174 protein-coding genes and 1 other annotated feature are annotated in these 179069 nt (G+C 35.6%); of the genes, 9 read left to right on the forward strand and 165 right to left on the reverse strand.

Annotation, left to right across the window (positions count from 1 at the left end; all coding sequences use genetic code 11):
• Positions 1-131: 131 nt before the first annotated feature.
• The 71 genes from QA612_RS11695 to smc form a co-directional block, all read right to left on the reverse strand.
• Complete coding sequence (locus QA612_RS11695) at positions 132-1487, reverse strand: ISLre2 family transposase (protein ID WP_347568873.1); 1356 nt, start codon at positions 1485-1487, stop codon at positions 132-134.
• Between the two features lie 263 nt (positions 1488-1750).
• Positions 1751-6052, reverse strand: a complete 4302-nt coding sequence (locus QA612_RS11700) for a PolC-type DNA polymerase III (RefSeq protein ID WP_278283998.1) — start codon at positions 6050-6052, stop codon at positions 1751-1753.
• A 531-nt stretch (positions 6053-6583) separates the two neighbouring features.
• Entirely contained in the window at positions 6584-8287 is a 1704-nt protein-coding gene (locus QA612_RS11705) for a proline--tRNA ligase (protein WP_278283999.1), read from the reverse strand.
• Positions 8288-8341: 54 nt separating this feature from the next.
• Positions 8342-9601, reverse strand: a complete 1260-nt coding sequence (rseP, locus tag QA612_RS11710) for an RIP metalloprotease RseP (protein WP_278284000.1) — start codon at positions 9599-9601, stop codon at positions 8342-8344.
• Between the two features lie 13 nt (positions 9602-9614).
• The gene (locus tag QA612_RS11715) at positions 9615-10763 is read right to left on the reverse strand and encodes a 1-deoxy-D-xylulose-5-phosphate reductoisomerase (protein ID WP_278284001.1); all 1149 of its coding nucleotides are present in this window, start codon (positions 10761-10763) and stop codon (positions 9615-9617) included.
• Positions 10764-10795: 32 nt separating this feature from the next.
• Entirely contained in the window at positions 10796-11587 is a 792-nt protein-coding gene (locus tag QA612_RS11720) for a phosphatidate cytidylyltransferase (RefSeq protein ID WP_278284002.1), read from the reverse strand.
• Positions 11588-11602: 15 nt separating this feature from the next.
• Positions 11603-12373 (reverse strand): isoprenyl transferase, encoded by a 771-nt coding sequence (locus QA612_RS11725; protein WP_278284003.1) that lies wholly within the window; start codon positions 12371-12373, stop codon positions 11603-11605.
• A gap of 363 nt (positions 12374-12736) precedes the next feature.
• Complete coding sequence (gene frr / locus QA612_RS11730) at positions 12737-13294, reverse strand: ribosome recycling factor (RefSeq protein WP_278284004.1); 558 nt, start codon at positions 13292-13294, stop codon at positions 12737-12739.
• Positions 13294-14019, reverse strand: coding sequence for a UMP kinase (gene pyrH / locus QA612_RS11735; protein WP_278284005.1), 726 nt, complete (start codon positions 14017-14019; stop codon positions 13294-13296). The genes frr and pyrH overlap by 1 nt, the downstream gene beginning before the upstream one ends.
• A gap of 248 nt (positions 14020-14267) precedes the next feature.
• A complete protein-coding gene (gene tsf / locus QA612_RS11740; RefSeq protein ID WP_278284006.1) occupies positions 14268-15152 on the reverse strand; it encodes a translation elongation factor Ts in 885 nt (294 codons plus the stop codon).
• A gap of 183 nt (positions 15153-15335) precedes the next feature.
• Positions 15336-16037, reverse strand: a complete 702-nt coding sequence (rpsB, locus tag QA612_RS11745; RefSeq protein WP_278284007.1) for a 30S ribosomal protein S2 — start codon at positions 16035-16037, stop codon at positions 15336-15338.
• A gap of 157 nt (positions 16038-16194) precedes the next feature.
• Entirely contained in the window at positions 16195-16695 is a 501-nt protein-coding gene (locus QA612_RS11750) for a DUF6115 domain-containing protein (protein WP_278284008.1), read from the reverse strand.
• Positions 16696-16708: 13 nt separating this feature from the next.
• The gene (locus QA612_RS11755; RefSeq protein ID WP_278284010.1) at positions 16709-17035 is read right to left on the reverse strand and encodes a hypothetical protein; all 327 of its coding nucleotides are present in this window, start codon (positions 17033-17035) and stop codon (positions 16709-16711) included.
• Between the two features lie 36 nt (positions 17036-17071).
• Positions 17072-18469 carry a DUF342 domain-containing protein gene (locus tag QA612_RS11760; RefSeq protein WP_278284011.1) on the reverse strand — a complete coding sequence of 466 codons (1398 nt, stop codon included), beginning with the start codon at positions 18467-18469 and terminating at the stop codon, positions 17072-17074.
• A 14-nt stretch (positions 18470-18483) separates the two neighbouring features.
• The gene (locus tag QA612_RS11765) at positions 18484-19260 is read right to left on the reverse strand and encodes a FliA/WhiG family RNA polymerase sigma factor (protein WP_278284012.1); all 777 of its coding nucleotides are present in this window, start codon (positions 19258-19260) and stop codon (positions 18484-18486) included.
• 59 nt (positions 19261-19319) lie between these two features.
• Positions 19320-19808, reverse strand: a complete 489-nt coding sequence (locus QA612_RS11770) for a chemotaxis protein CheD (protein WP_278284013.1) — start codon at positions 19806-19808, stop codon at positions 19320-19322.
• The gene (locus QA612_RS11775; protein WP_278284014.1) at positions 19801-20442 is read right to left on the reverse strand and encodes a chemotaxis protein CheC; all 642 of its coding nucleotides are present in this window, start codon (positions 20440-20442) and stop codon (positions 19801-19803) included. Before QA612_RS11775 ends, QA612_RS11770 begins: the two co-directional genes overlap by 8 nt.
• Complete coding sequence (locus QA612_RS11780; protein WP_278284015.1) at positions 20442-20921, reverse strand: chemotaxis protein CheW; 480 nt, start codon at positions 20919-20921, stop codon at positions 20442-20444. The genes QA612_RS11775 and QA612_RS11780 overlap by 1 nt, the downstream gene beginning before the upstream one ends.
• Before the next feature lie 708 nt (positions 20922-21629).
• A complete protein-coding gene (locus tag QA612_RS11785; protein ID WP_278284016.1) occupies positions 21630-23690 on the reverse strand; it encodes a chemotaxis protein CheA in 2061 nt (686 codons plus the stop codon).
• A gap of 11 nt (positions 23691-23701) precedes the next feature.
• Positions 23702-24787 (reverse strand): protein-glutamate methylesterase/protein-glutamine glutaminase, encoded by a 1086-nt coding sequence (locus QA612_RS11790; RefSeq protein WP_278284017.1) that lies wholly within the window; start codon positions 24785-24787, stop codon positions 23702-23704.
• 18 nt (positions 24788-24805) lie between these two features.
• Positions 24806-25693, reverse strand: coding sequence for a MinD/ParA family protein (locus tag QA612_RS11795; protein WP_278284018.1), 888 nt, complete (start codon positions 25691-25693; stop codon positions 24806-24808).
• A 7-nt stretch (positions 25694-25700) separates the two neighbouring features.
• Positions 25701-26828: a flagellar biosynthesis GTPase FlhF gene (flhF, locus tag QA612_RS11800; RefSeq protein ID WP_278284019.1), complete on the reverse strand. Its 1128-nt coding sequence runs from the start codon at positions 26826-26828 to the stop codon at positions 25701-25703.
• Positions 26825-28867, reverse strand: coding sequence for a flagellar biosynthesis protein FlhA (gene flhA / locus QA612_RS11805; protein WP_278284020.1), 2043 nt, complete (start codon positions 28865-28867; stop codon positions 26825-26827). Before flhA ends, flhF begins: the two co-directional genes overlap by 4 nt.
• 54 nt (positions 28868-28921) lie before the next feature.
• Entirely contained in the window at positions 28922-30001 is a 1080-nt protein-coding gene (flhB, locus tag QA612_RS11810; protein WP_278284021.1) for a flagellar biosynthesis protein FlhB, read from the reverse strand.
• A gap of 3 nt (positions 30002-30004) precedes the next feature.
• Positions 30005-30784 (reverse strand): flagellar biosynthetic protein FliR, encoded by a 780-nt coding sequence (gene fliR, locus QA612_RS11815; protein WP_278284022.1) that lies wholly within the window; start codon positions 30782-30784, stop codon positions 30005-30007.
• A 6-nt stretch (positions 30785-30790) separates the two neighbouring features.
• Complete coding sequence (gene fliQ / locus QA612_RS11820; RefSeq protein ID WP_278284023.1) at positions 30791-31060, reverse strand: flagellar biosynthesis protein FliQ; 270 nt, start codon at positions 31058-31060, stop codon at positions 30791-30793.
• A gap of 14 nt (positions 31061-31074) precedes the next feature.
• Complete coding sequence (gene fliP / locus QA612_RS11825) at positions 31075-31743, reverse strand: flagellar type III secretion system pore protein FliP (RefSeq protein ID WP_278284024.1); 669 nt, start codon at positions 31741-31743, stop codon at positions 31075-31077.
• On the reverse strand, positions 31740-32426 hold the full coding sequence (fliO, locus tag QA612_RS11830; RefSeq protein WP_278284025.1) for a flagellar biosynthetic protein FliO: 687 nt from the start codon (positions 32424-32426) through the stop codon (positions 31740-31742). Before fliO ends, fliP begins: the two co-directional genes overlap by 4 nt.
• A gap of 22 nt (positions 32427-32448) precedes the next feature.
• Entirely contained in the window at positions 32449-32811 is a 363-nt protein-coding gene (locus QA612_RS11835; RefSeq protein WP_278284026.1) for a response regulator, read from the reverse strand.
• Between the two features lie 49 nt (positions 32812-32860).
• Positions 32861-34102, reverse strand: coding sequence for a flagellar motor switch phosphatase FliY (gene fliY, locus QA612_RS11840; RefSeq protein WP_278284027.1), 1242 nt, complete (start codon positions 34100-34102; stop codon positions 32861-32863).
• Positions 34092-35090 (reverse strand): flagellar motor switch protein FliM, encoded by a 999-nt coding sequence (gene fliM, locus QA612_RS11845; protein WP_278284028.1) that lies wholly within the window; start codon positions 35088-35090, stop codon positions 34092-34094. Before fliM ends, fliY begins: the two co-directional genes overlap by 11 nt.
• 35 nt (positions 35091-35125) lie before the next feature.
• Positions 35126-35557, reverse strand: coding sequence for a flagellar basal body-associated protein FliL (gene fliL, locus QA612_RS11850; protein WP_278284029.1), 432 nt, complete (start codon positions 35555-35557; stop codon positions 35126-35128).
• A 4-nt stretch (positions 35558-35561) separates the two neighbouring features.
• A complete protein-coding gene (locus QA612_RS11855) occupies positions 35562-35786 on the reverse strand; it encodes a flagellar FlbD family protein (protein WP_278284030.1) in 225 nt (74 codons plus the stop codon).
• Between the two features lie 114 nt (positions 35787-35900).
• Positions 35901-37115, reverse strand: coding sequence for a flagellar hook protein FlgE (locus QA612_RS11860; RefSeq protein ID WP_278284031.1), 1215 nt, complete (start codon positions 37113-37115; stop codon positions 35901-35903).
• Positions 37116-37199: 84 nt separating this feature from the next.
• The gene (locus QA612_RS11865) at positions 37200-37589 is read right to left on the reverse strand and encodes a TIGR02530 family flagellar biosynthesis protein (protein ID WP_278284032.1); all 390 of its coding nucleotides are present in this window, start codon (positions 37587-37589) and stop codon (positions 37200-37202) included.
• A gap of 21 nt (positions 37590-37610) precedes the next feature.
• A complete protein-coding gene (gene flgD / locus QA612_RS11870; RefSeq protein ID WP_278284033.1) occupies positions 37611-38075 on the reverse strand; it encodes a flagellar hook assembly protein FlgD in 465 nt (154 codons plus the stop codon).
• A gap of 14 nt (positions 38076-38089) precedes the next feature.
• Entirely contained in the window at positions 38090-39304 is a 1215-nt protein-coding gene (locus QA612_RS11875; protein WP_278284164.1) for a flagellar hook-length control protein FliK, read from the reverse strand.
• A gap of 39 nt (positions 39305-39343) precedes the next feature.
• A complete protein-coding gene (locus tag QA612_RS11880; protein ID WP_278284034.1) occupies positions 39344-39904 on the reverse strand; it encodes a MotE family protein in 561 nt (186 codons plus the stop codon).
• 9 nt (positions 39905-39913) lie between these two features.
• Complete coding sequence (gene fliJ, locus QA612_RS11885) at positions 39914-40357, reverse strand: flagellar export protein FliJ (protein WP_278284035.1); 444 nt, start codon at positions 40355-40357, stop codon at positions 39914-39916.
• 3 nt (positions 40358-40360) lie between these two features.
• Positions 40361-41677 (reverse strand): flagellar protein export ATPase FliI, encoded by a 1317-nt coding sequence (fliI, locus tag QA612_RS11890; protein WP_278284036.1) that lies wholly within the window; start codon positions 41675-41677, stop codon positions 40361-40363.
• Positions 41670-42479, reverse strand: a complete 810-nt coding sequence (fliH, locus tag QA612_RS11895; RefSeq protein WP_278284037.1) for a flagellar assembly protein FliH — start codon at positions 42477-42479, stop codon at positions 41670-41672. The genes fliI and fliH overlap by 8 nt, the downstream gene beginning before the upstream one ends.
• Entirely contained in the window at positions 42472-43482 is a 1011-nt protein-coding gene (gene fliG, locus QA612_RS11900; protein ID WP_278284038.1) for a flagellar motor switch protein FliG, read from the reverse strand. Before fliG ends, fliH begins: the two co-directional genes overlap by 8 nt.
• Positions 43483-43494: 12 nt before the next feature.
• Complete coding sequence (fliF, locus tag QA612_RS11905) at positions 43495-45090, reverse strand: flagellar basal-body MS-ring/collar protein FliF (protein WP_278284039.1); 1596 nt, start codon at positions 45088-45090, stop codon at positions 43495-43497.
• 368 nt (positions 45091-45458) lie between these two features.
• Positions 45459-45728 carry a flagellar hook-basal body complex protein FliE gene (fliE, locus tag QA612_RS11910; protein ID WP_481804439.1) on the reverse strand — a complete coding sequence of 90 codons (270 nt, stop codon included), beginning with the start codon at positions 45726-45728 and terminating at the stop codon, positions 45459-45461.
• A 65-nt stretch (positions 45729-45793) separates the two neighbouring features.
• Positions 45794-46243 (reverse strand): flagellar basal body rod protein FlgC, encoded by a 450-nt coding sequence (gene flgC / locus QA612_RS11915; protein WP_278284041.1) that lies wholly within the window; start codon positions 46241-46243, stop codon positions 45794-45796.
• A 5-nt stretch (positions 46244-46248) separates the two neighbouring features.
• Positions 46249-46656, reverse strand: a complete 408-nt coding sequence (gene flgB / locus QA612_RS11920) for a flagellar basal body rod protein FlgB (RefSeq protein WP_278284042.1) — start codon at positions 46654-46656, stop codon at positions 46249-46251.
• 574 nt (positions 46657-47230) lie between these two features.
• Complete coding sequence (gene codY / locus QA612_RS11925) at positions 47231-48007, reverse strand: GTP-sensing pleiotropic transcriptional regulator CodY (protein WP_278284043.1); 777 nt, start codon at positions 48005-48007, stop codon at positions 47231-47233.
• Positions 48008-48023: 16 nt separating this feature from the next.
• Positions 48024-49427 carry an ATP-dependent protease ATPase subunit HslU gene (gene hslU / locus QA612_RS11930; protein ID WP_278284044.1) on the reverse strand — a complete coding sequence of 468 codons (1404 nt, stop codon included), beginning with the start codon at positions 49425-49427 and terminating at the stop codon, positions 48024-48026.
• 38 nt (positions 49428-49465) lie between these two features.
• Entirely contained in the window at positions 49466-50005 is a 540-nt protein-coding gene (hslV, locus tag QA612_RS11935; RefSeq protein ID WP_278284045.1) for an ATP-dependent protease subunit HslV, read from the reverse strand.
• Positions 50006-50626: 621 nt separating this feature from the next.
• Entirely contained in the window at positions 50627-51931 is a 1305-nt protein-coding gene (gene trmFO / locus QA612_RS11940) for an FADH(2)-oxidizing methylenetetrahydrofolate--tRNA-(uracil(54)-C(5))-methyltransferase TrmFO (protein ID WP_278284046.1), read from the reverse strand.
• 66 nt (positions 51932-51997) lie between these two features.
• On the reverse strand, positions 51998-54070 hold the full coding sequence (topA, locus tag QA612_RS11945) for a type I DNA topoisomerase (RefSeq protein ID WP_278284047.1): 2073 nt from the start codon (positions 54068-54070) through the stop codon (positions 51998-52000).
• A 248-nt stretch (positions 54071-54318) separates the two neighbouring features.
• Positions 54319-55203 (reverse strand): DNA-processing protein DprA, encoded by an 885-nt coding sequence (gene dprA / locus QA612_RS11950; protein ID WP_278284048.1) that lies wholly within the window; start codon positions 55201-55203, stop codon positions 54319-54321.
• A gap of 95 nt (positions 55204-55298) precedes the next feature.
• On the reverse strand, positions 55299-56204 hold the full coding sequence (sucD, locus tag QA612_RS11955) for a succinate--CoA ligase subunit alpha (protein ID WP_278284049.1): 906 nt from the start codon (positions 56202-56204) through the stop codon (positions 55299-55301).
• 16 nt (positions 56205-56220) lie between these two features.
• Positions 56221-57384 (reverse strand): ADP-forming succinate--CoA ligase subunit beta, encoded by a 1164-nt coding sequence (sucC, locus tag QA612_RS11960; RefSeq protein ID WP_278284050.1) that lies wholly within the window; start codon positions 57382-57384, stop codon positions 56221-56223.
• Between the two features lie 436 nt (positions 57385-57820).
• Complete coding sequence (locus tag QA612_RS11965) at positions 57821-58087, reverse strand: DUF3905 domain-containing protein (RefSeq protein WP_278284051.1); 267 nt, start codon at positions 58085-58087, stop codon at positions 57821-57823.
• Between the two features lies 1 nt (position 58088).
• Positions 58089-58265: a hypothetical protein gene (locus tag QA612_RS11970; protein ID WP_278284052.1), complete on the reverse strand. Its 177-nt coding sequence runs from the start codon at positions 58263-58265 to the stop codon at positions 58089-58091.
• Positions 58266-58317: 52 nt separating this feature from the next.
• Entirely contained in the window at positions 58318-58635 is a 318-nt protein-coding gene (locus QA612_RS11975; RefSeq protein ID WP_278284053.1) for an EscU/YscU/HrcU family type III secretion system export apparatus switch protein, read from the reverse strand.
• Positions 58632-59942, reverse strand: a complete 1311-nt coding sequence (locus QA612_RS11980; protein ID WP_278284054.1) for a hypothetical protein — start codon at positions 59940-59942, stop codon at positions 58632-58634. The genes QA612_RS11975 and QA612_RS11980 overlap by 4 nt, the downstream gene beginning before the upstream one ends.
• A 303-nt stretch (positions 59943-60245) precedes the next feature.
• Positions 60246-61022 carry a ribonuclease HII gene (locus QA612_RS11985; protein WP_278284055.1) on the reverse strand — a complete coding sequence of 259 codons (777 nt, stop codon included), beginning with the start codon at positions 61020-61022 and terminating at the stop codon, positions 60246-60248.
• Between the two features lie 208 nt (positions 61023-61230).
• A complete protein-coding gene (gene ylqF / locus QA612_RS11990) occupies positions 61231-62079 on the reverse strand; it encodes a ribosome biogenesis GTPase YlqF (protein WP_278284056.1) in 849 nt (282 codons plus the stop codon).
• Positions 62080-62091: 12 nt separating this feature from the next.
• Entirely contained in the window at positions 62092-62637 is a 546-nt protein-coding gene (lepB, locus tag QA612_RS11995) for a signal peptidase I (protein WP_278284057.1), read from the reverse strand.
• A 317-nt stretch (positions 62638-62954) separates the two neighbouring features.
• Positions 62955-63296 (reverse strand): 50S ribosomal protein L19, encoded by a 342-nt coding sequence (rplS, locus tag QA612_RS12000; protein WP_278284058.1) that lies wholly within the window; start codon positions 63294-63296, stop codon positions 62955-62957.
• 119 nt (positions 63297-63415) lie between these two features.
• The gene (gene trmD, locus QA612_RS12005; protein WP_278284059.1) at positions 63416-64159 is read right to left on the reverse strand and encodes a tRNA (guanosine(37)-N1)-methyltransferase TrmD; all 744 of its coding nucleotides are present in this window, start codon (positions 64157-64159) and stop codon (positions 63416-63418) included.
• The gene (gene rimM / locus QA612_RS12010) at positions 64156-64683 is read right to left on the reverse strand and encodes a ribosome maturation factor RimM (protein WP_278284060.1); all 528 of its coding nucleotides are present in this window, start codon (positions 64681-64683) and stop codon (positions 64156-64158) included. Before rimM ends, trmD begins: the two co-directional genes overlap by 4 nt.
• The gene (locus QA612_RS12015; RefSeq protein ID WP_278284061.1) at positions 64673-65092 is read right to left on the reverse strand and encodes a YlqD family protein; all 420 of its coding nucleotides are present in this window, start codon (positions 65090-65092) and stop codon (positions 64673-64675) included. The genes rimM and QA612_RS12015 overlap by 11 nt, the downstream gene beginning before the upstream one ends.
• A gap of 209 nt (positions 65093-65301) precedes the next feature.
• Complete coding sequence (locus QA612_RS12020; RefSeq protein ID WP_278284062.1) at positions 65302-65529, reverse strand: KH domain-containing protein; 228 nt, start codon at positions 65527-65529, stop codon at positions 65302-65304.
• Between the two features lie 39 nt (positions 65530-65568).
• Entirely contained in the window at positions 65569-65841 is a 273-nt protein-coding gene (gene rpsP, locus QA612_RS12025) for a 30S ribosomal protein S16 (protein WP_278284063.1), read from the reverse strand.
• A 121-nt stretch (positions 65842-65962) separates the two neighbouring features.
• Positions 65963-67315, reverse strand: a complete 1353-nt coding sequence (ffh, locus tag QA612_RS12030) for a signal recognition particle protein (protein ID WP_278284064.1) — start codon at positions 67313-67315, stop codon at positions 65963-65965.
• A 12-nt stretch (positions 67316-67327) separates the two neighbouring features.
• Positions 67328-67705 (reverse strand): putative DNA-binding protein, encoded by a 378-nt coding sequence (locus tag QA612_RS12035; RefSeq protein WP_278284165.1) that lies wholly within the window; start codon positions 67703-67705, stop codon positions 67328-67330.
• A 59-nt stretch (positions 67706-67764) separates the two neighbouring features.
• Positions 67765-68763: a signal recognition particle-docking protein FtsY gene (gene ftsY / locus QA612_RS12040; protein WP_278284065.1), complete on the reverse strand. Its 999-nt coding sequence runs from the start codon at positions 68761-68763 to the stop codon at positions 67765-67767.
• A gap of 126 nt (positions 68764-68889) precedes the next feature.
• Positions 68890-72459 carry a chromosome segregation protein SMC gene (smc, locus tag QA612_RS12045; RefSeq protein ID WP_278284066.1) on the reverse strand — a complete coding sequence of 1190 codons (3570 nt, stop codon included), beginning with the start codon at positions 72457-72459 and terminating at the stop codon, positions 68890-68892.
• Positions 72460-72640: 181 nt separating this feature from the next.
• On the opposite strand from smc, the gene QA612_RS12050 reads away from it, so the two are divergent.
• On the forward strand, positions 72641-72865 hold the full coding sequence (locus tag QA612_RS12050; RefSeq protein WP_278284067.1) for a DUF1128 domain-containing protein: 225 nt from the start codon (positions 72641-72643) through the stop codon (positions 72863-72865).
• A gap of 143 nt (positions 72866-73008) precedes the next feature.
• Here QA612_RS12050 and QA612_RS12055 read toward each other — a convergent pair whose 3' ends face one another.
• The 14 genes from QA612_RS12055 to QA612_RS12120 all read right to left on the reverse strand — a co-directional run bounded on the left by QA612_RS12055 (position 73009) and on the right by QA612_RS12120 (position 86973).
• Positions 73009-74004 carry an anti-sigma factor gene (locus QA612_RS12055; protein WP_278284068.1) on the reverse strand — a complete coding sequence of 332 codons (996 nt, stop codon included), beginning with the start codon at positions 74002-74004 and terminating at the stop codon, positions 73009-73011.
• Between the two features lie 6 nt (positions 74005-74010).
• Positions 74011-74544 (reverse strand): sigma-70 family RNA polymerase sigma factor, encoded by a 534-nt coding sequence (locus tag QA612_RS12060; protein ID WP_278284069.1) that lies wholly within the window; start codon positions 74542-74544, stop codon positions 74011-74013.
• 893 nt (positions 74545-75437) lie between these two features.
• A complete protein-coding gene (rnc, locus tag QA612_RS12065) occupies positions 75438-76199 on the reverse strand; it encodes a ribonuclease III (RefSeq protein ID WP_481804436.1) in 762 nt (253 codons plus the stop codon).
• Positions 76200-76283: 84 nt separating this feature from the next.
• On the reverse strand, positions 76284-76517 hold the full coding sequence (gene acpP / locus QA612_RS12070) for an acyl carrier protein (protein WP_278284070.1): 234 nt from the start codon (positions 76515-76517) through the stop codon (positions 76284-76286).
• Between the two features lie 61 nt (positions 76518-76578).
• A complete protein-coding gene (gene fabG, locus QA612_RS12075) occupies positions 76579-77319 on the reverse strand; it encodes a 3-oxoacyl-[acyl-carrier-protein] reductase (RefSeq protein ID WP_278284167.1) in 741 nt (246 codons plus the stop codon).
• Positions 77320-78261, reverse strand: coding sequence for an ACP S-malonyltransferase (gene fabD / locus QA612_RS12080; RefSeq protein ID WP_278284071.1), 942 nt, complete (start codon positions 78259-78261; stop codon positions 77320-77322).
• 6 nt (positions 78262-78267) lie between these two features.
• Complete coding sequence (gene plsX, locus QA612_RS12085) at positions 78268-79266, reverse strand: phosphate acyltransferase PlsX (RefSeq protein WP_278284072.1); 999 nt, start codon at positions 79264-79266, stop codon at positions 78268-78270.
• 20 nt (positions 79267-79286) lie between these two features.
• On the reverse strand, positions 79287-79847 hold the full coding sequence (gene fapR / locus QA612_RS12090) for a transcription factor FapR (protein ID WP_481804437.1): 561 nt from the start codon (positions 79845-79847) through the stop codon (positions 79287-79289).
• Positions 79848-79918: 71 nt separating this feature from the next.
• Positions 79919-81952: an ATP-dependent DNA helicase RecG gene (recG, locus tag QA612_RS12095; protein ID WP_278284074.1), complete on the reverse strand. Its 2034-nt coding sequence runs from the start codon at positions 81950-81952 to the stop codon at positions 79919-79921.
• 2 nt (positions 81953-81954) lie between these two features.
• Positions 81955-82845 carry an L-serine ammonia-lyase, iron-sulfur-dependent, subunit alpha gene (gene sdaAA / locus QA612_RS12100; RefSeq protein ID WP_278284075.1) on the reverse strand — a complete coding sequence of 297 codons (891 nt, stop codon included), beginning with the start codon at positions 82843-82845 and terminating at the stop codon, positions 81955-81957.
• 27 nt (positions 82846-82872) lie between these two features.
• Positions 82873-83535 carry an L-serine ammonia-lyase, iron-sulfur-dependent subunit beta gene (gene sdaAB, locus QA612_RS12105; protein WP_278284076.1) on the reverse strand — a complete coding sequence of 221 codons (663 nt, stop codon included), beginning with the start codon at positions 83533-83535 and terminating at the stop codon, positions 82873-82875.
• A gap of 472 nt (positions 83536-84007) precedes the next feature.
• Positions 84008-84865, reverse strand: coding sequence for a DegV family protein (locus tag QA612_RS12110; RefSeq protein ID WP_278284077.1), 858 nt, complete (start codon positions 84863-84865; stop codon positions 84008-84010).
• A 32-nt stretch (positions 84866-84897) separates the two neighbouring features.
• The gene (locus tag QA612_RS12115; protein WP_278284078.1) at positions 84898-86586 is read right to left on the reverse strand and encodes a DAK2 domain-containing protein; all 1689 of its coding nucleotides are present in this window, start codon (positions 86584-86586) and stop codon (positions 84898-84900) included.
• 21 nt (positions 86587-86607) lie between these two features.
• Positions 86608-86973 (reverse strand): Asp23/Gls24 family envelope stress response protein, encoded by a 366-nt coding sequence (locus tag QA612_RS12120; RefSeq protein WP_278284079.1) that lies wholly within the window; start codon positions 86971-86973, stop codon positions 86608-86610.
• A gap of 143 nt (positions 86974-87116) precedes the next feature.
• Here QA612_RS12120 and QA612_RS12125 point away from each other — a divergent pair, with 143 nt between their 5' ends.
• Together QA612_RS12125 and rpmB are read left to right on the forward strand one after the other, a co-directional pair.
• Positions 87117-87287 carry a hypothetical protein gene (locus QA612_RS12125; RefSeq protein ID WP_278284080.1) on the forward strand — a complete coding sequence of 57 codons (171 nt, stop codon included), beginning with the start codon at positions 87117-87119 and terminating at the stop codon, positions 87285-87287.
• 149 nt (positions 87288-87436) lie between these two features.
• A complete protein-coding gene (rpmB, locus tag QA612_RS12130) occupies positions 87437-87625 on the forward strand; it encodes a 50S ribosomal protein L28 (protein ID WP_217066652.1) in 189 nt (62 codons plus the stop codon).
• Between the two features lie 391 nt (positions 87626-88016).
• Here the strand turns inward: rpmB and spoVM are convergent, their stop codons facing one another.
• The 14 genes from spoVM to QA612_RS12200 form a co-directional block, all read right to left on the reverse strand.
• Positions 88017-88097, reverse strand: coding sequence for a stage V sporulation protein SpoVM (spoVM, locus tag QA612_RS12135; protein WP_278284168.1), 81 nt, complete (start codon positions 88095-88097; stop codon positions 88017-88019).
• Positions 88098-88733: 636 nt separating this feature from the next.
• Positions 88734-89384 (reverse strand): ribulose-phosphate 3-epimerase, encoded by a 651-nt coding sequence (rpe, locus tag QA612_RS12140; protein WP_278284081.1) that lies wholly within the window; start codon positions 89382-89384, stop codon positions 88734-88736.
• Positions 89385-89386: 2 nt separating this feature from the next.
• Positions 89387-90271 (reverse strand): ribosome small subunit-dependent GTPase A, encoded by an 885-nt coding sequence (gene rsgA, locus QA612_RS12145; RefSeq protein WP_278284082.1) that lies wholly within the window; start codon positions 90269-90271, stop codon positions 89387-89389.
• Positions 90272-90319: 48 nt separating this feature from the next.
• The gene (gene pknB, locus QA612_RS12150) at positions 90320-92353 is read right to left on the reverse strand and encodes a Stk1 family PASTA domain-containing Ser/Thr kinase (protein ID WP_278284083.1); all 2034 of its coding nucleotides are present in this window, start codon (positions 92351-92353) and stop codon (positions 90320-90322) included.
• The gene (locus tag QA612_RS12155) at positions 92346-93107 is read right to left on the reverse strand and encodes a Stp1/IreP family PP2C-type Ser/Thr phosphatase (protein WP_278284084.1); all 762 of its coding nucleotides are present in this window, start codon (positions 93105-93107) and stop codon (positions 92346-92348) included. The genes pknB and QA612_RS12155 overlap by 8 nt, the downstream gene beginning before the upstream one ends.
• A gap of 4 nt (positions 93108-93111) precedes the next feature.
• On the reverse strand, positions 93112-94200 hold the full coding sequence (gene rlmN / locus QA612_RS12160; RefSeq protein WP_278284085.1) for a dual-specificity RNA methyltransferase RlmN: 1089 nt from the start codon (positions 94198-94200) through the stop codon (positions 93112-93114).
• A 91-nt stretch (positions 94201-94291) separates the two neighbouring features.
• Complete coding sequence (gene rsmB, locus QA612_RS12165) at positions 94292-95641, reverse strand: 16S rRNA (cytosine(967)-C(5))-methyltransferase RsmB (protein ID WP_278284086.1); 1350 nt, start codon at positions 95639-95641, stop codon at positions 94292-94294.
• Positions 95628-96590, reverse strand: a complete 963-nt coding sequence (gene fmt / locus QA612_RS12170; RefSeq protein WP_278284087.1) for a methionyl-tRNA formyltransferase — start codon at positions 96588-96590, stop codon at positions 95628-95630. The genes rsmB and fmt overlap by 14 nt, the downstream gene beginning before the upstream one ends.
• A 36-nt stretch (positions 96591-96626) precedes the next feature.
• Positions 96627-99056, reverse strand: a complete 2430-nt coding sequence (gene priA / locus QA612_RS12175) for a primosomal protein N' (protein WP_278284088.1) — start codon at positions 99054-99056, stop codon at positions 96627-96629.
• Positions 99057-100265 (reverse strand): bifunctional phosphopantothenoylcysteine decarboxylase/phosphopantothenate--cysteine ligase CoaBC, encoded by a 1209-nt coding sequence (gene coaBC / locus QA612_RS12180; protein ID WP_278284089.1) that lies wholly within the window; start codon positions 100263-100265, stop codon positions 99057-99059. It lies immediately after the preceding gene.
• A 173-nt stretch (positions 100266-100438) separates the two neighbouring features.
• Positions 100439-100648: a DNA-directed RNA polymerase subunit omega gene (gene rpoZ / locus QA612_RS12185; protein WP_278284090.1), complete on the reverse strand. Its 210-nt coding sequence runs from the start codon at positions 100646-100648 to the stop codon at positions 100439-100441.
• Positions 100649-100652: 4 nt separating this feature from the next.
• Positions 100653-101264, reverse strand: coding sequence for a guanylate kinase (gene gmk, locus QA612_RS12190; RefSeq protein WP_278284091.1), 612 nt, complete (start codon positions 101262-101264; stop codon positions 100653-100655).
• A gap of 149 nt (positions 101265-101413) precedes the next feature.
• The gene (gene remA / locus QA612_RS12195; protein ID WP_278284092.1) at positions 101414-101677 is read right to left on the reverse strand and encodes an extracellular matrix/biofilm regulator RemA; all 264 of its coding nucleotides are present in this window, start codon (positions 101675-101677) and stop codon (positions 101414-101416) included.
• 51 nt (positions 101678-101728) lie between these two features.
• The gene (locus tag QA612_RS12200; RefSeq protein ID WP_278284093.1) at positions 101729-102610 is read right to left on the reverse strand and encodes a YicC/YloC family endoribonuclease; all 882 of its coding nucleotides are present in this window, start codon (positions 102608-102610) and stop codon (positions 101729-101731) included.
• Positions 102611-102895: 285 nt separating this feature from the next.
• Between QA612_RS12200 and QA612_RS12205 the strand changes: the two genes are divergently transcribed.
• The gene (locus QA612_RS12205; RefSeq protein WP_278284094.1) at positions 102896-104602 is read left to right on the forward strand and encodes an Rqc2 family fibronectin-binding protein; all 1707 of its coding nucleotides are present in this window, start codon (positions 102896-102898) and stop codon (positions 104600-104602) included.
• Positions 104603-104741: 139 nt separating this feature from the next.
• Here QA612_RS12205 and QA612_RS12210 read toward each other — a convergent pair whose 3' ends face one another.
• The 47 genes from QA612_RS12210 to QA612_RS12440 all read right to left on the reverse strand — a co-directional run bounded on the left by QA612_RS12210 (position 104742) and on the right by QA612_RS12440 (position 156477).
• Positions 104742-106577 carry an ABC transporter ATP-binding protein gene (locus QA612_RS12210; protein ID WP_278284095.1) on the reverse strand — a complete coding sequence of 612 codons (1836 nt, stop codon included), beginning with the start codon at positions 106575-106577 and terminating at the stop codon, positions 104742-104744.
• Positions 106578-106590: 13 nt separating this feature from the next.
• Positions 106591-108342 (reverse strand): ABC transporter ATP-binding protein, encoded by a 1752-nt coding sequence (locus QA612_RS12215; protein ID WP_278284096.1) that lies wholly within the window; start codon positions 108340-108342, stop codon positions 106591-106593.
• A 331-nt stretch (positions 108343-108673) separates the two neighbouring features.
• Positions 108674-109309 carry an orotate phosphoribosyltransferase gene (gene pyrE, locus QA612_RS12220; RefSeq protein WP_278284097.1) on the reverse strand — a complete coding sequence of 212 codons (636 nt, stop codon included), beginning with the start codon at positions 109307-109309 and terminating at the stop codon, positions 108674-108676.
• Positions 109309-110019, reverse strand: a complete 711-nt coding sequence (gene pyrF, locus QA612_RS12225) for an orotidine-5'-phosphate decarboxylase (protein WP_278284098.1) — start codon at positions 110017-110019, stop codon at positions 109309-109311. The genes pyrE and pyrF overlap by 1 nt, the downstream gene beginning before the upstream one ends.
• Positions 110004-110927, reverse strand: a complete 924-nt coding sequence (locus tag QA612_RS12230; RefSeq protein ID WP_278284099.1) for a dihydroorotate dehydrogenase — start codon at positions 110925-110927, stop codon at positions 110004-110006. Before QA612_RS12230 ends, pyrF begins: the two co-directional genes overlap by 16 nt.
• Entirely contained in the window at positions 110924-111700 is a 777-nt protein-coding gene (locus QA612_RS12235) for a dihydroorotate dehydrogenase electron transfer subunit (RefSeq protein WP_278284100.1), read from the reverse strand. Before QA612_RS12235 ends, QA612_RS12230 begins: the two co-directional genes overlap by 4 nt.
• Positions 111697-114909: a carbamoyl-phosphate synthase large subunit gene (gene carB / locus QA612_RS12240; RefSeq protein ID WP_278284101.1), complete on the reverse strand. Its 3213-nt coding sequence runs from the start codon at positions 114907-114909 to the stop codon at positions 111697-111699. The genes QA612_RS12235 and carB overlap by 4 nt, the downstream gene beginning before the upstream one ends.
• Positions 114902-115990 (reverse strand): carbamoyl phosphate synthase small subunit, encoded by a 1089-nt coding sequence (locus QA612_RS12245; RefSeq protein WP_278284102.1) that lies wholly within the window; start codon positions 115988-115990, stop codon positions 114902-114904. The genes carB and QA612_RS12245 overlap by 8 nt, the downstream gene beginning before the upstream one ends.
• Positions 115990-117288, reverse strand: coding sequence for a dihydroorotase (locus tag QA612_RS12250; RefSeq protein WP_278284103.1), 1299 nt, complete (start codon positions 117286-117288; stop codon positions 115990-115992). Before QA612_RS12250 ends, QA612_RS12245 begins: the two co-directional genes overlap by 1 nt.
• Entirely contained in the window at positions 117272-118180 is a 909-nt protein-coding gene (locus tag QA612_RS12255; protein WP_278284104.1) for an aspartate carbamoyltransferase catalytic subunit, read from the reverse strand. The genes QA612_RS12250 and QA612_RS12255 overlap by 17 nt, the downstream gene beginning before the upstream one ends.
• A 201-nt stretch (positions 118181-118381) precedes the next feature.
• On the reverse strand, positions 118382-119704 hold the full coding sequence (gene uraA / locus QA612_RS12260) for a uracil permease (protein WP_278284105.1): 1323 nt from the start codon (positions 119702-119704) through the stop codon (positions 118382-118384).
• Between the two features lie 140 nt (positions 119705-119844).
• A complete protein-coding gene (gene pyrR, locus QA612_RS12265) occupies positions 119845-120390 on the reverse strand; it encodes a bifunctional pyr operon transcriptional regulator/uracil phosphoribosyltransferase PyrR (RefSeq protein WP_278284106.1) in 546 nt (181 codons plus the stop codon).
• Between the two features lie 229 nt (positions 120391-120619).
• Positions 120620-121540: an RluA family pseudouridine synthase gene (locus QA612_RS12270; RefSeq protein ID WP_278284107.1), complete on the reverse strand. Its 921-nt coding sequence runs from the start codon at positions 121538-121540 to the stop codon at positions 120620-120622.
• 1 nt (position 121541) lies between these two features.
• Positions 121542-122003, reverse strand: a complete 462-nt coding sequence (lspA, locus tag QA612_RS12275; RefSeq protein ID WP_278284108.1) for a signal peptidase II — start codon at positions 122001-122003, stop codon at positions 121542-121544.
• A 268-nt stretch (positions 122004-122271) separates the two neighbouring features.
• Positions 122272-125034 carry an isoleucine--tRNA ligase gene (gene ileS / locus QA612_RS12280; RefSeq protein ID WP_278284109.1) on the reverse strand — a complete coding sequence of 921 codons (2763 nt, stop codon included), beginning with the start codon at positions 125032-125034 and terminating at the stop codon, positions 122272-122274.
• A 133-nt stretch (positions 125035-125167) separates the two neighbouring features.
• Positions 125168-125416, reverse strand: a binding site (T-box leader).
• Positions 125417-125576: 160 nt separating this feature from the next.
• A complete protein-coding gene (locus QA612_RS12285) occupies positions 125577-126077 on the reverse strand; it encodes a DivIVA domain-containing protein (protein ID WP_278284110.1) in 501 nt (166 codons plus the stop codon).
• A gap of 101 nt (positions 126078-126178) precedes the next feature.
• The gene (locus QA612_RS12290; protein ID WP_278284111.1) at positions 126179-126952 is read right to left on the reverse strand and encodes a YlmH family RNA-binding protein; all 774 of its coding nucleotides are present in this window, start codon (positions 126950-126952) and stop codon (positions 126179-126181) included.
• A 52-nt stretch (positions 126953-127004) separates the two neighbouring features.
• The gene (locus QA612_RS12295) at positions 127005-127268 is read right to left on the reverse strand and encodes a YggT family protein (RefSeq protein ID WP_278284112.1); all 264 of its coding nucleotides are present in this window, start codon (positions 127266-127268) and stop codon (positions 127005-127007) included.
• A gap of 24 nt (positions 127269-127292) precedes the next feature.
• Complete coding sequence (locus QA612_RS12300) at positions 127293-127715, reverse strand: cell division protein SepF (RefSeq protein WP_278284113.1); 423 nt, start codon at positions 127713-127715, stop codon at positions 127293-127295.
• A 38-nt stretch (positions 127716-127753) separates the two neighbouring features.
• On the reverse strand, positions 127754-128440 hold the full coding sequence (locus QA612_RS12305) for a YggS family pyridoxal phosphate-dependent enzyme (RefSeq protein WP_278284114.1): 687 nt from the start codon (positions 128438-128440) through the stop codon (positions 127754-127756).
• Between the two features lie 292 nt (positions 128441-128732).
• Positions 128733-129005 (reverse strand): YlmC/YmxH family sporulation protein, encoded by a 273-nt coding sequence (locus tag QA612_RS12310; RefSeq protein ID WP_278284115.1) that lies wholly within the window; start codon positions 129003-129005, stop codon positions 128733-128735.
• Between the two features lie 108 nt (positions 129006-129113).
• The gene (gene sigG / locus QA612_RS12315; RefSeq protein ID WP_278284116.1) at positions 129114-129899 is read right to left on the reverse strand and encodes an RNA polymerase sporulation sigma factor SigG; all 786 of its coding nucleotides are present in this window, start codon (positions 129897-129899) and stop codon (positions 129114-129116) included.
• A 128-nt stretch (positions 129900-130027) separates the two neighbouring features.
• Entirely contained in the window at positions 130028-130741 is a 714-nt protein-coding gene (gene sigE, locus QA612_RS12320) for an RNA polymerase sporulation sigma factor SigE (protein ID WP_278284117.1), read from the reverse strand.
• A 36-nt stretch (positions 130742-130777) separates the two neighbouring features.
• A complete protein-coding gene (spoIIGA, locus tag QA612_RS12325; RefSeq protein ID WP_278284118.1) occupies positions 130778-131689 on the reverse strand; it encodes a sigma-E processing peptidase SpoIIGA in 912 nt (303 codons plus the stop codon).
• Between the two features lie 264 nt (positions 131690-131953).
• Positions 131954-132127, reverse strand: coding sequence for a hypothetical protein (locus QA612_RS12330; protein ID WP_278284119.1), 174 nt, complete (start codon positions 132125-132127; stop codon positions 131954-131956).
• A gap of 152 nt (positions 132128-132279) precedes the next feature.
• Complete coding sequence (locus QA612_RS12335; RefSeq protein WP_278284120.1) at positions 132280-132426, reverse strand: hypothetical protein; 147 nt, start codon at positions 132424-132426, stop codon at positions 132280-132282.
• A 298-nt stretch (positions 132427-132724) separates the two neighbouring features.
• Positions 132725-133861 carry a cell division protein FtsZ gene (gene ftsZ / locus QA612_RS12340; RefSeq protein WP_278284121.1) on the reverse strand — a complete coding sequence of 379 codons (1137 nt, stop codon included), beginning with the start codon at positions 133859-133861 and terminating at the stop codon, positions 132725-132727.
• 51 nt (positions 133862-133912) lie between these two features.
• Positions 133913-135193: a cell division protein FtsA gene (gene ftsA, locus QA612_RS12345; protein ID WP_278284122.1), complete on the reverse strand. Its 1281-nt coding sequence runs from the start codon at positions 135191-135193 to the stop codon at positions 133913-133915.
• A 209-nt stretch (positions 135194-135402) separates the two neighbouring features.
• A complete protein-coding gene (locus tag QA612_RS12350; RefSeq protein WP_278284123.1) occupies positions 135403-135756 on the reverse strand; it encodes a small basic family protein in 354 nt (117 codons plus the stop codon).
• A gap of 1 nt (position 135757) precedes the next feature.
• A complete protein-coding gene (locus tag QA612_RS12355) occupies positions 135758-136453 on the reverse strand; it encodes a DUF881 domain-containing protein (protein WP_278284124.1) in 696 nt (231 codons plus the stop codon).
• Positions 136454-136458: 5 nt separating this feature from the next.
• The gene (locus tag QA612_RS12360) at positions 136459-137160 is read right to left on the reverse strand and encodes a DUF881 domain-containing protein (protein ID WP_278284125.1); all 702 of its coding nucleotides are present in this window, start codon (positions 137158-137160) and stop codon (positions 136459-136461) included.
• Complete coding sequence (locus QA612_RS12365) at positions 137144-137929, reverse strand: cell division protein FtsQ/DivIB (protein WP_278284126.1); 786 nt, start codon at positions 137927-137929, stop codon at positions 137144-137146. The genes QA612_RS12360 and QA612_RS12365 overlap by 17 nt, the downstream gene beginning before the upstream one ends.
• 226 nt (positions 137930-138155) lie before the next feature.
• Positions 138156-139070, reverse strand: coding sequence for a UDP-N-acetylmuramate dehydrogenase (gene murB, locus QA612_RS12370; RefSeq protein ID WP_278284127.1), 915 nt, complete (start codon positions 139068-139070; stop codon positions 138156-138158).
• 20 nt (positions 139071-139090) lie between these two features.
• The gene (murG, locus tag QA612_RS12375; protein WP_278284128.1) at positions 139091-140191 is read right to left on the reverse strand and encodes an undecaprenyldiphospho-muramoylpentapeptide beta-N-acetylglucosaminyltransferase; all 1101 of its coding nucleotides are present in this window, start codon (positions 140189-140191) and stop codon (positions 139091-139093) included.
• A gap of 312 nt (positions 140192-140503) precedes the next feature.
• A complete protein-coding gene (gene spoVE / locus QA612_RS12380) occupies positions 140504-141601 on the reverse strand; it encodes a stage V sporulation protein E (RefSeq protein ID WP_278284129.1) in 1098 nt (365 codons plus the stop codon).
• A 73-nt stretch (positions 141602-141674) separates the two neighbouring features.
• On the reverse strand, positions 141675-143033 hold the full coding sequence (gene murD / locus QA612_RS12385; protein WP_278284130.1) for a UDP-N-acetylmuramoyl-L-alanine--D-glutamate ligase: 1359 nt from the start codon (positions 143031-143033) through the stop codon (positions 141675-141677).
• Positions 143033-144010 carry a phospho-N-acetylmuramoyl-pentapeptide-transferase gene (mraY, locus tag QA612_RS12390; RefSeq protein WP_278284131.1) on the reverse strand — a complete coding sequence of 326 codons (978 nt, stop codon included), beginning with the start codon at positions 144008-144010 and terminating at the stop codon, positions 143033-143035. Before mraY ends, murD begins: the two co-directional genes overlap by 1 nt.
• A gap of 184 nt (positions 144011-144194) precedes the next feature.
• Positions 144195-145139, reverse strand: coding sequence for a Mur ligase family protein (locus QA612_RS12395; protein WP_278284132.1), 945 nt, complete (start codon positions 145137-145139; stop codon positions 144195-144197).
• A complete protein-coding gene (locus tag QA612_RS12400) occupies positions 145129-146604 on the reverse strand; it encodes a UDP-N-acetylmuramoyl-L-alanyl-D-glutamate--2,6-diaminopimelate ligase (protein ID WP_278284133.1) in 1476 nt (491 codons plus the stop codon). Before QA612_RS12400 ends, QA612_RS12395 begins: the two co-directional genes overlap by 11 nt.
• Positions 146605-147034: 430 nt before the next feature.
• Entirely contained in the window at positions 147035-148972 is a 1938-nt protein-coding gene (locus QA612_RS12405) for a stage V sporulation protein D (RefSeq protein WP_278284134.1), read from the reverse strand.
• Between the two features lie 119 nt (positions 148973-149091).
• Positions 149092-151290 (reverse strand): penicillin-binding protein, encoded by a 2199-nt coding sequence (locus tag QA612_RS12410; RefSeq protein WP_278284135.1) that lies wholly within the window; start codon positions 151288-151290, stop codon positions 149092-149094.
• A 24-nt stretch (positions 151291-151314) separates the two neighbouring features.
• Positions 151315-151677 carry a cell division protein FtsL gene (ftsL2, locus tag QA612_RS12415; RefSeq protein ID WP_278284136.1) on the reverse strand — a complete coding sequence of 121 codons (363 nt, stop codon included), beginning with the start codon at positions 151675-151677 and terminating at the stop codon, positions 151315-151317.
• Between the two features lie 14 nt (positions 151678-151691).
• Positions 151692-152627, reverse strand: a complete 936-nt coding sequence (gene rsmH / locus QA612_RS12420) for a 16S rRNA (cytosine(1402)-N(4))-methyltransferase RsmH (RefSeq protein ID WP_278284137.1) — start codon at positions 152625-152627, stop codon at positions 151692-151694.
• A 77-nt stretch (positions 152628-152704) separates the two neighbouring features.
• Entirely contained in the window at positions 152705-153136 is a 432-nt protein-coding gene (gene mraZ, locus QA612_RS12425; RefSeq protein ID WP_278284138.1) for a division/cell wall cluster transcriptional repressor MraZ, read from the reverse strand.
• 299 nt (positions 153137-153435) lie between these two features.
• Entirely contained in the window at positions 153436-155079 is a 1644-nt protein-coding gene (gene bshC / locus QA612_RS12430) for a bacillithiol biosynthesis cysteine-adding enzyme BshC (protein ID WP_278284139.1), read from the reverse strand.
• Positions 155080-155185: 106 nt separating this feature from the next.
• The gene (locus tag QA612_RS12435; protein WP_278284140.1) at positions 155186-155581 is read right to left on the reverse strand and encodes a DUF3397 domain-containing protein; all 396 of its coding nucleotides are present in this window, start codon (positions 155579-155581) and stop codon (positions 155186-155188) included.
• Positions 155578-156477, reverse strand: coding sequence for a 2-dehydropantoate 2-reductase (locus QA612_RS12440; RefSeq protein ID WP_278284141.1), 900 nt, complete (start codon positions 156475-156477; stop codon positions 155578-155580). The genes QA612_RS12435 and QA612_RS12440 overlap by 4 nt, the downstream gene beginning before the upstream one ends.
• Positions 156478-156630: 153 nt before the next feature.
• On the opposite strand from QA612_RS12440, the gene QA612_RS12445 reads away from it, so the two are divergent.
• Complete coding sequence (locus QA612_RS12445) at positions 156631-157119, forward strand: N-acetyltransferase (protein ID WP_278284142.1); 489 nt, start codon at positions 156631-156633, stop codon at positions 157117-157119.
• Between the two features lie 268 nt (positions 157120-157387).
• On the opposite strand, the gene QA612_RS12450 is transcribed toward QA612_RS12445, so the two are convergent.
• The 5 genes from QA612_RS12450 to QA612_RS12470 all read right to left on the reverse strand — a co-directional run bounded on the left by QA612_RS12450 (position 157388) and on the right by QA612_RS12470 (position 160515).
• Positions 157388-157966: an RsfA family transcriptional regulator gene (locus QA612_RS12450; protein WP_481804438.1), complete on the reverse strand. Its 579-nt coding sequence runs from the start codon at positions 157964-157966 to the stop codon at positions 157388-157390.
• A gap of 447 nt (positions 157967-158413) precedes the next feature.
• Positions 158414-159160, reverse strand: a complete 747-nt coding sequence (locus QA612_RS12455; protein ID WP_278284144.1) for an enoyl-CoA hydratase/isomerase family protein — start codon at positions 159158-159160, stop codon at positions 158414-158416.
• A 294-nt stretch (positions 159161-159454) separates the two neighbouring features.
• On the reverse strand, positions 159455-159640 hold the full coding sequence (locus QA612_RS12460) for a hypothetical protein (protein WP_278284145.1): 186 nt from the start codon (positions 159638-159640) through the stop codon (positions 159455-159457).
• 137 nt (positions 159641-159777) lie between these two features.
• Positions 159778-159951, reverse strand: a complete 174-nt coding sequence (gene rpmF / locus QA612_RS12465; protein WP_088075815.1) for a 50S ribosomal protein L32 — start codon at positions 159949-159951, stop codon at positions 159778-159780.
• A 54-nt stretch (positions 159952-160005) separates the two neighbouring features.
• Positions 160006-160515: a YceD family protein gene (locus tag QA612_RS12470; protein WP_278284146.1), complete on the reverse strand. Its 510-nt coding sequence runs from the start codon at positions 160513-160515 to the stop codon at positions 160006-160008.
• 308 nt (positions 160516-160823) lie between these two features.
• Here QA612_RS12470 and QA612_RS12475 point away from each other — a divergent pair, with 308 nt between their 5' ends.
• Complete coding sequence (locus QA612_RS12475; protein ID WP_278284147.1) at positions 160824-162059, forward strand: nucleotidyltransferase; 1236 nt, start codon at positions 160824-160826, stop codon at positions 162057-162059.
• A 59-nt stretch (positions 162060-162118) separates the two neighbouring features.
• On the opposite strand, the gene QA612_RS12480 is transcribed toward QA612_RS12475, so the two are convergent.
• On the reverse strand, positions 162119-163180 hold the full coding sequence (locus QA612_RS12480) for a SepM family pheromone-processing serine protease (RefSeq protein WP_278284148.1): 1062 nt from the start codon (positions 163178-163180) through the stop codon (positions 162119-162121).
• Positions 163170-163961, reverse strand: a complete 792-nt coding sequence (locus QA612_RS12485; protein ID WP_278284149.1) for a patatin-like phospholipase family protein — start codon at positions 163959-163961, stop codon at positions 163170-163172. Before QA612_RS12485 ends, QA612_RS12480 begins: the two co-directional genes overlap by 11 nt.
• A gap of 115 nt (positions 163962-164076) precedes the next feature.
• Between QA612_RS12485 and ylbJ the strand changes: the two genes are divergently transcribed.
• Positions 164077-165297 (forward strand): sporulation integral membrane protein YlbJ, encoded by a 1221-nt coding sequence (gene ylbJ, locus QA612_RS12490; RefSeq protein WP_278284150.1) that lies wholly within the window; start codon positions 164077-164079, stop codon positions 165295-165297.
• A gap of 583 nt (positions 165298-165880) precedes the next feature.
• Here the strand turns inward: ylbJ and coaD are convergent.
• The 11 genes from coaD to QA612_RS12545 all read right to left on the reverse strand — a co-directional run bounded on the left by coaD (position 165881) and on the right by QA612_RS12545 (position 175874).
• Positions 165881-166369 (reverse strand): pantetheine-phosphate adenylyltransferase, encoded by a 489-nt coding sequence (gene coaD, locus QA612_RS12495; RefSeq protein ID WP_278284151.1) that lies wholly within the window; start codon positions 166367-166369, stop codon positions 165881-165883.
• A gap of 16 nt (positions 166370-166385) precedes the next feature.
• A complete protein-coding gene (gene rsmD, locus QA612_RS12500; protein ID WP_278284152.1) occupies positions 166386-166937 on the reverse strand; it encodes a 16S rRNA (guanine(966)-N(2))-methyltransferase RsmD in 552 nt (183 codons plus the stop codon).
• Between the two features lie 353 nt (positions 166938-167290).
• The gene (locus tag QA612_RS12505; protein WP_278284153.1) at positions 167291-168493 is read right to left on the reverse strand and encodes an MFS transporter; all 1203 of its coding nucleotides are present in this window, start codon (positions 168491-168493) and stop codon (positions 167291-167293) included.
• 380 nt (positions 168494-168873) lie between these two features.
• Complete coding sequence (locus QA612_RS12510) at positions 168874-169149, reverse strand: YlbG family protein (RefSeq protein ID WP_278284154.1); 276 nt, start codon at positions 169147-169149, stop codon at positions 168874-168876.
• A 90-nt stretch (positions 169150-169239) separates the two neighbouring features.
• On the reverse strand, positions 169240-169686 hold the full coding sequence (locus QA612_RS12515) for a YlbF/YmcA family competence regulator (RefSeq protein ID WP_278284155.1): 447 nt from the start codon (positions 169684-169686) through the stop codon (positions 169240-169242).
• A gap of 63 nt (positions 169687-169749) precedes the next feature.
• Positions 169750-171315, reverse strand: coding sequence for a hypothetical protein (locus tag QA612_RS12520; protein ID WP_278284156.1), 1566 nt, complete (start codon positions 171313-171315; stop codon positions 169750-169752).
• Entirely contained in the window at positions 171297-172970 is a 1674-nt protein-coding gene (locus QA612_RS12525; protein WP_278284157.1) for a DNA repair helicase XPB, read from the reverse strand. Before QA612_RS12525 ends, QA612_RS12520 begins: the two co-directional genes overlap by 19 nt.
• A gap of 111 nt (positions 172971-173081) precedes the next feature.
• Positions 173082-173321: a YlbE-like family protein gene (locus tag QA612_RS12530; RefSeq protein ID WP_278284158.1), complete on the reverse strand. Its 240-nt coding sequence runs from the start codon at positions 173319-173321 to the stop codon at positions 173082-173084.
• An 18-nt stretch (positions 173322-173339) separates the two neighbouring features.
• Positions 173340-173804 (reverse strand): spore coat protein YlbD, encoded by a 465-nt coding sequence (gene ylbD / locus QA612_RS12535; RefSeq protein WP_278284159.1) that lies wholly within the window; start codon positions 173802-173804, stop codon positions 173340-173342.
• 79 nt (positions 173805-173883) lie between these two features.
• On the reverse strand, positions 173884-175011 hold the full coding sequence (locus tag QA612_RS12540; protein ID WP_278284160.1) for a CAP domain-containing protein: 1128 nt from the start codon (positions 175009-175011) through the stop codon (positions 173884-173886).
• Positions 175012-175445: 434 nt separating this feature from the next.
• A complete protein-coding gene (locus QA612_RS12545) occupies positions 175446-175874 on the reverse strand; it encodes a CBS domain-containing protein (protein ID WP_278284161.1) in 429 nt (142 codons plus the stop codon).
• Between the two features lie 243 nt (positions 175875-176117).
• On the opposite strand from QA612_RS12545, the gene QA612_RS12550 reads away from it, so the two are divergent.
• Positions 176118-176471 carry a YugN family protein gene (locus tag QA612_RS12550; protein WP_278284162.1) on the forward strand — a complete coding sequence of 118 codons (354 nt, stop codon included), beginning with the start codon at positions 176118-176120 and terminating at the stop codon, positions 176469-176471.
• Positions 176472-177067: 596 nt separating this feature from the next.
• A complete protein-coding gene (gene ytvI, locus QA612_RS12555) occupies positions 177068-178123 on the forward strand; it encodes a sporulation integral membrane protein YtvI (RefSeq protein WP_278284163.1) in 1056 nt (351 codons plus the stop codon).
• Positions 178124-178270: 147 nt separating this feature from the next.
• Here the strand turns inward: ytvI and QA612_RS12560 are convergent, their stop codons facing one another.
• Positions 178271-178726, reverse strand: a complete 456-nt coding sequence (locus QA612_RS12560; protein WP_278284169.1) for a DUF420 domain-containing protein — start codon at positions 178724-178726, stop codon at positions 178271-178273.
• Between the last annotated feature and the right edge of the window lie 343 nt (positions 178727-179069).

The following is a 179069-nucleotide window of genomic DNA, read 5'->3' on the forward strand; positions in this document are numbered from 1 at the left end:
GTTTGTGTCAACCATTAGTGGGCATTTTTTTAGGAAGATTAGAATGCCTCTTTTTGTGTACTTTTCAAGAGATACTTTTGGTAGCGCTTTCTTGTTTTTATAGTTTATATCTATTCTATTTTTGTTATTTTTTAAATTCCTCTCAAGCCTTTTAATGCATGTACAATAGGTTTTCCAATGGCATTTTGTAGATAGGCCAAGTTATTGCGTGTAGCTTCTGCTGCACTATCTTTAAGCTTTTCCACAAAATGCTTCGGTGGCTTGCTTTCTTGTCTACTTGAGTCTTCTTTCCGTTGTAATTCTTGCTTTAGACGTCCTTGTAAGGTCTTTACTTCGAGACGATCCTTCAAGGCAACCATCAAATGAATAAACTTATCAAGTCCTTTTGTACTCCAACTTCGTCCATTCTTTAACCTTCTGGCAAAGACACTCATGGTGCCCTCAGCACTTCCCATAGGACGGAAATTATCTGTGTTAATGCCTTTCTGTTTCAGTTTCTCACGGTAGTCTCCAAGAGCCTCTGGATACTGAGAAAGTTGTGCTATTAATCCTTCTAAGCGTTGTTCTTTCTTTTCATGTTCAATCGTACCTACAGCACTATTGAGTTCCACCATAAATCCATCTACGTCATAGGTTGCCAATCTCTTACGAATGGCACGGTAGCGTGGATGGTCACGGAAGATTCGTTGAACTTCACGGGCGATGTGAAAACGGTCTATGACAAAGGTCGCATTTTGCTGAAAATAGTCTCGACATGAGGTTATCCATGGAGCGCCATCACCGTTAATCACCAAGTGGTGCTTCACAGGGTCATACTCATAATTATTGATTAGGAAATCCTCAAACTCTTCCCAGAAGGGGAGTTTTCCCCCATGAACAAAGTGCCGTTTTTTTATTAAGCTTGTTCGTTTTCCATTGACCTCCCACCCTTGATGAACACTAGCTATCTTCACTTCTCTACCCTTTTTATTTTTTTCCTGACTCTTCGTATATAGGCCATCTACTTCCACAAATAAGACTTCCTGGTCTATTGTTTCAGGCTCTTTTCGCATTACTTCTGTATTCAAAACTTGTTGTCGAATGGCTTCGTGACTAATTACTTGGTAACCTAAAAGCTTTTCTAACGCCTTAGCTGCTTGTCGATAAGATACACCGGTAACCGCTAATTCCATAGCCATATCTTGAACGACAGGGCTCATCCCTTTGGAAGCATCAAAGTCCAAATAATGTTCTAGGAGTGAAACATATCCTCCTTTTATTCGATCTTTATAATATCTTCGTTTAAGTTCAATTCGACCAAAAAGAGACTCAAACTTTAGTTCACGTTTATCAACACAGCGGAAGCGTTTCTTATCTCTATTTTCACAAATCTCATCATCTATCTTAGTTAACATTTCAGCCATTACTTGTGTAAAGCTTTCTTGTAAAGCACGGAAGGTAATTCTTTCTAACTCTTTCATTGTGATGTCAGGTATGGTATCTTTCATAGTAAGGATCCTTTCTTTCTGTATGTTGCTGTTTTGGACGATATCAACTATACAAAAAGAGGATCCTTTTTTCATGTAATTTGCTCACACCTACCGCGCTTCCGCTTGGTTTCCTTGGTGGTGGGTGTGGAAGAAAACCACTTCCACACCCACCACCAAGGTTACATATTCTTCCTTATATTACTTTTTTTCCACCCACAAACATTTTACTCTAACTTTTTAACCTCTTCTACATACTAAAATATTGTTCGAAAAATAATTATTTAAAATAAGGATAGTTGATTCGAGTCTGGTAACCCATCTAAACAACCATGGTCATCAAGGTTTTCAAGTACAGTCTTCGTTATTTTACATCTCTGCTGTAAATCTTCCTTGGATAAAAATTCACCATTCTCTCTTCCCCTTACAATATTTAAAGCCGCATTCGTTCCAACTCCATTTAGTGCGTTAAATGGTGGAATTAGGGTTTCTCCTTCCACGATAAAATCCTTTGCAGAAGATCGATATAAATCTACTTTTTGAAAAGAGAAGCCTCGTTCACACATTTCCAAAGCAAGCTCAAGAACTAGCACAACACTTTTTTCTTTTGGAGAAGCGTCTAAACCTTTAGCATAAATTTCTTCGATACGTTTTCGAATACTTGCAGATCCTCTTATCATCGTATCCAATTCAAAATCATCTGCTCGAACAGTAAAATAAGCAGCATAAAAAAGGATCGGATGATGAACTTTAAAATATGCAATTCGAACAGCCATTAAAACATATGCTGCAGCATGTGCTTTCGGGAACATGTATTTAATTTTTAAACAGGATCCAATGTACCAATCTGGTACACCATGCTTCTTCATTTCTTCAATCCAGTCATCCTGGAGTCCTTTGCCTTTTCTAACAAACTCCATAATTTTAAATGCAAGGGAATGCTCTAATCCTTTATAAATTAAATAGACCATGATGTCGTCACGACAACCAATTACGTCTTTCAATACACATGTACCATTTGCAATAAGATCGGCTGCATTATTTAACCAAACATCGGTTCCATGTGACAAACCAGAAATTTGGACTAATTCACTGAATGAATTTGGCTTCGTTTCTTCTAACATTTGTCGAACAAATCGGGTTCCAAATTCAGGGATACCATACGTACCTGTTTTACACATTATTTGTTCTTGTGTAACCCCTAGTGATTCAGTCCCACTGAAAAGCTTGTATACTTCAGAATCATCCACAGGGATTGTTTTCGGGTCGATTCCACTTAAATCTTGTAACATTCGAATGACAGTCGGATCATCGTGACCTAATATATCTAATTTTAATAAATTATCATGAATAGAATGGAAGTCATAATGAGTTGTTCGCCATTCAGCCTCTTTATCATCAGCAGGATACTGGATTGGTGTGAAATCATATATATCTAGATGGTCTGGAACAACAATAATTCCACCTGGATGTTGACCAGTCGTCCTTTTTACACCTGTACATCCTGTAACAAGGCGATCAATTTCTGCACCTCGTAATTGTAGTTGATGATCATCTTCGTAGCCTTTCACGAAACCATAAGCTGTTTTTTCTGCTACAGTACCAATGGTTCCTGCTTTATATACGTAATCTTTACCAAAAAGATCTTTCGTATAATTATGTGCGGTTGATTGATACTCCCCTGAAAAATTTAAGTCAATATCAGGAACTTTATCTCCTTTAAACCCTAAAAAAGTTTCAAATGGGATATCTTGACCATCTTTCATATAGCTTGTACCACATTTTTCACATTGTTTATCAGGTAAATCAAAACCTGATCCAACTGAACCATCATCAAAGAAAACAGAATGATGGCAATTAGGGCAAACATAATGAGGCGGAAGGGGGTTTACTTCCGTAATTTCTGTCATTGTTGCAACAAAACTTGACCCGACAGAACCTCGAGACCCGACTAAGTACCCATCATCTAATGATTTTTTAACAAGCTTTTGTGAAATAAGATAGATAACAGAAAATCCATTACTAATGATACTTTTTAATTCTTTTTCTAGTCGTGCTTCTACAATCTCAGGTAACGGGTCACCGTAAATGCTCCGTGCTCTTCCATAGCTTAATTCACGCATTTCATCATCAGCCCCCTCAATATTAGGGGTATATAAATCATCTGGTATTGGTTTAATTTCATCCACTTCTTCAGCAATCGCTTTCGTATTTGTAATGACGATTTCTTTTGCTTTTTCCTCTGGTAAAAAGGAAAAACACTTTAACATTTCATCTGTGGTACGAAAGTGAACCTCTGGTAATGTTGCTTTATTTAATGGATTTGCTCCACCTTGAGAAGCAATCAAAATTTTACGATATATATAATCTTCTTTATTTAAATAATGAACATTTCCAGTAGCTACGACTTTCTTTTCTAATTTATCTCCTATATCAACTATTTTTTTCAAAATATCTTTTAATGCTAATTCATCTCGAATGATTTCTTTTTCAATTAAGTGATTATAATTAGACGGAGGTTGAATTTCAAGATAATCATAGAAAGAGGCTATTTCTTCCACTTCCTCAGGTTCTTTCTGCATCATTGCGTCAAATACTTCACCATTATCACAGCCTGAGCCAATGATTAATCCTTCACGATGTTCAATTAATACTGATTTCGGAATCCTAGGTACACGGTAAAAATAATCAATATGAGAAAAGGATACGAGTTTATATAAGTTACGTAAACCTGTTTTATTTTTTGCAATAATAATGCAATGATTTGGTCGTTGTTTTTTATAATCGTCTTTTGACGTTTGTTCATTTAGTTGAAAATGCTTCTCTATTCCTTTATCAATAGCGTCCTTAACCATTTTCCATAATAAATGACCAGTTGCTTCAGCATCATATATAGCACGGTGATGGGAAACAAGCTCAATGTTAAACTTTTTACAAAGTGTATTCAAACGATAGTTTCTAAATTCTGGATATAACAATCTTCCTAACTCAAGGGTATCGATAACTGGATTTGGAGCATGCTCGTAACCAATTTTTTTGTACCCAGCATTTATAAATCCCATATCAAAGCTTGCATTATGAGCTACTAAGACAGCATCACCTGTCCACTCATGAAAATCCTTTAATACATCTTCAACTTCCGGGGCATTCACAAGCATATCATCCGTAATACCGGTGAGATCAATGATAAGCGGAGACAGCTTTTCGTGGGGATTTGCAAATCGTTCAAAACGATCAATGATCTCCCCGTCTTTTACTTTTACTGCAGCTAATTCGATTATTGTATTGTACACTGCAGACAATCCTGTTGTCTCAACGTCAAACACTACGTATGTTTCATCTGATAACATCCGATCTGATGCATTGTAGGCAATAGGAACACCATCATTTACAAGATTAGCTTCCATTCCATATAGCACTTTAATTCCTTCATTCTTCGCAGCAGAAAAGGCCTCTGGAAAGGACTGTAAAACGCCATGATCTGTTATAGCTATTGCTTCATGCCCCCATTTTTTTGCTTGTTTAATGTGCTTTGAAACAGGAGTAACAGCATCCATTTGGCTCATTGGAGAATGAAGATGTAACTCTACACGTTTTTCTCCTTCTGGTGCTAAATCTTTTCTCTCTACTGGAAAGATTTCCTGTAAATCACGTCCAATCATCGCTAAATCTCTAACAAACGTGTCAAATTGAATTCCCCCACGAACCTTCACCCACATGCCTTTTTTTACTGATTGAAGAATGGGGAGATCCTCTTTCCCGTTAGAAAAGAACTTTACAAGAATGGAATCCGTATAATCAGTAATTTTAAAGGTTAACAATGTACGACCACTTTTTAATTCTCTCATTTCTGAGAAAAAAATGTATCCTTGTAATGCTACTCTTCGTTCTTCTTCAACAATACTATTTATTGGTACGATATCCCCGTCTTTAATTACTTGTCCAATGTGAGGTGATGTAGCCCCGTGTTCTCTTGCTTTGTCAGCTTCTTTTTTCTTCTCCATCATTGCTTCTAGCATTTTTGAATGATCTTCCTCATTTTTCTGCTCCACAAACTTTTCAATTGCTTCCTTTGACTCTTTAATTGTTGTTTCAATAATCGGTTTATTGAATCCAACTTCTTCAAAGGCATTTTGCAATGGTTCTTGAACACGGCGAAGAATCATTTCACCCTCTGTTTCATTCATCACTGCAATATTTAATTTATTCCCATTCATGTATGGGATTTGCTCCTGTAAACGTTTTATTAAGCCATTAGTGGATGCTCGAAGCTTTTCAACAAAAAAAGGCCAATAGGAAGAAAGGTATTTACTGGCATCGACTTCAATCTGATAGGAAATATTAATGTGCACATCAGCGATGTGTTCAAGTCCATTTTTTATTCTACTTTGAAATAATTCAAAAGCTGAAAAAGGTAGAACAGTAGGTAGGGATATATGAAATACCCATTTCTTCTGAGTCTGGTAAACTTCTAATCTTTCTACTTTTCCACCATTTAAAAACTTTTCAATCAACTCATCAGGCATCATAACTTGCTCAAGTAAGAGCTTAAACCGTTCTTGACGTATATGCTGATCCTCGTTCATGACGGTTCCTCCTCTAATCTTACAATTTCTATATCAATGAGTTTATTTCTTTAACTTTTAGTTAAATTCTTAATAAATAACATAAAGAAAGCAATGGTCTTTAGCTGCTTTATCCCCATGCTCTTTTATCATACGGGAAATAAGTTACAGCGTCTAGACTCATTGCTTCATTGATGTAAATGATGGGATTCCAAAATTTACTTTATCTGCTACCCTGAAAATAAGTATTGGTTCAGGTGTGAAGGCGGCGACTTCTGCGATGGGCATTCACTTCACGAATCCACTACTAGTTGTCTCGACTGATGAAGCTTCAGAGAAACATATGCATAGGTAGAAAATAAAGCTTTCTGGAGTCTCACAAAGCTAACCTGAAAATTAGCTATAAATGTTGAACTAAGTATATACAGAATGCTTCTTTTCATAGCCCATCGTAAAAATTTATACTTGCACGGAGGTCTCTGATAATTAAATTGATGGTACATCCTATTTACGCCTATCACCATATAAAATTAATATTATTCTTTAACATGCCTACTTATATAAAAGTGACTCAATTGTGGTTACTAATTCGTCTTTTTTCACTTCTAATGTTTCCCCAGTTTTTCTAACCTTTAATTCAACGACGCCTTCATTTGCTTTCTTGCCTACAGTAATTCTGATTGGGAAGCCAAACAAATCTGCATCTTTAAACTTAACACCTGGTCGTTCAGCACGATCGTCCATCAACACTTCAAAGCGAGAAGAGGTTAAATCCTCATATAACTCCTGAGCTAACTCTCTTTGATCATCCTGCTTCATATTTACTGGTATAAGATGTATATCAAATGGTGATACAGCGCTAGGCCATATAATACCGTTTTCATCATGGTGCTGCTCCACAACTGCTGCCAATGTTCTTGAGACTCCTATACCATAACAACCCATAATCATCGGCTGATTTTTCCCATTCTCATCTAAAAACATGGCTCCCATTGCTTCACTATAACGTGTACCAAGTTTAAAGACATGACCTACTTCAATTCCTTCTTTAAAGCGAATAGTACCTTTTCCATCTGGTGACGGATCACCTTCTTGAATATTTCTTAAGTCAGCAAAAGTTTCTACTGTGAAGTCTTGTCCAAGATTAACATTAATAAAGTGCTTTCCTTCTTCATTCGCACCACATGCACCATTTACAACTGCTTCTACTGCATGATCTGCTATTATGGTAATGTCCTTGTTTACATCTTTAGGTCCAATGTATCCTGGGACTGTATTCATCCACTTTTTTGTTTCTTCTTCCGTAGCCATTTCCACTATTTGAGCATCTAATAAATGCTTGATTTTCACATCATTCACTTCATGATCTCCACGAACAAGAACAAGACAGGGCTTATCATCTACAATAAATAATACGGATTTAATTAGTTTTTCCACTGGTAAATTTAAAAATGCTGATACTTCTTCAATCGTTTTCTTCCCTGGTGTATCTACAACTTCTATTTCCTTTATTGCTTCATCTGCTTTCTTATATATTACGTTTACTTCAGCAATCTCAATATTAGCAGCATAATCAGATTCGTCAGAGTAAGCGATTGTATCTTCTCCTATGTCAGATAACACCATGAACTCATGAGTGTCTTTTCCACCCATTGCCCCAGAATCGGCAACAACTGCTCTAAAATCCAATTCACATCTATTAAAAATACGACTATAAGCATCATACATTTTGTCATAGCTTATATCTAGCCCTTCAAAGCTTGTATCAAAAGAATAAGCATCCTTCATTAAAAATTCACGGGAACGCAGTACTCCAAAGCGAGGACGTCTTTCGTCTCGGAATTTATTTTGGATCTGATAAAGGGTCATAGGAAGCTTTTTGTAGGAATGAACATCATCCCGAACGAGAGTAGTTATTACCTCTTCATGAGTTGGCCCTAAAGCAAACTCACGATTATGTCGATCATGTAATCTCATTAACTCTGGTCCATATGCTTCCCAACGTCCAGATTCCTTCCATAATTCAGCAGGCTGAATGGCAGGCATTAATAATTGTTGAGCTCCGGCACGATTCATTTCTTCACGAATAATATTTTCAACCTTTTGAAGTACTTTTAATCCTAATGGTAAAAAGGAATAAACACCTGAGGTACTTTGGCGAATTAAACCTGCCCTCAGCATGAGTTGATGACTTTTTACATCTGCATCACTTGGTACATCTCTTAGAGTTGGAGCTAAATACGTACTTTGTTTCATTTATGACACCTCGTCCTTTATAAAAATAAAATTAACCGACCATTAACGAAATATTTATAGGAAGAATTTATTTATGTCATTCCAAGTTACAACTAACATTAGTAACATAAGTAGGGCAAAACCAATAAAATGAACCAATCCTTCTTTTTGAGGGTCTATCGGTTTTCCTCTTAATGCTTCCAATCCAATAAACATAAGGCGACCACCATCTAGAGCTGGTAGTGGTAAAAGATTAATAATACCTAAATTCACACTTAAGATTGCTGTCCATTGCATTAATACTAAAAATCCCATAGCTGCAACTTCGTCTGTATAACTATAAATACCTACTGGTCCTGCTAAGTGATCCAGTGTAAATTGCCCTGTCACAAGCATTCCTAGTGCTTCAAAAATAAGTACTGTAAATTCGTACGTCTGTGTAAACCCAAAGAGAACAGCTCCAACTACAGATTTCTCCGTTTCAGGAAAGATACCTACAACACCTTCTACCTGTTCATCTGGACTTACTCTCTCTTGTGGTGTTAACGTCACATCAAAGTGAGTTGAACCTCGTTCTATTTCAAACACTAATGGTTCATTTGGATTAGATTGAATAATTGCAGTCATCTCATCCCAAGTACTAACATTTTGTCCATCAATAGATATAATACGGTCTCCACCTTCAAGACCTGCTTCTATTGCAACTCCATCATCCGTTACATCTCCAACTAAAGCTTCGTTTACTGGAGTCCCAGCAATCCACGCATAAAAAGTTAAAATAACAATAGCTAATATAAAATTCATCATTGGTCCTGCAAATAATGCCATTGCCCTTTGAGGGATAGTTTTCGATCCAAATTGGCGATCGTAAGGAGCTATTTGTGTAGCCAGTTCATCATGAACATATTCAGCTTTTTCATCAATGGCGTATGTGACTAATCCTTCTTCATCTGAAATATATCCTGTAACGAACAGTTCCTTTTCTAAATCTATTTTTTCAACTTGAATTATCTTACATTCAGGGTGCTTCGACTTATTATTAATAATTATTTTATTTACTGCACCTTTTTCATTAAATAGAAGTCCAACCTCATAGCCGGGCTTTATTTGAATCATTTCCGGGTCTTCCCCTGCCATCCGAACAAAGCCACCTAAAGGTAAAAGGCGAATAGTATATACTGTTTCAGCTTTTTTAAATGAAAAAATTTTTGGACCAAAACCAATTGCAAATTCACGACACAGAATTCCTGCTCTTTTTGCGAATACAAGATGGCCTAACTCGTGAATAAAGACGAGTAATCCAAATATGATGATGATCGAAATAAATGTATTCATTGTTACACATCCTTTAATTCATATAAGATAGTACAGTTTGTCTTGTTTCGTAATCTACACCAATTATGTCATCAAGGTTGGGTGAAAGAATTGATTGGTGATCCATTAATGCTTTTTCAACTATCTCTTCAATTCCTAAAAAAGATAATTTCCCTGTTAAAAAAGCTGATACGGCTACTTCGTTTGCCGCATTTAATACCGTCGGTGCTGTTCCTCCTATTTTACCTGCTTCATAAGCTAAGTGGAGGCAATGAAACCTCTCAAAATCTAATTTTTGAAAATGAAGCGATCCAATTTCCCATAAGTTTAACCCTTTGCCTCCTTTTAAAGCAAGTCTTTTTGGTTTAGATAAGGCATATTGAATTGGTACTCGCATATCAGGAGTACCAAGGTGGGCTAGGACGCTACCATCAATATATTCAACCATAGAATGAATAATACTTTCTTTATGTAATATCACATCAATTTTATTATACGGCATATTAAACAACCATTTTGCTTCAATTACTTCTAATCCTTTATTCATCATTGTTGCAGAGTCAATCGTTATTTTAGCACCCATTTGCCAATTAGGGTGCTTCAATGCGTCATCAACTGTTACTTTTTCTAAATCACTTCTAGATAAATCCCGAAAACTACCACCAGATGCAGTTAGAATGAGGCGGTTCACTTCTTTATGGGATTCATCCTCTAAACATTGATAAATGGCTGAATGTTCACTATCTATAGGAATTAATTCAACATTGTGTAATTCTGCCATCTTCGTAACGATATGACCCGCCGTTACAAGCGTCTCTTTATTTGCAATAGCTATATTTTTACCACTTTCAATAGCTGCAAGAGTAGGCTTTAGACCAATACTACCCATAACAGCATTAACGAGGACATCTGAAAGGTCGTCCGTAGCTACTTCAAGAAGGCCTTCTTCCCCATACAAAACTTTAACACCTTGCGGAACATGAATTGCAATTTTTTCAGCAACATCCTTTGTCTGAACACTCACAAGTCTAGGTTTAAATTCTTGTATTTGATTTAATCCTACATCTATATTACGACCAAAGCTCATAGAAACAAGATTAAAATCATTTGGATTAGAACGAATAACATCTAGAGTTTGAATTCCAATTGACCCAGTTGAACCTAACAAACTAATCTTTTTCATTAAATAGCTCCTTCATATACCTTTTCACACCGTTATATTAAATTAACTAAATATAATATTGGCATGACAAAAATTAAACTATCAAAACGATCAAGAATCCCACCATGTCCTGGTAATACTTGTCCTGAATCTTTCACTGCATAATGTCTCTTTAATGCTGATTCAACTAAATCTCCTAATTGTCCTGAAATGGACACAATAAAGATAAAGAAAATCGTAATTAACCATGAATTGAAAATGGTCACAAAGCTTACGTAAATAATTCCAACGATAAAAGCTAATATGATTCCTCCAAATGCCCCTTCAATAGTCTTCTTTGGACTAATTTCAGGCCAGAGCTTGTTTTTCCCAAACAATCTCCCAGCAAAATATGCTCCTGAATCTGTTGCCCATACGAGAATTATAATAAAAAACAAAACTGCTAACCCTTGTTCAAGAAATCTTGTATAAATAAAGTAATGAAAACCAAAGCCTATGTATACAGATGATAAAATGATAAATCCAGCTTCATCAAATGTAAATTTGTTTTTGGTTATGACTGTTAATGCTAATAAAACGATGATTAGTAGCAAAAACATCTCTAGTTTATCTATATGTAACCAGTCTGATTTAAGAATAGTCTCAGGTAATAGCAAAATCCACATTAAAATAAAACTTAATACTCCTATAGGTGAAAAAAGTTTCATTTGTTTCATCTTTAATAATTCACTCATCCCAATGGTAGCTAGTACGATCATCATAAGAGTAAATGGCCAATCTCCAATGACTATAAGGGTAATAAATCCAGCTCCTGCTATTACTGCTGTTATAATTCTTTGCTTCAATGGACTACCTCCTCTCTATACACCACCGTATCGCCGAGCTCTTTTTTGATATACCTGAATTGCTTCATTAAAATGATCTTCCGTAAAATCTGGCCATAATACATCAGTAAACCAAAATTCAGCATAAGCCAGCTGCCATAGCATAAAGTTACTAAGACGAATTTCTCCGCTAGTCCGTATTAGTAAATCAGGATCTTGTAAGTCGCCTGTCATTAAAAATTTCGATAGATCATCTTCTGTAATATGGTCAATTACTTCCTTATTTTCGTCAAGGGAATGGTATAATTGCTTTACAGCTTGTAATATTTCAGAACGACTTCCGTAATTCAAAGCAAAATTTAAGATTAATCCATCATTATTCTTTGTATCTTCAATCGCTTTCTCCACTGCATTGATAGTATGCTTGGGTAAATTTTCTTTTGATCCTGTAAGACGGACAACTACATTTTCATCAATTAATTTAGGTAATTCTTTATTTAAAAACATTTCTGGTAACCGCATTAAAAAGTCAACCTCATTTTTTGGGCGTTTCCAGTTTTCAGTTGAAAAGGCATACAAGGTAAGAGCTTCAACTCCAATGTGGTTTGCCCTTTTTACAACCTTCCTAATAACATTCATTCCTTCACGATGACCAGCTATTCGAGGTAACCCTCTTTTCTTAGCCCATCTCCCATTCCCGTCCATAATAATAGCTACATGTTTTGGGATATTATCTTCGTCAATGTTGATTATTTCGTCTTTTATGTTTTTTTTATTTTTTTTATGATCTGTCAATTTTTTTAACATTACTTATATCCCCCAGATCCCGTTTGTTCCACTTTTAAAAAATATTATTTTCCATAGGTACGTTAATTGATAGTGAAAGTCTTATGCTTATAGTATCACTTCAGCTACATACCTGTCTTCGAATTATAGTATTTACAACAATTATACACCCTTGAAACGATCCTATGTATTTATATTCAGCTTCGTTTATTTTTTGCAAAAATAAACATAAAAATTTAATAATGTAACAGTGCTTAAGTCAAATATTTAGAATGAATTAATTTTCAGTCTATTTCCCCATCTAATATCATAGATATAAAAGTGTAAAAAACCCCCTTATAAACGAGAGGGTCTTTTACATAGTTAATTGTACATGTTTTCTTTCTATACTTCCATAATTTCTTGCTCTTTTACCTTGGCAATTTCATCAACACTTTTAATAGTACCATCTGTTAATTTTTGAACATCATCTTGACTTCTTCGTAAATCATCTTCTGTTAATTCTCCGTCTTTCTCAAGCTTTTTCAATTCATCATTTGCATCACGGCGAATATTTCTAACTGCAACCTTTGCTTCTTCAGAATATCTACCAACTAGCTTTACTAACTCTTTTCGACGTTCTTCTGTTAAGGCTGGGATAGCAATGCGAATAATATTCCCGTCATTGGATGGTGATAAGCCAAGATCTGCTTTTTGAATTGCTCGTTCAATATCCGATAAAGAGGATTTATCAAACGGTTGAATAGTAAGAAGCCTTGCTTCTGGAACTGAGATAGTAGCTAATTGATTAAGTGGGGTCATCATACCATAATACTCAACTTGTACCTTGTCTAATAACGAAGGATTTGCTCTTCCAGCACGAATTGTTGCTAGTTCCTTCCGAAACGCATCAACTGATTTATTCATACGTTCTTCTGCTTGGTTCATTACTTCCTTTTCCATTATTCTCTCCCCTTTATAAGTGTTCCAATTTCCTCACCAAGGACGGCACGTTTAATATTCCCTTTTTCCATAATGGAAAAAACTAAAAGTGGAATGTCATTGTCCATACATAGTGATGATGCAGTGGAATCCATAACTGCTAAACCGTCTTTTAAAATATCAAGATACGTTAATTTATCATATTTTACAGCTGTTGCATCTGTTGATGGATCTGCACTATATACACCATCCACTTTGTTTTTAGCCATTAAGATAACGTCTGCTTCAATTTCTGCTGCCCGTAATGCAGCAGTTGTATCTGTTGTAAAGTAAGGATTACCAGTGCCGGCAGCAAAAATAACAACACGCTTCTTTTCAAGATGTCTAATAGCTCTTCTTCTTATGTATGGCTCTGCTACTTGCCTCATTTCGATGGAGCTTTGCACTCTAGTTTGTACACCATTTGTCTCTAAGCTATCCTGCAATGCTAAAGAATTCATGACTGTTGCAAGCATCCCCATATAGTCAGCTGTAGCTCTATCCATACCCTTAGCACTTCCAGCCATACCTCTCCAAATGTTTCCACCGCCTACAATAATAGCTACTTCAACGTCAAGTTTGACAATGTCACGAACTTGCTCTGCTATGGATTGTATAACTGATGGATCAATACCAAACCCTTGGTCCCCTGCTAATGCTTCACCACTTAGTTTTAATACAATTCGTTTGTATTTTGTTGTTTCCATAATTCCCTCCAATTTTCCCATTTCAGCTTCTTGGTGTTTTCCATGCTGTCCATCTTAGTAGAAAATCTTGGCTGACCATTACTTTATGGTAAAGCCTTCATTTATTATATTCCTACAGGTGTGCTTAATAAAACAAGCTATTAATCATTAAATAAGTTAAGTATAAAGTAAATCTTCAAATTCCTTTAAACTTTTACCTATCTTAGGAAAAAGGGACACGATGTGCCCCTTTCATAGTCTTCGAAAGATTATTTTTTCACTTGAGACATAACTTCTTCAGCAAAGTTGTCTTCTCTTTTTTCCATTCCTTCTCCAACTTCGTATCTAAAGAAGCCTTTCACTGATGCACCTTTAGAAGCAACGAACTTACCAACTTTTTGGTCTCCATCTTTAACATAAGATTGATCATTTAAGCAAATATCTTCAAAATATTTACCTAGACGTCCTTCAACCATTTTTTCAACAATCTTTTCTGGTTTGCCTTCATTCAAAGCTTGCTGCTTTAGTACTTCTCTTTCACGTTCGATCTCTTCTTGTGATACTTCGTCACGACTTACATATTTAGGATTTAATGCTGCCACATGCATAGCAACATCTTTTGCTAGTCCTTCATCCGTTGTACCATTTAGTATTGTTAGTACACCGATACGACCACCCATGTGCAAGTAAGCACCAAACGCTTCATTTTCTTCACGTTCAACAATAGCAAAGCGACGAAGAGAAATCTTTTCACCAATCTTTGCAATTTGGTTGTTAATGTAGTTTTGTAATGTATCTTCTTCACCGTCAAATTTTTGTACTAATGCTTCTTCCACATCTTTTGGATTATTATTAAGAAGTTGAGTTGCAACAGTATCTACAAGAGTAATGAAGTTTTCATTTTTAGCAACAAAATCAGTTTCAGCATTAATTTCAACAACTATTGCTTTGTTACCTTCTACTTTAACATGTGCTAAACCTTCTGCAGCAACACGATCAGCTTTTTTTGCTGCACTTGCGATTCCTTTTTCTCGTAAGAAATCAATTGCTTTTTCCATATCACCGTCAGTTTTCGTTAATGCTTTTTTACAATCCATCATACCTGCACCTGTTTTTTCACGCAGTTCTTTTACCATACTTGCTGTAATTGCCATGGGGAAATTCCTCCTTAAATTAGTATGTAACTTTATTTCAATAGGATATACAACTATAGTTGATTTATCTGTCTCATGTTTATTATTTGAAATGGAGTTCTCCATTTAATTATATACATGAAACGGTTTTAAAAAAAGAGTGATAAAGGGTCGAGCCCTCTATCACCCTTTTCGACAAACTCTTTAAGCTGTTGTAATTTCTTCACCTTGATTTGCTTCAATTATAGCGTCTGCCATTTTTCCAGTTAATAGACGTACTGCACGAATAGCGTCATCGTTTCCAGGAATGACATAGTCAATCTCATCTGGATCACAGTTTGTATCTACAATTCCAACAATAGGAATATTTAACTTGCGAGCTTCAGCAACTGCAATACGTTCTTTACGTGGATCTACAATGAATAAAGCATCAGGAAGCTTTTCCATATCTTTAATTCCACCTAAGAATTTTTCTAAACGATCCATTTCTTTCTTTAAAAGAACAACTTCTTTTTTAGGAAGAACTTCAAAAGTACCATCTTCTTGCATTCTTTCAAGGTCCTTTAAACGACCTATACGCTTACGAATAGTATCGAAGTTTGTTAACGTACCACCTAACCAACGTTGGTTAATAAAGTACTGTCCACTACGTTCTGCTTCTTCTTTCACAGCATCTTGTGCTTGCTTTTTCGTTCCAACGAATAGGACTGTTCCGCCTTGTCCAGCTACGTCACGAACGTAGTTAAACGCTTCCTCAACTTTTTTGACCGTCTTTTGTAGGTCGATAATGTAAATTCCGTTTCTTTCGGTGAAGATGTAGCGATCCATCTTAGGGTTCCAACGACGTGTTTGATGTCCGAAGTGTACACCCGCTTCTAATAATTGTTTCATGGAAATCACTGCCATTTCACACACCTCCTCTTGGTTTTTTTCCTCCGTCTACATCTTTTTTTAATAAGACTATTTTTGATAGCACCATTATTAAAATCAGTAGACGTGTGTAATTTTGTAATTAACACCGAGAAATAATATACCATATTGTCATACCTATGACAAGTGTTCATCACGTATATTTATAAAACTTTAAAAATAATTCTACCTCTCCAGCACCCATATTTAACTGTTGAGCAATTTCCTGTACCGAATAACCTTCTTGATGTAATGATAAAATTTTTGCATTAGCTGATGTGGTTGCTTTCGAATCATCCTCAGGGACTGGAGGAGAATAAGCTTCATACTCATCATCTTCATCCTCCATACGAATGCTAGCTTTTTCTATTATAATAGACTCATCAGCAAAATCTTTTTCTTGAATTTTATCTTTATTTTCATGATTTTTTGCTCTACTTACCGTAAATTCTTTCGATCTTTTTAATACAATGTTTGCAATTCGTTCATTATTTTCTTTCATTTCTGCTGTATATGCAACAAGCATATCTTCCATTTCATTTAAAATCTTTTTTTGATCAACTATCTGTTGTTTTTCTTGCCTTTGAAACAAGATAATCATAAAAAGAAAGCTGATTAAGTGTAGGATAAAACTTATGATTAGGACATAAACCATGAAAAAAACTCCTTTACCATTTTACATCAATGGAGTTACCCTTGTAAGGATGAGATTCATTCCTTTCAAATGAATCTCCATTTATTCTTTTCTTTCTATTTTTCTGTTCTTGATGTTTCTTATTTCCTTTATTTCGTTCATCATCATTGTTTAAACGTTTTTTTTCTGTCTTTTCTGTTTCAGAGACTTGGCTTCTTTTTCTTATATTCTCAGCATGTTGATGTTGGGATAAATGTTCCTGCATAACAGTACTTCTTTGCTGCAGTTGATCTTGTAGCTTTCCTGCTGTCTGTGTTCTAGGAAGAGCTACTTGCAATTCAATGGATTTTAAACCACTCACCTTCCATCACACCCCTTTTTCCGAAACAGTATAAATTTAATGGATAGATTCAAATGTAATTTCGCTTCGATCTAGTTTGAACAGGACACGTTGATGCTTTGTTTTAATTTTTCTTTGATATTTACCAAAATGAATATCTGTATTGGGAAAGACATTTTTGAATATTTTAATATGAACATCTTGTTCATCTTCAAAATGACTTTTTAAGTCTTCTAATTTGGTCGTTATTTCTTCCAATTTACCACTTGTTTCTAGTATCGTGTTACGAATACGAAGCTTCATAAGCCGTTCTTTCGTACTTAACCCACTTGTTTTTTCCATCTCAGTAAGTCTTGTTATAAGGAGGTCGAGCTTAGCTAATTCATCTTTAGTTTGATCATATTCCCCTGCAAGACGTTGTTGACTATTGATAATTTGTTGATTAATTCCCAGAAAAATGACAGTGGGTGTATTCATGGAATTACCAACGTCATTGACTTCCATTCCTGTACCAGCAGAAATATGTCCTCCAACTATATTTCCCCGCCCATTCTTACAGTAAACAAATCCTTGCGCTTGTACTTGACTATGAAGAATAGATTGAGTTACATGAATATTTCCTTTTACATCTACATTTCCTTGATTTATAAAAGACGTATGTAAATCTCCATTTGCTCTAATGGAGCCTTTTCCTTGTGCAACAATCCCTTGTTGGATAAAAACAGATCCTCCAGATTCAATCTGAGCTGATTCAACAGAACCAAGAATCCTGATATCGCCCTGAGCCACCACTTTATAACCAGATGGTACTCCCCCACGAATGACAACATTACCGATAAAATCAATATTACCGACCTTCATGTCTAAGTCTCCGTGAACTTCATAAATAGGAAAAACATGAATAACCTTGCGTTCAATGGACATTTGGCCATCAATAGTAGAAATAATTTCACAACCATTCTCACTAACTCTCGTGTTTTTACCTGGTCGTAGCTTTATATCTCTACCTTCTTTTGCCACTTCTTCGTGACCAAATACATTCATGCCATTTACTTTTTCTACTTTTTCTACTTTAACACCTACTACTGTCCCTTGAGTAACTGCAGGTATTTCTATGACTTTTTTAAAGTCTACAGTTTGTGTATTTTCTTCCGTTATATCTTCTTTATCTTGAGTTGGTAATAGTGGTTTTAGGTACGCATCAATACCACGAATAGGTGCCTTCCCTTTTGCAATTTCCACTGGAAAGGAGACTTTTTTCTCTACTATTTGTTGTAATATATCATTATGAATGCCGAACTGAATACCATACACCATAAGCAATTCGTTCAAGTCTTCTATCGTTATTTTTGTTTCTTCATCAAAGCTTTCCAATTGTTTTATCGTTGCAATCATTTTATCAGTAGATATCCCGATTTCCAAATACTGGTTTAATTGATTAATAAATTCACTCAATATAAAACCCCCTCTTATACATTGATAAAGGAATTAGTTAAGCGCTGCTGCAACTTAAATAAAGTTCTAGAATGAATCTGAGATATACGTGACGTAGACAAATCCAAGATCTCACCAATTTCCGTCAACGTTAATTCTTCAAAGTAAAACAAACTTATAATTAGTTGTTCTTTTTCCGTTAGGGAATGAATTACCTTCACAATCTCTTCAAGCTGAACTTTTTTTTCAAGGGAATTTTCTGGTGTTGGCGTTTTGTCATCAATAATATTCAAACGATAGGTCTCATCTTTTTCATTATCTTTGGAAGCTTCATCAATAGAAAGTTGATTTGCCAGAAAGCTTTCATTCATCGTTTGCAATACTTCATCTTCATGTAGCCCTATATCATTAGCAACCTCTACAGCAGTCACGGTTCTTCCAAAATGCTGCTCCAGCTTTTCAATAGATTTTTCTATTTTCTTTGTTTTTTCACGAACAGATCGAGGAAGCCAATCCTCTTGTCGTAAACCGTCTATAATTGCTCCGCGTATACGAAAAGAGGCATATGTGTCAAACTTTAAATCTCTCGTATCATCAAATTTCTCTAATGCATCATAAAGACCTAGCATGCCATTACTTCGGAGATCATCAAGGTATATATTTTTAGGAAGATTAGCTCTGACGCGCTGAACATGATATTCAACTAATGGTAAATAAGCTTGTACAAGTCTGTCACAGCTTGCGGAATCCCTTGATTCGGTCCAAAGCTCCCAATCTTGTTTTAGCTGTGTTGATACATGAATTTGCGGCATGAGAATTCCTCCTTAAAATCTTTAAAAAACGTAATCTATCCCCGTCGTTAAAAAACGGGTTATATATCTTTAACACCTTTATTAACCGTTCGTATATTCAAAATAGTTGTTAGTGGATCGAATTCAATCGTTCTTCCACTACTTCCTCCAACGTCTTCACTTAAGATCTTAATATTATTTTCCTTTAAAAACTTTTTAACTGCTTCTACGTTCCTTGGTCCAATTCGCATTATTTCGTTCGTTGAACTAAATTTAAACATTTGGGCACCACCAGCTATTTTTGCTTTAAGCCGAGATGGCTTGGCCCCATTCTTAATTAAATAGGAAAGTAGGTCAGCAATGGCAGTATCTGCATATTTTGAACGTTGAACAGCTTTAGAACGACACTGTGATGAATCCGGTAACATAATATGAGCTAATCCACAAATCTTTACCGTATCATCGTAAATGATGATACCAACACAGGAACCAAGTCCAGATGTTCGAATTTTATCTGGTGGTATAGCATAATTTAAATCAGCCATACCTACTTTAATTACATTAGTCATTAACGTTTACCCCTAATGATTTAAATAATTTTTCAAAAGAGTCTGGATCTGGAAGTAAAAAGAAGTGACCTGTTGTTCGTGTTGAGTCATTTACTTCTATTTCATTTATTTCTGTATCTATTAGTATGGCAAAATCACCAGCTTGAGATATTTCAATTAAGCCATAACTTATAATTGCCATCGGCATATCGATCGCTAAAGCAGGAGGGGTAGGAAGCAACTGCAACGATGTGAAGTCAGACAAGGCAGATAAATAAGATCCTGCAAGAATATTTCCAGTTTCAGTCAATGCTGAAATACCAATTTCACTAGTAGAGGAATCCATAAAATCGATAGAAGTATCTCCTGTTAATTGTTGAATAAGCTTTGATGCTTCGTTCACAGGTAGCATAAAAAACATATTTCCAGGAACATCCCCTTCAATCTTCAAAAAAATAGCAGCTACAACAGCATCGTTTCCTCCTAATAAATCGTGCACTTCACTAAAGGACACGACTTTTACTGCAGGAACGTTCATATCAATCGTTTTATTTAATAACCTTGATAAAGCTGTAGCAGCGTGACCGGCCCCAATATTTCCTACTTCCTTTAATATATCCAAATGCTCAGGTTTAATTTTTTCTACAAAATCCATTACATTTTGGCCTCAATATTTTCCACTTCATTTAATTCATCAGCATTTAAAACTTTATCTAGGTTTAAAATAATAAGTAATCGTTTATCGATTTTAGCCACTCCATGGATATAACTCGTTTCCACACTTCCCACTACCTCTGGTGTAGGTTCAATTTCATCGATAGGAATATCTATTACATCATTTGCTGCATCTACAATTAAACCAACATTAACCTCATTGATAGCTACAATAATCACTCTAGAGCTATCGGAATATTGAATCTCTTCAATACCAAATCGACTACGTAAATCAATGATTGGTGTGACAACGCCTCTTAAGTTAATTACTCCTTTAACAAAATCTGCCGTACCAGGAACGCGAGTAATATGTTGAATTCTTTCAATAGAACGAACTTGCTCAACAGATACACCATACTCTTCATTTTTTAATTGAAAAACTATTACCTTCAATTCTTTTACATTTGCTTCGATATTCATGTCAATCCCTCCGTTATTATGTGGAATAATTTATTCTTTCAACATATATTTTGGCTCTTTTAACTTCATTATCTCATTAGTCAAATAATAGGTATATAGTACCTTCATGCACATTTTATAGTAACTAACAATCGGATTAACACTGATTGCTAGTCTCCACAGGAGAGATCATCCATTGCAAATAAGACACGGTGATTCAAATACAGAGTGAAGCATGCCTATTATTTAGCTTGTGTTCAATTTTGTGGTTGATTTTTGCTGCTAGGTACTCAAATTACACCTAAGAGCAATCCCACACACGAAGAAATTGTGATAGCATTTTCGAGGAGTCTCGTGGGATTCCACTCATTCCAATTAGATTAAAATTATTTTCATCCTCCATGGTGCAATTTCCACTTGCATAGGAGGACTACCCTGAAAATAGAAACGGTTCAGGAGTGAAGGGTGACGACTCCAGCGGGATCAGCACGAACCGAAAATCCCCTACCACTTACCGAGTAAGTGGTAGGAAGTTGAGGCCGTGCCCCACGCAGCCAGGACGGCAGGATTACGCCGTTGCCCACAGGACGTGGGCTGATCTTAGGTGTAATTGGTTCACCTGCAACGGATGAACTCCTCTTAGTTAGAACATTTTCATCCCCCATGGTGGAAGTTTACTTGCATGTGAGGTCTACCCTGAAAATAAACCATCATCCTTTAACACATTCTTTATTTAAAAAGTGAATTGCAGTCTACGATTAGTGCAACTTGTCCATTCCCTAAAATAGTTGCACCTGAAATAGCAAAGACGGATGATAAGTAGTTTCCTAGAGCCTTTAAAACTATTTCTTGTTGACCAATAAAGGAATCAACAACTAAGGCTGCTATTTGATCTCCCTTTCGTACAATAACAATAGAATGATATTCATCCGCTTCTCTTACTTTAGGTACTTTAAAAAGTGTAGAAAGATCTATTATTGGAACGACACTACCTCTGAAGTCGATCACTCTTTGATTGTGAGCTGCCATAATTTCACTTTCTTTAATAATAGCCGTTTCGATGATAGATGATAGTGGTATAGCATATATCTCATCTTGTAATTCTACTAGCATGACGGATATTATAGATAAGGTTAGTGGAAGCTGAATGGAAAAAATGGTTCCTTTATTTCTTTCAGAGTCCACAGTAACACTTCCACCTAATGATTCAATCTTATTTTTTACTACGTCTAGTCCTACCCCTCGACCTGAGATATCAGAAATTTTATCCGCTGTACTTAGTCCACTTGAAAAAAGTAATTCATACACTTGTTTATCCGTCAACGAATCACTTTGTTCCTTACTAATTACACCGTTCTTTATAGCTTTTTGTAAAACCTTTTCACGATAAATACCTGCTCCATCATCAGAGACTTCAATAAAAACATGATTCCCACTATGATACGCCTTTAAGGTTACTTTTCCCTCTTCATTTTTATTATTTCTCTTACGAACGTCTGGTTTTTCAATCCCATGATCAATTGAATTTCGTAATAAATGAACAAGCGGGTCCCCAATTTCATCAATAACGGTACGATCTAACTCTGTATCTGCACCAATAATTTCTAAGTTGATTTTTTTATTTAATTCTTTTGCTAAACCTCTTACCATTCTTGGAAAGCGGTTAAAAACTTGTTCTACTGGAACCATTCTCATATTTAAAATGATGTTTTGTAGGTCTCCAGATATTCGAGTCATATGTTCCACTGTTTCCGTTAAGTCATTATTCTTTAAATCCTGAGAAATTTTCTCTAAACGCCCACGATCAATTACTATCTCTTCAAATAGGTTCATTAAGCTATCTAGCCGTTCAATATTAACACGAATGGTTTTATTTAAAGAGCCACCTTGTTGCACCTTATTATTTTTTTCACTAGTAGGTTCCACTGGATTCAAATCACTTGTGATGTTATTTTCTAGGGAATCCACTTCACTAATGTTGTCCTTTGCAGTCTCATTTTTATCATGATTGGAAAGTTGATCTACATCAATCGTTATGATATTTACACTATCAATCTCAGAAACTTTTAATATTTTTGCTTCAACCTCATTTGCAGAATCTTTCGTTAAAAGAGTGATTGAAAATTCTAACTCAAAGTTCTCTTCCTCTAATTGTTCTACAGTAGGCTGGGACTTAATGACTTCACCAATTTTCTCTACTACTTCAAAAACCATATACACACGTGCAGCTTTTAAAATGCAATCTTCTCGTAAACAAACGTTAATATAATAAGCTTGAAATCCCTGTTCCCTTGATTGAGATAATACAGTAAGTTCAAAGTCATCAAATGGTGGAAGTTGATTATTATATGTATGATCACTTTCTTCTTCCTTCATTACTTCAACTGTTGCTGCTACTTCATTAATAAATGTACCTTGTTCTATTTTTTCTAATTTTTGAACAGTAGATATAACATTTCGTTTACCGTCCCCACTATTCTCAATGTCCGTTACCATTGCCTCAAGGTGGTCTACTGATTCAAAGACGACATCCATCATTTGTGAACTTACTGTTACGGTCCCATTACGTATACTATCTAGGACATTTTCCATTTGATGAGTTAGACTTGCTAAGTCTTCATAGCCCATCGTTGCAGCCATCCCTTTTAGGGTATGGGCAGAACGGAAAATTTCACTAATTAATAATGAGTCCTTAGGGTTATTTTCTAGCTTTAGAAGATGGTCATTCATGGACTGTAAATGCTCTTTACTTTCTTCAATAAACATGTCTAAGTACTGATTTTTTTCCATCTAATTCCCTCCTAGTGACAATGTTGAATGATTGTTGAAGCAACTTGTTCTAAATCAACAACTACGTTAACTCGTTTCGATTCAATAGCAGCACGAGGCATTCCATACACAACCGCTGAATTACTAGATTCAGCAATGGCAATGACCTTTTTATTATTCGATAAGTCTATAAGTCCTTTCGTACCATCAGAACCCATCCCAGTTAAAACAACAGCCATTACATGATAATTTAATAATTGGGCTAAAGAATGAAATAATGCATCAACAGAAGGACGATGACCGTTAACTGCAGGAGACTGATCCAATTGAACTGCTACAGAAGTCCCAATACCTCTTACTTTTAAATGGTATCCTCCAGGTGCAATATAGGCAACACCTTTTTTGATAATTTCTCCATCTTCCGCCTCTTTTACTTCAATATTTGACAGTTCATTTAACCGATTACTTAATGATTTCGTAAAACCTGCCGGCATGTGTTGTACAATCAGTATAGGATAAGGAAAATCTGCAGGGAGCTTCGTTAATACTTGCTGCAATGCTTTTGGTCCGCCTGTAGACGTTCCAATAGCAACTATCCCTTTTCTTCCTAATTTATCAAATATTTTATCCGCTGAATGGAAAGTAGGTGTTTCCTTTACCTTCGTTACCTTTAAACTATCTATCTGTTGTGCTTTTTCATTAGTCGAAAGAAGCTTTGTTAAAGAGGTAGTTGAGGCATGTATAACCTTCTCGATTAAATCGTTTTGAACTTTATGAATGTCCAATGATATTGGACCTGAAGGCTTAGAAATAAAATCGAAAGCCCCATAGTCCATTGCTCGAATAGTATTATCAGCTCCCTTCGTTGTTGTGCTAGATAACATAATAACCGGTTTCGGATACTCCTTCATAATAATTTTTAAAGCTTCCAAACCGTCTATTATTGGCATCTCAACATCTAATGTGACAACATCTGGATTATATTTTTTTATTTTTTCAATAGCATCTTCACCGTTTCGAGCAGTTGCTATTACCTCTATTCTAGAATCCTTTTTTAATAAATCTGAGATCACCTTTCGCATAAATGCAGAGTCATCTACAACAAGGACGTTGATCATGCGTTGATTCCTCCAATTCTATCGTTGGAACAAATATTTAAGCTTTGACACAAATGTATTCAATGATACTTTCTCATCCATTATTTTTGTGCCATCATTCTTTATAAACTGTAATGCTGCTTGATGAATTGCTATAGAAGGTTTGCTTTTAGGAGACATTAAGATAAAAGGAACTTGTGACCTAACTCCCTTCCAAACTATTTCATCATCCGGTAATGTTGCAATATGACTAATTTCTTTATTTAAGAATTGCAGACAAACAGATGATAGATTTCTGGCTGTGTTTACTCCATCATTTTTGTGCTTTGCACGATTAACAATCAAATGGATCGGAATAGCATTACTCTGACTATTTATATGTTTGATCATTGCGTAAGCATCTGTTATTGATGTAGGTTCTGGTGTGGTTACTAAAAATAATTCGTTAACAGATAACAGAAAGTGAATACTGCTTTGAGAAATTCCTGCACCCATATCAAATAAAATGTAATCATATTTTTGCCCTAATTGTGATAGCTGTTCTAAAAAGTAATTCATCTTCTCTTCCGTCATTTGAAACAGTTCCGTTAAACCTGTTCCCCCTGAAATAAAGGATAAGCCTTCTTGTCCTGTTTCAATAATATCCCATATTGTAAAACCCTTTTCTAGCATATCTACAATAGAGAAGTTCGTTGTTTTCCCAAGCAGTATATCAATATTAGCCATTCCAATATCAAGGTCAAAAATAATGACATTTTTGCCCAGTTTTTGTAATGCTAAACTAAAGTTTACTGAAATATTCGACTTACCTACGCCACCTTTTCCACTTACAACAGCAATGACCTTCGTGTTTTTAATATTATTCTCATTAGAACGATCTTGAAATTGCATCATTTTATTACGCAAAACGTCTGCTTGATCCTTCATTGATCGTTCATCTCCTTAATACATGTTCAATCAGCTTGGAATGGGAAGCTTCAATAATATCATCAGGTACATTTTGTCCAGTTGTAATATAAGATGTACCAAGATTAAACTCATGATGGACATTGAGCATTGCTCCATGTGACTCTGTTTCATCAGCTTTCGTAAATATGACCTTATTCAAAGTAACGGCTTGAAATTGTTTTATAATTTTCTTCATGTCTTTATATTTTGATGTTAAAGATAATACTAGATGCGTTTCCATTTCATCATCAAAATCAATAACCTGACGTAATTGCTCTACGTACAGTGGATTTCTAAAGTTTCTTCCTGCAGAATCTACTAAAATAAAGTCATACTCCTTTAAACGTTCCTTTGCTTCTTTGAAATCATTAATAGAATAGGCAACTTCAACTGGGACATTTAATATTTTGGCATATGTTTTTAATTGATCAATTGCAGCTATTCGATACGTATCAGTCGTGATGAAAGCAACTTTTTTACCGTGAACGAGAGTAGATTTTGCTGCTATTTTAGCTAACGTGGTAGTTTTTCCAACTCCTGTAGGACCAACAACATTTAAATAACGCTTATCATACTTAAAAGGTCCATATGCAATATCGCTTAGATCATCCAATATGATTTCTTCTGTCCATTTCCATAAAACCTTTTCTGATTGCTCATCGCCATTTTCTGAGTACCACCGTTTTAAAAGCTTTTTTAATATGTTTAGTCGATACACCTCTAATACTTCTTGAAATAAAAGGTGTTGATTTATTGTGTTCAAAAAGCCCGGATACTCTTCTGAACCTTGAATAGTTACAGATTGATTACTCATATTTTTAATCATTGACTTTAAATCTGCAATTTCTTTTACCAGTCCATCTTTATTTGAATTTGCATTTCTAACTGTCGAGGAAGCTTTCACTTCCTTTTTATAATGTTTTGTACCCTGTCTATGTGGAATATCAGGATCTATTGCAGCAATCACTTCAATCATTTTTTTCGTAAAAAGACCTAAAAAACCACCAGTTTCAATACGTTTTGAATTTAGGATAACTGCATCATTGCCTAATTCCTCACGAATTTTTACCATTGCCTCTGGCATATCTTTTGCAGTAAATTTTTTTACTTTCATGTTCCATTCACCACCCCAACACTTTGTACCTCTATCGTAGATTCTAATTCGTTATATGATAGTACCGGTATATGTGGTATATAACGTTCAATAATATGACGATAATACATTCTCACTGCTGGAGAACAAAGAATAATAGGCATTTGACCCGTTTCCTGCATACGTTCTACCTCCACCATTGTTGATTCAACAATAGATTGCATTTGATTTGGATCAAGGTTTAAAAAGCTTCCGTGTTCTGTTTGTTGAACAGCATCTGCTACCATTTTTTCAACTGCACCACTGACAGTAACTACGTACATTGTTTCCCCCTCAGTTGCATATTGCTTCGTTATTTGTCGAGATAAAGATTGTCGTACATATTCCGTTAATAAATCCGTATCTTTCGTCATTTGACCATAATCTGCTAATGTTTCAAAAATTACTGGTAAGTTTCGAATGGACACCTTTTCTTTAAGTAAGCGACTTAACACTTTTTGAATATCTCCGGTAGATAATGGATTCGGAGTCACGTCCTCCACTAATGTAGGATACGTTTCATTAAGATGATCAATCAATTGTTTTGTCTCTTGTCTTCCAATTAATTCATGTGCAAAGCGTTTAATCACTTCCGTTAAATGGGTTGAAACCACTGACGGAGGATCAACAACCGTATATCCAGACAATTCAGCTTGATCTTTCTGTTCCTCCGATATCCATAGTGCAGGTAATCCAAATGCTGGTTCAATCGTTTCAATACCCGTAATATTCTCATCCTCAACTCCTGGACTCATTGCCATAAAATGATCGAGGAGTAATTCCCCTTTTGACACTTCATTCCCTTTAATTTTTATGGAGTATTCATTAGGTTGCAATTGAATATTATCCCTTATACGAATAACAGGTACAATCATTCCCATCTCAATAGCTAACTGCCTTCTAATCATGACAACTCGATCTAGTAAATCTCCACCTTGATTGGCATCAGCTAATGGTATTAAACCATAGCCAAACTCGAATTCAATAGGATCTACTTGCAGTAAATTAACGACGCTTTCTGGTGACTTTATATCCTCTTCTTGGTCTTCTAATTCTCCATCAATCTCTTCAAGATCTATTGCTTTTTGCTCGTTTCGTCCAAGCATAAATCCTCCGATACCAAATATTAGAGCCACAGTTGTAGTTACCATAGCTTCTATTGGAGTAAAGAACCCTAATAATGCAATAGCACCTCCAGCTACATATAACATTTTCGGATAAGCTAGTAGCTGTTTCGTCACATCGTGACCTAAGTTCCCTTCAGACGCAGCCCGTGTTACCACAATACCTGTTGCAGTAGAAATAAGTAGTGCTGGTATTTGACTCACTAATCCATCTCCTACAGTTAGTAACGTGTATTTCCCTGCTGCCTCATTTAAGGATAAGCCTTCTTGCATCATTCCAATTACAAGACCAAAAATGATATTTATAATTACAATAACGATACCAGCAATTGCATCACCTTTAACAAATTTACTAGCACCATCCATTGATCCGTAAAAATCAGCTTCCTGTTCAATTTTCTTTCTTCTTTCTCGTGCTTCCAAATCAGATATCATTCCTGCGTTCAAGTCAGCATCAATACTCATTTGCTTACCGGGCATTGCATCTAACGTAAATCTAGCTCCTACCTCTGAAACTCGTTCTGCACCCTTAGTGATTACAACAAATTGGATAACAACAAGTATTATGAACACTACAAAACCAACAAGTGCATTACCACCAACTACAAAGTTGCCGAATGTATCAATTACGTTTCCTGCATCCCCTTGATTTCCTAGAATAGCTCGTGTTGTAGATACATTTAATCCAAGTCTGAATAACGTAATCAGTAGTAATAGAGTTGGAAAAATGGAAAACTGTAACGGTTCTCTCGTATTCATTGAAACTAGAATAATTAAGAGAGCAATAGATATATTTATGATAATTAAAAAGTCTATCATACCAGTTGGTAATGGTATGATGAGCATAATAACAATAAGGATAACTCCTAATAAAATACTAAAATCTCTAGCTGCCATTTGCTTCTCTCTCCTAACTAATCTAACCTTTATGAAAAACAGCATCCCGTTTTATCACAATTTTTTTTGAATTCGATATACATAAGCAAGCACCTCTGCCACGGCTTTAAATAAATCCTCTGGAACAGCGTCACCAATTTCTGCTTGGCTGTATAAAGCTCGAGCTAGTGGACGATTTTCTACTGTAATAACATCATTATTTTTGGCAATGTTTATTACTTTTAGAGCAATGAAGTCAACCCCTTTTGCAACAATAATTGGTGCATCCATTTGATTACCATCATATTTTAACGCTACAGCATAATGAGTTGGGTTTGTTATTACTACGTCTGCCTTCGGTACTTCTGCCATCATTCGACTCATTGCCATCTGTCTTTGTTTCTCTTTAATTTTAGACTTTATTAAAGGGTCACCTTCTGTCTTCTTATATTCATCCTTAACATCTTGTTTGGACATTTTAATATTTTTCTCATGATCATACTTTTGATACAAATAATCAAATACAGATAAGAAAATTAATAGAATAGCTACTGCAAGACCCATTATCACAGTCAAATTACCAATTAAACGAACACCTTCTCCTATAGAATAGAGAGAAAGCTTTAAAATATCGTCTAAAAATATCCAAATGATTGAAAAGGTAACGATACCAACAAGGGTAATCTTTAACATAGACTTTAAAAACTCAACTAACGCCCTTATAGAAAATATCCGTTTTGCTCCTTTGATTGGATCTAACTTCTCTAACTTCATCTTTATTGCTTCTGGGGCAAACAGAATACCTACTTGTAAATAGTTACTAAAAACTCCTGCAATCATCGCAATAAACATAAATGGAGCTACTACTAGTGCGGCTTGAAAACTATATTCAATAAACATAGACTGCACATTATTTTCTGTTAAATCTATCAGCATGTATTCCTGAAACGTAAATTGTGCTATAGAGAATAATTGTTCCACCGAAAAGCGACCAAAGAACCAAAAGGATAAAAATACAAATAATAAAATAAATGCAGTGTTTACATCTGTGCTCTTAGCAACTTGTCCTTTCTGTCTCGACTCTTTACGTTTCTTCGGTGTTGCTTTTTCTGTTTTTTCTTGTGCAAAATACTGGAGATCGAGGGAAATGTACATATGCTATACCCCTCCATAAAGTTGCATCAATGTTCTCATTGTCAACGTCATTGTTTCAATTAAATAATCTACTAAAACAAAAAATGGTGCCATAACTAAAAATAACATAATAAATCCTGCAACTATTTTTAATGGTAATCCAACCACAAATACATTTACTTGTGGTACTGATCTTGAAATCATTCCTAAAGCTACATCGATAAGGAATAGAGAACCAACAATGGGCATAGACATTTGAAAAGCGATAAGAAACATTGTGTTAAAACTAGTTACTACATGTTGCAAGACTGAATCATTCCCAAAAGGGATAAACAGCTGATCTATTGGTATAAATTGATAGCTGTAAAATACCCCATCCAATAAGATGTGATGACCATCCGTTGCTAGCAAAAATAGTAAGGCAAATGTATATAAATATCCACCTGTTAAAGGTGTTTGTGTTCCAGTTTGTGGATCGATTACATTGGCAATCATAAATCCCATCTTATAATCTATAAATCCACCTGCTACTTGAATAGCATAAAGCAATATCATTGCTACAAGCCCAACGGTCAAACCTACTAACGCCTCTTTTATAATTAATAAATAATAGCTATAATCTATTGCAATAATAGGCCAATCACCGGTAAAAAACATTAACCATGATAATAAAACTGCTATTCCGATTTTGATTGAAGCAGGTATATTTTGATAAGAAAAAAAAGGTAAAGTTACCATAAAGGATGAAACTCGTACTAAAATTAATAAAAACGCTGGAAACCAATCAAATATTTCAATAAACATAGTAACCTAACCTACAAACTGATGGAGATTACTAAAGATTTGTTGTGCAAAAGATAGTGCTTGAGACAGCATCCAAGGTCCAAAGACAATTAGAGCCACTAAAACACCAACAATTTTTGGAATAAACGCTAGCGTTTGTTCCTGAATTTGTGTCGTTGCTTGGAAAATACTAACTAAAAGTCCTAACCCTAAAGCAATTACGAGTAGAGGTCCTGCAATCATAAGGACTGTAAAAACGCCTCTCTCAGCTAACGATATGACCATTTCTTGTGTCATTTACATCACGCCCTCTAAAAACTTAATAACAATGAACGGACAACTAAGTGCCAACCATCTACCATTACAAAAAGTAATATTTTAAATGGTAAGGCTATCATGACTGGGGGTAACATCATCATCCCCATAGACATTAAGACACTAGCCACTACCATATCAATAACTAAAAAAGGAACGAATATCATAAAACCAATCTGAAAAGCTGTTTTTAATTCACTAATAGCAAAAGCTGGAACGAGTGCAGTTAAAGGAATTTCATCTAAAGATTCAGGTCGTGGTAAGCCTGCATACCCCATAAATAGTGCCAAATCCTTTTCTCGTGTATGTTGTGCCATAAACTCTTTCATAGGAATAGCAGCAGCATCAAATGCTTCTTCCTGTGTCATTTCACCAGCAAACATAGGCTGAAGTGCCTGTTCATTTACTTCCGAAAAAATCGGAGCCATAATGAAAAAAGTAATAAAAAGAGCTAATCCAACAAGTACCTGATTAGGAGGCATTTGCTGTGTTGCTAACCCTGAACGTACAAAGGATAATACAATAACAATTCGAGTAAAACACGTCATTAATATGAGTATACTAGGCGCTAATGCTAATACAGTTAATAACAGTAAAAGTTGTATTGTAGCTGTTAAGTTTGCTGGATCTTCACTAAAAATGTCCAATGCTGGTATTTCAATCATCGATCTTTCTCCTTCAATGCCGAATGAACTTTTTCTTGCGACTCCTTAACTCCTTTAAGCTCTCTTTTTAGAAGGTGCTGAAAGGATTGATTTTCCCCTTCGACGATAGATGATCGATTTAACCTTTCTTTGAACCAATTTGTTGCTTTCGAGATTGGTTGGTCAAATACTTCTTGAGGCTTATGCTCTTCAAGAATTTGTTCTATCTCTTCAGCATCATCAATTTCTTTTAATAGCTGAATGGAGTCACCTACACCTACAACGAATAATTTATTACCTACTCGGATGATTTGAACAGAACGATTGGATCCAAGTGGAACCCCACCAACACTTTCAATAGTTGAATGGCTTCGAAATGCTCTACTACGACTATTAACAAACTTTAATAATCCATATATTAAAAAGATAACAACTGCTAATGCAAAAAACATTTGTAACGATAATAAAAATAAATTTTGATCATTTCCACTAGCAATTAAGTCTTCATTTTCTACTACATTATCTTCTTGGCTATTTCCCTCTGTTGGAGATATACCGTCGTCATCTTCAGGATCACTGTTAAACATATCCCCTACACTCCCATCACCATCTCCGAAATCTCCATCGTTTGCAAATGTAATTGAGGGAGTTACAAGAAATAGTGCAATCACTACATATACAATCATTCTCTTAAGCTGATTCAATGACGACACTCCTCTAAAGCTGTTATCCTAATGTTTTATTTATAGCTTCCAATACACGTTCTGCTTGAAAAGGTTTTACGATGAAATCTTTAGCTCCTGCTTGAATAGCATCTATAACCATCGCTTGTTGTCCCATTGCTGAACACATAATGACTTTAGCATTTGGATCATGCTTTTTTATTTCTTTCAAAGATGTAATACCATCCATTTCAGGCATTGTAATATCCATTGTAACTAAATCTGGGGAGTGCTCTTTATAAAGGTCAACTGCTTGTGCCCCATCACCAGCTTCAGCAACCACCTCAAAGTTGTTTTTTGATAAGATATCCTTTATCATCATTCTCATAAATGCTGCGTCGTCTACTATTAATACTTTAACTGACATTATTACTCCTCCTTGTATGAATCTCTATGATTTTATGGTTTATATTAAACTATCGTAACTGAGATATTCGTTCTCGTTGACTAACAATATCAGTTACTCGAACACCAAAGTTCTCGTCGATCACTACAACCTCACCTTTTGCAATTAGCTTCTGATTTACCAATATATCTACAGGCTCACCTGCTAGCTTATCTAATTCAATGATAGAACCTTGACTTAATTCAAGAATATCCTTAATAGAACGTTTTGTTCTTCCTAGCTCAACGGTTACTTCTAGTGGTATATCTAATAGCATATCCAAATTTTTAGCTTCGGTATTTGATAGAGAAGGTGTCTCAAAATTCGAAAAGGCTGCAGGTTGAACATTCGATGCTCTTTCAGTCGATTTAGGTGAAGTAGAATAATGCTGCGACTCTCTAGGTTCAATCTTATTGGTGGAAGTAGTCTGATGATTTTGATCTAATTCCGTCGAACTGTACGAATGTTGTGTATTTGAATATTCAGTATTTGAAATACTACCCTCGTCATTATTGCTTATATAATTCTCAGGTTCCGCTGATACAGATGAAGTAGTTTCTTCCTCTTCCTCATCATTAGAAGGGTTCATGAGCTGGTGGACTAAGTCCTTTGCAAAACTAACTGTTACTAATTGCATAATTTTAGAATCTATTAAACTTCCAACTTTTAAGTCGAATGATATTTCAACAAGTACATTATCACTAGGTAGTATCTCATCATTAGATGATGCCTCATTAAAATTGATCAAATCTATATCAGGAGGAGAAATATCTACTCTCTTACTAAATATTGTTGACATAGATGTTGATGCTGATCCCATCATTTGATTCATTGCTTCTTGAACAGCACTAATCTCTAGTTCTCCAAGATCTTCCTTAGCATTAGTACCATCATTTCCTAGCATTAAGTCAGCAATAATTGCTGCATCCGTTGTCTTCATAACAAACAAATTTAATCCTTCAAATCCTTCTGTATATTCTACAGAAATAACGACGTGTGGTCTTGGAAACTTATTTTCTAAAGAAGACTTTTCAAGGACAGATAACTTCGGTGTTGTAATATCTACCTTTTGGTTTAATAAAGTAGATAACGCTGTTGCAGAGCTTCCGAATGAAATATTTCCGATCTCCCCTAGTGCGTCTTGTTCAATTTCTGATAAATAGTTTTCAATAACAAGATTGTCAGAGTCATCATTCGTAACAATCGTATCCTCATCATTCATTCCATTTAGAAGTGCATTTATCTCTTCTTGAGATAACATATCACCATTCATTGCCTTCTCCCTCCTCCTCGATCAGATCGGTAATTTGAACAGCTAAATTACTTTTTATTTTTCCTGGCTGCACATAGTATTTTGGTCTGTCTTCTAGACGTACGAGCAACGGGTCTTCAATAAACTGATCAAGTTCAATAATATCATTATTACTTATTTGCAAAAATTCATTTATAGTAATTTGAGACTTACCAAGTTCTACTATTAAGTCTAATGATGCCTTTTTAATATTGCTTTCTAACGCGGCAATTTCCTCTGGTTGAGGATCCTTTTTGTTTTGCTGCATCCACAAATGCGCTGATAATTTAGGTAAAATAGATTCAATAACCACATGTGGTAAACAAATATTTATCATACCTGATGCTTCTCCAACCGTAGTAGAAAGTGATATGACTACAACCGTTTCATTTGGAGAAACTAACTGTAAAAACTGTGGATTTACTTCCATTTCGTCCATCATAGGATCCGTTTCAATAATAGATTCCCATGCTTCACGAAACGTTTCCAACGTTCGCTGAAATAATTGTGTCAAAATCTTTGATTCTATCTCAGTTAAATTATCAACCTTGTTAACAGCTTCCCCTACCCCCCCTAATAAGCGATCTAAAATTGCATACGCAATGTTAGGGTTAACTTCCATTACGAAGCGTCCGTTAAGTGGATAAGGTTCAAAAACATTAAGAATAGTCATTTTAGGTACAGAACGTATAAACTCCTCGTACGGAAGCTGGTCAACAGAGGCAACTGTAATCTGGACATACGTTCTAAGCTGGGCAGACAGTTGGGTCGTTAAAAGCCTTGCAAAGTTTTCGTGAATTCTCGTTAAGCTACGAATTTGATCCTTGGAAAACCGGAGGGCTCGCTTAAAATCATATACTTTTATTTTTTTCTTCGTCTCTTCTTTTTTTAGCTCATCCGCATCCATCTCTCCTGTTGACAGAGCAGACAATAAGGCATCTATTTCTCCTTGTGATAACACATCAGCCATGGAGCCTCACCTCTCTTTACTACTTATTTGAAGCTCTATTGAATGACTCTAGCATTCATATACACTTGAACCACATAACCATCATCCATAATTTCATTCACTCGATCTCGAATAATTTTTTCTAATTCAAGAATCCCTTTCGAGCCTCTAAAATCACTTTCTTTCATGTCAGCAAGTTCTTGAATAATAATATTTTCAATTTGAAAATCTCTCTTTTCAAATTCTGTTGTTGCCCTAGTATTGTCTAATTGAAAAACAAATTTTGATCGTATAACATGATTGGATAATAGATTAGTTGTAATTTCATCTGTCTCTACCGAAACTCTTAATATTTCGTCTATCGTTAATTCACTCTCCGCTTTCGTTTCTTGAAAAAATTGCGTATATAGGACAATTGTTAATACTCCCATAAGTGTTAACGTTGATAGAATAACTAGCATAATATTAAACAATTTATTTTTAAACATATATTCACCGATCCTCTTGATCAAGCTCTTCATTCTTAAAAACTGCGGTTAAACCTACTTTCTTATAAAAACCTTCTACTTTCTGAACAACCTCTATTTCTGATTCTTTTACCACGAGCTTTTTACCATTTGTTAATGTAATCGTAGTATCCGGAAAAGCTTGTATCTGCTCAATGTACAAAGCATTCAATGTAAATGATTGGTCATTTAATCTTGTCAATTCTATCAATGTAATGTATAGGCTACATCTGTGTAACCTATCCTCCTTTTAGAATTTTTCTAATTAATTTGTTAGTCAGTGTTAAATTGTCTTAACACTGACTAACATACATTACTGACTATTTTATCGTTTTAAATTGACTAGCTCTTGAAGAATTTCATCAGAGGTAGTAATAATTCTCGTATTCGCTTGGAATCCACGTTGAGCAACAATCATTTCTGTAAACTCCTCTGAAAGGTCCACGTTGGACATTTCTAAAGTTGCACCTGTCATTTCCCCTCTTCCGCCCTCACCTGGAAAGCCAATACGAGGAACACCAGAGTTACTAGATAATTGGTATAAATTTTGCCCTGTTTTTGTCAAACCTCCAGGATTATTAAAGGTTGCAAGTGCAATTTGTCCTAGGATATTCACTTGTCCATTAGAAAACACTCCAAAAATTTCTCCTTTAGGTGATACACTATAACTTTCTAGCGTTCCATCAAGATTACCATTTATGTTATAAAGCTCGGCTGATGAAGGTCTTTCATATTGTGTCATTTGCGAAAAGTCAATTTCAAAAGCTACATCTTCAATATTTGGATCATTCAATTGTAATGTAATATTCGTCAAATCATCTGTTAAATTACCACTTACAAAGTCTAATGTACCTGTACTACCTCCAGCTATATCAAATTCATCAGAACTTATGGAGTATTCCCACAAGTTATTTGCACTTTTAGTAAATTCTATTTCAATAAGGTGTTCTCGTCCTATTTCATCAACAACATAAAACCTAACATCACGAGACTCACCAATTTCCGTTCCTGAGTTCAAGTTTCCTCGAATATCCGCTTCCGTCGTTGCAACAGGAGGAATCGTAGCACCCGAACTTATATTTAGTGGCCCTATACCACCAGCCTCATCTACTTCATCATCTACTATCCCATATCCTTGTACGAGATAACCGTTGGAATTAACTAAATTCCCTTGCTGATCAAGGTAAAAGTTTCCAGCACGTGTATAAAAAGAATTTAATCCATCATTAACAACAAAAAAACCATCACCTGATATTCCAAGATCTAAATCACGACCTGTGTTTTGTAAGGACCCTTGTGTATGAACAGTATCAACAGTTGCAGTAGTCCCACCTAAACCAACTTGAATTGGATTTGTCCCACCACGATTATCAGTTGGGGTACTAGCTCCTGCCATTTGCTGACTTACTAGGTCTTCAAACGTCGTTCTCCCTTTTTTAAATCCCGCTGTATTAACATTTGCTATATTATTTCCGATAACATCTAATTTTGTTTGAAATCCACTTATTCCTGAAATTCCTGAATACATTGCACGTAGCATAATGTTTTTCCCCTTTTATAAAGTTTATTAGCTGCTTCTATCATTCAACAGCTTTAGGCTTCCTTTCGGTCCAGCCTATTTCACTTAATCCATTAAAATTGTCCCATCAATGTTCGTAAACAACTGTGATTCCGCTTCTTTTCGATCCATAGCTGTAATAACTGTTTCATTTTTAGCACTAATAACTAAAGCGGCATTATTCGTCACAACGAGAGAATCCTGTACTCCTTTATTCTTCGCATCGATTATTTTTGAATGAATACTCTCCCACATTTCAGGAGAAATGTTTATCCCACGGTCTTCCAATCTTTTTTCAGCATGCTTACTTATCTTTAATTCACCTGAGTTATTATTTATTGTCTTATCTAAGACGGATTGAAATGACATTGATTGTTGATTTACGGCTAGCTTAGGTTTTGTTACCGGCTTCATTAACGGTTGTTGTATATGTTGGGGGAGAATTTTGTAATTCATCTATCTCACCTCTATCCTGAATTATTCTTCTTTATTTGGAAGACTTACAGATTGAACTTCTTTTGTAGAAATTGTAATTTCATCATCTACTAAAAGCTCTACTGCACCATTTTTAAATTTAACAGAAGTAACAATACCGTCCTTGATAGCTCTTTGAACTGAACCATCCTCATTTCTTCTTTCAATCTCCCATTCTACCTTTTTCCCTATTAATTCACTGTGAGAAACAAAATGGTTTTGCTGTTGCTGTTCTATAAACTTTTCTAAGCTCTTATTCATATTTGTCATTTGCTCTAAGGATGTAAATTGTGCCATCTGACTAATAAATTCAGTATCTTCCATAGGGTTTAATGGATCCTGATTTTGTAATTGGGCTACAAGTAGTCTTAAAAAAGCATCCTTATCTAGTTCTCCTGTATTCCTCTGGTTTTGTTGTGCCTTTTGATACTCAGAGAGATACAGACTGTTCGATACAGCATTCGGCATCTTTTGTCAGCCCCTTATACTTGCAAGTTTATCGTTTCTTCTAAAAATGAAGAAAAGCTATCATTTTCATCGTTCTCTTCCTCTTGTGTATTATCATTATCTGAAAAATGCTGACTTTGATTTTCATCATTGTCGTGAGCCTCTCTCTGTAGGCTGTTATTTGTTTGTTGCTGTGTAATTTCAATCCGTTCTACTTGAATTTGCTGAGATTGAAACGCCATTCTTAATTGCTGAAGCTGGCCTTCAATCAATTCCTTAGCAACAGCAGTTGTTGTCATCATCTTAGCTACTAAAACTCCATTTATTTGTTGAATCGTAATATCTAATCGACCTAACGATTGAGGATGGAGCTTAACATTTAACTGTTGTACACCATTACCTAGCTGTTGAAATTGACTTCGATTCAGAATATTTTGAATCTGTTTTAATAATTGCTGATCGGACGGTTTATCATGAGGCGAATCCCCACTGTGAATAACAAGTTGTTGTAGTCGTGTCATATGACTATTGCTATGATCAAAACTTACCATAGTAGTATTTAATAAAGGCCCTTGTGAATCCTTACTTTGGCTAGAGACAACAGCTGAAAAACTATCCTTTTTATCTTCTGCAACTTTTAGTAGCTTACTTAATATTTCTTCTTTTGTAGTACTTGCATTAACGTTTTTTATGTCTGCATCCTTTATCAATCTTTCAGCAAGCTGCTTCCATGTCATTGCTTTTTCTTCGTCAGATTTCACATGTAATATTGAATGAGCATCTTTCATTAACAGTAAAGGTTGCTCTTTTTGTGCATCCATTTGATTCTCATAATTAATACCTACAATTAAAATCGCTAATAATTGAATTGGAGCATCAATGGAAGCGGCATTCATTAATTCTTGAATCTCTAATTTCTCTTCAAACATCGGCATTAATTCGATTGTATACTCATCTGGTAATACTTGTAGAAGATCTTTTACTACCTCATCGTCTAACAAGTCCATGTTAAGGGTTTCTAATGTAAGTAATGGAGAATTATGTTCTCCTTCCAATAAAGAAAACTCTTCATTATCGATCTTGTTATGAACAGACTCCTCATTTTGATTGGAATATTTCCCTAATGTAGACTGTAGTGCTTGATAAAACCCATCACCTATATTGCCTTTCTGATTACCTGAACGATGAACATCTAATTGATTTAAGGATGGTTTCCCTTGTTGAAAGCCTTGTTGAACTGCCATTATCATTCCATTCACTTTTTTCACCTCCTTTCAAAAGTATTTCTATTATTCCGCTAACCTACTTATTATTTCTGCAGCCTCTGAAGGATTCAATCTACTTAAAATTTGTGATCGACTGTCAATTCCCATTTCTTTTAATAGCATTATTGCTTCATCTTGATCCATTTCACTAACAATATCTGCTGCTCTAGCTCCTGAGATACCTTCTAACGTTCGTACCACATCCCTAATTTCAAGTTGGAGCTCGGAGGTCCTATCTAGTTCATTTTCCAAATCCGTTCTTATTAGGAGCAATTCATCCTGCAACTGTACTATTTCGTCGTTCCTTCTTTGTAGCTCCGCTTCAAGCTCTGTTATGGTTCTTTGAAAGCTAGCGTTTTCATTCTCTAATAGAAATAGCTGATCTTCTAATATAACTTCTATATCCTCTTCTTCCTCTTGTTCATTAACAAAGGGTAGAAAAGAAGCTGCTTGTTGGACTCGTTCCCCTACGTTAAATCCCATATAATAGGTAAGGACAACTACGAGAATTATGGCAAATATACAAGGGATAAATATTAACATAAAAAACAATTGCCATTTACTATGTTGTTGTTCAGTGCTCATACATTCACCCTATTTCATCGCTTTAAAATACTGTTGTGTCGATATTTCATCTAAAAATTTATTTTCATTCGTTTTTTGTTCTACAATAAAATCCTGAAAATTACGATCCTTTAACTTCTCATATTTCTTTACATCTACTAATGAATGGGTTAAGAGTCTTTCTTTGTCATTCATTAATGTTCTTGCATTTTTTGTTCTTATTTGTAAATGATCTATTTCCTTTTGTAAAAATTGGATAGTTTCCTGTATTTGTTGAATCTTTGCGATAGGTAATCCATGTAGTAAGCTTTCTTCATACGATGCAAGCAAATCTTCTTTCTTCTTTAAGGTTTCATATAATTTTGTTGCAATAGCTTCGAAACTTTTCATTGCATCTCGATACGCTATTTGCGCTTCTGTTTTCTCATGTTCTTTCATATCAAGTACCTTTTGAAGAGAAAATTGAAAAACCACTAGTTACCTACCTCCGTCTCCAAACTCGTTGATTAACTGAGTTACAGCTTCATCAAGTGTTATTTTTTCATGGACTTCTTGTTTTATGAATTGAATTATTGAAGGATATTGTTGAACAGCTTCATCTAACTGTCTATTTGTCCCACGTTTATACGCCCCAATATTGATCAAATCCTCTGAGTCGTAATAGTGACTTAAAAAACTTCGAACTTTATCTGCTGCTTTTTGATGTGGAGTCGTTACAATATCGTTCATAACCCGACTTATGCTAGTTAATACATTAATAGCTGGAAACTGCCCACGGTTTGCAAGCTTTCTATCTAAGACAAGATGGCCATCTAAAATACCACGAACCGTGTCTGCTATCGGTTCATTCATGTCATCACCGTCAACTAATACTGTATAAAATGCTGTAATAGACCCTGATTCATTTGTCCCACTTCTTTCTAATAACCTAGGTAAGAACGCAAATACAGAAGGGGTATATCCTTTCGTTGTAGGAGGTTCCCCAACAGCTAAACCAATCTCCCTTTGTGCCATAGCTACTCTTGTTACAGAATCCATCATTAACGTAACATTCAAGCCTTGGTTTCTAAAAAACTCCGCTATAGCTGTTGCTGTCATTGCTCCTTTTATTCTCATAAGAGCAGGTTGATCTGAAGTTGCTACGACCAAAATTGTATTTTTCATTCCCTCCGGACCAAGATCTCGTTCCACAAAGTCCCGAACCTCTCGCCCTCTCTCACCAATCAAAGCAATAATATTAATATCTGCATCAGAGTTCTTAGCAATCATAGCCATCAATGTACTTTTTCCAACTCCACTACCAGCAAAAATTCCTATTCTTTGTCCTTTCCCTACGGTAAATAAGCTATCAATTGCTCGAACACCAAGGCTTAATGGTTCATGAATTCTCGGTCGTTTCAAAGGGTTAGGTGGGTGGTTATCTGTTGAGAAAGGAGATAATCCATTCACACTGTCCTCACCATCAAATGGCTGTCCAAGTCCATCTAGTACTTTACCAATAAGTCCGCTTCCTATTTTTATAGTTAACGATCTATTCGTAGCTTCTACTAAACTACCTGGAGCTATTTCATGAGTAAGATCAAAGGGCATGAGCAAAACATTTTCATCACGAAAACCAACAACTTCCACCATTATTCTACGATAGACCTTTTTTCCTACTAAAATATAGCAAATCTCCCCAACTGAAACTTTCGGCCCCTTCGATTCAATCATTAGTCCAACTACTTGAGTTACTTTTCCGTAGTGCTTTAACGGATGGAGACCCTTCACTTCATTTACTAAATCACTAAGCATGTGAATTTGCTCCTTCCATTAACTTTTCAAGCAGTGCACGCTTAATTTCCATTAACTGACTATCGACACTCGCTTCAATTCTCCCAAAAGGCGTTTCTATAATGCAGTCATTCTCTGCAAGGTCTCCTTTCGGATAGATAAATAATTGATTTGAGTGGGTTGCGATTTGCTTTAACTCTTCTTGATGATTCAGTGTTACATCATATCTTTTTGGATGAACATAAAGGTTGATTTCTTTCAACTCTCGCACTTCTGAGATAGCTTCCTTTAAAAGGTGACCCCATGAATGTTCCTTCTCTTGTAGTGAATTTCCTATAATTTTTTTCGCTACCTCAATTGCAATAGCAAGCATAACAGGTTCAGAATCCTCAATGTGCTTGATATAGTCTTTTTTTGAATTTGCAACAATTTGCTGTGCTAATTCAATTTCTTGTTCATATTTTTTTTTACCTTCTTCAAAGCCAGCTTCGTATCCTTGCTCCCAGCCTTTTGATTCAGCTTCAACAAAACGCTTCTCTGCATCTTGTTGAATACTAACTTCATACTGTTCCATTTCTTTCTTCCATGCTTCTATTTGAGAGTTAGCACTTTCGAGTAATTGTCTAGATTCTTCTTTCGCTTCTTCTATAAGTAGATCCGGTTCTTTATATTGAACACGAACCGCTGATAAATCATCCCTCGGACTATTACTATCTTCATCTAATTGTTTAGATCGAATGGAAGAAGAAATAGATTTAACCTTAATTTCCTTTACTTTTTCATTTTGTTGTTGTGTATAGATAGACTTAATCAATTTAGACAATGATATCGTCTCCTCCACCACGGGCAATCACAATTTCTCCCGATTCTTCTAACCTGCGGATGACTGCTACAATTCTAGTTTGAGCCTCTTCTACATCTCGAAGTCTAACTGGCCCCATAAACTCCATTTCTTCTTGAAATGTTTCTGCCATTCTTTGTGACATATTATTAAATACAATTTCTTTTACATCATCACTAGATACTTTTAATGCTAGTTGGAGATCTTCATTTTCTACATCACGTATCACTCTTTGAATGGAACGATTGTCCAATGTAACAATATCTTCAAATACAAACATTCTCTTTTTAATCTCTTCCGCTAGTTCTGGATCTTGTATTTCTAATGCATCTAAAATTGTCCTTTCTGTACTTCGATCCACACTATTTAATACCTCAACAACAGATTCAATACCACCAGCTTGGGTATAATCTTGAGTGACAGTAGCTGAAAGCTTTCTTTCTAAAATACTTTCCACTTCACTAACTATCTCCGGTGAGGTACTATCCATAATGGCAATTCGTTTAGCTACATCAGCCTGAACTTCTTGAGGTAAAGAAGATAAAATCTGGCCAGCTTGCTGACTTTCTAAATAAGAAAGAATTAAAGCTATTGTTTGCGGGTGCTCATTTTGAATAAAATTTAATATTTGAGAAGGGTCGGCTTTTCTTGCAAAATCAAATGGCCTCACTTGAAGAGTAGACGTTAAACGATTTATTATTTGCATCGCTTCTTCTTCTCCTAAAGCTTTCTCTAATACGTCCTTCGCATACCCAATCCCCCCTTGGGTAATGTAATCCTGCGCCATAGCCAATTGGTGGAATTGATCAATAATATCTTCTTTCGTATTAGAATCTACTTTCCTTACACCAGCTATTTCGAGGGTCAGCTTCTCAATTTCTTCTTCTGTTAAATGTTTGTATACATGTGCAGAAACATCTGGCCCTAAAGAGATGAGTAAAATGGCGGCTTTTTCCCTTCCATTTAATTCTTTTTTCTTTGCCACTTTCTTTTCCCCCTAATCCTCAGATAGCCAAGTTCGTACTAGCTTTGAAAATTCTTCTGGTCTCTCTTTTGCTAACTTTTCTAATTTTTTTCGTCGATTGTTCTCTTCTGAATCAATATCTGCCAAATTTGGTATATCATAATTAATTTCACTTTGAGATTCTTCTAAAGATGTTATCGATTCCTCTGTCTGTTTCCTTTTACGAAGTAATAAAAATAGTAATAGTAAAACTAGTGCTAACAGAACTCCTCCAACAATGTAATACCAATATGGCATAGTAACCACAGGTTGTTCAGTATACTCTGTCCTTCCAAAGAACTCTTGGCTAGTAACAAAAATTCTTTGATTTAATTCATCCTGTCCCCAGTCTGCTGTATATTCATAGTCAATGGATGTACGGACGATCTGACCTAAAACTTGTTGAATATCATCTAAACGATCCAGTGGTAATGTTGCTGGATCATTAGGATCAGGTGGTTCAACCATTACTTGAATACCTATGTCTCTTATCTTGTAAGGACTCTCAACGATCTCTCTTTGTATTCGATTAACTTCATTATTGATTCTTTCTTCCATTCGTTCATAATCCCCTGAATTTCCACCAGCTACTCCAGGATAACCTGGAATATCTGTTTCACCAGTCCCTGGAATACCTCCTTCAGGGACTTCGTCTCCAGTAAATGTTTCCGTTATCCTTTCAATACTAACAGCAATCCCAGAATCGTTTTCTGTGTTTACAGGGGTTACAAGTTGCTCCTGTCGATTTTCTTGTGTGAAATCTATGTCTGTTGACACTGTTACCAGAACTTTATCTTGTCCAACTAATGTACCTAACATTTGCTGAACCTGTCTTTGTAAATCTCTTTCGATATCACGCTGTATTCTCCGTTGCTGTTCAAAAGCAGTGAGGGAAGAATCAATAGCTGCTGGATCGTCATTAAGTTCTAAATATTGAAAATTTTGATCCATAATAACAATATTCTCTAACGGTAAGCTAGGTACACTTCTAGATATTAAATGATACAGAGCACGAATCTGCCCTTGGTCTAGTCGATATCCCGGTTGTAGGTTCAAAGAAACAGCAGCAGTAGCATTATCTCTATCATCTGCCAACCATAAACTATCTTCCGCCATCGTAATCATCACTTGAGCATGTCTTACACCTTCAATATTACGAATTAAATCTTCAACTGACGTTTGTATAGCTGCTCTTTCTAATAGATTAAATTCACTGTCAGTCGTACCAAACCCCATATTATCTCTGAAAGTAGAATAATCTATTCTACCTGTTTGAGGTATTCCTTCGGCAGCTAAACTTACAGTCAATTCATCTACCATTGATTCAGGAACTAAAATAGTTGTTCCACCATTACTAATCTCTGAATTGATTCCTCTTGCATCTAAAGTCGCTTTTATTTCCCCTGTTTCTTGAACGGTTAAATTGGAGTAAAGTGGTACATAATTAATTCGGGTTCCGAACCATAAGGAAACGAATAGAACGAATAGTACAATTATTATGGTGGCTATGTAAAGCTGTTGTTGTTTCTTGGTCTTCCCTTTCCAGTATTCGATTGTTTTATTTTTGTATTCAACCAATGTTTCGTTCATGTTTCCTCCCGAATGTGCTTCAACTAATCTTTTTGATAAAAAATGAAAGTACATATAAACTTCTCATTTTCATGACCGATATAAAAGATGTAATAAATGATTACTGTTTTAATAAATTCAACTAATATCACATTTTTCTACTTCATTGAGTCAATTTCATAATTCTTTATTTCATTCTAAATCACGAACATTTATAAAAAAGTTTATATTTAATTCGATCTCCGCTTCAGACGTATCAATTACGGCTAAAGCATATGCTCGTCGCTAGAGTCGACGTCTTTCTCTGCAATCGAAAATAATGTTCGTCTTTTTAAACAATATTTCATTTATGAAATTCATTCCATTACAAAAAATAAATGACTGACATTTTATACTTGCATTCTCATAATCTCTTGGTAAGCTTCTATGGCTTTGTTACGAACTTCAACTGTAGTTTGTAATGTAATACTGGCATTCTGTGCAGTTATCATCACATCATGTAAATCAACGTTTTCTCCTCGAACGAACCGTTCCGTCATTACTTGTGATTTAATCTGAGCATCATTCACATTTTTAATAGCATCATTTAAACTTTGTTGAAAAGATGCATGCGCTTCATAAGGTTTCGTTTTATTAAACGATGTTTGAGCAGGCTTCATAATAGAATGAAGATTTTGTAATCCCGATAAATCCATATATTTTCCTCCTGATCTATTATCTAAATCTATCTACCTATTTCTAATGCTTTTAATAATAAATTTTTATGGGCATCTAAAGAAGTTACATTTGCCTCATATGACCTAGTTGCACTCATTAAATCTATCATTTCTTTTAGTGGATCAACATTTGGTAGCTGTACATACCCTTCATCATTTGCATCTGGATGATCCGGCTGAAAAACAAGCTGAAAGGGTGTTTGATCTTCTATAATCCTACTTATTTTCACACCAGATCCCGTTTTATTATTATCCATCGCCTGATTCAGGTATTTAGAGAAAGAATTTGAATTTGGCTCCATGACCACCATCTTTCGACGATATGGTTGCCATTCACCGTTCACAAGTTCTGCTCTTGTCGTGTCTGCATTAGCCATATTTGAAGAAATGACATCCATCCTTAATCGTTGTGCAGTTAATGCAGAAGCTGATATATTCATACCATTAAAAATTGACATACCATTTACCTCCCTTGACCTAATACAGTTCTAACACTGTTATAGCGCCCGTTTAGTCGTTCAATTAGAGTATTATAGTAAATTTGATTTTGCGCTAGCTCCGCCATCTCTAAATCAATATCAACGTTATTTCCATTGTGGTTATATTGTGTATTTTTCCTATCTACAACTCGATGAAAATCATCTAAGCCCCTTCTTCCACCAAACTCTAGATGCTGTTCATTTGTACGATAAGCAGCTAGTCGTTGATTTTCCATAGCATTATTTAATTCATGTGTAAAAACTGTTTTTTTTGCCTTAAAGTTTGGTGTATCAACATTAGCTATATTTTGTGCAATGGTATTTTGACGGACCATTGATGAATTTATAGCCGATTGCAGCAACAAGTGAGTTGAATTATTAATTAAATTCATTTTTACCTCCTAATCCTTTACAAATAATATGTAGTAACCCATTAATTTTCATTTTTCATTTACATGTTTCACCGTAGAATAAAACTGCTCTATAGGCCAAAATACACTATTTCAACAAAATACGCCTTTTTTCTTCCCTACTAGCGTTATTTTATATAATTACATACCAATTGTCTAACAGTCTTAAAAATTGGTTTCATGTTGATAAAAAAGGCCTAGTTTATTTATAAGAATATAGTCTTAACCTTTTTGTTAATTTCCAAGTGTTTCAATAAAAGGGAAAATAGATACTAATAGAATTAACAACTACAATTATAATCGAATTATAGTGTTTTATGTCGGTTTTGGAGGAATTCGTTTTAAAGAATCCTACTGTGTGTATAAAATATATTTATAAGATCTTCATGGAGGTAAAATAAATCACCTTGGTTAAAGGTTTTTTTAAAATTTGTGAGGTTATTTAGGAGTTCACAGAAAATAAAATACAAAAATTACCAGAAAGTGATGCTGGTAAAACACAAAAAAAAACACCTTCAACATGCAATGTGTTGAAGGTGTTTTCTGTATATACATACTAATTTTTTAGCTTATCTAGTTCATGAAGGAATTTATTATTTAATACTTTTATATATGTTCCTTTCATTCCAAGTGAACGTGATTCAATAACACCGGCGCTCTCTAGCTTTCTTAGTGCATTTACGATAACAGAACGAGTGATTCCTACTCGATCAGCGATTTTACTTGCTACAAGTAGCCCTTCATTTCCATCTAATTCTTCAAAAATGTGTTCTACTGCTTCTAACTCACTATATGACAGTGAACTAATAGCCATTTGTACCACTGCTTTGCTACGGGCTTCCTGTTCAATTTCTTCTGTCTTTTCATGAAGAATTTCCATTCCTACAACTGTTGAACCATATTCAGCAAGAATCAAGTCGTCATCGTCAAAGGAATGCTCTAGTCGAGCGAGAATAAGTGTCCCTAAACGTTGGCCACCGCCACTAATGGGTACTACTGTAGTTAATCCTTTAGCAAATAAATCTTTATTTTCAACAGGAAATGCAGTGAATTCACTGTTAATATCTAAATTTGATGACGTTTCTTCAATTTTAAAGAGCCCTTGCGTATACTCTTCAGGAAATTGTCTCACTTCTAGCATTTGCTTTATACGAGGATTTTCAATTTCTTGTTTAATGGAATAACCTAGTAGTTTCCCTCTTCTACTTACGATAAATACATTTGCTTCAATGACATCCCGTAATGTTACAGCCATGTCTTTAAAATTCACTGATTGCCCTGCACTTTTTTGTAGTAAATCATTAATTTTTCTAGTTTTTGATAATAAATCCATTATTTCTCCTCCATCGTTATAAGATATATTGACTTAAGTCTCGATTTTTTACTACTTCCTGTAGCTTTTCCTCTACATATTCCTTTGTTATGACTACTTCTTCCAAGGATACTTCAGAAGCTTCAAAAGAAAGATCTTCTAACAGTTTTTCTAATATTGTGTGAAGTCTTCTAGCACCTATATTTTCTGTTTCCTCATTTACTTCCGTTGCAATTAATGCAATTTTATAAATAGCATCGTCAGAAAATTTTAATTTTATTCCTTCTGTTCCCAAAAGAGCTTGATATTGTTTTACGAGAGCATTATCTGGATCAACTAAAATTTTAACAAAATCATCCACTGACAAGCTTGATAATTCTACTCTAATAGGAAACCTCCCTTGTAACTCTGGAATTAAATCTGAAGGTTTTGAAAAATGGAACGCCCCAGCTGCAACAAATAAAATATGGTCTGTTTTAATTGGTCCATATTTTGTCATGACTGTGGACCCTTCCACAATAGGAAGAATATCTCGTTGTACGCCTTCTCTTGATACATCAGCTGATTGCTTTTCATTTTTGCCAGCAACTTTATCAATTTCATCTATGAAAATTATTCCCAACTGTTCCGCCTTTGAAACTGCGTCTTGGGTAACCTCATCCATATCGATTAGCTTTTGAGCTTCGTCCACCGTTAACAGCTTTCGTGCTTCTCTCACGGTTAATTTACGACGCTTTTTCTTTTTTGGTACCATTCCACTGAACATTTCCTGCATGTTCATCCCCATTTGTTCCATTCCAGAGCCTTGAAACATATCGAGAAAGTTTGAGGCTTGTTGTTCATTCACTTCAACAGTAACATAGCGTTCTTCTAACTCACCATTAGCAAGTTTTGCTGCCATTTTATTTCTTAAATTACTTAACGTGTCTTCTTCTTCCTTCGTCTCTTCATCATCTTCTTGTTCGTTATTATTACCTTGAAAAAGCATTTCAAATGGATTACGAATATTTGATTCCTTCTTTTTAGACGGAACAAGTAAATCAACAATCCGTTGATTAGCATTTTTCTCTGCTTGTGATTGTACCCTTGTCATTCTTTCTTCTTTTACTAATCGAATCGATGTTTCAACAAGGTCACGAACCATGGATTCTACATCTCTACCAACATACCCAACTTCAGTAAATTTCGTTGCCTCTACTTTTACAAATGGCGCTCCAACAAGTTTAGCTAACCGTCTTGCAATTTCTGTTTTCCCTACGCCTGTCGGACCAATCATTAAAATGTTTTTAGGTGTTATTTCTTCCCGTAGTGCTTCATCCAATTTATTTCGACGGTATCGATTTCGTAGTGCTACTGCAACAGATTTCTTTGCCTGATCCTGCCCTACTATATATTGATCAAGCTTTTCTACAATTTTTCGAGGTGTTAATGATTCACTCATAATTATTCCTCCCTCATGTCAGGTAAGGTTCATTCCTTTTATAATTCCTCAACGATAATTTCTTCGTTTGTATACACACATATATCAGCTGCTGTTTTTAAAGATGCATAAGCAATTTCCTTTGCTGATAAATGTTTAGCATGTTCTTTTAATGATCGTCCAGCTGCTAATGCATAGTGACCACCAGAGCCTATTGCTAATATACCATCATCTGGCTCTATGACCTCTCCAGTTCCAGCAATTAAATATAAATTAGAATTATCCATCACAATTAACATAGCTTCTAGCTTCCTTAAGACCCGATCACTTCGCCACTCTTTCGCTAATTCAACAGCTGCCCGTTGAAGGTTCCCAGAAAACTCTTCTAGCTTCTGTTCAAATTTCTCAGCTAGAGTAAAAGCATCGGCTACAGAACCAGCAAATCCTGCTACAACCTTGCCACGAAAAAGTTTTCTAACTTTTTTTGCTGTATGTTTCATAACTACAGCATTTCCAAACGTAACTTGCCCATCACCAGCCATAGCACATTTCCCATTATGCTTAATCGCAAAAATTGTTGTACCTTTAATTTGCCCCATCTAATTCCTCCTCGTTTAACACTACTTTTCATTTCAATGAAAAATGGATAGGACCTTTCATTGTCCGCTAACAGAGACTCCCATGGAAGTGAAAATTTGCACTCTAGGGTATGAAAATACCTTCAAAAAGTGCGGTAGCTTTTATCATGGGCATAAGCGCGACATCTATTCTGCTTCACTTCGTATGAAATCATAGTGTCTTCTTTACCGCGGGCAACGCTTCAGCCTCCACACTATACATTTTGTTTACTGCTAAAGTACTTGGTCCTTTCCTCTGCCTCTGCAAGTGTTTCTCTGTTGTTATATGCGTCGAGACAACTCGAAGTTTATTCGTAAAGCATATGCTCGTCGCAGGATTCGCAGCATTACACTACTGAACCAACACTTATTTTCAGGGTAGCCATTCATATGATTTTATGAATTTAAGTATGTAAGTCATACATATAAAGCATGTTCAACCATACACATGATTCTACGCGAAAAAATAACAAGAAAATAAACTTAACGCTTTTGTCGTTTATAAAACTGTTTTATCCATTATGTTAAAGATTCATACTTACCTTCCTTCATTTTTAAGAGCTACTAAATCGTATCACAATTTAGTAGCTCTTTCAATAAAGTTTACAATTTTTTCACAAAATTCTGAATTGTTTCTAATGCTTGATTAGCATACTTTTCATTTCTTTCTTGTTTATTCTTGATTCTTTTTTCAAACGGAGGCAATAAACCAAAATTTGCATTCATAGGTTGAAAATTATTAGGATTAGCCGTGGTTATATACTTTGACATAGACCCTAATATAGTTTCTTCAGGAAAAACTATTGTTTCCTTCCCTTGTACTAATCTTGCTGCATTTATTCCAGCAATTAATCCTGCTGCAGCAGACTCTACATACCCTTCCACACCTGTCATCTGGCCTGCAAAAAATAAGTTTGGTCTATCTTTATATTGATATGTAGCTGACAAAAGTTTGGGTGAATTAATAAATGTATTTCTATGCATAACACCATAGCGGACAATCTCTGCATTCTCTAAGCCTGGAATAAGCTGAAGAACTTCTTTTTGTGGACCCCATTTCATATGTGTTTGGAATCCGACAATATTATACAAAGTACCACTACTATTATCTTGACGCAATTGAACAACAGCATAAGGGCGTTTCCCTGTTTTTGGATCCTCTAAACCGACAGGCTTCATTGGTCCAAAAAGTAATGTTTTACGACCGCGCTTTGCCATCACTTCTACCGGCATACACCCTTCAAAAAACATTTCTTTCTCAAACTCTTTCACAGGTACTGTTTCTGCTTCTATTAGAGCATCATAAAATCGATTAAACTCTTCTTCCGACATGGGACAATTTAAGTAAGCTGCTTCCCCTTTGTCATATCGCGATTTTAAATAAACCTTTGATCGATCAATGGAATCTGCTTCAATGATGGGAGCTGCAGCATTATAAAAATATAAATGCTCTTCTGTCGTTAGGCTTTTTAGTTTACTAGACAAGCTCTCAGAAGTTAAGGGACCTGTACAGATAATCGTAGGCCCTTCTGGGACATCTGTAACCTCATCCTCAATAACTTCAACTAGTTCATGATGTTTTACCCTTTCGGTAACTAGAGCTGCAAACTCATGACGGTCTACAGCTAAAGCTCCTCCTGCAGGAACTGCACAATCATCTGCAGAACTAATAATGACAGAGTCTAGAATACGCATTTCTTCCTTTAAGACACCAACAGCATTCGTCAATGTGTTAGCTCTTAATGAATTACTGCAGACAAGCTCTGCAAATTTATCTGTGTGATGTGCTGGCGTTTGTTTTTTCGGTCTCATTTCAAATAATTTTACAGGAATACCTCGTTTGGCTAATTGCCAAGCAGCCTCACTTCCTGCTAATCCAGCTCCAATGACGTTTACATGTTGTAACAAAACAAACTTCCTCCTCAAACTCTACCACTTTTCATTTGTCAAAATGAACGAATAAGGTATACTTCCCTAATTTTGTTCCTCTTTATAATCACATTTAGAACACTGGACATGTATTCCTTTTTTTGTTTTCTTTTCGACAAGCATATTTTCACATTTTGGACACGTTCTTGCAATCGGTTTGTCCCAAGAAATAAATTCACAATCTGGATAGCGATCGCACCCGTAAAAAATTCTACGCTTTTTGCTTTTTCTTTCAACAACATTTCCTTCCTTACATTCTGGGCACTTAACACCTACATCTTTTACTATTGCTTTTGTATTTCGACATTCTGGAAAGTTAGAACAAGCCATAAACTTCCCAAAACGGCCCATTTTATATACCATTTCATTGCCGCATTTTTCGCAATCTTCGCCAGCAGGCTCATCCTTGATTTCTACTTCCTTCATTTCCTCTTCTGCTTTTTTCAAACGTTTCTCAAACTCTTGATAAAATTCACCAATAACCTTTACCCATTGTTCATTTCCATCTTCAATAGAATCTAAATCCGTTTCCATTTTTGCCGTAAAATCAACGTTTAATATTTCAGGAAAAAATTCTTCGATTAACTCTAATACAATTTCACCAAGCTCCGTAGGAACAAAACGTTTATCTTCCAATGCTACATAACCTCTACGCTGAATGGTATCTAACGTAGGTGCATATGTTGAAGGTCGACCTATTCCTAGTTCCTCCATGGTTTTTACTAACCTAGCTTCAGAATAACGAGGGGGTGGTTGTGTAAAGTGTTGATTCGGATCAATTTCGTCTGCTTTTGCCTTATCTCCCTCAGTCATTTCTGGTAGTAGACGATCTTCCTCTTTCTTTCCATCGTCATTCCCTTCAATATAAACTTTCATAAACCCAGGAAATTTAAGCTTCGATCCAGTTGCTCTAAATGTTACTCCATTATTTACAAGGTCAACAGACATTGTATCTAAAATAGCTGGTGCCATTTGACTAGCAACCATTCGTTCCCATATTAGCTTATATAAACGATGTTGATCCCGGCTCAAATATGATTTTACTGATTTAGGATCTAATATAACAGATGTTGGACGAATTGCTTCATGTGCATCTTGAGAATTTGTACTTTGCTTTGTTTTGATTGTCTGTTCATTTATATATTCTTTTCCATAATTCTTTTCAATATATTCTTTTGCTTCGTTTTTCGCTGTATCAGACAAACGGGTGGAATCGGTTCTCATGTATGTTATGAGACCTACTGTACCCTGTTTACCTAAGTCAATCCCTTCATATAACTGTTGTGCTAACATCATTGTTTTCTTTGCACGAAAATTTAATTTTCTGGCAGCCTCTTGCTGTAATGACGAAGTTGTAAATGAAACGACAGGGTTTCTGCGTCTCTCACGTTTTTTTACCTGGTCAATGTGAAATACGTCTCCTGATAATACTTTTAAAACTTCCTTAACATCCTCTTCAGATGTAAGCTCTCTCTTCTTCCCATCAATAGAGGTAAATTTTGCTTCAAAGTTTTCCCCATCTTTTTTAAATTTCGCTTCAATAGACCAATACTCTTCTGGTTGAAATGCTTTAATCTCTTTTTCACGATCAATGATCATTTTTACAGCAACAGATTGAACTCTTCCTGCACTTAAACCTTTTTTTACTTTCTTCCATAATAGTGGACTTATATTATACCCTACGAGACGATCAAGGACACGACGTGCTTGCTGTGCATCAACCAAGTTCATATCGATTGTTCGAGGTTTTTTAAATGAGTCTTTAATTGCTTGTTTCGTAATCTCATTAAAAACAACTCTACACTCAGATGTTTGATCAATATTTAAACTATGTGCTAAATGCCATGCAATAGCTTCGCCTTCACGATCCGGGTCAGCTGCAAGATAGATTTTTTTTGCTTTCTTTGCAGCTGCTTTTAAATCCTTCAAAATAGGACCTTTCCCACGAATTGTAATATATTTAGGAGTATAACTATCATCAACATTTACACCCATCTGACTTTTCGGTAAATCAATAACATGTCCCATGGATGCTTTCACAGCATATTTTTTCCCTAAATACTTTCCTATCGTCTTCGCTTTAGCGGGTGATTCCACGATCACTAAGTAATCGGACATACCCAAGCTCCTCTCCTTTAGAGGTAAATTATTCAAATAGTATCTTATTCAAACGAATAAGTAAAGTAAAATCTTCCCTATTATTAAACACACTATTATAGTTTGTCAAACATGAAATGAGAAATATTAGAAAAGAATACAATAGAAACATTAATATATCAGCCTTTTAAGCCGAAAAATATTTTTTGAATTTTTCGAACAAATCACTTTTCTTTATGAATAAGAGATAGACTGTCTTTTTTCAATTTTTACAGCTGAGCCCAAAAATATTCCTCTAATATATCATTTTCACTTAGAATTATTTTTGCTCCGTCCTGTATAAGTTTATTTGTTCCTTGTGATTCTACATTAGAAATTCTGCCAGGTAAAGCAAAAACATCTCTTCCTTGTTGTAATGCTAGGTCTGCAGTAATTAAGGAACCACTTTTATCTTTTGCTTCAACAACAAAAGTAGCAGAGGATAAGCCACTTATAATACGGTTACGTTCTGGAAAATGCCACTTTTGCGGCCTAAGATATGGAGGGTATTCTGTGATTATAAGGTTCTTTTCTTTCATTCGTTGAAATAAGGAGGAATGTGCAGCAGGATAAACCCAATCTAATCCAAAACCCAGAACTGCTATAGTCTTTCCATTATTATTAAGGGTAAGTTCATGGGCCATACGATCAATACCTAAAGCTAGGCCACTTACTATTGAGACATCCTTTTTGATTACTGGAATAAGAATTTTCTGTAATTCTTCATAAATATATTTACTAGGGTGACGAGTTCCAACGACACTTAAAGACATATGGTTATATAATAAGGATTTATTTCCTTGAAAGTAGATTATCCATGGAGGGTCGTAAATACTTTTTAATGATTTAGGATAGTCATCGTCAAAAATTGTTAGATAATGAATGTCTTTTCTTATATATTCCTGTAGTAGACTGTTTACATTTACTTTTCTTAAATTTAATACTAATTCGTATGATTTTTTTTTAGTAATTTTGAGTTGGTTAATTAGTTGTTGAGGAGTCAGCTGATGAATCGTTGCGAAAGTAGGATCGTGGTCATAAAACTTTTTTACGAGTTGATAATTACCACAGGCACAATAATGTAAGAGAAGTAAATTTCTTTGTTTTCTATTCAATATATTTCGTCCTTTCAATGGGGAGTAGGGGGGAGAAAAAGGGGCATAAAGGTTAGCCCTCGACAATTATCGAGGGCTATTTGAACGTTTATTAATTACTTATGTGTTACACACTTTTCAAAGATCCCTTGCTCTTTAAGAACAGAGATTAATGTTTCACCCATTACAGCTGGGGTTTCTGCAACCTTTACCCCTGCTGCTTCAAGCGTTTTGATCTTTTCTGCTGCTGTACCTTTACCACCGGAAATAATCGCACCAGCATGCCCCATACGCTTTCCAGGAGGTGCTGTTTGACCACCGATAAAGCCTACAACAGGCTTCTTCATATTGGCTTTAATCCATTCTGCTGCTTCTTCTTCCGCTGTACCACCGATTTCACCAATCATAATGACAGCATAAGTATCTTCGTCTTCATTAAATAGCTTTAGAACGTCAATGAAATTTGTTCCATTAACAGGGTCTCCACCAATACCTACTGCAGAGGATTGACCAATACCTTCAGTAGATAATTGGTGTACAGCTTCATATGTTAATGTACCTGAACGGGACACAACACCAACATGACCTTTTTTATGGATATAACCTGGCATAATTCCAATTTTACATTCTTCAGGAGTAATAACCCCTGGGCAGTTCGGCCCTATCAAACGTGTATTCTTTCCTTCTAAATAACGCTTTACTTTAATCATATCGGTCACAGGAATGCCTTCTGTTATCGTAATAACAAGTTCAACACCTGCATCCGTTGCTTCCATAATCGCATCTGCAGCGAATGGTGGTGGAACATATATTACTGAGGCATTTGCACCTGTAGCTTCAACCGCTTGTGATACAGTATCAAAAACAGGAATTCCTTCAACCTCCGTACCACCTTTACCAGGTGTTACTCCACCAACAATGTTTGTACCATATTCAACTGCTTGCTTTGTATGAAATAGACCAGTTGCACCAGTAATACCTTGAACAATGACTTTCGTCTCTTTGTTGATCAAGATGCTCATAATTATCCCCGCCTTTCTATGCTTTAACTAGAGAAACGATTTTTTCTGCCCCATCTGCCATGGATCCTGCTGCAGTAATATCTAATCCTGATTCTTCTAGTATTTTCTTACCTAAGTCCACATTTGTTCCTTCTAAACGAACTACTAGTGGAATTTCTAAGCCAACTTCTTTCGTTGCTGCAACAACACCTTCTGCAATAACATCACACTTCATAATTCCACCGAAGATGTTAACGTAAATACCTTTTACGTTTTCGTCAGAAAGAATGATTTTAAATGCTTCAGTAACCTTCTCTTTTGTTGCTCCGCCTCCAACATCAAGGAAGTTAGCTGGATCTCCTTTATAGTGCTTAATAATGTCCATTGTAGCCATCGCTAAACCTGCACCATTAACCATGCATCCGATGTTTCCATCTAGAGAAATATAGCTTAGGTCAAACTTCGAAGCTTCAATTTCTTTTGGATCTTCTTCATCTAAATCGCGATACTCTAAAATATCTTTTTGACGATAAAGAGCATTGGAATCAAAATTAAGCTTTGCATCTAACGCCATTACTTTCCCATCACCTGTCGTTACTAGAGGGTTAATCTCTGCAATCGAGCAATCTTTATCAACAAATACTTGATAAAGTCCCATCATAAATTTAACCGCTTCTCTAACAAGTTCTTTTGGGATGTTAATATTGAATGCTAGTCTTCTTGCTTGGTATGGCATTAAGCCTACAACCGGGTCTACAACTTCTTTAAAGATTTTTTCAGGGGTATTTTCGGCAACTTCCTCAATTTCCGTTCCACCCTCTTCAGAACCCATCATGACGATTCGATCAGTAGCACGATCTACCACTAATCCAATGTAATATTCACTTTTAATGTCACAGCCTTCTTCAATAAGTAATCGTTTAACTTCTTTTCCCTCTGGTCCAGTTTGGTGAGTTACTAACGTCTTTCCTAAAATTTCGTCAGCGTATGTACGTACCTCGTCAAGATTCTTTGCAACCTTAACTCCCCCCGCTTTACCACGACCACCTGCGTGGATTTGGGCCTTCACTACTGATACTTGTGTTCCTAATTCTTTAGCCGCTTCCACCGCTTCATCAACGGAATAGGCAACCTTTCCATTTGGAACAGCAACGCCATAATTTCTTAAAAGTTCTTTACCTTGATACTCATGGATATTCATAGCCATCCTCCTTACTGAGTAATTTGTTGCGAAATCATTTCACAACTAAAATTGTCATAACTAGTATGACTTATACATCCTTTGTTATGATTATCAACGTTTAGTTTACGAATCTAATCATAACTTCATAACTTGGATTCGCTAAAATATAAGCAAATCCTGTTTCTCGAAAAAAAAATTCAAGAAATAGTAACAATTTGGCGATATGTAAGTTGATTAAGTTCATTTAATAGAAAATAATTAATCAAACAATTCTTACTTTATCACACAATATTTATTTTACTATACTTTTCGACAATTTTGTGAATAAATGCTCAGAAAAATATTTAAAAAATTGTCTACCCTGAAAATTGAGAAGGTTCAGTAGTGGAAGGCAACGACTCCAGCAGGAAACACTATCCTTTAGCATGGCAAATAAATTAAAGATCCTACTGAGTTATTCAGTAGAATCTTCATTTTCATCTTCATGCCACTTTTTCTCCCCAACCTGATGTGTTGGATGCATGAAATGTTCGCCTGGTAACATTTTATTTTTTGCATGTGTTTCTAGAGGAACACGAGATCTATTTTCTTCTTCATCAATAAGTGGAGCTTCTTCTTCCTCTACCCAATGATCTCCAGACATAATGGCTGGATCAATATTTTCGTTCCAATGTTCAAGAGGAGTCTCAGGATTTGGTTCAAATTCCCTTTTTTTCTTCATTTTACTTCTTTCCTTTTTGATTTTTATTAACAATTTTTCGTGTTACAGAGTGCATATTTGCTTGTTGATCTGTTTGTATTGAAGACTGAAATATCCCAAATTCCTGCGCAATTTCCTCTCTATAATGATCCATTAACTGTTCTGCTTCTTTAGGAACAATGCGAGAACGTTTCGTCATTAGATCACCCCTCCTTTTAGTAATAGGATGACCCACTATTCCCTCATGACACTTAGGAATTATTTCCTTTTGATTGATCAAGCTGATAAATAAAACTAAAAATTTCTGCAACAACGCCATATAAATCTGGTGGTATACGTTCATTAATATTTAATTGTGATAAGATTTCTACTAATGAAGCATCCTCTTGTATTGGGATTTCTTCTTCCAAAGCTCGTTTAATGATTTCTTCTGCAACAAACCCTTTTCCTGAAGCTTTTATTATCGGGGCATCGTTTACTTTTTGGTCGTATCCTAATGCAACTGCACGTTTTTTTCTTACCTGAGTATCTATTGTATTTATATTTTCTATATCTATTCTTTTTTTCATATTCGAACATCCACCCCTATAACACTATCGTTCTTATCCGTATAAATATTTGATTTCCTTTCATATTTATTGTCACTAACTACTTTATGAGGTTCATTCCACTTTACTGATGATAATCTATAATCTAATGAATCCAGTTGTTTTTTTAAAACAAAAAACCAATGGTTCTGGAAATCCTCCGGCTTATCGTTTTCATTATAAATCGTTAAAGAAACGATTCTATTTTGAATTTGGAGATCTATCACCGTTTCTGAAAGATATGCCATTTCAAGATAAAACAAAATTCTACAATAATCGCTATCAATAGTACCATTTTCTTTTTTTCTACCTTGCCATTGGACTGTTATGTCTCTGTTTTTCCCCATGAAAAATAAAGGTATCTGCATGACAATGTTTTGCAGTGGACCTTGATTTTCCATGGAAAGGAGTTGGTTTCCAGTAAAGCGATGGAGGAGAAATTCAGCATCTTTTCTGATCGTTAAGAACTGACCTGTCGTCTGATTTAAAAAATCAATCAAGAGTGGTTTTAACATGTTTCTATATTGAAGTGTTGTATCTAATTGAAAGTTTTTTTGTAATAAATTTTCATAATGTAGTCCTAGTTGACTTAAAATACCATGTAACAATTGATTGGCATTATTTCCACTACTCATCTGTAAAATTTGTTCTATTTGAGAATCCTTAGTAAGATTCTGTAAAACCCCGTATAATGATGAAAATTGATTATGTAAATTGTATTCTTTTAATCCCTGTTCTAAAGTAAGGATACCTTCTCCGATAGACTGATTAGATAATAATGATACCATGCTTAAGTAAGTTTCCTTTGTTAACGGTAACCCCTTTTTTATCATTTGAACCATCACATTAATAGTATCAACATTACTAACATTTAGTTGTTGTAATAATGTACTTCCTTCTCGAATTTCTTTCGACGTAAAGGGGATATGTCCATCCATTAATTTCTGTACAAGCATTTCTGTATTCTTATTACCATCTTGTATGCCCATTTGCTGCAACACTTGTCCCTTCATATTTTTATTCTCATAAAGGGAGATATTTTCCAGCACCTTCAAACGAGGTACGTTGTCCCCACCGGTTACTTGTAACAAGTAAGGTTTTCCTTTTTCAAGTGGTGTTTCTAACTTTGCTGTTAAGACTAAGCTTCCAAGCTTTAATTGGGCAAGCTCTCCAGGATATATTTTAGTCACTATCCCCTTAAAGATCTGCCCCTGCTTTAAATGAATTGTTTTAGCATGTATAGGATCAATGCCATGAATGATATTTTGTAACAACATCGATTGAAACATTAAGATCCTCTCCTTTATTATAAGAAAAGCGCAAGTCGCCCCAATTACGCCTAAGTACAGCCTATGTCCTATAGGCAACGGCGTAATATCAACATCCTGTCTCCCACCGATATGCAAATGTTCTGGCCGTTAAAAAGTACTTTTTACTTTTTATGCGGACAGGTTATTTGACACAAGGTGATGGCGCATCAATATAACCTAAGAACGCCCACGTCCTGTGGGCAACGGTTAAATCATCGACGTCCTGACTCCTAAACAATGTTAGAAAAAAATTATAAATATTTTAAAAGAATTGTTTATATGCTAATCAAAGAGTGACATAGCTTCTTTCACGGGAGAAAAGGTACTTCGGTGCTCTTTTGTTACTCCATGTTTTCGTAATGCATGAATATGCTCTTTCGTACCATACCCCATGTGTTTTTCAAACCCATATTGTGGATAGACAGTTGATAACTCCGTCATATAGTTGTCTCTTGTCACTTTTGCAATGATGGAGCTGGCTGCGATACTTATACTTTTTGAATCTCCTTTTATTAATGATGTTTGCGGTAGATCATTCGTTAACGTCATTGCATCTAATAATAAATAATCTACATTAACCTTATGTATTGCACGGTTCATTGCTAGCTTCGTAGCTTCATAGATATTGATCTGATCAATTTCAGCTGCTGTTGCCATGCCAACAGCAATAGCTAGTGCATTTTCTTGTATTCTTCGAAAAAAATATTCTCGTTTTTCTTTTGAAAGTTTTTTAGAATCTGTCAAGCCTGGTAAATAAAAATTGGGAGACAATACCACACAAGATGCAATTACAGGACCAGCTAAAGGTCCTCTACCTACTTCATCAACTCCACCAATATAATGAAATCCATCAGCCCATAATTTTTCCTCGTGCTCTCTCATTTCGTAAAACATTTCTTGTATCTCTTGATTTTTTTTATATTTTTTATACCAGGAGTCATAGAGTTTTTGTACACCTTTTCTATCATCTGTTTGAACCGATTTTATAAACGGATCTTCAATGTCTTCAATCATGGAAAGTGTAGTTCTAATTTCATCAATCGTATTTACCTTTGTCATATGTATATTACCCCTTATTATACTTACATTTTGTGCCATTATAAGATAAAGTTCAAGGCGCCTCAATTTAACCTAAGTACAGCCTACGTCCTGTTGGCAAAGGTTAAATCATCAACGACCTGTCTCCTAGACACCTTACGTAGAGTGAAAATTTTATACTTTCTTTTCTTTTAAAAAAGGCACGCACAGATGCGCGCCTAGCTTTTTATTATTGAGGTGGTAACTCTAATGATATTTTTCCTAGGGTTCCTGATCGAAATTCTCGGAACAATATTTCTGCAACCTTATCATAGTCGATTAACCCACCACTCATGAGACATCCACGCTTACGCCCTATGACGTCATAAAGCTCCACTACATCTTCTGGAATTAAATCAAGCTGATATCTGGCTTTCAAGCGTTCAGGATAATATTTACTTAAAAAACGTAATAGAAACAAAGTTGACTCCTGAAAATCAAATATTTCTTCTTTAATAGCTCCTGTAAGTGCAAGACGGAAGCCAACAGCTTCATCCTCAAACTTCGGCCACAAGATTCCTGGTGTATCTAACAATTCCATCTCTTTTCCTACTTTGATCCACTGTTGTGCCTTTGTTACCCCTGGTTTATCTCCGATTTTTGCTATTTTCTTATTCGCTAATCGATTTATGATCGTTGATTTACCTACATTAGGGATCCCTAGAATTAATGCCCTTATAGGTCGAGGATTCATTCCTTTGGCCTTCCATTTATTTAACAGTGGTGTTGCTTGCTGCAATACTAGCGGAGGAACTTTTTTTACTCCAGTTCCTTTTTGAGCATCAATTTGTAATACAGCAAAATCCTTTTCTTTAAAATAGCTTGTCCATAATTCGTTAATCTTCGGATCCGCTAAATCAGTCTTATTTAATAACATAATTCGAGGCTTCCCTTTTGCTAACTCATCAATAACAGGGTTTCTCGAAGAGAGTGGTATTCTTGCATCGACTAATTCGATTACAACATCTATTAATTTTAGTTTTTCTTTTGCTTCACGTCTAGCCTTAGCCATATGTCCTGGATACCACTGTATTGACACTATGAATACCTCCTAGTTAACGATACGTAATTCAGAGAATGGCCAAAAGACGAAATTTGCCTTTCCCACAACCTCTTCATATGGAATTAATCCAATATGACGACTATCTTTACTATGTTGTCGGTTATCACCTAAAACAAATACATGACCTTCAGGAATTTCATTATAAGGTATTGTATCTTCTAGATGAAAATCTGCTGTATACGGAAGTCTCGATGCATTTTCCTTATATTCATCTAAATAAGGTTCCTCAACCGGTTCCCCGTTAATATATAAAATATCATTTTCATAATATAATGTGTCCCCAGGAAGACCAATTACTCGTTTAATATAATCTTTGTTTTGTGGAGCATGAAATACAATAATATCGAATCGATCTGGCTCCCCAATGGTGTAACCTATCTTATTTACTATCATGCGATCATTATGTTCCAAAGTAGGCATCATCGACTGCCCATCTACTATAATTGGCGCAAATAAGAAATAGCGAATAATGATAGCGAGTAATAGAGCAACTGCCACCGCTTTAATCCATTCCCATGATTCCACTTTTGTCATTTAGGCTTCTCCCTCCAGCTTAAAGAAAATTTGTTACGATTATTTCTATTTATAGGCTCCATGTAAATAGCTTACCGTTTGTTGCAACTTACACCATCCTAAAAACACTCTTCTTGATTTCTATCCATTTTATCATATTATATCGGGATATATACTACATAAATGAATAGAATTGATATGGATTTTTCAGAATAAAATTAACGCCTATTATATTTTTTAGTATGTACGAAAGGGAGTATCTCCGTGAAGGTTATATATACACTTCAAAAATATGAAAAAGAGAGCTTGTAACAAGCCCCCTTTGAAGTAAAAATTGATTATCTTTCTTTAATACGAGCTGCTTTACCACGACGTTCACGTAAGTAATAAAGCTTAGCACGACGTACTTTACCACGACGAGCCACTTCAATCTTATCAAGACGTGGTGAATGTACTGGGAATGTACGTTCAACACCAACACCATAAGATATCTTACGAACAGTGAATGTTTCACTGATTCCAGAACCTTTAATCTTAATTACTACACCTTCGAACACCTGGACACGTTCACGAGTACCCTCAACAACCTTAACGTGTACACGTAATGTATCTCCAGGACGGAAATCTGGAAGATCAGTTTTCAATTGCTCTTTCGTAATATCACGAATAATTTGTTCCATTCTGTTCGCCTCCTTTCCCTCCAGACATTCATGTCACTTTGAGGACAGCGGAATATCTTGATAAAGTGACTAAAAGCCACAAAATTTATAATACCATAGCTAAAGGACGATCACAACTACTATTCAGTAGATTTCTTTAATTGTTGAATAAATTGTTCATCCTCTTTTGATAATTGAAGTTGATTCAATAAATCTGGACGGCGTTCAAAGGTTCTCTTTAGAGATTGCTCACGACGCCACTTTTCAATCCGTTGATGGTGACCTGATAACAACACTTCTGGTACTTCATATTCTAAAAATTTGGAAGGTCGGGTGTAATGAGGGTATTCTAATAGACCAGTACTATACGAATCCGTAATGGCTGATGTATCATTTCCGAGAGCACCAGGTAGTAGCCTCGTAACGCTATCAGCAATAACCATAGCTCCTATTTCACCACCAGTGAGCACAAAATCACCAATAGATATTTCATCTGTCACAAGATATTCACGAATTCTTTCATCGTAGCCTTCATAATGCCCACAAATGAGAATGAGATGATCTTCTTTAGCCAATTCTTCCGCTTTTTTTTGATCAAACCGTCCTCCCTGAGGACATAAAAGAATGACTCGTGAAGACTTTTTACTCTCTTCTCCTAGCTTAGTTGCTTTAACAGCATCGAAAACAGGTTGAGGTGTTAATACCATACCACCTCCCCCTCCATAAGGGTAATCGTCTACACGATTATGCTTGTCCTTTGTATAATCTCGAAAATTAACCACATCATATTCTACAATACCCTTATTTTGAGCTTGTTTTAATATTGAACTTTGAAAAACACCTGAAAACATCTCTGGAAATAATGTTAATACAGAGATCTTCATTCATCAATCAACCCTTCCATTGGATGAATGATCACCTTCTGATCTTTCTTATTTACTTTCTTTACAACATCAGATATATATGGAATAAGGATGTCTTTTCCCTTTTCCTTCCTTTGTACGACCCAAACATCATTAGCTCCAGGGGATAATATTTCTTTTACTTTCCCTAACTCCTCCCCTGTATCTGTGAGAACAGTCATACCAATAATATCGCGATAGTAAAACTCACCTTCATCTAACTGATCGTTCAAGGAGTTTTCATGAATCTGCAATAACTGACCTTTAAATTGCTCAACGTCATTTACGTTGGTGTACCCTTTAAATGTGAGTAAGTCAAATTGTTTATGTTGGCGCCAAGACATAATCTCTAAAGGAAATCTTTCACCCTTGTTCGTTAGGACATAGAGGGTATTTCCAATAGCATAGCGTTCTTCTGGAAAATCCGTTCGAGAAATTACTCGGATTTCACCATGAATACCATGAGTATTCACTATCTTTCCCACATTAAGCCAATCATTCGTCATCTTCCATGCCTCCTTGACGAAGTTCAAAAACAACACCATCTTTAATTACAATTTCCGTACCCTTCATTATTTCTTCCCAATTATCGCCTTCTTCAACCGTCTCAATCATCTGAATTGTTCCCTCACGAACTTCAGCACCTAACGCTAACTCATCTAATTGACCAAGTTTTAGCTCTAATTGTCTTAATCGGTCCTTCCTTCTACTTACTTCCCGTTTAAAGCTCTCTTTTAATGAAGTTTGATAATTTAAATTATTTTTATTTTCTTTTAGCTTTTTATGTAGAACGAATTCTAGTTGTTGAATCTCTTTGTTTAGTTGATACTGTTTACTCAAAAATTGTTCCTTTAGCCTCGTTTTACTTTTTTCTGTGAGAATCTGTTTAACAACTACTTTTTTTATAATTTCCAAGTTTTTCACCTCCGTTTTAATGTAGCGGTTATGATTTCTATAGCAAATCAATTATTTATTTCATCATTATTAAAACATTGTTTAGTGTGTTTCCAACATACAATGACTCCATTGCCACTATAGGTTCGTGAATCCCTTTACACACCTGTAGTTTCTCTCTTCATAGCTAAAAATATATATGGAAAAAGGGAGAGGAATTCCCTCACCCTTTACCCAATTTCTAAATTAATACGTTTGTCTTTGTTGGCTCCTGCTGCGTTAACAACAGAACGTATCGCTTTAGCGATACGACCCTGCTTGCCAATTACTTTCCCCATATCATCCGCGTGTACTTCAAGCTTTAGCGTAAGAGATCTACCGTCTTCCACTTCAGTCACACGAACATCATCTGGATGATCTACAAGAGCCTTTGCAATTGATTCCACGAGTTCTTTCAAGACACTCACCCTCTATGGGTTATTTCCACACGAAGCACATTACTTAACATTCTTCGCATTGTGAAGCTTTTCCATTAAGCCTGCTTTTGAGAACAAGTTTCGAACTGTGTCAGAAGGCTTTGCACCATCTAACATCCATTTCAACGCTTTTTCTTCATCTACGTTAAATTCCACTGGGTTTTTCAATGGATTGTAAATTCCAAGCTCTTCAATAAAACGACCATCACGTGGAGAACGCGAGTTAGCTACCACTACACGATAGAAAGGAGATTTATTAGCTCCCATACGCTTTAAACGAATTTTAACTGCCATGTGTTTCACCTCCAAATATCATTCACACAATTAAGTATATTATCATAAACTTTACAAAGGTACAACCCCAGTAAAGTAAAAAAACTTTACACATGAATTTTTATTGATAAATCCGTAATTTTTACATAAACGGAAGATTAAAGCCACCTTTTTTCTTCTTACCTTTTCCTTTTTGCATCCCAGACATTTGCTTCATCATCTTTTTCATTTCCCCAAACTGCTTAATCAGACGGTTAACCTCTTGTACAGAGGTACCACTACCTTTAGCAATTCGACGTCGGCGACTTGCATTTAAAAGAGATGGATCTTGTTTTTCAGCCTTTGTCATAGACTGAACAATCGCTTCAATATGCCCAAGCTGTTTATCATCCACTTGCACATTTTTTAAGCCCTTCATTTTCCCAGCACCAGGCATCATGTTTAATAATTCATCTAAAGGACCCATACTTTTCACCTGATTTAATTGCTCTAAAAAATCGTCGAATGTAAGATCATTCGTACGCATTTTACGTTCTAGCTCTTTCGCTTTTTCCTCATCAACAGATGACTGCGCTTTTTCTATTAAGGTAAGGACATCACCCATCCCTAAAATTCGAGATGCCATTCTCTCAGGATGAAACGGTTCAAGTGCATCAACCTTTTCACCCATACCTGCAAACTTAATAGGGGTATCGGTGACAGCTTTAACTGAAAGTGCCGCCCCTCCACGTGTATCTCCATCGAGCTTTGTTAAAACGACACCTGTAATACCAAGGCGTTCGTTAAAACTTTCTGCAACATTAACTGCATCTTGACCTGTCATAGCGTCCACTACGAGTAGAATTTCATCAGGTTTTGTTAATTCCTTAATTTCCTCTAATTCCTTCATGAGATCTTCATCTACGTGAAGACGACCTGCAGTATCAATTAGCACATAGTCATGATGATCCTCTTTTGCCTTATCCATTGCATTCTTCGCAATTTCAACAGGACTTACTTTATCTCCCATTGAAAAAACCGGCATATCCAATTGCTTCCCAAGTGTTTCTAACTGTTTAATAGCTGCAGGGCGATAGATATCTGCTGCAACCATTAACGGTTGACGATTTTGCTTTTTACGCAGATAGTTAGCAAGCTTGCCAGTTGTTGTTGTTTTACCTGCCCCTTGTAACCCTACCATCATAACAACGGTTGGCGGTTTAGTAGAAACAGCAATTTTGCTTTGTTCGCCACCCATAAGTGCTGTAAGTTCTTCATTTACAACCTTAATAACTTGTTGTCCAGGAGTAAGACTTTGGAGCACTTCTTGCCCTATTGCACGTTCCTTTACTTTTGCAATAAATTCTTTAACAACCTTAAAATTTACATCAGCTTCAAGTAGCGCAAGACGAACCTCTCGCATCATTTCCTTTACATCCGCTTCAGAAACTTTTCCTTTTCCACGAATTTTATTTAACGTCCCTTGAAGCCGTTCAGCTAAACCTTCAAATGCCATTGATTTTGCCCCCTATTCCAGATTCTCGAGAGATTCAATGAGCTCGATCATTTTATCGGGACTTCCATTCTCTTTTACAACTGATTTCAATTGATGAAGTAATTGTTGACGTTCACCATACCGATTGAAAAGCAAAAGTTTATTCTCGTATTCCTCTAACAAAGTCTCTGTACGCTTAATATTATCATAAACTGCTTGACGGCTCACATGGAAATGGTCAGCAATCTCCCCTAACGATAAGTCATCTAGATAATACATCACCATGTATTGATTTTGCTTTTCCGTTAGAAGCTGTTGATAAAAATCGTATAAATAATTCATACGGATCGTTTTTTCAATCAAGAGGAACACCGCCTTGTTAAGGTGTTTTACTTTACAATAACTAATCATATAAGAGAATCGAAAGACTGTCAAGTTTTTATCTTGTCAAACGAAAGCGGAAGGCGCCGTTATTCCCCTGCTGCTTCTTCTGCTTTTTCAAGGACGTCTGCAAATAATCCGTGAACGTATTGATCGGCTTGAAACTCTTGTAAATCATCCATTCCTTCTCCAAGACCTACATATTTAACAGGTATATCTAATTCGTGACGTATCGCAAGAACAATACCACCTTTAGCAGTTCCATCAAGCTTTGTTAATACAATACCGGAAACGTCAGTAGCTTGACCAAACGTCTTTGCTTGACTCATAGCATTTTGTCCAGTTGTGGCATCAAGAACTAGTAAAACCTCATGTGGGGCATCTGGTATTTCACGAGTAATAACCTTTTTAACCTTTTCTAGCTCTTTCATTAAATTTACTTTATTTTGTAATCTTCCTGCAGTATCACATAATAAAATATCTGCATTACGTGATTTAGCAGATTGAATGGCATCGAACATAACAGCAGCAGGATCTGAACCAGCATGCTGTTTTATGACATCAACCCCAACTCGTTCCCCCCATACTTCTAGCTGTTCGATAGCACCTGCTCGAAAGGTATCACCTGCTGCAAGTAAAACATTTTTACCATCTTCCTTAAATTTATGAGCCATCTTCCCAATTGTTGTCGTCTTTCCTACACCATTAACGCCAACAAATAGAATAACAGTTAACCCATCTTCCTGCATATTCAACTTTGTTTCTTCTTCTGATTTTTGTAGTAGCTCTGCTAATTTTTCAGAAATAACAGGTTGAATATCTACAGCATCACTAATATTTCTCGTACGTGCTTCATCTTTTAATTCATCAATAAGTTCCATTACTGTATGGACACCTACATCTGCGGAAATCAATATGTCTTCTAGCTCCTCAAAAAATTCTTCATCTACCTTACGATAATTTTTTACTAGATCATTTACTTTTCCTACGAAAGAATCTCTCGTCTTCGTTAATCCATCTTTAAATTTTTCCGTTACGCTATCCGTTTGGTGAGTAATTTTTTCCTTTAACTTTTTAAAAAAGCTCATTATAATTCCTCCAACATCTCTCTTTTATATGATAATAGCTAAGGCAAAACCTATTATAGCTATAACCATTCATTACACCCTACTGACCTTATATCACTATGGTACAAGTGCCTCATCACATTTAACTTATTTCATACCTACTAGTTTTTCACTTTCTTCTAAGCGAACAGACATGAGCTTAGACACACCAGACTCTTGCATCGTTACTCCATAAAGGACATCAGCTTCCTCCATTGTCCCTTTTCGGTGAGTGACAACGATAAATTGAGTTTCATGACTAAAATCCTTTAAATACTGTGCAAAACGAACGACATTTGCCTCATCCAATGCTGCTTCTACTTCATCAAGAACACAGAACGGAACAGGACGAACCTTTAAAATAGCAAATAGTAAGGCGATGGCAGTAAGAGCTCTTTCCCCACCAGATAAAAGAGCAAGGTGCTGCAGTTTTTTACCTGGAGGCTGCGCAATAATATCGACACCTGTATTTAGTAAATCTTCAGGATTAGACAATAGTAAGTCTGCTTGCCCTCCACCAAAAAGTTCTTTAAATACAACATGAAAATGTACTTGAATTTGATCAAAAGTTTCTTTAAAACGTTTCGTCATTTCCCCATCCATTTCCGAAATAACTTGGTGAAGGGTTTCTTTTGCTTCCTCTAAATCTTCCTTTTGCTCTAACAAGAAATTATAGCGATCCTTTACCCGATCATATTCTTCTATTGCACCAACATTTACAACTCCTAATTCTTCTATAGCCATTTTGATAAGCTTCACATTTTTCTTTGCTTCAATTAACTCTGTCTGTAAAGGGTATTGATGCTTGGCCGCTTCAAAAGATAATTCATACTCTCCTTCAAGCTTATTTAAACGGTTGTCTAAATCCACATCCAGACGATTAACCTTTACTTCTGTTTCATGTAATGTTGTAGAAGTAAATTTTAACTGTCTCTTATGCTCCTTCAACTCCCGTTCGCCATCGTCATGCTCTTGCTGGAGCAATAAGCGTTCAGAACGACGTTTTGAAATAAGGTTAATGGTACGATCTTTTTCATTTCGTTTATTTTCGATTAAATAATCAATGGAATCAGCATCCTCTGATTGAGATGACATGTCCTTTTCAAGCTGATAGAATTCATTTTCTTTTACTGAATGATTATTAGATATTTGTTCAAATGCATCCTTTAATCGGCTAAAAGTTGCTTCTGCATAATGAAGCTGCTCTTCTTCTTTTGCTAATTGAATTTTTAATTCAGTTATTTCTGTGGACAAGGAATCCTTTGTGGATTTTTCCTCTTCCTGCTGTTTGGACAAGGTTTCTATTTCCCTTTCTAATAGCTTGATTTTTTCATCACACTCATCAGCAGCTTCGATTAAGGCTTGTTTTCTATTTTGCCGTTCTTGAACTTCTGCTTCAAATTCATTTTTTTCTAAATCAAAAATCTTCAAACGTTCGTCAACATTATTTTTTGCAAGCTCTAATTCATTTACTATTGATTTTTTCTTTTGTTCTTTTTCACGGATTAATTCTCCCTCGTTCTGAAGCTTTTTCATCTCGGATTGGAGATTACCAAGCTCTTCTTTTAAACCTGAAACATCTAATTGAAGTTTATCTGTTTCTCCTTCTAGCTTTTCTAGCTTTTCACTTACTCTTTCTAACTCTTGCTGTCTACCTAGTATTTGACTCTGTTTTTGCTTAATGCTTCCACCTGTCATTGCCCCTCCAGGGTTAATAACATCACCTTCTAGAGTTACAATTCTAAATCGATAACGTACCTTTCGTGCAATAAGATTGGCAGCCTTCATATCCGTTGCAATAATAATATTGCCTAATAAATGTGCAAAAATATTTTCATACTTCGTCTCATATTTAACAAGATTTTTTGCTACACCGACGAAGCCTACTTGCTCCTTCGCTTCAGCAACATCATTCATGTGGATATTCCTTGGCCTGATCACATCCATTGGTAAAAATGTTGCACGACCAAGACGTCTTTCCTTTAAAAATTCAATCCCTTTTCTTCCTGTCTTTTCATCCTCAACAACAACATGCTGTTGGGCTGCTCCTAAAGCAATGTCGATAGCTATTTGATGATTAGGTGAAATTTCAATTAATTCTGCAACAGCACCTTTAATTCCTGGAAATTGGCGATCACGTTCCTTTAGTATTTCCTTTACCCCTTGGAAGAAGCCTGAATAATCATTTTGTAACTCCTCAAGTACCTCTTTTCGAGATTTAAATTGCTGCACGTGTCTTATTGCCTCATATAGTAATGACTGTTTCTTCCCATATTCCCCCTCTTTACTTTCAAACAAATTCTTTTTTTCATGGTATAATTCTAATTTTCTATCAATGGTCGATTTTTGATCGTTCCATTCTCGAAGGGCTACATCAAGCTTCTCTAAAATATCATGACGCTTACGAATAAGGTCGCTATTATCATCTTCTTGTCGCGATTGCTTTTCTTGTTGTTTTTGAATCTGTTCATCAAGATAACGAATTTCATTTTTATGTGATGCTTTTTCGTTCATCCATTCAATATAATCGGATTTTAGTTGCTCAATCCGTTCTGCTGTATTCTGTTCTAGAACACTCATACGTTCCTCTTGTTTACTTAACGTATCTCTCGTTTCGTTAACCTTTTTATTCTGCTCTAGTAGAACGGTCTCTTGTTCCTTCAATTCAATATGAAGTTGTTCCTTTTCCTTTTTTAATCTTGAAAGCTCTTCAATAAATTGATCCCTATGCTGTTCAAAATTTTTCTTACGTTCTTTCCATACTTCTCGTTGACCTTCTTGCTTCTCTAGATCTTCTGTTGTTTTCAATAAGATGTTTTGAAGATCATTAATAGACTCGTCCACCGTATGCATATCAGATCTTAATCTTTCAATATTTGCTTCATATTGTTTCACAGTTGCTTGAATTCCACTTTCATGGTCTTGAAGAGATTCTAGCTTTTCCTTTTCCTCAATCCACGTTTCATGAAGCTGTTCAATTTCTTTAACAAGAACGCCAACTTCAAATTCCTTTAATTCTGCTGACTTTTCAAGGTACTCATTTGCAACTGACGCTTGCTCTTTTAATGGTTCTACTTGTGCTTCTAGTTCATATATAATATCTTTCACACGATTTAAATTATCTTGCGTATCATTTAGTTTCTTTTCAGATTTCAGTTTTCTGTTTTTGTATTTCAATACACCAGCAGCTTCTTCAAAAATCATTCGTCGTTCTTCAGATTTACTACTTAATATTTCTTCTACACGTCCTTGTCCAATAATAGAAAAAGCTTCTTTCCCTAAACCAGAATCCATAAATAATTCAACGATATCCTTCAGGCGACATGGTTGTTTGTTAATTAAGAACTCACTTTCTCCAGAACGGTATACGCGACGTGTAACAGCTACTTCATTATAATCAATAGATAAATGCTGATCTTCATTATCTAAAACAAGCGTTATCTCTGCCATATTTAACGGTTTTCTACTGTCACTTCCTGAAAAGATGACATCCTCCATTTTTGCACCACGGAGATTTTTTGCTGATTGTTCACCGAGAACCCATCTTATAGAATCTGATATGTTACTTTTCCCACTGCCATTTGGACCAACTACAGCAGTTACCCCTTTTACAAAATCGATGGAAATCCTGTCAGCAAAGGATTTAAAACCTACGAGGTCCAGTCGTTTTAGGAACAATGTCATTCACCTCTATTACTTTCATTTTTCAAATACATTTATAAATTAAATTAACTCATATATTTTACCATAAAGAGGGTAAAGGATTAAACGGATAATTGGATAGACTAGAGTTTTTAGCATATCGTGGTACAATAGTAGAAGAAATTGATAGGTATTTTATATTGGAAAGGATGTTTTTATGAGTACCCGTGAAAAAACTAGAGAGAATTTAACAGCTATGATTGAAGAAATAAAAGAAAAATTAAGGTTAGTTAATGCTGGAGCAATGAAAGCAGAACACTACTCCTTAGATCGCTTCGATGATGTGGAAGAGCTATATTTAATGGTGAAAAAGAAGGAACGCTTTAGTGTAAGTGAAATGGATGCCATTGTTTCTGAGCTAGGGAATTTGAGAGATAAATAAGAAAAGCGCAAAGCGCCCTCTCATCACTAGAACGAATGAATGATTTATCTATATTGGTTATAACTATTTTCAGCATGACCTTTTAAAAAGCTGTCTCCTAAAGGGGTGGAAGTCATCCTAAAGGAGGCAGCTTTTTATTACTATTATTCTTCCCAGTTCCAATAGTCAATTTCCCCAAGTTGAACTCCTCGAATTTCTTCTATTCCTTTAAGTTTTAAAAGTTCTTTCGTCGGTCCAGTTACTACTGCTCCATACACTTGAAAGTCATTTTCCTTTAAATAATTTAACCTTTCTTCAAAATAGGAGGTATGAAAGACAGCTTCCGCTAATTTTGGATCGTCTTCGTACAGTCTTTCCATATTTTCAATCATAAATTGTCTATTCTCTTCTAGAGTTTCGCGTGCTAAAAAAGCAGTGTAACCCATAAAATAATTTTCATCTAATCCACGTCCGTGAGTTAAGCCCCAAGGCGAAACAGAAATACTATTTCCGCCCATCATCCAACCTTCTTCGAATATTTGTAGTTCCCCTAAATATAGGGGGATCCAAATTACATCTACATCAATACCTTCTAGTAAGTCAAATAATTGCTCTGGTGAATAATATTCGTTCGTAGAAAATGCTAAATCTGCTACTGTACCATCATGAACTTTTTCAAGAGTGTTCCATGCACCTCGCGATTCATTTGCGTCTAGTCTAAACCCGTTTCTAGGATCTTCAGGTAAGTAAAAGTTAAATTCAGGCCGATCATCTGGGTGATGATAATTAAAATGCTTGTTTGTATAATCTGCTAGTAAACGTTTTTCTACACTCATATTCCCAACATGAACACCATCCTTCCCTATTCTTCTAGCCATAGGAACAGACGTACTTTGAGTTAGGGAATTTGAGATCACTGTACTATGCCCCCCCCCGAAGTCAGCGTACACACCAGGTAAAACCCAATCCACATACAGTTGAGAATAGGAATGAAGTCGTTCGCCTTTTAATGTATTGTCATAGATCGTAATTGTGGAAACAGTATATATAAAATACACTATAAAAAGTAGTATCATAGCTTGAAATATTTTAACGAATAAATGAATTCTATACCTTCGTATTGCCCTTTTTTCTTTTTTATCGTCCCATCCTTCAGTCATTCTTCATTATTCCCTCCCTTTGTTATATCTTGTTCTTACTAATTCTTTAAATCGTTGTCTTGCTCGATGTAATGTAACTTTTATTTGATTTTCATTTCTATCAAGTGCAGTTGCTAATTCTTCATAGCTCAACCCTTCCTCTTCACGTAAATAAAGAATTGCTCGATATGATTCTGGCATGTGTTTATATATGGTATTTACATTCGCTTCACTCTCTTTAGAAAGTAAATACTCCTCTGGTTCTTCATATGGACCGAGCATTTGATTGTTTCTGTGAATTAACTCCTTAAACGGAACCCAGTTCCATCTTTTTTGCTTTCTCCATTCATCTAAATAAGCATGCCGAGCTACTTTAAATAACCAGCTCTTAACTTCTTCATCTTGATAAAAGGATAGTGAGATGGTGGCCTTAACAAATGTATCTTGTACGAGATCTTCTGCTACAGTTTGGGATCCAGATAAACGGAATAAATAAAGATAAAGTGATTTTGCATAAGTTCGATAGATTTCCTCTATTTTCTCTTTTCGTTTTCTTTCCATTTCTGTCCCCCTTCCACTCTTACAACGGATGTATAATGAAAATGTTACACTTATTTATAATATTTTTGGAAATATGTTTTATGGTAGACCTCACATGCAAGTGAAATTTGCACCATGGGGGATGAAATAGTTATTTTTGTCGATACTTCAATTTGCTTTTATACCGCGTATTTTCAGGGTAGACCTCACATGCAAGTGGTATTTGCTCCCTGAGGGATGAAAATGTTCTTACAAAGGTGGTTCATCCGTTTCTTGCGGACGCAAAGTGGGATGGAACGAATAATTAATCTGAACTTTTTTTGTTACAACTTATAAGTTTGATAACAGCTATTTTCAGGGTAGACCGCCCATGCAAGTGAAGATTGCACCATGGGGGATGAAAATATTCTATCTAAGTATCTAAGGTATACTATCTTCCCGCATTCTTCCCGCATTTTCACATTTTCACTGTTTGCGGGAAGAATGGCGTCTTCTTTCATCCTGCATTTTTTCTTTTTCACTATTTGCGGCAAGAATGGCGTCTTCTTTCATCCCGCATTTTCTCTTTTTCACTGCTTGCGGGAAGATTGGCGTCTTCTTTCATCCCGCAATCCACTATCTCACTCTTTGCGAGACTTTCGTATTTTCAGGGTAGACCTCGATGCAACTATTCATTTGCACCATGGGGGATGAAAATAACCTATTCAAAGGTGGTGCATTCGTAACAGGCGATTACGGCTAAGTGCAGCCCATGTCCTGTGGGCAACGCCGTAATGTCGTCATCCTAGCTCTCACGGGCAATTTCTCAGCACTTGCCTCCTTCATATGTATCCAAACAAAAAAAGCCAAGTTCGTGTACATTAGTGGATACAAATTATCCTCTATTTACTACGTTCTTGGCGTAATTGGTCAAACTATTTATTCATTTTTTCTAAGGCTTTCTGTGCCGCCATTTGCTCTGCTTCTTTCTTTGAACGACCAGTCCCTTTACCGAGTTGGTGTGTTTCTAACCAAACTTCAGAAACGAACTCTCTTGCATGGGCAGGGCCCTTCTCTTGTACTATTTTATATTGAATCTGTCCTTGCCCTTCCCGTTGAATGAGTTCTTGAAGCTGACTTTTATAATCCATCATATCAGCAAAGGCTCCTTCAGCGATCTTAGGATAAACGAAGTTGCCTAAAAACTCATATACCGCATCCATACCTTGATCTAAATAAAGTGCTCCAACAAAGGATTCAAAGACATCTGCTAGTAAAGCAGGACGTCTCCTACCTCCTGTCATTTCTTCTCCCTTACCTAGTAACACATAATCTCCAAAATGAAGTAAATCCGCAATTTTTGCTAAAGAAGGCTCACATACGATGGCAGCTCTGAGTTTGGTCATCTCTCCTTCACTCATATTTTCATAATTTTTAAATAAATATTGTGAGATGGCCAATTCCAAAACAGCATCTCCTAAAAACTCGAGCCTTTCATTGTCTTCATGTGGGCGAATACGATGTTCATTAACATAGGATGAATGGGTAAAAGCCTGTATAAATAAATCCTGATTTTCGTATTTTATATCAATAGATTGTAAAAAATCACGATATTTCAATTTTTGATCTGTCGACATTTTCATTTTTTTCGCTTGACGCTTAATTCCCCTTCTTTGTATCTTTCGTGATTGTTGCATGAGAACCCCCATCACTCTTTCAGTTATGGTTATTAATGTTTGAAAGCCCAAGCCCATACAACGTAGGGCTTGGGTAATTTTAAACTATTGATGACGTTCTATGTATTCAACAACGTCACCTACAGTAGCGATCTTTTCAGCATCTTCGTCGGAAATTTCTAAGTCGAACTCGTCTTCAAGTTCCATTACTAGTTCAACTACATCCAAGGAGTCTGCACCTAGATCATCTTTAAAAGTAGCTTCAGCTTTTACTTGTGCTTCATCTACTCCTAGACGTTCTGATACGATTTTTGCGATACGTTCCATTACGGCTGCCATGTAGCTCACCTCCTCTCAGTTATTATAGGTTAATTTGCTAAAAAATTCTAGTTAATTTCGTTTACATTACCATACCACCATCAACATGAAGGGTTTGTCCTGTCATGTATGAGGAAGCGTCACTAGCCAAAAATGCAACAACTGATGCAATTTGGTCTGGGGATCCTAGTTTTGCTAATGGAATTTGCTTTAGCATCTCTTCTTTCATTTCTTCAGATAGTGATTCTGTCATATCTGTTTCAATAAATCCAGGAGCAATAGCATTGACATGTATGTTACGGTTTGCTAATTCTCTCGCCATTGACTTCGTTAATCCAATAACACCAGCTTTACTTGCAACATAATTTGCTTGTCCTGCATTTCCTAATACACCAACAACAGATGAGATATTAATAACTCTTCCATACCGTTGCTTCATCATTTGACGAGTTACAGCCTTTGAACAGTTAAACACACCTTTTAGATTCGTGTCAATAACTGCATCAAAATCTTCTTCCTTCATACGCATTATTAATGTATCTCTTGTGATTCCAGCATTATTTACGAGAATTTCTAATGAACCAAATTCTGCAATAACCGTTTTTACCATATCTGTAACAGCATTACTATCAGCAACATTACATTGAACTGCCATTGCTTTTACTCCGAAACTTCGGCATTCTTCTGCCACAGCTTCTGCTTTATCTTGACTTCCTGAATAATTGACAGCAACGTTTACACCTTGTTTTGCTAAACCTAAACAGATTGCCTTCCCTATTCCACGGGATCCACCAGTTACTAATGCATTTTGTCCCTTCAAAATTTAAACCTCCCTTAAAGCTTCTAAAGCTTTTTCTAGCGTTTCATTATCATATATAGGTAGAACCTTTAGTCGTCTAGACACTTTTTTAACAAGACCACTTAGTACTTTCCCAGGTCCTAATTCAACAAAAGTGTTCACGCCTTCATTGACTAATGTCTCAATCGTATCTTCCCATAGTACAGGAGAATAGATTTGCTCATATAAGTATTGACGAATTGCTTCTGGTTCCTTTACTGCTTTTGCTGTAACATTTGCGATAACTGGGTTACTTGGTTCGTTTAACGTAATATTTGTAAGGTGATCCTTCATTTTTTCAGCAGCTGGTTTCATAAGTGAAGAATGGAAAGGACCACTTACTGATAAAGGAATGATTCGTTTAGCACCTTTTTCCTTGGCCAATTCTGATGCTCCTTGTACTCCAGCAACTGTACCTGAAATAACAATTTGCCCTGGACAATTGAAATTAGCTGGTTCTACAACGTCTACTGTTTCCGTTATTTCTTTCGTAACACCAACAAGTGTGTCTCGATCCATCCCTAATATTGCAGCCATCGTTCCTTTTCCTTTAGGAACTGCTTCTTCCATCCATTGACCTCTTTTTCGGACAGCTAAGCAAGCATCTTCAAAGGAAATTGCTCCACTAGCTACGAGAGCCGAATACTCCCCTAAACTATGTCCAGCTGCAAAATCAGCTTGAATCCCTTTTTCCTTTAATATTTCCCATATACCAATACTCGTAGTAAGTAAGGCTGGTTGCGTATTTTCTGTTCTTTTTAATTCTTCCTCATCCCCATTAAAAATTAGGGATGATAAGGATTCATTTAATACTTCATCAGCTTTAGAAAATACTTGATGGCAAATAGGGTAGCTTTCAGATAGCTCTTTGCCCATTCCAACTTGCTGAGATCCTTGTCCCGGAAAAAGTAATGCAATTTTACTCATAGTAAGTTACTCCTTCTCCTCATAATTATCTTTTAGTTCATGTTGTATTGTTGTTACAACATCTTCTTCGCACATGGTTTTCGCTTGTCTAAGAGCATTAAAAAACGCAACTTCATCAGAGGATCCATGTGCTTTAATAATAGGAGCATTTAAACCGAATAATCCTGCTCCTCCATATTCTGAATAGTCCATTTGTTGCTTTACCTTTTTAAAAGCAGGCTTTAATACTCCTGCTGCTAGTTTATTTTTAAAATTAGACGTTAATTCTGTTTTTAAAACAGAAAATAATGACATGGCAGTTCCTTCTATAGTCTTTAAAACGAGATTTCCTGAAAAACCATCACAAATGACTACATCTGCAACTCCGTTCAATAAATCTCTTGCTTCAACATTTCCAACAAATTCAACGGAGCTTTCCTTTAACATTGCAAATACTTGCTTAGTCAAATCTGTTCCTTTTCCAGCTTCTGTCCCTACATTTAATAAACCGATTCGAGGTTTTTGAACCTTTCGAACCTTCCGCATGTAAACGTCACCCATTAGGGCATATTGAACAAGGTGAGACGGTTTTGCTTCCATGTTGGCTCCAACATCTAACAATAAAAAACCATTCCCATCAAGAGTTGGCAGCATAGGTGATAATGCCGGTCGTTCGATTCCCTTTATACGTCCAACAACTAATAAGCCAGTAGTCATAAGTGCACCAGTATTACCTGCAGAAATAGCAGCATCAGCATTGCCATCCTTTACTTGCTGGACAGCTAGCACCATGGATGAATCTTTTTTACGACGAACGGCTCGAACAGGAGAATCATCCCCTTCAATTGTTACATCTGTATGTAAAATTTGAATACGTTCTGTAGGTTGAATATATTTTTTTATTTCATCTTCTTTACCAACTAGAACAATTTCTAAATCTGAATAAGCTTGTAAAGCTAGTTCACAACCTTTAATAATGCTTTCTGGGGCATTGTCTCCCCCCATTGCATCAACAGCAAGCTTCATTAATTACACCATCCTTAACTTTATTGTTCTTGACGAAACATATAAAATTCTCCGTGAAAAACCTGCTCTTTTTCCACATAACTATTCACTTCAACCGTTGTTCGCACTTGCCCTATCTCTTTCACTTGAGCTTTAGCTACTACTCGTTCTCCTACTTTTACTCTTCGCTTAAATGATACATTTGCGTTTACGGTTAATGCTAATTCATCATTTATAATGGCAACTGCCAATGAATTAGCTTGTGCAAATAAGTGATGACCTCTTGCAATTCCCGTTCTTGAAAAAACATGTTCATCACGAATATCTAAAATAGAAATAGCCTGTTTATCTAATTCAAGATCAATAACCTCACCAATAACCTCATCAATCGTAAGAGCTTTAACCGTGTCATATTGCTGTTGTGCTACGTTTTTAATCCGTTCTCTTACTTCTGGAATATTTAATTCTAAGCGATCTAGACGAACTGTCTGTACGCTGACTTGAAAAGTTTCGGCTAATGCTTCATCAGTAATAAAAGGATTTTCTTCTATTTTAGCTTTAAGCAATGGTTGCCGTTGTTTTTTTGATATTCTCACATTCATCACTTCCATACTATGACTAGGTACTAATAGTAGTATATAGTTGAAGCAAGTCATTTTCAACTATAATCTTGTTAATCTAGTTTTTCATCTTCAAACATACCTTCATTCTTTAAATATATCCTTAGAAAACGGTAGGCATCATTATTCCAAAAAGCTTCTGATTGAATTAATTTCGCAGCATCCATTCTCGCTATTTCTAATATACGATAATCTTCAATAATATCCGCAACTTTAAATTTTGGTAAGCCACTTTGCTTAGCTCCAAAAAAATCTCCTGGACCTCTTAACTCAAGGTCACGTTCAGAAAGCTTAAATCCATCATTCGTTTCTGTCATGATTTTCATTCGTTCTTTTCCTACATCTGATTTTGGGTCAGCTAACAAAACACAATAAGATTGTGTATCACCACGACCTACACGACCTCTTAACTGGTGAAGCTGAGCTAGACCGAATCTTTCCGCATCATATATAACCATCACCGAAGCATTTGGTACATTAACCCCCACTTCAACTACTGTTGTTGAAACAAGGACATTCACTTTGTTCTCAGAGAATTGCTTCATGACTAAATCCTTTTCTGCAGAAGACAACCGCCCATGCATTAAACCAACCTCAAATGGGAGGAGCTCTCCTTGTAATTGATTATGTACATCTATAGCATTTTGGACGTCGAGCTTTTCTGATTCTTCAATTAATGGGCATATAATATAAGCTTGATGACCTTTAGCAAGCTCTCTTTTTAAAAACTCTATTACTCTCGGAAGCATCGATGGCTTTGCCCACCGAGTATCAATAGCTTTCCTTCCCTTGGGCATTTCATCAATTACGGAAACATCCATATCCCCAAAAGCAGAAATAGCTAATGTTCGAGGGATAGGCGTGGCCGTCATAAATAGAACATCAGGTCTTAGGCCTTTTTTTCTTAATATTCTCCGTTGTTCCACTCCAAACCGATGCTGTTCATCCGTAATAACTAAACCTAAATGATGAAAATCAACACCGTCCTGAATCAGTGCGTGTGTTCCAATAAGAATGTTTATTTTCCCTTCTCGAAGGTCATTTAATATTTCTCGTCGTTCTTTAACTTTTGCTGAACCAGATAAAAGAGCAACATTTATATTAAACGGTTCAAGTAACTCAGCAAGTGATGCTTTATGCTGCTCTGCTAATATTTCTGTTGGAACCATTAATGCTCCTTGGAATCCTCCTATTACAGTTGCGAAAAGTGCACAAGCTGCAACGACAGTTTTTCCTGATCCAACATCCCCTTGGAGGAGACGGTTCATACGCAAATCTAGTTGTAGGTCAGATAATATTTCTTGTAGTACTCTGCTTTGCGCGTTCGTAAGGGGAAATGGTAATTGTTCAATGAAAGCCTGAACATCTTCCATTTGAAAGATTTTTTTTTGCCCAATATCTCCTTCCCTTTCTCTCTTTCGTAGTAATTGCATTTTCAACTGAAATAATAGAAATTCTTCGTATATCATTCTTCTTTTAGCCTGTTTCAATGATTCAATGGTGGATGGAAAATGTAGTTGTCTTATAGTCTCCTGCCGTTCCATTAACCGATATGTATCTAGTAGCTGAGAGGGTAAGATCTCTATAACATCGTTTGAAAATTGGCTAAAGGCTTGTCTAATTAGTTTCCGAAAAGCTACTACTTTCATGTTTCCCTTTACAGAATATACTGGTTCTAACCCCCCATCTACCGTGTCCTTCTGTGATTTAATAGTCCCCCCTGTTATGACTAATCTATTTTTATCTAATTTTCCGTTTATTACAATGGAATCACCTAACATGATTTGTTTTTTTAAGTAAGGTTGGTTAAAAAAGATTCCTTGCACTAATAGACCGTCCACGAGTACGCGAACGGTTAGTCGTGATTTATTTTTCCCATAAAAACGAAGATCAGGTTCACTATGCACAGTTCCCCGTACTGTAATTCGTTCATCATGCTGTCCTTCTGTTATTGGACGAATGGCATAATCCTCGTATCGAAATGGTAAATACTCTAACAACTGCTCCGTTGTTAGTATTCCCATTTCTCCTAATTGCTCCACCATTTTCGGGCCGACCCCTTGTATTTCTGAGACTGGACGATTCATTATTATTCACCCTTTTTTGTTCTAGCTCCAAATATTTTCTCTTTATAATAGCGCCCTGTAGGAGTTGCTGCTAATCCAGCTTCAGCCGTTTCCTTTAAGGTGGAAGGCATCACCTCACCAATTCGGTACATGGCATCAATTACTTCATCACAAGGTACACGACTAACAATACCTGCTAATGCTAAATCAGCAGCTACAATTGCATTTGATGCACCGAAAGCATTTCGTTTAACACAAGGGACTTCTACTAATCCTGCAATAGGATCACAAACTAGTCCTAGCATGTTTTTCAATGCAATGGCCATTGCTTCAGCTGATTGATCTGGAGTGCCACCTGCCATTTCAACAATTGCTGCTGCGGCCATACCTGTAGCAGAACCTACTTCTGCTTGACACCCTCCAGCTGCTCCAGATATAGATGCATTGTTAGCAATTACAAAACCGAATGCTCCACTTGTAAATAAAAATCGAACCATTTCCTCACGAGATGGATTCAGTTTATTCTTAACTGTAAATAATGCTCCCGGTACCACTCCCGCTGCTCCAGCAGTTGGTGTGGCACAAATCGTTCCCATTGCTGCATTTACTTCATTCGTTGCCATGGCTTTTGCAACGGCTTCTAAGATGAAGGGACCTGCAAGTGTTTCATTTTTCTGCATATATTCATAAAGTTTCTTTCCATCTCCACCAGTTAAGCCAGAAACAGATTTCACCTGCTCTGTGGTGCCACGTTCCACAGCCTTTTCCATAACGTCTAAATTTTTTTCCATTTGATTAATAATTTCTTTTCGACTTCGTTCATGCTGATCCACTTCTTGCCTAATCATCACTTCTGAAATTTTTATATTTTCCTTATTTGCTAAAGCAACTAATTCTTCTACGTTTTTAAACATTGAGGTAACCTCCCTGAAGCTATACGTTTATTCGTGAATTTTTGTTACCTTATTTATATGCTCTAACGATTCTACTTCCACCATAATATCTTTTCCTATATTTTGATCTAATTCGATAACCATTAAAGCTTCTTTCCCAACGTCCTTTCGTGATACTTCCATATGTCCAATGTTTATTTCCTTTTCTGCAAGAATTGTAGAAACTCTAGCAATTGTTCCAAATCGATCATCATGAACAACTAAAATTGCTGGATGATTTCCACTTAATCGAAGGCTAAATCCATTCAGCTCCTTAATTTCAACTTTCCCTCCACCAATCGAAATTCCAACTAATTCCATTGTGTCCAGTTTATCACCTAGACGAATTTTAACTGTATTAGGATGATCCATGTGGGCCTCTTCTTCATGAAAAGAAATTACTAAATTACGGTCCTTTGCAATTGTTAACGAATCTGTAATTCGTCGATCAAAAGTATCAAAACCTAATACACCACCAACTAATGCAACATCAGTACCATGTCCTTGATAGGTCTTTGCGAAGGATCCGTAAAGATGGAAAGAAGCCCATGTTGGTTCCTTTTGAAATATTTGTCTAGCTACAAGTCCAATTCTTGCAGCTCCAGCCGTATGTGAGCTCGATGGACCAATCATTACTGGACCAATAATATCAAATACACTTCTATATTTCATCTGTATGCCTCCTCTTGGTGAATGTCTATTTCCCGAAAATTATATACTTATATATTAACAAATTAGTAATGGTTGAACCATTATTAAATCTTTGTATTAATTATAACTTCCCTGAAAATAAAAATGGTTCAGTAGTGAAGGACGGCAACTCCAGCGACGAGCATATGCTTCACGAATAAACTTCTAGTTGACTCCAAGCATATTACACCAGAGCATTACTAATAGAGGAAGAAACAGGACCATATATCCCTAGCTGTATATAAAATGTATATGTAGTAGGGGATAAGACGTTACCTCGGAAATCGTTCACCTAATGGTATAAGTGTTAACATCTGTTAATGCATCTCACCGTTTGGAGTCTAAGAATTTTCTTTTCCACCAGAGATCTGTCAATCCCCCATAGCTTTCTAATTGCAAAAAAAATTACCTCAATGTTTGATTTATAACAATTGAGGTAATTTTGGATTTTTATTTATTTTACTTTAGTAACTATGATTGCAATAGTACCAGGACCAACATGTGTCCCTACTACTGGTCCAATATTAGTTATAACCGTTTCTTTCACATTAAATTGTTCTGTCATTTTTGCCATCATTTGTTCAGCCTCAGATTGACTATCAGCATGTGAAATACCAACATTGATTAGTTCATTGCCGTACCTTTGATCGAATTCTTGAAGTATTCGACTTACTGCTTTTTTCTGACCTCTCACTTTTTCAAATGGGAAAACCTCCCCATCATCATTTAAAGAAAGAATCGGTTTTATTTTTAACAATGAACCTAATACTGCTGACGCTTTTCCAATACGACCATTTTTCTCAAGATATTCTAATGTATCTACCATAAAAAACACAGTCGTATCTTGCAATAACTCGTCCAATCGCGCTAAACACTCTTCTTTCGTAGCACCATTTTTAGCTAACTGACTGATTTCTACTACGATTATCCCAATAGCATAAGAAGCTCTCTTAGTATCTATAACAGATACTGGAATTTCATCACCTAGAGTTTGAGAAGCGATATAAGCTGATTGAAAAGTACCACTTAATTTAGAAGATAAATGCAAAGAAATTATTTCACAGCCTTCATTCTCCTCAGCTATACGACGATATTCCGTTTCAAATTGATAAGGGGTTGGCTGAGATGTAGTTGGAATTTTCTCCGCAGTTCTTAATTTCCCATAAAACTGGTCGGAATGTAAATCAACACCATCTTCAAATGTCTCTTCTCCAAAATGAACCTTCAAGGGTACAACAGTAATTTCATATTCTTCTTGCAATGATTTAGGAATATCTGCTGTTGAATCAGTAACAATGTGTACTTTTGCCATGAACACAACCCCCTAATTTTTATTTAACCTCATTATTCAACAGAAATGATGTAGGAATAAAGTGGTTGATTACCATTATGAACCTCAACTTCTACCTCTTCAAAATTTTCTTCGAGGTATGCAACAAGAACATTTGCCTCTTCCTCAGAACGATCTTCTCCATAAATAATCGTAATAATTTCACTATCTTCATCTAACATTTTTTGAACTAACTCTTTTGCAACTTCTTGGACATCAGGCTTAGTAGAGACTATATCTTTTTCAACAATTCCCATAAAGTCCCCTTTTTTGATCTCCACTCCGTTTAAGCTAGTATCCCTAACAGCATATGTTACTTCACCTGTTTTCACCCTTGACAATGAATCAATCATTTCATTTTTGTTTTCAGATAAAGTTCCTGATGGATTAAAGGAAAGTAAGGCTGCTAACCCTTGTGGAACAGATTTAGAAGGAACAACGACAACCTCTCCATCCGATACAGATGCTGCCTGCTCTGCAGCCATCACAATATTACTATTATTCGGAAGTAAAATAATCTTTTCCGCGTTTGCTTCATCTATAGCTTTTACGAAATCTTCTGTTGCCGGGTTCATTGTTTGACCACCAGCAATAACCTTTTTGGCACCTAATCCTGTAAATAGATCCGCAATACCTTCACCCATGGCCACTGTAATAATGGCATATTCCGTTTTTTCTGCTGGTTTTGACTCCATCATTAAAGCGTTTTCAGCATTTTCCTGTTCTAAAATACTTGAATGCTGTTCACGCATGTTTTCAATCTTTACATTTACTAAAGACCCAAATTTTTGTGCCTCTGTAATAACATCACCTGGATATTCAGCATGAATATGCACTTTAAGTAAATCTTCATCAGAAACAACTAGTAAAGAATCTCCAAAATTATTTAATGTATTTCTAAAATCATCTTCACTAAATGGATTCTCCTTCACCTTATCCGATTCAAATTTCACCATCACTTCTGTGCAATAACCGAATTCAATATCCTCAGTAGACATGTGACTTTGAGCAGAAGCTTGATGATGTTCAATTTGAACTAATTCATTCATGCTTGGGGAATCATGTTGAACAAGATCTACAACTTTTTCCCCTTTTAATACCGCTAAAAACCCCTCATAAATTGTAACTAACCCCTGGCCACCAGAGTCAACTACACCTACCTCTTTAAGTACAGGCAAAAGATCAGGAGTCCTCTTCAATGATGCTTTTGATTCAGCTACGACAGCTTCCATTAACTGAATAGTATCATCATTTTTCTTTGAAAACTCTATCGCCTTTTTTGCAGAATCCTTTGCAACAGTCAGGATCGTCCCTTCAACTGGCTTCATAACAGCTTTATATGCCATGTCAACGCCAAATTCAAAAGCACTACTTAAATCTTTAGCTGTAATCGTTTCTTTTCCTTCTACAGATTTTGAAAATCCTCTAAATAGTTGTGATAAGATAACCCCAGAATTTCCACGAGCTCCCATAAGTAAGCCCTTTGCAAAGGCACTTGCAATTTGCCCTACATGCTCGGTCTTATTTCCTTTTACCTCTTTTACACCAGAAGTAATCGTCAAATTCATATTTGTTCCTGTATCTCCATCTGGAACTGGAAATACATTTAATGCATCAATGGTTTTTGAATTGTTGGATAAATTATTTGCTCCTTCAATTAACATATGAGCAAATTTTTCTCCTTCAATAATCTTGATAGTCACAAGATGTTCCTCCTAACTCAACTATGGGTTAATAACGCGCACTCCTTGTACGAATATATTCACTGAATCAACCTTCAAACCTAACATCTGTTCGAGCTGATACTTTACTTTTGACTGAACATTATGAGCTACTTCTGAAATTTTCGTTCCGTAACTTACAATAATATACATGTCAATGTGAATTTCTTCATCTTCCAATTCGCGAATGACAACGCCTCTACCCAAATTTTCTTTCCCTAAGAGGTCAGTGATTCCGTCCTTTAATTGCTTTTGTGAAGCCATGCCCACGATTCCATAGCAATCAATTGCAGCTCCTCCAGCTATTACGGTAACCACTTCTTTTGAAACGTCAATCTTTCCATAATTGGTTTTCATTTCAATGGTCATGAAAATGCCTCCCTTTGGGTCTTTACCTTAATGGCTAAGCCCATTTTACTATAAACATAAGGAATTTAAAAGAAAATCCCTTTCATATTGATATTTACTTTCTGAGTAGTCTCCAATGCAAACGAAATTTTGAAGCTTGTTGAATGAAAATTAATTATTATCCAATTGGAATGAGTGGAGCCCCACGAGACTCCATTGTGCAACAAGATGCTCTCTTCTCATTCCGTACAGTTATTAATGCAATTGAGTATAATAAAAAGCATCCTATCTTAATGAAGTCCCAAAATAAAGTTTATTACAATCATATGAAATAGAACTGTCAAGGAATTTCACTTGATTGATTCCATAAAATGACTTGAAATCTTTTTAACCATATGCTAAGATTACTTAGTGTTTTTAAACTTTTTAAGTTAAATGAAAACGAACGGTTGGACTTCTCGTTATATGTGAAGGAGGGAAAATTATGTCACGTAAATGTGTTATTACTGGTAAAGGGCCACGTTCTGGTAACAAGCGTTCTCACGCATTAAATGCAACAAAGCGTCGTTGGGGTGCTAACGTTCAAAAGGTCCGCATTTTAGTTGATGGAAAACCTAAGCGTGTATACGTTTCTGCTAAGGCATTGAAATCAGGGAAAGTAGAACGTGTATAACTTTTAATAGGACAATAGCAACTAATAGTTGTACTAAAAAACGGCGCTAACTAAGCGCCGTTTTTTCATTTTCATTATGGATGTAGTCCATACATACTATAGAAAGATTTTTGGCTCTGTCTTCGCCGAGTGCGAAGGCAGAGCTTTCCATATTGCCATATGGCAACAAATATCTTAATAAAAGCACTTAAATTCAATTACATTATAAAAAAGCATAGTAAATTTACTGACACTAAATAAGAACAATCATTAAATTAAATAATATTGTCAATGACTTAAAAGATATTATTAGATATGATTTGAAATTAATGTTGACAAATAATCAACATACTTCCCCTATAAAATGGTTGTCAATAAAGAGGCTATTAATCCTCAGTCATATTTTAGTGGATTATCCCTTTTTAAATGCGCCTAAACACGCTTTTACAAAGCCGCCGATGAACCTAGGTAGTTTAATCGTATAAAACTTCATTTTTCCCCCTCCTCGAAATGAGATGCCCTATATAAAAAGGACATAATGAGTTATTAAACGTGCTTCGTTATTACCCATTATATTCATTCACATAAAAATAGTACCCTTTTTTCTGCATTCATTAAAAGTTTTCTTGTAGAAAACTAGCTAACTACACATCAAAAATAAGGGTATATGGCGTGGCTACAACCTTCTACAGACTAAAACTCCCTATAAACAAAGATAATGTTATTAAAAAATATTTAACTTACCTAAATAACTTATTCTTATAAATACCTAATTGTGAACTATATTTATTAACTTTTGTGTGAATTTTATTATTCTACCCTGAAAATAGTTAGGTTCAGTAGTGGAGGGCGACGACTCCTGCTGGAAAAGCAATAGGTGAAGCCCCGACACTTCGGCACGATAGTGCGAAGTGTGGAGGCTGAGGCATTGCCCGTGGAAAGCTTCCGCATAGAACGGATGAACTCCAGATGAGTATTTTCATTCTCCATGGCGCAAATCTTCACTTGCATGGGCGGACTACCCTGAAGAATTCTATAGTAAGGTGATTGCACTAGCTATTTTTACAGTACAAAAAAGAATACCTCATATAGGAGTTAACCTAATATGAGATATTCTTTCAATTATGTTCTACAGTGTACCTCGTATAGAGGCTATAGCTTTTTCTCGATTACGACTTTTATAAATAGCAGAACCAGCAACTAGAACGTCTGCACCAGCATCAATACATTGCTTGGCCGTATCCTGATTAACTCCACCATCAACCTCTATTTCAATATTTTTCCCTGTTTCTCTCACTAAATCGCGTACCTGGGTAATTTTAGGAAGAACAGCTGGGATAAAAGATTGCCCACCAAAACCAGGATTTACAGTCATTAATAAAACTAAATCAACATCCTCTATGATATGCTGAATTGAAGATACAGGTGTCGCAGGATTTAAAACTACTCCAGCTTTCCCCCCTATCTCCTTAATTAAATGAATTGTCCGATGTAAGTGAGGACATGCTTCCACATGTACTGTAATAATATCGCTACCAGCCTTAATAAAGTCACCAATATATCGATCTGGATTTTCAATCATTAAATGTACGTCTAAAGGGAGCTTTGTTAATGGTCGAATGGCATCAACAATTAATGGGCCAATTGTAATATTGGGAACAAAATGCCCGTCCATTACATCCACGTGTATATAATCAGCTCCCCCCTTTTCTACATCTAATATTTCATCTCCTAATTTCGCAAAATTTGCTGATAAAATAGATGGAGCAATCTTAATCAATGTTAGTACCTCCGCTTTTGTGATTTTATCTCATCTAAAAACTGTAAGTAATGATTATAACGAAACGCTGCTATTTCACCGTTATCAACAGCTGTTTTCACCGCACACTTTGGTTCATTCTCATGAATACAACCTCTAAATTTACAATCCTTCATATGTTCTCTCATCTCTGGAAAGCATAAACTTAAATCTTCTGCCTCAATACCTTGAAAATCTAAAGAGCTAAACCCAGGAGTGTCTGCAACATATCCACCCTCTTCAATTGGAATAAGTTCCACATGTCGAGTAGTATGTTTCCCTCGCCCTAACGCTTTCGAAATAGGGGCAGTTTCAATATTTATTCCTGGTTTTAAGGCATTTAATAAAGAAGATTTCCCTACACCAGATTGACCAGCGAAAACTGAAATTTTATTAATTAAATATGGTCGTAATGCCTGAATTGTCTCTTCAACATAGATAGAAGTACTAACTACTTCGTAATCCAGTTGTCGATAAACTTCTTCGTATGTTTGGATTTCTTTTTCTTTCTCTTCCTCTAATAAATCTATTTTTGACATGCAAATAACAGGATCTATATTGTTTGCTTCCACGTGAACTAAGAACTTATCTAACAGCAACGGACTGAAAGATGGCTCCTCTGTTGAAAATACAAGAATAGCTTGGTCTACATTGGCGATAGGGGGGCGGATCAACTCATTTGTACGACTTTGAACTTCTAATACATAGCCATCTGTATGATTTTCTGCATCAAACTCTACCCAATCTCCAACAAGTGGTGTAATTTTTCTTTTTCGAAAATTACCTCTACCTCGACACTGATAAATCCCATGCTCGTTTTCAACATAATAAAATCCACTTAACGCTTTTACTATTCTACCTAGCCCCATTCTTACCTCCAAAATTGACCAAAAAAATTCCTCCCTTATCTGTTGTTCTTATTCATATTGTTTCAGATCATCGTAACTATATTCATAAGGAGAATCACGATATTCTTCATCACCAACGTATGCTAATATAAATCCAGATTCACCTGGAGCAACAGTCATTGGAATTTGGAACACTTCCCCTCCAATGATTTCTCTATCAATTACTTGAAAAGGAGTACTATACATCATATCTTGAATCGAAATTCTAACACGTACTCTTTGTTCACCATCGTCATTATTGTTATCATTATTACCTGAAATGTCAAGGTCTGAAACGTCCATTAGAAATGGAACATTTACGGTTATTGGCTGTTCTTCTGGTTCTTCCTCTGGTTCAGGTCCTAATGACAAGACGATTCTCACTTCCGTTCGTTCAGATATTTCCGTTCCTCTTGGAGGATATTGAGAGATAACCGTTCCTTCCTCAATTGTTGGATGGTATTCTCCATCTTCAAAATTAAGGTCCAATAATGGATGATTTGCATATGATTCAATAACTTCATCTCGCGATATTCCATATAAATTAGCCATCATATACGTTGGTCGTTCACTTACAATTAATGAAACAACTGTTTCATTTGGAATGACTAATTCTCCTGGGGCTGGTGTTTGATCTAACACCGTATCCCCATCATAATCAGAGGATTCACGATATTCAATTTCTACACTATCATATTGTTCAAGTAGACGTTCAGCAATTTGTCTCGTTTCACCAATAACATTAACCATAGGAGTAGGTTCAATACCATCACTTACGTATACAGTCACTACAGTACCTACTTTAACTGAACGACCTGCAACAGGATCGTGTCTAATGACAATTCCTTCATCCCATTCGTCATTATAGCTATACTCTTCTTCTACCTCTAATTCAAGGTCTGATAGGATCTCATAAACTTCTTCAAATTCCATTCCAACTAGATCATCTGGAATAGTAACCTCGTCCACATGAAGTAAGCTAGGAATCAATGAAAATGCAACATACATTGCTCCAAATATAAAAAGTAAAATTGCGATACTTAAGGTAACCCAAAATTTAGCTGTTTTTTTCTTTTTAGGTTGCTTATCGATTGTATTATTATTTGTATTGAGAGGATGCTCTCCACTATTTTGTCCATTTACTAACGTAGCTTGATTATCAAGCGTAACATTCCCTACAATTGGAACAGCCTTTGTCGCATCAGCGTCATCTAATGGAATATGAATTCTTTTTTCACCATTTCTTTTTGCGTCAAAAACTGTAATTAAATTCTCAACCATTTCATCAGCAGTCTCATATCGATCTAGTGGACTCTTAGCAGTTGCTTTTATAACTACATTTTCCACACTTTGAGGAATAGATGGATCTTTATCTCTTAAAAATGGTAAAGGATTTTGTAAATGCTTTATAGCAACAGATACAGCAGTGTCACCATTAAACGGAACTTCCCCTGTCAACATTTCATACATTACAATACCTAGAGAATATATATCAGATTTATAAGTGACATGTCCACCTCTAGCCTGTTCAGGAGATAAATAATGTACTGACCCTAAAACAGAATTCGTATGCGTGATAGTTGCTTCACTAATCGCACGTGCAATACCAAAATCTGTTACCTTAGCGATATGATCTTTTCCTATTAATATATTATGTGGCTTAATGTCACGATGGATAATATGGTTTTCATGGGCATGTTCAATAGCTGAAGTAATTTGTTCCATGATACTAACAGCTTCATGTACATGGAGTTTCCCTTTTTGCTGAATATAATCTTTCAATGTATATCCTTCTATATATTCCATGACAATATAATATAATTTATCTTCTTCCCCTACATCATAGATATTAACCACATTTGGGTGGGATAAACTTGTAGCTGCTTGTGCCTCTCTTCGAAAACGTTTAATGAATTCCTCATCTTCTGAAAATTGTGGTTTTAACACCTTCACTGCAACGTTTCGATCAAGGATGATGTCTCTCGCTAAGTAAACATCTGCCATTCCTCCGCCACCAATAGGTTTTTCAATTTCATAGCGATCATTTATTCGTTTCTTATTCATCGTCATTCACTTCCTTACATGGCTCATCATGACGGACTATCGCTATCGTGACATTATCTTCGCCACCTAGATCATTTGCCATTTGAATCAATTGATCAGCTATATTAGTTATAGACTCCTGTATTTCTAATTGTTTATTTATATCTCCATCTTCTATTTTATCGGTTAGGCCATCTGAACAAAGAAGTAAATAGGAACCTGCATCCCAATGAATCGTATTTACATCTAATTTAATAGTTTCATCTGTACCAAGTGCACGCAATATTACATTGCGCCGTGGATGATGCATAGCTTCATCTTCTGTAATTTGTCCAGACCTTACTAACTCACCTACTAATGAATGATCAGATGTAATTTGCTTTAACCCATTATTATCTTTAATATATCCTCTAGAATCCCCTACATGGGCTACAGAAACAAATTGATCGTTACATATAGCTACAACAAGGGTTGTCCCCATTCCTTCACACTGAGGATTTTCTTTTGAATGGTTAAATAACTCCCTATTAATTTCATGAACAGTGTCAGAAAGCCACGCTTCCGCTTCCTTTGGACTAAATTTAATGTTATTTTCGTCCCATTTTTTTAATAGTAAATCCTTCGTCATCATACTAGCAACATCACCAGCTTGATGGCCTCCCATACCATCTGCAACAAGGACGAGTAATTGCCCATATTCATCTAAATTATAAGCTCCATCATCTTCATTATGTGACCTTAACTGGCCAACATGTGTACGAAAAACTGCTTCCATTTCCTTATCCCCTCGTTTCTTCTTTGCGCTCCTTTGCCCGAAGCTGTCCACATGCTGCATCGATATCGTGCCCCTGCTCTCTTCGGATCGTTACATTAATCCCTCTATTTTTTAATGTTCGTTCAAAGGCAAAGATCTGATTTTTTGATGTTCGAACATAATTCCTCTCCAATACGTCGTTAACTGGTATTAAATTCACATGACACTTCACATTCTTTATTAAATCTGCTAGTTTTTCTGCATCATCAATAGAATCATTTACTCCACCAAATAAGCCGTACTCAAACGAAATTCTACGGCCTGTTTTATTAATGTAATAATTAACAGCTTCCATTAATTTGTCAAGAGGATAAGCACGATTAACTGGCATCAATTTTGACCGTGTTTCTGTCTTTGCAGCATGGAGAGATATAGCAAAGTTAATTTGCATTTGCTCATCGGCAAACTGATATATTTTTGGAACAACACCACTTGTTGAAACAGTAATATGTCTAGCCCCAATATTTAAACCATTATCATTGTTAATTGTTTTTAAAAATCTAAGCATTTCATCATAATTGTCAAATGGTTCACCTATACCCATAATAACAACAGAATCTACCCGTTCTTCATTTTCATCTAAAAATTTTTGCGCTTGAAGAACTTGGGCAACAATTTCACCTGCTTCAAGGTTTCGTTTTAACCCACCAAGTGTGGAAGCACAAAAAGTACAACCAAGTCGGCAGCCAACTTGGGTAGTAACACATACACTATTCCCATACTCATGCCTCATAACGACTGTTTCAATGGAGTATCCATCATGGAGCTCAAATAAAAATTTAATTGTTCCATCTTTTGAGGTTTGATTTGTTACTGTTTTTAATGTGGTTAATGTGTATTCTTTCGCCAATAAATCCCGAAAATCCTTCGATAAATTTGTCATCTCTGCAAAAGTTGTTACTCGCTTAACATATAACCAATCAAAGATTTGTTTTGCTCGAAAGGTTGGTTCTTTTTTTTCCTTTAACCAATTCGTTAATTCTTCAAATGTTAACGAATAAATAGAAGGTTTCTTTTCACTAGTCATTTGAATATTACTTTCCTGTGATAACATGCTAACCACCTTCAAAAATTTATTTTTACTTATATTCCCCTTGTTAAAATATTTGTGTCTTTTGTCTAATATTATTTAACTGTATTTCACTCTACTTTTTCATTACTGCTGAAATAAAAAAACCGTCAGTTCCATTTTCCCCAGGAAATAATTGTAACATGCCATCGTTACTATTTTTTATGTTTTGAAATACAGTAGGAATTCGTTCCTTTAGTGATTCGTCAAAGGTAGCATCTTCTCTTTCATGAACAAATTCCGAGATGACATGATTGTTTTCATCAAGGTCTACTGTACATGTACTATAAACGAGTCTTCCACCTTTTTTTAATAGAGGCCATACAGCAGACAGTATATCTCTTTGAATATGAGCTAGTCGTCCAATATCTTCTTCTTTTTTCGACCACTTTAAATCTGGTTTCCGTTGGATTACTCCTAATCCAGAGCAAGGTGCATCTACTAAAATTTTATCGAAGCTTTCGTCTTTAAACTGATCCTGTGCTTTTCTAGCATCTAATGCCATAGCTTCAATATTATTTAAATCTAATCTATTAGCTTGCTGTTGAATTAATCCAACCTTATGCTTATGAATATCTAATGATACTATTTCACCTGTGTTCTCCATCTTTTCAGCAATATGAGTTGATTTGCCTCCAGGTGCTGCACATGCATCAAGAATTCGTTCATTTTTTTCAGGGGCAAGTGCATAAGAAACGAGCATAGACCCTTCATCCTGAATGGTTATCCAACCATTTTTAAATGGATCAGTGGAAGCAATAGAGCCTGTTTCTATCATAATACTTTCTTGTATGTTATTACTAGGGTGGCCTATTACCCCTTCTTTTTCAAGAGCTGAAATTACTTCTGCTACGTTTGATTTTAGCGGATTTACACGTACTGTATGAATAGGATATGTTAAATTAGCAGTTGCTATTTTTTCTGTTGCTTGTATTCCGTATTGATTACTCCAACGTTTAATTAGCCAAACAGGATGGCTTGTCTTTATGGCGATCCTTTTTAAAGGATCATCAATTTTATCAATATCAGGCAATTCATTTCGGAGTATTGATCGTAATACTCCATTAACCATACCAGCTATACCTTGATGCCCTCTTTTTTTGGCAATCTGTACAGCTTCATGTACTGCAGCGTGTTCAGGTATGCGATCTAAATAAATGATTTGATATAAAGTCAGTCTGAGTAGAATAAGTACCCACTTTTCTAATTTATTTAAGGGGCGTTTAGAGAACGGTTGTAAGTAAAAGTCAATTGTTTTTTGACGTTGTATCGTTCCATAGACAAGCTCGGTTAGGAGGGGAATATCTTTTTTATTTAAGTTAGACTTTTTTATCGTTTCATTTAGTAGTAGGTGACTATATGCCTGTTGCTGTTCAATTTTTAGCAATACATTTAAAGCTGATTCTCGTACATTACCTTGCTTCATTGCCTTCTCCTAATCTCATACCTTCTGTCCATTCTCTAGCAGCACCTTGAAGAAAGGTCTTTATGTTCATTCTTGTTTTACCAGAAGGTTGAATTTCTTTCAATTTTAAAATAGTTTGATCACTGCAAGCCACATATATTCCATCCTCCGTAATGGATAAAACAGTACCTGGAGCTTCCGAATGCTTCTTATATTCAGTGGCTTCTTCTGAATCCCAAATCTTAATCCGGGTTCCGTTAAAAGTGGTGTATGCAACTGGCCAAGGTCTTAATCCTCTCACTTGATTAAAAATACTTCTAGCTGGTTGATCCCAATGAATAATCTCTTTATCCTTCGTTATGTTTGGGGCAAACGTCACTTCATCCTCATCTTGAGCAATTGCAACAATGGACCCTTCTTCAATTTGGGGTAATGTTTCTAACAACAGTTCTGCACCTAATTGACTTAGCTTTTCATGCATCGTCCCTGTATTATCTGTTTCTTCTATAGGAATAGAATGTTGGGAAATGATATCACCTGCGTCTAGCTTTTCTACCATATACATGATTGTAATTCCTGTTTCCTCTTCTCCATCAATAATCGCTTGATGAATTGGAGCACCACCTCGATATTTTGGAAGAAGAGAAGCATGAACGTTTATACATCCAAGTGGCGGAATATCTAGAATTTCTTTTGGGAGAATCTGTCCAAAAGCAGCAGTAATAATAATGTCTGGATTTACTTCTTCAACCCGTTTCCATTCCTTTTCCTCTTTTATTTTTTCTGGCTGAAAAACGGGAATACCATGTTTTTCAGCCGCAATCTTTACTGGAGGAGGGGTAAGTTGTTGCTTTCTACCTTTTGGGCGATCTGGCTGGGTTACGACCAATTCCACATTGTAGTTATTCTCTACTAGTCGATCTAATACTGGAACTGCAAAATCTGGGGTCCCCATAAAAACTACTTTCATATCTATCCCTACTTTCTATTAACATTTGCAACTTAATTACATCATCATATATGGATTCGTATCAATAACAATAGATAAATCGCTTCTACTCATCTCTGTTTGATACGTTTGAATGATTTCTTGTAACACTTTTGATAGGTTTGGTTCAACTTTGTATTTTATCATGCATTGGTAACGATATCTATCTTTGATCCTTGGTATTGCTGAAGCAACTGGGCCAAATATGGATGATTCAGTAGATAGCTTTGATTTAATAAATTGACAAATTTTTTCGGCAACTTGAACAACCTTTGTCAGATCAGTATCACTAACATGAACAATTGTTAGAAAATAGTAGGGAGGATAGCCCCCTTGTTTCCTTAAAACCATTTCTTTTTTAAAAAACGAAACGTAGTCGTGCTGCTTCACATCAACAATGCTGTAATGATCTGGGGTATATGTCTGAACAATGACTTCCCCTTTCTTTTTATGGCGACCTGCCCTTCCACTCACTTGTGTTAATAATTGAAATGACCTTTCTGCAGATCTAAAATCTGGGATATGTAGCATCGAATCGGCTGCTAATATTCCTACTAGAGTAATATTAGGAAAATCTAAGCCTTTTGCAATCATTTGTGTCCCTAAAAGAACATCTCCTTCTCCATTTCCAAACTTTTCTAGTAATTTTTCATGACTACCTTTTCGTCTTGTCGTATCCACATCCATTCTAATCACTCGACATTGAGGGAAAACTTTATATAATTCTTCTTCTACTTTCTGTGTACCTGACCCGAAAAATCGTATAGAGTCCCCTTCGCAGTTTGGACAACGGGTTGGAATTGTCTCAGAGTGACCACAATAATGACATTGTAACGATTGTGACGATCGATGATATGTTAAAGAAATATCACAATGAGGGCATTCAGCGATATAACCACAGTCTCGACATAGGATGAATGTTGAATACCCTCTACGATTTAAAAATAATACTATCTGTTCGTTCCGTTCCATTCGTTGTTGTATGCTTTCCACTAATACTTCAGAAAACATGGAACGATTTCCATTTCGGAGCTCTTCCCGCATATCGATAATAGAAACAGATGGTAATTGTACATTATTCACTCGTTTTTCCATCGTTAATAACACGTATACATTTTTTTGAGCTCTTGCATAGCTTTCAAGAGAAGGAGTCGCACTCCCTAAAATAACAGGACATTTATAATATCTTCCTCTTTCAATGGCAACATCCCGAGCATGATAGCGAGGAGATTCCTCCTGTTTATAGCTCGTTTCATGCTCCTCATCAATGATTATCATTCCTATATTTTCAAAAGGAGCAAAAATGGCAGATCTTGCACCTACTGCTACCTTTACTTTTTTATCTCTAATTCTTCTCCATTCATCATATTTTTCTCCTGTGGATAAAGCACTATGTAATACAGCAACATTTGAACCAAATCGTTCTTTGAAACGGTATACCATTTGAGGAGTTAAAGAAATCTCTGGAACTAGCATTATTGCTTCCTTTCCTTCAGAAAGAGCCTTGTCAATGGCTTGTAAGTAAATCTCTGTTTTCCCACTACCAGTTACTCCTCTAAGCAAAAATGTTTGGTGCTGCTTCTTGTTTAATGTATCGAGAATAGGAGTAATAGCCTTTGATTGTTCCTCCGTTAATGGTAAAGGGGCTGTTTTTTTAAACACCCTTCCTTCATATGGATCCCGCCTTACCTCAATTTCTTTTTGATATAAAACTTCTTTTTCTACTAAAGTGCGTATTGTACTTCTAGATGTCTCTGTTTTCTCCATTAGTTCTACAATTGGTATAGGCTTATTATTTTCAATAAAGTATTGGACTACTTCTCTTTGTTTTTTCCCTTGTTTCGTTAATGATTCAATAAAGGAAGTTAGCTCAACTTCTGTCATGTTTGGTCCAATAATCATCTGTTTCTTCTTTGTTTCCTTTGTCCCTACTCTTGGTTCAATTCGTAGTTCTTCGTTCTTTATACACTGAAGCAGTAATTTTTTTTGGATTTCTGTACTATTTTTTAGTAGCTCATCCCAATCTTTACTATCATCCTTATTATTAAACAGTTGTTTAATATCTGGATGTAGCAAATCAAAAGGTGTGTCTTCATTTACCTTTACTTCTTTCTTATATTTTGCCCGCATAGCTGCTGGTAGCATCACCTTTAAAACGGCTATATGAAAAGATAATGTTTTTTCTTTAATCCAGTTTGATAAAGAAAGAAGTTCACTTGTTAATGGAGCTTCCACATCAACTAATTCTTCAATATTCTTTAACTTTTTTATATCAAAATCACTAGAATCCGATATCTCTATAACAAACCCCTGTACTTTTCGTGGTCCAAAAGGTACAATCACTCTCATTCCAGGTCGAATAGTATCTATATATTCCTCAGGAATGAGATAATCAAAAAGTCGATCCGTTTGATTTGTAGCAACATCAACAATTATTTTACCTATCATTTATATGTTCTCCATAAAAATATCCATTGTAACATCAAGGATCTCCTTAGACGCATCTATTTTCGTTGTCAAAGGAATATGAATTACTTCTCCAGTTTTTTTGTATAATGTAATCTCATTTGTATCTCCTTGAAATCCTGTGCCTGGGGTTGTAATAGAATTAGCCGCTATCATATCTACAGCTTTAGATTTTAATTTCTTTTTAGCATAATGTTCAATATTTTCTGATTCTGCAGCAAAACCAATCAGTGTTTGGTGGGTTCTCTTTTCTCCAAGTGTTTTTAAAATGTCCTTTGTCCTTTCCATTTGAACATTCCAGTCAGCCTCTTGCTTCTTTATCTTCTGATTGTAAACATTTATTGGTCTATAATCAGCTACAGCAGCAGCTTTAATTACAATATTTGCTTCATCAAACTGTTTCATGACCTCTTGGTACATTTCCTCTGCACTTTCAACTTGAATAAAACTGACGTCTCCAGGTGGGGTTAAACTAGTTGGACCAGCAATTAAGGTAACGTTTGCTCCTCTAGCAGCTGCTTCCTCAGCAATAGCAAAGCCCATTTTTCCAGATGAAAGATTAGTGAAGAAACGAACAGGATCAATTTTTTCACGTGTTGGACCAGCAGTAATCAACAACTTTTTTCCATGCCAATGAGGATGGGATTGTTTAATAAAAAATTGTTTAATTTTCTTTAAAAGTTCTTCCGGTTCAGCCATCCTTCCTTTGCCTGTATAGCCACAAGCTAAATAACCTTCATCTGGTTCAATTAATTCGTACCCATATTCTTGAAGCGTTTCCATATTCTTTTTAACCGCAGGATGATCGTACATATGAACATTCATAGCTGGTGCGATTAATACTGGAGCTGTCGCAGCTAATAAAATAGTCGTTAACATATCATCTGCAATGCCGTTTGCGACCTTTCCGATAACATTGGCAGTTGCAGGTGCAATTACGACAAGGTCTGCCCAGTCTGCCACATCAATGTGAGCTACTTTAGAAGGATCTTTTTCTTCAAATGTATTTGTATACACTCTATCTCTAGACAAAGCTTGAAATGTTAAGGGCGTCACAAATTCAGTTGCTGATTCAGTCATAACAACTTTAACATTGTACCCAGCTTGTACTAATTTACTCGTTAAAGCAGCTGCCTTAAAAACCGCTATTCCTCCACTAACACATAGTAAGATGTTTTTTCTATTTTCCAAGTTTCTCGCCTCCAGGACTACCCCTTATTTATCTTTTAGTCTATTTACACGATACCTAAAAATTAAAAGAAAAACAATTTCTAAAACATAACTTTCCTTTTTTTATAACAGCTTTTCCTATTTCTAAAACCAATTGTCTTTCACTACAAAAAAACAACCTAAAATTAGGTTGTTTAATCTTCGTATTTTGGTTGTACTGTTAATTTCTCAGCTTCAATTTCCTCCAAAGCCATACCTACAAAATTAACAGACTTGGATTTTGACGTTTTTTCATAAAGATCTGGCTTTTCTCTTAGTTGTCTTGCACGTAAAGCAGAAACAGTTACTAACGTATACTTTGAATTGATCTTAGTCATTAATGAATCGATGGAAGGATTTAACATCCTATCACTCCTCTACTAATTCTTTATATAAATGAATGAGGCGTTCCTTTTTACAATTTTCAGCTGTAACTATGGACTTTATTCTTTCCACAGCAGCCTCAACTTCATCATTTTCTACTACATAGTCATATTTGTCCATTAAATCAATTTCTTCTTTTGCAACAGTCATTCGACTATCTATTAAGTCTTTCGTTTCTGTGCCACGACCTTCAATTCGATTTCTTAGCTCTTTTAAACTCGGTGGCATAAGAAAGATGAACACTCCTTCTGGAAATGTCTTTTTCACTTGAAGAGCTCCCTGAACTTCAATTTCCAAGATCACATCGCGACCTGCTGCAATTGTTTCCTCTACGTACTTTCTTGGAGTACCGTAATAATTATCAACATATTGTGCCCATTCTAAGAGCTGATCATTCTCAATCATATGCTGAAATTCTTCTTTTGATTTAAAGAAGTAATTTACACCATCAATTTCACCTTTACGAGGCTGCCTCGTCGTAGCTGAAACAGAATATCGAATATGTGTATCATGTTGTCTTAATGCTCCACATACTGTTCCTTTACCGACACCAGATGGTCCAGAAAGAACAATAAGCAACCCTTTATCTCTTTTCATATATACCTCCAGCTTCATTGTAACCATTCTTATATCAAGTTTTACCATATTTTAAAGCATTAGTTCAAGAATAATGTAAAAAAATATAAAAACGATATCACATGACGATGCCACCGGCTCCTCCCGATGGCATCGTTATTTACATTAATTTATTCTTCTGATACTTCGTCTTTATTATTAAATACACGCTGTGCTACTGTTTCAGGCTGTACAGCAGATAAAATAACATGATCACTATCAGCGATAATGACAGCTCGTGTTCTTCTACCGTAAGTAGCATCAATCAACATATTTCTTTCTCTAGCTTCTGTAATTATTCTTTTAATAGGTGCAGATTCAGGACTTACAATAGAAATAATGCGATTTGCTGATACAATATTTCCAAATCCAATATTAATAAGTCGGATATCCATTTTCATTTCCCCTTACTTTTTCTAATAGTATAACGTCAAACTACCGATTATTTATTCTACATTTTGTACTTGCTCACGTATTTTTTCTAATTCAGATTTTAGGTTAACAACCGTTTGACTAATAGAAACGTCGTTCGCTTTAGAACCAATGGTATTTGTTTCTCTGTTAAGCTCTTGAACAAGAAAATCTAGCTTTCTTCCAACAACATCCTGTTGATTTAAAATATGTAAAAACTGTTTTAAGTGGCTATCTATTCGTGTGAGTTCCTCTTGAATATCATATTTATCAGCATAGATTGCTACTTCTGTTAACATACGAGCTTCGTCAACCTCTAATTTACCACTTAAAAATTCTTTTACTCTTTTTGTTAATCGTTCTCGATAGTTTTTATGAACCATAGGAGCATATTCTCTAAGTTCTATTGCCCACTGACTCATACTATTAATTCTATTCTCTAAATCTTCATACAAAGCTTTGCCTTCCTTCTTACGCATCGTTAGCAAGCTTTGAACTGCATCTTCTGTTGCAAATAATACCAATTCTTTAAGATCTTCTGTTACTTCATCAGACTCTTGAATTCCTACAATATCCTCTTGTAAAAGTAATCGTTCCACAGGAAAGGGTTGTGGTGAATCATTCAACTTTGCCATTCTTTCATACGTTTCTTCGTATTGATGAAAAAGATCCCAATCAACTGTCAATGAACGATTAACAACACTTTCACCTTGAAGATTAATAAAAACATCCACTTTTCCCCGTTTAATAAAACGAGAAATTATTTTTTTTAATTGGTCTTCTAAAAAGAAAAATTGTCTTGGCATTCGTATATTAATTTCGCAAAATCGGTGATTTACAGCCTTCATTTCCACTGTAACCTGACAGTTGCCATTCTCCTTTAAAGATCGACCGTATCCTGTCATACTCATAATCATTTCTATCACATCCACATCTATATTCTAAACAATTTTATTGCTAACAACAAGTAATATAAATAAGATTCATATAATTGTTACTTTAAATTACCTCATACTAGCCTATTATATAGGGTTATGAAGAAGAAATATAATACTTTATTTATATAATTTATCCGTGCTTTTTTATTTGTCCGTGTCCAATACTTAATTGATTATTATATTTAACAAATGTTCACCATCTTTTCTGTTATAATAAAGCTTTGTTATAATAATGATTAATGTCCTACATTTTGGAGGTATATTATGTCTTTTGATGGAATTGTTACCCGTTCAGTAACATATGATTTACAGCAAAAGCTCCTATCTGGAAGAATTGTTAAAATACATCAACCTTATAAAACAGAGCTAGTGATTACAATAAGAACTCGCGGAAAAAATTATACACTCTTTCTTTCAGCAAATCCGTCGTTTTCACGGTTTCATTTGACAAATGAAAAATACGCAAACCCTCAAGAACCGCCTATGTTCTGTATGCTATTACGAAAGCATTTGGAAGGAAGTATTCTTGAAAATATTGAACAAAAAGGACTTGAAAGAATCGTTACATTTTCATTTAAGGGAAAAAACGAATTAGGAGATGTCTCTTATAAAACATTAATCATTGAATTAATGGGAAGACACAGTAATATTTTATTTATCAATCAAGATGATAATAAAATTATTGATAGCATAAAGCATATCCCTCCGTCACTTTCAAGTTATCGTACTGTTTTACCAGGACAATTATATAAAGATCCACCATACTTAGACAAACTTAATCCATTAGAAGTGTCAGAGGATGAACTTTTAAAAAAGCTAAATTTTAATGAAGGTAAAATGGAAAAGCAAATATTAAATACATTTAGTGGTTTATCCCCACAAATAATAGAAGAAATTTTGAAAAAGGAAAAGTTCGCTAATCGAGACACGTTACCAAATGCTTTTCTTGAAACCCTTGCCCCTGTTAAAGAACATCGGTATGAACCACAAATGATTAGTAATGGGTCAGAGACTTTTTCAGTTATTGATTTATCTCATAAAAAGGGAGATAGGACTATATTTAATTCGGTTCACGAAATGCTAGATCGATTTTTCTACGGAAAAGCTGAAAGAGATCGAGTTAAACAGCAAGCTCAAGATCTTGAAAAGTTCCTACGGAATGAATACAACAAAAATAAGAAAAAAATAAAAAAACTAGAAAAAACATTAACAGACGCGGATAAAGCTCAAAAGCAGCAAAGATTTGGTGAATTATTAACAGCACATATGCACGAAGTAAAAGAAGGAGATGAATATGTAACCGTAACTGATTATTACGATCCAGAACAGAATACAGTTCAAATACCATTGGATCCTAGAAAATCACCTTCTGACAATGCTCAGTTATATTTCAAACGGTATCATAAGCTTAAAAATTCTGTAAAAGTGGTTACGGAACAAATCGAAAAAACAAAAGAAGAATTAATGTATCTAGATCAAGTAATTCAACAAGTGGAAAATGCTTCTCCAAAAGATATAGAAGATATTCGAGAAGAGCTTGCAGAGGAAGGTTATATAAAGCGACGTATACAAAAAAAGCAAAAGAAAAAACAGGATAAACCAGTATTAGATCAATATATATCATCAGAAGGCATCGATATATTAGTTGGAAAAAACAATAAACAGAATGAGTACTTAACGAATCGATTTGCTAGGCAAAATGATACTTGGTTGCATACGAAGGATATTCCAGGTTCTCACGTCGTTATTCGTAGCGAAGAGTTTAACGAAGTTACGTTAGTAGAGGCTGCAAAGTTAGCTGCTTATTTCAGTAAAAGTCGACATTCAAGCCAAGTCCCTGTAGACTATACACTTATTCGCCACGTAAAAAAACCAAGTGGTTCAAAGCCAGGGTATGTTACTTATGACCAACAAAATACATTGTTCGTTACACCAAGCGAGGATTTAGTCCTTACATTGAGAAAAAAGTAATAACCAATATGGTTTTACACTATATTGTTCCTGTGCGAAAAAACAAAAAGAAAACCTCTCCAATACCTTCGAACGGTAGGTATTCTGGAGAGGTTTTTTCTCATGTCACTTTCTCACTTTCGTCAAGGGCCCCTAACGGTTAGCCTACATCTAACACTTTAAATTGTGCTTTTACTAACTTGTAGTACTCTCCCTTTTCCTTCATTAATTCATCATGATTACCTTGTTCTAATATATTTCCATGTTCTAAGACGATAATATTATCAGCTTCACGTATCGTTGAAAGACGATGGGCAATCATGATGGCTGTACGTCCTTTCAATAGCTTCTTTAACGCTTCTTGGATTACTTGCTCTGTTTCTGTATCTATGGATGCTGTAGCTTCATCTAGTATTAAAATCTTTGGATCTGCTAACAACGCCCTAGCAAAAGATAATAACTGTCGTTCCCCAACTGAAAGAATATTACCCCGTTCTTCCACTTCCGTTTCATATCCATTTTTCAATTGAGATATAAACTTATCTGCTCCAACCATTCGAGCTGCTTCTTTTACCTCTTCATCTGTAGCACTTGGCCTCCCAAAACGTATGTTATCCATAATCGTACCTGAGAATATAAAAGTGTCCTGTAAAACAATACTCACTTTTTCTCTTAAACTATCAAGCGTAATATCACGTAGATCATTACCATCTATTGTTACTTTCCCTTTTGTAGGATCATAGAAGCGTGTAATCAAGTTAACAATAGTCGTTTTTCCGCTACCAGTATGCCCAACTAGAGCAACTGTTTGACCTGCATGCATCGTTAAATCAATGCCTTTTAGTGCTTTTCGGTCTTCATCGTAAGCAAATTCTACATTTTCAAATACAATTTCACCATTTATATCCTTTAGTTTCTTAGCTTTAGGTTTTTCTGGAACAGAAGGACGTTCATCAAGGAATTCAAAAATTCTTTCAGATGAAGCCATTCCTACTAAAAGCTGATTATACACTTGGCCTAATCTTGAAATTGGCTCCCAAAACATCCCTATAAAAATAGCGAAGGTTAGGAAATCCCCGATAGATATTGACTCTGCTTGAATTAAAAATACCCCATACCATAACAGAATTGCTGTTCCTACCGCACCACTCATTTCAACAAACGGTCGAAAAATAGCATTTTTTTGTGTTGCATTTCTCCAAGCTTCATAATTTTCTTGATTCATCTTTCTAAAGAAACCAATATTTTCATTTTCTTGTGTGTATGATTGCGTGACACGAATCCCTTGAATACTTTCATTCAAATGGGAATTGATCATCGACTGTTTTATCCTAACATCCTGCCAAGATCTACGAATTTTACGTCTTAGTTTCGTTGATATTAAAAACATAATTGGTAGGATAATCATTATTGCTAGTGTTAGTTCAGGACTAATCATAAACAATAAGAAGATGATACCAAATAGCATAATGACATCCATTAATAGATTTATAACACCATTTGTAAATAAATCTTGTAATGAGTTAACATCATTTGTAACCCTAACAAGAATCGACCCTGCTGAACGTTGATCAAAAAAGCGATGAGACAACCGTTGTATGTGATCAAAAAGTGCTTTTCTCAAATCAAAAATTACGTGTTGACCTACCTTATTCATATAATAAATTCTAATAGCATTTCCGATCCACTGAATAAGGTACATTACAACTAATACACCAACAATAATCCATAAAAAGTTGAGATCCCCTTCTTCTATAATATTATCAAGAGCGTAACTACCAATCATTATAGGTGCAAGAAGGCGGACAGCTGTTGCTAAGATCATCCCTAATATTGCTAATGGGAGCAGCTTTTTAGCATATGGCTTCATATAGCCAAATAGCCTAGTCATTTGTTTCCAGTTGAAAGGTTTTTCAATCGCATTATCATTAGAATAATGAAATCTTTTCAATGTTCGATCTTCTACACTCTCTTTTGTCTGTTCTTTTTCTGGCAAGCTGTTCACCCCCTTATTTCATTTCCTGTAGAAACATATTTCTATCTTTAAATTGAATATCGTAAATACTGCGGTATTGCCCTGCATTATTTAGAAGATCCTCGTGTGTACCTCTTTCTACAATTTCCCCATTGTCTAAAACAATAATTTCATCGGCATGCATTAGAGATGAGATGCGGTGTGCAATGATAAAAGTTGTTCTACCTTTCATAACTTCATTAAATGCAGCTTGTATTTTGGCTTCAGTTTCCATATCTACAGCACTAGTAGCATCATCTAATATGAGTATACTAGGATCGATACAAATCGATCTTGCAATAGCAATTCGCTGCTTTTGTCCACCAGAGAGTCCCATACCTCTTTCTCCTAAAATAGTATCGTACCCATTTGGTAATTCCATGATAAAATCATGGGCCTGTGCTCTTTTAGCAGCATCAATAATTCGTTCCATAGAAGCTTCGGGTGATCCATATGAAATATTATCTTTAATCGAAGATGAGAACAGAAATGATTCTTGTAAAACAACGCCTATATTATGTCGGACAGACTTTAATGAATAATCCTTTAATGGATGTCCATCAATTAGTATTTCTCCTCGACTCGGTTCATAAAAACGAGAAATAAGCTGGGTAATTGATGTTTTACCTGATCCTGTTGCTCCAATTAAACCAATAGTTTTACCTGGTGGTGCATCAAAAGTAATATTTTTTAGGGCTAATTCTTCTTCCGTATCATAGCGATGAGTAACGTTGTTAAATTCCACATGACCAGCTAGTCTATCTACCTCTATAACACCCGTTTCATCAAAGATATCCTCATTCTCATCTAACACTTGTAATAAACGTTCTCCTGATGCTTTGGATTGGGAAAACATATTAACAATAAATCCTAAATTCATAAGGGGACCAATGATGTACCAAATTAAACTTACAAATAGACCAAGGACCCCTGGAGTTAACTGACCGTCAATGACAAGCCAACCACCGTATCCTAATAACATAACGACACAAATATTACCGATAAGCTCCATAACCGGGAAAAATTTAGCCCAAATTCTCGATGTATAAATGAATTTATCTTTATAATCATTATTTTTGTCATCAAAACGACCAATTTCAAACTCTTCTTTTGAAAGAGATTTAACCGTGTTCATTCCACTAATGTTTTCTTGCACTTTCGTATTCATATTAGCAAGTGACTTTCTAATACTTCTAAATGCGGGATGAACCTTTTTATCAAAGCGATAAACTGTCACTATTAAGAACGGCATTGCTGCCAAAGTAAATAAAGCAAGTCTAGGACTATAGTAAATCATGATACCCATACTCATCGTTACAAGAAGGGTTAAGTTAATCAATTGTGCGAATCCATTGGACAAAAAGAAACGGAATCCCTCTACGTCTGCAGTTAAGCGTGACATAAGGTCCCCCGTTCGTGCGTTATCGTAATACCTGAATGGTAAAAACTGCAATTTACGATAAAGGGCATTACGTAATTTGTAAACGGATTGAATGCCAAATAGTTCACCTAAATATTGATGAAAATAAACAGCGACTCCTTTTAAAGCAGTAATTACTAAAAATCCGATTGCGACGTAAGGAACGAGATAATAGTTTTGATCTAATACGATATAATCAATTGTCACTTGTAAAATAATTGGATACACAAGTGTAAAAGCTGTTACAAGAAGTAACATAAAAATTGAAATGAAAAAATATCGTTTATATGGCAAATAAAACTCCCTTAAACGTTTAAATGTATTCAATCGGTTCACCTCCTAAAATTTAACGACTGAATGGCGCTTGTGCTTAAAGTTAGAAACATTTTGATAATTAACCTTACAATCTTTTTTGGGTAACATTAATAATATATCGGTTTCCGAAATATTTTTCTATCACCTATATATACGTTATAAAGTCATTTAACCCTATATTGTAGTATTTATTACAGTTTTCCTTATTGATTACCAGAATTCCTCTACTTTTCATCGTTTTAAGGAATATTGACTTTGAATATAATAAAAAACCCTGATTTATACAGGGTTTTAACAGATTAATTTTATAAAAATTTTTTATTTCTTTTCATCCTACAATCTCTTATATAGATGATTGCTTCCATTTTTTAGGATCTTCTCTCCACGTTTGTAGTAGCGGAAGATCATTATCATTAATTTTTCCCATTTTTAAAGCTTCGTGAAGTAGAGCAGAATAAGATGTTAATGTCATAAATGGTAATTTCTCCTTTGAGAAGGCTGTTTGTGCTTGATCTAATTCATACGTAAAGATCGCACACACACCTAATACGTCTCCTCCAGCATCCCTCACTGCATTTGCAGCTTGAATAGAGGAGCCACCAGTAGAAATTAAATCTTCAATAACAACAACCTTTTTTCCTTTTTCTAATACTCCTTCAATCATATTCTCTTTTCCATGACCCTTTGCTTTTGAACGAATATAAACCATAGGTAATGATAAACGATCAGCAATCCATGCTGCGTGAGGAATACCAGCGGTAGCTGTACCTGCTATTACTTCAACTTCTTGAAACTTTTCTTTAATAGTATCCACAAATTGATCAATGATTTCCTTTCTTACTTCTGGAAATGACATCGTTAAACGGTTATCACAATAAATTGGAGACTTTAATCCAGAACTCCATGTAAAGGGGTCATGTGGTCGTAGAGATACTGCCCCAATTTCTAATAAGGATGTTGCAATCGTTGCCCCGTTCATTAATTTTGCCTCCATTCATTCTCGTATTGTTTATATGCTAAAAAAGGATCCACTGCTCTAGTAATCCCTCTACCTACAACAATGGCATTTGCTCCGTATTCTCCGGCTAACTTTGGAGTAACGACCCTATGTTGATCGTCTGCTGCATCTTCACTTCTTCTAATTCCTGGTGTAACCGTGTAAAAACTAGTACCAAGTTCACTACGAATCATTTTAACTTCTTGTGCTGAACAAACAACGCCATCTAGTCCTGCTTTTTTCACTTGATGACAAAGATGTAGAACGTGGTCATTTATAGTTGACTTAATATATAATTCATTATGCAGTACTTCTTCAGACGTACTTGTTAATTGAGTAACAGCAATACATTTAGGTAGTTCTTTATTGGAAGGAGTTCCAGCATACAGCCCTTCTTTAGCTGCCTTCATCATTTCCACACCACCCATAGCATGAACGTTTACAATATCCACTTCAAGAGAAGCTAGCTGTTGCATGGCGCGATTGACTGTTGTTGGAATATCATGTAACTTTAAATCTAAAAATATACGGTGTCCCTGAGATTTCAAATCATGAACTAATGAAGCACCTTCTTTATAGAAAAGCTCCATCCCTACTTTGAGGAATAGGTTTTGATTTTCGAAAGGTAATAAAAACTGCTTTACTTCTTCACGATTAGGAAAATCTAAAGCTACAATTATAGGTTGTTGCATAATGAACTCCTCCCTACAATGGAGCTTAACTTGTCGATTCCCAATTCATCCATTCTTTCCTCTAGTTGATCAATTAATGTTGGACAAACAAAAGGATCAATAAAATTTGCTGTTCCAACAGCAACTGCACTGGCTCCAGCCATCATAAATTCTAGAATATCGTCTACTTCATAGATTCCACCCATACCTATAATTGGAATATCCACTTGTTGACTTACGTCATGAATCATTCTAATAGCCACAGGTTTTATAGCGGCACCTGATAAACCTCCAGTTCGATTTGCTAAAATAGGTTGTCCAGTTTTTAAGTCAATTCTCATTCCTAATAAGGTGTTAATCATGCTTAAACCATCAGCACCAGCCTGCTCCACGGCTTTCGCTATCTCTACTATGTCTGTCACATTAGGTGAAAGCTTTACATAGACAGGTACTTCAGAAACGGTTTTTACTTTTTCCGTCAAATGGGCTGCTGTTGACGCATCAGTTCCAAATGTAATGCCCCCTTCTTTTACATTAGGGCAAGAAATGTTTAATTCTATGGCGTTTACATTACTAACTTTAGAAATTTCTTTTGCCACTTCCATATAGTCTTCTACTTGATATCCAGCAATGTTTACGACAATAGGAGTATCGTACTTTTCTAGCCAAGGAAGTTCATGCTCTAAAACATGTTCTAACCCTGGATTTTGTAGTCCAATTGCGTTAAGCATTCCACCTGGAGTTTCCGCTACTCTAGGTGTTGGATTCCCCCTTCTTTCTTCCACTGTAACTGCCTTTACACAAATAGCCCCTAACCGATTTAGGTCATATAGCTTTCCGTACTCCTGGCCAAAAGCAAAACATCCAGAAGCAGGCATAACAGGGTTTTTCATTGTTAAACCTGGGAGATTTACTGCAATTCTACTCATAAGATCACCTCTCCCGCTAAAAATACAGGTCCATCACTACAAATTTTGGCATAGCCCTTCCCTGTCTCTTCGTTCGGCTTTGTTAAATCACAGACACATGCTAAACAAGCACCGACTCCACAACCCATTCTTTCCTCTAATGAAATATATCCTGGTGACTGTGCAGTTATTTCTACAGCTCTAAGCATTGGCTTCGGTCCACATGTATAATATACATCGTAGCTAGTCAAGGATTTCAATGCGTCTGTTACATAGCCCTTCATTCCCTTCGAGCCATCTTCTGTAGTAACGATAACTTGTCCAAGTTCATTAAATTCCTCTTCAAGGAAGATATCCTTTTCTGTTCGAAAGCCGAGGATCGTAATTACATTTGCACCAGTAGCAACAAGTTTTTTTGCTAAGTAGTAGAGTGGGGGAATACCCACTCCACCTCCTATTAATACGCACGTACTATTTTTCTTAGCAACTTCTACAGGAAAGCCTTGTCCCAATGGCCCCAATATATTTATTTCATCCCCTACGAGCTTTTCCGAAAGAAGCTTTGTTCCTTTTCCTTCCTGTCGATAAATCATCGTAAGTTCTTCATTTTCTAAATCAACATCACAAATACTAATGGGTCTTCGTAACGTTGGATCAATTCCTGTACCAACACGAATGTTCACAAATTGACCTGGGTCTCTTAACTCTCGAGCTAACGGTCCATTTAATACAATTCGGTATATTTTGGGTGCAACCTCCGTTTGGGCCGTTATCGTCATATTTTCCATTTTCATACGAATGACCCCTTTTTCATCAACGTTTCCTGACCCATTGCTTCTGCTGAGAAAGTAATCATTTCCATTACTCGAAGTAAAGCTTCTGCTGTATCCATGGACGTTAAACAAACAACACCATGTTCAACAGCTTCCCGACGAATTCTGAAACCATCTCTAGCTACTTGTTTTCCTTTGGTTAAAGTATTGATTATATATTGTACCTGTCCACCTTCAATAACATCGAGCATGTCAGGTGACGGACCACCAATTTTAGATACTGTTGTAACTGGAATATTTTCTTCCATAATCGTTTTTGCTGTTCCCTCTGTAGCTAATAAATGATAACCAATTCGGTGGAAGCGTTTTGCTAATTGCATTGCTTCATCCTTATCCTTATCTGCAATTGTGAACAGTACGGAACCATGTGTAGGAATCTTCATTCCAGAAGCAATTAAACCTTTATATAGTGCCTTTTCTAAAGTATAATCACGCCCCATAACTTCACCAGTGGATTTCATTTCTGGCCCTAATGTGATATCAACGCTTCGTAATTTAGCAAATGAGAATACAGGAACCTTTACAGAAACTAGCTCAGGCTCTGGTAAGCAACCTGTTTCGAATCCTTGACTTGTTAAGCTATTTCCTAAAATTGCTTTCGTAGCAATATTTGCCATGTTAACACCAGTAATTTTACTTAAAAATGGTACTGTTCTACTTGATCTTGGGTTTACTTCTAATACATAAATTTCATTACGGTGGATAACAAACTGAATATTTAACAATCCGATGATATTAAAGCCCCGTGCTAATCGAATTGTATAATCAATTAACTGCTTCTTAAGACTATTGCTTACGTTTTGTGATGGATAGACAGCTATCGAATCACCTGAGTGGACTCCAGCTCGTTCAATATGCTCCATAATACCTGGAATAACTACAGTTTCTCCATCAGAAATAGCATCTACTTCAATTTCTTTACCCGTTAAGTAACGATCGATTAATACAGGATGCTTTTCGTTTACTTTTACCGCACGATCCATGTATTTCAACAGGTCTTGTTCATTATAAACAATCTCCATGGCACGCCCCCCAAGTACGTAGGATGGACGTACGAGGACTGGATATCCAATACTATTAGCAATATCTACTGCTTCCTTCACTGAAGTAGCTGTTTTCCCTTCAGGTTGTGGAATATCTAGCTCCATTAAGGTATGTTCAAATTTATCACGATTTTCTGCTCTGTCCATATTTTCTAAAGAGGTTCCGAGAAGCTTCACACCTCTTTCCTCTAAATCAGATGCTAGGTTTAATGCTGTCTGACCTCCAAACTGTACAATTACTCCGATTGGATTTTCTTGATTAATAACGTGCATGACGTCTTCTACCGTTAAAGGTTCAAAGTATAATTTATCAGAAATTTGGAAATCCGTTGATACTGTTTCAGGATTATTATTGATAATAATTGCCTCATAACCTGCCTCTTGTATCGCTTTTACTGTGTGAACGGTAGCATAGTCAAATTCAATCCCTTGTCCAATTCGTATAGGACCAGAGCCTAATACAACTACTGATTCTTTAGCAGTAAGCTTCGATTCATTTTCATCTTCGTATGTTCCATAATAGTATGGTGTTTCAGATGCAAATTCTGCAGCACACGTATCCACCATTTTATATACAGGATAAATATTATGTTTTTCTCTAAAGGCCTCTACCTCTTGAACAGTACTTTTTAGTAAAGATGCTATTTCATTATCAGAAAAACCAAGTGCTTTTGCATCTCTGACAGATTCTTCGTCCCAACCACTATTTACAAGATCATTTTCCATTACAATAATTCGTTTTATTTGATACAAGAAATAACGATCAATTTTTGTCATATCAAAAAGCTCTTCGATATCATATCCTAAACGGAATGCCTCTGCTACAAGAATAAGGCGTTCATCGTCTGCTTCTATTAACCGTTTTCTTAATTCTTCATGAGAAATATCAAGTTTTTTACTGAAACGAATGTGATTTAAATCCACTTCTGTAGAACGAATAGCTTTTAATAAGGATTCTGGTAAATTCCTCCCAATTGCCATTACTTCTCCAGTTGCCTTCATTTGGGTTCCTAGCTTTCGGTTAGCCGAATCAAATTTATCAAATGGCCATCTTGGTATTTTTGTTACAACATAATCTAAGGCTGGCTCAAAGCTAGCGTATGTTGTTTCTGTAATTGGATTTTTACATTCGTCTAAATGATAACCTACAGCAATTTTGGCAGATAGTTTTGCAATTGGATAGCCTGTCGCTTTAGATGCTAATGCTGATGAACGACTAACACGAGGATTTACCTCGATAATGTAATAATTTTCACTATATGGATCTAAGGCACATTGGACATTACATCCACCTTCAATTCCTAAAGCACGAATTATTTTTAAAGAAGAATTACGTAAAATTTGATATTCCCTATCTGTCAACGTTTGACTTGGTGCCACAACGATAGAGTCTCCTGTGTGAATACCAACTGGATCGATGTTTTCCATATTACAAACAACGATTGCTTGATCATTCGCATCACGCATAACTTCGTATTCTACTTCTTTAAATCCTGCGATACTTTTTTCGATTAAGCATTGATTAACTGGACTTTGATGTAATCCACCTGTAACAATCTCTCTAAGCTGTTCCTCATTGTATACAAGTCCACCGCCGCTACCACCTAACGTATAAGCAGGTCTAACGATTACTGGATAACCAATTTCCTCCACAAACTTTAATGCCCCTTCTAACGTTTGAACAATGTCACTCGGTGGCACAGGTTCGTTTAAGTCATTCATTAATGTTCGAAATAGCTCTCGATCCTCTGCCTTTTGAATAGCGTCCAGATCTGTTCCTAATAGTTCAACCCCATATTCATCAAGAATTCCTGATTCTGATAGCTCTACAGCTAAATTCAATCCAGTTTGTCCACCTAATGTTGCTAAAATCCCATCAGGTTGCTCCTGACGAATAATTCTGCTTACAAAATCTAAAGTAAGAGGTTCAATGTATACTCGATCTGCTACTGACTCGTCTGTCATAATTGTGGCAGGGTTAGAGTTAATCAAAATTACCTCATAGCCTTCCTCCATAAGAGATTGACACGCTTGTGTTCCTGCATAGTCAAACTCTGCTGCTTGTCCGATAATTATTGGACCAGATCCAATAACGAGAATTTTTTTGATATCCGTTCGTTTAGGCATGTGTAAACCCCTTTCTAGCTGCTTCTAGCATCTCACGAAATTCTTTAAATAAATTTTGCGCATCCTCAGGTCCTGGCGATGCTTCTGGGTGGTATTGTACACTAAAGGCAAGTTCTTCTTTATGTCGAATTCCTTCAATAGAACCATCATTTACATTAACATGGGTCACTTCTAAATTCGTTTCAGCAATGCTATCAGCGTGAACCGTATAGCCATGATTTTGTGCAGTGATAGCAATTTGCCCAGTCCGTAAATCTTTTACTGGGTGGTTACTTCCCCGATGACCGAATTTCATTTTCACAGTTTCTGCTCCACATGCAAGAGCAAGAAGTTGATGTCCTAAACAAATACCAAAAATCGGTACCTCACCTATTAACGCCTTTACAGTTTCAATACACTCTGGCACATCCTTAGGATCACCAGGTCCATTACTTAAAACGATTCCATCAGGCTGAAAAAGTCTAATTTCATCTGCAGTTGTATTGTGAGGAACAACCATCACTTCATAACCCTCTGCAACAAGATTTTTCACAATCCCTTTTTTCACACCATAATCAATTAATACAACCCTTTCTTTTGTACCTGGGTTTACAAAACGTGTTTTCGTTGAAACTCTTGAAACCTGGTCTGTTGGAAACGGAATCTCTTTCAAATGACTTACTACTTCATCAACATTTACTTCTGATGAACAAATTCGTCCTTTTAACGTTCCATTTTCACGTATCATTCTTGTTAATTTTCTTGTATCAATACCTTCAATTCCTGGAATATCAAAGTGCTTTAACCATTCATCTAAAGAAAGTTTTGAACGGAAATGGCTAGGGTATGCAGAAGCTTCTTTCACAATTAGGCCATGAATATTTGGAATAATACTTTCAAAATCATCCCTATTGATACCATAATTACCAATTAAAGGATACGTCATTGTTACTATTTGTCCACAATATGATGGATCAGACATAACTTCTTGGTATCCAGTCATTCCTGTATTAAAAACTACCTCTCCATCTCGTTCCCGTTCACTTCCAATTCCTTTCCCAACAAAAACTTCACCATTTTCTAGTACTAGTAGTCGTTTCATTACATGACCTCCTCATTTTTCCACGCAGTTTTACCAGATGCTACTGTATAAACAGGCCAACCTGTAAGTTTTTCATCGCCAAATGGCGTGTTTTTTCCTTTTGAAACAAATGATTCAACATCAACTGTTGCTTCCATGTTTAAATCTATGATTGTAAAATCTCCATACCCTCCTACTTCTAAGCGACCATAAGGAAGGTCAAATGTTTTGGCTGGCTTTATTGTCATCCATTCAACCAATTCGTGTAATGATATAATTCCTTTTTGTACGAAATGTGTATATAGGAGTGGAAAAGCGATCTCTAAACCTACAATCCCAAATGGTGCTTCTTCTATTGAAAGCTCTTTTTCCTCTTTTGTATGTGGTGCATGATCAGTTGCTATGAAATCCAAAGTTCCATCTAAAAGTCCTTCAATTAACGCTTTTCTATCTTCAGGACCTCGTAATGGTGGATTCATTTTATAATTTGTATCAACACCTGGAATATCTTCATCACATAAAATCAAGTGATGAGGAGAAACTTCTGCTGTAACATGGATTCCAGCCCGTTTTGCATCACGGATAACACGAACAGATTCCTTTGTACTCACATGACATACATGGTAGTGGGCACCAGCAGTTTCTGCTAGAAGAACATCCCTTGCAATATGTACAGATTCTGAAGCTGATAAAATCCCAGGTACACCAGACTTCTTTGAAAATTCTCCAGCATGTACAGCGCCACCATATAGTAAGCTATTATCTTCACAATGAGCCACAATAGCTTTATTTACACTTGCTGCTACCAACATTGCTTCATACATTTTCCCTGCCTCTTGCACACCTACACCATCGTCTGTAAAAGCGAATGCACCTAGATTTGCTAACTCCTCTATATTCGTTAAATTTTTCCCTGCTTGTCTTTCTGTTATTGATGCGTAGGGTAAGACGCGAACATAGCCTCTTTCTTTCATGGCAGTAGCAATGGAAAGATAATTTTCTGCAGTGTCTGGTACAGGGCGAGTATTTGGCATTGCAGCAATTGTTGTATAACCACCTTTAGCTGCTGCCAAGGTTCCAGTCTCAATTGTTTCTTTCTTTTCTCCACCTGGTTCACGTAAATGAACATGTAAATCAACAAACCCTGGCGTTACAAGAAGCCCTTTCATATCTATTACTTCATGAAATGAGCTTTCATCCTCTACGGGAGTAGAATACAAAGCTTCAATTTTACCTGTCTCCACATTCACATTTATAGAAATTGGTTGTTTTTTTCCTGTTTTATTAAAAGTCCATCCATTTTTATATAACACGTTCATATTTTTTTACCTCCAATAAGTTTAATACATACGCTAGTATAGCTTTTCTTACGAGTACACCATTTTTCATTTGCTTAAATATTCTTGATCGATCACATTCCACAAGTTCACTTGCAATTTCCACATCCCGATTAACTGGAGCAGGATGAAGAATCACTGCATTCTTTTTCATCAATTTTTCTCTACCTACTGTTAAACCGTATGCCTCGTGATATGCCTCCTTTGTCCAGCCTTCTGACATGTCATGACGTTCTGTCTGTATTCGAAGCATCATCATTACATCTGCTTCTTTTACTGCTTTATCCATTGATATGACATTACCTTTAGTTATCTCCCGGTCCATCCATTCTTCAGGACCTGCAAAAGATACTTTCGATCCTAGTTTTCGTAAAATATTTGCATTCGTTCTAGCAACACGACTATGACGAATGTCTCCACAAATAACAATGTGTAACCCTTGGAAAATGACAAACTCTTGTTGTATTGTTAATAAATCTAAAAGTGACTGAGAAGGGTGGTCCCCAGCCCCATCACCTGCATTTACGATAGGTATATTAATATTTTCTAGCTCTTTGTAATAGGCTTTTTCAGGATGACGAATCACGACCGCCTTTACACCAATGGACTCTAACGTTTTAACTGTATCATAAAGAGTTTCTCCCTTTTGAACACTTGAAAAGTTTGTTTCAAAGTGGAGTGAATGTAAACCTAGCTCTTTTTGAGCCATTTCAAAGCTACATTTTGTTCTAGTACTTGGTTCAAAAAACAAATTTGCAACAGTTATAGGGGGTTCACTTTGTTTTAGGGAGATTTTATCCATTTCGTTTGCCAAGGATAAAAGCTTTTCCAACTGTTCTAACGTTAAGTCTTCTAATGTTCGTAAATGCTTCATGATACCCACTCCTTAATATATTTTATGGAAGCAATAGGGCGTTATAAAAATAGCACCCTAACATTGGTGATTGTTGGGTGCTCACGAACTCTATCCATTTCGATAGAGTAAAGAAACTCTCGGATCATGGATACTCTCCAAGATATTCTTTAGTGTCACCCTTAAAAGCCTCTCAGGACTAATTTAAAGGATGAATCTATTTTATTTTTCCTCTTTTACCTCTTCACTTATACCTTTAAACATATCATCTGAATTTTTAATAACCGTTCTACCAGGAAGGATTAAATTCAATAAAACACCAATGATAGCCGCTAATGCCATACCAGGAATTTGTATTTCATCTGTCACCTGGATAAATGCACCACCTATACCAATTACTAAAATGACCGAAGAAATGATTAAATTTCTTTTTTGTCCAATGTCAACTTTATTGTCAATTAGCATGCGTAATCCACTTGATGCGATTATACCGAATAGTAGAATGGATACTCCACCCATGACAGCTGCGGGAATCGATTCAATTAAAGCTGCTATTTTCCCGACGAAACCAAATATTATAGCTAACGTTGCTGCACCTCCGATAACGAACACACTATATACTCTTGTTAATGCAACAACTCCAATATTTTCACCATACGTTGTATTTGGTGGTCCACCAAGACAAGAACTAATAATCGTTGCAATACCATCCCCGAAAATCGAACGGTGTAAACCAGGCTTTTTCACAAAGTTCTTTCCAACTACTTTACTTAAAACCATTTGATCACCTATGTGCTCCGATAGTGTAACGAGAGCTACAGGTACCATGATTGCAATAATTGTCCAACTAAAAACCGGTGTGAATGTAACAAAAGGAATGTAGAATTCAGGTGCAGCAAACCAGGCTGCCTCTCTTACCGGATCCAAATCAACTATGCCTGCAAAGTAGGCAGTTGTATATCCTCCAATAATTCCAATTAAGATTGGTATAAGTCCAAAAAAACCTCTGAAAAAAATCGAAGCAATGACAGTAATAAACAATGTTATAAGTGCAATTGTAAATAACGTTCCGTCATAAACTTGCTCTTCTAATCCAGGTACATACATAGCCATATCTAAAGCTACAGGAGCTAATCCTAATCCAATTACCATAATAACTGGTCCAACTACAATTGGTGGTAGTAAGTTTATTAACCAGCTTACGCCAATACCTTTTATTAATATAGCTACTATACCGTAAACTAATCCCGCTACAAAACTACCAACTAGCATCCCTTCAATACCTTCAGCTGATATTGCACTGACCATCGGTGTAATGAAAGCAAAGGAAGACCCTAAGTAGGCTGGAATTTGTCCTCTCGTGACAAGTAAGTAGGCAAGTGTACCTAGACCACTTGAAACTAAAGCAACCGCTGGGCTTATTTCTACTAAAAAGGGAACTAAAATCGTTGCTCCGAACATGGCGAATAAGTGCTGTATGCTTAACATGAGCCATTTATCTGCCCTTGGTATTTCTCGAATTCCTACTGTTTTTGGTTCATTCATTTCAATATCCCCCTATTCATCTATACAAAAAACCTCTTTGCTCTTCAAAGAGGTATTTCACAAGCCTAGTATGAGTACAAATAATTTTTGTATTCATATAGGAGAGGATTAATACCCCTTGTCAGCCTCACTGGACTGGTTTAAAGGGAGGTTTTTTGTTTAATAATAACTTCATCAACTTTATCTACTTCTCTTAATTTTGCTTCAACTACTTCAGATTTGGATGTAGGTACATTTTTCCCAACAAAGTCTGGTCTAATTGGTAGCTCGCGGTGTCCTCGATCAATGAGAACTGCTAATTGTATTTGGGATGGACGCCCAAAATCAATTAGGGCATCAAGGGCAGCTCTTACTGTTCGACCTGTGTAAAGAACATCATCAACAAGAATAATCGTTTTGTTTGTAATGTCTACTGAAATGTCAGTACCTTTTAATTCTGGTTCTTCATCTTTCGTTTTTAGGGAAAGGTCATCTCGGTATAAAGTAATATCTACTTCACCTACTTCGATTTTTTCTCCTTCAATCTGTTCAATTCTTTCTGCAAGTCGTTGAGCTAAGTAAATCCCTCTTGTCTTAATGCCAACTAAAATACAGTTTTCAATCCCCTTATTCCGTTCAATGATTTCATGTGCGATACGTGTTAGTGCACGTCGTATTGCTTGTTCATCTAAAATTCCTTTATTCATCGTCATCCCCCTTTCAAGGTCATTCGCTGGAATCCCTTTTAAGTAAAGACATGAAAATACCCTCTCACTAGGCAGCGAGAGGGTATACTTGCACATTTTGTTCATACGTATCCTAAGTAGTACACTTAGTAAACGAAAATGTCTGTTCCCTTCACAGCCTCACGGGACTGTTGTTAAAGGTATTCCGTATTTATTTCTTATGTTATTATGTCACTAATGTCGTACTTTGTCAATGATCACTTTTGCGAAGTTCTTCTAAGCATTGCTCCATATCTTTAGGTATTGGTGTAGAAAAAGTCATCATCTCATTTGTTCTAGGATGGCGAAAACCTAATATTTCAGCGTGGAGTGCCTGCCCTTCAATTGGGAAACGATTTCGTTGTCGTCTCGGACCATACTTTGGATCCTCAATAATTGGGAATCCAATATAATTTAAGTGGACTCGAATTTGATGAGTCCTCCCAGTTTCTAATTCACAAGCTACAAGTGTATGACGTTGGAAACGTTCCATTACTTGAAAATGGGTAACTGCCTCTTTACTATTTTTATCTGTTACCATCATACTTTGGCGGTCCTCTGGATTTCTACCTATTGGAGCATCAATTGTTCCTTTATCGTGACCGATGACTCCAGCAACGATAGCGACATATCTACGTTTTGTCTCTTTATTTTTTAACTGTTCCACTAGGGATTCATGTGCAACATCGTTTTTAGCAACCATAAGTAAACCGGATGTATCCTTATCAATACGATGAACAATTCCAGGACGCATCACACCATTAATTCCTGAAAGGTCATTGCAATGATACATTAATCCATTTACAAGTGTACCAGAATAATGGCCAGGAGCTGGATGTACTACCATTCCTCTAGGTTTATTCACAACAAGGACATCTGAATCTTCGTATATAATGTCTAAATTTAGATCTTCCGCTTCTACATTTAATGGTTCAAGCTCAGGTTCTTCTATTTTTATTTGATCTCCTACAGAAACTTTATAATTACTTTTTACAGACTGTCCATTTACTTCAATATGTCCCTCTTTAATCCATTGCTGAACCAATGTTCTGGACCATTGTGGATAATAATCTGAAATAAATTTGTCAATTCTAATTCCTTTTTGTTCTGATACTAATTCATATGTTTCCATTTTATGACTTCCCTTGCATTTTTTCTTCTCTTAAAAAATAGATGATTAGCATAATAACCCCTACTACTAATGCAGAATCAGCAACATTGAAAATAGGGTAATTATAACTAAATATGTAGACATCCAAAAAGTCTACTACTTCGCCTAAAAAGATTCGATCGATAAAATTACCAATTGCACCACCTAAAACGAGACCTAGTGATATTCCGTACCAACGATTACCTTGAACTTGCTTTTGAATCATATAAATGATTACAACGATAACGACTGTTGTAACAATATAAAATAACCACATTTGACCTTGCAAAATGCCGAAAGCAGCCCCTGCATTTCTATGTGAAGTAAGATAAAACCAGCCCTCAATGACAGGTATACTTTCTCTTAACTCCATTCGTTGAACTACAAGCCATTTAGTGCCTTGATCTAGAAGGATAATAAGTAGACTCAATACGTAATAAAACAATGTTTCCTCCCCCATTCAAAATCTAATCTATCCTTATGAATTTTAGCATAGCCACTAAAGACAAACAATTTATTTCTTTATGAAACCATCAAATCTTGTGTTTTTTAATAGGGAAAGAGAAAATAACAGCTTTCTTTTTATACTGACGTTATTATATATCATTTCCTAATTTTTAATGCGAATACTCGAGATAGAGATTAGGAACGAAAGAAAAGAGTAGCCCTAAAAAATAGGTGCCACCCTTTCACTTCTTGAACCATATTAAATATTATTCATAATGATTTACAACAATATCTGTACAGCTGTCACATAAATGTGGATGCTTTTCGTTTTTCCCTAAAGATGGAGCAACAACCCAGCAACGTTCACATTTTTCACCTTCTGCAAAGTCCACTTTAACGCTTAAGAAATCGTATTCTTTTGCATCAGCTGGTGCATTAGCCTTGTCCCCAGCAACAACTGCTTTTGATGTAATAAATAATTTATTTAATCCTGCAATATCTTCTAAAAGGTTCCGATCATTTTCAGAAGCATAGAGCTCAATGGACGCTTCTAAACTTTTCTTCACACCTTTTTCATTACGCGCTTCTTCTAACGCTTTTAATACATCGTCACGTAGTTCCATGAAATGATCCCATTTTTCCACCAATTCTGTTTCGCTGCTATATTCCCTAGTATCAGGCATGTCTGTTAACTGTGCACTGTCTTCTGTTACCCCTGGGATGTGCTTCCATACTTCATCTGCAGTATGAGATAAGATTGGCGTCATTAGCTTCGTTAGAGTTACAAGAGCTTCGTACATAACTGTTTGAATCCCCCGTCGTTCTGGATGATCTGCATGTTGGATATATAGTGTATCCTTTGCAATGTCCATGTAGAACGAACTTAATTCGATTGTACAGAAGTTATGAACCTTGTTATACACCGATCCAAATTGGAATTCTTCATAGCCCTTCTTCACGTCTTTTACTACATTGTTTAATTTTACTAACATATATTGATCTAGCTCAGTCATATCTTCAAAAGCGATAGCATCTTTTGCTGGATCGAAATCGTGAATGTTTCCTAGCATAAAACGGAATGTGTTACGGATTTTACGATAAACTTCTGCAACCTGTTTTAAAATATTATCTGATACACGAACGTCTGCTTGATAATCAACAGAAGCTACCCAAAGACGTAATATATCAGCTCCTAGCTGCTTCATTACCTTGTCTGGTATGACTACATTCCCTAGTGATTTACTCATTTTTCTACCTTCACCATCTAGTGTAAATCCATGACTCAAAACAGTCTTGTAAGGTGATTTACCTGTTACAGCAACAGCAGTAGATAGTGAGGAGTTAAACCAACCGCGATATTGATCTGACCCTTCTAAATACATGTCAGCTGGCCGTTGAAGATCATCTCTTTCCTCTAGAACCGCTTGGTGAGAGGAACCAGAGTCGAACCAAACATCCATTATATCTGTTTCTTTCGTAAATGTTCCATTCGGACTATGCTCAGATGTAAAACCTTCTGGAAGTAAATCTATCGTCTCCCATTCAAACCAAATATTTGACCCGTGTTCCCGGAATAAGCTTGAAACATGGTTGATCGTTTCGTCAGTAATGATGGCCTCACCATCTTCACCGTAAAAAACAGGAATAGGAACACCCCATGCTCGTTGACGAGAAATACACCAATCTCCTCTGTCTCTTACCATATTGTAAAGGCGAGTCTCTCCCCAGTGTGGAACCCAATTTACTTCATTGATTTCTCTTAATAAATCATCACGGAAATCCTTTATGGACGCAAACCATTGGGCAGTAGCTCGGTACATTACTGGCTTTTTCGTTCTCCAATCGTGTGGATATGAGTGAGTAATGAACGCTAAATGAAGTAATGCTCCTACTTCCTTTAGTTTTTCAGTAATCGCTTTATTTGCTGTGTCATAAAATAATCCTTCAAACATTGGAGCTTCTTCTGTGAATACCCCTTTGTCATCTACTGGACAAAGAACATCTAAACCATATTTTTGCCCAACAATAAAGTCGTCTTCCCCATGTCCAGGAGCAGTATGAACACATCCTGTACCAGCATCAAGAGTTACGTGCTCCCCTACCATTACTAATGATTCACGATCATAAAGTGGGTGCTTTGCAACTGTATTTTCTAATTGTGCACCTTTTAAGGTCTTGATAATTTCATAATTACCCCAGCTGAGTTCTCCTTCTAAATGCTCTAATAAACCTTTTGCAACAATATATTTTTGCGTTTCAACTTGAAGAACTACATAATCTAACTCTGGATGAACGGTAATTCCTAGGTTGGCTGGAATTGTCCATGGGGTTGTTGTCCAAATGATATATTTCTCATCACCTTCAAGAACACCTTTTCCATCCCTCACATCAAAAGCAACATAAATAGAAGGAGAACGTTTGTCGTGATATTCAATTTCTGCTTCAGCAAGTGCTGATTCAGATGATGGGGACCAATAAACAGGTTTCTTCCCTTTGTAAATATACCCCTTCTTTGCCATATCACCGAACACTTTTATTTGCTGCGCTTCGTAGCCGTGAGTTAAAGTCACATAAGGATTATCCCAATCTCCACGTACACCTAAACGTTTAAATTGTTCACGTTGATTATCAATTTGTTCTAATGCATATTCTTCACATTTCTTTCTAAACTCTGCTACACTAAGCTTTTTACGATCTACTTTACCTTTTTTTGTTAATGCTGTTTCAATTGGTAACCCATGAGTATCCCAACCTGGAACATATGGAGCATGGAAACCAGTCATCGATTTATAGCGAACAATAAAATCTTTTAAGATCTTATTTAATGCATGCCCCATGTGAATATCACCATTAGCGTAAGGTGGACCATCGTGTAGGACAAACATTGGACGTCCTGCTGTTCTTTCTTGTACCTTTTCATAAATTTTCTTATTTTCCCATTCCTCCTGCATAACAGGTTCACGGTTCGGAAGATTTCCACGCATAGGAAACTCCGTTTTTGGCATAAGCAATGTGTCTTTGTAGTCCATTATGCCACTGCCTCCTTTTAATATTAAATTTTTCTTAACGAAATAAAACAGTTATCTGATTGAAAAAATAGTACTAACACTACACTCTAAACTTGTTTTGGATAAATTAAAACACAAAAAACCTTCTCATCCAATAAGGGACGAGAAGGAACACCCGCGGTACCACCCTAATAAATAAGAAATAATTATAAATAATTTCATTTCTTATTCACTCAAATTTCGTAACGTGAAACAAACCGGCGCATCTTACTAGGACATATACTCGTCTGTTCGGTATTGCAACTCAAGGGTGATTTTCCATCTGCTACTAGCTTCAGGCTCCCACCATCCCTGATTCGCTATGCTAGAATAACAAATGTACTCTCCCTGTCATCGTTTTTTATTTTTCATTTTGTATTCCATTTTGACCAATCTTATAACTTTTAATCATATATTATTATTTTTCAATAAAATCTTATTAAAGTATATGATAAGTACAATTCTAGCGTCAAGTAAAGATTGATTAATTTACACGTTTAACCCCAAAAACCTTTAAAGCAATTTTAATATTTGGATGGATTGTTTATTTCGAGATCTTCTACATGCTTACTTAAATCATCCCAATCATCATTATTTAACATTTCTAGTTGGGCTTCTAATAGCATTCTAAATCTCGTACGATATACTGAAGCTTGCTTTTTTAATTCTTCAATTTCTAAAGCAATTTTACGTGATTTACTCAATGCTTCATTTATAATTCGATCAGCATTCTTTTCTGATTCTTTAATGATTAATTTTGCTTCCTTTTCGGCATTACGCTTTACTTCCTCTGCAGTTTCCTGTGCAATAAGAATTGATTTATTAAGTGTGGATTCAATATTAGAAAAATGGCCAAGTTTTTCTTCTAATTCGTTTACACGATCAAACAAATCTTTTTTTTCACGAATAACCATCTCATAATCTTTAATAACTTGATCAAGAAATTCATTTACTTCATCTTCGTCATATCCTCGAAATCCACGACTAAATTCCTTATTATGAATATCTAACGGTGTTAATGGCATAGGTAAACCTCCTCTAATCAAATGTTAATTTTATCTTTAGCACGAAAAAGTCATAATATCATATTCGACAAAGGAATAGTTCATTCCTGCTACTACGACATTTATTTTGGGGTGCCAATTATTAATCTATATTTATCTTTTTTAGTAAATCCTTCATTAGAATAAAGAATTGTTCTTCCTTTCCCACGTACGGATATTGTGTCCTTTTCTTGAAGTGAAAAGCTTGGATCCTCAATAATCTTCCAGTTCACACGAACATACCCTCCTTCTACAAGCTCCTTAGCTTTTGCTCGGGAAAGATGATATATTTCTCCAATTATTGTGTCTAAACGAAGGGAAGATGAAATAATATGAGTAAATGTAAGATTATCTTCTTTTTGAATTAAATCCTCTACCTGTATATCGTTTAAGCTGACTTTTGCTTTACCTACGGATGTAACATTCCATTTCACAAAATCTGCTACCTCATGAGCTAACACAATTTGAAACCTTTGTCCATCCGTTAAGATGTCACCGAACTTCTCTCTTTTTAAACCTACGTTCATTAATGCACCTAATAAATGGCGATGTTCAATTTGGACAAATTTATGTGGATAATTTAATTCGTAAACATTTATTTCAAAATCTGAATACGACAGTTCAAAATATGTAGGATAGAGAATACAACGTTTACGTTCTGCTTGTTCATGACCACCCCAAAAGGATATATGCACTTCGTCGTCGTTCCCTATTACAGTAAGTACAATTTCTTGTTGGCGTGGGTCTAGAAAATCTGTCAACTTTGAACGGTACTGTTCAATGACTATTTCCTTCCATTCTAAAACTTGATCTACAAAAGTATGTTCTTCTTTTCTGTAATGCTCATAAACACTCATAATTTGGTATACTCACCTGCTCTATTAAATCATTACATTTCATTATATTTTTTTAATAAAACATCTGGAACAAGAAGTCAACACCAAACATTGCATAACGAAGAGCAAAGATTGCTACGATTGGGGAAATGTCTATCATTCCTAATGGAGGAATAATTTTTCTAAAAGGCGCTAAATACGGTTCCACTAATCTCCCAACTAGTTGACCGAAGGACGATTCCCTTGCATTTGGAACCCACGACATAAAAATGTAAATAATACATATAATCCAATAAATGTTAATAGCTTGTATAACAAGCTGATGTAATAAAACCAATTTATTCACCTTCCTTTTGTATGTCTACTCTTGAAGCATTTCTGAAATACTACCAGAAACATCTATATTGTCTGGAGTACATAGAAAAATATTTGCTCCTAACTTTTGTATGTTCCCTCCAATAGCATATACTGTTCCACTAATAAAATCTACAATTCGTTTTGCTTGATCATGTGGTAAGCGTTGTAAATTAATAACAACACATTTACGATTTTTTAGTTGATCTGCAATATCTTGTACTTCATCATAGGTATGAGGTTCGATGAGAATTACCTTCGCTTGGTGCTGAACACTTTTTAAACTAACCACATTATTCTTTTCTTTTTCGTTCTTATGAGAAAAAGTCGGTTCTAATTCTTCTTGTGGTTCTTGTTCATATTGAACTGTTTCATGATGATATTCATCTTCAAGTTCAAAAAACTTTTTAAACTTACCTTTTATACTCATCTTTTTCACCTCATCATTTAATAATAAGTGTCTTTCTATTAAACCTTTTCGTTACCCACCAGGGCAGTCCCTATCCGGACAAATGTAGCTCCTTCTTCTACTGCAATTCCAAAATCATTAGACATTCCCATTGACAATTCATGGCAAGGGGCATGAGGTAAGTTAAGACCTTCAATATCTTCTTTTAATTCTCTTAGCTTTCGAAAAAATGGTCTAACAAGCTCATTATTTTCCACAAAAGGCGCCATTGTCATTAATCCAACTACTTCAATAGCTGGAAAGTCAGCAAGCTCTTTTATAAATGGTAACGTATCATTTGGATGTAATCCAGATTTACTTTCCTCTCCAGAAACATTAACTTGTACAAAGCACTTCATCTTCTTCCCATTAGCCATTCGTTTATTAATTTCTTTTGCTAATGAAAGCCTATCAAGTGAATGAATGTAATCAAATTGATCGATCATATTTTTCACTTTCTTTGACTGTAGGCTCCCAATAAAATGCCATGTTGCTTTATCACCAAGTGCATTCCATTTTTCCAATCCTTCATCCACACGATTTTCACCAATATGAATGACTCCTGCATCCAAAACTTCCGATGCTCGCTGAATAGAAACATATTTTGTAACTGCAATAATATTTACTTTTGATGGATCTCTTTTTCCTCTCATACTGCTTGCGTGAATAATAGCTTGTACATCTTTTAAATTTTCATATACTGACACAAACGATGCTCCTTCCACAATAAACATCATTTTTTCCATATACTTATCATAATGAATCTTTCTGTATCAAGCAATGGTTATCCTATAGGTAGTTCCTATTTTTTCTGTTTAAATAAATATATCTTGCTAAAATTATTCACAATGGACCCCTTAACTTATAGTAATAGCTGAAAAAAACAACAGTTCAGAATTGTGATAGCGGCGACTCCTGCCGCGAGCATTGCATAATAGCTTATGGATAGTAAAAAATAGGGATAATAAATATTTATCCCTATTTATACATCATATGCAATTAGTTATCTTCATCTTCTGCATCTATACTGACATTTCCTGAAGAGTGATACCTTACTAATATAACGTCAGAGCCTATTTTAACTACATTTTTCCATGGTATAATAATTTCTTGTTCTCTATTGAAAAGATTCATCATTCTACCACCACCAATGATAAGAGCATCAACAGTCCCATTTTCTAAATTAATATCTAAGTCTGATATATGTCCTAACAATCGTCCGTCCGCTAAATTGACAATATCTTTCGATTGAATATCAGATATTTTTAACATTTCATCCCCTCCCATTACCATTCAATACAGTGTATGCAAGCCTTGTTCAACTTATTTCCCTTCTCATGTATAAAAAGAAAAAACCTGCAAAAGCAGGTTTTATTCGGTCTATTCCTTAGCATGTTTATTCATTTGTTGAATGGCTGCTTTTTCTAAACGAGATACTTGCGCTTGTGAAATTCCAATTTCATCAGCCACTTCCATTTGCGTTTTCCCTTGAAAGAACCGCATGTTTAATATCATTTTTTCTCGATCATTTAATCTAATCATCGCTTCTTTCAGTGCAATTTCCTCAATCCATTGAATATCCTTTTGCTTGTCATCACTTATTTGATCCATTACATAAATAGGATCTCCACCATCATTATATATTGGTTCAAAAAGAGAAACAGGATCTTGAATGGCATCAAGAGCAAACACAATATCTTCTTTTGGAACATCTAAAACTTTTGCAATTTCTTGTACAGTTGGTTCACGTTCCCTGGTTTTTTCATTCATTAAATTGTCTCTTACCTGCAGTGCTTTGTAAGCAATATCCCGTAAAGATCTCGATACTCTAATTGGATTATTATCCCGCAAATACCTTCTAATTTCTCCAATAATCATAGGTACTGCATAGGTTGAGAATTTTACGTTTTGACTTAAATCAAAATTATCGATGGATTTCATTAACCCTATACACCCTACTTGAAATAAATCATCTACATATTCACCCCGATTGTTAAAGCGTTGAATAACACTTAACACTAAACGTAAATTTCCATTTACAAGCTTTTCCCTTGCAAATTCATCCCCATTTTGCATTTGTTCAAAGAGGATTCTCATTTCTTTGTTTTTCAATACTGGTAATTTTGAAGTGTCTACTCCACAAATTTCTACTTTATTTCGAGTCAATGTCTTCCCTCCCAACAGGAGTTGATGTACAAAAATCAGTATCTCCTAGAGAGGGAAAATTATGCAGAGCTTCCAAACAAAAAAAGACTTGAAATTCCTTCAAGCCTTGTCATGTCTTGTTAAAACAATTATAACATTTTATTAAATTCTTTTCTGAGCCTCTTGATTATTCTTTTTTCTAATCGACTAATATACGATTGTGAAATACCTAACATATCTGCAACATCCTTCTGTGTCTTTTCTTCTCCACCAGCTAATCCAAAGCGTAGCTCCATAATCTGTTTTTCACGATCATTTAATGTTTCTAATGACTTCACAAGTAGCTTTCGGTCTACTTTGTCTTCAATTCCTTTTGTAATAATATCTTCCTCTGTTCCTAGAACATCAGATAATAATAGCTCATTTCCATCCCAATCAATGTTTAACGGTTCATCGAAGGAAACTTCTGATCTAATTTTATTATTTCTTCTCAGATACATTAAAATTTCATTTTCTATACATCGTGATGCATACGTAGCTAACTTAATTTTCTTCTCTGGATCAAAGGTGTTAACAGCTTTAATTAAACCTATTGTCCCAATACTTATTAAATCCTCTATGTTAATTCCTGTATTCTCAAATTTACGTGCAATGTAAACTACAAGACGTAGATTACGTTCTATTAATACTGATCGAACAGACTCATCACCTGAAGGAAGCTTCTTTAATAAATATGCTTCTTCATCCTTGGTTAATGGAGGTGGTAATGCTTCACTCCCGCCTATGTAAAAAACCTCATCTGACTTTAATCCTAATTTTGATAGGATTCTATACCACCAAAGTTTCAATTTTAGTTTAATCATTATGGAAATTCCCCCTTCAGAATATTTGTTCTATTTTTACGACGATTGTTTCTTTTGCTGCATCATCTTAGGGTGTAATAAACAATTGTAATCATGTCTATCAGATAATGGTGTATAACTCAAACCAAGTAAGACATTTCTACAATAATACGGAGTGTCATCTTCATATACAACAACTTCATCCGGTCTTAGAGCCCATAAAAACTGATTATTTTTCCCAACTGTACGGAATGGAATCATCGTTAACTTTCCTTCAAAACGTTCTGGTAAATCAATATCAGCAAAAGTAGGATTTTTTGTAAATTGAAGGATAGATTTTGGGAATTGTTGCCCTACTTCAGTCATATCTATTATCATGACTGACCTCCGAGTTAATGGGTCTTCTAAACGATTTCCACTATCTACGAATCCCTTTAGTTGCAACGTCATTCCAGCAGCTTTAATTAACACGGGATAGATTTGATCATATCGTATTTTCTCTGTTTCAATCGTTTCAAGACGCTGTCTCGAATACCAAAACATAAGGGGAAAGCCGACAAGAACAAACAACCAACTTATTGGACTACCAAATCCACTCGTTTGCGTTGCAAAAGTCCCCATGATGAAGTTCGTGTCTGTTTCAAGAAAGAAGTGTAAGCCTAACAATCCACCTCCTACTGCAAAATTTACAAAAAAGAAAGTAAGCCAAGCTTGAATAAATAATCGAAATCGATAGAACCCAAAGCTAGCATAAATTATTAACAAAGAATAAAAACTCTTTACAATCGGATTCATTGCTAAATAATCAACCGGTGTAAATAAAAAAAATACATACAACGATGCAATAAAGGCACCAATTAATAGTCTCCACTTTTTAATATTCCTTTTCAATACGATGGCTGTTAGATAGATTAGCAGAAGGTCAATTAAAAAGTTTAATAGCCAAATAACATCTAAATAGATTTCCAAGCTACCACCGTCCGAATCGGAATTTGAACATAGTATATCGTATGCACAGTTTTAAGTCTGTCACTTTTTGCTAATAAAAAGGGACTTATTTTGACTGATTTTCCGCGATATTGTCACCTACACTATGAATTAATAGTCTAAATAAAAGGGAACTAGAGGGTCCGCGAGCAATGAGATTGATAAATACTATGTCGAAAATAATTCTTGTTTTCATATAAAAAATGACTCTCCAGAAAATGATTATTTTGAGAGGGGAGGTGGTAGTCATGAAGTGGTCTTGACTACAAAAACATGAAATGCGGTAGCCAAGAAGCTTTCCGCTAATCCTTTGCTCCCTTTGCAGGAATAGGGTGTTTTTCCTCTGAGCCTGCAAATCTCTTTTTCATTCTTTGCAGGAACGCTGGCCACTTCCTCTGTGCCCGCAAACCTCTTTTTCACTCTTTACAGGAACGCTAGGAACTTCCTCTGTGCCTGCAAACCTCTTTTTCACTCTTTGCAGGAACGCTGGCCACTTCCTCTGTGCCTGCAAACCTCTTTTTCATTCTTTGCAGGAACGCTGGCCACTTCCTCTGTGCCTGCAAACCTCTTTTTCATTCTTTGCAGGAACGCTGGCCACTTCCTCTGTGCCTGCAAACCTCTTTTTCACTCTTTGCAGGAACGCTGGCCACTTCCTCTGTGCCTGCAAACCTCTTTTTCACTCTTTGCAGGAACGCTGGCCACTTCCTCTGTGCCTGCAAACAGTGTTTATGCAATTTGCAGTATAATAGGACCAAACTTGACGACTGCAAAGTTACAAATACATAAAATGTGATTGCTGTGTAAGAACTTTGTCATCACACATGGTGCAAAGATTTTCACTTGCATCGAGGTCTACCCTAAATAACAAGATTTCAACAGTTGATGAGCAAAACTATAGAAGCAACATTTAAAATTTAAACACTTAAAATTATAAAGGTGTGGCCTTTTTTCCATAAAAGTAAAAAAGGTTAATGAAAAGGGAGAATAACCCCTTTCATTAACCTTTACTTTTATAACTTATGTTCGTTTTCTACGATTTCGTAAAAACGTAGGAATATCTAACGTATCTAGTTCTTCGTCTGAAGTAGATTTCTGTTTCGACTGGTTATTCAATTCTTGTGCAGATTCATTTCTATTTGGTACTTGTTTAGGACGCTGCTGTACTACCGTATTTCTATTACTAGTGCTTTTTTCGTTTTGCTGTTCATCAAAGCCTGTAGCAATTACAGTAACAACAATCTCATCCTTTAAATCTTCATTAATGACCGATCCGAAGATCATATTCACTTCACTATCTGATGCTGTAGATACAATTTCTGCTGCTTCATGTACTTCAAACAAGCTTAAATTTGCTCCACCAGTAATGTTCATTAACACTCCTTGTGCACCATCAATAGAAGTCTCTAATAAAGGTGAAGAAATTGCTTTTTTAGCCGCTTCCGCTGCCCTATTTTCTCCTGTTGCAACTCCAATACCCATTAATGCAGACCCTTTTTCACTCATTATTGTTTTTACATCAGCAAAATCTAAATTTATTAGTCCAGGAACTGCAATTAAATCAGATATACCTTGTACACCTTGACGTAATACATTATCAGCTTCTCTAAATGCTTCAAGCATTGGAGTGTTTTTATCAACAATTTCAAGAAGTCTGTCATTAGGAATAACAATCAAAGTATCAACTTTTTCTTTTAGGGAAGAAATACCACCACCAGCTTGCATCATACGCTTTCTTCCTTCAAAAGTGAAAGGACGCGTAACTACACCAACTGTTAGAGCACCTAATTCCCTTGCTATTTCGGCGATTACTGGAGCTGCACCTGTTCCAGTTCCTCCACCCATACCAGCAGTAATAAATACCATATCAGCACCGTTTAATACTTCTTCAAGTTGTTCACGACTTTCTTCTGCAGCTTTTTTTCCTACCTCCGGATTCGCACCTGCACCTAATCCTCTCGTTAATTTCCCACCTAATTGTAGTTTTATTTCAGCCTTAGATAAATGTAAGGCTTGAGCATCTGTATTTACAGCAATAAAATCTACTCCCTGCAAACCATTTTCAATCATTCTGTTCACGGCATTACTTCCGCCTCCACCAACACCAATGACCTTAATAGTTGCTAACTGATCTGTATCCATTTCAAATTCCAACATAGTTTGATCCCCCAATCCATCATGGTTCACACTCATCAACATTTTTCATTACTATTCAAAAAACATTTTAAATAAATTCGTAACTTTTTTCTTTACTCCCGGGCTTTCCTTCCCTTGTTGTTTTCCTTTTAACGGCTTTTCCTTACGTTCCGGTGTTACTTCCGAATAAGAGCTAACTGACGCAGCTATTTCTTTACCTTGAATTCTTAAATTACGATGTGCAAAAGTAATTAATCCTACACCATTCGTATATTGTGGTTCACGAACTCCTATATAGTCAGGAATAGCAATACGTACATTTTTTTGAAGAATATCTCTTGCAAGTTCAAGGACCCCTGGTATCTTAACAGTTCCACCTGTTAATACAAAGCCCCCAGGTAAATCATGATAGCCTAATCGCTGTATTTCCTTGTAAGCTAAATGTAGCATCTCTTCAATACGAGGTTCAATAATATTAGCTAATTGCCATTGAGAAAATTCTTGTTTTTGATCACTACCAATCTCCGAAACTTCGAAAGTTTCATCATCGGAGGCGTGATCTATGAAAGCATGTCCATAATCTACTTTTACTTTTTCTGCCTCTTCTGTAGATGTTCGAAAGCCTACAGATATGTCATTCGTAATATGGTCACCACCAATAGGTATTTGCTTCATTCCTTGAAGTGCACCTTGTTCAAAGACAGAAATAGTTGTTGAACCACCACCCATATCAATTAAGGCAACACCTAAACTTTTTTCATCCTTAGATAATGCTATTGTGCCTGCAGCTAACGGTTGCAATGCGATATTTGCAACTTGTAACCCAGCCTTTTCAACACAACGTATTACATTATGTAACATTGTACGTGAACCAGTTATTATTGTTCCTTGCATTTCTAATCGGACACCTATCATTCCACGAGGGTCGTTAATTTCATCTAGACCATCTACAATAAATTGTTTAGGAATAACATCAATGATTTCTCTCTCTGGAGGAACGGATACTACTTGAGCAGCATCATATACTCTAGCTACATCTTCGTCACCAATTTCACGATCATCACTGGAAACAGCAACAACACCATGACATGGCTGAAGTTGAATATGGTTACCTGTAATACCAATAATAACACTATCAATAGATAGTCCAATCATTCTTTCTGCTTTATCAACTGCTGTACGAATAGAATGAACCGTTTCATCTATGTCCACGATAGAACCTTTTTTTATTCCTTCTGAATTAGTTTCACCAACGCCAATAATGTTCAATGTACCATTAGCCATTTCACCAATAACGACACGAACGCATGATGTGCCTATATCTAGTGTGACATATATATCATGGTTGTTCATCTGTTGGCACCTCCTTAATCCTGCATCCATTTATAGTATTAAGTTCAACGAATTATGTAACTCAGTTATAACAATAACCATAACAACATTTCCTATTATAAAATAACATAAATGAGTTATGAAATGTATTCAACATCTAAGTCTAATTCCCTTTTTTTAAAAAGGTTTTTCAAGAAAAAAAAGAATTTTTCACATTTTTTCACATCTTTTTAATTCTCTTTCCGTTTCGTCGTCCATTTATTTATTAAAATTCGACGGATTAGGGCAATATTGTGAAATAATCGTACACCAAATGCAAAAACAGCTGCTAAATACAAGTCTACACCAAGATGAACCCCTAGGAAAGCTAAACCCGCAGCTAAGAGAATATTGGTAAAAAAACCAGTTATAAATACTGTTTCTTCAAAAATATTCTCAAGATGAGCCCGAATCCCACCAAATAATGTATCAAGCGCTGCCAGTACAGCTATAGATAAGTAGCTAGAATACTCATCTGGCACTCGAAATTCGCTGAATAAACCAAGGAGGACTCCAACCAAGAGACCGATGATTGGGAGCCACATATTATGATTCCTCCTTTATAACTTCCATGTGCCTTACTCGATAGGTTTTTTCATAGGCAGGTAAAGACACATAATTTATTGGAGTTGAATTAATCTCTAAATTTTCATATAAAAAATATTCTCGTGAAATGGAAGACATAATGGCATGATGCAACCCTTCTGGATCATCTGAAAGAACTTTTACTTTTAATGGGAATTGTGTTACTCGATTACTATTAATTAAGGTAACTCCATTTGCTTCTCTTATGGGTGTTGTCGAAACTATTCTTTGATTACCTACTGCTATCTCTTTTGCACCGTTAAAGTTTAATTCATTTATAAGTAGTCGAAGTAAATATGGAGGCACGGAGTGAATATACCCACCAAATTCGTCTTGATAAACTGGTGTAATTTCTATCAGAACACCTTGTCCACTAATTGGTGTAAGTCCTGCCCGTTCCCTTAATTCATCTATAGCATCTACAATGACGGATTCAACATTTTCCGTTTGCTGTAGCTGGTATAACATTTCAATTTGTTTATCCATCTCTTCATTTAACTCTTTTTGGCGTTCTTTTTCAACAGTTAAAGCTTGTCTTAATTCATGTATATTTCTAGTGTCTCTCACATCTGGCTCTTTTGTAGTCTGGAATTGAATGGCAATCATAAAACCAATGATCGTTGTAATACAAGTGAATACAATCATGCGATCCTTCATGATAGTCACCCTCTCTCAGAGAAATACGGATCCATGATGATCTCATTTTTATTTTCTATTCTTACCTCAATGTTTTCACTAACAAGCTGGTCTATCACGCCTCCAACCATATTTAGAGAGCTATTCAACGTTTCCTTCTCCCCAATTGCTGTTATTTCAAAGGGAGCAAAAGAGACATTGCCATCTATTTCAATTACAGGTCCAATGCATTGAATATACGATTGGTGATTAAGGCGGTAGCCATTAATTGCAATAGCTTCTGCTCCAGTGACAAGTAATTCATGAATAATCTTTTGTAAATGTTGCTCATGAACGATATAACTATTAGGATTATCTCCATCTGGGACATATTCTGCATCTCTTAGTGTAACACTAATACCTTCTCCTTTTACTTGTACTGAACCCGTTACCATACGAAGACGATCAAGGTCTTCCACTAAATTAAAATAACGTCGTTGACTGTTGGCAATATCATCTTCAATTTCATTTATTTGATTTTGAATGTCACGTAATTCCTCAGTTAAATTCCTGTTAATAGCCTGTTCCATTAACACTTCATTCCTTAATTCATCCTCTGCTCTCCATTGAGTACTTGACATTTCGTTTGTTATTTGTCTTTCGTTCGTTATTTGATAACTAATAGCAAGTATGAACCCAGTTAACAATAAAACAAATGAGAATATTACATGACTACCCTTCACTCTCACTTTCTTCTTCCTCCTCAACCTCAAAGCTCTCAAAATATGGATTCATTCTCATATGTACTATTCCTTCTTCGTTTGGATCTAACTGTTCTACAATAGCTGTATATGGTGCAATTCTTTCTGCAAAGTTTCGAATGGTTGAATTGACAACAAAGCCATCATTCATATAAATCATTAATCGAAAAGTATCATTCTCAACAGGAGAATAATAAATCTCAGAAATTCTATTCCTTATGGATGAAGATACATTTACAAGCTCCGCAGCAAGTTGACTTTTTTTATCTTCATCAGTAAATCCCATTAAAATTGGTGCATCAAAGGGAATATGTACAACATCCTTTTCACTAGATAACTGTTTTCCCGTCTCTAATAATGGATAATAAGTGTCATTTCCTTGCACATACGCAACCCTTTCATACTCACCAATTTCAAGGTGAATTGTATTTGGCCAATTTTTCGTTATTGACAATGAGGATATTTCTGGGTTACTTAATATTCTAGTTCGAATCCCTTCCTCATTAATATTCCACATACTCGTTTCAGGAAGTAACTGAGACTTGTCCACAATCCATTCCTCAGACACATGTATATTACCAGATACCTCAACTGTTTTTACAAGACTAAAGGAAGATTGAAAATACATGATAATAGTCACTAAAATAAAGAAGATAGAAATATAAAAGATTAATCTGCGATTAGCTAGTTGTTTACGTCGATTTTTTAACTTGGGGATTCTTTCTTCTATTTCAATGACTTTCTTATTATGACTCATAGGTTCTTCCTCCATTGTATCTCATGCTTTATTGTGAGAAAATAGTCATTCTTGTATTTTCGTCAAATAGAGACAAAATGCCTGTATCCTCTTGTTATATTCTAGTTAAATAATCTCTATAAAAAAAGCACAAGTGGCCCAAAAATAAAAAAATAAAAAAGAATTCGCCTAAAAGTCCCTTACGTATTAAGAAGTTCGTTAAAGGCGATATGGAATATAGATCTAATTACAAGGAAGTTTCTCCTACTAGTTCTACCTCCGGTTCCATTTTAACGTTATATTTATCATAAATGGTTTGTTGTATATGATCTATTAAATCTAACACATTTTGAGCTGTTGCATTACCTTTATTAACAATAAAGTTAGCATGGATGGTTGATACTTGTGCATCCCCTATAGAAAAACCTTTTAAACCTGCTTCTTCAATCAATTTCCCTGCATGATTAGGCAAGGGATTTCTAAAGACACTGCCACAGCAAGGATAATTCCAAGGCTGTGTCTCTCTTCGGTAGTCTTTGTTCTTCTGCATCTCCTTTGTTATCTTTTCCTTGTCACCTTTTCTTAGCTGAAAGACTGCTTCTACGCATATCCCCTTTTCCTTTTGTTGCAAACGGGAGGTACGATATGAAAACTCCATTTCTTCCTTTGTAAACCATTTAAATGTACCATCTGGAAGAAGGATGTTGCACTTTACAAGTATTTGTGAAATATCTGACCCGTGAGCTCCTGCATTCATAAATACAGCTCCACCAACAGAACCTGGTATACCTCCTGCAAATTCCAAACCAGAAAAACCCTTTTTACTCATGATAGTAGCAAGCTTAATTAAGGAGTAACCTGCACCTACCTTTATCGTCTCACCTTCTTGTTCTAGGTCAGCAATATTTTCATTTAATTTAATCACTACACCATCTATACCTTCATCTGAAATTAACAAATTGGAACCTCTTCCAATCACAAACCACGGAGATTTGCTATTCACGATTTGCTCTATTCCTTTTTTTAAGTTAGTAACAGAAGATGGTTCAAAAAAAATTTTTGCAGGTCCACCAATTTTCCAAGTAGTATGATTTTTTAACGGTTCATTCTCCGTAATCTTTCCAATTTCAAGTGCCTCTAATGTGCTTATTAAATTTGCCATAATTCCCTCCATCACTTTACTTATTTTACAAGCTGAGTGATTATCCGATAGAGTTCATCTCCTGAAGTTGGTTGCCCTAATTTTAAAGCACCGTGATGCATTTCATTCCAAGTAACTGAATCATTGAAAATAGAATCAATTTCTTGTAATAGCTTTTCAGAAGACATTTCCTTCTCTAAAATTACTCTAGCCGCATTAACATGTTCTAACGATCGACAGTTTTTCTCTTGATGGTTATTGGTTACATATGGACTTGGAATTAAAATAGACGGTAACCCAAGAGCAGTGATTTCTGACAAAGTAGTAGCTCCTGCTCTAGCTACTAATAAATCAACTTCACTTAATACTTGAGGCATGTCATGAATATAAGGTACACAAACAATATTTTTTGATGACTTAACTTTACTCCACTCATTCTTTACATTTTCATAATGTACTTCTCCTGTAACATATAAACATTGGTACTCTTTTTTTCCTAACTCATCTAAAATACCAATAACAGCATCATTGATCGGTTTTGCCCCTCTACTTCCTCCAACAATTAGAACCGTGCGCCTCGTTGAAGATAAACCGAGAGAGGTTAATTTATTTCCCTTTGAGCTTTTAGCTGCTTCAACCACTTCTTGTGCTCGAGGATTTCCAGTTAATTCTACCTTCTCCTTAGGAAAGAAGTCCTTAGAATCTTCAAAGGAAATGGCTATTTTATTTACATACTTACTTAAAAATTTATTTGTTAATCCTGGAACACTATTTTGTTCGTGAATGACAGTAGGAATTCCTTTTTTGGCTGCAGCATAAACTACTGGACCACAAACATACCCACCTGTTCCTATTACAATATCTGGTTTGAACTGTTTTATATACTTTTTAGAAACCTTAACCGCTTTAAGAAATCGTAGTACTGTTTTTACATTTTCAAAGGACAACTTCCTTTGAAATCCTGTAATTGTAACAGTCTTAAAAGGTATATCTTCTTTAGAAATTATCTTAGCCTCTAATCCATTTTCAGTACCTATATATAAAAATTCTGCCTTACTATTATGTTTTTTTATAGAACGTATAAGAGCGAGGGCTGGATATATATGCCCACCTGTTCCTCCACCAGTAACTAATACCTTCATGATTTCCCTCCAGCTAAAAACATTTACAAACTTATTTATATTATATCTCAAAACTGTTTGTCTTGATGAATAGAATAACACGTATTTTATGAAAAAGTATGATTTTTTTGGTGAATAATTAATTTCTGCCATAAAATTATGGGGATAATGAATACAACAAAAAAGCAACTGCTAAAATAGCAGAAGCATGGTATTGATAAGTAATAAGTAATAAGTAAAAAGAGTTGTTATTCTAGACTAACGCAAACATTAAAAACGCTATACAAGTATAAGGTATACGTAGTTAACACTATTTAAATATTTTAAACTTAATTATCGCATATGTCGACTAATGTTCAATAAAACTCCAATGGAAGATAACATTAAGGTTAAAGATGAACCACCATAGCTCAGTAGCGGAAGAGTGATTCCAGTTACAGGCATTAAACCGATAACTACGCCTATGTTAATCATAACCTGAATTGCAATCATTCCAATAATTCCTGTAGCAAGCATACATCCGTATAGATCTGGTGCATACAAAGCAATACGCAAACCTCTCCACAATAATATGGCAAAACAAACAAGAACAAATGCTCCACCAATGAACCCAAGCTCTTCAGATAGAATTGCAAAAATAAAATCAGTTTGAGGTTCTGGTAAATAAAAGTATTTCTGTCTACTGGAGCCTAATCCTAACCCTAAAAAGCCGCCAGGACCAATTGCGTATAATGATTGAATAATTTGAAAACCTGTTCCTAACGGATCTTCCCATGGATCTAAAAAGGATGTTATTCGTCGTAAACGATAAGGTGCAGATATAATTAATCCAACCAAACCTACTATACCAAGAACTGCCATAAACATAAAATGTTTGATTCTTGCTCCTGCAATAAAAATCATAACAACACTCGTTAATACCATTACCATCCCAGTACCTAAATCAGGTTGTAACATAATGAGAGCAAATGCCAATAAAACTAAACCTAAAGTTGGAAAGAGACCTCTTTTAAGAGTTGTCACGTATTTATGCTTTTCCGACAAATATTTTGCCAGGAAAAAGATCATTGCAATTTTCATAAATTCAGATGGTTGAATAGAAAATGCACCAACACCTAACCAGCTTCTTGCTCCACCTCGAACAAGACCTACGCCAGGAATGAGAACAATAATTAACAAGATAAAACATACAAAAATTAAAACCTTCGTCATACTTCTCCATGTCCAATAATCAATATTCATGATAAATAACATGGCAACTAACCCTAACCCTGCAAAAAACAATTGCCGCTTTAAAAAGAAAAAAGAATCATTAAAATTATGGTCTGCCCATACTGCACTAGCACTATAAACCATAATTAATCCAATGGTTAATAGACAAACGGTTGCAGCAATTAATAAAATATCAGGAGTAGACTTTACTTTTGGCAATAGAGAACACCTCGATTTCCTCAATCATCATCTCTATTACCTATATTTATGTGTAAAATGGACAAACATGCCTTTACAGGACAATCTTTTTCACTGCATCAATAAATATATCTCCACGTTCTTCAAAAGTCTTAAATTGATCCCATGAGGCACAAGCAGGAGATAATAGAATAACATCCCCACTATGCGAGTTCTTATACCCAACATTAACCGCTTCCTCTAAAGTATTAACTGTATTAATGGTTGGTACCTTAGCTATGCCTGCAGCTGCAGCAATTTTATCAGCAGTCTCCCCATATGTAACAATAGCTTTCACACGTTTTTGAAAATAAGGAATAAGGTCATCAAAGGACAACCCACGATCCAGACCACCTGCAATTAAAACAATTGGTTTATCAAAAGCCTTTAAAGCCGTAATAGTTGCTGAAACATTTGTAGCCTTTGAATTGTTATAAAAGCTCCGACCCTCTATTTCATCCACGAATTGTAAACGATGCTTAACCCCAGTAAATGTTTTTAGTACATGACAAATTTCTTCGATTGAAGCACCAGCTAAATATGCAGTAGCTGCTGCTGCTAGTCCATTAGAAATGTTATGTTCACCTGGAAGAGACATCTCCTCAATTGGGATTAATTTCTCCCCAAAAATAGTTAAATTTCCATTTTTAATACAAGCCCCATCTTCGAGACTTTTTTCTGTAGAGAATGGTATTCCTTTAGCTTGTCCATTACTGGCAACACGACTTACGACTTCATCATCCGCATTATAGATCATGTAATCTTCCCTAGATTGATTACGAAAAATGTTCCCTTTTGCTTCAATATAATTTTCCATCGTTCCGTGATAATCAAGGTGAGCATCAATAATATTTAATAGTACAGAATATTTCGGATGAAATTGTTCAATACCCATTAGTTGAAAGCTTGATAGCTCTGTCACTAAAATATTATTCTCAGTAGCATTTTGAGCTACTTCACAGGCTACTTCTCCAATATTACCGGCAAGCAAAGGTTGATTTTTACTACCTTTTAACATTTCATATATATATGTTGTCGTTGTTGTTTTTCCATTTGATCCAGTAATTCCTATAATTTCACATTCACTTATTTGATAAGCAAGCTCGATTTCCGTTATTACTGGAATATTTAAAGCTATTGCTTTTTCCACAAGAGGATTATCGTAACGTATCCCAGGATTTTTTACTACATAATCTAGTCTAGAATGGATAAGGTCCAATGGATGTGATCCACACACTACGACAGCTCCCAGTTTCTCCAGCTTCTGTGCTTCTTTATTATCTTCAATAGGTTTTTGATCATTTACAGTAACTTTAGCCCCCAGCTGGATCAGTAACTCTGCTGCTGCTGTTCCACTTTTAGCTAAGCCAAGAATAAGAATTTCTTTGTTTTTATAACGATCATTCTTCTTCATTACAACCACACCTCTAAGTAAACTCCAATAATAGCAAAGATCGTACCAACTAACCAAAACGTAACAACGACACGCCATTCACTCCATCCAGATAATTCATAATGATGATGTAAGGGACTCATCTTAAATATCCGTTTACCACCAGTAGCTTTAAAATAGACTACTTGAATAATAACAGATAATGTCTCAATTACAAAAACTCCTCCAATGATAATAAGAAGAATTTCCATTTTTGTTAAAATAGCAATCATTGCTAAGGCTCCGCCGATTGCTAAGGAGCCAGTATCACCCATGAACACTTTAGCAGGATGGGAATTAAAGACTAGAAATCCTAAGACAGCTCCTACTACTGCAACAGAAAAGAGGGAAACAGTATACATGGATAAAGAATATGCAATAATAGCAAAAGCTCCAAACGCAATTGCAGAGGTACCTGCAACTAACCCGTCTAAACCATCAGTTAAATTGACAGCATTAGAGGTTCCTACAAGCATAATAATAATCAGTGGAAAATAAAACCATCCAACGTCAACAGCTAACGTAGTTCCGGGAATCGTAATTAGTGTTGATAATCCCGTTTGTAGCAATATGACATAAACAATTGCGGATATTCCTACTTGACCTAAAAACTTTTGTTTGGAAGTTAATCCTAAATTCCTCTTTTTCACGACTTTAATAAAGTCATCTAAAAAACCCAGTAATCCAAAGCCAAACGTTACAAAAAGAAGTAACATGATTTCTATATCAATAAAATGAAATTGACTTGCCATTATTAATGTAGCGGTAATGACTGATAAAATAATCATTAATCCGCCCATTGTCGGTGTTCCGCTTTTTTTCTGATGAGATTGTGGGCCTTCATCACGAATGCTTTGACCAAATTTTAACCTTCTCAAAAAAGGGATAAAAATAGGGGAAAGTAATACTGTTATTAAAAATGATAATATCAGAGTGAACAATAATCCCTGTTCCAGCATAATAGGAACTCCTTTCTAAACTCGATTCACGTACCTTTAATATTGAAGAACGGGCATAAAAGCTCTATGTCACTTTTTCATAAACGGAAAAGATTAACATTTATTTAATATCAACTTAAATAAAGATCTTACTATACATTTTATCGTCGATTGTACAATTTCATGCCTATTGATATAAAAGTGATTAAATGTCTAATACAAAATCTTTTAATGCTACTGAAATGTCATCTGCCAATAAACCAAGATGGACCAACAATGCGATAGCATATACTGCATATTTCACATCTGCCTTCTTCATTCCCCTTATAGTAAAAGGCATATGAATGCCAGCTATTTGAAATTGTAGTTCATCGCCTGATTCTTCAACAGAAGTTACATGAAATAAGCATTTGTCAGAAGTACCACAAGTGATAACATCCGTCTTCCATTCCTTTTTCATTAAATCCTTATTATCCCCATCGATTGCAAGAACAGCACTTGCCTTCATTCCCTTTTCAAGCTCCATTACAGACTGTATAGCTTCTTCATATGTTGAAAGATTATCTTGTTCAGAAATGTTTGTAATTATAGAAAAATTTGGATTCATTAACTCACTATAAAACCCAACTTCTTCCCTTGACCCTAAATCTACTTGGGAAAGTAGGACATCTGTATGTGGATCCATGTGAAGAACTGAAAGTAAGAAGCTTGTATACTCCCCTTGAATCCCTTTTATTTCATGAACATTAAAAGGGCCATTTAATAAATGCGAAATAATGGATTGTGTTATTGTCTTTCCAAAACTACCTGTAACAGTAACTACAGTAGGTTCCACTTCAGCCAAGTACAATTGGGCTAATTTCTTTAAAGCTTCCTCCACATCCTCAACTTCAAATAATATAAAATCATTAGGTATATCGTTAGGAAGTTGGATCCCTTTTTTCCAAAAGGAGGCCACTGCTCCTTTCGATCTTATATCCTCAATGAATAATGAATCATCGAATATAGTAGAATCAATTGGTAAAAATAAATCTCCTTTTTTCACACCACCTTTATCGATACTAATACCTTTTACTTTAACACCTTCCGCTTCACCTATTACATTCATACTAATCGAACGAATAAGTGACATGTCTATACTAGTTCTCATGATTTTGACACTCCTCTACTGCTTCCTTAGCTACAACACGATCATCAAAATAATGATTCATTTTTCCGATAGTTTGATACGTTTCGTGTCCCTTTCCTGCTATTAATATTACTTCATTCTCTTGAGCTTGACGGATCACTTCAAAGATAGCTTCGCGCCGGTTTTCAATTACAGTATAGTTTGATCCAGACATTCCTTGTTCCATATCTTTAATAATATCCAATGGTTCCTCTGTTCGTGGATTATCCGAGGTTAAATAAACATGATTGGAAAATTCTTCAGCTATTTTAGCCATCAGAGGCCTTTTCCCTTTATCACGATCTCCCCCACACCCAACTACTACGCTTATTTTACCTTTGGCAAATTCTTTAATCGTTTGAAGAACATTTTGTAAGCTATCTGGTGTATGAGCATAATCTACAATCACATGGAATGGAGCATTAATCTTTAATCTTTCAAACCTTCCAGAAACTCCTTCTACTTTTGATAAGCTAGTCTGTATAACATCTAAACTAATCCCCATTGTATAGGCAGTAGCTGCTGCTGCGAGAGCATTATAAATAGAAAACGTCCCTGTCATATTCAATTTTATTGGTACTGACTCATTACCAATAGATAAATCAAAGCTAGCACCAGACTCGTCAAGGTTGATATTAACTGCCTTTAAGTCTGCATCACCTCTGATCCCATAAGTAATGATTGGTGAAGCTGTCATCCTTTCGATCGTGCAAAATGCTTGATCATCTATATTTAATATAGCTATAGGTTGATTGTCTTTCTTGAAACCATTTCCTAGTTGGGCAAATAACAATCCTTTAGCATAGGTGTATCGTTCCATCGTTTCATGAAAATCCAAATGATCTTGTGAAATATTAGTAAACACTGCAATGTCAAAATGACTACCATGCACTCTTCCAAGTTCCAAGGCATGAGAGGAAACCTCCATCGTCACTGCATCGACACCTTCTTTTTTCATCTCATAGAAATTTTTTTGAAGTACAAGTGATTCTGGAGTTGTATTATTTACTTCTACTTTCTTCTCTCCATACTTCATATACATTGTCCCGATTATACCTGTTTTTTTACCTGAATCAGATAGAAGCTTTTCAATTAAATGGGTAGTTGTCGTTTTGCCATTTGTTCCAGTCACACCAATTAACTGAAACTTTGAAGTTGGATAATCAAAAAACACTGCTGATAGAAGCGCCATAGCACGCTTGGAATTTTTCACTTTAACCAATGGTACAGATACATCTATATCCTCTTCTGCTACGATGGCTACAGCACCTTTTTTTACTGCCTCCACTGCAAAATCGTGACCATCAACGGTAAAGCCTTTAACACAGAAAAATAAACTTCCCTCAGAAACTTCACGAGAATCCATATGGACATTTTGGATGATTGGGTCGCCATGACCAATAAGTTGATAGGAAGGTAATTCATTTAATAACATACTTAATTGCATACTATATCCCTCTTTCAATTAACCAAACTTATCTATTTTAATATGAATAACTATTCTTTATTCTATGAAAAACACTCTTAATAATAGGGTACCCTGAAAATAACTAAAAGTAATTAATTTTTGAATTTTCAGGGTAGACCTAACATGCAAGTAAACTTCCACCATGGAGGATGAAAATGTTCTAACTAAGAGGAGTTCATCCGTTCTATGCGGAAGCTTTCACCACAGGCATAAGTGCGACATCTGTTCATTCTTCACAGTGTCTTCTTTACCGTGGGGCACGGCCTCAACTTCCTAAAACTTACACAGCAAGCTTTTAGGGGATTTTCGGATCGTGCTGATCCCACTGGAGTCGTCACCCCTCACTCCTGAACCGTTCTTATTTTCAGGGTAGACATTTTTTATGTTAGTTTAATCCATAAGTTTCATTTTACTGTTCCTCTTCAGGTTTGTCACCCATATATATTCTAATGGTTGATCCTGCCTTTACTCGAACTCCTGGTTCAGGCGACTGTAATAACACTTCCTTCCCTTCACCTGAAACATCTAACTTTAATTCATAATATGCTTGATTAATTTCTCTTATGGTCAAGCCCTCTAAATCTGGAACTTCAATCACTGGCTCATCGTTCCACATACGTTCCTTTTCAATTTGTCCTCCTCTTCTTTCTACCCCTAAAGCTCGGAGACTATCCTCCATAATGTTCCCTACTATTGGAGCAGCTACCGTTCCACCAAATTGAATAGTATCTTTCGGGTTATCTACTGCAACATAAATAACAATTTGAGGGTCATCTGCAGGAGCAAAACCTATGAAAGAAACAATGTGATTATTTTCTAAATATCGTCCATCTTGAGCTTTCTGTGCAGTCCCGGTTTTCCCTCCAACACGGTAACCATCAACATACGCATTACGGCCTGACCCTTTTGCTACAACATGCTCTAAAGCTCGGCGAATTTCTGCAGAAGTTTCCTCTGAGATTACTTCCTGCTTTAATGTAGGGGTCGTTCTAGTAACAACTTCACCAGAAGAAGAATCTATCCACTCTTTCGCTAAATACGGCTGGTATAATCTACCACCATTTATTGCTGCGGCTACAGCAGCAACTTGTTGAATTGGAGTAACTGAAACCCCTTGACCAAAAGATGTTGTAGCTAATTCTAATGGTCCAACTGCATCTAAATTGAATAAAATCCCTGTTCCTTCTCCTTGTAAATCTATACCTGTTTTTTGCCCAAACCCAAAGCTATGAATATAGTCAAACAATGTTTCTTTACCTAATTCTTCTCCCAGAGCAACAAAGCCAGGGTTACATGAATTTTGTACAACCTCTAAATATGTTTGAGATCCATGACCACCTTTTTTCCAACATCTTAGCCTATGTCCTGAAACTTCGATATACCCTGGATCATGAAACGAATCATTGTCTAAATCAACAATCCCTTCCTCTAATGCTGCTGCTAAAGTAATAATCTTAAAAGTTGATCCTGGTTCATATTGACTCCAAACAGGTTTATTTTGATTATAAATTTCAGGAGGAACCTTCCTAAATTGTTCTGGATCATAGTCTGGTCTTGATGACATCCCTAAAATTTCTCCAGTATTAGGATCCATGGCAATAGCAATAGCACCATCTGGATTATAAGTAGCTTCAGCATTATCCAACTCCCGTTCGATAATGGTTTGCACTTTAGAATCAATGGTTAATTTCAAGTGTTGGCCATCTACAGGAGCAGTATACTCGTCCGCTAACCCTGGCATTCTCGTTCCCCTAGCTGTTGAATAGAAAGACACATACCCTTTTTCACCAGAAAGCTTTTCATCATAATATAATTCCAGTCCAGTTAGACCTTGATTATCAATACCTGCAAACCCTAACACATGGGATAAATATTGTCCGAATGGATAATGGCGCCTATTATCCTCTGCAATAAAAACACCATCTAACCTTAATTCCCTCACTTCATTAGCTAATTCATTACTCATTTTTCTACCCTCAGGATTTATTCGTACGATGTGTTCGTTTTTCGTAACTAGTTCATACGCCCTTTGTCTATCCATCCTTAGTACTTCTGCTAACTGTGTAGCTACATTAGCAGGATCAGAAATTTGTCTCGGTACAACGAGGACAGAGGGGGCACTAACATTCGTTGCTAACGCTATTCCATTCCTGTCTAAAATTTCTCCTCGTTTTGCTTCAAAAGGTATATCTCTACTCCAAGAATTTTCAGCCCTTGTAGATATTTCATCCCCCATAACTAACTGAACAACACCTAATCGAATGATCATAACTAAAAATACGACTAAACCTACACTCAACGCTAAAATAAGACGTTTTCGAACCGTTACATTAGATACCCTTTTCATCTCCAAACCTCCCCATGTTCAAACACTATGGCTTGATTCAGACATATGAAAATTATGGACAGGTTAGAACCTGTCCATAATGAATAATCACGTTTTTAGTTATTTTCTCATAATTACTATTAATCTTGTATGAATATTTCTTCCTCTTCAAGTATCTCTTCTGTTTCTTCTACTATGTCATCGGAATCTGTATGTTCTTCTCCTGGTAAAACCAAATGAACAATCAATCTTTCAGAGCTGCTTAGATTCGTTCCAGGATCTGGATTTTGAGAATGAACGAAGCCATTACCTTGAATTGTTACCTCTATATCTAAGAGCTTTTGAAGAGCATATACATTCCTTAAAGACCAGCCAGACATATTAGGCAAGTGTATATTCTCACTGTCTGTTTTGATAAAAAACTTTTCTCCAGTCATTACCTTTTCTAGAGGGAATGGGTACTGTGATTCAACAGTTGAACCGTCGCCTAATATTACTGCCTTAAAGCCTAAAGAATTCAATTCTTCTGCTACACTTGTGACACTCTCACCACGATAATCTTTTATTTCAGCACTATCATCTCTGTCATTCCCCTCAGCTTCAGTAGGAGAAATATTTAAATATTGCAGACTTTGCTGCATTACCGGCTTAAAAATCATCGATACTGGTATGGAGCCAGATTCATATTCATCAATTTTCGGACGATCTACAGCAACATAAACGATAATTTCAGGATCTTCAGCTGGCGCCATTCCAAGAAAAGAAAACACAGAATTACCATGGCCATCTAAATAGCCACTTCCATCTTCCTTTAATATTTGAGCTGTCCCTGTTTTCCCAGCAACACGATATCCATCAATAGCATATTGTCTACCTGTCCCTACCTCAGAGGTAATTACTGATTCTAACTTTTCTAATACTTTTTTTGATGTCTGCTCAGAAATTGGATTCCCAACAATCTCTGGAGAACTTTCTTCAATAACACTTCCATCATCAGAAGAGACTATTCGATCTATTATATATGGCCTCATCATTTCACCATTGTTTGCTATCGCTGTTGCCGCTTGTATTTGTTGGATCGGTGTTACTGCTGTTGCTTGTCCAAAAGCGGTAGTAGCTGCATCAATACGATATCTGTTTGCAATCGACCCGGAAATTTCATTAGGAAGATCGACACCTGTAGGACTTGAAAAGCCAAAGGCATCCATATATTCAAACACACGTTCCGAACCTAAATTCTCTAGCGCTAATATTGAGAAAGCAACATTTGAGGACCTTTGGAAGCCTTCATCAAATGAAATTCTCCCCCAACCACCTCTATTATGATCTCTTATTGTATCCGGTCCAATTTGATAGGATCCAGACTGGAACAATTTATCCCCATCATAAACTCCTTCTTCTATTGCAGCAGCTAAGGTAAACATTTTCATAGTTGATCCAGGCTCAAATCTTGATGCAACATTAAAATTCGTATAATTTTCAATAGTTTCATATTGATTTGGGTTAAAGCTAGGGCGATTAGACATACCCAAGATTTCTCCAGTTTTTGCATTCACTACAATAGCCATCATTCGTTCAGGTTCATATTCTTCATCTACTTGATTCATTGTTTGTTCTAATGCCATCTGTATTTTCGTATCGATCGTTAGAAAAACATTATCACCATTTTTAGGTGGATCGATCATTTCATTCGCATTAGGCAACCTGCGATTTAAACCATCCCTTTGATATGTAATTCGTCCATTTTCCTCTTGTAAATACTCATTCAAACTATTTTCTAACCCCATCCTTGCTACAGACATATCTCTTTCTGTGTAACCTAACACATGGGATGCAAACGTTTGTTTAGGATAAAATCTTCGGGGATCTTCACGAAAACCAATACCAGGAAGTTCTAATTCTTCTATTTCTTTCATTTTTTCATAGCTTAAGTTTTTTGCCCTTGGTCCGAGTTCCACTTGAACTCTGCCTTCTTGACTTAAGTATTGATATAAGCTAGACGAATCTATATCTAAGACTGTACTTAATTGCTGTGCAGTTCTTTCTGGATCTTCTACTCTATTATCATATCTTTCATCAAGTAAAGCCACAACGGTATACGAAGTGATCTCTTCAGCTAAAACATCACCATTTCTATCAAGAATAGACCCACGTTGTCCTTCTAGCACAATTGATTGTGTCCATCTTCTTTCAAGGAGTTCCTCTAAATTATGACCTTGTACTTCTTTTGCTGCTTGTATATAAACAAATCTTGAAAATAACATCAAAGTCACAAGAAGAAATAATGTTAAGATGATAAGGCCACGTTTTATAATAATCTTTCTTTTATTATGTTCCACCTTATCAACCTCCAATAAATTCTATTAATTCGTAGGATGGGCAAATTTCACATTCCCATCATCTAGAGTCATCCCCATTTCCTTTGCTCTTGACAAAATCACGTCAGGATCTGACATTTCCATCACTTGTAAAGTAAGACCATCATTCACACTAAGCTGTTGTTGAATTTCATATTCAGATTGTTGAATTTGGTGGTTAGTCATATAGATGGTTGCATAGTTTGAAATCACTAAATAGAGGGCAAAAACTACGACTAATAATGTACTAGCATAAATCAATTTTTCCCCTTTTGTAATCCCACCTTTTCGAACAAGGTGTTTGACTTTTTTCTCTTTTACAGGCTTATAAATCGTTTGTTGTGTTTGCCTTTGCACAGCTTGGTTCATGATTAGTCCTCCTCTTAATTATTTTTCTCTGCTATTCGCAATTTCGCCGATTGAGATCTTGAGTTATTTTCCAATTCTAATTCATTTGCTAAAATGGGTTTACGATTTACTAAGATTAGTTCCGTTGGGTATTCTTCTGGAATGATGGGCAAATCCTTAGGAAGATCCTCCCTCGTGCTTCTTTGTTTAAACACTTGCTTACATATTCTATCTTCTAAAGAATGAAACGTAATAACTGCTACTCTCCCCTTCGGAGCTGTCATATCAATAGCATCATTTAAAGCTTGCTCAAAAACATTTAATTCATCATTCACTGCAATTCTAATTGCTTGAAATGTTCGCTTAGCTGGATGACCGCCTTTTCTTCTAGCTGGAGCTGGAATAGCATCTTTAATAATATCAACTAGTTCAAAGGTTGTTTCTATAGGTTTAATTTCACGACTTTTTTCTATTTTTCTTGCTATTTGCTTTGCAAACCGTTCTTCTCCATATCTAGAAATAATTCTCATTATGTCCTGGAAAGTCCATTCATTAACAACTTCAAATGCTGTTAGTATTTGTCCCCTATCCATCCTCATATCAAGTGGTGCATCAAAACGATAGCTAAAACCACGTTCAGGCTCATCAAATTGAGGTGATGAAACACCAAGATCAAAAACGAAACCATTCACTTTTTCAAAGCCTCGTTCTATTAATTCTTCCTTTAAGAATTGAAAGTTTCGATGTACAAAAATGATTCGATCACTATAAGCGGAAAGTCTTTTTCTTGCATGGGATAATGCTACTTCATCTTGATCAAAAGCGATGAGCTTCCCATTTTCATTCAAATGAGAAAGAATACGTTCACTATGTCCTCCTCCACCTAATGTACAATCCACATACACTCCGTCAGGTTGAATATTAAGTCCATGTACCGTTTCTTCCTTTAATACTGTTTCATGTTCAAACAATGATGTAAGCCTCCCTTATGAAGAAAATGTTATTTAATGATTGGGGAAATAAACTATTGATATGTAAATAGAGTTTTTTATAATTCAAAATCAACGATCCCCTCAGCGATTTCTGCAAAGGATTCCTCTGATTCTGCAAAATATTCATCCCAAATATCCTTACTCCATATTTCTACCCGACTAGAAACCCCTATAACGACACACTCTTTTTCGAGTTGTGCAAAGGATCGCAAAGTAGACGGGATATTAACTCTCCCTTGCTTATCTAGCTCACTTTCTGTTGCACCAGAAAAGAAAAATCGAGTGAATGCACGAGCATCCTTTTTTGTAAAAGGTAATGTTTTTAGTTTCTGTTCTAATTGTCTCCATTCTTGCTCAGGATAAACAAATAAACATTTATCCATGCCTCTTGTAACAACGAAGGCGGATCCTAGCTCTTCACGAAATTTAGCTGGAATAATCATCCTACCTTTTTCATCAATCGTATGATGAAACTCGCCCATGAACATAGGAATCCACCTCCCTCCACTTTATAACACTAATTTACCACATCCCCCCACTTTTAACCACCAACTTTATAAAATTTATAGTTAAAAGACCTATTTTCATGGGGACGGTTCTATTGAGTCTTCGTTTGGAAAACCAAAATAAGATAAGCGCAAGGCGCCCCAATTACGTCTAAGTACAGCCTACGTCCTGTGGGCAAAGGTTAAATCATCGACATCCTGTCTCCTAGATACCTTACGTAGAGTGAAAATTTTCTTTATCTTTCAAAAAAAACAACCCTGCAAAAGCAGAGTTGTTGTCATCAAACATATATATAAATAAAATTTTCATACAAGGAATTTTTTTCTTTCAAATGTCCCTTCTTAATTTGCATTAATACTTGTAACACAAAATCTTCTCCATGTGTATTTAAATAAGGAATGATATTTAAATATCGTTCTTGCAAGTTTCCATTAGGCCTTATTTCTGTTTCTAATTCATCAAAGCGCATCAAATAAACTTGCTGATCCTTTTTAACAACACTTTTCACCTTTTTTTTATACTGAGAGACTACGTTTAAAACTTTCTCTTCATATTTCGGAGTTTGCTCTCCTACTTTATGGCCTAACGGTTGTAATTCTTTTTCGATATTACTGAGAAGCCCCTTCATTTCATCACTTATAGCTTCAAAGACATTATCTATATCTACTTGACTATTATTTTTTATCCATAACCCCTTTTCATTTTTTATTCCATTTGTCGTCACTTCATGTGGAGTAATACCAATCCATTCCAGACTTTTTTCAGATCGCCTTGAAATAAAGGAAATATGAAGGCGGGGATATACTAGAGGCATATTAATATTCATAGTATGGAACACTTTTTTTAATGTACCCCAATATTTTAATTCGCCCGGGCCAGAAATAAATCCTATAACAGGTAAAAGTTTATCTTGCATTACTGGACGACTAACAACATTATTGCTAAACTTTTGAGGAGATTCATCTAATATCTCGAGCAATTGAGATTCTGTCCACGTATTGCCCCCTTGCTTTTCTTTAAAGAGATCCCCTTCCTTTTCTAGTAAGTAACGTTGACCTTGATCATGTAAAAATATATGGGCATTTTTTTTCTCTATAGCAATCGGCTCTCCATACCCCTCTTTTTTAAATTGTTCTGCCGTTTCACAAAATGCCTCTCTTAATCCATCATTATTTTCTATCATTTCTTTAAAATAGTTCTTTTCTATTTCTCGTATTGACGGATGTGCCGCATCCATTAATACGAGACCCGTACCTTTAAACAATCGATGAAGGATAGAAGCAAACCACTCTACATAAGTTAACTCTTCATTCAAGTCCTCTCCTAAACAACGATATATTTCTTTAGTGAAATTTGTTTCTGGCAAAAATTGAAATGCCTGCTTTAACATTTCTTTCCCTTCGCTAGAAGAAATTTTCCGTTCAGAAACAGGTTGTTTTATATCATTCCGTTCGTTTATGGCTACTTTTTTTGTACGATCTCCATTGTGAAAATATGTATGATTAACTTCATCTATATCATGATCTTCTCCTGCAATCCAAAAAATCGGAATCACTGGTATACCTAATTGTTTTTCGATAGTCTCCGCTTCATGTAATATAGATATAACTTTATTAATTGTATAAATAGGACCAGTTAATAAACCAGCCTGCTGCCCTCCAACTACCACAACAGATTTTTTATCCATTAATCGGTTGATTTGCATAAAGGTAGCTTTTGAAGTAGTAAACCTATGATTAAATTGTAATAGAACTTCCGTTAATTCCTTTCGAAAATATTCTCTTGATAAAACCTCTTCATACCTTTTTAATAAACCTTCATTAGTTAGAGGGTAATCATAAAATTCCATCACTTCTGCTTCTGCATTTATGTATTGGTGTAAAAAGGATTTTTCTTCAATATGTTTTTGGAATTTTATTTCCATATGTATACAACCTTTCACATTAACTTGTCGGGTATGTATATTTCTGTTTTCGTAATAAACCCTGTTTTATTATAACAAACTAAACCTTCCTCACCAATTATAGTGCTTAACCAAAAATAAACATTTGCCTAATTAAGCCATAAAACATTAATAAGAAATAAAGACAAAAGAAAACAAAAAACTGAAAACGCCATACACCTTTAAGAACCTTTTGAATATGTATATCTTCGTACTTTCTCCAATGAAGAAAGGTAAAGGCAATAGCAGTAGAAAGTATAAATAAAATAATAATTAAACTAAAGTTAATCGTCCAAATTTCTAAAATGATAAAATACACTGCTATTATAAACAATATAGCTGTACTATCGACAGCTAACTTTAAAGATAAGGGCTTGTTGTTAGATGCTTTTACCGCAACAAGGTAAACGACAAATAATCCGATGATAGGAATTGTAATTATAGTAGTTGCTATAATTACAACTAATTCTGAGAAAATATTCATTTTTCATTCTCCTTCTCCAAACCGACTATTGATTGATGAATAAATTTCGTTAATGGTACATGTACACCCTCTTTATTTGCTTTTTCAATAACGTAGCCTGAGATGGAAGTGATTTCTGTTTTCCTACGATTTACTATGTCTAAATACATGGATGATTGATTCTCTGAAGTATTTTTTATAACTTGAATTACATTCTCCCATTCACTTTCAGGTAACTTTAAAACAGCTATACCTTCTTTAAAGATATCCTTAGCATTTCGGAAAAAAAATTGATTGGAAAGTAACTCTCCATTTTTCACTCTATATATAGCTGTTAAAGGATTTATTACAAGATTCATCAAAAGTTTTCTTTTCATCAACCATTCTATGTTATCTACTTCATAAATAGGGAAGTGTGGATCATAACTGACTAAGGAGGAAAGCATCATGGAAGAACATTTCCAATTACCTACTTCTATTGTACCAAACCCAGTATGTTGAACAGAATAATCGTTTAGTTTTTTTGCACCATGAGTAACTACCCCTCCAATAATAGGTGAACTACAGTACATTTGTGCTTTTTCTAGATGCCCCATACCATTTTGCAAAAATACTACTGGTGGAACCTTCTTAAAGGATTTAAGTCTTTCAAAGAATGAGGACAGCGTTGTTTGTTTTAACGCTACGATAAACAAATCAACATGACTAAAATCCTCCGTGAATACTTTTACATCAACGTTCACTTTTAAATACTCATCGTTATGCTGTAAAAGAAAAAGTCCTTCATTATATAAGCTATTTCTCTGCTTCTCTGTTCTCGTTACTACCGTTACTTCGTGCCCACTCCTAACTAAAAAATGTGCTAAAAGTAAGCCTATTGCTCCACTACCAATAATGGCGATCTTTATTTTTATCACCCTCACTACTTATTTTTCTATATTTTATCACAACCCATAAGAATTCCGGCACGTGAGTTAAGAGTTTTTTTCATTTCTTTTTGTTCTTATTTAAATTATAATAATTTATAGACTATACATTCAGTTATTATATTCTGTAGTGGAGGGATCACATTGGTAGGACAACAAGTTGTAAGGTTAAAGGTGAACTTCAAGACACTAGAGGACTTTGAAAATTTCAGAGAATACGGAATACAAGAGCTATCAATGAAAGAGGATTTGGAAGAAAATATTATAGAAAATGATAGCGAATCCCCTTTTTACGGTATTTATTTTGGCAATAAACTTGTAGGGCGAATGAGCCTGTATAAAATTAATAAAAAATTTGATCGATATTTCGATCCTCCTCAAGACTATTTCGAATTATGGAAATTAGAAGTACTTCCTGCGTATCAAGGAAAAGGAATAGGGAAAAGCCTAGTAGATTATGCAAAAAGCTTAGGGTTACCTATCAAAACTAATGCTAGACAACAATCTGACGAGTATTGGAGAAAGATGGGATTTGAAGCTCTCACATATCAATCAGAACGTGATCGTGGAGAAAACCCATATGTATGGTTCCCTAAAGGGGTAAAAGAGCAGCTTACGCAAGAAGATGAATAACAGAACAATGTAAATAAGAAAAGCGCAAGGCGTCCCAATTACGCCTAAGTACAGCCCACGTCCTGTAGGCAACGGCGTAATGTCGACATCCTGTCTCCGGCGACAAGCAAATGTTCTGTCCAATAAAAAGTGCGATCTTACACTTTTAATCGGGCAGGTTATTTGACCTCGAGCCGATGGCGCATGGAGCTAGACAACTTTCAAAGTGAAAATTTTATGCTATCATATCTTTCCATAAAAAATATCCACCATAGCTGGTGGATATTTTTTACTTCACAGAAAGTTGATTTCGTTTCGTTGCTCGTTCCATTACGTTGATCATTAATTGATAGTCATTTTTTATAATTTCATACTCATGTCTCAAACGTGTAAGTTCTTCTTCCAGCCTCTTATTTTCCTCTAAAAGTTCATCATAATCTTTACCCGAAGCTACTCCATTAGCTTTTTGTTGACTAACAACTAGTTCTTCTTTTTTTGAAAGAAGAAATTGTACCATCTCATCTACTGTTTTTAAAACAGTCGTTTCATCTTTAGCCCCGTTAAGCTTCTTGGATACTACAAGTTTATCATCTGATGTTGGAAGGTATTCCTCTTTCTTTACATGCTTTCTTTGTTTTTTCGCAAGTTGAATGGCAGATTCATACTTTTTACGAATAGAAGAATTCCAGCGAAAACCACAAGCTGCTGGTGTTCGGGATAACTTTTCTCCCACTTCTTCGAATGCAGCTAGCTGTGTGCCACCCTCTCTTATATGCCGAAGTACCACCTCAGCTAATAATAAATCTTCATCCTGATTCCATGCATCCTGTCTAACCAACGAACTTATCCCTCCTTCTTCATTTATCATCTAATATGTATGCAATTAGTAGATAAGATAGACTAATTTCTAGAAATAGTATGAACCTTTATCATTAAATGCATTCTAATGAAGGTATTCATTGGTTTCTCACTTCAAATTGCTCCTTGCACCACGGAGGATGAAAATATTCTACCAAGATAGTTCATCGTTACAGACAGGCACATTCTCCACAGGCATAAGCGCGACTTCTGTTCATACTTCACAGTGTCTTCTTTGCCGCTTGCAATGCCTCAGCCTCCACACTATATATTATGTATACTGCTAAAATACATGGTCCTGTCTCTGCTTCTACAAGTATTGCTCTGTTGTTATATGCCTCGAGACAACTCGAAGTTTATTCGTGAAGAATATGCTCGTCGTTAGAGTCGTCGTCCTTCACTACTGAAACAGTCTATTTTTAGGGTAGATTACGGCATACGTTTTATTAGCCAGCGTTTACTTTCTTTTCGTTAAAAATTGACTGACAGCTTCGTGATGTTGTTGTGTTTCCCATAGACTAGCACACGCCTCTACTTCTTTGTCCATTGATAGAAACAAATCTTTTTTCTCTAAGTCATTTAATAATACTGACTTATATGCTTGTATTACCTCTTTAGAAGACCACATATTTGCCCATTTATCTATGTCTGATATGTCATTAACAATACTATGAATAAACCCTAATTCATGTGCTTCCTCCATAGTGTATCGACTAGCACTAGCTAACATTGTTAAGGCTGTTGTGGCTCCTACTCTATTCTTTAATAATGATGCACCACCCCACCCAGTCGTGATATGAAGATCCCCTTGTATAAAGCCTATTACTCCATTCTTCATAGACATTCGATAATCAGTTGCACTTGCTATCTCAGCTCCTCCACCTACTGCAGTTCCATTTAAAAAAGAAACAGTAATTGCCGGAAAAGTAACAATTGATTTTAGAACTTCACTCATTGGTTGGAGCATTGTTAGGGCTTCTTCCATCGTCTTTAATCCGTGAAAGCTTTTGAGGTCACCACCACTACAAAATGCTTCACCTTCCCCCCGTAAAATGAGTACACAAACAGAATGATCTTCTTTTAATTGTGAAAGGCAAGTTGATAGCTGATTGATAGTAGAAAAACTAATAGCATTTCTTTTTCTTGGTTGATTAAAAATTATTTCAGCTACTTTTTCTGATCGTTTTTGACAAATGATTGACAACTACTACACCACTTTTCTTTTAAATAACCATCCCTGAAAATAACTGTTATCAAAGTTAATAGTATTAGCGAATAAAGGTCAGGTTAAACATTCGTTCCACCTCACTTAGCTTTCACCACAAGGGTATAAGCGCGACATCTGTTCTGCTTCACTACGTTCCGCAATCACAGTGTCTTCTTTACCGCGGACGACCTGCCAAGCCTCCTCGGTCGTTCTACTCCCTGCGGTGTCTCGTCTAGCTCGTTCTTCCGCAGGGAGTCTCGTGGGATTCCACTCATTCCAATCGGATTAAAATTAATTTTCATTCTCCATGGTGCAAATTTTTCCACTTGCATCGAGGTCTACCCTGAAAATAAGAAGCGTTCTAGAAGCCCGGAAAACAGTGAAAAAAGCAAATGCGGGATGAATGAAGCCGATATTCTTCCCGCAAACGGTATGAGATTGGAATTGCGGGAAGGTAGTATACTTTAGAAAGAACATTTTCATCCTCCATGGTGCAAATCTTCACTTGCATCGAGGTCTACCCTGAAAATAAAGCAGTTCAGGAGAGAAAGGCGTAAGCTTACATTAATAAACGTAAAAAACAGGAAGGATTCCCCTTCCTGTTTTTATCAAAACTATTTGTTTACAACATCTTCACCTTTGTATGATCCACATTCTTTACATACGCGGTGTGATAATTTCATTTCACCACAATTAGGACATTTCACCATACCAGGCACACGTAGTTTAATGTGTGTACGACGCATTCTTTTTTTCGTTTTACTTGTTCGTCTAAAAGGTACTGCCATGAGTCCCACCTCCTTGAAGATATTTAAATCACATGCTGAGAACTTCAGGTCATGTTATTTTTCATTGTCGAAGAACTTTTCAAGCTCTTTTAAGCGAGGATCGATCTTTCCCTTTTCCTCTTCTTTCGTTCGTAGCTCCCATCCTTTACCTGAAGCAGGAGCTAAACTTTCGTCCTTATCACTAAAGACTCTTAAAGGTTTTTCTAACAAAATTCTCTCTTTTACATACGGCAATAAGTTTATCGTGTTGTTTTCAATGTCATGAACCTCTTCTTCCTCTTCAAAAATACCTCGATCATTTAGACGAAATATTTCAATAGCTTCAATTGTAAAGGGATACTCTACATCATTTAACGTACGAGCACACGGTAATATCATCGTTCCACTGATACGTAGTTGAAAAGTAACTGCTTTACTTGAAAAAAAGGCATCCCCCGTTACTTGAACCGGGCTAATGTCACGAATTTCACGATCTACTTCTTTTACTTCACTTACATCAACAGATTCATCAATATGCAACCCATTTTCTTTATGGGTTAATAGCTGTTGAACCAACCATTTCATAGGTTTTTCACCTCAAGACAACAAATGTAATTATATCTTTCACAATTTCTTTTGTCAAGATAAATTCTTTACAACAAATTCTTTTTCCACTAGTTTGTAGAATAACATAAAAACAATTGAAAATAAACAACCGTAATTTTAACTGTGTCCAATTAAAAGTTGTTAATAAAAATATTTATTATTCTATTTTTCATAAAACTAAGGTAAAAATACATACAGTGTGTATAAATATTTTACAAATCTGTATACAATGGCATTATAGAATAAAAAAATCAAACAATATTGAAATTTCGAGAGGAGTATACAGGATGAATATTCTTGGAATCGTTGTAGAGTATAACCCCTTTCATTATGGACATTATTATCATTTACATACATCGATTAAAAAAGCAAAGGCAGATATTACAATTGCGGTAATGAGTGGCTCCTTTCTTCAACGTGGAGAACCTGCAATTACAGATAAATGGGCACGGACTCAAATGGCTTTACATAATGGGGTAGACCTTGTCATAGAGCTTCCTTATATATACTCAACACAAAAGGCAGAAATATTTTCAGATGGAGCCGTGAGCATTCTAGATTCAATAGGAGTGAATCACCTTTGTTTTGGTAGTGAATACGGAGAAATAGGCGCTTTTTTAGAAACAGTAGACAAAGTTAATGAACATGAAGACGAGCTCGATAGTCTTATTCAAAAAAACATTCGTTACGGCGTTAGCTATCCTAAAGCATTTTCTAACGCATTTAAGACTTTATTTCAAACTGAAAAAATGGTGGATTTAAGTCAACCTAATAACATACTTGGCTATCATTATGTGAAATCAATTAAGAAGCTTTCTTCACCAATAACCCCTCTAACTATTCAAAGAGAAAAAGCAAATTTTCATGATACATTTTTTATTAAAGGGGAAAAAATAGCTAGTGCTACTTCCATTCGGAAAAATTTAATTGTTGAAAGAAAACAAATTAATGAAATTTATGACTATTTACCTAAGGAAACATTTGATCAATTATCCGAGCATAAAAAAAAATTAGGAAAATTCACAAGTTGGGAGTTATATTTCCCATATATTCAACATCAAATACTTACTGCATCAGCTACTGAATTAAGTTACATATACGAATGTGAAGAAGGTATAGAACACCGATTAAAAAAAATGATAATGAAAGCTTCTTCTTTTCATGAGCTTATGGAATTAGTAAAAACGAAGCGTTATACATGGACAAGAATTCAGCGTCTCTTCGTTCACATTTTAATGAATACAACAAAGGAATTTATGAAGGCTTATTGTACTCCTTTAAATCCACCTTATATTAGAGTATTAGGAATGACAGACGAAGGAAGAGCATATTTATCAGCTGAAAAAAAACGATTTCCTATCCCTCTAATTACAAGAGCAAAGGAATATGACCATCCTGTTTTGGAGAAAGATACATTAGCTAGCCAAATACATTCTCTACCATTCAGTAAAGAACATTCCCTCCAACAAGAGTATAAAGCTATTCCAATTCAATATAATAAAAATCTTCATTCTAATTTTTAATATTAAAACCCTAGCTTCGATCTTGAACCGAAAGCTAGGGTTTTAGGTTGTCTGAGTATTTATTTTGACGGAAGCTCCTCTAAAAATTCAAGGGCTTCTTCAAAAGTATCAATCGGAACTACAATCATATCTGTCCTAAGAGACTCTGCAGTTTCTTTTGCTATTTCATAATTGGAGCCTGAAGCTCCCCCTTCATGAGGCGCAAAGAAGTAATCTGCATCTGCATTGTGTGAAGCTAGTACTTTTTGCTTCACACCACCTATTCTACCAACAATTCCTTGTTCGTTAATCGCGCCAGTTCCTGCAATTTGATACCCTTTTGTTATATCCGCTTCCGTTAATTGATTATATATCTCTAACGAGAACATCAACCCAGCAGAAGGGCCACCAATTCGATTTGTATCAATAGTTACTTCTGGGTCCCTTACTAATTCCCGATCTGTTACAGGTTGTGCAATACCAATACCTACCCTTTCACCAGTATCATCATATTCCTCTGGAAAACTCATTACTTCAACCGTTACATCTTGAACAGTATCGTCTCGTTCGATTGTAAAAGTAACTTGGTCACCAAGGATATAATCGGATAAAACCTCTAATAATTTACTATGGTCCAATACTTCCTGTCCATTAACAGCTTTGATCTTATCCCCCATTTGAAGTTTTCCTTCTGCATCCATTTCAGGAATAACACCAGTAACATATACTCCATGATTTTCAAAGTAAGCTGTTTTCCCAGCATGCTCGTATGCTACAAGAACAGCTAAATCTTGTGAACTAGTCATTGCCATTAACTGTCGATGTCGATATTCCTCATCCGTTTCACCTGGAGGGCGAACTTGTTCCTCGGGAATTATCTCCCGTTGATCACTAAATAATGCCCAAACATAATTAACAACATTCGCTTGTCCCATTCTAACTGTCGTAAGCATAAAGGACCCTTCGTATTCATTTCTATCTTCCACTTCAACTACATCTGTTAAAACGAGTGCATCCCCAGGTACTGTAAAATAATAAGGAAGTTGATAAAAGTTAATAAACAATAAAATGATAATTAAGATTACCCACCTTATATAACCTTGATTTCGTTTTTTTCCATTATCATTAAACTTATGAATCATTTTTTCTCCCCTTCCAATTCTCTATCTTCTTTTTTAGTTCTTTTATGTGCTTTTCCGTCTCTTTTTCTCCAATTTCTATCGTGTCAAGTACATTGACGAATTGTGTAGATTTAATATGAGATAACATAGGACGAATCATTATATCTGAGTGGATATCTCTAGAACGACTTAATTCTCTTTCCATAATATCCATACTTTGCGTAATAACATCGTAGATGGAGGTGATCTCTTCCTTTTGATAAAAATAAGAGACATCTGATGCAATAATAATATCAGCACCCATTTCTTTTACAACAGAGACAGGGACACGATCAACTACCCCTCCATCAACGTATAGTTTTCCGTTTATTGTTTCCGGTACCATTATACCTGGTATTGCAATGCTAGCTCGAACAGCTTGACTGATTTCCCCTGTTTTGAAAACAACTTTTTTCCCCTTAAGTAATTCCGTTGCAACTACAGCAACTTCTGGTTTAAGGTCCTCTAATTGTTTATTGTTTACAAGCATTTGAACTAACTGCTTCGCTTTATCGCCTTTTACAAATCCCATTTTTGGAACAGTAAAATCGAAAAGGTATTTTCTTCTGAATTGAATAGCCATTTTTTCTAACATGGAAGGTTCATACCCTGCCCCATATAATACACCAATTAATGCTCCCATGCTACTTCCAGCAATATAGTCAATCTTAATTCCATTATCCTTCAATACTTTTAGGACTCCAACGTGAGCAAATCCTCTTGAACCTCCAGAACCAAGAGCCAATCCAATTTTGGGATTCATCTAAATCCTTCACTCCTTTTTAACTCACTTTATTGAAATTGGTCTAATCTTTCTTTGATTACGTATATTTGAATGAGGACAAGTTTATGATTCTAGTTTGAAAAGGAGTACATCAATGAGAATAAATGCCTCACTAATGAAGACGATATTATACGGGAGTACAACATCCTTCTTAGCTATATCATTTATGATTTTTCCTAAAGAAGCATATGAAGCATCCATACGTGGCTTAAACATGTGGTGGGATGTAGTCTTTCCATCCTTACTGCCTTTTTTTATAATATCGGAATTTTTAATTCGGTTTGGCGTTGTATCTTTTATTGGTGCATTATTTGAACCAATTATGCGACCACTTTTTCGTGTGCCAGGTTCCGGTGGATTTGTATGGGCTATGGGACTTGCATCTGGGTTCCCTGCTGGCGCCAAACTGACTGCTAGGCTACGACAAGATAAAAAAATAACTGCTATTGAAGGGGAGAGACTCGTTTCTTTTTCAAATGCATCCAATCCCCTGTTTATATTCGGAGCCATTTCTGTAGGGTTTTTTCACAATGCTGCATTAGGGATTGTCTTAGCAACAGCTCATTACGCAGGAAATATTATCGTAGGTTTAACAATGAGATTTCACCGAATACAGGAAGAACAAGATGAACGTAAGTCAAAAACTTCTCAGCCATTTTCTCTTTCTTATGCCATTCACCTTATGCATGAAGAAAGGTTAAAGGATACTCGACCATTTGGTAAACTAATGGGGGATGCTATTCATTCTGCTATACAAACCTTATTAATGATTGGTGGATTCATTATTCTCTTTTCTGTATTAAATCAGATATTAGAGCTAATTAACATTTCCATTCTTATTAGTTTTTTTACTACTATTATTCTTACGTCTATTCAAATGCCAATAGAATTAAGTCCAGCGATTATTTCAGGTATATTTGAAATAACATTAGGAAGTCAAATGGTTAGTCAAACAAAGGAAGCAACACTCTTACAGCAGTCCATTATAGTTAGCTTTATATTAGCCTTCAATGGACTTAGCGTTCAAGCTCAAGTGGCTAGTATTATTGCAGACACAGATATACGCTTCCAACCATTTTTCTTAGCCCGTTGCTTCCATGGATTTGTATCTGCTTGTATCACCTTCTTTGCTTTTCAATGGCTTTACATTGATGAATCCTCCAAAGGAGAGGTGCAGCCAGTGTTTAATCATGATTCCATTTCTAATTTATTTGTTAATCAGTTGGAATGGCTTCTTCAATGGGGAAGTCTCATTACATTAACCTCTCTACTTGCGTGGGTCATTCTACTACTTCATAAACATAAGCAAGTATAAAAATAAGAAAAGCGCAAGGCGCGCCAATGAACGAGCTAGACGAGACACCGCAGGGAGTGGAACGACCGAGGAGGATTGGCAGGTCGTCCGCGGTAAAGAAGACACTGTGATTGAGAACGAAGTGAAGCAGAGCAGATGTCGCACTTATACCCTTGTGGTGAAAGCGAAGTGTGATGGAACGAATGATTAACCTGCTCTTTATTTGTTAATACTTATAAGTTCGATAACAGTTATTTTCAGGGTAGACTTCACATGCAAGTGGAATTTGCACCATGGGGGATGAAAATTACTCATTTGGAAGTTCATCCGTTCTATGCGGAAGCTTTCCGCGGGCAATGCCTCAGCCTCCACACTATACAATTTGTATACTGCTAAAGTAAATGGGCCTGTCTCTGCCTCTGCAAGTGTTGCTCTGTTGTTATATGCGTCGAGACAACTCGTAGTTTATTCGTGAAGCATATGCTCGTCGCTGGAGTCACCGCATTCCACTCCTGAACGGTTCTATTTTCAGGGTAGACCTAAAATACAAGAAAATATTTGCACCATGAGGTATGAAAGTATTCTTTCAATAGGTGTTCATCCGTTAGTTTGAAAAAGCATACTTTTTCCTTAATGCTTCTTCTACAATTTCTGGAACTAGATCATTTACCGATGCGTGGTATTTCGCCAGCTCCTTTACAATGCTAGAGCTTAAGTAAGAATAGTTATTATTTGTCATCATAAAAAATGTTTCTACATCTTCATCTAATTTTCGATTAATGGAGGCCATTTGCAATTCATATTCAAAGTCTGATACTGCTCGAAGACCTTTTATAATGGCGTTAGCCTTCTTTTTCTTCACATAATCAATCAATAATCCATTGAAATGATCTACCTCTACATTTGGAATCTCTTTAGTCGTTTGTTTAAGTAATTCTATTCGTTCTTCAATCGTGAATAAAGGCTGCTTATTTCTATTATGAAGAACAGATACAATTACTTTATCAAAAACTTTTGAACCTCTTGTAATAATATCTAAATGACCTAAGGTTACAGGGTCAAAGCTACCTGGGCATACAGCGATGCTTCCCATCTTCCCTTCCTCCTTTTTACTTATAGTGAAATATGGAGATCACTGTATCCCCATAGCGTTCTTCCTTTATCTTTTCAAAATTAGTGTATGAATTGGTTAAATTAACATCCACTACATGCTCAACAACAATTGTACCTGAAGGCGCCAGTAAGCTATTTGTATCTATAAAAGCTATTTCATCGTCCAATCGTTGTTTTGCATATGGAGGATCTAAAAATATCAAGTCAAATTGAATATCTTTTTTCTGAACTGCTTTTAATGCTCTAGTTGACTCAGTTCTATAGACCTCTGTAACATCCTCAAATTTACATGTTTTTAAATTCATATGTATTGTTTCTATTGCCTTACGATCTCGATCAACAAGAATAGCATGCTCCATCCCTCTACTTAATGCCTCAATGGAAATAGAACCACTCCCTGCATATAAATCAAGCATTTTACCACCGTTAAAATACGGGCCAACCATATTAAAGATTGATTCTTTCACTTTATCCGTTGTTGGTCTTGTTGACTGTCCAGGAACAGCCTTAAGGTGCAGTCCCTTTCTCTTACCACTAATTACTCTCATATTATCTCACCTAAACATAAAAATTTAATCTTAATATCCTTCATATCCTATCATAAATAATTAAAAAGAGAAAATCTTTAAGTGAATAACGTGTCTAAAAATTCAAACTCTTTTTATTGACGTATAAAGTCCTGTTAGTCGTCCATAATAAAAGTAGCAACATCAATAACATGTTGCTGACAACCGCGGAGAAGGCTTACGTTTCCCCATAAGTTCTTCCTCCGGTTTCTCCTCTCCCATAGCCTTGGCAGCAAAGGAAAAGGGTATAACCTTCTTCTAGTTGCCATAAGGCAGCCCGCAGATTATTCTGCGGGCATTTTTTTGTGTATGAAATACTCTATTTGAAAAATAAGCTAGACACCCTTTTGTCTCATCTTCATTTTGGGCATGATCTTTATTTTTACAATAATGGCATTTGAAATTAAAAGAATACAAGAAGCGATAAATAAACTTCTAATTCCTGTAAATGATGCTAAAGCTCCCCCTAGTATAGGACCGAGCATATTTCCTAAGTACATGGCACTATTTGAAAATCCGTATGTTCTACTCTCCATCCCTTCTGGAGCTAAATATCGTATTAACGTATTTATTGAAGGTAAGAGTCCACCTAATGATAATCCTAAAAGGAACCTGAAGATAATTAATTGCCAATAGCTTTGAACAAAAGCTTGGGGTAGTGTTACGAGTGCAGCAAAAATTAATGCACATAGTAAAACGTAATGAGGCCCTTTTCGATCACTTAGTTTACCTAAGAAAGGACTTGCAGACATATTCGCAATACCCATAATAGACATAGCTAACCCAGCAAAGAAAGCTACATTTTGTGAAGGAGTAAGTTCTTGTACAAATATGGACAAAAGAGGGTTAATTCCAATGAGTGCGCATTGAACAATAAAGAAAACAAAAAAAAGGGCAAGAATAGGAGACGTAGATACAATTTTCCTGAAATCTTGTAGCGTATTTGTTTTTACTTTTTCTTCTTTCTTTGTAAAGTTCTCTTTAACCAAAACCAATACAACAATTGCAGCTATAAGAATAGCAATTCCGGTAAAATAAAAAATCATACGAAAGCCCATATAATCAGCCATAACTCCACCTAATAAAGGGCCAAAAATACTGCCTGCTACAGCACCTGCCTGTAACATTCCTAAAGAATAACCCAGTTCTTTTTTAGGTGTACTCATGGACATTAGTGCAATTGCTGCTGGAATGAAGCCAGAAATCATTCCATTTAATAGACGCAATAATAATAACGACCAAGGTCCAGTTGCAAAGCCTGTCAAAGTGATTACAATAGCCATACCAAAGCCTGATCTTAATAACATTAGCTTACGGCCGTGGGAGTCCGCCAACCTTCCCCATAAAGGTGAAAATAAAAAAGCGGTCACAAAATTAGCACCAAAAATAATACCTGACCAGCGACTTACCGCTTGTGGATCTGTAACACCTAGATCTTGTAGATATAAAGGTAAAAAAGGAATGATCATTGTCATGGAGCCCATTACAAAAAACTGACACACCATCAAAATGTATAAATTCCGCTTCCATTGCTTCATTTTGCCACATCCTCTATTACCTATTATATATTTCGATATACGAAATTTTCAAGAGAACAATGAATAAATCACTTCTTAGTTTATAGTGAATTATCTTATTTGAGGCTTTTTTTAATCTAATGGGTACTTTTTATTACAAAGATTGGTTAGGTACTTAATTTAGTGGGTATAACGGAGAAAAAATGTTGTTTCCTAATTAGAAGATAGAGAATTGCGCGGGTTGCATTGCTAATTGCGCCGGTTCATGCCTTTATTGCGCCATGTGCTTCCTTTATTGCGCCATGTCCATAACTTTGCCATATTTAATTGCAGCCTACAAAATATTGAACTTTTATTAAACATATTTCAATAAAAATAACTCTCAACAAATAGTTGAGAGCTTAAATACCCATCTTATAATCAAATTCCTTCTCTTTTTCTGGAACTGTATTTTGATATTCTGTTTTAATCCACGGTCTCATCGACATTGTAACTTCTTTTACAAAATGTAGAGACTGTAATTTTTCCATCGTTTCTTCTGCCTTTTCTTCGTCGCAATACATCACAACATATTTCATCTTTCTTGAAACATAATGGATATTCCCAAAACGTTTAAGCTGCTTCACTTGCTTTAACGATTGTATCCATATAGCTAGTCCCACACGATTCCCAACCATATTTGTTTCTCCTTTTTTCCATTGAACTTTGCCACAAGTCTAGCATGAACTCATCATTAATGCAATATGAAAAGCGAAGAGCACCATGAATCACCCACAACCACAGCTCCCACCTGATCCGCAACCTCCAGATCCACAGCCCCCTTGATCAAAAAAGGGATTTCCTGTTGGAACCTTTATATGGGGGGAAACAGCATTTGCAATTATTTGACTCAATTCAACAAGCAATTGATGAAGCTCATTCTCTGCTTCCTTATACGCTGAAATGACAGAGTGTGTATCCAACTTCCTTTTCCATTCACGTACATCCTTAGAAACCTGGTCAAAATCTGGATGGTACTTACCAAAGCGTTGCACTTCCTCATATTTTTCCTTCAAAGTTTGGAAATGCTTAATCATTGATTGGGCTTCTTTATTTTTTTCCATCGTACTCTTTGCGTCTATATATTTATGAAATACTTCTGAAGAAGTAATAAATTCACTGAAATTATCAGTATGTTGGAGTATGTCTACATTTGTCATTATTTTTGTAACCACACTATCACCTCCATCAAACATTATAACATGATTATGTTGTTTTCATAACTTATAACTTATTTATTATTTTATGGTAAGTACTTTCGTCTCTTTTTCAGGATGGAGTATTGCTAGCCTTTTAATTTGCTGAAGATTAATGTGATGCCCCTTATACGTAATTGCCACTGACTCATTTGGTTTAAACTTAAGTGTATTTATTTCAGCAACAAACTTCATATTATCTACATCTTCAATTAGAATTGGGAGCTTTAATGCTTGGCTTTGCCTTATTAATCGAGCAATCATATTTTCTTTATACATCATTAACTGAAAGGATGTTTCCGGTAGCTGATTTACTTCTCTCCATTCATTAGGAACCATCTTTTTAGGACTATTAATGTTAAATTTATTCATTTCCTTGCTATCAGTTGCAAGAGTCTCCGCTTCCTTAATAGGAAGAGAAGCAGACTTTACGTATTTTTCCCATTGAATAACACTTGATTGAGACACAAAAATACCACTTTCGTGAATGAAAAATTCCCCTCCATTCAAAAATTTCTTGGCAGACTTCCCCAACTCTTTTAACAATGTAGGTGACTTCACTTCATAAAGGACAAAGTGATTTCTTTTAACTAAAAGTGTAGGATCCTCCCACATTTTCTCTAATTGCTCCCTTTGTTGTTCGTTAGGAACAGGAAGCAGCTCACTTGTTTTTTTCCAAAGCCTCACAGAAACCTTCATCTTTTTGCTTTTTTCTATCGTTACTGGGGAAATACTAACTTGTAACATTTGACCTACACTTAGGACTTCACTAATTACAAGTATCCTCCATATAGTAACAAGAGGAAGCTTTGTAGATACGAGCCATTGAAAACCTTGTAGATGAATGATTTCTTCTGTTAGTTCACCAAAAAACAGTGAACTGTCCTGCCCCTCACTAGTGGATATAAGTAAATCATTATCCTCTAATTGTTTAACTATACATTGATTTAATTTTTCTTCTTCCTCTAGTTGAATAGGTGATCCCCATATAATTTTTTTTACAAATAAAGGTGAATAAGGTCCACTATGTTGTAGCATATTTTGAAAAAATTGAAATGCGTAATATTCAACGAAGTCATCTGGATTATTCTCGAGACTATTGCAGACATCATTTACATTCATATTTTGCATAATTTCAGCTGCTTTTTCACTAAACCATTTATTCATAGCTGCATCTAAATCATGATTTAGATCCTTCGAACCTTCTTGTATTTGATGATGTAAATAAAGCAATAGTAACATTTGAAAAAGCTTTATATTAAAGAAGCTTAATTTTTTATTATTTAAACGCAATTTATTATTTTTATTTTTTTCTTCATTTAAAATATGCAAATCTAGCTCCCTTGGTATTACATAATAAACTTTTCCTTTATCTATTAATTCAAACATGAGATCCTTTTGCATAAGCCTATTCATCGTGGAATAGTAAAAGTATGGACCAAATTGGTTTATCCCTAATTCATCTACAACACTTTTTTTCTTATTAATAACTAAAGAAAGCCACTCTAATACTTTTTTCTCTTCGTCAGTTAAATTTTCATATGCGTTTGAAATATCTATCTTATATTTTTCATCTTGTAAAATTTGATTCAAATGATTAATGAACATGTAGACCACTCTTCCCATGAATAAGAATATCCTTGTTCAACCATAAATAGTTGACGATGTGACGCCACTTCTTCTTCCTTTGTCATCGGAGTAACAATTGTATAAAAATATACTGATTCATTATTTTTTTTTGGACGGAGTAATCGCCCAATTCTTTGTGCCTCTTCTTGTCTTGAACCGTAAGTTCCAGAAACTTGAATTGCAACATTTGCATCAGGTAAATCTACAGCCATATTCGCGATTTTACTTAATACGAGTACTTTTTGTTTTCCTTCTTTAAACTGAGTATACATTTCCTGACGTTCTTTTTTAGAAGTTTTACCGGTTAATAATGGAAGCGAAAAGGTATTAGCTATTATGTTAAGTTGATCCAAGTATTGACCAATAATAATAATGGAGTCACCTTTATGATCGTGTAATAATTTATCCACTACATTTATCTTTCCTTTATTCTCACTAGCATATCGAAAGCGTTCTCTTTTTGATAAGGAAAGAAAATGTGCCCATTGCTTTTCATTAAAGGGGGTTTTAATTTCTTTACATATTGGGCGAGCAATCCAATTGTTTTGTTCTAATAGGGAAATACCTACTTCGTATCGTTTAGGTCCTATTAAACTGTATATATCCCCTTCCTTCCCATCCTCTCTTACAAATGTGGCCGTAAGACCCAATCTTCGCTTTCCCTGTAGTTTAGACGTTAATCGAAATAAAGGAGCAGGTAATAAGTGAACTTCATCATAGATAACTAAGCCCCAAGATCGTTTATGAAATAGAGAGAAATGGGGGAATTTGCTATCACTGTTCCCTTGATATGTTAACATTTGATATGTTGTAATAGTTACTTCTTTCACTTCCTTTTTCTCCCTAGTATACCTTCCAACTTGCGATTTATTTAGCGTCGTTTTTTCTAATAGTTCTTCGTACCACTGTTGTAATGATGTATCATTTGGTACTAGTATTAATGTCTCTTCTTTTATTTGTTCTAATACACCTAAACCTACTACCGTTTTACCAGATCCACAAGGAAGTATGATAAAGCCGTTCCCTTCATTAACACCCTTTTGTTGTATAAAAGAACTTACAGCTTCCTTCTGATATGGTCTTAACGAAACGTTTCGTTGTAGAGATATAGATAACGATTTTCCAGTTTCATAACCTAAACAATCGATAACAGAATAACCTTTATCCATTAATTGCTGTTTTATTAATCCCCTTTCAGCTAAGGAAATTGGAGTATATTCTCTATCTCCATTTTTGTAAATACTATAATTCTTTCTGTCTTTTTGAAAAAGCTCTTTCATTAATCCTTCTTGCGACGAGGTAAGGCATGGGCCAAATTCTTTATGATTTATTAACTGAAACTTGCCATTTTTACCTTCCCATTCTTCCAATTGGATTGAAAAACGATCTGGTAAACGTATCCCTGAAAAAGTTTCTAGGAACTCCTTTATTTCATTTAATGAAATCCCTTGCTCCCGTGCATACCAAAAAGAAAAGGGAGACAATTCATACATATGTAAACTTGAAGGAGTTTTCTTTAACTGAGCAAACTCGCTTAAAAATGGTTGAACTATTTTAGCTTCGGGATGAGTTGAACGAAAAAAAATAACTCCATTATTTTGGATGAGTAATGGCATTTCCTTTACTGAAGTCATTACCTATACCTCCATTCTTTTTAACCACTCCTTAATGTCTGCTTCCTTTTATTTCTCTATACAAAAAAGTGCCAAAAACTATCTTTCTAGTCTTTTTGGCACAAGATTGAATTAACCCTTATTATTAAATTGTTTCATCATTTCGAGCATCATGACAGCCATATTCATACTATTTTGAAGTCGATCCATTCGCTGCGGAAACGTTTTTCCGTGGAATATTTTCGCTTCCTTTTCCATTTCTTTAAGTGAAAATGGGTTTCTAGATAATTTCCGATACCACATCGGATTATAGCGTAAGAAACGATGGAGATCCGGTTGACTACGGACGTAATTATACACTTCTGTTCTCACTTCTATCTCCCCCAATTACTAATCATCATAAAATGAGAATGGAGTGTTTGATTGCTGTTGTTCATTATTATTTGAAGGTGGTGTTTGATCGTCATTTTGTTTAAACTGGCTTAATAATTCTTGAACTGAAACTAGTACACCACTAAATTGGGATAAATGCTGCTGAAGATCATTAAAATTTAATTTCTTCAACATTGCTAACATGTCTTGATAACTTAGATTTGACTTTTTATCTTTACTACTTTTATCTTTTTCTTCTTGATCATCCTCATTAGTTTCTTCCTCTGCTTCTTCCTCTGCTTCTTCCTCTACTTCCTCGTTTCGGTACGTTTCCCATATATCATCCTCTTCACCAAAAAGCAACCATTCTTCAAAGAGATCTTGAAGTGTTTTATCTCCATCTTTTACACCTTTTAAAACATGGGGATTATTTTTTACAAAAGCTTTAAATTTTTTTACATCTGGATGCAGTGATTTACTCACGTCTCACACCTCCTAGTCATATGACTAGATTTTCCCTTACTACATCATATCCGTAAAAACTGTAAGCCGTGCGCCCAATTTACCAAGGTACAATAAAGTTTTGTGTATAATAGTTTCGATATACACCAACTCCTAAATGCGTAAAGCGTTCGTCTAACAAATTTACCCTGTGACCTTCACTGTTTAGCCATCCTTCAACCGCTTCAATGGCATCTACATAATTGGCCGCAATGTTTTCAGCAGCTAACTGGTATGAAATAAATTCAGACTCTAGTCGATCTTTTAACTCGCCAGAATTTGGTGAGGTATGGGAGAAAAAATTGTTTGTATTCATATCTTCACTGTGAAGAAGAGCAACATATGCTGTAGTTTCATCCCATTCTACAGGAGGTAGCTCGTGATTTTTTCGTATATCATTTGTCAAATCAAAAATTTGCAATGCTTGACCTTCTTGTATTTTTCCCCATTCATTCTCACTGTGCTCACTAACTTCCGGAAGTTTACCACGATAGACGATAGAATATGGACGATGTAGTAATAACGTTTCTTCATCTATATAGCGTATGGAGGACAATTTCTCTGTGTGCGTATCAAAATAAAATTGTACCCAAACATTTCCAAGTGGTGCGAGAGGGCGCATTTTAAGATCATCCTCTCTCAATTCAAACTTATAGGAACTATTATCACTTCGTAAGGAAACATCACTTTTAAACTCATATTGACTCATCACTTCATCATAAGTATCTCCAATACGAATATGAGCAGTATCTGCAGATGCGTCATTTGTGTAAACAGACACAATAACGTTATTTCCAACTCCGAATTGTAAATAAATAGATGATTCTTTATATATCCACCATTCATAACCATACTGACTCATATCTATCCTTGACGGTTCTCCAAAATATTCGATTAGATCTTCTTCACTTTGACCTATCCATTGATGTAGCCCTTCAACCACCTCAACTTCATTTGAATTGAAGGAAGAATTATTATTTTGCTCTTCATTATCACCTTTTACATTTAAATCTGCAGCTAGCCGATCACTTTTCAATTGTTCTTCAACACTTTCATTATCTTCATAAATAAAAAAGTAAAAAAAACCTACAAACAGGAAAAATCCTACTAACACTGTCATTAAACCTCTCATCGTTGACGTATCTCCCCTCAAAGTAAACTCTGCTATATGCTTTTCTACAATGGACAAATACGTTCCTGCTTCTCAACAATGAATCTAACAAATCGAAAGAATTTCTATAATTTCTACAAAATTCTCTAAAATTAGTTTGCAGTAATAATAATATACCTTGAATAAAAGATAATAATTTCAAATAAGAAAAGCGCAATGCGCCCCAATTCCGCCTAAGTACAGCCTACGTCCTGTAGGCAACGGCGTAATATCGACATCCTGTCTCCCACCGATATGCAAATGTTCTGGCCGTTAAAAAGTGCTTTTTACTTTTTATGCGGACAGGTTATTTGACACGAGGTAATGGCGCATGGAGCTAGCCGTTTTTGAAAAAGTTGTCCACTTGAGGGAATTTTATAAATTCATAAACAATAAAAAAACTGTCAAAAATCAGATGTTTTTTGACAGTTTTTAAAAGTTTTATCATATTCTTTATTAAGTTAATGTCTGTATTAATGGTGATATTGCTGGTGCTCTGAGATCTCGGATAGCGCAAAACCAGCTTCATCCTCTGTCGAGGAATGAATGGCAAGATCCCCTAACGAACAAATTCCAACTAAGTTGCCGTTATCTACAATAGGTAAACGACGAATTTGTTTCTCTGCCATCATTTTGGCAGCTTCATCTACACTCATATCTGGGGTAGCCGTTAGTAATTGTTCACTCATTACATCCGTCACTTGTGTAGAATTAGGTTTCTTCTCAGCAACTCCACGAATAACAATGTCACGATCAGTAATAAGGCCTAACAGCTTCTTACCTTCACAAATTGGAATAGCCCCAACATCGTATTGCTTCATCTTTACTGCTGCTTCATAAACATTATCTTCTGGCTTACAAACTTCCACTTCATCAGTCATAATGTCACGTAACATTTTCATAATAATCCCTCCATGTATCCTTATTACTTTTCTAATGTACCCGTTTTCGACAAAATTATTCATTTAAATGCTAATCGTCTTTTCTTTTTTTTACATTTGTGATTTTTTAAGCCAGAAATAACTAACATTCTAAATAAAAAATATTAATAAACCCCTTAATACAGATATCTTTTCTTTGCATCTAATGTGATTTCGTAATATCATTAGAAATGATGATATCTGATTGCTAGGAGGTAAAGAAAAATGAAATTTGAAGAAACAGAGCTTGAAGGATTAAGTATTGAATTTCATGCACTTGAAGAAATAATGGAAAATGCAGGGTTCCACTCTGTATATGATTATGAAAGAGTTACCTTTGATTATAAAATTGTTGATAACGTTCGTGATCACGTTTATTATTTTCGTGTTCAAGCGTTCGCTGTTGAAGGAGAAGTTCCTAATCCTCACAGTATCGTCAAAGTATTTAAGCTTATATTAGGAAAGCATTACTATCCACATGGGGTCGAGTATGACGAAGACTTCCCTAAAACAATCGTGGATAAATGTAAAAAGAAAATTGAATTAATTAAAGAACAAATTAAAAGCGAAGCAATTTAATTTTTCTACATATGTATTAGTGACAGAAAGATAACAATACTGCATTATTCGCTTTCACTCTTATAGTGAAAATATTAAAAAATAAAATGCTTTCGTCTAGGTCATTATTACATGTGCCTAGGATCTCGAAGGCATTTCTTTTTTATTAATTACAATTTTTACAAGTGATCCTCAGGCAAACAACCTGGGAATTTAGTTAATCCAATTGGAATGAGTGGAATCAAACGAGACACCACAAAGAGCAAACCAAGATGGTAGGATTACGCCGTTGCCCTAATCGACGACATCTGTTCATGTTTCACAGTGTCTTCTTTAGACACGGCCTCAGCCTTCTATTAATCATCTTTACACTGTTAAAGTAACATATTCCTGTCTCTTACTCTGCTAGTATTGCTCTCGCGATAATTACGTCGAGACAACTCGTAGTGGATTCGTGAAGTAAATGCTCATCGGTCGCTTTTCATAATAAAAGTAAGTGAAAATAGGTCTTTTATAAATTAAAGTGTTAATAAAGTTTTCTTATATTTCACTGTTATTACCTTCGTTTTCATAATATAATGAATGTAAGCAAGCTGTTGGAAGGGAAGGACTATAAATTGACATCATCGACTGTAAAAAAATATACGTATATTATTTTAGGCATTATTTTAATTGGATTATTAGCTTATTTTATATTACCCGTCTCTGTACCGATCATCACAGCACTTATTACAGCATTATTTCTAGCTCCAGCAGTAACAATTCTCATACAACGATTAAAGTTATCAAGAAGTATTTCTGTATTTATCGTGTTCATTGCGTTCTTAATACTTCTTGTAGTTATAGCTTATTTTTTACTTACAAAAGCAATAACACAACTAGCTGGTTTTGTTGAAAATTTACCTGGCACAATAAACGAAATATACATTGCTTGGAATAACTTTTTAAATAATTTACGAGTGCAAATGCCTCAATATAGTGAAATCGTTGATGATATAGATACTCAAGTAACAAATACTTTCTTTACATTAAGAGAAAATATGGCCAACATCGATATTATCGGCCATGTAACAAGTATTTTAGTTAAAATTCCAGCATACATTGTATCCCTATTAGTTTACTTAATATCCCTCTATTTGTTCCTGTTAGAACTTCCGAGATTAAAGACGAAATTACTAGGATACATGACAGAAAAAACAGCTGATAAGGTTAAATTTATGTCATCTCGTTTATCATACGTCATCTTTGGATTTTTTAAAGCACAGTTTTTAGTTAGCGTCATAATTTTTATCGTAACCTTTATCGGCTTACTTATCATTGCACCAGAGGTTGCATTTATTATGTCTATCATTATTTGGGTCATTGATTTCATACCGATCATTGGTTCTATTGCGGTTCTAGCACCTTGGGCATTATATTATCTCGTTGCAGGTAATCCAGCCATGGGAATTCAGTTACTAGTTTTAGCTGCCATTTTATTAACGATAAGACGTACAGTGGAACCAAAGGTAATGGGGCATCACATTGGTTTATCACCTCTTGCTACTTTAATTTCACTTTATATTGGATTACAGCTTTTAGGCATTCTTGGCTTTATATTAGGACCATTAATTGTTATCCTATTTACTAGTGCAAAGGAAGCTGGGATTATCAAACTTAACTTTAAAATATAGTCTCTTGAATGGTTTTTATTAAGTAGGATTCTGAGAAAATCCTTCTACGGTAAAAAGACCTCCTTCAAATAAAAAAATGAAGGAGGTCTTTTTTGTATCTGATGCCATAATTCTTTTACATAATGAATTTCCTTGAACCATTTGTCTTTACCCTAAAATAGCTCTAAATAAATTGGTCGTTTCTCCTGGAGAATAGATTACATAAAGCATAAAATAAACAGCTATCCCTGTAGAGGCAGAAAAAAACCAAATGATCGATGTAATAGGGCCTAGTTTCTTATGTAATCGTAAGCTATTTTTATATCCAGTTATAAGAGCAGTAATACCCAGAACTGCAGCTATGGTTGCCAATGTTATATGAATAATTAAAAAGATTTGATAGAAAAAGCGTATTTCATCAGGGCCTCCAAAAGATGTACTCCCAATAAAGAACGTTTTAGATAGATAAGTAATAAAAAATATGGTTGCCAAAACTGCTGCCCAAAACATCGTTTTCTTATGCAATTCAATCTTCCGTTTACCTATAAAATACCAACCGAAAGCTACAAATATAGCACTTAATGCAATAAATATTGTACTAATAAATGGTAAAAATGTTGCCACGTCTATTTCATTCCTTCCTATTTCTTTTAGTTTTACATATGAGTCAATTTCATAATTCACTATTTCATTCTAAAATCACGAACACTTATTCAAAATGTTTATTTTTTATTCGATCTCCGCTTCAGACGTGTCAATTACGCCTAAGTACCGCCTACGTCCTGTAGGCAACGGCGTAATGTCGCCATCCTAGCTCCGGGCACGGCTTCAACTCCACACAAGACATCTTGTATTCATCTAAAGCTTATGCTCGTCGCTAGAGTCGACGTCTTCCTCTGCAATCGAAAATAATGTTTGTCTTTTTCAACAATATTTCATTTATGAAATTCATTCATATAAATTATAT

The organism is Evansella sp. AB-P1, assembly GCF_029688925.1.
Lineage (GTDB): Bacteria > Bacillota > Bacilli > Bacillales > Salisediminibacteriaceae > Evansella.

What these genes read in the sequence shown, in the direction of transcription:
- QA612_RS11695 (WP_347568873.1), bottom strand. Translation starts at nt 1,487, where the DNA reads ATGAAAGATACCATACCTGACATCACAATGAAAGAGTTAGAAAGAATT.
- QA612_RS11700 (WP_278283998.1), bottom strand. Translation starts at nt 6,052, where the DNA reads ATGAACGAGGATCAGCATATACGTCAAGAACGGTTTAAGCTCTTACTT.
- QA612_RS11705 (WP_278283999.1), bottom strand. Translation starts at nt 8,287, where the DNA reads ATGAAACAAAGTACGTATTTAGCTCCAACTCTAAGAGATGTACCAAGT.
- rseP (WP_278284000.1), bottom strand. Translation starts at nt 9,601, where the DNA reads ATGAATACATTTATTTCGATCATCATCATATTTGGATTACTCGTCTTT.
- QA612_RS11715 (WP_278284001.1), bottom strand. Translation starts at nt 10,763, where the DNA reads ATGAAAAAGATTAGTTTGTTAGGTTCAACTGGGTCAATTGGAATTCAA.
- QA612_RS11725 (WP_278284003.1), bottom strand. Translation starts at nt 12,373, where the DNA reads ATGTTAAAAAAATTGACAGATCATAAAAAAAATAAAAAAAACATAAAA.
- frr (WP_278284004.1), bottom strand. Translation starts at nt 13,294, where the DNA reads ATGGAAAAGGAAGTAATGAACCAAGCAGAAGAACGTATGAATAAATCA.
- pyrH (WP_278284005.1), bottom strand. Translation starts at nt 14,019, where the DNA reads ATGGAAACAACAAAATACAAACGAATTGTATTAAAACTAAGTGGTGAA.
- tsf (WP_278284006.1), bottom strand. Translation starts at nt 15,152, where the DNA reads ATGGCAATTACAGCAAGTATGGTAAAAGAACTGCGTGAAAAAACAGGT.
- rpsB (WP_278284007.1), bottom strand. Translation starts at nt 16,037, where the DNA reads ATGGCAGTGATTTCCATGAAACAATTATTAGAAGCGGGTGTACACTTC.
- QA612_RS11750 (WP_278284008.1), bottom strand. Translation starts at nt 16,695, where the DNA reads ATGGTTTATGTCCTAATCATAAGTTTTATCCTACACTTAATCAGCTTT.
- QA612_RS11765 (WP_278284012.1), bottom strand. Translation starts at nt 19,260, where the DNA reads ATGCCGCAAATTCATGTATCAACACAGCTAAAACAAGATTGGGAGCTT.
- QA612_RS11770 (WP_278284013.1), bottom strand. Translation starts at nt 19,808, where the DNA reads ATGACTAATGTAATTAAAGTAGGTATGGCTGATTTAAATTATGCTATA.
- QA612_RS11775 (WP_278284014.1), bottom strand. Translation starts at nt 20,442, where the DNA reads ATGGATTTTGTAGAAAAAATTAAACCTGAGCATTTGGATATATTAAAG.
- QA612_RS11780 (WP_278284015.1), bottom strand. Translation starts at nt 20,921, where the DNA reads ATGAATATCGAAGCAAATGTAAAAGAATTGAAGGTAATAGTTTTTCAA.
- QA612_RS11785 (WP_278284016.1), bottom strand. Translation starts at nt 23,690, where the DNA reads ATGGAAAAAAATCAGTACTTAGACATGTTTATTGAAGAAAGTAAAGAG.
- QA612_RS11790 (WP_278284017.1), bottom strand. Translation starts at nt 24,787, where the DNA reads ATGATCAACGTCCTTGTTGTAGATGACTCTGCATTTATGCGAAAGGTG.
- QA612_RS11795 (WP_278284018.1), bottom strand. Translation starts at nt 25,693, where the DNA reads ATGAAGGATCAAGCAGACGTTTTGCGTAATAAAATGATGCAATTTCAA.
- flhF (WP_278284019.1), bottom strand. Translation starts at nt 26,828, where the DNA reads ATGAAAGTAAAAAAATTTACTGCAAAAGATATGCCAGAGGCAATGGTA.
- flhA (WP_278284020.1), bottom strand. Translation starts at nt 28,867, where the DNA reads ATGGCAGCTAGAGATTTTAGTATTTTATTAGGAGTTATCCTTATTGTT.
- flhB (WP_278284021.1), bottom strand. Translation starts at nt 30,001, where the DNA reads ATGTACATTTCCCTCGATCTCCAGTATTTTGCACAAGAAAAAACAGAA.
- fliR (WP_278284022.1), bottom strand. Translation starts at nt 30,784, where the DNA reads ATGTTTATTGAAATATTTGATTGGTTTCCAGCGTTTTTATTAATTTTA.
- fliQ (WP_278284023.1), bottom strand. Translation starts at nt 31,060, where the DNA reads ATGACACAAGAAATGGTCATATCGTTAGCTGAGAGAGGCGTTTTTACA.
- fliP (WP_278284024.1), bottom strand. Translation starts at nt 31,743, where the DNA reads ATGATTGAAATACCAGCATTGGACATTTTTAGTGAAGATCCAGCAAAC.
- QA612_RS11835 (WP_278284026.1), bottom strand. Translation starts at nt 32,811, where the DNA reads ATGTCAGTTAAAGTATTAATAGTAGACGACGCAGCATTTATGAGAATG.
- fliY (WP_278284027.1), bottom strand. Translation starts at nt 34,102, where the DNA reads ATGAATGGTGATATGTTATCTCAAGAAGAGATAAATGCACTTCTAAAT.
- fliM (WP_278284028.1), bottom strand. Translation starts at nt 35,090, where the DNA reads ATGGCTGATGTGTTATCACAAGGAGAAATAGATGCCTTATTGTCTGCT.
- fliL (WP_278284029.1), bottom strand. Translation starts at nt 35,557, where the DNA reads ATGTTTAAAAATAAATTGTTTAATATTATGCTAGTTATTCTATCAACG.
- QA612_RS11860 (WP_278284031.1), bottom strand. Translation starts at nt 37,115, where the DNA reads ATGCTACGTGCAATGTATTCAGGAATTTCAGGAATAAGTGGATTTCAA.
- QA612_RS11865 (WP_278284032.1), bottom strand. Translation starts at nt 37,589, where the DNA reads ATGAATTACAAAATTCTCCCCCAACATATACAACAACCGTTAATGAAG.
- flgD (WP_278284033.1), bottom strand. Translation starts at nt 38,075, where the DNA reads ATGCCGAATGCTGTATCGAACAGTCTGTATCTCTCTGAGTATCAAAAG.
- QA612_RS11875 (WP_278284164.1), bottom strand. Translation starts at nt 39,304, where the DNA reads ATGATAATGGCAGTTCAACAAGGCTTTCAACAAGGGAAACCATCCTTA.
- QA612_RS11880 (WP_278284034.1), bottom strand. Translation starts at nt 39,904, where the DNA reads ATGAGCACTGAACAACAACATAGTAAATGGCAATTGTTTTTTATGTTA.
- fliI (WP_278284036.1), bottom strand. Translation starts at nt 41,677, where the DNA reads ATGCTTAGTGATTTAGTAAATGAAGTGAAGGGTCTCCATCCGTTAAAG.
- fliF (WP_278284039.1), bottom strand. Translation starts at nt 45,090, where the DNA reads ATGAACGAAACATTGGTTGAATACAAAAATAAAACAATCGAATACTGG.
- fliE (WP_481804439.1), bottom strand. Translation starts at nt 45,728, where the DNA reads ATGAAGCCTGCTCAAACATCGTTTAATAAAACGAAACCTTATGAAGCG.
- flgC (WP_278284041.1), bottom strand. Translation starts at nt 46,243, where the DNA reads ATGTCAATTTTTAATGGTATGAATATATCAGCTTCTGCATTAACTGCA.
- flgB (WP_278284042.1), bottom strand. Translation starts at nt 46,656, where the DNA reads ATGAATTTAATTAATAATTCAACTCACTTGTTGCTGCAATCGGCTATA.
- codY (WP_278284043.1), bottom strand. Translation starts at nt 48,007, where the DNA reads ATGGATTTATTATCAAAAACTAGAAAAATTAATGATTTACTACAAAAA.
- hslU (WP_278284044.1), bottom strand. Translation starts at nt 49,427, where the DNA reads ATGAGTGAATCATTAACACCTCGAAAAATTGTAGAAAAGCTTGATCAA.
- hslV (WP_278284045.1), bottom strand. Translation starts at nt 50,005, where the DNA reads ATGGGGCAAATTAAAGGTACAACAATTTTTGCGATTAAGCATAATGGG.
- topA (WP_278284047.1), bottom strand. Translation starts at nt 54,070, where the DNA reads ATGTCCGATTACTTAGTGATCGTGGAATCACCCGCTAAAGCGAAGACG.
- sucD (WP_278284049.1), bottom strand. Translation starts at nt 56,204, where the DNA reads ATGAGCATCTTGATCAACAAAGAGACGAAAGTCATTGTTCAAGGTATT.
- sucC (WP_278284050.1), bottom strand. Translation starts at nt 57,384, where the DNA reads ATGAATATCCATGAGTATCAAGGTAAAGAACTTTTAAGAAATTATGGC.
- QA612_RS11965 (WP_278284051.1), bottom strand. Translation starts at nt 58,087, where the DNA reads ATGAAGAAAAAAAGGGAATTTGAACCAAATCCTGAGACTCCTCTTGAA.
- QA612_RS11970 (WP_278284052.1), bottom strand. Translation starts at nt 58,265, where the DNA reads ATGACGAAACGTTCTCGCATTGTTCCTAAAGAAGCAGAACAGTTAATG.
- QA612_RS11975 (WP_278284053.1), bottom strand. Translation starts at nt 58,635, where the DNA reads ATGAAAAAAAGAATAGATATAGAAAATATAAATACAATAGATACTCAG.
- QA612_RS11980 (WP_278284054.1), bottom strand. Translation starts at nt 59,942, where the DNA reads ATGTTTCAATCGATGTTGTTACAAAATATCATTCATGGCATTGATCCT.
- QA612_RS11985 (WP_278284055.1), bottom strand. Translation starts at nt 61,022, where the DNA reads ATGACAAAGGTAAATACGATTGATGAAATTAGAACTACACTTTCCATG.
- lepB (WP_278284057.1), bottom strand. Translation starts at nt 62,637, where the DNA reads ATGACAAAAGTGGAATCATGGGAATGGATTAAAGCGGTGGCAGTTGCT.
- rplS (WP_278284058.1), bottom strand. Translation starts at nt 63,296, where the DNA reads ATGGAACAAATTATTCGTGATATTACGAAAGAGCAATTGAAAACTGAT.
- trmD (WP_278284059.1), bottom strand. Translation starts at nt 64,159, where the DNA reads ATGAAGATCTCTGTATTAACATTATTTCCAGAGATGTTTTCAGGTGTT.
- rimM (WP_278284060.1), bottom strand. Translation starts at nt 64,683, where the DNA reads ATGACGAATGATTGGCTTAATGTGGGAAAGATAGTGAATACTCATGGT.
- rpsP (WP_278284063.1), bottom strand. Translation starts at nt 65,841, where the DNA reads ATGGCAGTTAAAATTCGTTTAAAGCGTATGGGAGCTAATAAATCTCCT.
- ffh (WP_278284064.1), bottom strand. Translation starts at nt 67,315, where the DNA reads ATGGCATTTGAAGGTTTAGCTGAACGGCTTCAAGGGACGTTAAATAAA.
- QA612_RS12035 (WP_278284165.1), bottom strand. Translation starts at nt 67,705, where the DNA reads ATGATTAGTTATTGTAAAGTAAAACACCTTAACAAGGCGGTGTTCCTC.
- ftsY (WP_278284065.1), bottom strand. Translation starts at nt 68,763, where the DNA reads ATGAGCTTTTTTAAAAAGTTAAAGGAAAAAATTACTCACCAAACGGAT.
- QA612_RS12050 (WP_278284067.1), top strand. Translation starts at nt 72,641, where the DNA reads ATGAGTACCCGTGAAAAAACTAGAGAGAATTTAACAGCTATGATTGAA.
- QA612_RS12055 (WP_278284068.1), bottom strand. Translation starts at nt 74,004, where the DNA reads ATGACTGAAGGATGGGACGATAAAAAAGAAAAAAGGGCAATACGAAGG.
- QA612_RS12060 (WP_278284069.1), bottom strand. Translation starts at nt 74,544, where the DNA reads ATGGAAAGAAAACGAAAAGAGAAAATAGAGGAAATCTATCGAACTTAT.
- rnc (WP_481804436.1), bottom strand. Translation starts at nt 76,199, where the DNA reads ATGCAACAATCACGAAAGATACAAAGAAGGGGAATTAAGCGTCAAGCG.
- acpP (WP_278284070.1), bottom strand. Translation starts at nt 76,517, where the DNA reads ATGGCAGCCGTAATGGAACGTATCGCAAAAATCGTATCAGAACGTCTA.
- fabD (WP_278284071.1), bottom strand. Translation starts at nt 78,261, where the DNA reads ATGAGTAAAATTGCATTACTTTTTCCGGGACAAGGATCTCAGCAAGTT.
- plsX (WP_278284072.1), bottom strand. Translation starts at nt 79,266, where the DNA reads ATGAAGCTTGCTGTTGATGCAATGGGGGGAGACAATGCCCCAGAAAGC.
- fapR (WP_481804437.1), bottom strand. Translation starts at nt 79,847, where the DNA reads ATGAATGTGAGAATATCAAAAAAACAACGGCAACCATTGCTTAAAGCT.
- recG (WP_278284074.1), bottom strand. Translation starts at nt 81,952, where the DNA reads ATGAATCGTCCAGTCTCAGAAATACAAGGGGTCGGCCCGAAAATGGTG.
- sdaAA (WP_278284075.1), bottom strand. Translation starts at nt 82,845, where the DNA reads ATGTTTAAAAACGTAGAAGAATTAGTTGCTTTAGCAAATAAGGAAAAT.
- sdaAB (WP_278284076.1), bottom strand. Translation starts at nt 83,535, where the DNA reads ATGAAATATAGAAGTGTATTTGATATTATTGGTCCAGTAATGATTGGT.
- QA612_RS12110 (WP_278284077.1), bottom strand. Translation starts at nt 84,865, where the DNA reads ATGGCAAAAGTACACATTGTTACTGATTCAACAGCAGATATTCCTAAA.
- QA612_RS12120 (WP_278284079.1), bottom strand. Translation starts at nt 86,973, where the DNA reads ATGACCATTGAAATGAAAACCAATTATGGAAAGATTGACGTTTCAAAA.
- QA612_RS12125 (WP_278284080.1), top strand. Translation starts at nt 87,117, where the DNA reads ATGAAAATTAATTATTATCCAATTGGAATGAGTGGAGCCCCACGAGAC.
- rpmB (WP_217066652.1), top strand. Translation starts at nt 87,437, where the DNA reads ATGTCACGTAAATGTGTTATTACTGGTAAAGGGCCACGTTCTGGTAAC.
- spoVM (WP_278284168.1), bottom strand. Translation starts at nt 88,097, where the DNA reads ATGAAGTTTTATACGATTAAACTACCTAGGTTCATCGGCGGCTTTGTA.
- rsgA (WP_278284082.1), bottom strand. Translation starts at nt 90,271, where the DNA reads ATGGGGCTAGGTAGAATAGTAAAAGCGTTAAGTGGATTTTATTATGTT.
- pknB (WP_278284083.1), bottom strand. Translation starts at nt 92,353, where the DNA reads ATGAATAAGAAACGAATAAATGATCGCTATGAAATTGAAAAACCTATT.
- QA612_RS12155 (WP_278284084.1), bottom strand. Translation starts at nt 93,107, where the DNA reads ATGGAAGCAGTTTTTCGTACACATGTTGGCCAGTTAAGGTCACATAAT.
- rlmN (WP_278284085.1), bottom strand. Translation starts at nt 94,200, where the DNA reads ATGTTATCACAGGAAAGTAATATTCAAATGACTAGTGAAAAGAAACCT.
- rsmB (WP_278284086.1), bottom strand. Translation starts at nt 95,641, where the DNA reads ATGAAGCAAGGTAATGTACGAGAATCAGCTTTAAATGTATTGCTAAAA.
- fmt (WP_278284087.1), bottom strand. Translation starts at nt 96,590, where the DNA reads ATGAAAGTAGTTTTTATGGGGACCCCAGATTTTGCAGTTCCAGTATTA.
- priA (WP_278284088.1), bottom strand. Translation starts at nt 99,056, where the DNA reads ATGATAGGTAAAATAATTGTTGATGTTGCTACAAATCAAACGGATCGA.
- rpoZ (WP_278284090.1), bottom strand. Translation starts at nt 100,648, where the DNA reads ATGTTAAATCCTTCCATCGATTCATTAATGACTAAGATCAATTCAAAG.
- gmk (WP_278284091.1), bottom strand. Translation starts at nt 101,264, where the DNA reads ATGAAAAGAGATAAAGGGTTGCTTATTGTTCTTTCTGGACCATCTGGT.
- remA (WP_278284092.1), bottom strand. Translation starts at nt 101,677, where the DNA reads ATGGATATCCGACTTATTAATATTGGATTTGGAAATATTGTATCAGCA.
- QA612_RS12200 (WP_278284093.1), bottom strand. Translation starts at nt 102,610, where the DNA reads ATGATTATGAGTATGACAGGATACGGTCGATCTTTAAAGGAGAATGGC.
- QA612_RS12205 (WP_278284094.1), top strand. Translation starts at nt 102,896, where the DNA reads ATGTCTTTTGATGGAATTGTTACCCGTTCAGTAACATATGATTTACAG.
- pyrE (WP_278284097.1), bottom strand. Translation starts at nt 109,309, where the DNA reads ATGAACGGGGCAACGATTGCAACATCCTTATTAGAAATTGGGGCAGTA.
- pyrF (WP_278284098.1), bottom strand. Translation starts at nt 110,019, where the DNA reads ATGCAACAACCTATAATTGTAGCTTTAGATTTTCCTAATCGTGAAGAA.
- QA612_RS12230 (WP_278284099.1), bottom strand. Translation starts at nt 110,927, where the DNA reads ATGAGTAGAATTGCAGTAAATCTCCCAGGTTTAACAATGAAAAACCCT.
- QA612_RS12235 (WP_278284100.1), bottom strand. Translation starts at nt 111,700, where the DNA reads ATGAAAATGGAAAATATGACGATAACGGCCCAAACGGAGGTTGCACCC.
- carB (WP_278284101.1), bottom strand. Translation starts at nt 114,909, where the DNA reads ATGCCTAAACGAACGGATATCAAAAAAATTCTCGTTATTGGATCTGGT.
- QA612_RS12245 (WP_278284102.1), bottom strand. Translation starts at nt 115,990, where the DNA reads ATGAAACGACTACTAGTACTAGAAAATGGTGAAGTTTTTGTTGGGAAA.
- QA612_RS12250 (WP_278284103.1), bottom strand. Translation starts at nt 117,288, where the DNA reads ATGAACGTGTTATATAAAAATGGATGGACTTTTAATAAAACAGGAAAA.
- QA612_RS12255 (WP_278284104.1), bottom strand. Translation starts at nt 118,180, where the DNA reads ATGAAGCATTTACGAACATTAGAAGACTTAACGTTAGAACAGTTGGAA.
- uraA (WP_278284105.1), bottom strand. Translation starts at nt 119,704, where the DNA reads ATGAATGAACCAAAAACAGTAGGAATTCGAGAAATACCAAGGGCAGAT.
- pyrR (WP_278284106.1), bottom strand. Translation starts at nt 120,390, where the DNA reads ATGAATAAAGGAATTTTAGATGAACAAGCAATACGACGTGCACTAACA.
- QA612_RS12270 (WP_278284107.1), bottom strand. Translation starts at nt 121,540, where the DNA reads ATGGAAACATATGAATTAGTATCAGAACAAAAAGGAATTAGAATTGAC.
- ileS (WP_278284109.1), bottom strand. Translation starts at nt 125,034, where the DNA reads ATGGACTACAAAGACACATTGCTTATGCCAAAAACGGAGTTTCCTATG.
- QA612_RS12285 (WP_278284110.1), bottom strand. Translation starts at nt 126,077, where the DNA reads ATGCCATTAACACCGTTAGATATTCATAATAAGGAATTTAGTCGTGGA.
- QA612_RS12290 (WP_278284111.1), bottom strand. Translation starts at nt 126,952, where the DNA reads ATGAGTGTTTATGAGCATTACAGAAAAGAAGAACATACTTTTGTAGAT.
- QA612_RS12300 (WP_278284113.1), bottom strand. Translation starts at nt 127,715, where the DNA reads ATGAGTATAAAAGGTAAGTTTAAAAAGTTTTTTGAACTTGAAGATGAA.
- QA612_RS12310 (WP_278284115.1), bottom strand. Translation starts at nt 129,005, where the DNA reads ATGTTAAAAATATCTGATATTCAATCGAAAGATATTGTCAATTTAGCG.
- sigE (WP_278284117.1), bottom strand. Translation starts at nt 130,741, where the DNA reads ATGATTAAACTAAAATTGAAACTTTGGTGGTATAGAATCCTATCAAAA.
- ftsZ (WP_278284121.1), bottom strand. Translation starts at nt 133,861, where the DNA reads ATGTTGGAATTTGAAATGGATACAGATCAGTTAGCAACTATTAAGGTC.
- ftsA (WP_278284122.1), bottom strand. Translation starts at nt 135,193, where the DNA reads ATGAACAACCATGATATATATGTCACACTAGATATAGGCACATCATGC.
- QA612_RS12350 (WP_278284123.1), bottom strand. Translation starts at nt 135,756, where the DNA reads ATGTGGCTCCCAATCATCGGTCTCTTGGTTGGAGTCCTCCTTGGTTTA.
- QA612_RS12355 (WP_278284124.1), bottom strand. Translation starts at nt 136,453, where the DNA reads ATGAAGGATCGCATGATTGTATTCACTTGTATTACAACGATCATTGGT.
- QA612_RS12365 (WP_278284126.1), bottom strand. Translation starts at nt 137,929, where the DNA reads ATGAGTCATAATAAGAAAGTCATTGAAATAGAAGAAAGAATCCCCAAG.
- murB (WP_278284127.1), bottom strand. Translation starts at nt 139,070, where the DNA reads ATGGCAAATTTAATAAGCACATTAGAGGCACTTGAAATTGGAAAGATT.
- murG (WP_278284128.1), bottom strand. Translation starts at nt 140,191, where the DNA reads ATGAAGGTATTAGTTACTGGTGGAGGAACAGGTGGGCATATATATCCA.
- murD (WP_278284130.1), bottom strand. Translation starts at nt 143,033, where the DNA reads ATGAAGAAGAATGATCGTTATAAAAACAAAGAAATTCTTATTCTTGGC.
- mraY (WP_278284131.1), bottom strand. Translation starts at nt 144,010, where the DNA reads ATGCTGGAACAGGGATTATTGTTCACTCTGATATTATCATTTTTAATA.
- QA612_RS12395 (WP_278284132.1), bottom strand. Translation starts at nt 145,139, where the DNA reads ATGAGAACTAGTATAGACATGTCACTTATTCGTTCGATTAGTATGAAT.
- QA612_RS12400 (WP_278284133.1), bottom strand. Translation starts at nt 146,604, where the DNA reads ATGCAATTAAGTATGTTATTAAATGAATTACCTTCCTATCAACTTATT.
- QA612_RS12405 (WP_278284134.1), bottom strand. Translation starts at nt 148,972, where the DNA reads ATGAAAAGGGTATCTAATGTAACGGTTCGAAAACGTCTTATTTTAGCG.
- ftsL2 (WP_278284136.1), bottom strand. Translation starts at nt 151,677, where the DNA reads ATGAACCAAGCTGTGCAAAGGCAAACACAACAAACGATTTATAAGCCT.
- mraZ (WP_278284138.1), bottom strand. Translation starts at nt 153,136, where the DNA reads ATGTTCATGGGCGAGTTTCATCATACGATTGATGAAAAAGGTAGGATG.
- bshC (WP_278284139.1), bottom strand. Translation starts at nt 155,079, where the DNA reads ATGGAAATAAAATTCCAAAAACATATTGAAGAAAAATCCTTTTTACAC.
- QA612_RS12435 (WP_278284140.1), bottom strand. Translation starts at nt 155,581, where the DNA reads ATGAATATTTTCTCAGAATTAGTTGTAATTATAGCAACTACTATAATT.
- QA612_RS12450 (WP_481804438.1), bottom strand. Translation starts at nt 157,966, where the DNA reads ATGATAAATGAAGAAGGAGGGATAAGTTCGTTGGTTAGACAGGATGCA.
- QA612_RS12460 (WP_278284145.1), bottom strand. Translation starts at nt 159,640, where the DNA reads ATGTTCTTTCTAAAGTATACTACCTTCCCGCAATTCCAATCTCATACC.
- rpmF (WP_088075815.1), bottom strand. Translation starts at nt 159,951, where the DNA reads ATGGCAGTACCTTTTAGACGAACAAGTAAAACGAAAAAAAGAATGCGT.
- QA612_RS12470 (WP_278284146.1), bottom strand. Translation starts at nt 160,515, where the DNA reads ATGAAATGGTTGGTTCAACAGCTATTAACCCATAAAGAAAATGGGTTG.
- QA612_RS12475 (WP_278284147.1), top strand. Translation starts at nt 160,824, where the DNA reads ATGAATATTCTTGGAATCGTTGTAGAGTATAACCCCTTTCATTATGGA.
- QA612_RS12480 (WP_278284148.1), bottom strand. Translation starts at nt 163,180, where the DNA reads ATGATTCATAAGTTTAATGATAATGGAAAAAAACGAAATCAAGGTTAT.
- QA612_RS12485 (WP_278284149.1), bottom strand. Translation starts at nt 163,961, where the DNA reads ATGAATCCCAAAATTGGATTGGCTCTTGGTTCTGGAGGTTCAAGAGGA.
- ylbJ (WP_278284150.1), top strand. Translation starts at nt 164,077, where the DNA reads ATGAGAATAAATGCCTCACTAATGAAGACGATATTATACGGGAGTACA.
- coaD (WP_278284151.1), bottom strand. Translation starts at nt 166,369, where the DNA reads ATGGGAAGCATCGCTGTATGCCCAGGTAGCTTTGACCCTGTAACCTTA.
- rsmD (WP_278284152.1), bottom strand. Translation starts at nt 166,937, where the DNA reads ATGAGAGTAATTAGTGGTAAGAGAAAGGGACTGCACCTTAAGGCTGTT.
- QA612_RS12505 (WP_278284153.1), bottom strand. Translation starts at nt 168,493, where the DNA reads ATGAAGCAATGGAAGCGGAATTTATACATTTTGATGGTGTGTCAGTTT.
- QA612_RS12510 (WP_278284154.1), bottom strand. Translation starts at nt 169,149, where the DNA reads ATGGTTGGGAATCGTGTGGGACTAGCTATATGGATACAATCGTTAAAG.
- QA612_RS12520 (WP_278284156.1), bottom strand. Translation starts at nt 171,315, where the DNA reads ATGTTCATTAATCATTTGAATCAAATTTTACAAGATGAAAAATATAAG.
- QA612_RS12525 (WP_278284157.1), bottom strand. Translation starts at nt 172,970, where the DNA reads ATGACTTCAGTAAAGGAAATGCCATTACTCATCCAAAATAATGGAGTT.
- QA612_RS12545 (WP_278284161.1), bottom strand. Translation starts at nt 175,874, where the DNA reads ATGAAAATGTTACGTGACATTATGACTGATGAAGTGGAAGTTTGTAAG.
- QA612_RS12550 (WP_278284162.1), top strand. Translation starts at nt 176,118, where the DNA reads ATGAAATTTGAAGAAACAGAGCTTGAAGGATTAAGTATTGAATTTCAT.